217 protein-coding genes and 1 riboswitch (1 of these 218 running past the window's edge) are annotated in these 216,358 nt (G+C 54.6%); of the genes, 151 read left to right on the top strand and 66 right to left on the bottom strand.

The features are described from left to right. Window positions 1-290 precede the first annotated feature (290 nt). Window positions 291-1,763, top strand: coding sequence for a hypothetical protein (locus V7775_RS13990; RefSeq protein ID WP_335752524.1), 1,473 nt, complete (start codon window positions 291-293; stop codon window positions 1,761-1,763). 354 nt (window positions 1,764-2,117) lie between these two features. Here the strand turns inward: V7775_RS13990 and V7775_RS13985 are convergent, their stop codons facing one another. The 3 genes from V7775_RS13985 to V7775_RS13975 all read right to left on the bottom strand — a co-directional run bounded on the left by V7775_RS13985 (window position 2,118) and on the right by V7775_RS13975 (window position 6,081). Next, on the bottom strand, window positions 2,118-2,501 hold the full coding sequence (locus V7775_RS13985; protein WP_335752523.1) for a response regulator: 384 nt from the start codon (window positions 2,499-2,501) through the stop codon (window positions 2,118-2,120). Between the two features lies 1 nt (window position 2,502). Then, window positions 2,503-4,347, bottom strand: coding sequence for a sensor histidine kinase (locus tag V7775_RS13980; protein ID WP_335752522.1), 1,845 nt, complete (start codon window positions 4,345-4,347; stop codon window positions 2,503-2,505). Between the two features lie 471 nt (window positions 4,348-4,818). Next, window positions 4,819-6,081 (bottom strand): adenylate/guanylate cyclase domain-containing protein, encoded by a 1,263-nt coding sequence (locus tag V7775_RS13975; RefSeq protein WP_335752521.1) that lies wholly within the window; start codon window positions 6,079-6,081, stop codon window positions 4,819-4,821. Between the two features lie 988 nt (window positions 6,082-7,069). Here V7775_RS13975 and urtA point away from each other — a divergent pair. The 44 genes from urtA to murD all read left to right on the top strand — a co-directional run bounded on the left by urtA (window position 7,070) and on the right by murD (window position 45,183). Next, on the top strand, window positions 7,070-8,353 hold the full coding sequence (urtA, locus tag V7775_RS13970; RefSeq protein ID WP_443070122.1) for an urea ABC transporter substrate-binding protein: 1,284 nt from the start codon (window positions 7,070-7,072) through the stop codon (window positions 8,351-8,353). 75 nt (window positions 8,354-8,428) lie between these two features. After that, window positions 8,429-10,354, top strand: coding sequence for an urea ABC transporter permease subunit UrtB (gene urtB / locus V7775_RS13965; protein WP_335752519.1), 1,926 nt, complete (start codon window positions 8,429-8,431; stop codon window positions 10,352-10,354). Window positions 10,355-10,356: 2 nt separating this feature from the next. After that, a complete protein-coding gene (gene urtC, locus V7775_RS13960) occupies window positions 10,357-11,529 on the top strand; it encodes an urea ABC transporter permease subunit UrtC (RefSeq protein ID WP_335752518.1) in 1,173 nt (390 codons plus the stop codon). Beyond that, window positions 11,526-12,266, top strand: coding sequence for an urea ABC transporter ATP-binding protein UrtD (gene urtD, locus V7775_RS13955; RefSeq protein WP_335752517.1), 741 nt, complete (start codon window positions 11,526-11,528; stop codon window positions 12,264-12,266). Before urtC ends, urtD begins: the two co-directional genes overlap by 4 nt. Before the next feature lie 3 nt (window positions 12,267-12,269). Further along, window positions 12,270-12,965, top strand: a complete 696-nt coding sequence (urtE, locus tag V7775_RS13950) for an urea ABC transporter ATP-binding subunit UrtE (protein WP_335752516.1) — start codon at window positions 12,270-12,272, stop codon at window positions 12,963-12,965. Between the two features lie 20 nt (window positions 12,966-12,985). Next, a complete protein-coding gene (locus V7775_RS13945; protein ID WP_335752515.1) occupies window positions 12,986-13,405 on the top strand; it encodes a phage protein Gp27 family protein in 420 nt (139 codons plus the stop codon). Continuing rightward, a complete protein-coding gene (locus V7775_RS13940; protein WP_335752514.1) occupies window positions 13,402-13,617 on the top strand; it encodes a hypothetical protein in 216 nt (71 codons plus the stop codon). The genes V7775_RS13945 and V7775_RS13940 overlap by 4 nt, the downstream gene beginning before the upstream one ends. A gap of 18 nt (window positions 13,618-13,635) precedes the next feature. Then, window positions 13,636-14,955 (top strand): hypothetical protein, encoded by a 1,320-nt coding sequence (locus tag V7775_RS13935; RefSeq protein WP_335752513.1) that lies wholly within the window; start codon window positions 13,636-13,638, stop codon window positions 14,953-14,955. After that, window positions 14,952-16,496 carry a DUF935 domain-containing protein gene (locus V7775_RS13930; protein ID WP_335752512.1) on the top strand — a complete coding sequence of 515 codons (1,545 nt, stop codon included), beginning with the start codon at window positions 14,952-14,954 and terminating at the stop codon, window positions 16,494-16,496. The genes V7775_RS13935 and V7775_RS13930 overlap by 4 nt, the downstream gene beginning before the upstream one ends. Continuing rightward, the gene (locus V7775_RS13925; protein ID WP_335752511.1) at window positions 16,489-17,697 is read left to right on the top strand and encodes a phage head morphogenesis protein; all 1,209 of its coding nucleotides are present in this window, start codon (window positions 16,489-16,491) and stop codon (window positions 17,695-17,697) included. The genes V7775_RS13930 and V7775_RS13925 overlap by 8 nt, the downstream gene beginning before the upstream one ends. A 329-nt stretch (window positions 17,698-18,026) precedes the next feature. Then, window positions 18,027-19,004, top strand: coding sequence for a phage protease (locus tag V7775_RS13920; RefSeq protein WP_335752510.1), 978 nt, complete (start codon window positions 18,027-18,029; stop codon window positions 19,002-19,004). Further along, a complete protein-coding gene (locus tag V7775_RS13915; protein ID WP_335752509.1) occupies window positions 19,005-19,919 on the top strand; it encodes a Mu-like prophage major head subunit gpT family protein in 915 nt (304 codons plus the stop codon). 11 nt (window positions 19,920-19,930) lie between these two features. Beyond that, the gene (locus V7775_RS13910; RefSeq protein ID WP_335752508.1) at window positions 19,931-20,338 is read left to right on the top strand and encodes a hypothetical protein; all 408 of its coding nucleotides are present in this window, start codon (window positions 19,931-19,933) and stop codon (window positions 20,336-20,338) included. Window positions 20,339-20,487: 149 nt separating this feature from the next. Continuing rightward, window positions 20,488-20,700: a hypothetical protein gene (locus tag V7775_RS13905; RefSeq protein WP_335752507.1), complete on the top strand. Its 213-nt coding sequence runs from the start codon at window positions 20,488-20,490 to the stop codon at window positions 20,698-20,700. A gap of 54 nt (window positions 20,701-20,754) precedes the next feature. Continuing rightward, window positions 20,755-21,189 (top strand): gp436 family protein, encoded by a 435-nt coding sequence (locus V7775_RS13900; protein WP_335752506.1) that lies wholly within the window; start codon window positions 20,755-20,757, stop codon window positions 21,187-21,189. Beyond that, window positions 21,189-21,641: a phage virion morphogenesis protein gene (locus V7775_RS13895; RefSeq protein ID WP_335752505.1), complete on the top strand. Its 453-nt coding sequence runs from the start codon at window positions 21,189-21,191 to the stop codon at window positions 21,639-21,641. The genes V7775_RS13900 and V7775_RS13895 overlap by 1 nt, the downstream gene beginning before the upstream one ends. Further along, window positions 21,638-22,192, top strand: coding sequence for a hypothetical protein (locus V7775_RS13890; RefSeq protein ID WP_335752504.1), 555 nt, complete (start codon window positions 21,638-21,640; stop codon window positions 22,190-22,192). The genes V7775_RS13895 and V7775_RS13890 overlap by 4 nt, the downstream gene beginning before the upstream one ends. Further along, a complete protein-coding gene (locus V7775_RS13885; protein ID WP_335752503.1) occupies window positions 22,182-22,613 on the top strand; it encodes a phage baseplate assembly protein V in 432 nt (143 codons plus the stop codon). The genes V7775_RS13890 and V7775_RS13885 overlap by 11 nt, the downstream gene beginning before the upstream one ends. Further along, window positions 22,613-22,795: a hypothetical protein gene (locus V7775_RS13880; protein ID WP_335752502.1), complete on the top strand. Its 183-nt coding sequence runs from the start codon at window positions 22,613-22,615 to the stop codon at window positions 22,793-22,795. The genes V7775_RS13885 and V7775_RS13880 overlap by 1 nt, the downstream gene beginning before the upstream one ends. Window positions 22,796-22,800: 5 nt before the next feature. After that, window positions 22,801-23,136, top strand: coding sequence for a GPW/gp25 family protein (locus tag V7775_RS13875; protein WP_335752501.1), 336 nt, complete (start codon window positions 22,801-22,803; stop codon window positions 23,134-23,136). Further along, window positions 23,133-24,041, top strand: a complete 909-nt coding sequence (locus V7775_RS13870) for a baseplate assembly protein (RefSeq protein ID WP_335752500.1) — start codon at window positions 23,133-23,135, stop codon at window positions 24,039-24,041. The genes V7775_RS13875 and V7775_RS13870 overlap by 4 nt, the downstream gene beginning before the upstream one ends. Then, window positions 24,034-24,786 carry a phage tail protein I gene (locus V7775_RS13865; protein WP_335752499.1) on the top strand — a complete coding sequence of 251 codons (753 nt, stop codon included), beginning with the start codon at window positions 24,034-24,036 and terminating at the stop codon, window positions 24,784-24,786. Before V7775_RS13870 ends, V7775_RS13865 begins: the two co-directional genes overlap by 8 nt. Continuing rightward, a complete protein-coding gene (locus V7775_RS13860) occupies window positions 24,776-25,303 on the top strand; it encodes a phage tail-collar fiber domain-containing protein (RefSeq protein WP_335752498.1) in 528 nt (175 codons plus the stop codon). The genes V7775_RS13865 and V7775_RS13860 overlap by 11 nt, the downstream gene beginning before the upstream one ends. An 11-nt stretch (window positions 25,304-25,314) precedes the next feature. Then, on the top strand, window positions 25,315-26,040 hold the full coding sequence (locus V7775_RS13855) for a hypothetical protein (protein ID WP_335752497.1): 726 nt from the start codon (window positions 25,315-25,317) through the stop codon (window positions 26,038-26,040). 12 nt (window positions 26,041-26,052) lie between these two features. Next, entirely contained in the window at window positions 26,053-26,526 is a 474-nt protein-coding gene (locus tag V7775_RS13850; protein WP_335752496.1) for a hypothetical protein, read from the top strand. Between the two features lie 107 nt (window positions 26,527-26,633). Further along, a complete protein-coding gene (locus tag V7775_RS13845) occupies window positions 26,634-27,821 on the top strand; it encodes a phage tail sheath subtilisin-like domain-containing protein (RefSeq protein WP_335752495.1) in 1,188 nt (395 codons plus the stop codon). Window positions 27,822-27,833: 12 nt separating this feature from the next. Further along, the gene (locus V7775_RS13840) at window positions 27,834-28,331 is read left to right on the top strand and encodes a phage major tail tube protein (protein WP_335752494.1); all 498 of its coding nucleotides are present in this window, start codon (window positions 27,834-27,836) and stop codon (window positions 28,329-28,331) included. A 128-nt stretch (window positions 28,332-28,459) separates the two neighbouring features. Then, on the top strand, window positions 28,460-28,825 hold the full coding sequence (locus V7775_RS13835) for a phage tail assembly protein (RefSeq protein WP_335752493.1): 366 nt from the start codon (window positions 28,460-28,462) through the stop codon (window positions 28,823-28,825). A 26-nt stretch (window positions 28,826-28,851) separates the two neighbouring features. Continuing rightward, window positions 28,852-28,977 carry a GpE family phage tail protein gene (locus tag V7775_RS13830; protein ID WP_335752492.1) on the top strand — a complete coding sequence of 42 codons (126 nt, stop codon included), beginning with the start codon at window positions 28,852-28,854 and terminating at the stop codon, window positions 28,975-28,977. Then, window positions 28,974-30,584, top strand: a complete 1,611-nt coding sequence (locus tag V7775_RS13825) for a phage tail tape measure protein (RefSeq protein ID WP_335752491.1) — start codon at window positions 28,974-28,976, stop codon at window positions 30,582-30,584. Before V7775_RS13830 ends, V7775_RS13825 begins: the two co-directional genes overlap by 4 nt. A gap of 5 nt (window positions 30,585-30,589) precedes the next feature. After that, window positions 30,590-31,996, top strand: a complete 1,407-nt coding sequence (locus V7775_RS13820; RefSeq protein ID WP_335752490.1) for a hypothetical protein — start codon at window positions 30,590-30,592, stop codon at window positions 31,994-31,996. After that, the gene (locus tag V7775_RS13815; RefSeq protein ID WP_335752489.1) at window positions 31,993-32,424 is read left to right on the top strand and encodes a phage tail protein; all 432 of its coding nucleotides are present in this window, start codon (window positions 31,993-31,995) and stop codon (window positions 32,422-32,424) included. Before V7775_RS13820 ends, V7775_RS13815 begins: the two co-directional genes overlap by 4 nt. Then, window positions 32,421-32,621 carry a tail protein X gene (locus V7775_RS13810; RefSeq protein ID WP_335752488.1) on the top strand — a complete coding sequence of 67 codons (201 nt, stop codon included), beginning with the start codon at window positions 32,421-32,423 and terminating at the stop codon, window positions 32,619-32,621. The genes V7775_RS13815 and V7775_RS13810 overlap by 4 nt, the downstream gene beginning before the upstream one ends. 6 nt (window positions 32,622-32,627) lie before the next feature. Further along, window positions 32,628-33,611 (top strand): phage late control D family protein, encoded by a 984-nt coding sequence (locus V7775_RS13805; protein ID WP_335752487.1) that lies wholly within the window; start codon window positions 32,628-32,630, stop codon window positions 33,609-33,611. Between the two features lie 140 nt (window positions 33,612-33,751). Beyond that, window positions 33,752-34,657, top strand: coding sequence for a hypothetical protein (locus V7775_RS13800; RefSeq protein ID WP_335752486.1), 906 nt, complete (start codon window positions 33,752-33,754; stop codon window positions 34,655-34,657). Window positions 34,658-35,603: 946 nt separating this feature from the next. Continuing rightward, complete coding sequence (mraZ, locus tag V7775_RS13795; RefSeq protein WP_335752485.1) at window positions 35,604-36,107, top strand: division/cell wall cluster transcriptional repressor MraZ; 504 nt, start codon at window positions 35,604-35,606, stop codon at window positions 36,105-36,107. A 6-nt stretch (window positions 36,108-36,113) separates the two neighbouring features. Further along, window positions 36,114-37,097 carry a 16S rRNA (cytosine(1402)-N(4))-methyltransferase RsmH gene (rsmH, locus tag V7775_RS13790; RefSeq protein ID WP_335752484.1) on the top strand — a complete coding sequence of 328 codons (984 nt, stop codon included), beginning with the start codon at window positions 36,114-36,116 and terminating at the stop codon, window positions 37,095-37,097. After that, window positions 37,094-37,444: a cell division protein FtsL gene (gene ftsL / locus V7775_RS13785; protein WP_335752483.1), complete on the top strand. Its 351-nt coding sequence runs from the start codon at window positions 37,094-37,096 to the stop codon at window positions 37,442-37,444. The genes rsmH and ftsL overlap by 4 nt, the downstream gene beginning before the upstream one ends. Next, window positions 37,441-39,234, top strand: coding sequence for a peptidoglycan D,D-transpeptidase FtsI family protein (locus tag V7775_RS13780; RefSeq protein WP_335752482.1), 1,794 nt, complete (start codon window positions 37,441-37,443; stop codon window positions 39,232-39,234). The genes ftsL and V7775_RS13780 overlap by 4 nt, the downstream gene beginning before the upstream one ends. A 17-nt stretch (window positions 39,235-39,251) precedes the next feature. After that, entirely contained in the window at window positions 39,252-40,736 is a 1,485-nt protein-coding gene (locus V7775_RS13775) for a UDP-N-acetylmuramoyl-L-alanyl-D-glutamate--2,6-diaminopimelate ligase (protein ID WP_335752481.1), read from the top strand. Further along, window positions 40,733-42,160 (top strand): UDP-N-acetylmuramoyl-tripeptide--D-alanyl-D-alanine ligase, encoded by a 1,428-nt coding sequence (locus V7775_RS13770; protein ID WP_335752480.1) that lies wholly within the window; start codon window positions 40,733-40,735, stop codon window positions 42,158-42,160. Before V7775_RS13775 ends, V7775_RS13770 begins: the two co-directional genes overlap by 4 nt. A gap of 78 nt (window positions 42,161-42,238) precedes the next feature. Further along, on the top strand, window positions 42,239-43,321 hold the full coding sequence (gene mraY, locus V7775_RS13765; RefSeq protein ID WP_335752479.1) for a phospho-N-acetylmuramoyl-pentapeptide-transferase: 1,083 nt from the start codon (window positions 42,239-42,241) through the stop codon (window positions 43,319-43,321). Continuing rightward, entirely contained in the window at window positions 43,321-43,713 is a 393-nt protein-coding gene (locus V7775_RS13760; RefSeq protein ID WP_335752478.1) for an ACT domain-containing protein, read from the top strand. Before mraY ends, V7775_RS13760 begins: the two co-directional genes overlap by 1 nt. A gap of 66 nt (window positions 43,714-43,779) precedes the next feature. After that, window positions 43,780-45,183 (top strand): UDP-N-acetylmuramoyl-L-alanine--D-glutamate ligase, encoded by a 1,404-nt coding sequence (murD, locus tag V7775_RS13755; protein ID WP_335752477.1) that lies wholly within the window; start codon window positions 43,780-43,782, stop codon window positions 45,181-45,183. On the opposite strand, the gene V7775_RS13750 is transcribed toward murD, so the two are convergent. Beyond that, window positions 45,184-46,362, bottom strand: coding sequence for an NAD(P)/FAD-dependent oxidoreductase (locus tag V7775_RS13750; RefSeq protein WP_335752476.1), 1,179 nt, complete (start codon window positions 46,360-46,362; stop codon window positions 45,184-45,186). 197 nt (window positions 46,363-46,559) lie between these two features. Here V7775_RS13750 and ftsW point away from each other — a divergent pair, with 197 nt between their 5' ends. The 15 genes from ftsW to V7775_RS13675 all read left to right on the top strand — a co-directional run bounded on the left by ftsW (window position 46,560) and on the right by V7775_RS13675 (window position 63,036). Beyond that, a complete protein-coding gene (ftsW, locus tag V7775_RS13745; protein ID WP_335752475.1) occupies window positions 46,560-47,726 on the top strand; it encodes a putative lipid II flippase FtsW in 1,167 nt (388 codons plus the stop codon). After that, complete coding sequence (gene murG, locus V7775_RS13740) at window positions 47,723-48,823, top strand: undecaprenyldiphospho-muramoylpentapeptide beta-N-acetylglucosaminyltransferase (RefSeq protein WP_335752474.1); 1,101 nt, start codon at window positions 47,723-47,725, stop codon at window positions 48,821-48,823. Before ftsW ends, murG begins: the two co-directional genes overlap by 4 nt. Continuing rightward, window positions 48,823-50,238 (top strand): UDP-N-acetylmuramate--L-alanine ligase, encoded by a 1,416-nt coding sequence (gene murC / locus V7775_RS13735; protein WP_335752473.1) that lies wholly within the window; start codon window positions 48,823-48,825, stop codon window positions 50,236-50,238. Before murG ends, murC begins: the two co-directional genes overlap by 1 nt. A 40-nt stretch (window positions 50,239-50,278) precedes the next feature. After that, window positions 50,279-50,530 (top strand): DUF2484 family protein, encoded by a 252-nt coding sequence (locus tag V7775_RS13730; protein ID WP_335752472.1) that lies wholly within the window; start codon window positions 50,279-50,281, stop codon window positions 50,528-50,530. Then, window positions 50,527-50,787, top strand: coding sequence for a DUF2484 family protein (locus tag V7775_RS13725; protein WP_335752471.1), 261 nt, complete (start codon window positions 50,527-50,529; stop codon window positions 50,785-50,787). The genes V7775_RS13730 and V7775_RS13725 overlap by 4 nt, the downstream gene beginning before the upstream one ends. Window positions 50,788-50,794: 7 nt before the next feature. After that, window positions 50,795-51,073 carry a hypothetical protein gene (locus tag V7775_RS13720; RefSeq protein ID WP_335752470.1) on the top strand — a complete coding sequence of 93 codons (279 nt, stop codon included), beginning with the start codon at window positions 50,795-50,797 and terminating at the stop codon, window positions 51,071-51,073. Continuing rightward, window positions 51,070-51,987 carry a UDP-N-acetylmuramate dehydrogenase gene (gene murB, locus V7775_RS13715; protein ID WP_335752469.1) on the top strand — a complete coding sequence of 306 codons (918 nt, stop codon included), beginning with the start codon at window positions 51,070-51,072 and terminating at the stop codon, window positions 51,985-51,987. Before V7775_RS13720 ends, murB begins: the two co-directional genes overlap by 4 nt. Before the next feature lie 125 nt (window positions 51,988-52,112). Then, the gene (locus tag V7775_RS13710; protein ID WP_335752530.1) at window positions 52,113-52,994 is read left to right on the top strand and encodes a D-alanine--D-alanine ligase; all 882 of its coding nucleotides are present in this window, start codon (window positions 52,113-52,115) and stop codon (window positions 52,992-52,994) included. Further along, window positions 52,982-53,872 (top strand): cell division protein FtsQ/DivIB, encoded by an 891-nt coding sequence (locus V7775_RS13705; RefSeq protein WP_335752468.1) that lies wholly within the window; start codon window positions 52,982-52,984, stop codon window positions 53,870-53,872. The genes V7775_RS13710 and V7775_RS13705 overlap by 13 nt, the downstream gene beginning before the upstream one ends. Further along, a complete protein-coding gene (ftsA, locus tag V7775_RS13700; protein WP_335752467.1) occupies window positions 53,869-55,203 on the top strand; it encodes a cell division protein FtsA in 1,335 nt (444 codons plus the stop codon). Before V7775_RS13705 ends, ftsA begins: the two co-directional genes overlap by 4 nt. Before the next feature lie 515 nt (window positions 55,204-55,718). Continuing rightward, on the top strand, window positions 55,719-57,413 hold the full coding sequence (gene ftsZ / locus V7775_RS13695) for a cell division protein FtsZ (RefSeq protein WP_335752466.1): 1,695 nt from the start codon (window positions 55,719-55,721) through the stop codon (window positions 57,411-57,413). A gap of 205 nt (window positions 57,414-57,618) precedes the next feature. Beyond that, window positions 57,619-58,542, top strand: coding sequence for a UDP-3-O-acyl-N-acetylglucosamine deacetylase (lpxC, locus tag V7775_RS13690; RefSeq protein ID WP_335752465.1), 924 nt, complete (start codon window positions 57,619-57,621; stop codon window positions 58,540-58,542). A 172-nt stretch (window positions 58,543-58,714) separates the two neighbouring features. Further along, on the top strand, window positions 58,715-59,587 hold the full coding sequence (locus V7775_RS13685; RefSeq protein WP_335752464.1) for an outer membrane protein assembly factor BamD: 873 nt from the start codon (window positions 58,715-58,717) through the stop codon (window positions 59,585-59,587). A gap of 36 nt (window positions 59,588-59,623) precedes the next feature. Continuing rightward, window positions 59,624-61,273 (top strand): DNA repair protein RecN, encoded by a 1,650-nt coding sequence (recN, locus tag V7775_RS13680; RefSeq protein WP_335752463.1) that lies wholly within the window; start codon window positions 59,624-59,626, stop codon window positions 61,271-61,273. Window positions 61,274-61,347: 74 nt separating this feature from the next. After that, a complete protein-coding gene (locus V7775_RS13675; RefSeq protein ID WP_335752462.1) occupies window positions 61,348-63,036 on the top strand; it encodes a chloride channel protein in 1,689 nt (562 codons plus the stop codon). On the opposite strand, the gene V7775_RS13670 is transcribed toward V7775_RS13675, so the two are convergent. The 6 genes from V7775_RS13670 to V7775_RS13645 all read right to left on the bottom strand — a co-directional run bounded on the left by V7775_RS13670 (window position 63,033) and on the right by V7775_RS13645 (window position 69,797). After that, complete coding sequence (locus V7775_RS13670) at window positions 63,033-63,377, bottom strand: DUF427 domain-containing protein (RefSeq protein WP_335752461.1); 345 nt, start codon at window positions 63,375-63,377, stop codon at window positions 63,033-63,035. The genes V7775_RS13675 and V7775_RS13670 overlap by 4 nt on opposite strands. 33 nt (window positions 63,378-63,410) lie before the next feature. Further along, window positions 63,411-65,201, bottom strand: coding sequence for an aminopeptidase P family protein (locus tag V7775_RS13665; RefSeq protein ID WP_335752460.1), 1,791 nt, complete (start codon window positions 65,199-65,201; stop codon window positions 63,411-63,413). A 46-nt stretch (window positions 65,202-65,247) separates the two neighbouring features. After that, window positions 65,248-67,125, bottom strand: coding sequence for a cobaltochelatase subunit CobT (cobT, locus tag V7775_RS13660; RefSeq protein WP_335752459.1), 1,878 nt, complete (start codon window positions 67,123-67,125; stop codon window positions 65,248-65,250). Next, window positions 67,122-67,838 (bottom strand): aspartate/glutamate racemase family protein, encoded by a 717-nt coding sequence (locus V7775_RS13655; RefSeq protein ID WP_335752458.1) that lies wholly within the window; start codon window positions 67,836-67,838, stop codon window positions 67,122-67,124. Before V7775_RS13655 ends, cobT begins: the two co-directional genes overlap by 4 nt. After that, window positions 67,835-68,821, bottom strand: a complete 987-nt coding sequence (cobS, locus tag V7775_RS13650; protein ID WP_335752457.1) for a cobaltochelatase subunit CobS — start codon at window positions 68,819-68,821, stop codon at window positions 67,835-67,837. The genes V7775_RS13655 and cobS overlap by 4 nt, the downstream gene beginning before the upstream one ends. A gap of 349 nt (window positions 68,822-69,170) precedes the next feature. Beyond that, window positions 69,171-69,797 carry a J domain-containing protein gene (locus V7775_RS13645; RefSeq protein WP_335752456.1) on the bottom strand — a complete coding sequence of 209 codons (627 nt, stop codon included), beginning with the start codon at window positions 69,795-69,797 and terminating at the stop codon, window positions 69,171-69,173. A gap of 94 nt (window positions 69,798-69,891) precedes the next feature. Here V7775_RS13645 and V7775_RS13640 point away from each other — a divergent pair, with 94 nt between their 5' ends. Continuing rightward, entirely contained in the window at window positions 69,892-70,149 is a 258-nt protein-coding gene (locus V7775_RS13640; RefSeq protein WP_335752455.1) for a BolA family protein, read from the top strand. Here V7775_RS13640 and V7775_RS13635 read toward each other — a convergent pair. The 3 genes from V7775_RS13635 to V7775_RS13625 form a co-directional block, all read right to left on the bottom strand. Beyond that, on the bottom strand, window positions 70,146-70,628 hold the full coding sequence (locus tag V7775_RS13635) for a DUF4177 domain-containing protein (RefSeq protein ID WP_335752454.1): 483 nt from the start codon (window positions 70,626-70,628) through the stop codon (window positions 70,146-70,148). The genes V7775_RS13640 and V7775_RS13635 overlap by 4 nt on opposite strands. Before the next feature lie 148 nt (window positions 70,629-70,776). After that, entirely contained in the window at window positions 70,777-71,256 is a 480-nt protein-coding gene (locus tag V7775_RS13630; protein WP_335752453.1) for a thioesterase family protein, read from the bottom strand. A gap of 110 nt (window positions 71,257-71,366) precedes the next feature. After that, complete coding sequence (locus V7775_RS13625) at window positions 71,367-72,044, bottom strand: helix-turn-helix transcriptional regulator (RefSeq protein WP_335752452.1); 678 nt, start codon at window positions 72,042-72,044, stop codon at window positions 71,367-71,369. 78 nt (window positions 72,045-72,122) lie between these two features. Here V7775_RS13625 and V7775_RS13620 point away from each other — a divergent pair, with 78 nt between their 5' ends. After that, window positions 72,123-72,554, top strand: a complete 432-nt coding sequence (locus V7775_RS13620; RefSeq protein WP_335752451.1) for a hypothetical protein — start codon at window positions 72,123-72,125, stop codon at window positions 72,552-72,554. A gap of 9 nt (window positions 72,555-72,563) precedes the next feature. Here the strand turns inward: V7775_RS13620 and gatB are convergent, their stop codons facing one another. Then, window positions 72,564-74,075: an Asp-tRNA(Asn)/Glu-tRNA(Gln) amidotransferase subunit GatB gene (gene gatB / locus V7775_RS13615; protein ID WP_335752450.1), complete on the bottom strand. Its 1,512-nt coding sequence runs from the start codon at window positions 74,073-74,075 to the stop codon at window positions 72,564-72,566. A 219-nt stretch (window positions 74,076-74,294) separates the two neighbouring features. Here gatB and V7775_RS13610 point away from each other — a divergent pair, with 219 nt between their 5' ends. After that, complete coding sequence (locus tag V7775_RS13610; RefSeq protein ID WP_335752449.1) at window positions 74,295-75,281, top strand: haloalkane dehalogenase; 987 nt, start codon at window positions 74,295-74,297, stop codon at window positions 75,279-75,281. Between the two features lie 71 nt (window positions 75,282-75,352). On the opposite strand, the gene V7775_RS13605 is transcribed toward V7775_RS13610, so the two are convergent. Both V7775_RS13605 and V7775_RS13600 read right to left on the bottom strand, forming a co-directional pair. Beyond that, complete coding sequence (locus V7775_RS13605; RefSeq protein ID WP_335752448.1) at window positions 75,353-76,903, bottom strand: AMP-binding protein; 1,551 nt, start codon at window positions 76,901-76,903, stop codon at window positions 75,353-75,355. Window positions 76,904-76,970: 67 nt separating this feature from the next. Then, a complete protein-coding gene (locus tag V7775_RS13600) occupies window positions 76,971-78,380 on the bottom strand; it encodes a hypothetical protein (RefSeq protein WP_335752447.1) in 1,410 nt (469 codons plus the stop codon). A 262-nt stretch (window positions 78,381-78,642) separates the two neighbouring features. Here V7775_RS13600 and V7775_RS13595 point away from each other — a divergent pair, with 262 nt between their 5' ends. Then, window positions 78,643-79,518, top strand: coding sequence for a transglycosylase SLT domain-containing protein (locus tag V7775_RS13595; RefSeq protein WP_335752446.1), 876 nt, complete (start codon window positions 78,643-78,645; stop codon window positions 79,516-79,518). Between the two features lie 21 nt (window positions 79,519-79,539). Here the strand turns inward: V7775_RS13595 and V7775_RS13590 are convergent, their stop codons facing one another. The 4 genes from V7775_RS13590 to pepN are packed head-to-tail and all read right to left on the bottom strand — an operon-like array spanning window position 79,540 to window position 83,814. Continuing rightward, a complete protein-coding gene (locus tag V7775_RS13590) occupies window positions 79,540-79,974 on the bottom strand; it encodes a hypothetical protein (protein WP_335752445.1) in 435 nt (144 codons plus the stop codon). Further along, window positions 79,971-80,501: a hypothetical protein gene (locus V7775_RS13585; RefSeq protein ID WP_335752444.1), complete on the bottom strand. Its 531-nt coding sequence runs from the start codon at window positions 80,499-80,501 to the stop codon at window positions 79,971-79,973. The genes V7775_RS13590 and V7775_RS13585 overlap by 4 nt, the downstream gene beginning before the upstream one ends. Window positions 80,502-80,518: 17 nt before the next feature. Beyond that, the gene (locus V7775_RS13580; RefSeq protein ID WP_335752443.1) at window positions 80,519-81,256 is read right to left on the bottom strand and encodes an SDR family oxidoreductase; all 738 of its coding nucleotides are present in this window, start codon (window positions 81,254-81,256) and stop codon (window positions 80,519-80,521) included. Continuing rightward, complete coding sequence (gene pepN, locus V7775_RS13575; RefSeq protein ID WP_335752442.1) at window positions 81,253-83,814, bottom strand: aminopeptidase N; 2,562 nt, start codon at window positions 83,812-83,814, stop codon at window positions 81,253-81,255. Before pepN ends, V7775_RS13580 begins: the two co-directional genes overlap by 4 nt. A gap of 295 nt (window positions 83,815-84,109) precedes the next feature. Here pepN and V7775_RS13570 point away from each other — a divergent pair, with 295 nt between their 5' ends. The 3 genes from V7775_RS13570 to V7775_RS13560 all read left to right on the top strand — a co-directional run bounded on the left by V7775_RS13570 (window position 84,110) and on the right by V7775_RS13560 (window position 87,653). Then, entirely contained in the window at window positions 84,110-86,239 is a 2,130-nt protein-coding gene (locus V7775_RS13570; protein WP_335752441.1) for a malate synthase G, read from the top strand. Window positions 86,240-86,323: 84 nt separating this feature from the next. After that, a complete protein-coding gene (locus V7775_RS13565; RefSeq protein ID WP_335752440.1) occupies window positions 86,324-86,749 on the top strand; it encodes a GlcG/HbpS family heme-binding protein in 426 nt (141 codons plus the stop codon). 124 nt (window positions 86,750-86,873) lie between these two features. Continuing rightward, window positions 86,874-87,653 (top strand): gamma-glutamyl-gamma-aminobutyrate hydrolase family protein, encoded by a 780-nt coding sequence (locus V7775_RS13560; RefSeq protein ID WP_335752439.1) that lies wholly within the window; start codon window positions 86,874-86,876, stop codon window positions 87,651-87,653. A 60-nt stretch (window positions 87,654-87,713) separates the two neighbouring features. Here the strand turns inward: V7775_RS13560 and V7775_RS13555 are convergent, their stop codons facing one another. After that, window positions 87,714-88,466, bottom strand: coding sequence for an SDR family NAD(P)-dependent oxidoreductase (locus tag V7775_RS13555; RefSeq protein WP_335752438.1), 753 nt, complete (start codon window positions 88,464-88,466; stop codon window positions 87,714-87,716). A 323-nt stretch (window positions 88,467-88,789) separates the two neighbouring features. Here V7775_RS13555 and V7775_RS13550 point away from each other — a divergent pair, with 323 nt between their 5' ends. The 4 genes from V7775_RS13550 to V7775_RS13535 all read left to right on the top strand — a co-directional run bounded on the left by V7775_RS13550 (window position 88,790) and on the right by V7775_RS13535 (window position 93,938). Then, window positions 88,790-90,364 carry a Re/Si-specific NAD(P)(+) transhydrogenase subunit alpha gene (locus V7775_RS13550; protein ID WP_335752437.1) on the top strand — a complete coding sequence of 525 codons (1,575 nt, stop codon included), beginning with the start codon at window positions 88,790-88,792 and terminating at the stop codon, window positions 90,362-90,364. 15 nt (window positions 90,365-90,379) lie between these two features. Next, a complete protein-coding gene (locus V7775_RS13545) occupies window positions 90,380-91,816 on the top strand; it encodes an NAD(P)(+) transhydrogenase (Re/Si-specific) subunit beta (protein WP_335752436.1) in 1,437 nt (478 codons plus the stop codon). Between the two features lie 215 nt (window positions 91,817-92,031). Beyond that, entirely contained in the window at window positions 92,032-92,502 is a 471-nt protein-coding gene (locus V7775_RS13540) for a hypothetical protein (protein WP_335752435.1), read from the top strand. Between the two features lie 146 nt (window positions 92,503-92,648). Beyond that, window positions 92,649-93,938 (top strand): DUF3422 family protein, encoded by a 1,290-nt coding sequence (locus V7775_RS13535; RefSeq protein WP_335752434.1) that lies wholly within the window; start codon window positions 92,649-92,651, stop codon window positions 93,936-93,938. Window positions 93,939-93,977: 39 nt separating this feature from the next. Here V7775_RS13535 and V7775_RS13530 read toward each other — a convergent pair whose 3' ends face one another. The 3 genes from V7775_RS13530 to V7775_RS13520 form a co-directional block, all read right to left on the bottom strand. Then, window positions 93,978-94,955 (bottom strand): ABC transporter permease, encoded by a 978-nt coding sequence (locus V7775_RS13530; protein WP_335752433.1) that lies wholly within the window; start codon window positions 94,953-94,955, stop codon window positions 93,978-93,980. Continuing rightward, window positions 94,948-96,015 (bottom strand): ABC transporter permease, encoded by a 1,068-nt coding sequence (locus tag V7775_RS13525; RefSeq protein ID WP_335752432.1) that lies wholly within the window; start codon window positions 96,013-96,015, stop codon window positions 94,948-94,950. Before V7775_RS13525 ends, V7775_RS13530 begins: the two co-directional genes overlap by 8 nt. A 105-nt stretch (window positions 96,016-96,120) precedes the next feature. After that, the gene (locus V7775_RS13520; protein WP_335752431.1) at window positions 96,121-97,839 is read right to left on the bottom strand and encodes a peptide ABC transporter substrate-binding protein; all 1,719 of its coding nucleotides are present in this window, start codon (window positions 97,837-97,839) and stop codon (window positions 96,121-96,123) included. Window positions 97,840-98,193: 354 nt separating this feature from the next. Here V7775_RS13520 and V7775_RS13515 point away from each other — a divergent pair, with 354 nt between their 5' ends. From V7775_RS13515 to V7775_RS13490, 6 genes are all read left to right on the top strand, one after another. Continuing rightward, entirely contained in the window at window positions 98,194-100,026 is a 1,833-nt protein-coding gene (locus tag V7775_RS13515; protein ID WP_335752430.1) for an ABC transporter ATP-binding protein, read from the top strand. Window positions 100,027-100,035: 9 nt separating this feature from the next. Then, window positions 100,036-100,197, top strand: a complete 162-nt coding sequence (locus V7775_RS13510) for a hypothetical protein (RefSeq protein WP_335752429.1) — start codon at window positions 100,036-100,038, stop codon at window positions 100,195-100,197. 37 nt (window positions 100,198-100,234) lie between these two features. Then, complete coding sequence (gene argE, locus V7775_RS13505; RefSeq protein WP_335752428.1) at window positions 100,235-101,398, top strand: acetylornithine deacetylase; 1,164 nt, start codon at window positions 100,235-100,237, stop codon at window positions 101,396-101,398. Between the two features lie 12 nt (window positions 101,399-101,410). Beyond that, the gene (locus tag V7775_RS13500) at window positions 101,411-102,754 is read left to right on the top strand and encodes an NAD(P)/FAD-dependent oxidoreductase (protein ID WP_335752427.1); all 1,344 of its coding nucleotides are present in this window, start codon (window positions 101,411-101,413) and stop codon (window positions 102,752-102,754) included. A 12-nt stretch (window positions 102,755-102,766) separates the two neighbouring features. Next, window positions 102,767-103,933, top strand: a complete 1,167-nt coding sequence (locus tag V7775_RS13495; RefSeq protein WP_335752426.1) for a M20 aminoacylase family protein — start codon at window positions 102,767-102,769, stop codon at window positions 103,931-103,933. 76 nt (window positions 103,934-104,009) lie between these two features. After that, window positions 104,010-105,173, top strand: coding sequence for a M20 aminoacylase family protein (locus tag V7775_RS13490; RefSeq protein ID WP_335752425.1), 1,164 nt, complete (start codon window positions 104,010-104,012; stop codon window positions 105,171-105,173). A 4-nt stretch (window positions 105,174-105,177) separates the two neighbouring features. Here the strand turns inward: V7775_RS13490 and V7775_RS13485 are convergent, their stop codons facing one another. Genes V7775_RS13485 through moaA form a run of 3 tightly spaced genes read right to left on the bottom strand, consistent with a single transcriptional unit; the run spans window position 105,178 to window position 108,508 of the window. Then, a complete protein-coding gene (locus V7775_RS13485; RefSeq protein WP_335752424.1) occupies window positions 105,178-106,221 on the bottom strand; it encodes a glycosyltransferase in 1,044 nt (347 codons plus the stop codon). After that, window positions 106,218-107,495 (bottom strand): 3-deoxy-D-manno-octulosonic acid transferase, encoded by a 1,278-nt coding sequence (locus V7775_RS13480; RefSeq protein WP_335752423.1) that lies wholly within the window; start codon window positions 107,493-107,495, stop codon window positions 106,218-106,220. Before V7775_RS13480 ends, V7775_RS13485 begins: the two co-directional genes overlap by 4 nt. A 5-nt stretch (window positions 107,496-107,500) precedes the next feature. Further along, window positions 107,501-108,508 carry a GTP 3',8-cyclase MoaA gene (gene moaA, locus V7775_RS13475; protein WP_335752422.1) on the bottom strand — a complete coding sequence of 336 codons (1,008 nt, stop codon included), beginning with the start codon at window positions 108,506-108,508 and terminating at the stop codon, window positions 107,501-107,503. Between the two features lie 87 nt (window positions 108,509-108,595). Here moaA and V7775_RS13470 point away from each other — a divergent pair, with 87 nt between their 5' ends. Further along, on the top strand, window positions 108,596-109,156 hold the full coding sequence (locus tag V7775_RS13470; RefSeq protein ID WP_335752421.1) for a hypothetical protein: 561 nt from the start codon (window positions 108,596-108,598) through the stop codon (window positions 109,154-109,156). Between the two features lie 40 nt (window positions 109,157-109,196). Here V7775_RS13470 and V7775_RS13465 read toward each other — a convergent pair whose 3' ends face one another. The 3 genes from V7775_RS13465 to glmU are packed head-to-tail and all read right to left on the bottom strand — an operon-like array spanning window position 109,197 to window position 113,067. Further along, window positions 109,197-109,874: a DNA alkylation repair protein gene (locus V7775_RS13465; RefSeq protein WP_335752420.1), complete on the bottom strand. Its 678-nt coding sequence runs from the start codon at window positions 109,872-109,874 to the stop codon at window positions 109,197-109,199. Between the two features lie 18 nt (window positions 109,875-109,892). Continuing rightward, the gene (gene glmS, locus V7775_RS13460; protein WP_335752419.1) at window positions 109,893-111,713 is read right to left on the bottom strand and encodes a glutamine--fructose-6-phosphate transaminase (isomerizing); all 1,821 of its coding nucleotides are present in this window, start codon (window positions 111,711-111,713) and stop codon (window positions 109,893-109,895) included. A 1-nt stretch (window position 111,714) separates the two neighbouring features. Continuing rightward, entirely contained in the window at window positions 111,715-113,067 is a 1,353-nt protein-coding gene (gene glmU / locus V7775_RS13455; protein ID WP_335752418.1) for a bifunctional UDP-N-acetylglucosamine diphosphorylase/glucosamine-1-phosphate N-acetyltransferase GlmU, read from the bottom strand. A 146-nt stretch (window positions 113,068-113,213) separates the two neighbouring features. Between glmU and V7775_RS13450 the strand changes: the two genes are divergently transcribed. The 5 genes from V7775_RS13450 (at window position 113,214) to V7775_RS13430 (ending at window position 118,412) form a co-directional block, all read left to right on the top strand. Continuing rightward, entirely contained in the window at window positions 113,214-113,885 is a 672-nt protein-coding gene (locus V7775_RS13450) for an HAD-IA family hydrolase (protein ID WP_335752417.1), read from the top strand. A gap of 3 nt (window positions 113,886-113,888) precedes the next feature. Then, window positions 113,889-115,091 carry a DegT/DnrJ/EryC1/StrS family aminotransferase gene (locus V7775_RS13445; RefSeq protein ID WP_335752416.1) on the top strand — a complete coding sequence of 401 codons (1,203 nt, stop codon included), beginning with the start codon at window positions 113,889-113,891 and terminating at the stop codon, window positions 115,089-115,091. Between the two features lie 254 nt (window positions 115,092-115,345). Next, on the top strand, window positions 115,346-116,509 hold the full coding sequence (locus V7775_RS13440) for an acyl-CoA dehydrogenase family protein (RefSeq protein WP_335752415.1): 1,164 nt from the start codon (window positions 115,346-115,348) through the stop codon (window positions 116,507-116,509). Further along, a complete protein-coding gene (locus V7775_RS13435) occupies window positions 116,509-118,029 on the top strand; it encodes an AMP-binding protein (protein ID WP_335752414.1) in 1,521 nt (506 codons plus the stop codon). The genes V7775_RS13440 and V7775_RS13435 overlap by 1 nt, the downstream gene beginning before the upstream one ends. Beyond that, window positions 118,026-118,412: a hypothetical protein gene (locus V7775_RS13430; RefSeq protein ID WP_335752413.1), complete on the top strand. Its 387-nt coding sequence runs from the start codon at window positions 118,026-118,028 to the stop codon at window positions 118,410-118,412. The genes V7775_RS13435 and V7775_RS13430 overlap by 4 nt, the downstream gene beginning before the upstream one ends. Before the next feature lie 71 nt (window positions 118,413-118,483). On the opposite strand, the gene V7775_RS13425 is transcribed toward V7775_RS13430, so the two are convergent. Further along, entirely contained in the window at window positions 118,484-119,080 is a 597-nt protein-coding gene (locus V7775_RS13425; RefSeq protein ID WP_335752412.1) for an OmpW/AlkL family protein, read from the bottom strand. Window positions 119,081-119,401: 321 nt separating this feature from the next. On the opposite strand from V7775_RS13425, the gene V7775_RS13420 reads away from it, so the two are divergent. From V7775_RS13420 to V7775_RS13340, 17 genes are all read left to right on the top strand, one after another. Then, entirely contained in the window at window positions 119,402-119,851 is a 450-nt protein-coding gene (locus V7775_RS13420; RefSeq protein ID WP_335752411.1) for a hypothetical protein, read from the top strand. Then, window positions 119,848-121,452, top strand: coding sequence for a carboxyl transferase domain-containing protein (locus V7775_RS13415; RefSeq protein ID WP_335752410.1), 1,605 nt, complete (start codon window positions 119,848-119,850; stop codon window positions 121,450-121,452). The genes V7775_RS13420 and V7775_RS13415 overlap by 4 nt, the downstream gene beginning before the upstream one ends. A gap of 10 nt (window positions 121,453-121,462) precedes the next feature. Then, on the top strand, window positions 121,463-121,879 hold the full coding sequence (locus tag V7775_RS13410) for an ASCH domain-containing protein (RefSeq protein ID WP_335752409.1): 417 nt from the start codon (window positions 121,463-121,465) through the stop codon (window positions 121,877-121,879). After that, complete coding sequence (locus tag V7775_RS13405; RefSeq protein WP_335752408.1) at window positions 121,879-123,825, top strand: acetyl/propionyl/methylcrotonyl-CoA carboxylase subunit alpha; 1,947 nt, start codon at window positions 121,879-121,881, stop codon at window positions 123,823-123,825. The genes V7775_RS13410 and V7775_RS13405 overlap by 1 nt, the downstream gene beginning before the upstream one ends. Then, complete coding sequence (locus tag V7775_RS13400; RefSeq protein ID WP_335752407.1) at window positions 123,822-124,478, top strand: glutathione S-transferase family protein; 657 nt, start codon at window positions 123,822-123,824, stop codon at window positions 124,476-124,478. Before V7775_RS13405 ends, V7775_RS13400 begins: the two co-directional genes overlap by 4 nt. A gap of 87 nt (window positions 124,479-124,565) precedes the next feature. Next, window positions 124,566-125,420, top strand: a complete 855-nt coding sequence (locus V7775_RS13395; protein WP_335752406.1) for a hydroxymethylglutaryl-CoA lyase — start codon at window positions 124,566-124,568, stop codon at window positions 125,418-125,420. 31 nt (window positions 125,421-125,451) lie between these two features. Beyond that, window positions 125,452-126,234 (top strand): crotonase/enoyl-CoA hydratase family protein, encoded by a 783-nt coding sequence (locus V7775_RS13390; protein WP_335752405.1) that lies wholly within the window; start codon window positions 125,452-125,454, stop codon window positions 126,232-126,234. Window positions 126,235-126,465: 231 nt separating this feature from the next. After that, a riboswitch (TPP riboswitch) is annotated at window positions 126,466-126,567 on the top strand. Between the two features lie 60 nt (window positions 126,568-126,627). Beyond that, window positions 126,628-127,437 (top strand): bifunctional hydroxymethylpyrimidine kinase/phosphomethylpyrimidine kinase, encoded by an 810-nt coding sequence (gene thiD / locus V7775_RS13385; RefSeq protein ID WP_335752404.1) that lies wholly within the window; start codon window positions 126,628-126,630, stop codon window positions 127,435-127,437. Next, the gene (locus V7775_RS13380) at window positions 127,434-128,429 is read left to right on the top strand and encodes an FAD-dependent oxidoreductase (RefSeq protein WP_335752403.1); all 996 of its coding nucleotides are present in this window, start codon (window positions 127,434-127,436) and stop codon (window positions 128,427-128,429) included. Before thiD ends, V7775_RS13380 begins: the two co-directional genes overlap by 4 nt. Then, complete coding sequence (gene thiS / locus V7775_RS13375) at window positions 128,413-128,610, top strand: sulfur carrier protein ThiS (RefSeq protein ID WP_335752402.1); 198 nt, start codon at window positions 128,413-128,415, stop codon at window positions 128,608-128,610. The genes V7775_RS13380 and thiS overlap by 17 nt, the downstream gene beginning before the upstream one ends. 3 nt (window positions 128,611-128,613) lie before the next feature. Then, window positions 128,614-129,387, top strand: a complete 774-nt coding sequence (locus V7775_RS13370) for a thiazole synthase (protein ID WP_335752401.1) — start codon at window positions 128,614-128,616, stop codon at window positions 129,385-129,387. Beyond that, window positions 129,384-129,980, top strand: a complete 597-nt coding sequence (locus V7775_RS13365; RefSeq protein ID WP_335752400.1) for a thiamine phosphate synthase — start codon at window positions 129,384-129,386, stop codon at window positions 129,978-129,980. The genes V7775_RS13370 and V7775_RS13365 overlap by 4 nt, the downstream gene beginning before the upstream one ends. Continuing rightward, complete coding sequence (locus V7775_RS13360; protein WP_335752399.1) at window positions 129,959-130,969, top strand: HesA/MoeB/ThiF family protein; 1,011 nt, start codon at window positions 129,959-129,961, stop codon at window positions 130,967-130,969. Before V7775_RS13365 ends, V7775_RS13360 begins: the two co-directional genes overlap by 22 nt. Further along, a complete protein-coding gene (locus V7775_RS13355; RefSeq protein WP_335752398.1) occupies window positions 130,969-131,907 on the top strand; it encodes an ABC transporter substrate-binding protein in 939 nt (312 codons plus the stop codon). Before V7775_RS13360 ends, V7775_RS13355 begins: the two co-directional genes overlap by 1 nt. Beyond that, window positions 131,904-132,587 (top strand): thiaminase II, encoded by a 684-nt coding sequence (gene tenA / locus V7775_RS13350; protein ID WP_335752397.1) that lies wholly within the window; start codon window positions 131,904-131,906, stop codon window positions 132,585-132,587. The genes V7775_RS13355 and tenA overlap by 4 nt, the downstream gene beginning before the upstream one ends. Then, window positions 132,584-133,309 (top strand): ABC transporter ATP-binding protein, encoded by a 726-nt coding sequence (locus V7775_RS13345; protein ID WP_335752396.1) that lies wholly within the window; start codon window positions 132,584-132,586, stop codon window positions 133,307-133,309. The genes tenA and V7775_RS13345 overlap by 4 nt, the downstream gene beginning before the upstream one ends. Further along, window positions 133,306-134,049, top strand: a complete 744-nt coding sequence (locus tag V7775_RS13340; protein ID WP_335752395.1) for an ABC transporter permease — start codon at window positions 133,306-133,308, stop codon at window positions 134,047-134,049. The genes V7775_RS13345 and V7775_RS13340 overlap by 4 nt, the downstream gene beginning before the upstream one ends. A 24-nt stretch (window positions 134,050-134,073) precedes the next feature. On the opposite strand, the gene V7775_RS13335 is transcribed toward V7775_RS13340, so the two are convergent. After that, window positions 134,074-134,502, bottom strand: coding sequence for an RrF2 family transcriptional regulator (locus tag V7775_RS13335; RefSeq protein WP_335752394.1), 429 nt, complete (start codon window positions 134,500-134,502; stop codon window positions 134,074-134,076). A gap of 83 nt (window positions 134,503-134,585) precedes the next feature. Between V7775_RS13335 and V7775_RS13330 the strand changes: the two genes are divergently transcribed. From V7775_RS13330 to V7775_RS13295, 8 genes are all read left to right on the top strand, one after another. Further along, on the top strand, window positions 134,586-134,741 hold the full coding sequence (locus V7775_RS13330) for a hypothetical protein (protein ID WP_335752393.1): 156 nt from the start codon (window positions 134,586-134,588) through the stop codon (window positions 134,739-134,741). A 2-nt stretch (window positions 134,742-134,743) separates the two neighbouring features. Beyond that, entirely contained in the window at window positions 134,744-135,142 is a 399-nt protein-coding gene (locus V7775_RS13325; RefSeq protein ID WP_335752392.1) for a group III truncated hemoglobin, read from the top strand. 232 nt (window positions 135,143-135,374) lie between these two features. Continuing rightward, window positions 135,375-135,740 carry an NADH-quinone oxidoreductase subunit A gene (locus tag V7775_RS13320; RefSeq protein ID WP_335752391.1) on the top strand — a complete coding sequence of 122 codons (366 nt, stop codon included), beginning with the start codon at window positions 135,375-135,377 and terminating at the stop codon, window positions 135,738-135,740. Then, entirely contained in the window at window positions 135,731-136,270 is a 540-nt protein-coding gene (locus tag V7775_RS13315; protein WP_184564067.1) for a NuoB/complex I 20 kDa subunit family protein, read from the top strand. Before V7775_RS13320 ends, V7775_RS13315 begins: the two co-directional genes overlap by 10 nt. Further along, entirely contained in the window at window positions 136,267-136,872 is a 606-nt protein-coding gene (locus V7775_RS13310; RefSeq protein WP_335752390.1) for an NADH-quinone oxidoreductase subunit C, read from the top strand. Before V7775_RS13315 ends, V7775_RS13310 begins: the two co-directional genes overlap by 4 nt. Further along, window positions 136,869-138,095 (top strand): NADH-quinone oxidoreductase subunit D, encoded by a 1,227-nt coding sequence (locus tag V7775_RS13305; RefSeq protein WP_335752389.1) that lies wholly within the window; start codon window positions 136,869-136,871, stop codon window positions 138,093-138,095. The genes V7775_RS13310 and V7775_RS13305 overlap by 4 nt, the downstream gene beginning before the upstream one ends. Then, complete coding sequence (locus V7775_RS13300) at window positions 138,095-138,352, top strand: hypothetical protein (protein WP_335752388.1); 258 nt, start codon at window positions 138,095-138,097, stop codon at window positions 138,350-138,352. The genes V7775_RS13305 and V7775_RS13300 overlap by 1 nt, the downstream gene beginning before the upstream one ends. Before the next feature lie 18 nt (window positions 138,353-138,370). Then, window positions 138,371-139,507, top strand: coding sequence for an NADH-quinone oxidoreductase subunit E (locus tag V7775_RS13295; protein ID WP_335752387.1), 1,137 nt, complete (start codon window positions 138,371-138,373; stop codon window positions 139,505-139,507). 138 nt (window positions 139,508-139,645) lie between these two features. Here V7775_RS13295 and V7775_RS13290 read toward each other — a convergent pair whose 3' ends face one another. Beyond that, complete coding sequence (locus V7775_RS13290) at window positions 139,646-139,918, bottom strand: hypothetical protein (RefSeq protein WP_335752386.1); 273 nt, start codon at window positions 139,916-139,918, stop codon at window positions 139,646-139,648. Here V7775_RS13290 and V7775_RS13285 point away from each other — a divergent pair. The 20 genes from V7775_RS13285 to V7775_RS13190 all read left to right on the top strand — a co-directional run bounded on the left by V7775_RS13285 (window position 139,917) and on the right by V7775_RS13190 (window position 157,488). Beyond that, window positions 139,917-140,531 (top strand): NADH:quinone oxidoreductase, encoded by a 615-nt coding sequence (locus tag V7775_RS13285; protein ID WP_335752385.1) that lies wholly within the window; start codon window positions 139,917-139,919, stop codon window positions 140,529-140,531. The genes V7775_RS13290 and V7775_RS13285 overlap by 2 nt on opposite strands. A 15-nt stretch (window positions 140,532-140,546) precedes the next feature. Further along, window positions 140,547-140,771 (top strand): DUF5337 family protein, encoded by a 225-nt coding sequence (locus V7775_RS13280; RefSeq protein WP_335752384.1) that lies wholly within the window; start codon window positions 140,547-140,549, stop codon window positions 140,769-140,771. Between the two features lie 5 nt (window positions 140,772-140,776). Further along, window positions 140,777-142,075: an NADH-quinone oxidoreductase subunit NuoF gene (gene nuoF, locus V7775_RS13275; protein ID WP_335752529.1), complete on the top strand. Its 1,299-nt coding sequence runs from the start codon at window positions 140,777-140,779 to the stop codon at window positions 142,073-142,075. Between the two features lie 3 nt (window positions 142,076-142,078). Further along, window positions 142,079-142,486, top strand: coding sequence for an MAPEG family protein (locus tag V7775_RS13270; RefSeq protein WP_335752383.1), 408 nt, complete (start codon window positions 142,079-142,081; stop codon window positions 142,484-142,486). A gap of 18 nt (window positions 142,487-142,504) precedes the next feature. Next, entirely contained in the window at window positions 142,505-142,744 is a 240-nt protein-coding gene (locus V7775_RS13265) for a hypothetical protein (protein ID WP_335752382.1), read from the top strand. Between the two features lie 92 nt (window positions 142,745-142,836). Next, window positions 142,837-143,169, top strand: coding sequence for a hypothetical protein (locus tag V7775_RS13260; protein ID WP_335752381.1), 333 nt, complete (start codon window positions 142,837-142,839; stop codon window positions 143,167-143,169). Window positions 143,170-143,284: 115 nt separating this feature from the next. Then, window positions 143,285-143,686 carry a DUF5333 domain-containing protein gene (locus tag V7775_RS13255; protein WP_335752380.1) on the top strand — a complete coding sequence of 134 codons (402 nt, stop codon included), beginning with the start codon at window positions 143,285-143,287 and terminating at the stop codon, window positions 143,684-143,686. 4 nt (window positions 143,687-143,690) lie between these two features. Beyond that, the gene (gene nuoG / locus V7775_RS13250; protein WP_335752379.1) at window positions 143,691-145,706 is read left to right on the top strand and encodes an NADH-quinone oxidoreductase subunit NuoG; all 2,016 of its coding nucleotides are present in this window, start codon (window positions 143,691-143,693) and stop codon (window positions 145,704-145,706) included. A 23-nt stretch (window positions 145,707-145,729) separates the two neighbouring features. Further along, window positions 145,730-146,086 (top strand): hypothetical protein, encoded by a 357-nt coding sequence (locus tag V7775_RS13245; protein ID WP_335752528.1) that lies wholly within the window; start codon window positions 145,730-145,732, stop codon window positions 146,084-146,086. Between the two features lie 7 nt (window positions 146,087-146,093). Then, on the top strand, window positions 146,094-147,134 hold the full coding sequence (nuoH, locus tag V7775_RS13240) for an NADH-quinone oxidoreductase subunit NuoH (protein WP_335752378.1): 1,041 nt from the start codon (window positions 146,094-146,096) through the stop codon (window positions 147,132-147,134). A gap of 4 nt (window positions 147,135-147,138) precedes the next feature. Continuing rightward, window positions 147,139-147,627: an NADH-quinone oxidoreductase subunit NuoI gene (gene nuoI / locus V7775_RS13235; RefSeq protein ID WP_335752377.1), complete on the top strand. Its 489-nt coding sequence runs from the start codon at window positions 147,139-147,141 to the stop codon at window positions 147,625-147,627. A 70-nt stretch (window positions 147,628-147,697) separates the two neighbouring features. Next, window positions 147,698-148,114 carry a carboxymuconolactone decarboxylase family protein gene (locus tag V7775_RS13230; protein WP_335752376.1) on the top strand — a complete coding sequence of 139 codons (417 nt, stop codon included), beginning with the start codon at window positions 147,698-147,700 and terminating at the stop codon, window positions 148,112-148,114. Continuing rightward, window positions 148,111-148,713 carry an NADH-quinone oxidoreductase subunit J gene (locus V7775_RS13225; RefSeq protein WP_335752375.1) on the top strand — a complete coding sequence of 201 codons (603 nt, stop codon included), beginning with the start codon at window positions 148,111-148,113 and terminating at the stop codon, window positions 148,711-148,713. The genes V7775_RS13230 and V7775_RS13225 overlap by 4 nt, the downstream gene beginning before the upstream one ends. A gap of 103 nt (window positions 148,714-148,816) precedes the next feature. Next, window positions 148,817-149,122, top strand: a complete 306-nt coding sequence (gene nuoK / locus V7775_RS13220; protein WP_335752374.1) for an NADH-quinone oxidoreductase subunit NuoK — start codon at window positions 148,817-148,819, stop codon at window positions 149,120-149,122. A 4-nt stretch (window positions 149,123-149,126) separates the two neighbouring features. After that, the gene (gene nuoL / locus V7775_RS13215; RefSeq protein WP_335752373.1) at window positions 149,127-151,259 is read left to right on the top strand and encodes an NADH-quinone oxidoreductase subunit L; all 2,133 of its coding nucleotides are present in this window, start codon (window positions 149,127-149,129) and stop codon (window positions 151,257-151,259) included. Then, window positions 151,259-152,821, top strand: coding sequence for an NADH-quinone oxidoreductase subunit M (locus tag V7775_RS13210; RefSeq protein WP_335752372.1), 1,563 nt, complete (start codon window positions 151,259-151,261; stop codon window positions 152,819-152,821). Before nuoL ends, V7775_RS13210 begins: the two co-directional genes overlap by 1 nt. 10 nt (window positions 152,822-152,831) lie before the next feature. Next, window positions 152,832-154,271, top strand: coding sequence for an NADH-quinone oxidoreductase subunit NuoN (gene nuoN, locus V7775_RS13205; RefSeq protein ID WP_335752371.1), 1,440 nt, complete (start codon window positions 152,832-152,834; stop codon window positions 154,269-154,271). A gap of 18 nt (window positions 154,272-154,289) precedes the next feature. Beyond that, window positions 154,290-155,024 (top strand): biotin--[acetyl-CoA-carboxylase] ligase, encoded by a 735-nt coding sequence (locus tag V7775_RS13200; protein ID WP_335752370.1) that lies wholly within the window; start codon window positions 154,290-154,292, stop codon window positions 155,022-155,024. 20 nt (window positions 155,025-155,044) lie between these two features. Then, the gene (locus V7775_RS13195; protein WP_335752369.1) at window positions 155,045-155,824 is read left to right on the top strand and encodes a type III pantothenate kinase; all 780 of its coding nucleotides are present in this window, start codon (window positions 155,045-155,047) and stop codon (window positions 155,822-155,824) included. Beyond that, window positions 155,821-157,488: a ribonuclease J gene (locus tag V7775_RS13190; RefSeq protein ID WP_335752368.1), complete on the top strand. Its 1,668-nt coding sequence runs from the start codon at window positions 155,821-155,823 to the stop codon at window positions 157,486-157,488. The genes V7775_RS13195 and V7775_RS13190 overlap by 4 nt, the downstream gene beginning before the upstream one ends. Window positions 157,489-157,562: 74 nt before the next feature. Here V7775_RS13190 and V7775_RS13185 read toward each other — a convergent pair whose 3' ends face one another. The 4 genes from V7775_RS13185 to V7775_RS13170 form a co-directional block, all read right to left on the bottom strand. Next, window positions 157,563-159,122 carry a DEAD/DEAH box helicase gene (locus V7775_RS13185; protein WP_335752367.1) on the bottom strand — a complete coding sequence of 520 codons (1,560 nt, stop codon included), beginning with the start codon at window positions 159,120-159,122 and terminating at the stop codon, window positions 157,563-157,565. Window positions 159,123-159,246: 124 nt separating this feature from the next. Further along, on the bottom strand, window positions 159,247-160,197 hold the full coding sequence (locus V7775_RS13180; protein WP_335752366.1) for a glycosyltransferase family 2 protein: 951 nt from the start codon (window positions 160,195-160,197) through the stop codon (window positions 159,247-159,249). Window position 160,198: 1 nt separating this feature from the next. Then, on the bottom strand, window positions 160,199-161,818 hold the full coding sequence (locus tag V7775_RS13175; RefSeq protein WP_335752365.1) for a peptide chain release factor 3: 1,620 nt from the start codon (window positions 161,816-161,818) through the stop codon (window positions 160,199-160,201). A gap of 102 nt (window positions 161,819-161,920) precedes the next feature. After that, window positions 161,921-162,931 carry a Hint domain-containing protein gene (locus V7775_RS13170; protein WP_335752364.1) on the bottom strand — a complete coding sequence of 337 codons (1,011 nt, stop codon included), beginning with the start codon at window positions 162,929-162,931 and terminating at the stop codon, window positions 161,921-161,923. Window positions 162,932-163,070: 139 nt separating this feature from the next. Between V7775_RS13170 and V7775_RS13165 the strand changes: the two genes are divergently transcribed. The 5 genes from V7775_RS13165 (at window position 163,071) to V7775_RS13145 (ending at window position 166,975) form a co-directional block, all read left to right on the top strand. Next, window positions 163,071-163,850 carry an SDR family oxidoreductase gene (locus tag V7775_RS13165; RefSeq protein ID WP_335752363.1) on the top strand — a complete coding sequence of 260 codons (780 nt, stop codon included), beginning with the start codon at window positions 163,071-163,073 and terminating at the stop codon, window positions 163,848-163,850. Window positions 163,851-163,866: 16 nt separating this feature from the next. Further along, entirely contained in the window at window positions 163,867-164,988 is a 1,122-nt protein-coding gene (locus tag V7775_RS13160) for a hypothetical protein (protein ID WP_335752362.1), read from the top strand. A gap of 188 nt (window positions 164,989-165,176) precedes the next feature. Next, the gene (locus V7775_RS13155) at window positions 165,177-166,262 is read left to right on the top strand and encodes an ABC transporter ATP-binding protein (protein WP_335752361.1); all 1,086 of its coding nucleotides are present in this window, start codon (window positions 165,177-165,179) and stop codon (window positions 166,260-166,262) included. Window positions 166,263-166,275: 13 nt separating this feature from the next. Continuing rightward, window positions 166,276-166,626, top strand: a complete 351-nt coding sequence (locus V7775_RS13150; protein ID WP_335752527.1) for a Lin0512 family protein — start codon at window positions 166,276-166,278, stop codon at window positions 166,624-166,626. After that, a complete protein-coding gene (locus tag V7775_RS13145) occupies window positions 166,619-166,975 on the top strand; it encodes a Lin0512 family protein (protein ID WP_335752360.1) in 357 nt (118 codons plus the stop codon). The genes V7775_RS13150 and V7775_RS13145 overlap by 8 nt, the downstream gene beginning before the upstream one ends. Here V7775_RS13145 and V7775_RS13140 read toward each other — a convergent pair. Continuing rightward, a complete protein-coding gene (locus V7775_RS13140) occupies window positions 166,972-167,637 on the bottom strand; it encodes a helix-turn-helix transcriptional regulator (protein WP_335752359.1) in 666 nt (221 codons plus the stop codon). The two genes, V7775_RS13145 and V7775_RS13140, sit on opposite strands and share 4 nt — an antisense overlap. Window positions 167,638-167,814: 177 nt before the next feature. Here V7775_RS13140 and tatA point away from each other — a divergent pair, with 177 nt between their 5' ends. The 4 genes from tatA to V7775_RS13120 are packed head-to-tail and all read left to right on the top strand — an operon-like array spanning window position 167,815 to window position 170,277. Beyond that, window positions 167,815-168,036, top strand: coding sequence for a twin-arginine translocase TatA/TatE family subunit (tatA, locus tag V7775_RS13135; protein ID WP_335752358.1), 222 nt, complete (start codon window positions 167,815-167,817; stop codon window positions 168,034-168,036). Window positions 168,037-168,041: 5 nt separating this feature from the next. Continuing rightward, a complete protein-coding gene (tatB, locus tag V7775_RS13130) occupies window positions 168,042-168,509 on the top strand; it encodes a Sec-independent protein translocase protein TatB (RefSeq protein ID WP_335752357.1) in 468 nt (155 codons plus the stop codon). After that, window positions 168,506-169,438: a twin-arginine translocase subunit TatC gene (tatC, locus tag V7775_RS13125; RefSeq protein WP_335752356.1), complete on the top strand. Its 933-nt coding sequence runs from the start codon at window positions 168,506-168,508 to the stop codon at window positions 169,436-169,438. Before tatB ends, tatC begins: the two co-directional genes overlap by 4 nt. Further along, window positions 169,435-170,277, top strand: a complete 843-nt coding sequence (locus V7775_RS13120) for an ATP-binding protein (RefSeq protein WP_335752355.1) — start codon at window positions 169,435-169,437, stop codon at window positions 170,275-170,277. Before tatC ends, V7775_RS13120 begins: the two co-directional genes overlap by 4 nt. A gap of 42 nt (window positions 170,278-170,319) precedes the next feature. Here the strand turns inward: V7775_RS13120 and V7775_RS13115 are convergent, their stop codons facing one another. The 13 genes from V7775_RS13115 to alr all read right to left on the bottom strand — a co-directional run bounded on the left by V7775_RS13115 (window position 170,320) and on the right by alr (window position 181,986). Further along, a complete protein-coding gene (locus V7775_RS13115; protein WP_335752354.1) occupies window positions 170,320-171,561 on the bottom strand; it encodes a LysM peptidoglycan-binding domain-containing protein in 1,242 nt (413 codons plus the stop codon). A 60-nt stretch (window positions 171,562-171,621) separates the two neighbouring features. Beyond that, window positions 171,622-172,284 carry a protein-L-isoaspartate(D-aspartate) O-methyltransferase gene (locus V7775_RS13110; protein ID WP_335752353.1) on the bottom strand — a complete coding sequence of 221 codons (663 nt, stop codon included), beginning with the start codon at window positions 172,282-172,284 and terminating at the stop codon, window positions 171,622-171,624. Beyond that, a complete protein-coding gene (gene surE, locus V7775_RS13105; RefSeq protein ID WP_335752352.1) occupies window positions 172,281-173,066 on the bottom strand; it encodes a 5'/3'-nucleotidase SurE in 786 nt (261 codons plus the stop codon). Before surE ends, V7775_RS13110 begins: the two co-directional genes overlap by 4 nt. Before the next feature lie 60 nt (window positions 173,067-173,126). Beyond that, window positions 173,127-173,771, bottom strand: coding sequence for an SDR family NAD(P)-dependent oxidoreductase (locus tag V7775_RS13100; RefSeq protein ID WP_335752351.1), 645 nt, complete (start codon window positions 173,769-173,771; stop codon window positions 173,127-173,129). Between the two features lie 43 nt (window positions 173,772-173,814). Further along, complete coding sequence (locus V7775_RS13095) at window positions 173,815-174,081, bottom strand: type II secretion system protein N (protein ID WP_335752350.1); 267 nt, start codon at window positions 174,079-174,081, stop codon at window positions 173,815-173,817. A gap of 113 nt (window positions 174,082-174,194) precedes the next feature. Next, a complete protein-coding gene (locus V7775_RS13090; RefSeq protein ID WP_335752349.1) occupies window positions 174,195-174,587 on the bottom strand; it encodes a DUF1801 domain-containing protein in 393 nt (130 codons plus the stop codon). 60 nt (window positions 174,588-174,647) lie between these two features. Then, the gene (purF, locus tag V7775_RS13085; protein WP_335752526.1) at window positions 174,648-176,132 is read right to left on the bottom strand and encodes an amidophosphoribosyltransferase; all 1,485 of its coding nucleotides are present in this window, start codon (window positions 176,130-176,132) and stop codon (window positions 174,648-174,650) included. Between the two features lie 110 nt (window positions 176,133-176,242). Continuing rightward, a complete protein-coding gene (locus V7775_RS13080) occupies window positions 176,243-177,379 on the bottom strand; it encodes a PAS domain-containing sensor histidine kinase (protein ID WP_335752348.1) in 1,137 nt (378 codons plus the stop codon). Window positions 177,380-177,448: 69 nt separating this feature from the next. After that, window positions 177,449-178,006 (bottom strand): CvpA family protein, encoded by a 558-nt coding sequence (locus tag V7775_RS13075; RefSeq protein WP_335752347.1) that lies wholly within the window; start codon window positions 178,004-178,006, stop codon window positions 177,449-177,451. A 27-nt stretch (window positions 178,007-178,033) separates the two neighbouring features. After that, complete coding sequence (radA, locus tag V7775_RS13070) at window positions 178,034-179,401, bottom strand: DNA repair protein RadA (RefSeq protein ID WP_335752346.1); 1,368 nt, start codon at window positions 179,399-179,401, stop codon at window positions 178,034-178,036. A gap of 158 nt (window positions 179,402-179,559) precedes the next feature. Beyond that, window positions 179,560-180,366 carry a DNA repair protein gene (locus tag V7775_RS13065; RefSeq protein WP_335752345.1) on the bottom strand — a complete coding sequence of 269 codons (807 nt, stop codon included), beginning with the start codon at window positions 180,364-180,366 and terminating at the stop codon, window positions 179,560-179,562. Between the two features lie 139 nt (window positions 180,367-180,505). Next, on the bottom strand, window positions 180,506-180,955 hold the full coding sequence (locus V7775_RS13060; RefSeq protein ID WP_335752344.1) for a paraquat-inducible protein A: 450 nt from the start codon (window positions 180,953-180,955) through the stop codon (window positions 180,506-180,508). Continuing rightward, window positions 180,952-181,986: an alanine racemase gene (alr, locus tag V7775_RS13055; protein ID WP_335752343.1), complete on the bottom strand. Its 1,035-nt coding sequence runs from the start codon at window positions 181,984-181,986 to the stop codon at window positions 180,952-180,954. Before alr ends, V7775_RS13060 begins: the two co-directional genes overlap by 4 nt. A gap of 268 nt (window positions 181,987-182,254) precedes the next feature. Between alr and V7775_RS13050 the strand changes: the two genes are divergently transcribed. After that, complete coding sequence (locus tag V7775_RS13050) at window positions 182,255-183,568, top strand: alpha/beta hydrolase family protein (protein ID WP_335752342.1); 1,314 nt, start codon at window positions 182,255-182,257, stop codon at window positions 183,566-183,568. A 314-nt stretch (window positions 183,569-183,882) separates the two neighbouring features. On the opposite strand, the gene V7775_RS13045 is transcribed toward V7775_RS13050, so the two are convergent. From V7775_RS13045 to V7775_RS13005, 9 genes are all read right to left on the bottom strand, one after another. Next, on the bottom strand, window positions 183,883-185,379 hold the full coding sequence (locus V7775_RS13045; RefSeq protein WP_335752341.1) for a replicative DNA helicase: 1,497 nt from the start codon (window positions 185,377-185,379) through the stop codon (window positions 183,883-183,885). A 142-nt stretch (window positions 185,380-185,521) separates the two neighbouring features. After that, entirely contained in the window at window positions 185,522-186,199 is a 678-nt protein-coding gene (locus V7775_RS13040; RefSeq protein WP_335752340.1) for an orotate phosphoribosyltransferase, read from the bottom strand. A gap of 1 nt (window position 186,200) precedes the next feature. Further along, the gene (gene pyrC, locus V7775_RS13035; protein WP_335752339.1) at window positions 186,201-187,232 is read right to left on the bottom strand and encodes a dihydroorotase; all 1,032 of its coding nucleotides are present in this window, start codon (window positions 187,230-187,232) and stop codon (window positions 186,201-186,203) included. 33 nt (window positions 187,233-187,265) lie between these two features. After that, window positions 187,266-188,201: a phosphoadenosine phosphosulfate reductase gene (locus V7775_RS13030; RefSeq protein WP_335752338.1), complete on the bottom strand. Its 936-nt coding sequence runs from the start codon at window positions 188,199-188,201 to the stop codon at window positions 187,266-187,268. 99 nt (window positions 188,202-188,300) lie between these two features. After that, window positions 188,301-189,356 carry a glycosyltransferase family 2 protein gene (locus V7775_RS13025; RefSeq protein ID WP_335752337.1) on the bottom strand — a complete coding sequence of 352 codons (1,056 nt, stop codon included), beginning with the start codon at window positions 189,354-189,356 and terminating at the stop codon, window positions 188,301-188,303. Between the two features lies 1 nt (window position 189,357). Continuing rightward, window positions 189,358-190,059, bottom strand: a complete 702-nt coding sequence (locus V7775_RS13020; protein WP_335752336.1) for an FkbM family methyltransferase — start codon at window positions 190,057-190,059, stop codon at window positions 189,358-189,360. Next, window positions 190,060-192,456 carry a glycosyltransferase family 2 protein gene (locus V7775_RS13015; RefSeq protein WP_335752335.1) on the bottom strand — a complete coding sequence of 799 codons (2,397 nt, stop codon included), beginning with the start codon at window positions 192,454-192,456 and terminating at the stop codon, window positions 190,060-190,062. Beyond that, entirely contained in the window at window positions 192,456-193,085 is a 630-nt protein-coding gene (locus tag V7775_RS13010; protein ID WP_335752334.1) for a sulfotransferase, read from the bottom strand. The genes V7775_RS13015 and V7775_RS13010 overlap by 1 nt, the downstream gene beginning before the upstream one ends. Further along, window positions 193,082-194,122 (bottom strand): glycosyltransferase family 2 protein, encoded by a 1,041-nt coding sequence (locus tag V7775_RS13005; RefSeq protein ID WP_335752525.1) that lies wholly within the window; start codon window positions 194,120-194,122, stop codon window positions 193,082-193,084. Before V7775_RS13005 ends, V7775_RS13010 begins: the two co-directional genes overlap by 4 nt. A gap of 252 nt (window positions 194,123-194,374) precedes the next feature. Here V7775_RS13005 and V7775_RS13000 point away from each other — a divergent pair, with 252 nt between their 5' ends. Continuing rightward, complete coding sequence (locus V7775_RS13000; protein ID WP_335752333.1) at window positions 194,375-195,286, top strand: AAA family ATPase; 912 nt, start codon at window positions 194,375-194,377, stop codon at window positions 195,284-195,286. A gap of 54 nt (window positions 195,287-195,340) precedes the next feature. Beyond that, complete coding sequence (locus V7775_RS12995) at window positions 195,341-196,606, top strand: vWA domain-containing protein (protein ID WP_335752332.1); 1,266 nt, start codon at window positions 195,341-195,343, stop codon at window positions 196,604-196,606. A 19-nt stretch (window positions 196,607-196,625) separates the two neighbouring features. Here V7775_RS12995 and purL read toward each other — a convergent pair whose 3' ends face one another. Together purL and V7775_RS12985 are read right to left on the bottom strand one after the other, a co-directional pair. Beyond that, complete coding sequence (gene purL, locus V7775_RS12990; protein ID WP_335752331.1) at window positions 196,626-198,785, bottom strand: phosphoribosylformylglycinamidine synthase subunit PurL; 2,160 nt, start codon at window positions 198,783-198,785, stop codon at window positions 196,626-196,628. Window positions 198,786-199,113: 328 nt separating this feature from the next. Then, window positions 199,114-200,019 (bottom strand): LysR family transcriptional regulator, encoded by a 906-nt coding sequence (locus tag V7775_RS12985; protein ID WP_335752330.1) that lies wholly within the window; start codon window positions 200,017-200,019, stop codon window positions 199,114-199,116. 187 nt (window positions 200,020-200,206) lie between these two features. On the opposite strand from V7775_RS12985, the gene V7775_RS12980 reads away from it, so the two are divergent. From V7775_RS12980 to V7775_RS12935, 10 genes are all read left to right on the top strand, one after another. Next, a complete protein-coding gene (locus tag V7775_RS12980; RefSeq protein ID WP_335752329.1) occupies window positions 200,207-203,605 on the top strand; it encodes an indolepyruvate ferredoxin oxidoreductase family protein in 3,399 nt (1,132 codons plus the stop codon). Between the two features lie 53 nt (window positions 203,606-203,658). Beyond that, complete coding sequence (locus V7775_RS12975) at window positions 203,659-204,549, top strand: lysophospholipid acyltransferase family protein (RefSeq protein WP_335752328.1); 891 nt, start codon at window positions 203,659-203,661, stop codon at window positions 204,547-204,549. Window positions 204,550-204,554: 5 nt separating this feature from the next. Continuing rightward, window positions 204,555-205,364, top strand: a complete 810-nt coding sequence (locus tag V7775_RS12970) for a glutamate racemase (RefSeq protein ID WP_335752327.1) — start codon at window positions 204,555-204,557, stop codon at window positions 205,362-205,364. 47 nt (window positions 205,365-205,411) lie between these two features. After that, a complete protein-coding gene (gene argC, locus V7775_RS12965; RefSeq protein ID WP_335752326.1) occupies window positions 205,412-206,440 on the top strand; it encodes an N-acetyl-gamma-glutamyl-phosphate reductase in 1,029 nt (342 codons plus the stop codon). A gap of 17 nt (window positions 206,441-206,457) precedes the next feature. Beyond that, on the top strand, window positions 206,458-206,901 hold the full coding sequence (gene ccmE, locus V7775_RS12960) for a cytochrome c maturation protein CcmE (protein ID WP_335752325.1): 444 nt from the start codon (window positions 206,458-206,460) through the stop codon (window positions 206,899-206,901). 72 nt (window positions 206,902-206,973) lie between these two features. Beyond that, window positions 206,974-207,585: a holin-associated N-acetylmuramidase gene (locus V7775_RS12955; RefSeq protein ID WP_335752324.1), complete on the top strand. Its 612-nt coding sequence runs from the start codon at window positions 206,974-206,976 to the stop codon at window positions 207,583-207,585. Next, on the top strand, window positions 207,576-208,148 hold the full coding sequence (locus V7775_RS12950; RefSeq protein ID WP_335752323.1) for a holin family protein: 573 nt from the start codon (window positions 207,576-207,578) through the stop codon (window positions 208,146-208,148). The genes V7775_RS12955 and V7775_RS12950 overlap by 10 nt, the downstream gene beginning before the upstream one ends. Window positions 208,149-208,215: 67 nt before the next feature. Next, a complete protein-coding gene (locus V7775_RS12945) occupies window positions 208,216-210,180 on the top strand; it encodes a heme lyase CcmF/NrfE family subunit (protein WP_335752322.1) in 1,965 nt (654 codons plus the stop codon). Next, entirely contained in the window at window positions 210,177-210,629 is a 453-nt protein-coding gene (locus V7775_RS12940; protein ID WP_335752321.1) for a cytochrome c-type biogenesis protein, read from the top strand. Before V7775_RS12945 ends, V7775_RS12940 begins: the two co-directional genes overlap by 4 nt. A gap of 73 nt (window positions 210,630-210,702) precedes the next feature. Continuing rightward, window positions 210,703-211,479, top strand: a complete 777-nt coding sequence (locus tag V7775_RS12935; protein ID WP_335752320.1) for an enoyl-CoA hydratase-related protein — start codon at window positions 210,703-210,705, stop codon at window positions 211,477-211,479. A gap of 86 nt (window positions 211,480-211,565) precedes the next feature. Here V7775_RS12935 and V7775_RS12930 read toward each other — a convergent pair whose 3' ends face one another. From V7775_RS12930 to gltX, 4 genes are all read right to left on the bottom strand, one after another. Then, window positions 211,566-211,892 carry a hypothetical protein gene (locus tag V7775_RS12930; protein ID WP_335752319.1) on the bottom strand — a complete coding sequence of 109 codons (327 nt, stop codon included), beginning with the start codon at window positions 211,890-211,892 and terminating at the stop codon, window positions 211,566-211,568. A 73-nt stretch (window positions 211,893-211,965) separates the two neighbouring features. Continuing rightward, a complete protein-coding gene (locus V7775_RS12925) occupies window positions 211,966-212,886 on the bottom strand; it encodes a calcium-binding protein (RefSeq protein ID WP_335752318.1) in 921 nt (306 codons plus the stop codon). A gap of 406 nt (window positions 212,887-213,292) precedes the next feature. Next, a complete protein-coding gene (locus V7775_RS12920) occupies window positions 213,293-214,588 on the bottom strand; it encodes a citrate synthase (RefSeq protein WP_335752317.1) in 1,296 nt (431 codons plus the stop codon). A gap of 117 nt (window positions 214,589-214,705) precedes the next feature. Continuing rightward, the gene (gene gltX, locus V7775_RS12915; RefSeq protein WP_335752316.1) at window positions 214,706-216,106 is read right to left on the bottom strand and encodes a glutamate--tRNA ligase; all 1,401 of its coding nucleotides are present in this window, start codon (window positions 216,104-216,106) and stop codon (window positions 214,706-214,708) included. Between the two features lie 128 nt (window positions 216,107-216,234). Here gltX and V7775_RS12910 point away from each other — a divergent pair, with 128 nt between their 5' ends. Continuing rightward, window positions 216,235-216,358: the 5' portion of a ComEC/Rec2 family competence protein gene (locus V7775_RS12910; RefSeq protein ID WP_335752315.1), read on the top strand. It continues 1,934 nt past the right edge of the window; only the first 124 of its 2,058 coding nucleotides appear in the window; the start codon lies at window positions 216,235-216,237; its stop codon lies beyond the right edge, outside the window.

Below are 216,358 nucleotides of genomic sequence, written 5' to 3'. Positions count from 1 at the left end.
ATCAGTAACTAAGCCTCAAATCAACAAGAGTTTTTCAACAGAATAGGCCCAAAGCCGCCGTTCGTGTGAAACGCTTCTAATGGCAGCTCCCAGCCCAAAGCGGAAGTTAGTCGGGATTGCAGCGAATGGCAGGAACGAGCCCATTGTGACGGATGCTGCGCCTTGCATGAAGGTCCGATTTTCGATTGGCAATCAAGAATGAGGGGTTTATTGGCGACCCTTGAGTAAGTCACCATCATGAAGTAACGCTTTGCCCGGTGAACAAAAGCTACGAAAAAATGAGTGATTGCATGAGTAAGTTCTGGAGAATTGTCGTGTCTTCGATGTTCGCCATGGCCCCTGCAGCTCATGCTGACATATCAATACGAGATGTCGAAGTGAGTGCACTTCCCGAATTGAACATCCCCGGTCAGGCTTGGGAGCGGATTTCGGTTCGAAACTACTATGTTTTCGAGGGCTTAGACGTCCCTTTGATATCGATAAGAGGGATACAGAAGAGTTGGTTCCTTAAAGATGCCCGTTTGGAAGAATGGACTTTTCCATTCCCCAAAACGAACTTGCTTTACGAAACCATCGAACTGCCAGGCGGAGCCGTGATCGGAGGCCCGTCGGGCAACCATCTTCGCTTCATCAAACCGATAGGAAGGGACGCTTTTGAGCCAATACCCGAGGCGGCCGGGCTGTATTGGAACGATCATGTTGAGGGATCGGGAGTGGTTTTTGCCAAAAGGTCTAAGGATGGGAAGCTCTTAGTACTCGACGGAGAAACTTTTTTACCGTCACCAATTCCAGAAAAAGGATACACTCAGAACGGAGAGTTCTTGCCATGGTATTCTGAGGCACTTGACGGGTACTTTACCGCCTCGGCTGCCGACATCTGGTTCTATCGGTTGGGCGACCCTAGTTGGCAGTTGGTGAAAGAAGATAAACCACGTTCGTGGGCACCCAGTTGGGGTTTCTATCAGCGTGGGTCTCAGGATTTTCTTAGCCCCGACGACTCCCTTTTGAAGGTCATCTCGAAAAACGGAAATGCGCTCGCGCAGTACAAAGTATCAGACGGTTATCCAAACGAAAAACTGCGTTCGTTGGGTGGCCAGTGGTATCAGATTGGTGATTCCGGTGAAATCGTGGGATGGCTTGGCAGTTGGCATCGAAATTTAATACTCGCCGAAGATAGCGAGGAGGTTGAGGCGCGCACGCCCAAATTCGTCCGTATTCCACCGAACTCAAACTTGCCAAAAGCGCTTCCAAACCTGCGTCCACTCATCCTATTATATGACGAAAACTCGATCAGTTATCAGTACCGCTTCGCTAACATGCCCGGGACAGACAGGCTCTATTTTTTACATGAGGACGGCTTTGCTTATTACTCATATGGTGCAGTAACCGTGCTACCTGTCGAGTGGTTGGACACAGTAGGGAAGCTCCCTCACTTTTTTGTAACCAATAAAGCGCTCTATGTTGTAGCGAGAAACGGTCTGTACCTTCTAAGCCAAGATGACACGCTCATCGAGGTTTTGGCCCCGCAGGAAGAAGTCGGATTTGGGTTGAATGATAAGGTATTCGACTTAGGGTGTGACGGACAAAGCATCGGTTTCTTTGGTTGGAAGACCGGCATTTACTTACTTGATCCAATCGGTGAGGCCGATCTTATAATGCAATCACAGTCACCAATACGAGTATACGGCACAACAGCTGACGGAAGATCTATTCTGTTTTCCGAAAAAGAGGGGCGGTTGAAACTATTGAGCGCTGAGTGCTAGCTTCAAAACTCATCCGTTTTCGACGGGCGGTTTGAAAGCGGTCATCGGTTCAACCGCCGCGAAAGGCTGCAAAGTCCCGCGTTGTGTTAGTTCGCGACCTGCGCAGCGAAGGTCGGCTGTCGCGAATTAGCATCGAAGACCGTGGATTCGCTTTGGGCTGGGAGCTGCTGTTAGACGCCATTTGCGTCAATGGCAGCTTTGTGCAGAGTAGTGTACTTTGCAAAGTTACGCTGACAGCCCACAGTTACCTTTCATTTGTGTCTGTCGGAATGTCCGCAAAGGGTTGGGTGCCGATACTCGAATTAGATAGCGATGCGGCACTTTTTGACAAATGATAGCAAAATGTGACTCTTCCTAAAGCCATTTTTCGATACAGTCTCTTAATTCGGCTTTGCTGAAGGGCTTAGCCAGTACCTCGTTTATTCTCGCAGCTTTAAACAACTCGGTTCCCAGCAAATCGGCGTTGGCAGTCAGAGCAATTATTGGGATGTCGCGCCTTTCACCAGATCCGTTACGGATCTCGGTAGCAACTTCGATACCATCGATCTCAGGCATCGAGATATCGGTCAACACTAGACTATACTCGTTCTCACGAAAGAGTCTGAGGCAGTCAAATCCGTTTTCCACGGCGTCAAATGTATATCCGAGAGACGTTAGCATATGAGTGACGATAACCATGTTTATAGGGTTGTCTTCTGCGACCAATAATTTGTTCAAGCCGACCTTTCTATCTTGCATATCAGTGCCCCGCATCCGTGACAGGAACGGCAAGCTGAAAAGTGGCACCTTGACCCGGTGCGCTGGATACAGTGATCTCACCGCTCATCAGCTTCGCAAACCCTGAGGCAATCGCAAGACCAAGACCTGTACCTTGATGTTTGCGAGCGATTTCTGAGTCTATTTGAACAAACTCTTCGAATATTCTCGACTGTTGGTTTTCGTCAATCCCGATCCCGCTATCCGTTACTGACAGCAGGAGAACCATTTGATCAGTGCCGCTACCGCGAAGCTCCGATGAGATATGGATTGAACCTGTATCTGTAAATTTTAGAGCATTTCCAACCAGATTGAGAAGGATTTGGCTTATTGGTTGCGGATACCCGTTCAGCATTTGATCTGGCACGCTCATGGTCATGGACAGCCCCTTTTTCGAAGCGAGCGGTTGGAACAAATCGAGCGCGCCTTGAGCCAACGTAGCGGGATTGAAGGGGGCGATGTCGCCGCATTCAGTATGGGATTCCAACTTTGCATAGCTCAGTACACCATTGAGTAATTCAGTCATATTATTGGCTGCAAGCCTCCCGACTTTGATCAGTTTTCGCTGGTCGTCCTCCAGCCTTTCCTCATCAAGTAATTCGAGGACGCCCATGAGACCGTGCATGGGTGTCCGAAGCTCGTGCGACATCACAGCAAGAAATTGAGACTTTGCGCGGGTGCCTTCATAGGCTGCATCCAACGCGCCCGTCAGCCGATTGCGCTCAGTTTCCAGATCTGAAATCAGTTTGTTAAAACTGGTTCCAAGCAAATACGCCTCTGAGATTGCAGCTGCATTATTTCTAATGGGAACCCGGGCCCCTAAGTCGCCAGCGGATACAGCTTCAGCTGTTGCAACCACGTTATGAATAGGTTTTGCAATCAAGCTGGATAGCCAATAACTCAAGATTACCAACAACAGACTTTCTATTGCGATGATCATCAGTGCGTTAGCCTCAGTGGCTTTGGCTCGTGCGACCAACTCACTCATGGGTTGCGGCACCATGACCCCCCAGCCTGTCCTCGCAACATGCGTATAGCCTGAAATCATATCGGCTTGCATCGGGGGGGAGAAGAAGGTCGCTACACCCGTTTTGCCAGCCATCATTAGCTGAACAACTGAAAGACCACTCGCGTCTTTTGATGTTGCCTGCCATTCAGAATTGGGATGGGCTATTACTCGCCCATATTGGTCAACTATCATTGAGTGCCCACGTTCGCCGAACTTGATCGATTTTTGAAGTTCGATCAAATAACGGGGCTCAAGGACAGCGATGGCGATCAACTCCCCAGGAAGTGTCCGTGCAACAAACAGATGCGGCGTGCCTTGAAAGGCTTGCGCTCCAGAAAATATTGGCTGGCCCGGATCGGTCGCTGCAAGTGTACGGAGTTCCGAGATTTGATGGGCTGACATGTCTCGCACCGTTGCTGATCGCGTCCCAGCATATTCTTTCACGACGTTACCGACAGGATCAACCAACGCAACCGCGGACAGATCGAAATCACTGAGCAATTGAGCGAAATCCAGATTTCCGGTTTGAAAAAGGTTGTCACTTACCAATTCAACGACCGAGGCTACATCGCTTGTATATCTCTCCATTGCTGCGGATAGGTTCTGCGCTATGATAAGATGGTTCTCGTCCACATAGCGGATTTCCTTTTGGATCGCGCTTTTCTCCATCCACTTGTAAAGCCCAAAAACAGGGGCCACGGATGCGACGAGTAAGCTCGCAAAAATGACCCAGCGGATACCAACATGAAATACAAACCAATGTTGTTGAGGAGCAATTCTGCTGATCGTATCTTGCGATTTATGTGAACAAACGGCCATTACTTGAATCTCATTTTTGGTTTTAGTCGAAACGTCCAAACGCAACGAAAACGCGATGGCACGGGGAAACCCCGGCAATTCCAACACTTGTAGTGCCAAGGCTACAGCAATGTTAGGCAAGCATCGGTGTAGCGGATCTATACTTTTGGATAGCGTAATTCGGCGCACCGCCCAGTGAAGTACGTCCATAGTGTCGTACTAATATGTCTGCTTTGGGCTGGGAGCTGCCGTTAGACGCCAATCTGATCAATGGCAGCTTTGCGCAGTAGTGTACTTTGCAAAGCCGTGCGAATGACCCAAAGCGAACCTTGACTTCGCTGTCAACTGCTGTGGGCAGCTTACCCAGAGCGGACGTTGGTCGATAGCGCAGCATTGAGCAGTAACAGAGGATCGCTAGACGGACCTTTGAAAAGCGGGATCTAGCGCCTGAGTCTAAAGTTGCAACTTAAACACCAAAGGAGAACAGTGCCTTCAGCGTGTCGAGTTAGGTTTGATCTTTAGGTCCTTGCCTTCAAGTATGTAGGTCGCTCTGGGCCTGTGCCCCTTGATTTGGATTTCCCCGCGCGGGGTTGATTGGAAACGGTCAGTTAACAGCTGCCAGGTCTCTGAGGAAATCTGGATTTGATCCACAATCCCTTCTGATTCCATCCGGCTGGCGACGTTCACAGTGTTCCCCCACAAGTCGTATGAGAATTTCTGTTTGCCTATTACGCCAGCAATGACCGCACCAGAATGCACGCCAATCCTCAGTTTCAAGTCAATGTTGTTGTCTCTGCGAAACTCACCGAAGGCTCTTTGCATTCCAAGTGCCAAATCAGCAATATTCTCTGCATGATCAGCGACGCTGCCTTTCAGGCCTGTGGCGACCATATAGGCATCGCCGATGGTTTTGATCTTCTCCGCGCCGTGCTTTTCGGCAAGCAAGTCGAAGCGCGAAAATAGGTCGTTCAGAAGGTTCACCAATTCAACTGCAGACATTTTCCGGGAGATGTCAGTAAACCCAGCAAGATCAGCGAACAGGACAGAAACGCTCTCGTGCGTGTCCGCCAGTGGTTCCTCCTTCGCCTTGAGCCTTGTCGCTATTTCAGCCGGAAGAATGTTGAGCAAAAGGGCTTCTGAACGCTGTTTTTCCGCATCAAGCTGGCGCTCCAGATAAAAGGCCCGTCGGTTAATAATATCAAGCAAATAAGCAAACGCAGTAGCAAACCCCACACCGGCCCCGGTCCAGTACAATGCATTAATCACTTCAAAAGTGGTGCCACCTAACAACGCAATCGTTAGAAGGCCAAGGATCAGAAAGGGTACCATAACACCCAACGCTTGACGGACGCCGCTCGTAAGCACTGTGATAAAAATCAGGCCAGTTGTTTGTCCGGTGATACCCGCAGTGAAACCGCCAGGCAATTGCGACAATATGGCTGTAAAAAGAACGGCATAGACGCAATATGAATAAAGGTTCAGCAACAATAACCGTTTAGGTTCGGCGCGTACCGCAGGTAGATATGTCAGTGCCATGACAATTGCGAAATGTAAGACTACACCTAACCGGATTGGACCGGTTTTCCCCAGCGCTTCCGGATCAAGCATCAAGTCCCATGTTTGAAAACCAATAAATGCAAGGATAGCTGCGACACAGGCCATCCTCATCAACGGAATAAACCGCTCCAATATGTGTTTTGCGTAGAGGCGTTCAGTATCAGGTTCGAACTGTATTGGTATCCATTTTTCCAACACGCTCTCCTCGCAATAGGCCCCGGAAGTGGGGCAGGCGCTTACGGTACGCTAAACTGCTGTTTCTACAAGCACACAACAACCGTACATGCATTTTGCGGCACGAAATGCGTGTACCCCATGTGCGTCTCGTCATGGCTTGAAAGGAGGCCAAGCCGCTATGCGGCGTTGCAGAGCAACACTCAGTTTCAAGACTGCTCGAACGGTAGCTTTGACATATTTGAGGTGCCATTTCACGCCCGCAGCGAAGGTCAGGAATCCACCCAATGTGTTAAACGACTATGTCTGCTTTGGGCTGGGAGCAGCCGTTAGACGCCATTTGCACCAACGGCAGCTTTGCGCAGGTAGGATAGCAGGAAAGTCCGCTTAGCTGACCTTAACCGTGGAGAACCACCGATTTTCGGGTTCTGCACTGCCGCAAGTCCGGTTTGAGTCCATTGTGTGAATTTGGTTTTCCTGCTGCGCGCGCACGTGGTACCAATAATTGCCGCAAGTGCATGATCATCAGCGCTGCCTTGCGGCGAAAAAAACCGGTCGCCCATGCGACCTACAGCAATGTCTAGCTAGGTAATTCGTTAGTGCGCCGAATGGGCAAATAGTCCATCGCGACGAAAATCATTTTGTAGTGGCGGCGCTCGAAAGGAGGCAAACCCTTGCTCGTGTCGTATTTCGCAATGTCTTTTCAAACAGTGGATCGCTCAACATGCCGAAATTTTAGGCAGTCATCACTTGATCGGCGCTAATTTCAGCACATTTCACGAATTCAACATCTAATGTGTGTGGATGGCTTTCGTTCCTACGGCCACCGATTAAATGTAGCGAAGCCTGAAATCAGGTAATTCAATGCCACGCGAGGGTGCAATCCTGGCAGATAACGACCCCCGCATGGCTGCAACATGAAGCTGCGTAACCCGCATAGCATTCCGGCTGGGCCTTGACTAGCTGACGCACCGGATACGTGGCGAAACCTTAGGGGGTCTATCCTTTGACAATTCGTTCCACCCTGCTTTCCTCATTATCCGCCAGCGTCCTGTGCGTCGCAGGCTCTGCTGCTTTTGCTGAATGTGCTGCTCCGATCAAAGTCGGTGTTTTGCACTCTTTGTCCGGCTCTATGGCGATTTCCGAAACCACGCTGAAAGACGCGATGCTGATGCTGATCGACCAGCAGAATGCGGCTGGCGGCCTATTGGGTTGCCAATTGGAGGCAGTCGTTGTTGACCCTGCATCCGATTGGCCGCTGTTCGCGGAAAAAGCCCGCGAGCTTTTGACCGTCAATGAGGTCGATGTGATATTTGGCAACTGGACATCTGTGTCACGCAAGTCTGTGCTGCCTGTGATTGAAGAGTTAAACGGCTTGCTGTTCTATCCTGTGCAGTACGAGGGCGAAGAGTCCTCGAAAAACGTTTTCTACACGGGGGCCGCACCGAACCAGCAAGCGATCCCTGCGACCGACTACTTCCTTGAAGAACTCGGCGTTGAGAAATTTGCATTGCTTGGCACCGATTACGTGTATCCGCGTACGACCAATAACATCCTTGAATCCTATCTGATGGATAAGGGGATCGCGGCCGAAGACATCTTTGTAAACTACACGCCTTTTGGTCAGTCTGACTGGGCCACCATCGTCGCAGACGTTGTTGCCCTTGGCGAAGACGGCAAGCAGGTTGGGGTGATCTCTACGATCAACGGCGATGCGAACATCGGCTTCTACAAAGAGCTTGCCGCTGCGGGTATTTCGGCGGATGACATCCCTGTTGTTGCGTTCTCGGTCGGTGAAGAAGAGTTGTCCGGCTTGGACACGTCCAACTTGGTGGGCCACTTGGCGGCGTGGAACTACTTCCAGTCTGCGGAATCAGGGGCCAACGATGAATTCATCGCTGCATGGAAAGCCTTTGCTGGTGACGAACGTGTAACCAACGACCCGATGGAGGCCCACTACATCGGCTTCAACATGTGGGTGAATGCGGCGACTGCGGCAGGCACAACAGACGTCGATGCAGTGCGCAGCGCCATGTATGGTCAAGAGTTCCCGAACCTTACGGGCGGCACGGCTGTGATGTTACCAAACCACCATTTGGCCAAGCCGGTTCTGATCGGCGAAATCCAAGCAGACGGCCAGTTCGATATCATTAGCCAAACGACAGAAGTTCCGGGCGATGCGTGGACTGATTTCCTGCCTGCCTCTGCAGTGCTGAAGTCTGATTGGAAGGACCTCGGCTGTGGCATGTATAATGTTGAGACCAAAACCTGCGTTCAGTTGACCTCTAACTACTAAGCCCTTGCGGCAGGCGCGCGGTTACTCCCTAAAGGCCCGCTGCGCGCCTGTCGCTCTAATATTGAAAGTCTGCTGATGCGTTCCGCACTTATTGCTTTGATCTTTATGATCTGCAGCACACCCGCTGCTTTTGCCCAAACCCTCCAGCCCGTTTTGCAAACCCACGCCGCCGAAATCGCAAAGCCTTCGCGCGGTTCGGTAAGCGAAACGCTCGATGCGATTGCCGCGTCAGGTTTGCCGCAAGTCACCGCGTTTCTGGAGCAATGGTCCGAGAAAAACGTCTGGCAGCGCACTGACGGTGTGTTCTTTATTGGTACGGAAACCGACGACACTCTTTCCTTGATCGACGTTGATACACAGGCCTCGTCCACCGCGCCGAAGTCCGAGTTTAAACAATTGAAACCGAACGGTGGCGTGCGCAGACTGATCGGGACGACATTGGTACAGTTTCAGCTGACCGACCCTGATTTGAGGCGCCGCGAAATAGCTGTGGCCTCAATCGCCCGTCGTCCCGAAGCCGCGCAACTGGCCCCGCTTTTGGCGTCGATTGACCCCGAAGTGGACCCCGCCTTGAAGGCACGAAAAGTCCAACTTGCCAACTTCCTATCGGCACGCTTTGCCCAGGACACAAACGTGCGCATCGCTGCAATCAACAGCCTTTCCACGGATACATCCGTTGAGGCCCGCGCTGTATTGAACCAAATCCTGACCTCGACCAGCGGCGTTTCAACCCAACAACCAGATAGCAATATCTCCGCGATCCTTGATCCGATGGCCGCGCCCGACGCGTCATATGCGCAATTGGTCGCAGCAGATCTAGCCCCGTCTAAGCAAACGCCTAGCGACATCAGAAAAGCCCTTGAAGCGAACATCATTGATGGACGCATTGCGGGCTTTCCTTTGGCACAGATGAACGATCCAGAGCGACGCGAAGCGGCTTATGCGGGTTTGGTGGCTGACGGCTCAGTGCCTTTCTTGATCACGCAAACCGTGCGCGATGCGGCCCTGAATGATCATGTGTTTTACACGCTCTACCAAGAACCAAACGTGGACATCACGACAGCGGCACAGACCGCGCTAAGGTCCGTCGATAGCCGCGTAGCAGCCGCGCAGGTCGTTGATCTGACGCTGGATGCCTTGTCGTTGGCGTCGATCTTTTTCCTCGCAGCGATTGGCCTCGCGATCACCTTTGGCGTAATGGGCGTGATCAACATGGCGCACGGCGAATTCATTATGATGGGCGCCTACACGGGCTACGTCGTGCAACTGTTTGTGCCCAACTACACGGTTTCGCTGGTCATTGCCTTGCCGCTGGCGTTTGCCATCACCTTCGCGGCAGGTGTCGTAATGGAGCGGTTGGTGATCCGCCGATTATACCACCGCCCATTGGAAACCTTGCTCGCGACATTCGGCATCTCAATAGCATTGCAGCAATTGGCCAAAAACATTTTTGGCACCCAAGCCCGCCCGCTGACATCGCCCGATTGGCTGGCAGGCGCGTGGGTCTTCAATGATGTGATCCAGATCAGCTTTATCCGCATCGCGATCTTCGTGTTGGCGCTGATGTTCCTCGGGCTAATCATCTACATCCTCAAACGCACGCGGCTGGGCCTAGAGGTCCGCGCAGTCACCCAGAACCCCGGCATGGCATCGTCGATGGGGATCAATCCGGACCGCATCAATATGATGACCTTCGGGCTTGGGTCTGGCATCGCGGGGATCGCAGGGGTCGCCATCGGGCTGTATGCCAAGGTGACGTCTGAGATGGGATCAGACTACATCGTGCAAAGTTTCATGACCGTGGTTGTCGGTGGCGTTGGCAATGTCTGGGGAACGCTGGCAGGCGCTGCAATGATCGGCTTTGGTCAAAAAGGCATTGAGTGGCTGAACCCGTCCAACACGCTGGCTGCACAAACCTATATGATCTTGTTCGTCATCTTGTTCATCCAATTTAGGCCAAAGGGCATCGTCGCCCTCAAGGGCCGCGCGGCGGGAGATTGATTATGGAACGCACGTTCATCGCCAAAAACCCGTCTGTGCTGTGGTTCCTCTTGGGGCTGGCTGTCTTCACCGTTCTCGTTTCAATCATGAGCGAAGCGGCAGGTACGGCGCTGATCTCAACCTCGTTCCTCAAGACACTCGGCAAGACGTTATGCCTGTGCCTTGTCGCCATCGCGATGGACGTGGTCTGGGGCTATTGCGGTATACTTAGCCTAGGGCATTTCGCGTTTTTCGGGATCGGCGGCTACGCCATTGGCATGTGGTTGATGTATGATCGCACCAAAGACATCGTGGTATCGTCGCTGGAAAACAACATCCTGCCGCCGACACCAAACGAAATCACAGACGCCATCGGCAGCCAAATATTTGGTGTCGTGGGTAGCGCCGATTTTCCCATGATCTGGGCCTTTTCCCATTCACTGACGTTGCAACTTTTGGCCGTGGTACTGGTGCCCGGACTGCTGGCGCTGGTCTTTGGCTGGCTGGCCTTTCGCAGCCGTGTCGCAGGTGTCTACTTGTCGATCCTGACCCAAGCGATGACCCTCGCGTTGTCGCTTTATTTCTTCCAGAACGATACCGGGTTGCGCGGCAACAACGGGTTGTCCGGTCTGCAAAATATCCCAGGGCTTGAGGCCGTGTCACAAGCCACTTTGTCACTTTGGTTCTTCTGGGCATCTGCCGCAGCCCTTGGCGCAGGTTATCTTTTGTTCGCATGGATGACATCCGGTAAGTTCGGGTCGGTGATCCGTGCCATTCGCGACAACGAAGCCCGCGTGCGGTTTTTGGGCTATCACGTCGAAAGCTACAAGTTGTTTATCTTCACTGTCACGGCGATGGTCGCGGGCGTCGCAGGGGCGCTTTATTATCCACAAGCAGGCATCATCAACCCTGCCGAGATAGCACCCATAGCGTCGATCTATCTGGCGGTTTGGGTCGCGATTGGTGGGCGTGGGCGTCTGTATGGCGCGGTGATCGGCGCGGCTGTCGTATCGCTGATGTCATCTTGGTTCACAGGCGGTAGTGCGCCCGACATCAATCTGGGCATCTACGTCATTAAATGGACCGACTGGTGGTTGGTGCTGCTCGGTCTGACTTTCGTCGCTGTGACATTGTTCTTCCCCAAAGGGATCGGCGGCTTGTTCGATCTACTGCCTCGCAAAGGAGAGCGGTCATGAACACGCTTCTAGAAGTCTCAGGCGTTAGCGTTAGCTTTGATGGGTTCAAGGCGATCAACAACCTGTCAATCCAGATCGCAGAGCCAGAGTTACGCGCCATCATTGGCCCGAACGGAGCAGGTAAAACCACGTTTATGGACATCGTCACCGGCAAGACCAAACCCGATGAAGGCTATGTCATTTGGGGTGAAAAGTCAGTGTCCCTGCTGGGGATGTCCGAAAGCCAAATCGCCCAAGCGGGCATCGGGCGCAAGTTTCAAAAACCCACTGTGTTCGAAGCGCAAACCGTGCGCGAGAACATTACAATGGCGTTGAAGAACCCGCGCCGTCCGTTTGATTTGCTCTTCAATCGCGTGGCCGCTGATACCGAAGAACGCGTGCGTGCGATCAGTGATGAGATCGGTCTGACCGATGCTTTGGACCAGCTGTCCGGGGCGCTCAGTCACGGTCAAAAACAATGGCTCGAGATCGGGATGCTATTGGCGCAAGATCCGCGGTTGTTGCTGGTCGATGAACCAGCCGCAGGCATGTCTGCCGTTGAACGCGAGCAAACCACGGACATTCTGGTGCGGGCCGCAAAGACTCGCGCGGTTGTTGTCGTTGAACACGACATGGACTTCATTCGGCGCCTCAATTGCAAGGTCACGGTGCTGCACCAAGGATCGGTTCTGGCCGAAGGATCGATTGATCATGTTACGAAAAACCAAGACGTCATTGACGTTTATCTAGGGCGCTAATCCATGTTGAACATTCAAAACCTAACGTTGAAATACGGGCAGAGTCAGATATTGAATGATGTTTCGTTGACTGCAAAAAAGGGCGAGGTGACGGCGGTGATGGGCACCAATGGCGTCGGAAAAACCAGCCTACTCAAGGCCATTGCAGGACGTCACCCCTATGCGGACGGTATGATTGTGCTCGACGGAATGCCTCTGTCACACCTTAGCCCCTTTGACGCGGCCAAAGCGGGCATTGCCTATGTCCCACAAGGGCGCGAAGTGTTCCCCATGATGACCGTTGTTGAAAATCTTGAAACAGGTTTTGCCTGCTTGGATAAAGCGGATCATGCCGTCCCCGATCACATCTATGATCTTTTTCCTGTCCTAAAAGAGATGGCAGGTCGCCGTGGCGGGGACCTATCAGGCGGGCAGCAGCAACAGCTGGCCATTGCTCGTGCACTGATTACGCGGCCCAAGGTTCTTTTGCTGGATGAGCCGACCGAGGGCATTCAACCCAACATTATCCAACAGATCGGCAACGTCATCCGCCTGCTGTGCGAACAGGGAGATATGGCGATTGTGCTGGTCGAGCAGTTCTTCGATTTTGCGTTTGATCTGGGCGACGCGTTCACCGTCATGAAGCGCGGCGAAGTCTCGTTTCACCAGCACGCGAATGATTTGAAACGCCAGACCCTGTTCGACGCCGTGATGGCTTAAACACGGAGGTTGAAACGAATGTGGTTAACTTCGGCCAAGAATACGCGGCATTTGCCAAAATTGAGGCTGAAGCCAATACATGGGCCGCGCAGTGGATGCAGGAAAACGGCCTTGAGGACGAAGCCAAACGGCACAATGTTCTCTTTAACATGATCACGGCGCTGGCCTTCAAAGTCATGAAATCCCAAATGGAAAAGGACGCGGATAAGATCGATCCGAAGGAGCTGCACTTCATTGGTAAGCTGATGAAGGACGTGATGAGCAGTTCTGGCATGCGTGAGAAAATGTCTGCCGACAAAGAAAAGCGGATCGAAGAGCGCGCAACTGCGGCTGCAAAGGCCGAGGTGGCTGATGACTTGGCGAAGAACGGCAAGTCATACGGTCTAACGCGGGAAACCATTGAGAAGATCAAAGCTGGCATCTTGCAGGTGCCAACGTGAGTAAACACGCCCTTCCTGAAGAGTTTGGCGACGCGCCCAGCCTTCCGGCTGTTTTGCTGACGTACCAGGCGCAGTTGTTGCAGACGACGGCAGCGCATCAGTTTGTTGTTTGCGAGAAATCGCGCCGCATCGGTATGACGTGGGGCATCGGCTCGGATGCTGTGTTGACGGCGGGTGCTGAGAAGGCGGCGGGGGGCATGGATGTGCTCTAAATCGGGTTTAATCTCGATATGGCGCAAGAATTCATTGATGTTTGCGCCATGTGGGCCAAGGCTTTTATGCCAGCGGCGGGGGCCGTTGAGGAATTCCTGTTCAAAGACCAAACAGATGAAGGCGCGGATAAGTTTATCAACGCCTTCAAGATCAAATTTGCCAGCGGCTTTGATATCGTGGCCCTGACCAGCAAACCGCGCAGCCTGCGAGGCCGTCAGGGCTATGTGATCTTTGACGAGGCCGCATTCCACGACGAGTTGGACGAAATGCTGAAGGCGGCGATGGCGCTGTTGATGTGGGGCGGCAAGGTGCTGGTGATCAGTACGCATGACGGCGTTGATAACCCGTTTGCGCGGTTGATTGCGGATATCCGCTCCGAGAAGCGCAAAGGCAAAGTGATCCGGGTCACGTTTGACGATGCGGTTGCGGATGGGCTGTACGAGCGGATCGCTCTGGTGACGGGCCAAGAGCCGGATGCCAAAGCAAAGGCCGCTTGGGTCAAGGACATCATGGATTTCTACGGCGAAGATGCCGAGGAAGAACTGCACTGTGTTCCCAAGAAAGGCAGTGGCGCTTATATCTCGGCAGCGTCAGTTGAAGCTTGCATGTCGGATGAACATCACGTGGCGCGTCTGATCTGCCCTGATGGGTTTGAGCTGCGGCCAGCACATGAGCGGACGGCCTTCGTTGAGAAGTTCTTGGATGAAGAGGTCGCGCCGCATTTGGCCCGCCTCGATGATGATCGCTTGACTGCGCTTGGTGAAGACTTTGGCCGTAGTATTGACCTGACCATTCTGGCGATTGGGCAGGAACAGCGCGATCTGTCTGTGGTTGTGCCGTTGATGATCGAGCTTAAAAACATGCCGATTGAGCAGCAATTCCAAGTGATCAGCTTTGTTGTAGCTGGCATGGCGCGCTTTCTGGGGGCCAAGTTTGACGCGACGGGCAACGGTTTAGGGCTTGCGGAACGGTGTCAGGAGAAATTTGGCTATGACCGCATTGAAGCGGTGAAGCTGTCGCAGACCTATTATCTTGAGAACGGCCCGCGCGTTAAAAAGCACTTTGAAGATCAAACGATCAGCTTGGTCAATGACGTTGATGTCCGCGACGACATGCGGGTCGTCAAACTAGTGCGGGGGATTCCGACCATCCCCGATGCGCGCAACAAGGGCCGTCACGGCGATGCCTTTGTGGCGCTGATGTTGCTGCTGGCAGCACTCAAAACTGAATACCAAGAATTGACCTATGAGCGGGTGCCGCGTGGCGGGCGCGCAGATGATGACGGGCAGTCGGTCCAATCGACGGCTGGCTTTGGTGCAAGAGAGGGGCTGTGGTGAAGTTTTTAGATGTGGTGCGGGATGCTTGGGGCCGCGTTGTAAATCCCAAAGACGTTCTGGAAGAGCAGGCGACGGGGGGCATGACGGGTGTGCGCCAGTCTTGGGCGGAAAGTGTGGCCAGTGGTCTGACCCCGCAGGGGCTTGCGGGTATTTTGCGCGATTGTGACAACGGCAACATTGACGCCTTCATGACGCTTGCCGAGGAAATGGAAGAACGAGATCCGCACTATGCCTCGGTGCTGGGCCAGCGCAAACGGGCGATTTCTGGTATAGCGCCCACGGTCAAACCGTTCTCCGAAGATCCACTTGATGTCGAGATTGCCAATTGGGTTGAGGAGAACATCTGTACGCATGATGGCTTTGCTGATCTGATTGAAGATATGATGGATGCGGTCGGCAAGGGCTTTTCTGTGGTGGAGACTGACTGGGCAACCGATGCCGATGCTTGGTTGCCGCGCAGCTTTAAGGACCGTTCACAGCGGTTCTTTCAATTCGACAAAGAGACAGGGCGTAAGATCAGATTGCGGGATGAGGCCGATCTGGTTGACGGCGTTGAGCTGCAGTCATTCCGATTCATTGTTCACAAAGCCAAGCTCAAGACAGGCCAGCCGTTTCGAGGTGGTATGGCGCGCGTCGTGGCGTTTAGCTGGATGTGCAAAGCATACACGGTCAAAGACTGGATGGCCTTTGTCGAAACCTATGGCCTGCCACTGCGGTTGGGTCGGTACGATCAAGCTGCCACGGTAAAAGATGTGTCGGCGCTGTTCCGGGCTGTTGCCAACATCGGCACCGATGCGGCGGCGGTATTGCCCAAGCATATGGACATCGAGTTTGTGCAAAACACCTCCGGTGGCGGGAGCCAGCCGATCTTTGAGAACCTTGCGCGCTATGTGGATGAGCAGATCAGCAAGGCGGTGCTGGGCCAGACGATGACCACAGATAACGGCTCCAGCAATGCGCAGGCCAATGTGCACAATGAGGTCCGCCATGATGTGGCTGGAGCGGATGCGCGCGGTATCACGGGAACGCTAAACCGCGATTTGGTGGTGCCTGCGGTGCTTTTCAACTTTGGTCCGGTGAAGGGGTTCCCTAAAATCCTGATCACGGTGGAAGAGCCTGAGGACATCAAAATCAAGGTGGATGCGGTTGTGGCGTTGTCAAAAGCTGGCGTGACCTTCAAAGCCACGGAAGCTCGGGCGATAGTGCGCATGGGTGATCCTGACAAAGACGACGAGGTATTCGGCGGGGCCGTCGCGGTGCCGGAACTGAAGACCGCGAAAAACATCCATCTGGCGAAGTCCGGTGTGGGTGATGACAGCGACACCGTTGATGAAATCCGCCGCGATATGCTGAGCGATTGGGAACCTGTGGCGGATGAGCTGCTTGATCCGTATAAGAAGGCGATTGAAGGCGCTGACAGCTATGAGGCCGCGATTGCGGCGCTTGATGCGATTGATGCGTTCCCGTCCTCCAAGCTGATCGACCAGCTTGTTGCAGCGTCTTTTGTTGCCCGTGTTGCAGGGGATGTCGAGGATGGGTGAGCAGGCGGATAGACCAGGATATAGCTTCGCTCCTGGTCCACCGCCTGAGGCGAGCAAATTCCTGCAAAACAAGGGCTGGAAACCGGCGTTTAGCTGGTTGGATGTTGAGCCTGAAGAACACGCGGTGGCGTTCTCGGTTGCTAAAGCCACCAGCATGGATGTGCTGCGCGACATCCGCGAAGAGGTGCAGGCGGCGCTTGATGAGGGTCTGCCTTTTGAGGCGTTTAAAGAGCGGCTGCAGCCCAAGTTGGAAAAACGGGGATGGTGGGGCAAGGTTGAGGCCAAACACCCAACGGATCCTGACAAGGTAAAGAACGTAACACTGGGAACGCCGCGACGGCTGCGCACGATCTATGACGCAAATCTGCGATCAGCGCGGGCGGCGGGGCAGTGGGACCGCATCCAGCGCACCAAGACGGCCATGCCTTATCTGCAGTACCGATTGGGGCCGAGCGAGAACCACCGCCCACACCACGCCAACAAAGAGTTTTTGGTGCTGCCTGTGGACGATCCGTTTTGGGAAACGTGGTATCCGCCCAACGGCTGGGGCTGCAAATGCTGGATCAAACAGATCACCAAGCGGATGGCGCAAGAGCTGGGGATCAGTGAGCGGCCAGAACAGCGCACCCGCGAATGGGAGAACAGCCGCACAGGTGAGGTGAAACAAATCCCCGTGGGCATTGATCCGGGGTGGGAGCGTAATCCGGGTGCGCTTCGGTTGCGCGCGATGGAACGCCTGCTGAATGGCAAGCTCGATGCGTTGCCTGAAGAGGCGGCGCGGGTTGTTGCGCGTGATGTGGCGACGAGCTGGCGCGCGGGCAAGGTTATGCAAGGTCGTGCATCTGGGGCGGTTCCCGTTGCTGTTTTGCCTGATGAGATCGTGGCGCTGATTGGGGCGCAGACGCGGGTTGTACAGATGACGAGCAGTTACGGGGATAAGTTCGATGCGAAGGGTAGGGATGTTTCTGCTGATCAGCTCTTGGTATTGGCTGATGCATTGCAGAACGGCAAAATTGCGCGCGAGTTGGTTGACGGTGTTGAGAGCGTGATCATCTTTGGACAGTCGGAGAAGCCGTGGCGCTTTGTTCTGAAAGTGCTGCCTGACCAAAACGAGATCTGGCTGCGCACGGTCCACAGAACAGAGGCGCGCAAATGGAAGAGCACAATTCGGCGTGCCACAACAACAGTGTTGAGAGAATGATACACCCGGAAGGACGGGACCCCTTCGCAGTTACATGAACTGGCTGACCGAGAATTACTCGGGTGCAATGCCAATATGAGATAAAATCAGCCAAAAATCAAGCGCGGTGACATCTGTGCGGCGCGACAAGTGACGTGAATAGCTCTGAGGCTAAATTTGAATACCATTCGAATACCCTTGCCGGATTAATCCGGCCCGATGTAGCCTAGCGATAGGGAAGGCGCTGTATGGGCCGTTTTTTGACCCCTACCTTTTCCCCCCTGAATTGATCTTGCATTGGAATGCGTGCCACGGCGCGCGGGTTTGCGTGATCAGGCATGTTCAGCCTCATGAACAACGCATCCCAATTTCACACGGCTCAAGTCGAGATCGCCTCTGACGGTGCAAAAGCGCCGGAGTGGGTGCAGCTCACACCAGCGGGTCCAGAGTTGCCAGCCAACGATGGCCGCAAGCATCGTCTGTCCCATCCCGATCAGGTTGTGGCGGCGTTTGCCCAATACGGCCACCCGCTGCCTGTTGATGTCGAGCATGCAACGCATGTGCGCGCTACCCAAGGACTTGATGCCCCGGCTTACGGTTGGGTGCGCGAGATCGAAGTGCGGACAGGTGCGCTTTGGGGGCGTGTTGAATGGACCGTGCAAGGCGATGCTTGGGTTGCATCCAAAGCCTACAAATTTTTGTCCATTGGCTACGGCGTGGACAAGGTCAGCGGCGAGATCAGCCATTTAATCTCGGTCGGCCTGACCAACACCCCCGGTTTTAAAATGCCCGAACTCGCACGAGTGGGCGATACACAGGAGAACGAAGTTATGGACAAAGCTGTCCTAGAGGCCTTGGGGCTTGCCTCAAGTGCAACCGCTGCGGATGCAGTGGCCAAGATCAAGGATTTGAATGCCGAGGTGCATACCGCCAGCACCAAAGCGCCTGATCCGATGCTGTGGGTTGCCAAAGCCCAGCTTGAAGCGGCCAACGCCAAAATCACCGAAAACGAAGCTGCCGAGACAGCGCGCGCGGATAAAGCGGTGGGCGATGTCGTCGATGCTGCGGTTACTGCGGGTAAGATCGCGCCAGCGGCCAAGGATCAATTCCTCGCCATGGCCAAAGCGGTGGGTGCCGAGGCGTTCACAGCAACGGTTGCGCAGATGCCTGTCATCGTTGGGGGCAAGTCCGAGCTGGACGAGAAAGACCCAAACAAAGCAACCAAGACCGCCAGTGCGCTGAACGCGGATGAAATCGCGGTCGCGAAACAAATGGGCATGAGCGAAGCCGATTTCGCCACAGCCAAAGCTGAACAGGAGGCCTCGTAGATGGCTATCATCACCCCTGCGCTTTTACTGGCGCTGAACACATCAATCCAGAAATCGTTTAAAGACGCCTACGCTCAGATGACGGCTGATCCGTTCTGGAAGAAGGTCGCCACGCTGGTGCCGTCGAGCACATCATCCAACACCTACGGCTGGCTGCAGGACTTCCCGCAGTTGCGCGAATGGATTGGTGAGCGTGTTGTCAAAGACATGAAGGCGCAAGGCTACGAGATCACAAACCGCTTGTTTGAGAGCACACTCGGGGTCCAACGCACAGCGATTGAAGATGATCAGTTTGGCCACTACTCCCCCATCGCCGCAAGCATGGGCCAGACGGCTGCGCAGCACCCGGACCGTCTGATCACAGACCTGATGGCAAGCGGCACATCGTCGCTTTGTTATGACGGGCAGAACTACTTTGACACGGATCACCCGGTTTATGCCAATGAGGACGGCACGGGTACTCTTTCAACTGCCGCCAACTACATCGACGGTGTTGAGCCTGCTTGGTATCTGTTGGACACGCGCAAAATCCTCAAGCCGTTCATCTTCCAAGAACGCACAAAGCCCGAGATGGAAATGAAGATGGACCCGAAAAGCTCGGATGCTGTCTTTGATTCCGACATCTACAAATGGGGCATTCGCTACCGTTGCGAAGCGGGCTTCGGGTTTTGGCAAATGGCGCTTTGTTCCAAGCAACCGCTGAACACGGCCAACTTTGAGGCGGCGCGCAAAGCGATGCGCAAGTTCTCCGCAGATGGAGGTCGCCCGCTGGGGATCGTGCCTAACATGATTGTCGTCAATGCGGACAACCAGTCTGCAGCCGAGGACATCTTTGCGGTGCGCTCCCTGCCAAATGGCGGCGACAACAAGCATTACAACAAGGTCGAGATCGTCGTTGACGATTGGGCGGCGTGAGGGAAATGGGCATGAAACTGTTTATCCAAGCCACCACTAAATCAGGTGAGTTCGTCCGCGCTGGTCGCAAGTGGACCAAGGCAGGCACTGTCGTTGACGGGGCCGACGTTACCGAGGCGCAAGCCAAGGCTCTCCAGCTTGAGCCAAACCTTCACGTGCGTGAGGCAACGCCTGAAGAGATTGCAGCGGCTCAAACCTCAACGGCTGCACCAATGGAAGCGGATGTCATTGATGCGGTTCTCGCCGCGATCCCGCAGTTGGCTGATGAGGACTTCACATCCAAAGGCCTGCCCGACATGGGCAAGCTGCGTGAAGCCGTGGACGCTGACCCCAAACTGGTCACACCGGAGGTTCGCGATGCGGCCATGAACAAGCTGATTGAAGGGGGATTTAAAGCCCCTTCAAAGGCCAGTTCATAACAGATCGCCCGGTCACCGTTTCTTCCTCCAAAGTTAATCGACGGTGATCAGCGAGTCCGCACCTGAAGTGGCAGCATCAGGTGCGGACACCCAATCCCTAAAACCCCGAGGCAGGACAATCCGCCCGCCCGCAGTGAGGACACCATCTAATGGCCTTTAAAATTACGATTGAAGAAATTGGGCAAGAGGTTCGAACCATAGGTGCGAAATGGGAATTGGGCGCAGGGGAAACGCCAAGTGGCTATGGCTACACCCCTGAAATTGAAACCACCGCAGATTTTGAGCGCAAAATCTACGAGCAGACAGTCGATGAGCTCGACATGCCCAGTCTGGTGAGCGTCGTCAACAAGATCGCAAAATAGGACTGCAGCCCCAAAGGCGCAGCCCAGCACGTAAACTCCCGTCGTGAGGACACCATGTACGCCACGCAAGATGACATTGTTACACTCTACACGTTGGACGCGCTTGTTGTGGCTGATCGTGATGGGGACGGCGTGCCGGATAGCGACGCGATCACGCGGGCGTTGGTATCGGCATCCAGTGAGATCGATACGTCTTTGCACGTGCGGTATGATCTGCCGCTGACCACTGATCATGCAATTCTGACACAATACTGCGTAGATATTGCGCTCTACCGCCTTGCTGGCTCTGCCGCGACGATGACCGACGAGCTGCGCCAACGCTATGAGGATGCGCTCAAAGGTTTGGAGCATATCGCATCCGGTAAAAAGCGGCTGCTGATCCCGATTGTCGAGGGCGATGATGATGCGCCAAGCGATGGTGGTCCGAGTCCGATTGTCACTGGTGGACCTGAGCGTCTGTTCAGCCGCGCAAAAATGCGAGGCCTGTGATGTCTGGTGTCTCCCTAGATTTTAGCTTCGATGACGCGGAGGTCAGTCGGTTCTTAAACGGGCTGTCTGATGTGGCGATTGATGCGCTGGCCTATAACGTCGGCGCGCTTCTCGAAAGTTCGACAAAAGAGCGTTTGGCGACTGGCCAATCCAGTCCTGAAGGGGAGCCTTGGGCGGACTGGTCAGAGGGCTACGCGGCAACGCGCAGCGCGCATCATTCGCTTTTGATCGACAGCGGCAATCCGGGGCTTTTGGAGAGTATCCAGAACTATTCAAGCGGCGGAACTGCCGAGGTCGGCAGCAACATGGTTTATGCCGCGATCCACCAATTCGGTGGCGCAGGCGCTGGCAAACCCGAAATTCTGGCGCGTCCCTATCTTGGTGTCTCACCTGATGACCGCCGCGATGTCCGCGATTTGATCATGGGTGATTTGGCGGGGCTTGCGCAATGAGCCAGCTCCTTCACACCCTTCCGCAAGCGATTGCTGACAGGCTCAAACCCTTGATGCCCAAAATCCGCGAGTGCAAAGGCATTGCGGGCCGCTTCAATCTTGAGCGCCTTCAGAAAGAAAGCATCAACACGCCTGCGATATTGGTTTCCATTCTTGAGCTGAAGCAAACAACGCCCGCTGCTGGCCCGGTGCACTTCTTTGATCTGAGCATGGCTGCATTCATTGTGACCAAGGATCAACTGGGCCTGTCTCGTGATGAGGCTGGCGCAAACATAGCAGCGGCGCTGTGCGCCTATGTCCCAGACAAGCGGTGGGGTGAGCCAGCATGTGGAGAGGCGCGCAATGTGCGCGCGCAATCCATCGTGACGGCTGGCCTTCTCAAAACGTCCGCAAGCCTTTGGGCTGTGACGTGGACCCAGCCTTGCACCTTTGCAACGATACCGGAACCCGAAGCCATGGGCGTTGAGCTGTATCTGGGGCATGCGCCAGAAATCGGAGCAGCGCATATCGACGACTACAAACGCATTGGGGAGATTCCTGATGTCGTTTGAAGCTGCAGAGGCCGCGCGCCGTGCCGCCAATGCCGTTCGGGTTGGCAGAATTGTCAGCGTGGATGCGGATAGCGCCCAAGCTGTTGTCGATTTTGGCGGTTTGATTAGTCCGCCTTTGGACGTGGCGCAGTTGCGAGCGGGGGGACTTCAATTCTGGTGGATGCCGACCGAAGGCGAGCAGGTTGTTGTGCTGTGCGAGAGCGGTGACATCGCCCAAGGCATTATCACTTTTGGCATCTATGCGGGCAACGCCCCCAGCTCGGACGGCGGGGTGCCGATGATCAATTTGGGCGGCGGCAAGATGATCGTGCAGGGCGACATTGAGGTCACCGGAGACGTGATCGCATCCGGCGTGAGCCTCGTGAAACACACACATTCGGACGTGGTGTCCGGCAACAGCAGCACAGGGAAACCAAACTAATGAACACGTATAAGGCAAACTTCACAGGACGGATTGCAGGCGTTCGCCGCACAAAGGGCGAGACGTTCGAATTGACCGCTGGGCAGGCGAAATATGAAAACGTTACGCTGGAGCCAACCGAGCAGGTGATTGACGCGCCAAGCGATGCCCCGAAACCCAAGAAGGGTGCGGGCGACAAATGATTGGCATGAGCAGGCAAACAGGGAAGGCTCTTGAGGGGGATGCGCATCTTGCGCAGTCCATTCATGACATCCTGACGACATCCAAGGGTTCGCTGGTAATGCAGCGCGCTTACGGATCGAACTTGCCTGACATTATTGATCAGCCGCTCAACGGCGAAACACTTGTGGACGCCTATATGGCGACTGCCGAGGCGCTCGATCTGTGGGAGCCACGGATCAGCCTTGCGCGCATTCAACTGGTTACAGCGCGTGCGGGCTACGCAGAGTTTGAACTCACAGACGGGCAGGGCAATATGATCCCGATGCCTGTGAGCTTGTCCGCAACGGCGGTGTTTTCATGAGCCGTTTTGACAGCATTGATCTAAGCAAACTGCCACCACCCGAAGTCATCATGACTGTCGATTATGAGGTGCTGCTGGCTGAGATGAAGGCCAAGGCAATTGAGCTGGTGCCGGAACTGTCTGAGGTGTTGGCCCTTGAAAGCGATCCCGCGACCAAACTGCTGCGGGTCTGCGCCTATTACCGCATGCTGGATCGGCTCGAATTTAATGACGGTGCGCGGGCAAACATGCTGGCGCTGGCAACTGGCACAAACCTTGATGGGTTGGGCGTTTTGTGGGGTGTGGAGCGGCTGGTTATTGAGGCCGCTGATGACACAACAGTGCCAGCAACCGCGCAGGTTTTGGAAGGGGATGTGGCCTTTCGGGCGCGCATCCAGCTTTCCCTAGAAGGCCTTTCAACAGCGGGGCCGCGCGGCTCCTATATTTTCTGGGCGTTGTCAGCTTCAGGCTCGGTCAAAGACGCCAGTGTATCCAGTCCGGCCCCCGGTCAAGTTGTGGTCAACATCTTGTCACATGAGGACAACGGCACACCGTCAGCAGCCCTTTTGGATGCCGTGATTGCTGTGCTGAATGATGAGGACGTGCGCCCGCTGACAGATCAGGTGTTTGTGCAGCCCGCTTTGATTGTTCCCTACACTGTCGAGGCGACTTTGACGCTTTATTCTGGCCCTGATACCAGCACCGTTGAGGTCGCATCCGAGGCGGCGTTGGTTGCGTATATCGACGAGCACCACCGTCTTGGTCATGACATCACCTTGTCGGGTCTCTACGCCGCGCTGCATCAGCCCGGTGTGCAGAACGTCACAATTGCAGCGCCTCTTGCGGACATTGTGATTGGTGCGGATCAAGCGGCGTTCTGCACCTCTGATGCGCTTGCGATCTCTATCGGGGGTCGTGATGTCTGATCTGTTGTCACTTTTACCAACCAACCGCACAGCCACCGAGGCGGCACTTGAGCAAGCGATCCGTGAAGGCCAACCGGACCTGACACCAATTGCCAAACTGATGAATCCTGACATCTGTCCCGAGGAACATCTGGGGTGGCTGGCGTGGGCATTCTCTGTTGATGTGTGGAACCCTGATTGGTCCGTTGCGGTCAAACGAGAAACCATCCGTACCAGTATCAAAGTGCACCGGGTCAAAGGCACGCGCGGGGCTGTGCGCCGTGCGTTGGAAAGCATTGGCTTCAGGACGGATATCTCGGAATGGTTCGAGCATGGCGGAGATCCACACACGTTCCGCGTTGATGCCTACGGCGACGATGTTTTTGCGGCGGGGTTTCAAGTGGACCTTGATCTGCTGGAACTGGTGACCCGTATGATTGAGAGCCTCAAACCTGTTCGCTCTCACTTCACATTGCGGATTGGTCAGTCGTTTGAGTATCCGAATTTCGCCCGATTTGCAGTGCGGTCGCGTCAAAAGATTGAGGTTGATCTAACACCGCAAGCCCCGCGACGCACCTCGGCATCCGAGTTGTTTTGTCGCTCTCACATTCAACCCATTGCGCGATGCACCGCCAGTGTACGCCCGGTGCCAAGCACCCGCACAGCCCGTTCGGTTCTGACACTGCGCAGTGCGGTTCAGGCCCGTCAGGTCATTGGTGGAACATTTGCAATAATCGCTCAAACGGAGGTTCAAAATGTCCTTTAACGGCACCCAGCTCACGACGCTCTATGCACAACAAACAATGATCAGTGCGGCCTTGGGTGATGGCCCGCGCATCGAGATAACCCATGTCGCCCTGGGCGACGGTTTGGGGGCTGGATATGAGCCTTACGAAAACCAGACAGCCCTGCGCAATGAACTGGTGCGCAAGGCAATCACTCGCCAACATTTTGTGAACGAAAACACGCTGCGGGTGGTGGTTGAGTTCGGCTTAGACATTCCTGCGTTCTGGTTGCGTGAAATCGGTTTTTTCGACGCAACGGGCAATCTGATCTTTGTCACGGCGGGTGCAGATATCACGCCCGGCTACACCTCCGCATTCGAGCTGATCTTTGACGGGTATCTCAACCTCTCTGGCGTCAAGGACGGCTTGGTAGTTGTGACGGCCCCTAACGATGAGGTCTTCGATCTGGCGCTGCACACGGCGCATGGGATGGCACTCTTACAACTGGAACAACTCCGTCAGGGCAAAGCGATCCGCAAAGCCCATGGCGCGTATTAAAGGAAGCAAACATGAGCGATCTAAGCACATCACAAATCATTGAAGACATGCACGGTTGGAGCAAATTGGTAGCCGATGTCGGCGCGTTGTTCGAAACTTTCGAAGGGCGCATGGATGCGATGAGCAACTCCCTTTTGAGCAAAGTCTACATCAATAGCCAAGCTGGGGATGACGAGGCTTTGGGTGGGGAAACGACACCTGTGCAAACCTTAGCCGAAGCGGTTTCAAGGGTTCCTGCGGGGGCCTTTGGGACCATCATTTTTAAAACGTCCGTCACGGTAGCAGAGAAGATCGATACACGCGCCCGTGGTCTGTTGTTTGAGGCGTACCCAACTGTGGCCGCTGCACTGCGCTCGGATTGGTGGGTTGGCGAGGATGGCTTGCAATACCCCGGCCAGATCAACTTTGCAGGCAGCTATGGGTCGGTTGGTTTCCACGGGGTTGGACTGCATTTTGAGGAACGGCCAGCCGGCACACGTGGCGACCCATATGCTTGCGGTGTGTTCGTGACCAACAGCCTGACACCGCCTTTGTTCTGCGGATTCTTTCAATGCGCGATCACTCGTGATGCTGGCGCAGACGCATTCTTGATCGCTGGATCGTCCGACACCAGCACACTGAATGTTGCGACCTCAGTCACCTATTCGTCTGCCATGAACGGCTACTGGTTTGCGGGTGTGCCGGCTGGAACAGCGCGGACATCCACCCGCTACAACACCAATATTACCAGCCTTTAAAGGGGAACAAACATGCAAGATTTATTGAATTTTGAACACGGCGGCATGATCTACAATGATGCCAAATCCGCCCTTGCTGCGGGTGCTGATCCGGTCGCTGTTGACGCCGCGCAGAAAGGGCTGGACGGTCGAGGAAAACGCGATGTGATCCGGGGCCAGATCGAGCGCGAAGCGGGCGATGTTCCCTCTTTGCTCGGCACCACGTCGGACGCCGCCACAATTGCGATTTTGGTTGGCGCTTGCTTCATGGCCTCGCTGGACGAAAAGACCAGCTACAGCGCGTTTCGGGCCAAGGCCAACGCTTACATGCAGGAAATTTCGGGTGACTACGATCCGACGGAAATCGCAAAGGCCTTTCTTGCGGCTGTCGCAGCGGGTGATGTTCGCCTGCCTGCCCTTGAAAAAGGGATTGTTGAAGTGCTGGCAGAAGTGACCCAGCGCAGCAATGCGGTTGCCCAAGCGATCAACCCGGTTGCGGGGGCGTAGCAAATGCAACGCCTCGCCACCCTTTCCCAAACCATTCTTGGGCGCGACCGCGTCCAAGTTGAAACGGCCTGCAGTCAGGCCTTTGCTCTTACCAATGGAGGTTCCTAATGCCTGAGCAGTTTCTTCATGGCGTCGAAGTTGTCCAAAGTGATGACGGTATCCGCCCAATTTCAACAACCAAAAGCTCGGTGATCGGCATCGTCGGAACGGCGGCAGGGGTGAGTGATGATTTGTTCCCCTATGACACACCTGTCCTGATTGGTGGGCCGCGCGCTGCCGCAAATCTGGGTATCGATGGCGGTACGCTACGCGATGCCTATGCGGCGATGTATGCCCAAGGGGCCAGCGTTGCGGTTGTTATCCGCGTTCAAGAGGGAGCGGACGACGCGGCCACTTTGGCAAATGTGGCAGGTGATCCGATTGCTCAAACAGGTGTTTGGGCGTTTGAGACGGCGCGCAGTCTGCTGGATGTATCACCGCGCATTCTGGTCGCACCGGGCTTTACGTCCAGTGCGGCGGCTGATCCTGCCAATCCGGTCACAACCAATTTGATCGCCGTTGCAGAAAAGCTGCGTGCGGTGGTGGTGGCGGATGGTCCCAACACCAATGAGACAGATGCCAAACTGGACCGCCAAAAATGGGACTCTGATCGTCTGATGATCGTTGATCCGGCGGTCACAGTGTTTGACACAACAGACGCGCTATACGAGACACGCCCGGCATCCGGCTATGTGGCGGGTTTGATCGCCAAACGTGACCTCGAAAAAGGGTTCTGGTGGTCCCCATCCAACCAAGTGATCAACGGAATTTCCGGCACCGCACGGCCTGTGAGCTTCCACCTCAGTTCCAGCGAGACGGAAGCCAACCGGATGAACGAGGCGGATGTCACAACCATCATCCGGCGTGACGGGTTCCGCCTCTGGGGCAACCGTGGCGCAGGGGCTGATGCACAGTGGGCATTCTTATCTGTGCGCCGCACCGCTGATATCATCTACGAGAGCATCGAGCGCGCTCAGTTGTGGGCAATGGATCGTCCCATGTCTGCACAGCTTTTCCTTGATATCCGCGACAGCGTTCAGGGGTTTGGCCAAGGGCTTGTTAATCAGGGTGCCTTGCTGGGGTTCAACATCTGGCTTGATCCTGAGCTGAACACTGAGGCCACCCTGAAGGCGGGCCTGCTGTATCTCAATTTCGACTTCGAGCCACCTGCACCGTTGGAGCGTCTTGTGTTCCGCGCGTACCGCAATGGCGATTATTATGATGACCTGATCGCTTCGGTCAGTGCAGCGGCTTAAGGAGTAGTCCCAATGCAATATCCCCGTAAAATCCGAAACTTTTCTGCGTTCATTGATGGTGTCGGTTATTCCGGCAAAGTGACTGAGGGCAGCTTGCCGGAACTGAAGATCAAAACCGAAGCCCACCGTGGCGGCGGCATGGATGGTTCCGTCGCTCAGGATATGGGCATGGAAGCGCTGCAGGCCGCGATCACGTTGGCTGAATGGCCCCCTGAGCTGATCAAGATGTTCGGCACCCGCCAGCGGATGACCTTTCGCCCGACTGCCATGGGCGAGGATGATTTTAGTGCTGACGCCTACGTCTCCACAATGGGCGGTCGCTTTACGGTGGCCAACTTCTCCGACCTCAAGCCGGGTGGTGACACGCCGCTCAAGCTGACGCTGGAAGTCGACTATTTCCGCATGGTGTTAGACGGCGATGTGTTGTTCGAGATCGATGTCGAAGCTGGCAAGCGGATCATCGGCGGCGTCGACCAGCTTGCAGAAATCCGCGCGGCAATGGGCATCTGAGTTTAACCGCGCTGCCTGATGGGTGGCGCGGCTCTTTCTGCCGGGGTTTCGCGTAAACGCCCGCACCGCACTGGGGCGGTTCAGGCGACACGTCACCCAGACGATTACACCTTATAAGGACCATTCGAATGCCCGTTGAAAACATGAATAAGATCACGCTGCACGCCCCGATTAAGGACAACGGCGAAGAGATCACGGCGATCACATTGACGCGGCCCAACAGCGGACATTTGCGCGGCTTAAAGCTGCTCGACCTTGCCCAGATGGATGTGACGCAAGTGACCAAGCTGTTGCCGCGCATCTCACGTCCTCGGCTGTCTCCTGAAGCCGTTGCCCAGATTGATCCGATTGATCTGATGACCCTATCGGCTGCGATCTCCGGTTTCTTCTTTGCCAAGGATCAAATCGACAATGAGCGGGCGCTGATGAATGCCGAGATTGAGGAGGCCGACTTTGTCCCTTTGGACACAGCGGCGGTGACGGCGAAAGCCTAAGCCTGCCGGATGATGTCGAGGCGGTTATGGCCGACCTCGCCATCGTCTTTCGCTGGGGGCCAAGTGAAATGGACCCCATGCCCCTAGATGAGCTGATGCGCTGGCATGCCCATGCTGTCGAGCGATCCCCAACACCAAAGGACACGCCGTGAACGATCTGAATGTCTCTGTGATCATGCGCTTGGTGAACAAGTTGCGCGGTCCTGCGCGTGAAGCACAGGGGGATTTACAGCGCATCGAGGCGCAAACGGAACGGCTGGAAAAGCGCACGGGCGGAGCAGCGCGTGCGCAGGTTTTGATGGGGCAGGCTGGCCGTGTTGCGATGCGCGGCGTGGCCATTGGCGCAGGCGCTGCAGCGCTTGCTGCAGGTAATTCGATCCGGCAGGCGATCAAGATGGAGGACGCGTGGTCTGACGCAAACAAGACATTGGAATTGTCTCCTGTCGCCCTGGCGCAAATGAAAGATCAAGTGGACGCGATGGCCACACGCATTCCAATCGCGCGCGAAGGTTTGGTGGATATCGTGGCGACGGCGGGCCAGCTCGGTATCCGAGGCAGTGCCGATATCATGGCCTTTACTGAAGACGCGGCCAAAATGGCCGAGACCTTTGATGTGGCTGCGGGCAATGCCGCTGGCATGATGGGATCATGGCGCGAACAGATGGGCTATTCTCAGGACGAGGTGCGCCTGTTGGCGGATCAAATCAACTATCTGGGAAACACCACAGCGGCGAACAGTGCTCAACTTGCGGCCTATACGACAGGCATTGTGGGCATTGCCGATGAGGCGGGCCTGACGGAGGAAGCAACGCTTGCTTTGGGGGCCGCAATGATCGCCTCGGGCCGAGCGCCTGAGGTTGCAGTGACGGGGATGCGGGCCTTGTTCCGCACAATGACATCGGGTGCCGACCAGATGACCAAAGCGCAATCTGATGTGTTGGGGAGTATTGGCTTGATGCAGGACTGGAACGAGATCCAGCTTCAAATGCAGACCGATTCAGAAGGGGCTATCCTGCGAGTTGTGACGGCGCTTTCCAGCCTATCCGAGGAGCAACGCACAGCGGCGGCTGGTGATCTGTTTGGAGAAGAGGCCGCGCGTGCGCTTGGCCCTATGTTGACCAATGTTGAAAAGCTGGAAGGGGCGCTGGATCGCATCCCCGAAATCGCAAAAGCTGCAGGGTCTATGAATGCTGAATATCTGGCATTGAGCGAGGACGTGGCGGACAATTGGAAGCGGGTAAAGAACGCTCTGGCCGCGCGCTCGGAGGGCTTTGGGGAAACCATGCTGGACCCAATCAACGCGGGTCTTAAAGGCACGTTGGAATTGCTGGCATCCTTGGATGAACGGGCGAATGTGTTCGAACGGATGGGGCAGGGTTGGAAAGGCTTTACGAGTGGTTTTTCCTCGGGTGGCGGCAGCGAGATTGCGGAAACCTTGGGGCGCATTTCTGGGGCAATAGGTGACTTCATTCTAGGTGTTGAAGGGCAAGACCCCGGCGAGGTGCTGGCGCGGGTGTTTATCCGGGCGAAAGAGATGGGGGAACGGGCGGGCCAAATGCGGGATGCTGTAGCGGCGGCATTCGAACCTCTGGGGGAACACCTGAAGGGCTTACAGACTGCGGCGGGTGCGTTGTCGAACGGCGACTTTGCCAATGCGCAAACGATGATTTCTGACCAGTCTTTGACTGGTTGGGAACTGCCGAGATTCCGCGTCTGGATTACAAAGAAATTTACGAACAACTGTTGCCAACTGAGGTGATGGACATGCCTGCAGTGCAGTCCTTTATCAGCCTTACGCAGAGCGTTTTTGATGCGCTTCACGGCATTGCAACATTCGTCAAAAACACAGGCGCTGCTTTCTTGGGCGGCTGGCTTGAAGGCTTCAGTGCGTCCATTGATCCGGCGATGAAACGGTTGAGCGCAACCTATGATCAACTGCAGCCAATCGTTGATAACTTTACGCGCATTTTTACCGCCTTGGGGAGCCTCTTTAATGGCGCTGCCGAAGATGATGATGTGACGTCATGGTTTGCCAGTTTTGGGGAGCTGATTGGCTCGATCTCTGGCACAGCGTTTGAGATATTGGCCACGGTTTTGGAAGGCATTGCACGGGCGATTGTAGCCGTGACCGGGGCTGTTGCATCCGCGCTTGAGGGCGACTTTGCCGGGGCTGCTGACAGCCTGCGCGACTTCTTCACATGGCTGGGTGATTTGCTGCTGCCTGAGTGGTTGGATGACTTCAGTCTGGGTGACTATTTTGCGGGCGCGTTCGACTTTGAATGGATCGACATGCTGCCGTCATGGGACTGGGGAGCGATCATTCCCGACATGCCGAGCTTTAGCATGCCTGACTTTGGCGGGCTGTTTGGGGGAGATGGTCCTGACGACGTCGACGTTCCCGATGCACCAACCAAAATACCCGATTTGCCAACCATCAAAGAGGTGCGCGCGGACACGGGCAAAGTTGAGGTGCTGCAGGCCAAGATCACGGCTGTAATGTCGGATGCGCAGGAGATGCCCGGTGTTGTTGAAGCTGCGATCCGTCAGGCTGAACAGGCGGCAACACTTGATCTGACATCTGCAGGTGCTGATATGATGCAGTCCCTTGCAACGGGCATTCGCAGTGGCACGGCCGAGGTGGTTGAGGCGGTGTCTGCAATGGCGGATCAGGTCCGCCGCGCGATGCCCACAGCCCCCGCTGTAAAGCTGGTCGCCAATGCTCAGCCAAAGGTACAGGCGCGTGCTGTTGGCGGTAATTTTGGCCCCGGATTTTTGCTGACAGGGGAGCGCGGGCCGGAACTGGAATATCGCACACGTGGGGGCTTTATTGCCCATAACGGCCAGCTTCAGGAGATGATCCGCAGGACGGATGCAATCCGGCGCAATGTACAATCCGCGCGGGGCGGTGCCATGGGCGGGCAAGCTCAATTGCAAAAGATGATTGTGCGCTCGGATGCGATCCGTCGCACGGTTGGACGCTCCGCACCTGCGGGTGTGATTGCGGCCCAAGCTGCCCCGCGCGGTGAGGGTGATCTAACCTTTGGCGACATCCACATTCACCCAGCAGCGGGGGCCGATCCCGCCGCTATTGCGCGTGAAGTGCGCCGTGAGCTGAAGCGTCTCAGTGACGCCAAACGGGGCAATCTGCATGACGGGGAGATGTACGGATGAACCTGTCTCTGGTGATGATGGCGCTGGGAACCTTCCGGTTCGGCCTATCCAATGGCGGCTATCAGGAGTTCTCCCGCGAGGCGGGCTACCGCTGGAACAAGGTTGACCGTTTGGGCCGTGCGCCTGCGTTGCAATACGCGGGTGAAGACGCCCAGACCGCGACGTTAGAAGGGGTGATCTATCCCCACTTTAAAGGCGGTTTGCGGCAGGTTGAGCTGATGCGCCTTCAGGCGGGAACGGGTGTGCCGTTTATGATGGTCGACGGCCTTGGTTGGGTTTGGAAAAAGTGGTGCATCACGGGCGTAACCGAGCGCAAGAAATACCTGATGCGCGATGGGGCCCCACGGCGCATCGACTTCTCGATCACGTTGCAATCTTACGGTGCGGACAGCGGCGGCTTGTCCTCTTTCATTGAGGATTTGCTATGAGTGTTCACCGCACAATTGACGGCGATATGGTCGATGCAATCTGTCATGCACATTACGGCAGCGCGGCCTTGTCTGTTCTGGTCTATGAGGCAAACCCCGGTCTGGCCGAACGCGGCCCGATCCTGCCGATGGGGATTTTGATCACGTTGCCAGAGGTCGCGCCAGAACCTACGCGCACGCCTGTGCGGTTGTGGTGATCTGATATGAAGATTGGATTCCGCGTTCTTTCAAATGGCAGTGATGTCACGGCTCCGATTGGTGACAGGCTGATCGGGATCACCGTCACCGATGCTTCAGGGGAAACAGCAGACACTGCCGAGATCGAGATTGATGACCGTGATTACCTCGTGGCGCTGCCTGCGGTTGGGGCTGTGTTAAAGATCGCGATGGGCTTGGGGAGTGAGCTGGTCGAGCTGGGGCAATTTGTGGTGGATGAGATCGGCGGCACTGTTGGTCCTGACACGATGAGCATTAAGGCCAAATCCGCTGATATGCGCGCCGCGATCAAATCCGCCAAAACCCGCGCGTGGCAGGATGTGACGCTAGAGGACATCGTTGCCAAGATCGCAGGCGAGCATGGTCTGGCCAAGCAAATCAGCGATAGCCTGAAATCGGTACACTATACCTATCTTGCGCAAACCTCGGAAAGTGACCTCAATTTCCTGACCCGCATCGCCCGCGATCTGGACGCCACGTGCAAGCCAGCAGGCGGCGCGTTGGTATTTGTCAAAACGGGTGAGGGCAAAGCCGCTGATGGCAGTGCTCTGCCCGTGTTCACGGTGCACCGCAGCCAGATGGCCAGCGCATCTTGGCAACTGACGGGCAGGGGCAAGTTTGGCCGCGTGGTAGCTGAATGGTCCAAGCGCGGCACAGGCCGTGTGGAAAAGGTGACGGCGGGCAATGATAAACCAGAGCACATCCTGCGCACCCGCTACGCCAATCAAGCCGAAGCCCAACGCGCCGCAGATGCCGCCCTTGCCAAGTCCAAACGCAACAGCGGCACATTGTCCGTCGAGCTGGGCGGCTACTGGGGTGATTTGATGGCTGAAGGGCTGATTGACGTGTCCGGCATTAAACCGGAGCTGAATGGCCGCTGGTTGGTCAAGACGGTGACGCACCGTCTCAGCAGCACACTAACAACGTCCTTTGAGGCGGTACGAGACAACGACGCGGCTTCACTTTTGTAGAGGTCGCTGACCGAGCATCGGATAGTGGTCAATGTCCGCTCTGAGCCCTTGAAGAACATTCCGGCATGTCGAAGCAAGTCGGTCCTGCTTGTGATGAGGCATCGTGTTCCCCTTTCCGCAAACTATGTTACAATCGGGTCATGAAAATCCCCGACGACATATCCCATATCCTGCGCGAGATCGACCAGTCGCTCAAGGAGAAGGGCATTCCGCCCCACTCGCGCCCTATCATGGCGGTGATCGAGTTTGGCAATAGGTTCCACATCAGCCTTCCACTGGCCAAGCTCCCGTCCAGTGCTCCACCTGAATTGATCGCGACGAGCGTCCACTCCGACAACATCCACCGTTGGTACGAGGAGATCTACGGCGACTTAATCAAGACCGATTTCTCCGAGAAGGCCAAGGTCGCGGTCCTCGCCGATGGCGACATTTGGGAGATGAGAATTCCGCTGATTTATGGGACGGTAGTGATCGAGGTTAAGCGCGAATTGCCCAAAGAGCTTGGGAACAGGATCGGAAAACAGGCACTCGATATCAACGCCTGCGCATCGTTGACCAGCATCACCCAGGCCCGCCTTCAGCACTTTTCTAACAACGACTTAAACGAAGTCTATGGGCTGTTCGTTATCGGCCTCGATGTGAGAAACGCCTTTAATCGTTTCCGCAAGGCCGACCCAATGTTCGCCGCAGCTGAAGAGGACTGGTTCACCGCGGTTGGACACATGACCAACCAGTCCCCAAACTGGGGACAGGCAAGATGGTCCTCACTTCAGATGACCGAGAAATTTATGAAGGGCATGATCGCAGTCATTGGCGACCATGAGGTGCCATGGGGGCACAAGTTGAAGGAGCTTCATGACACCCTCGGACTCTCAATCCAAGGCCTCGATCTTCGGCACCTCATTGCGGACACCCAGTGCAATGCATCCGTCCGTTACAATGACCCGAAGACGCCATCTACGCGGAAACAGGCCTACAGTGCCCACAAGGCCAGCCTGCTCGTCATTCGTGTATTGGGTGAAGTAGAATACAGCCAAAACCGATGAAATTTATATGCTTCAAGTCTCTCCGAGTGTGGTTCGTGCTTGCCGTACTGGCTCGCATTTTCCCGTCGTCAAGAGCGTCAAGGCCGTCGATGTCGCAACCCCAAGCGATTTTTGCGCATATCCCGAGAACAGTAGTTTGTCCGCATAGTCGCCGTTCAGTCTGTTAACCCGCCTGTCTCGCACAGCAGACAATTTCCGATTGCTCGCCATATTTGACGTTGCTGTCCAAAAGGGCGGCCAAGCGCTGCATGTGCGGCGGCTTCTTTGGAAGGTGATTGTCGGATGGGAATTCATCCCACTGTTCGAATATCTGTTCGAAAGGACCGCAAAAACGAATCACTTAGAACTTTTGCTGCAAGTTTCTCTGTAAAACACTGCAAGATTCGATGTCACGCTACAAACGATACGAGAACGAATAAGGAACTTAGTTTGAAGATAGCGTAAAGGGTGAAATTTCTGGGAAATCGTGGGAAATTTTGGATGGCGAAGCGTTTTGTCAATATCTAGTGTATTTTGAATTTTGTGTCAGCACATATGCCTGCATTTTACTGTATTCACGCTTGTGATACGTCAATTTAGGCGGTGACTTGGTCATGTAATTCGCATTTTTCCGAAGAAAAATGTAGACGCCCATGATTTCCCATGGCATCCCTAGTGCATCGGATGAGAACGAGACACGGGGCACCAAACGACCCCACATAAAAATAAAACTCTAGCAGGTTTCATACAGGCCTCGATTTTCATCAGACCAAGAGATCCGGCGCGCGAGCGAGCAGACATCCCCCCAGGTGGCGCGCGCAGTCGGACATACCCGCAAAGCGGGGCAAAGTGGCGGGTTGATCAGTGGCAGCAGATCAATCCGCCCTTTTTACATTCAGGGGTTGGGGCAGGGACCTTAATCACAAATCGAAAGACGGTCACGCCAAAGGCGGACAAAGGAAATCAAGTGAGCCGAAGGTTCAGAGGCGAAAGCCAACATAAAGTCGACACGAAGGGGAGGGTATCTATACCAGCCTCTTTTCGGCGTGTGTTGGAGTCTGCTGATCCGAACTGGAAAAGCGGCGAAACGCCCGAGCTGGTGATTGTTTACGGTGATCACCGCCGCAGCTACCTTGAATGTTATACAATGCAGGCCATCGAAGAGGTGGACACAAAGATCGACGCGTTGCCGCGTGGTTCTATGGAACGTAAAATGCTGCAGGCCCTGTTTCATGGGCAGTCCTTTCCTACGACTGTCGATGAAACCGGACGGCTGGTTCTTCCCGCGAAATTGCGCGGTAAAATCGATCTGGATAAAGAGGCCTTCTTTATCGGGATGGGCGATACATTCCAGATTTGGCAGCCAGAAACATACGACACTCAAGAGCGTGCCAAGCAGGAAGCATGGCTCGACGAGCTGCCAGAGGATTTTGATCCGATGCAGTTCCTAGACGGACCTGCTGGGGCGTAGCGGGTTATGGCTTCTGACCAGACCTCCCCCCACATTCCAGTTTTGTTGCGCTCCATTCTAAAGGCGGTCGCACCTGTTGAGGGCACGTGGCTGGACGGCACATTTGGTGCTGGCGGTTACACACGTGGCTTTTTAGATGCAGGGGCCGAGCGGGTGATTGCGGTAGACCGTGATCCGCTTGCGTTTGAGATGGCAAAGCCTTGGGCTGGTATTTACGGTGATCGTTTGGTCATGCAGCAGGGCGTGTTCTCCAAGATGGATGAATATGCCCAAAACCTTGATGGGGTTGTGCTGGATCTGGGTGTTTCGTCTATGCAGCTTGATCTGGCCGAGCGCGGGTTTTCCTTTATGCGGGATGGTCCGCTGGACATGCGAATGTCTCAGGATGGCCCATCAGCGGCTGATCTGGTGAACGAAGCTTCCGAGGAAGAGCTGGCAAACATTATCTTTCTGTACGGTGAAGAACGCGCCAGCCGCCGTATTGCCAATCTGCTTGTCCGCGCCCGTGAAGAGGCGCCCATCACCCGCACATTGAAGCTATCAAGATTGGTTGAAAGCTGCTTGCCACGCGCAAAGCCAAACCAAAGCCATCCCGCCACGCGTACCTTTCAGGCACTGCGTATCGCAGTGAACAATGAATACGGTGAGTTGTGGGAAGGCCTGATGGCCGCTGAGCGCGCGTTAAAGCCGGGCGGCAAGCTGGCCGTGGTCACGTTCCATTCAGTTGAGGATCGTATGGTGAAGCGGTTCCTGACCGCGCGGGCCGGGGCGGGGGGGAATGCCAACCGGTTTGCCCCTGAAATCATTCATGATGCGCCACAATTTGAGATCAAGTCGCGCAAGGCCATTGGGCCCGACGCACAAGAACTCGAGGAAAACCCACGCAGCCGCAGTGCCAAACTTCGTGTCGCCACGCGCACGGATGCACCCGCAGGCACTATTGAGGCAAAGGCCATCGGCATGCCGATGATGAAGGAGAAAAAGCAATGAGGTCGGTGATCTTTGTTCTGACGGCATTGGGTGTGATTGGGTTGGCGTTTTGGGCCTACCGCGAAAACTATGCCACTCAGGCCGTATTGAATGACACCGACAAATTGCACTTTGAAATTCGCAATGCATATTCGCGTTTGGCTGTTTTGCGTGCCGAGTGGGCCTTTCAAAACCGCCCCGACCGTTTGCGCGATCTGGCTGAGTTGAACTTTGAACGTCTCCAGTTGTTGCCGTTGCATCCCGACCAGTTTGGTCAAGCGGATGAAGTGCAATATCCCGCACCCGATTTACTGCCGATCACCAATCCGGTTGATGTTTCAACGATGAATGCGGAGGAAAAGCTATGATCCGCACACCGTTACGCCCGCTTGCACGCATCCTTGAGGCACGGGCGAAGGGAGAAAACCCTGACGCGATTGAACATCAAAACCGCCGCATTCGCCATGAACAAATGCAAGATCAAGACCGATTTCGTGCCGAGGGCCGTCTGCTGGTGCTTGGGGTCTTCTTTTTCTGCGCCTTTGCCGTGGTTGGTGCCCGCATGGGTCTGCTTGCCGTTTCAGATCCCGTTGAGCCGCGCGCCCACGCCCCCGGTTCCATAATTGCTAATACCCGCGCCGACATTGTGGATCGCAATGGCCGTATCCTAGCAACCAATCTGGATACCCACGCGCTTTACGCCCAACCGCCTCATTTGATTGACGCAAAAGGGGCCGCGCAAAAACTGGCGAAGATTTTTCCTGATCTTAAAGAAGAGCGCTTGATCAAGGATTTCACTGGCAAGCGCAAGTTCTTGTGGGTGAAGAAAAAAATCAGCCCTGAGCAAATGCAGGCCGTGCACGATATCGGTGATCCGGGCCTGTTGTTTGCGCCGCGTGACATGCGCCTTTACCCCAATGGTAAACTGGCTGCGCATATCATGGGTGGTGCCAGCTTTGGCCGCGAAGGTGTGCGCGCAGCCGAGGTCATAGGCGTGGCGGGGGCCGAGAAGTATTTTGATGACTACCTGCGTGATCCGGCGAATGCGGGCAAACCGCTAAAACTCAGCCTTGATCTAACCATTCAAGCAGCGGCTGAACGGGTTCTTGAGGGCGGCATGAAGTTGATGAACGCCAAAGGTGCAACTTCCATCTTGATGGATGTGCACAGTGGCGAAGTGATTAGCGTGGCGTCTTTGCCCAGTTTTGATCCCAACAATCGTCCGCGCCCCGCCGTGGAAGGGGATGCCTCTGATAGTCCTCTCTTCAATCGCTCTGTTCAAGGGGTGTATGAACTAGGATCAACGTTCAAGATCTTTGCCGCCGCCCAAGCGATGGAATTGGGATTGGTGAATGCAGGCACGATGATCAACACCGCTGGTCCTATGAAAGTCGGCGGGCATAACATTGGTGAGTTTGCCAACCATAACTACGGCACAATCAGCGTTAGCCAGGTCATTGAGAAATCTTCCAACCGAGGGACAGGCCGCCTTGCGCTTATGATTGGCAAGGAACGTCAGCAGGAATTCCTGCGCAGCCTTGGCTTGTTTGAGCGCACCTCGTTTGAGATCGTAGAAGCCTCGGGCGGGCGGCCGCTTTTGCCAGAACGCTACACCGATTTGTCTGCAGTAACTATTTCCTATGGTCACGGCATTTCAACGACCGCGATGCACTTGGCTGCGGCTTACTCCGCGATTGCAAATGGCGGCCGTTCTGTCAAACCGACGTTGATCAAACAAAATGGCCCGCAAATGGGAGCGCGTGTGATGCGTTCCGAAGTTGCTGCGGCGTCGCGCCGGATGTTGCGTGATGTGGTGATTGGCGAAGGCGGGACCGCCTCTTTTGGAGAGGTGCCGGGGTATTTCGTGGCAGGTAAGACGGGCACAGCGGATAAACCCAAGCCGCGCGGCGGGTATTATAAAGAAAAAACCATCACCACCTTTGCCTCCATGTTCCCCGCACATGACCCCCGCTATGTACTGGTTGTGACCTTGGATGAGCCGATTGAAACCTCCAGTGGCAAGCCGCGCCGCACCGCAGGTTGGACGGCTGTGCCGATCGCAGCCGAGATGATCCGCCGTGTTGCGCCCTTGCTAGGAATGCGACCAGCCATTGAACCCTCTGGTGTCGCTGGTATAACCCTCACCAGCAGCAACTAAGCCAACAGGCCCCCAATATGACAACCGCTTTGAGTACCTCACTAAATTCCTTGGGGCTCATGGCCGTGGGGGGCGAAAATCCGATCTTGAACAGTCTTGAAGTCGATAGCCGACGTGTCAAAAAGGGCACCTTGTTTGCTGCGATGCCGGGATCGGTTGTTCATGGCGCCAGCTTTGTTGAAAAGGCATTGGAACAAGGTGCCACAGCGATATTAACAGACGCAGTTGGTGCCAAACTGGCGGGACATGCCGTTCGCGCAGCTGGCGTAGCGCTGGTGATATCTGAGCAACCCCGCGAAGCATTGGCCCGCGCTGCTGCGCTATGGTTTGGCTGTCAGCCGAAGACCATGATCGCGGTGACAGGGACAAATGGCAAAACGTCCGTGAGCACCTTTGTGCGTCAGATCTGGATCGAAATGGGATTGGATGCCATCAATCTGGGTACAACAGGGGTCGAAGGCGCATGGACGGCACCATTGGCCCATACCACACCAGAGCCGATTACATTGCACCGCACCCTCGCGCAGGCTGCCCAAAACGGCATAACCAACGGCGCGATGGAGGCTTCCTCGCATGGGTTAGACCAGCGCCGCCTTGACGGGGTGATGTTGAAAGCCGCAGGGTTTACCAACTTCACCCAAGATCACTTGGATTATCACGAGACATTTGACGCTTATTTCGATGCAAAGGCGGGGCTGTTTGTCCGTGTCCTTCCCGAAGATGGCACTGCCGTAGTGAATATCGATGACGCCAAAGGCGTGGATGTCGTCGCGATTGCGCAGGCGCGTGGCTGTAACGTGATTACCGTTGGCCGTGATGGGGGCGATCTGCACCTCACTGCCCAGCGATATGACGCGACAGGGCAGGACTTGCGGTTTGAATGGCGCGGAAAATCCTATCAAAGGCGGCTTAACCTGATTGGCGGGTTTCAGGCGGATAACGTCTTGCTAGCGGCGGGTCTGGTCATTGCGTGCGGGGCTGATCCTGCTTCTGTGTTTGATACCATTCCGCATCTTACCACGGTTCGAGGACGCATGCAGTTGGCGGCCACACGCGATAATGGCGCGGCAGTGTTTGTGGATTACGCCCATACGCCTGACGCTGTAGCAACCGCACTTTCTGCGATGCGCCCGCACGTGATGGGCCGACTGATTGCCATTGTCGGCGCTGGCGGGGATCGCGACACGGCCAAACGGCCGTTGATGGGCGCAGCGGCTGCAGAAAATGCGGACGTTGTGTTTGTTACAGATGATAATCCACGCTCCGAGGATCCGGCTACCATCCGTGCTGCTGTGATGCAGGGCTGCCCAAACGCTGCCGAGTTCGGCGACCGCGCCGAGGCGATCCTGCGCGGTGTTGATCTGCTAGAACCGGGTGATGCGTTGCTGGTTGCGGGCAAGGGACATGAGACAGGCCAAACGATTGGTGATGATGTGTTGCCGTTTGATGATGTAGAACAGGCCAGCGTCGCAGTGGCCGCGCTTGACGGGAGACTAACATGAGCTTGTGGACAGGAGCGGAGGCAGCTGCCGCAACAGGTGGTGAACTGCGCGGCGATTGGGCCGTAAACGGCGTGTCGATTGACACACGTACACTTGAAAAGGGCGATCTGTTTGTTGCCCTCAAAGATGTGCGAGACGGACATGAGTTTGTCACCGCCGCATTGGAAAAAGGGGCAGGGGCCGCGTTGGTTTCGCATGTGCCTGACGGCGTTGCAGACGATGCGCCTTTGCTCATTGTCGAGGATGTCCTTAAAGGGTTAGAGGCGCTAGGTGCGGCTGCGCGTGCGCGGACTGACGCTAAGGTTATTGGCATCACTGGCTCGGTTGGAAAGACTTCAACCAAAGAAATGCTATTGGCGATGTTGGCTGTGCAGGGACGCACGCATGCGTCAGTAGACAGCTATAACAACCATTGGGGTGTACCGCTCACGCTGGCGCGGATGCCAGCGGACACGCAATACGCGATCATTGAAATGGGCATGAGCCATCCCGGTGAAATCCTGCCGCTTACGATGTTGACGCGCCCTGATGCAGCATTGATCACAAACGTTGCCGCCGCACATCTAGAGGCATTTGATAACATCACAGGCATCGCCTTGGAAAAGGCCAGCATTTTTGACAGCTTGCCGATTGGTGGAGCGGCTGTGTACAACGCTGATGTCGAAACATCTGCTATTCTAGCAGCAAAAACCCACGACCGCCGTTTGCACGGCATCGCTTTTGGCGAAAACGGTTTTGATTGGAAGCTCAAAGAACTCACCATTCAGGGTGACACCACAATTGTGCAGGCCGAAGTGGACGACAAGCCGTTGTTGTTCAAGCTGGCCACGCCGGGGCGTCATTTTGCCATGAACGGGTTGGGGGCGCTTGCGATTGTTCAGGCCATTGGTGCTGATCTTGCGCAGGCGGTTGCTGTGCTGGGGCGGTGGACACCGTACAAAGGGCGCGGATTGCGCGAAATCATCCAGCTTGATCCGGTTGAAGCACGCCAGCGTCTGTCTTTGATCGATGACAGCTACAACGCAAACCCCACATCCATGGCCGCCTCTCTTGAGGTGCTGTCAGGGGCGCAAACAACCGACGGCGTGGGCCGTATCGGCAAAGGCCGCAGGATCGCATTTCTGGGCGATATGAAGGAATTAGGCGCTGATGACATTGCGCTGCACGCGGGGATTGCGCATCTGGACGCTACCAAAACGTTGGATGTGGTTCACTGCGTTGGCCCGTTGATGCGGTCGCTGTATGATCTGTTGCCCGAACACCAGCGCGGTGATTGGTTCGAAACCTCGACAGAAATGTGCGATGGCCTGCGTCACCGATTAGATGCAGGGGATGTTGTGCTGGCCAAGGGCTCTTTGAGCATGAAATTAGGTCTAATCGTTGACGCCATCCGCAAAATGGGCCATCCGGTAACAGAAATATGACACCCCTATACAGGGGCGTACTGTGACATAGCCTACAAGATGTAGGCATTGGGACTGTTGAACAAGTAAGGACGATGTATGCTATATTGGTTAACCCTGCTGTCGGATGGCGGCGATTTCTTTAACCTGTTTCGCTACATTACCTTTCGCGCTGGCGGTGCTTTTTTCACCGCGCTTCTCTTTGGCTTTCTATTTGGAAAACCACTGATCAACATGCTGCGCCGCACCCAAGGTAAGGGCCAGCCGATCCGTGATGATGGCCCCGAGGGACATTTCGCGAAAGCGGGTACTCCTACGATGGGCGGGCTGCTGATCGTTGGCGCACTGTTGACCTCAACCTTGCTGTGGGCCCGGTTGGATAACGCCTTTATCTGGATGATCTTGTTTGTCACTATTAGCTTTGCTGCCATTGGGTTTGCGGATGATTATGCAAAAGTAAGCAAACAAACTGTTGCGGGTGTTTCTTCAAAAGTCCGCCTGCTGCTTGGTTTTATCATTGCTGGAATTGCTGGTGTTTGGGCTGCGGCCTATCACCCCGCAGAATTGCAGAACCAGCTGGCGTTGCCAGTGTTCAAGGACACGCTTATTAATCTTGGCTACTTGTTTGTACCCTTTGCGATCATCGTCATTGTGGGGGCGGCGAACGCCGTAAATCTTACTGACGGTTTGGATGGCCTTGCGATTATGCCTGTGATGATCGCGGCCAGTTCGTTGGGTGTGATTGCCTATGCTGTTGGCCGTGTGGATTTTACCGAATACCTTGATGTGCACTATGTTCCGGGCACGGGCGAAATTCTGGTCTTTACCGCTGGCATCTTTGGTGGGGGGCTGGGGTTCTTGTGGTACAACGCACCGCCTGCGGCTGTGTTTATGGGCGATACGGGTTCGCTTGCTCTTGGTGGGGCGCTGGGTGCTATCGCGGTAGCAACCAAGCACGAATTGGTTTTGGCGATCGTTGGCGGCTTGTTTGTTGTTGAGGCCCTGTCGGTGATTATTCAGGTGCTTTATTTTAAACGCACAGGAAAACGTGTTTTCCTGATGGCGCCGATCCATCATCACTATGAGAAAAAGGGATGGGCTGAACCGCAGATCGTCATCCGCTTTTGGATTATCTCGCTGATTTTGGCGATGATCGGTCTTGCAACACTGAAGGTCAGATAATGTCTGCGCCTGTAAAAGAGACGCAAGCGATGATCTCGGGGATGGCACCGCTGTTGGATGATGCTGTGTATCATTTTTGTGTGGGACCAGAGACACTATTGCCTCAGGCTATCGCCAGCTTTCGCGAAGACGAAGGTCTGTCCTTGATCCTGCCGGACGCCGTTGCACAGGCCCATGGTCTGCAAAGCGACTTACCGATGAAGCGGATTACCCTCAGTGTCTTCTCTGCGCTTGATGGCGTTGGGTTAACGGCAGCTGTTGCAACCGTTTTGGCGCAGGCAGGGATCGCGTGTAATATGGTTGCAGGTACGCACCATGATCATGCTTTTGTACCTGCTCAAATGGCAGACCAAGCAGTTGCATTGCTCAAATCCTTGGCGGACGACGCCTAAAGGGCTACGCACTCATTAGAACAGACGGCAGGTGCATGGCGTGCCAGCAGCATAAGGACACTCGAGATGATACCAGTTCAAGGCATGCAAGGGCAACGTGTTGCGGTTTTAGGGCTAGGGCGTTCTGGCCTATCTGCTGCGCGTGCGCTCAAGGCAGGCGGCGCTGTGGCGGTGTGTTGGGATGATAATCCACCTGCACGCGCAGCGGCCGAGGATGAGGGTTTTGAGTGTATTGAGTTTACTAAGGCAGGCGCTTTTGACGGCATTGCCCGTCTGATCGTCAGCCCGGGTATTCCCCATCTTTATCCCACACCAAACCCCGTTGTTGCAGCGGCATTGGCGGCTGGCGTTCCTGTGGACAATGACATCGGTCTGTTTTTCCAAAGCTTCGCAACGTCGGAATGGAACATGTTTGATATCGCGCCGCGCATCGTTGCGGTGACGGGTTCAAACGGGAAATCAACCACTTCGGCGTTGATTCATCATATTCTTGAACATGCGGGCCGCAACTCGCAACTGGCTGGAAACATCGGACGTGGCGTGCTGGATATTGAGCCGGCCCCCTCGGGCGGCGTGGTTGTGTTGGAGCTGTCGAGCTACCAAACCGATCTGGCACGTAGCCTGACACCGGATGTGGCCGTGTTTACGAACCTTAGCCCCGATCATTTGGATCGCCATGCAGGTATGGGCGGTTACTTCGCTGCCAAACGCCGCTTGTTTGCTGAAGGTGGACCTGACCGCGCGGTGATTGGCGTGGACGAACAAGAAGGCGCGTTTTTGGCAGGCCAACTCAGCGAAGCGGCGGTGGATGACCGCGTGATCCGTGTCAGTGTAGACCGCAAGCTGACTGGCCCCGGGTGGCAGGTTTTTGCCCGTAAAGGGTTCCTGAGTGAATACCGCAATGGCAAACAGGTCGCCTCGATTGATCTGCGCGAAATCGCTGGATTGCCGGGATCACACAATCACCAAAACGCCTGTAGCGCTTATGGCGCATGCCGTTCTCTTGGATTGGCACCGAAACTGATTGAGGCCGCATTCCATAGCTTTGGCGGCCTTCCGCACCGCAGCCAAACGATAGGTGAAAAGGGCGGTGTGCGGTTTGTGAATGACAGCAAGGCGACAAACGTGGATTCCGCGTCCAAAGCACTGGCTGCCTTCAAGAACATCCGCTGGATTTGCGGCGGCCTTGAAAAAGCGGGTGGACTGGATGGGCTTGCCGCATCTTCAGCCACAGTGAAAAAGGCTTATGTGATCGGGCGTGAGGCGGCAGGCTTTGCCATGCAGCTCAACGTCGAGACAGAGGTGTGCACAACGATGGATGTTGCCGTCGCACGTGCAATCGCCGACTCTGAAGCAGGCGATGTGGTGCTGCTTGCGCCAGCAGCAGCCAGCTTTGATCAATACGACAGCTTTGAAAAGCGCGGCGATGATTTCACGCAGTTGGTAAAGGCGCATATTGAGGCCGCGTAATTACTTGGCTGCGTTCAGTGCGCTGGCCGCTGCCATGGCAGAGGACCACGCCCATTGAAAGTTGTACCCGCCTAACCATCCTGTCACATCGACCGCTTCGCCGATGAAATACAGGTTGGGATGGTCCTTGCTCGCCATTGTGCGGGCGTTCAGCGCGTCTGTATCAATGCCGCCCAAGGTGACTTCGGCGGTGCGGTAACCTTCCGTGCCATTTGGCGTGAGCTGCCAATCACGCAAATCATCCATCAACGCGCTTAGACGTTTATCGGACCAATCCGCCAGATTACCAGTTAAGTCGAACACGCCGGACAGATGCTCAACCAAACGAGAGGGCAGGTGACGCGCCAACTCGTTTGTGAAATTACGCCGCCCCGCTTCTTGGCGTTGGCTGCGCAGAGCCTCGTACATGTCGCTGGGCACGATATCGAGGCTGATTGGTGTGCCTTCGGTCCAATAGGAAGATGCCTGCAAGATTGCAGGGCCTGACAGCCCGCGATGGGTGAACAGCAGCGCTTCTTCAAATACGGGACCATCAGCATGAACGCGCGACGGAACAGCCACGCCTGAGATCTCGGCAAAGCGGCCATCGGGGAAGGTGAAGGGCACCAATGCGGGCTGTGTGTCGGTGACGGGCAGGCCAAATTGTTGGGCAATGTCATAGGCAAAACCCGTTGCGCCCATCTTGGGGATCGATTTTCCGCCTGTGGAAATGATCAAGTTCTTGGCCGTTACTTTGTGTGTTTTATCAGCAGTTTGCAGTGTGAACGTGAAGTTGTCGTTTAACTTCTTTACGTCGCTAATGCTGCTATTGAGGTGCATGTTCACTTCGCGGTCTTTGATCAGCGAACCAAGCATCGCAATGATGTCTTTTGCGCTATTGTCACAAAACAACTGGCCTAGGGTTTTCTCATGCCATGCGATGCCGTGGGCCTCGACCAAGGCAATAAAATCCCACTGGGTATAGCGCGCCAAGGCGGATTTTACGAAATGCGGATTTGTGCTGATAAAGGCCTGAGGATCGGTATAAAGGTTGGTGAAATTACACCGCCCACCACCTGAAATACGTATCTTTTCCCCAGCGGCTTTTGCGTGATCCACCAGTAGCGTACGCCCCTCAAGGTGGGCAGCACACATCATGCCAGCTGCGCCGGCGCCAATTATTGCATTATCAAATTCCATATTGGTGGGGTGCCTTAACCTGCTGGGGTGGTCAAGCTCTCTCAGAGAGTTGGAGGTAATTGTGTTAGCGCGATCTGTCGGGGAAAGGTGGCGATACAAAAGCATGCAAAGACTCTAGCCGCGCAGCGATTTAGGCGTTATAGATAAGGCTAGACCTCCGAAAAGGGGGCATGACAGGCAGTGTAAGGCACGTACCCATGACAGAAATGGTTTATGGCGCAGTTCCCGTACGGGACGGCGAACCAATCCTCCCCAAGTGGTGGCGGACGCTTGATAAATGGGCTTTGTCCTGCATTCTGATGCTGTTTGGCGTTGGAATGTTGTTGGGGCTGGCTGCATCACCTCCGTTGGCGGAAAAGAACGGATTTGAGCCGTTTCACTACGTGCAGCGACAAGCATTTTTTGGCGGCTTGGCCATGATTGTGATGATGCTGACATCGATGATGTCGCCCACAATGGTGCGCCGGCTAGCTGTTGTAGGTTTTATAGGTGCCTTTATTGCGCTGGCGCTGTTGCCCGTATTTGGAACTGACTTCGGTAAAGGCGCAACGCGCTGGTACAGTCTTGGTTTCGCGTCGGTTCAGCCCTCTGAGTTTTTAAAACCGGGATTTGTGGTCATTGCTGCATGGATGATGGCGGCAAGCCTTGAGATCAACGGCCCGCCGGGTAAGGCGTGGTCTTTTGGCCTGTGTATCACCATTGTTTTGATGTTGGCGTTACAGCCTGACTTTGGTCAGGCCTGTTTGGTGCTGTTTGCATGGGGTGTGATGTATTTTGTTGCTGGCGCGCCGATGGTGCTATTGGTGGGGATGGCTGGTCTGGTTGTTCTGGCGGGCACGTTTGCTTACTCTAGCTCGGAACACTTTGCGCGCCGTATTGATGGTTTCCTGAGCGTGGATGTTGATCCAACAACACAACTGGGGTACGCGACAAATGCCATCCGCGAAGGCGGTTTGTTTGGTGTTGGTGTGGGCGAAGGCGAAGTGAAATGGTCACTTCCTGATGCGCATACTGATTTCATCATCGCGGTTGCCGCTGAAGAATACGGCCTTGTGCTGGTGCTATGCATTATAGCGCTTTACGCGTCGGTTGTTGTGCGTTCCCTGCTGCGGTTGGTGCGTGAACGTGACCCGTTTATCCGCCTTGCGGGCACAGGCCTTGCCTGCATGTTCGGTGTGCAGGCGATAATTAACATGGGTGTGGCTGTTCGCCTGTTGCCAGCCAAGGGTATGACATTGCCGTTTGTCAGTTACGGGGGCTCTTCGGTTATTGCGTCGGGTATCGCACTTGGGATGTTGCTGGCTTTTACTCGCACACGCGCCCAAGGTGAGATCAGCGCATTATTGTCGCGAGGTAGATCATGAGTAATCCACCCCTTCTTGTTATAGCTGCTGGTGGCACGGGCGGGCATATGTTTCCTGCGCAAGCCCTGGCCGAAGTGATGCTGGCACGTGGTTGGCGCGTCAAACTCAGCACTGATGCGCGCGGCGCACGGTACACCAGTGGTTTTCCTGATGCGGTTGAGATCGAACAAATTGCCAGCGCAACCTTTGCACGCGGTGGTTTGCTGGCAAAGGCCTTAGTACCGATGCGGATTCTTAGCGGCACGTTGAGTGCAGCCATGCGCATGATGCGAGACAAGCCTTCCGCGGTTATCGGCTTTGGTGGATATCCTTCTATTCCCGCACTCGGAGCCTCATGGATGCTGCGCTTGCCGCGTATGATCCATGAACAAAACGGCGTTCTGGGCCGTGTGAATGAGATTTTTTCCAAACGGGTAGATGCCGTTGCATGTGGGACGTGGCCTACGACTTTGCCAGAAGGCGTTGAGGCCTTTCACGTCGGGAACCCAGTGCGCGCAAGCGTTTTAGAACGTGCTGGCGCAGCCTATATCGCACCGGGTGATTACCCGATGGAAGTGTTGGTCATGGGCGGCTCACAAGGCGCGCGTATCCTGAGTGATGTGATCCCACCCGCAATTGCAGCCCTGCCAATGGAGATGCTGCGCAATATCCGTGTGAGCCATCAGGCCCGCGAAGAAGACGGCACACGTGTTGCGCAATATTACGCAGAAAACGGCATCAACGCAGATGTTCAACCGTTCTTTCATGATGTGCCGCGCCGCATGTCGGAGGCGCAATTGGTCATCAGCCGCTCTGGCGCGTCCTCAATTGCGGACCTCACCGTTATTGGACGCCCGTCTATCCTGATCCCCTTTGCTGCGGCCGCTGGCGATCATCAGGTTGCAAACGGGCATGGATTGGTTGAGGCCGAAGCCGCAATCATGATCCGCGAAGATGCGGCCAACCCAGAAACATTGACCGAACATATTGAAATGATCCTGTCCGACGGCGCTGCGGCCCTAACAATGGCCAACAAAGCGCTGTCTTTGGGCAAGCCTGAAGCCGCTGAAACGCTTGCTGATATGGTTCAAAACCTCACCCTTAAGGAGCCCTCCTGATGAACGCCGCAACCAAATTGCCCGGAGACGTGGGCGCCATTCATTTTGTCGGTATTGGCGGCATTGGCATGTCAGGTATTGCTGAGGTTCTGTTGAACCATGGCTATCAGGTTCAGGGCTCAGATCTGAAAACCACTCCAATCACCGACCGTCTGGCCGAATTGGGTGCCAAGATTTTTGTCGGACAGCAGGCCGAAAATATTGAAAATGCGCAGGTGATTGTCATTTCATCCGCGATTAAGCCGGGCAACCCAGAGCTGGACGCGGCACGTGCAATGGGCCTCCCGATTGTGCGCCGCGCCGAGATGCTGGCCGAATTGATGCGCCTGAAATCAAACATCGCAATTGCAGGCACTCACGGCAAAACGACAACAACAACGATGGTTGCGGCGTTGCTGGATGGCGGCGGATTTGATCCTACCGTTGTGAATGGCGGGATCATCCACGCTTATGGCTCCAATGCGCGCAAGGGCGAGGGAGAGTGGATGGTTGTCGAAGCAGATGAAAGCGACGGCACCTTTAACCGCCTGCCAGCGACCATTGCGATTGTCACCAACATCGACCCAGAGCACATGGAGCATTGGGGCACGATCGAAAACCTGCGTCAGGGCTTTTTGGATTTCACCTCCAACATCCCGTTTTACGGCGTGGCTGTATGCTGCACGGACCACCCCGAGGTTCAAAGCCTGGTTGGTAAGATCACGGATCGCCGTGTCATCACGTACGGGTTTAACGCACAGGCCGACGTGCGGGTTGTGGGGCTACATTACAAAGCGGGTGTAGCGCATTTTGACGTTCATCTGCAAAATGAAGACATTGTTATCAAAGACTGTGAACTGCCGATGCCGGGTGATCACAATGTCTCAAACGCGCTGTCCGCTATTGCCGTGGCACGGCATTTAGGCATGAAGGGCGATGAAATTCGCGAAGCTCTCAAGAACTTTGGTGGCGTGAATCGCCGCTTTACGAAGGTGGGCGAAGTTGATGGCGTGACGATCATTGATGACTATGGCCACCACCCTGTTGAGATCGCAGCCGTGCTCAAGGCCGCGCGTCAATCGACAGAGGGCCGTATCATAGCCGTGCATCAGCCGCACCGTTATTCACGCCTGAGCCATCATTTTGATGAGTTCTGCGCCTGCTTTAATGATTGCGATGTTGTAGGCATTGCCGATGTTTATTCCGCAGGCGAGGAACCGATTGAAGGGGCTGACCGTGATGCACTGGTTGCAGGGTTGATCCAACATGGTCACCGCCATGCACGCCGTGTTGATGGGCCTGATGATCTGGCCCGCCTTGTCGCGGAACAGGCCCGCCCGGGTGATATGGTTGTTTGCCTCGGGGCTGGTACGATCAGCGGTTGGGCCAACGGCCTGCCCGACGCATTGCGCGCCTTAAAAGGGGTAGCAGCGTGATGTTTGCGACTAAGACTATTTTAATAAAAGAAGCATTGTCATGACAGTTGTTTGGTTGAGCATCGGATGGGTTTTTGCCTCGGTTGGCGTAGCATGTTTGCCTATGCGCAAACAGTATATTCCCGGTGTGGCGCTGCTGTTGTGCGCGCCTGTGCTGATCATCCTGATTGGTATGCAATTTGGCTGGGTCTTTGCGCTATTGGGCCTTGCGGCCTTTGTTTCTATGTTCCGCAACCCGTTGCGGTATATTGCTGCGCGGTTGCGCGGTGAGAATCCGGAGATCCCTGAATGAGCCTTTCCCTAATTCTTTCGTGTCTATGGGCGCTGATTGCCAATGTTCTGGCCATGACGCCCAGCCGCGATCTGCATTGGCGCAATGCCTACATTCTTGTGGCCGTTGGCATTCCTATCTTGGGGTATGTTGTGTTCCAACATGGTCCTTGGGTCGGACTGCTGGTGCTTGCTGGGGCCTGTTCAGTTCTGCGCTGGCCAGTGATTTATTTAGGTCGTTGGTTGCGCCGCGCTGGCGGCAACAGCCCTGCGGAGTAACTCTGGTATGTTGTATCTTTTAGTTGGAGGACTGGCTCTCTGGATGTTCGGATGCGGCTATGCGGGCTACAATAAGCGTTTTGGGCTGTTCTTTGTAATTCTTGTGGTTGGAATGTCGTTGAACACTGTTTGGATGGTTCTAGGGTTGGATGCGCGTCCGTTTTCGCCCCCCGCAATGACGGCACACCTTGCTGCATTGATGTATGCTATCTGCGCGGTTGGCACGGGGTTTCTGGCAGGTCGTTTGATCCGCGGATTTCGCGAAAGCAAAGTTGACGGTTCATGAGCGATTTCCCAGTGCCGCGCGGCAAGTTGACCCCGCAACGTGACCTGTCAGAACTGACTTGGCTGCGGGTTGGTGGCCCTGCTGATTATCTTTTCCAACCTGCTGACGTTGCCGATTTACAGAGCTTTTTGCGTGATCTGCCAAAGGATGTGCAGGTCTTTCCTATGGGCGTTGGCTCTAACCTGATTGTGCGTGACGGCGGTTTGCGCGCATTGGTAACGCGCTTGGGGCGTGGGTTTAACAGTATTGAGATTAGCGATGGTGAAGTGACTGCTGGCGCTGCAGCGCTGGATGCGCATGTCGCACGGAAAGCGGCAGACGCGGGGCTGGACCTGACGTTTTTGCGCACGATCCCGGGCAGTATCGGCGGCGCTGTGCGTATGAATGCGGGTTGTTATGGTACCTATACTGAGGATCACTTTGTGCGTGCCAACGCGGTGACACGGGCAGGGGACCTTGTCACGCTCAACGCCGATGATCTGAATTTCCAATACCGCCAAAGCGAGTTGCCCGAGGGCGCTGTCATCATCAATGCGACTTTCGCGCCGCCCTCTGGTGATCCCGCCACGCTTCATGCGCGGATGGCAGATCAATTGGCAAAGCGGGACGCAACCCAGCCTACAAAAGACCGCAGCGCAGGGTCGACGTTTCGAAATCCGGCGGGTTTCAGCTCAACAGGGCGGGACGACGATGTGCATGATCTTAAGGCATGGAAGGTCATCCAAGATGCTGGAATGAAAGGGGCAACGCGTGGCGGTGCGCAAATGTCGCTCAAACACGCTAATTTCTTGATCAATACTGGGGATGCGACGGCAGCAGACCTCGAAGGGTTGGGCGAAGAGGTGAGAAAAAAGGTTTACGATTCCAGCGGTATCACGCTAGAATGGGAAATTATGCGAATAGGCGAAAAGTAAACGTCAGTTTGCACGAAGTAATGTCGCAATAAGCGGCAAACTAATAAACAATAAGGGCCAAAAGGCCCGGGACATTGAGGCACTGGGTTATGTCGAGCAGGACAAACCCGACAGTGGCGGTACTCATGGGTGGCCCCTCGGCAGAACGAGAGGTGTCACTCGACACGGGACGCGCATGCGCGAACGCCCTGCGGGAATATGGATACGAAGATGTGGTTGAGGTCGATGCTGGCCCCGACCTTTGTGCTGTTTTAACGGCGCTGAAACCTGATGCTGTGCTTAATTGTTTGCATGGCCGCTGGGGTGAAGATGGTTGTGTTCAAGGTATCCTTGAATGGTTGAAAATTCCCTACTCTCATTCCGGTGTTTTGGCCTCTGCTGTGGCGATGGACAAACAACGTTGCAAAGACATCTTTCGCGCCGCTGGTCTGCCTGTGGTGCAAAGCGTTATTGTTCCCTCGGACGAGGTGCGCAGCCGTCATGTTATGACGCCGCCCTATGTGGTTAAGCCAAACAACGAAGGTTCCTCGGTAGGGGTCTATCTGGTCGAAGCCGAAAACAACGGCCCGCCGCAACTGGATGCCGATATGCCTGATACCGTTATGGTTGAAACATTCGCGCCGGGCCGCGAATTGACAACAACGGTCCTTGGGGATCGCGCCCTGACGGTGACCGACATCATCACCACGGGTTGGTATGATTACGACGCAAAATACAAAGAGGGCGGATCAAGCCACGTTGTGCCTGCGGACATACCGCAGGACATCTTTGACCTGTGCATGCAGTACGCCTTGCGCGCGCATACCGCATTGGGGTGCCGCGGCGTGAGCCGTACTGATTTCCGGTGGGATGAGACGCGCGGTGTTGACGGATTGATCCTTCTTGAGACAAACACACAGCCCGGCATGACCAGCACATCGCTTTCGCCCGAACAGGCCCAAGCAACTGGCATGAGCTTTCCAGCGCTATGCGCATGGATGGTGGAGGACGCGTCATGCGGGCGTTGAGACGTAAAAAAACAGCCGCAGGTCGCGCAGATCCTGCGCCATCGCGTTGGTCATGGCGTTTACAGCGTTTGATGCTGACACCAGGCATTCGCCTGACTTTGCGGGCGGGCATTCCGTTTTGCATCACACTGGCAGCTGGCACATGGTACCTCGCGGATGAAGGGCGTCGCGGCGCAATTGAGCAAACCGTCGCAGAGGCCCGCGCGGCAATCCAATCGCGCCCGGAATTTATGGTTAATTTGATGGCCGTTGATGGTGCCAAAGATGAATTGGCAACCTACATCCGCGAAAGCCTCCCGCTCGATTTTCCGATCTCCAGTTTTGATCTAGATTTGACTGCGATGCGCGCCACCGTCACTGAAATTTCGGCTGTTAAGTCAGCATCTGTGCGCATTCGTCCCGGTGGGGTTTTGCAAATAGACGTAGAGCAACGCAAAGCTGTTGCATTGTGGCGTACTGAGGATGGCCTCGCGTTGGTGGATGAAAACGGCATTTATGTTGCTGGCGCTACCAGTCGCCATGCACGCCCTGACTTGCCGTTGATTGCAGGTGAAGGCGCAAATGAACACGTCAAAGAGGCGTTGGACCTTATTCAAGCGGGGGCCCCTTTAGGGGACCGGTTGCGCGGGTTGGTGCGCATGGGAGCGCGACGTTGGGATGTGGTTTTGGACCGCAATCAGCGCATCCTGTTGCCGGCCCAAGAGCCACAGCGCGCGCTAGAGCGCGTGATTGCCCTTGAAGGGGCCCAAGATATTTTGACCCGCGATGTTGCGCGGGTGGACATGCGGCTGGCACGCCGACCAACAGTGCAAATGACAAATGAGGCCGCCGAAGAACGGATGGCCCAACAGGCAGCGTTTAGGGCAAAAAACAAATGAACGATTTATATGACAGCCAGCGCACAATGCGGCAAATGCGCAAGCTCGCGATGCAGCGTGGAGTGGTTGCTATTTTGGATGTGGGTAGCTCAAAGATCGCGGCATTGGTGCTGCGGTTTGACGGTACCGCGCGTCTTGATGACGAGGGCGAGATTGGCTCACTTGCGGGGCAATCCGGCTTTCGCGTGATTGGTGCCGCAACAACGCGTTCGCGCGGTGTGCGCTTTGGTGAAATCACGGCGATGGGTGAAACCGAGCGCGCCATTCGCACCGCTTTGCAGGCGGCCCAAAAGATGGCAGGCATCCGTGTAGATCACGTGATTGCGTGTTTCAGTGGTGGCGATCCGCGCAGCTATGGTTTGGATGCGCAAGTATCGCTAGAGCATCAAGTGGTCACCGAAGACGACGTCGCACGTGTGCTGAGCAGTTGTGATGTACCGGAATATGGTGAAGGCCGCGAAGTATTGCACGCCCAGCCCGTTAACTTTGCGCTTGATCATCGCAGTGGTTTGATCGATCCGCGCGGCCAGTTGGGCAATGAACTGAGTGTTGATTTGCATATGCTGACGGTGGATGCAGCGGCCATTCAACATCTGGCCTATTGCATCAAACGCTGTGATCTTGAACTGGCTGGCATTGCGTCATCGGCCTACGTGTCCGGCATTTCGTCACTGGTTGAAGATGAACAAGAGTTAGGCGCGGCCTGTATCGATCTGGGGGGCGGCGCAACGGGCGTGTCGATCTTTATGAAAAAGCACATGATCTATGCGGATAGCATTCGCATGGGTGGGGATCACATTACTTCCGATATTTCCATGGGCCTCCAAGTGCCCACCGCTAATGCTGAACGGATCAAGACATTTTACGGGGGGGTTCAAGCCACAGGCATGGATGACCGTGAGATGATAGAAATCGGTGGTGAGACGGGGGACTACGAACATGACCGCCGTACCGCCAGCCGAGCCGAACTGATCGGTATCATGCGTCCGCGTGTTGAAGAGATCCTTGAAGAAGTCCGCGCACGTTTGGATGCGGCAGGTTTTGATCACCTCCCAAGCCAACAGATCGTTTTGACAGGCGGCGGGAGCCAGATCCCTGGCCTTGATTTGATGGCAACAAAGATTTTGGGACAACAAGTGCGCCTTGGACGCCCGTTGCGCGTACACGGTTTGCCTCAGGCTGCTACAGGTCCCGGGTTCTCGTCGGCAGTAGGGCTTGCGCTGTTTGCGGCCAACCCGCAGGACGAATGGTGGGACTTTGATATTCCTGCCGATCGCTACCCGGCGCGCTCGCTTAAACGCGCTGTGAAGTGGTTCAAAGACAACTGGTAATCCCCAAGTTAATTGGAAGATGACCCGATTTGTGGACACCCCCGTCAATTATTTATGGTTTTGAACGGGTGTTTCCATAGCACCGTTGCCTGTATTGCCATCCTCATCGGCAGATGTTCGCCATCTAATGCTAATGTAACGTAGTTTTGTCCAAAAAATGTGACGACGCAGCATCCATATGGGTGACGTTTCAGTATGGGCATGCTAAAGTGACCTCACAATAAGCCCTACAAAAGGGCAGTTCAGGTCGAGCAGGACCTCCATAGTTATCATTTTAGATTTTTCGCACACCTGATGTGTTGCGAACCCGTTGTTGTGTAGTGCTCCAAAGTCGTTTGACCGCTAGATTTGCCGCCATAGGCGAGATATCGCGTGAAAACTGTGAAAATATGCCCATATTTTGTGTTGAAAGTGGCTTTTTTACGTGACGATTGCCGTCGTGGTGTCTAAAGTTAGTAAAAACTGGGACATACGACCCGCGCGGTGTGGGCAAAAAAAGAACAGGCGGAACCAAAATGACTTTGAACCTTACAATGCCGGGACAGGAAGATCTAAAGCCACGCATTACCGTTTTCGGTGTTGGCGGGGCAGGCGGTAACGCAGTCAACAACATGATCGAGAAAAATCTCGACGGCGTTGACTTCGTTGTGGCCAACACTGACGCGCAAGCGCTTCAGCAGGCTACCGCAGAAAACCGCGTTCAGCTGGGTATCAAAGTGACCGAAGGTTTAGGCGCGGGGGCACGCCCCTCTGTCGGAGCCGCGGCCGCCGAAGAAAGCATTGAGCAAATCGTTGACCATCTTGCAGGAGCGCACATGTGCTTTATCACTGCGGGCTTGGGCGGTGGTACTGGTACAGGTGCTGCGCCGATTATCGCACAGGCCGCGCGTGAGCTGGGTGTTCTGACTGTTGGTGTTGTGACAAAGCCGTTCCAGTTTGAAGGTGCAAAGCGGATGCGTCAGGCCGAAGATGGCGTTGAGGCACTGCAAAAGGTTGTTGATACGCTGATCATCATTCCGAACCAGAACCTGTTCCGTCTGGCCAATGAAAAAACCACCTTTACCGAAGCATTCTCACTGGCTGATGATGTTTTGTATCAAGGTGTTAAAGGCGTGACTGACCTGATGGTCCGTCCAGGCCTGATCAACCTCGACTTTGCTGATGTTCGCGCCGTGATGGACGAAATGGGCAAAGCCATGATGGGTACAGGCGAGGCAGAAGGCGAAGATCGCGCTATCCAAGCCGCCGAAAAAGCAATTGCCAACCCGCTGCTGGACGAAATCAGCCTGCGCGGCGCCAAAGGCGTTCTGATCAACATCACCGGTGGTGCCGATCTGACGTTGTTCGAACTGGACGAAGCGGCAAACCGCATCCGCGAAGAAGTCGACCCAGAAGCAAACATCATCGTGGGTTCCACACTGGACGAAACACTTGGCGGCTTCATGCGCGTGAGCGTTGTTGCAACAGGTATCGATGCATTGGACGTAAACACAGACATGCCTGTGCCGCGCCGTTCCATGTCTCGTCCGCTGAGCAATGAAGTTCTTGAAGAAGCCGCACATGTGCCAGCGCGCGCACCTGCAGCAGCACCTATCGCTGCTCAAGCAGAGCATCAGCAGGTTGCAAGTGAGCCGCAAACGCCAAGTTTCTTTGATGATGCACCTCAGCAAGTAACCCGTGCCGAAAAGCCACGCGACATGTTTGAGGGTCGTCGCTACGAGCCCGTACAAGAAGCCGCTGATGATGTGCCTCCTCCTGCATACACGCCTGAACCAGTTGCATATGCGCCAGAGCCTGAGTACCTTGAAGCTGAGCCTGAAGCGTTCATTGCGCCGCGTGCTCCGACTCCGGGAACACCTTCACCTGAAGCGATGGCGCGCCTCCGTGCCGCGGCCCAACGCGCAACACCTTCCGAACAACCGCGTGCGCAAATGCAGACTCCTGCGCCCGCACCAGCACCTCAGCAACAAGCGGCTCCTGCCGCTCAAGGTGAGCGTCCACGTTTCGGTATCAACTCGTTGATTAACCGCATGACAGGAGCGCAAGAAGGTGAGGCGCAACCACGTGCTGCAGCCCCTAGCCAGCCTGCGCGTCAGCAGCCACCAGTGCAAAGTCAACAAAGTGCGGCGGCCCCTCAGCCCCGTCAGGAAGCTGATCCGGAGCAAGACCGCATTGAGATCCCTGCATTCTTACGCCGTCAAGCAAACTAAAACCATCATTTCGTGATGTGAGAGGCCGCCTTTGGGCGGCCTTTTTCGTTTTAAAGCAGTGTCTTGTAAGTGCCGAAGCGACAATGTGCCGGTTTGTGACAGTCATGTTTCAGTTGGTTGCAATGATTGATTTGAATGCTGAGTGCTGGCTTCGTATCTAGGATGCAATCAGGTGAAAACTTGAATCAAAACCAGAGGCGGCAACGTGCAGAATACTGTAAAAACAGCGATCAGCTTCGCAGGGAAGGGCCTGCACTCAGGTAAACCTGCGACAGCAACCGTGCTGCCAGCCGCGCCTGACCATGGTATTTGGTTCAAACGTACCGATGTGCAACTGGGTGATCGTATGATCCCTGCGCGTTGGGATGCGGTTAATCGCTCACCACTCTGTACCAAATTAGAAAATGCAACTGGCTTACAGATTTCTACTGTAGAGCATTTGATGGCGGCTTTGGCTGGCTGTGGAATTCACAATGCTCTCGTTGAGATTGATGGCCCCGAAGTGCCAATCTTGGACGGTTCTGCGGCGCCGTTTGTACGCGGCATTATGGAGCAGGGCGTTCAAATGCAAGCTGCGCCCGTGATGGCATTTGAAGTTCTGAAAGAAATTACGGTTCGGGATGGCGATGCCGTTGCGACACTTGCGCCTTCCGATACCCTGCGGATCGATTTTGAAATTGATTTTGCAGATGCGGCGATAGGGCACCAGAAAAAGTCCTTGGTTATGAACAACGGGTCCTTCGCTCGTGAACTGTGTGACAGCCGCACCTTCTGCCGTCAGGCGGATGTGGATGCGATGCAGGCGAATGGTCTCGCGCTCGGTGGTGAAGCTGGCGAAAATGCGGTTGTTTTTGATGGCGATACCGTTCTTAGCCCCGGTGGCTTGCGTCACACAGATGAGCCTGTGCGCCACAAAATGTTGGATGCACTGGGCGATTTGGCGCTGGCTGGCGCGCCGTTGCTGGGTCACTATACGGGAACCCGCGCGGGTCATTCTTTGACAAATACACTGTTGCGCGCATTGTTTGATACGCCGGATGCTGTGCGTTTAGTCCAGTGTGACGGCGCAATGGCGTCGCGTTTGCCTGGTCATGGTCTTGTTTGGGATGAAATTCCTGCGGTCGCTTGAACCGATAATATCTATGACGCGAAATACAAAGCCCGAAGCAATTGCTTTGGGCTTTTTCACAAAGTAGGAAATGGGCGTTTTGCACCGGTAAATAGTGTGCTAACACCATGGTTAAACAGGGGCGAAACCCTTGAGTATGATGCAAGCGGTAAGAGAATAAGGATGGCCAAGGATGGGTTTTGGAGGGTCTGCAAGACGTCTTTCCGTCACGCTGGTGGCTGTAGTGGCGCTCAGTGCGTGTAGCGGCACACAGGATTCAGGGCGGTTTACGAAGAATTTCTTTAATCCACAGGAAATTCCTCTAGAGACATACACGCCCGAGCAAATTTTTGAACGCGGCGAATTTGAGCTGAATAACAAACGTCCAAGTGAGGGTGCGTTTTATTTTGCTGAAATTGAACGGCTTTATCCCTATTCGGAATGGGCCAAACGGGCATTGATTATGCAGGCGTTCGCCTATCATCAAGATGCTGACTATCCCAACAGCCGCTCAGCTGCGCAGCGATTCATTGATTTTTATCCAGATGACGATGATGCCGCCTATGCGGCGTATCTTCTGGCCCTCAGCTATTATGATCAGATTGATGACGTAGGGCGTGATCAGGGCCTGACCTTTCAGGCACTACAAAGCCTGCGTCAGGTCATCGAACGTTATCCCGATAGCGAATATGCACGGGGTTCTATTCTTAAATTCGATTTGGCGTTTGACCACCTTGCTGGCAAGGAAATGGAGATCGGCCGCTACTATCTGCGCCGCGATCACTATACTGCCTCCATCAATCGTTTCCGCGTTGTTGTTGAGGATTTCCAAACCACGACGCACACTGCCGAAGCATTGCACCGCTTGGTCGAGGCATACCTTAGCCTTGGTCTGACGGATGAAGCGCAGACAGCAGGGGCGATCCTAGGGCACAACTATCAATCGACCGAATGGTATGAGGATAGCTACAAGCTGCTCAAAGGGAGCGGATTGGAGCCGAAATCGTTTGGCAATAACTGGTTGTCCTCGATTTACCGTCAAACGCTGAAAGGCGAATGGATTTAACATGCGCATGCGCATGCCTGTGACGGATACACTCTAATGCTGCGCGGTCTTGATATTTCGGACATGCTAATCATTGAACGACTGGAGTTAAACTTCCAGTCGGGTCTAAACGTGCTCACGGGTGAGACGGGGGCGGGTAAGTCTATCTTGCTCGACAGTCTTGGTTTTGTGCTGGGGTGGCGCGGGCGTGCAGATTTGGTGCGCCAAGGGGCTGCACAGGGCGAGGTCACCGCATGGTTTGATCTCTCAGAAGGCCATCCTGCGCATGCAGTGCTCGCAGAGGCCGGGCTTCCCGGAGGAGACGAGCTGATCTTGCGTCGGATCAATACAGCGGAAGGGCGCAAAACGGCATGGGTCAATGACCGCCGTTGTTCCGGCGAAGTATTACGCGCCCTTAGTGAAACATTGGTAGAGCTTCACGGACAGCACGATGATCGTGGCCTTCTGAACCCACGTGGTCACCGCACGATTTTGGATGCCTTCGGTTCCCTTGACGGCGCGCGCGCGAAAGTGCGCAAAGCATGGAGTGAGATGGCGCGCACCCGCAAGGTCGAAGCCGCGGCCGCCAAAGCCCAAGACGAGATCCGTGCCGAAGAAGAGTTCTTGCGTTACGCAGTGGCCGAGCTGGACAAGCTGCGCCCCGAAGAAGGGGAGGAAGCAGCCCTCGATACCCAACGCCGATCGATGCAAGGCGCAGAGAAAATTCGCGCAGATGTGGTGAACGCCTATGAGGCAATGGGCCAAAGTGGTGCTGAGGCGCAGCTTGCCGATGCATTCCGTTGGCTTGATGGTGCCGTAGCGCAGGCCGAAGGTTCGCTTGAGGAACCAATGGCTGCATTGAACCGTGCCATGGTTGAACTAGACGGCGCCATGGAAGGTGTTGTGGCTGCAATCGAGCTGATGTCATTCGATCCGTATGAATTGGAAAACATCGAAGAACGGCTGTTTGCCATTCGCGGACTTGCGCGTAAACACGAAGTACAGCCCGATGAGTTGGCAGGTTTTGCCGATACGCTGCGTGCCAAGCTGGATGCACTGGATGCAGGCGATGCCGAGCAGGCCAAGCTGCAGGCCGAGGTGAAAGCCGCTGAATCTGCTTATGACGCGGCGGCCTCAGCACTGAGTGCTGCGCGGGCTAAGGCAGCCATAAAGCTGGACAAAGCCGTAAGTGGGGAGCTTGCGCCGCTTAAGATGGAGCGCGCAGTATTTGCCACGCAAATTACGCCTGAAACCGAAGGCCCAGAAGGGCGCGATGCGGTTTCCTTTACTGTGGCCACAAACCCCGGCGCACCAGCAGGGCCGCTGAACAAGATTGCATCCGGCGGTGAGCTGAGCCGCTTTTTGCTGGCGTTAAAGGTGTGCCTGACCCAAGGCCAAACCGGACTTACGCTGATATTTGACGAAATCGACCGCGGTGTGGGTGGTGCGACGGCAGATGCAGTAGGTCGTCGGTTGGCCGCCATCGCATCTGAGGGCCAAGTGCTGGTTGTGACCCACTCACCGCAAGTGGCGGCGCTGGGGGCGCATCATTGGCGGGTTGAAAAATCGGTGACCAAGGGCATGACTACAACAAATGTTGTACCTCTAAACGATGCCGAGCGTGTTGATGAGGTGGCGCGCATGGTATCAGGGGACACAATCACCGACGCCGCACGCGAGGCTGCTCGCGCCTTGTTGAGCGCCTGACGCTTGAAAATGCGGATGCAAAATGATTTCCGCTGGGGCACATTGGAACAATGCCCACCCATTGAAAGACACCCATGACCGAGCCGACCCGCTCATTCTTACTCCAGCAGCTGACGATGCTTTTCGACAGCATAAAGGAAGGGTGGCGTGTATTGCGCCAAAAGGGTCCCAGCAAGATTACATTCTGGTTCATTGCCTTGCTGATCGGGATTGCAGCTGGGTTTGCTGCGCTGTTTTTTCGCAAAGGCATTAACTGGCTTCAACAGACGTTATATGGCACCGATGATGTTCAGCATTTACACAGCTTTATCAGCGCCTTGGATTGGTATTGGATCATTTTGATCCCAACAATTGGTGGGCTGGTTTCTGGGTTGATCCTGCACCATTTCACCAAGGATGCGCGGGCGCGTTCGGTGGCGGACGTTATTGTCGGATCCGCGCTGCACGAAGGGCGGGTTGAAACGCGGGCTGGGCTTGCATCAGCTCTTGCTTCTCTGGTGACACTTGGAACGGGTGGCTCATCCGGGCGTGAAGGGCCAGTGGTTCACCTTGCGGCGGTGATAGCGACACGGGTCAGTCACCGGATAAATGCGGACGGGATCACAGGCCGTGATCTGCTGGGCTGTGCTGTTGCTGCTGCTGTATCAGCCAGCTTTAATGCACCCATTGCAGGCGCTCTTTTTGCATTAGAAGTTGTCTTGCGCCATTTTGCCGTACACGCGTTTGCGCCCATCGTTATTGCCAGTGTGGCGGGCACGGTGATCAACCGTTTAGAATTTGGCGGCGTCACAGAGTTCAAGCTCCCCACGATGGGAGATTTGCAATTCTACGTAGAATTACCAGCCTTTTTACTGTTGGGACTGACCTGTGGTTTGGTCGCTGTTGTGCTGATGCGCGCTGTCTTTTGGGCGGACGATTTAGGCAATCATATTCAGGCCAAAATTAAACTGCCGCGGTATCTGCGCCCTATGATAGCGGGCGGGTTGTTGGGTATCATTGCCCTGTGGTTCCCGCATATTATTGGCGTTGGATATGAGACAACTTCCCTTGCCCTGACGGGTGAATTGGCTCTGCATGAGGCGACTGTTTTTGCCGTGCTAAAGGTGTTGGCCGTAGCGATTACCGTTGGCGGACGTATGGGGGGCGGGGTGTTTTCGCCGTCCTTGATGGTTGGCGCTTTGGTGGGGTTGGCGTTTGGCCTGATCGCAACAGGGGTGTTTCCCAATGTGTCTGGTTCCGCGTCGCTTTATGCGCTTGCGGGAATGGGGGCTGTGGCTGCCGCCGTTTTGGGTGCGCCGATATCGACAACCTTGATTGTGTTCGAATTAACAGGGGATTGGCAGACGGGCTTGGCGGTGATGGTCGCCGTTAGCATGTCTACGTCCCTTGCTTCAAAGCTCGTTCACCGTAGCTTTTTCCTATCCCAGATCGAGCGTCGCGGCATTCACCTTGCTGCAGGACCGCAAGCCTATTTGCTGGCCATGTTTAGTGCTGCAAAAACCATGCGCACTATGGATCACCCTAGGGCGGCAAATGAGGAACGCTGTTGGGAGATGATCGGTGAGGGGCTGTATCTGGACGGTGCAGCAACGTTGGAAATCGCGATGCCGGTTTTCGAGAGTTCCGGTGTGCAGTTTTTACCAGTTGTTACTTTGTCAGCAGACGCCGCACCGCCAGAGCTATTAGGCGCGCTGTTCCATGTGGATGCACTGCGCGCCTATAATCGTGCACTGGCAGCAACGGCTGCCGAAGAACACTCTTAGATATTTTCGACTGTGATTTCTTCTACATTGTGGAAGGCAAGATGATCGCGAATGCGGGCAACGTCTTCATTGGGGTTTTCATAGGACCACACAGTGTTTTCCAATGTCCTGCTTTTGGTCACTACGCTGAAATAGCTTGCGTCACCTTTGTGCGGGCAGTGTGATGTTTTGTCGCTGGTATCAAGGAAGGCCATGGCGATGTCTTCACGTGGAAAATAGATAACGGGGGGGTAATCACCCTCAACCAGTTCCAGTGCATTTGTAGATTCACCCAGCACGGCTCCCCCCGCGCGAACGGTCCAAACGCCTTCTGCTTTGCGAATTGTAATATGTTTTACCATTATTTCCCCCCATACGTCATCAATATGTGCACCTCAAATGGGTGCAGTTGCCGCATTTAACCACTCTTTGGCGGTGGCCGAAACCCGTGGGCCGATTTTGCTAGCGACCTGAGCGTGATAATCATTGAGCCACTCACGCGCAGCGGGCTCCAGTAAGTCTGTCATAATCAGGCGGCGATCAATAGGCGCAAAGGCAAGCGTGCGCCAGTCCAGCATTTCGCGGTGCGCATCTCCACCCTCTAGGGAAGGTGCATTTTGAACTACCAGCAGGTTCTCGATCCGGATACCAAACGCACCTTCGCGGTAATACCCTGGCTCGTTGCTTAGGATCATTCCGGCTTGCAGTGGCACAGTACTGACGCGGCTAAGGCGTTGAGGGCCTTCATGCACGCTTAGATACGCACCAACCCCGTGACCAAGCCCATGATCAAAATCCTGACCCGCCAGCCACAAAGGCATCCGGCCTATGGCCTCGATGTGCGCACCAGCTAGGCCTGTGGGCCAGCGCAGGCGGCTCATGGCGATCATGCCCGCCAGAACGCGGGTGAAGGCCTCACAAGCTTCCTGAGGCGGGGTGCCCATCGCAACAGTGCGGGTGATATCCGTGGTGCCATCAAGATACTGGCCGCCACTGTCCAGCACTATCAGGTGACCGTCTTCCAGCGTGCTGTCGGTCTCTTCGGTCACGCGGTAATGCATGATCGCGCCGTTAGGGCCTGTACCAGCGATGGTTTCAAAACTGATATCTTGCAGGCCATTGTCGCGGCGGCGCAATGTTTCAAGTTGGGTGACAACTTGGGTTTCGGTCACGCTGCCAATGGCTTGCGCATCCAGCCAACACAGCATTTCAACCATTGCAGCGCCGTCGCGAAGGTGCGCTTCGGCCGCGCCTTCAATCTCGGCGGTGTTTTTGCAGGCCTTTGGGAGTGCGCAGGGTTCCGCGCCCTTGGTTGCTTTGTCGCCCAAAGTGTCAGCAACAATCTGAGGCACAGTGGTGCCATCTATGCGGACAGGACCAGTGAGTGATTTTAAAGCGTCCAAAAAGGTGGAAGGTGCGTGCAAACGTACCTCATCTCCGAGATGCGCTTTTAGCCCGTCATATTTTGAGGGCTCCGAGAACAGATCAACAGTGCCGTCTGAATGTAAAACGGCAAATGCATGTACAACCGGATTTCGCTCAATATCTGCGCCGCGGATGTTCAAAAGCCAGCAAATGCTATCGGGCAGGGTGATCACGGCTGCCTGTTCGCCTTCTTCAATCAACGTTTGCGCAAGACGCGCGCGTTTGGCTGCATGTGTTTCACCCGCAAATTCAAGGGGGTGGATTTTGGCTGGTTCCATCGGCGGGGCAGGTTGATCGGACCAGATCGCATCCACCAGATTGGCGCATTGCACCAATTCAACACCGCTGCCTGTCAGTGTTTTTTCTGCTTGTGCGATTTGATCAACGGTATGCAACCACGGATCAAAACCTACACGCCCCCCTTGGGGCAACTGTTCGCGCAGCCACTGCGCCATTGTGACCTCGGGCCAAGGCACTGGCGTATACACATCTGCAACTTGTGCTTTGACTTGGGTGCGGTAACGGCCATCAATAAAGACGCCAGCGATATCGTTCAGCGTCACGCAAAATCCGGCTGAACCCGTAAATCCAGTGAGCCACGCAAGGCGGGCATCACGGGCAGCGACGTATTCGCCCTGATGGGCATCCGCGCGTGGAATGATGAAACCGTCCAACTTTTCAGCGGTAAGTTGCGCGCGCAGTGCGATCAGGCGGGGTGGCCCTTGCTCTGGACGGGCTGTGACCTCGAATGATTGAAACACTGCGTTCCCTTTCGCTATTTTACCTCTGAATTAAATCGCACGGCGATCAGCTGGCCCGTTTCATACTCATGGCGCGCGCCCGTTTGCGTGGATCACTTTCAAACAATGACGCCAGTTGTTCGGTCATGGCACCCGCCAACTGCTCAACATCGGTGATGGTAACCGCGCGGTCATAGTAACGGGTCACGTCGTGACCGATGCCAATGGCCAACAGCTCAACCGCTCTTTTCTTTTCGACCATTGCGATCACATCGCGCAGGTGTTTTTCCAAGAAATTCGCGGGGTTAACGGATAATGTACTGTCATCTACAGGCGCGCCATCTGAAATGACCATCAGGATTTTACGGGATTCCGCACGCGCCATCATCCGGCGGTGGGCCCATTCCAGTGCTTCGCCGTCGATGTTTTCCTTCAGCAGTCCTTCCTTCATCATCAGACCCAGATTGGGCCGTGTCCGGCGCCACGGGGCGTCAGCGGATTTGTAAATGATGTGGCGTAGATCGTTCAAACGGCCGGGGCCAGTGGGGCGCCCTTCATTGAGCCATTCTTCGCGGGCTTGGCCGCCTTTCCACGCGCGGGTGGTAAAGCCTAGGATTTCAACCTTGACGTTGCAGCGTTCCAGCGTGCGGGCCAGAACATCGGCACAGATTGCTGCAATCGAAATCGGACGTCCGCGCATTGAACCCGAGTTATCAATGAGCAGCGTCACAACCGTGTCGCGGAATTCAGTGTCTTTTTCGACCTTAAAACTGAGCGGCGTTGTTGGGCTTGCAACAATGCGGGCCAGACGGCCTGCATCCAGCGTACCTTCCTCAAGGTCAAACTCCCATGAGCGGTTTTGTTGTGCCTGAAGGCGACGCTGCAGCTTGTTTGCCAAACGGCTCACTGCACCTTTAAGCGGCTCAAGCTGTTGATCAAGATAGGCGCGCAAACGCTCCAGCTCGGCGGGTTCGGCCAGCTCTTCGGCACCGACGGTTTCATCGTGCGTACTTAGATAAACGGTATAGTTCGGGTCAGCGTCTGATACAGGCTGGGGCGCAGGTGGCTCCATCGGGGCTTCACCCTCTGGCATCTCTGCCTCATCGCCAAGCTCCTGATCGGCCATCTCGTCCATGGAAACCTGAGCCTGAGACGAGTCCTGCTGCTCTTCCTGACTTTGTTCAGGGGAGGCGTCGGCATCTTCTTGATCTTGGTCGTCGCCGCCAGTGCTGTCAGGATCGTCTTGATCGTCAGCGCCTTCCTCGGCTTCGTCTTCTTGGTCATCGTCCACACCGTCAGGGTCATCGCCCAATTGGTCTGCATAGCCCAAATCAGTGATGATCTGGCGTGAGAATTTGGCAAATGCCGATTGATCCTCAAGCGCATTCTCAAGATCGTCCAGCGTGCCACCGCAGCTGTCCTCAATATAGCCGCGCCACAGTTCCATGACGTTTTCAGCACCAGCCGGCATTTCGCGGCCCGTGGCCAGATGGCGCACAAGGTAACCCGCAGCAACGGCCAAAGGCACATCAGAGGCGGTTTTGGCCTGATCATACCCTTTGCGCAGGGCGTCGTGTTTGATTTTGGCGTCGATGTTGCCGGCGGTGCCGGGCATGTCACGTGCGCCTACGGCCTCACAACGCGCGGTTTCCATCGCTTCATACAGATCACGCGCCATTTCGCCTTGAGGCTGGTAGCGGGCATGGGTCTGGCCGTTGTGATATCGACGGTTAAGCGCAAGCGCATCCGCAGTCCCGCGCGCCAGCATCACCTCTTCGCGGGTCATGCGGCGGGTCACTTGGGGCAGGCGCATCGCATCGCCCGTCAGGCCAGACGGATCAACGGTATAGCTCACCGTGAGGTCGGGATCATTGGCCATAACCTTGGAGGCTTCGGCCAAGGCTTTTTTGAAGGCGTCTGCTGGATTGTCGTTTGACTTGTTCATGCCACGATACCTTTGACATCTAAATTCATTTGGCCTGTCGCAAGACGGGCAAGCACATCAACATGAACGTCAAGTGCATCAATCACGGGGTATTCAACGGTGCTATTCTCAAAGGCAAGGCATAGGTCCGTACCTGCAAGGACGACGGCATCGACACCATGGTCGTTAACCATACGCCGTCCAGCATCATGAAACAGTTCCTGTTGATCGGGTGAACATTGCATGGCCACTGCCATATCCAGATATGTCTGTCCCAGAGTGTCGATCTCATCTTCTAAAACAACGGCTTGGGTCTTGTTCAACTGACCAAACAGCAATGTGTCCATCACAATCCGAGTGCCCAGTAGTCCGACCTTTTTGATACCTTGATCTGCGAAGTAATCATCTAACGGTAACACCCCACTGACCAGCGGAAGCGCAGAAATTGTCTGCGTTTCGGCAAAGCAAAAGTGACCACCCAAAGACGTAATCGCAGCGCAGTCAGCGCCTGCTGCCTTGAGGCGGTCAATCAATTTGGCATAGATTTGGGCCTGATCATCACGCTTATCCGCAAGGGTGTTACCGATAAGCTCACGCGCATCTGCATGTACAATTGTAATGTCTGCAGTGCCGCCAAATTTGGCGACAGCTGCTGTTAGTCTTTGGTAATAAGAAACCGTCGACGCGACGCCAATACCGCCAATCAGGCCGATATGAAGCCGCTTCGCACTCATCCCAAGCTCACGCTTGCAGCGCTTTCTGGCAGTTCTTCGTCAAACAAACGCTGATAGAATTCGGCAACGGTCTGACGCTCTAGCTCATCACATTTGTTGAGAAAGCTGAGGCGGAAGGCATAGCCCACGTTTTTGAATATTTCCGAGTTCTGCGCCCATGCGATCACCGTACGTGGCGACATAACAGTGGACAGATCGCCGTTCATAAAGGCAGTCCGCGTCAGGTCGGCAACTGTGACCATCTGCTTGACGGTCTTGCGACCTGCTTCGGTGTTGAAATGCGGGTTTTTAGACAGAACAATTTGTGTCTCAGCGTCGATGCTTAGATAGTTCAGCGTCGAGACAAGTGACCAGCGGTCCATCTGACCTTGGTTGATCTGTTGGGTGCCGTGGTAAAGACCTGTCGTATCACCCAAACCAACAGTGTTGGCTGTCGCAAAGATGCGGAAAAACGGGTGTGGGGTAATCACTTTGTTTTGGTCCAGCAACGTCAGCTTGCCATCGACCTCAAGAACACGCTGGATCACAAACATAACGTCTGCGCGGCCTGCATCGTATTCATCAAACACAATCGCAGTCGGCGTGCGCAATGCCCACGGCAGGATGCCTTCTTGGAACGCTGTAACCTGTTTGCCGTCAATCAGTTTGATGGCGTCTTTACCGATCAGGTCAATCCGGCTGATGTGGCTATCTAGGTTGACGCGCACGGTTGGCCAGTTCAGGCGGCTTGCCACCTGTTCGATGTGCGTGGATTTACCTGTACCGTGGTAACCCTGAACCATAACGCGCCGGTTGTGCGAAAAGCCCGCAAGGATTGCCAGCGTGGTATCAGCGTCAAATTTGTAAGTGCTATCGAGTTCAGGCACACGATCTGTGCGCTCTTCAAAGCCCTTCACAGTCATGTCTGAATCGATGCCAAACACCTCACGTACCGAGATATCCTTGGTCGGGGTTGCGTTGAGGTCCAGTCCGCCGTCAGCCATGCTAAATCATCCTAAGTATATTTGCCCCGAACGCGGGGTCATATGGTTTGGGGTGCAACATATCGACGGCAGGAGCAAGGGAAAGGCCTAAATTGTACCAGTTCATAGGGCCAGTTTTGCGATCCTGCCAAAATCGATTGTAATCAGTGCAACAGTAGCACTTTTATCTCGTGTTTGAAGAAGAGGAAACTTTGTCGCGGGGATATCATCTGGCTGAATGTGACGCTGCGTCATGTTCTGCCGTACCAGGCCAGACTGCAGTGGCAGTTTTTTACAAGGCCCCGACAGATGAAATTCCCAAATTTGGGCAAAACGGGCCAACGCAAACGATTGGCCCGAATATCAATAGCTAGTCCTTAAAGTTCCGGCTGGTCTTGAGTTGATCCCAAGCCCAGACAACCAATTGCAACTGCTCTTCCTGAGAACGGTCGCCACCGTTCATGTCAGGGTGAAGAACCTTGATCAATGATTTGTAAATCTTACGGATTTCCGGCTTGGTCAGGTTGTCTTTTGCATCCAGAACCTCAAGCGCGCGCTTTTCTGTGGGCGGCAGGCGACGGCCTGCTTGTGGGCCTTTACCAGGGTTCTGGGTTGCGTTTGCACCCAGTACTTGATGCGGGTCCTCAATGCCCAGACGGGCCCATGCGCGGGCCTCAGGGTCGCCCATAGGCTTTGTGGGGCGGTCCCAAACTTTGTCTTCCGACATTTGGGCGTTCATTTCCGCCTCTGTTGTTCCGTGGAAGAAATTCCACTTTGTATTGTACTCACGCACGTGTTGTTGGCAGAACCAAAAATAGTCGTCCAACACATCGGGCGCTTTTGGTGCGCGGTATTTTCCCGCATCGTCACAGCCATCGTGATCGCATACGCGTCGCGAGGTTTCGGACGCGCCAGACATGCCACGGCGTCCACGCGGGTTCTTCTTTTTAGAAGAAGAGACAGACATATCAAAACCAAAGGGATCGTTTTTTTGCATGGGTGCACCTTTCCGACTCAGGCTCGTCACTCTAAACGTATGGCTGTCAGAGGAAAGGGGGCGGCGAAAATAAATCGCTCCCATTGGAGGGTTTATGTTGGTCAAAGACGAAATTGAGAGCGCGTTGCGTAAAGTTTTTACTGTGGAGCGGCTTGAAGTTGCAGATGTGAGCGAGGCGCACCGTGGCCATTCAGGTTTTCGTGAAGGGGGCCAAACGCATTTTGATGTTGCGATTACGGCGCCTGATTTTGTCGGGCTTAGCCGTTTGGCAAAACATCGCGCGGTTCACAGCGCGCTGGGAACAGAATTGATTGGCCGCATTCACGCCCTATCGTTGGATATCGCACCCTAGGTCTTTGGGTCTTCTTTATCTTCTTCGGTGTCGTCATTATCCGGCGTTTTTGATAGGCTGCGCGCACGTGCAAGGATGCTCAGAGAGGCGCTAATACCGCTGTCAGCCTGGGTGTCTTCAACGCCATTATCAGCCAAAGGTTTTACAGCATCGTTGTCATCGGACATTTCAAACGTCTCGGCAGGCTCTTGCGTAATCTCAGCAGGGGCCGGCAACAGCTCGGGCTGGAACTCGGATGCGTCACCTGCGCGCGGTCTGCGAAAAACCAGCACATTGCGCCACTCTGTGGTGGTTCCTGTTAGGCCGGACCGCTCAGTGGATGGCAGCGTCTCCGAGCGCTGGTATTCCCACCCGTATCCAGCCATTCCGTTCATAAGCTCTTGTAGAGCAAACGAAAACTTAGCCTCGGCACCACGCACACCTTTCCCTTTGATGCCCTTTGTGGGGGCGGGAACGACCTTGTATTCATAGCGGATCATGGGCGTGGCTTTCGGGTGGTTTTCGCTCTTCTAACGTGGGGGCAACTGAAAGGAAACAGTCAGCGACAGGATCGTATGTCTATCCGCATACCTGTCGTTTGGATATTTTTAGTTTCACCGCCTGTGTGCTTCCGATTACAGAAACGTATTATTTCCGGATAATCCCGATTTTTGATCCCACACGTTCGGGCAAGGGCGCGTCTTTTTGCGCTTCTTTCATAGCAGCCAGCTTGCTAAGGATTTCTTCAGGCATCGGGGAAACGCGGGGCTTTTCGCCGGACTGATCGACGTGCAAAGTCAGTGCTTCACCTGTCGCGGCAAGCCAGCCATCCTCGTGCCAGAGTTCCTGAAAAACGTGAAACCGTTTGGCATCATAGTCAATGAGCCGGAATGTCGTAGTGACGCGGTCGCCCTCATGTAGCTCGCGCACGTAGCAAATGTGAAATTCAGCCACATAAGTCGTGCAGCTGGTCCGGTCACGGTAGTCAGGGCCAAATCCGATCAGCGGATAAGAGTGATCTGCGCCCTTATCCATCAGGACTGAATAATAGGCCATATTCAGATGACCATTATAGTCGATCCATTCGGGCAGAACGGTAAGGGGGGATGAACGGAAAACCTGTGTCATTGTACTGGCCTTGGGTAAGTGTTGAATGTCTTTAGATAGCCTGCGACAGCCGAACAGCAGTTACAACGTGTTATGGTCGATTTACGGTTCGGCCGTAGCGTCGCTTTGTTCTAGGGCGGGGGCGCGGTTATCGATTCAGATTTATGGCGCGCCTCCCATTCCGCCAGTAATGCAGCCCCTTTGCCTGTGAATGTGGTGTTTAAAGGGGTGCATTTTTCCATCCGATCTAGCCGGAAATGGCGAAATGCGTTGCGTAGGGTACACCACGCAACGATGACAGTGTTGTCGCTGTAATAGATCAACGCCAGTGGCCAAATAAAGCGCGTTGTTTGCTGGATTGCCACATCTTGATACGCGATTTCCAAAACTTGTTCAGCTGCAATCGCGCGGCGCACTAGCGGTGCAGCGGTGTCATAGGGCGCGCCCCAGCTAGAGGCGATAAGCTGCCGCGTTCCAGGTGCTATGGCGCTTAACTTGCGCGATGCGCGGCGGGCGGCTTTTAACAGATCAGGATCACCAAGGCGGGCGATCATTTCAAGGCCAAGCGCCACAGCTTCGGCCTCATCCGCGTCCAGATTAAGCGGGGGCAGGTCATAACCAGCGCGCATAACATACCCGATGCCTGCTTCGCCGAGTATCGGAACCTGTCTGGCTTGGAGGGCTGCAATGTCACGGTAAATCGTACGCAGCGATACTTCTAACGTCTCTGCGATCTGGAGGGCGCGAATGGGAACCTTGGCGTGGCGCAACATTTGAATGATCTCGAAGTACCTGTCGTTTTTTGCCACAACTCCGGTCCTCTACTGACGCACTGTTGTCAGTAGGGTTGGTGTAACAGGACCTCATAGTCAAATAGGAAAACGTAAATGGAAGCACTAACACAGATCAACACCGCCCTTGAAACTTGCCAGTTTGAACCTGTTTGGAGCGTGCGGGTTGAGCTGGCCACGCGGGATGATGCGCGCGTGCGCGAGGCGGTAACAGCAGCGGTAGGGCTAAGGTATGGCGATTACGAAGGGGTCGCTTTTGAGAGCGCGACAGGAATGCAGTTTTTCTCGCCATTAGCGGGGTCGGTCGTAGGTGATATTGGTCGCGCAATAGAAATGCCTGCGCGTGTGCTATCTTTTAGCGTGCCGCGCGACCCTGCTGTGCTGGCGGCCGCGGTTGAAGCCGTTCGGCATAGTCATACTTACGAGGTGCCTGTGATCACAGTTCAAGAAGTGCTTGCCTGTCGCGCTGATGACAGTGACCAGCGCGACAATCCAAACCGTTGGTGGAACCGCGGATTTACGGAATAACTAAGTGTCTTAGCCCTGAAGCTTTTTGGCGACCAATTCGTTCACAGCTTTTGGGTTGGCCTTGCCGCCTGTCGCTTTCATAACTTGCCCAACAAACCAACCAGCAAGTTTGGGGTTGGCCAGCGCTTTTGCAACCTGATCTGGGTTGGCGGCAATGATTTCGTCCACGGCGGCCTCGATGGCACCCGTATCTGTCACCTGCTTGAGGCCGTCGGTCTCGACAATCTCGGCAGGATCACGGCCAGTGGTATAAGTGATTTCAAACACATCCTTAGCGATCTTGCCGCTGATGGCATCTGATGCGATCAGATCAATGATACCGCCCAGCAGGGCAGGTGTAACAGGACTGTCCGAGATGTCTTTTTCGTCTTTCTTGAGACGGCCAAACAGCTCGTTGATGACCCAGTTTGCGGTCATCTTGCCATCGCGGCCGTTGGCGGTTTCTTCAAAATACGAAGAACTGTCCAGATCCGCAGTCAGCACGGATGCGTCATAGTCGGACAGACCAAAATCATTGATGAAACGGGATTTCTTAGCGTCTGGAAGCTCGGGCAGGGTGGCTGCGATTTCGTCTACCCATGACTGTTCGATCTCAAGGGGCAGCAGATCGGGGTCAGGGAAATAGCGGTAATCATGCGCTTCTTCCTTGGACCGCATTGAGCGCGTTTCCTGCTTGTCTGGATCGAACAGACGGGTCTCTTGGTGGACTTCACCACCTGCTTCAACGATAGCGATTTGGCGCTTGGCCTCAACGTCGATGGCTTGCTGGATGAAACGCATGGAGTTCATGTTTTTGATCTCACAGCGGGTGCCGAGGTGACCAAAGTCACCAGTTGCTGCGTATTTTTCGTACTGACCGGGGGCGCAGATGGATACGTTTACGTCCGCGCGCATCGCGCCAGACTGCATGTCGCCGTTGCACGTGCCAAGGTAGCGCAGGATCTGGCGCAGTTTGGCAAGGTATGCTGCAGCCTCTTCAGGGCCGCGAATGTCAGGACGCGATACAATCTCCATCAACGCAACGCCTGTGCGGTTGAGATCGACAAAGGACATGTTTGGATCCATGTCGTGGATTGATTTGCCTGCGTCCTGCTCAAGGTGGATACGTTCAACACCGACCATACGTGCAGTGCCATCGCCCATTTCAACCAGTACTTCGCCTTCGCCGACGATAGGGTGATACAGCTGACTGATCTGATAGCCTTGCGGCAGGTCAGGGTAGAAATAGTTTTTGCGGTCAAACGCGGACCATAGGTTGATCTGCGCCTTTAGGCCAAGGCCTGTGCGGACTGCCTGTTCAACACAGAATTCGTTGATGGTGGGCAACATGCCGGGCATGGCTGCGTCTACAAATGCCACGTTGCTGTTTGGCTCTGCGCCAAATTTTGTCGATGCAGCCGAGAACAGCTTGGACTTTGACGCCACTTGCGCGTGGACCTCCATGCCGATCACCAGCTCCCAATCTTGTTTGGCACCTGCAATGGTGCGAACTTTGGGCGTTTCGTAGGTGAGATCGAGCATAAGAGTGCGCCTTATCAATATTGGTTTAGGTCGGTTTAGCGGGGCGCGCGGGCTGGTTCAAGAGCAAGGCGGGCATGGGGCGTGCAATAAAGCGGATCTGGCGGACTGAATGAGCACCTCACATTGGAGTGAGGTGGGTAATAGTGACGTAGGGTCTGGAATGGTTCCCGCAAATATTATCGGGATAGTTGCAGGCATCACTTCAATGGAGAACACCAGATGCAGATTATGCGCACCCCTGATGACCGCTTTGATGGCCTTGATGGCTATGCCTTCAAACCGAACTATACAAATGTGACAGCTGCGGATGGGACCGATATTCGCATTCACCATATCGACGAGGGTGAGGGACCATTGCTGATCTGCATGCACGGTCAGCCCACTTGGAGCTATCTGTGGCGCAAAATGGTCGCCCCATTGACCCAAGCAGGCTTTCGCGTTGTCGCGCCTGACCTTGTTGGGTTTGGTCGTTCAGACAAACCCGCAGCGCAAGACGATTATACCTACGTCAATCACGTTGACTGGATGGGCCAGTGGCTGGCAGCAAATGATTTCAACGATGCGACATTGGTGTGCCAAGACTGGGGCGGCTTGATTGGCCTTAGAATGCTGACTGCAGCCCCTGATCGTTTTTCCCGCATTGTGGTCGCAAACACAGGATTGCCTGACAATACGTTGGTAAAACCTGAAACATCCGCTGCCTTGGCGCAGATGGCCCCAAATGTGCCGTTGGTATCCGCCGCTGAACTGGGTGCGAAAATGGGCAGCGGCGCGCCAGATGCGTTCCTGCATTGGATCAAGTTTGCATCTGAATCGCCTGAGTTCACAGCCTCGTCGATCTTTTCGCCCAGGACCGCGCCAGAGGTTCTAAAAGGCTATGAGGCACCGTTCCCTGATGAGAGCTATTTTGCGGGTGCCCGCAAATTCCCGTCGCTGGTGCCGCTTATGCCGCATCACAGTGATGACCGCGCAGACAATGACAAAGCGTGGGAAGTTCTGGGCGCGTGGGAGAAACCTGTGCTGACCGCATTTAGCGACCGTGATCCAGTGACAAAGGGTGGCGAGGTCGCCTTTCAAAAGCGCATTCCCGGTGCGAAAGGCGTTGCGCATGTTACGATCAAAGATGGCGGGCACTTCTTGCAGGAAGATAAGCCAGAAGAGTTTGCGGCTGCGATCATTACCTTTGTTCAAGCCCATTCCGCCTAAGCTATTGATCAACGCTCTACCCTTTATCCGGGGTAGAGCGCATTTGTTTAGAACGGTGTTACCCGAACGACTTAGATTGATTGTGCCTTAAGAACGCGGCGCAAGATTTTACCCGAAGCTGATTTGGGGATTTCATCCACAAACGTCACGCGGTGCACCTGTTTGTACTTCGACAATGTCTTGGCAAGATGTGCCTTGATGTCTTCCTCGGACGGGGCAGGATCAGCCGTGACCACAAAGGCGATGGGCAGCTCGCCGGCTTCATCATCGGGCAAGCCAATAACAGCCGCATCAATGATGCCATCCAAACTCACCAATGTGGCCTCAAGTTCCGCAGGAGCAACTTGGAATCCCTTGTATTTGATCAGCTCTTTGAGGCGGTCAACGATGTACATAAATCCTTCATCATCGATGTAGGCGATATCACCCGTCTTGAGCCACCCATCGGCAGTCAACGTCTCGGCGGTTGCCTTTTCGTTGTTCAGATAGCCCTTCATGACCTGAGGACCTTTGATCCACAGCTCACCTTCACTACCCGCCGGCAGGTCTTCCCCGCTTTCTGGGTCAACAATGCGGCATTGGGTGTTTGGCAGCGCGACACCAGACGAACCCGATTTGGGATTGTCGAACGGCGTTGTGTGGGAGACAGGAGATAGCTCCGTCATGCCAAAGCCCTGCAAGGAAACACAGTTAATGCGTTTGCCCACAGCGTCAGACACTTCAGCGCCCAGTGGTGCAGCACCGGAAAAGATTTGCTCAACGCAGCTGAGGTCATAGTTATCAACGATGGGATGTTTCGCGAGGGCTAGCGCCACGGGCGGCACAATCCACATGCGGCGCGCTTTGAAATCTTGCGAGATTTGCAAAAACAGCTCTAGGTCAAAACGGGGCATGGTGACCAATGCGCCCCCCCCAGCAAGATGCACGTTCATCAAAACGTTCATCCCGTAGATGTGGAAAAACGGTAGGAAGGCCGCGGCGGTTTCGCCGGGGCGCACATCGCCGCCCGAGATAACCTGATCGACGTTAACAACCAGATTGCGGTGACTTAGGCGCACACCTTTTGGCAAGCCTGTTGTGCCAGATGAATAAGGCAACACAACCGAATGTTCGTCCAGATCGACAGGTATTTGAGCCTCGATTGGGGCGCCATAGTACGAAGACAACGCCTCGGCGCCATCGGTGGCTTCGCCCATGACAACTACTACTTGGTTCGCCGCATCTTTGGCTGCTTCCTGAGCGGTTTCTAGGAACATAGGAATGGTGATCAGAATATCAGCGGCACTGTCGCGTAGTTGATGCGCAACTTCGGAGGCCGTGTAGGTTGGGTTAATGGTGGTAATGGTGCCGCCCGCCCAAGCAACGGCGTGAAAGACAACACAGTAATGGGGAATGTTGGGCGACATGAGCGCCACTGTTTTGCCAGTGCCTACGCCGCGCGCTGTTAGCCCCCCAGCAAGTGATTTGACCTGCGTCATAAACTCACCTGCGGTCATCGCGTCCCCGCTAAGGCCATCCGTCAGGATAACGTCGTCTGGTCGTGTTACGAGGTTTTCAAAAACGCGTTCGGTAATTGATTGATCGCGCAGAGCAATGTCTGCGGCGGCGGTTTTATATGTCATGATAATCTCTCCCTGAGAAATGAGCTTAGGGAGGGGAAGTGGAACTGTCTAGCGTGGCGTTCTTAGATCAAACAGACGTGCCAGTTGGTCCCTGATCCGTAAAGACGATGCGCATTCCATCTGCGATTTCGCGTTTGAACAGGCCTGCAAGGATGCGCATTGCATCGTCTTGTCCGGCTGCTGCAAAACGGGAGGCCGAAGACACGCGTAAATTGTTTGCAAAACCTTGGGCAGCGTGCGCCCAGATCATCGGGTGCAGTTCTGTCAGGTGTTCGCGTACGATCCAATTCGCGCAATCGGCAATCTGGGCGCGGTTTGCGTCAGCGGCGTCATTTCCTGAAAACGCCTCACCAATGGTGTTGGCGCAATAGGCGGCCAGCAAATTTACGGTGTGGGGTTCGGGGCGGTGCAGGACAATGTCGCGTAGCCCTTCTATAAAGAACGGCAGATCCAACAAGGCGCAAGCTTCGTCATCCACACTAATTGCGTCAAACATGACCCAAGTATACCCACCAGCACCCCAGATTTTTTGGGTGCGTGCTGCTGTGCGGCGCGCTTCCAGTTCCAGCCCTGCATATGATCCATAAGAACGTGGCAGCATTTGTGTCCCGAGAGACCTAAAGGGGCTGGTGTTTTCAGGGTTCAAATCAATAAGGGCTTCATAGCGGTCTGCCACCATCTGGCGGCTTGAGTCATTGCCACGCAGCAATGCGCAAGATGTATTCGCCAAAAGGGCCGATTTCGCCGGCTTGCCGTGGAAGGACTGAATGATGTCACGGGAACGCGCAAAATGCGCATCAAAAGCTTCCCGGTTGCGGGGGGCGATTTCAACATCCCACCCAATGCCGCGCCACGCCCATGCCATATCGATATGGGCCTGCGCAACAATACAGCCGATCGTATAATCATGGGGATATTCGGCCAGTACAAATTCCAATGCTTCGATACCTTGCATCAAAGGCGCGTCATGTTCGGGTGTGCGATCAATTAATGCGTGTTCAGCCGCATGCACAACATCAGCGCGTGCGCCGAATGCCATCAACTCAGCAACACTCATACCGCCAGGGGTCATTGCGCCCTCCCGATCTGCAGCCGCAATGATCTCCGAGAGCTTATCCCAGTCTTCTTGCCGCACCAGATTAAGGGCGAGATTTTGATGTTCGTCGCGGATGCGTTCTTCGAGCGTTGGATCGGGGCAGGGGATGGACAGTTTGCTCAAAACACTGCTTGTCATTTCAGGTGCTACATCGGCTTTGGTGTAACCTTGCTCCAACAACGCGCCCTGTTCCTTGCGTACCAGCTTGGATTGTTTCTTGTGTTTCGAAGCACGTTTGCGAAATGGCGAAGGAGACTGGGAACCACTTTTTGACGGGTTACTTGCACCTGTTGGCACAACTGCTTCGCTTTTCACGACAGTGCGCTGCACTTCGCGGCGTATGCCGGGGAGTTTGCGAAACAGAGAGGCCAGTTGCGTCATTGAGCGATCCAATACAGTAATCTGTGGATATTGAAGCTTACTTTCCCCCATCAATGGGGCGCGAAAGTGGCGCTGGAACGGTGATGTCGCGGAGTTCACTGGGCGATTTGACGCGTTTGGTTAACAAATGGTTACGATTTGTTGCGCTGTTTGCTTGGATGTTCGGGAATGTCGGTCAATGTTGCAAAGTGGTTAACAATGGCGGTTATTGGCCATAGTTATGCGCTTGTCAGGGGGCAAGAGTGCAGCCCATACTGTTTTAATGAAAAAAACCTGTTTGATTTCGTTTCATTTAAATCGGTCTGCGCGCACCATTGTTTCTCGCTTCTTTGCCTATGCCGTGCTGGCGACGGGCCTCGGTACAGGTGTCGCGACCGCGCAACTGGCGGTCAACGACGGGACGATCGATCAAACACCAGCGGAACGATCCCAGATACTGCCAGAGGAATCTGCCAGCAAGCCAGTTCCGGTGCTGCAACCTGTTAATCCTGAAACTGAGGTGTTTTTGTCAAACGACGTGGCCCTGCCAGACGCCGAAACGTCAGTGCCTATTGTTGACGGTAAAACAATTGCTTTGCGCCCACCTGTCCGCGTACCTCATATTCCGCGCACGCGTTGGCAACACATGGAAGGACACTCTGTCTGGACCCGTGCCGCGCTGTCTGCCCTTAAATCGCATGGCAGCCCCTTGGTCGATATGGTGCCGGGGGACATTACAAATTGGTGTCCTGCGTATGCCGATAATGATGATGCAAAACGACGCGCGTTTTGGGTTGGGTATATGTCTGCTCTTGCGAAACACGAAAGCACCTACAAACCGTGGGCTGTTGGCGGTGGCGGCAAGTGGTACGGGCTGTTGCAAATCCTGCCAGCCACCGCGCGCGGGTATAAATGTAACGTAGGAACGGGCGAGGCGCTTAAGAACGGCGCCGCGAACCTGAGCTGCGGTGTGCGGATCATGGCGTTTACGGTCAAACGCGATGGCGTAATTCATGGACGTGATAACAAGTGGCGCGGCGTCTCTGCTGATTGGGGCCCGATGCGCAGCGCGTCAAAGCGGCGTGATATGGCGGGCTGGCTCAAGCGGCAGAACTATTGCACGCTTACCAATTCAGTGCGGCCACGCACGCGGCCATAGTCAGGCGTTCAACCTAAGATTTCATCCCATCAGCGAAAAATGATGCCGTATGGTTTTGAGACCTGCCTCTGTCGCGATCGGTTCAAAAAGGGCGTGCGGGGGCGTTGCTGGGACTGGTACGCGGATCTTTACGCCAGAGGGGCGCACCACAGTAAGGCGCACAGACATATCCAGACGTGTATCAAACCGCAGATGGTCAATTTCGGATAATGCTATTTCGGCTTCTTGGCGCGGCGTGTTCCAGCGCAGGTATTGATCGTCCAAGGACAAGGTTGCGTTGGGGTCGGCGACCAGATCATAAAGGGCAGGCAGGGTGAACGCGCCCAGCAGCACGACGACGTAGGGCGCCGCATCTAACCAGAGATAAGCGGCAGCCAGTACCGCCCAGATCACAATCAGAATGAATGCGGTGATAGGGCGGCGCCCTTGGCTATGATAAACGTAGGGTAAGGTCATGCGGTACGAAAAATACGGGCCAATGCCCCCATCGCATCTGCCTGACGTGCGCTGGGCATGCCTTTGGTCCCCGATGCAGTGACATCCCCAAGCACGCTCATCATTTTACCAAAAAAGGGGCCGTGATCCAACTGCTTGAGGCGTTTGGTTAACCGGTCAAATGCCGGGGTGGGACCGCCGCCTTCTGTGATTAGCCATGGGCAAAGGGTGCAAAAATCATCAACCTGAGTATCACCAACGTTCAGGTGTTTTTTCAGTGACGTGGTAAGGGTCTCGTTACAAGGCTCCTGATTGTCATCCATTTGCGCAAAAGCGAGCGCCATGGCGGCGACACATAATTCCGGGCTGTTCACGCTTACGATGGAGTGGACGTTGGTCTGGGCTTGAAACCCAATACGCTTCGCCGCAGCACGCACTGGCGCGGAAGCATCAATATATCCGCCAATCATATGCGCACCACGTTGAAAACGGCGATAAAAGACGTAGGCGGCGATAACTACGCCGCAAATCAGAAGAAATGTAGTCATGAAAATCCTTTAAATAGTTATCTGCCGCCAGTGACATCCAGAGTAGAGCCTGTGACGTAGCTTGCGCCTTCAGACATGAGCCATAATACGGCTTGGGCAACTTCATCAGCGCTGCCTGTGCGCTGCATTGGTACTTTGTTTGCAAGGCGCTGGGCGCGGTCGGGATCGCCCCCTTTGGCGTGGATTGGGGTCTCAATCAGCCCCGGTGCCACCCCCATAACGCGCAGGCCAGCGGGCGCAACTTCATCAGAGAGGCCTTTAGTGAAAATATCCATTGCCGCCTTGGTGGCTGCGTAATCAACGTATTGGTTGGCAGAGCCAAGGCGGGCAGCTGCCGAGGTGATGTTGATGATCACACCTTTACCGCGCGGCTCCATCCGTTTGACGGCCTGTGCGGCGGCGAGCATCGCGCCGATGACGTTTACATCAAACATCTCGCGCAGACGCTCATGGGTAAGGTCGGCAACCCGTGTGGCCGGCCCGACGATGCCTGCATTGTTTATCAGTGCATCCAATGCTCCCGTTGCATCCACCAGCGCAAACACAGCCTCTAACGCCGCAGGGTCAGCGACGTTTGCCTGAATGATCTGGGTATGTGCGCCAGCCGCTTGCGCGGCCTTTGCTACGGCCTGCGCGCCCGCTTGATCGCTGTTGTATGTTAGGATCAGGTCATATCCCTGCGTGGCGGCCAGCACGGCACAGGCCGCGCCGATCCCTGTTGAGGCACCTGTGATCAGGCAAAGCGGTCTGCTCATGCGTTTGAAATCCGTGTGAGCATTTCAGTTGTGTCACGGCTCAGGTTCGGGGTGGCAAGGATGCGTGTGACCTCAGCGCGCATCAGCTCCTGACGGGCAGGGTCATAGCGTTTCCATGTTTGGAAGGCAGAACACATGCGCGCCGTGGTCTGCGGGTTGATCGGATCAAGATTAATCAGCCAGTCGGCCAGCAGCTTATACCCCGCGCCTGAGGCGTGGTGAAACCCTGCGTGGTGCATGATGAGCGAGCCAAACACCGCACGAAAGCGGTTAGGGTTTTTCCAGTTGAAATCGGGATGCTCGGTGAGGCCTGCGGCGACTTCATGCGCGTCTTCTGGGTCTGCCTCAATCACTTGGAGGCCAAACCATTTGTCCATCACCAGACGGTCGTCTTTCCATTGAGCTTCAAACGCCTTGAGCGCTGCGTCGCCACGCCCTGCGCGGATAAGATTGGCAAGGGCGGCGAGTTGTTGGGTCATGTTGTCCGCATGATCGTATTGCTCTTGAGCCAGCTTGCCGCCGTCGCTGCGGGTCAGCAGGGCAAGGGCGGAATTACCAAGCGCGCGTTTGCCTGATTGCTCTGCATCAGGGGCGTAGGGGGCGGTGACGAGGTTGTCCTCATAAAGGTCGGGCAGAACATCGGCCAGCTCGTGCGCCATGGCTTCGCGCAGGGCTTCTAGGGCGGCGTGGATGATGTCTGGCTCTGGGGTGTGGCCCGCGTCATGTAGGGCGGTGGCCAGATCGGACTGGGCAGGCAGGGCCATCATCAGACGGCGATATGCGGGCTCTAGCGTATCGTCTTTTACGACGGCGTGCAAACCGCGTAGGTAGGCAGGATCGGCGCGCGTGCCTTTGAGCATCATATCCATCAGCGTGTTGCGCGCCAAGATGCGGCCAGCTTCCCAGCGGTTGAACGGATCGGTGTCATGGGCAAGCAGGTGGGCGTGATCTGCCGAGTGCTCGAGGACCACGGGGGCCGAAAAGCCGCGCAAGATAGAGACGATGGGGTGCTCTGTCAGACCTGTGAAGGTGAAGCTTTGGGTGGTTTCGGACATTTCCAGAATGGTCGTTGGCGTGACCTCGGTGCCGTCCGTTCCTAGCAAACCCACAGATATGGGAATGACAAAGGGTTTTGGATCGGGTGTGGCCGCGCTTGGTGGTGTGTGCTGGGTAAAGGTGAGGGTAAGTGTATCGCCCTCCCATGTCTCCTCAGCCTTAAGGCGTGGTGTACCTGCTTGGGAATACCAGCGTTTGAATTGGGTCAAATCACGTCCAGTTGTGTCCTCGAACACGCGCAACCAGTCCTCAATCGTGGCCGCATCGCCGTCGTGGCGGTCAAAATACAACGTGACTGCATCTTTGTAGGCTTGATCCCCAACAAGGGTTTTGAGCATCCGTATCACCTCCGCACCTTTTTCGTAGATGGTGGCGGTGTAGAAGTTGTTAATCTCTTGAAAGCTCTCCGGGCGCACGGGGTGGGCAAGGGGGCCTTGATCTTCGGCAAACTGGCGGCCGCGCAGATCAATCACATCGTCGATGCGTTTGACGGAACCGCTGCGCATGTCCGAGGTGAACTGGCTGTCGCGGAAAACAGTTAGCCCTTCCTTGAGGCATAGCTGGAACCAATCGCGGCAGGTAATACGGTTACCCGTCCAGTTGTGGAAATACTCATGGGCGATAATCGCCTCGATCCGTTCAAAGTTCAGATCGGTCGATGTGGCCTGAGAGGCGAGCACAGCAGAGGAGTTAAAGATGTTCAGCCCTTTGTTCTCCATCGCGCCCATGTTGAAATCATCCACTGCGACAATGTTGAAAAGGTCCAGATCGTATTCACGACCATAAACATCTTCATCCCATTTCATGGAATCCTTAAGGGCCTGCATACCAAAGGCGCATTTGCCCTCATCACCGGGGCGCACATAAAGGTTGAGCGCCACATCGCGCCCCGAGGAGGTGGTAAAGCTGCCCTCATGGGCGATGAGATCACCAGCGACCAGTGCAAACAGATAGGCGGGCTTGGGCCATGGATCGTGCCACTCGGCATGGTGCTCGGATGCGTTCATTGGGTTGCCATTTGATAGCAACACAGGGTGTGGACCGTCGATGCGCACGGTGAAGACGCTCATCACATCGGGGCGGTCAGGGTAGAACGTGATCTTGCGAAACCCTTCGGCCTCGCACTGTGTGCAATACATGCCGTTGGACATGTAAAGGCCCTCAAGGGCGGTGTTGTTGGCCGGATCAATTTCGACTTCGGCCTCCCACGCAAACGGGCCGACAGGGACGGGCACGGTTAGCCCTTCGTCCGAAATGGTGGGTGTGACGGGGTTTCCGCCTATTTTCGCCCAGATCAGTTTCAGCTTTTCGCCATGCAGAAACATTTCGCTCAACGGAGCAGCGGGGTCTTCTACATAATCGGGGTTTGGCACAAAGTGGACTTTGCTCAGGACGCGTGTGGCGTGCGGATCTAGCGTGAAATTCAATTCCACGCTTTGAATTGTCCATGGGTAGGGTGTGTAATCGGACAGGTAGATTGTTTCAGGTGCCGCGTCGCGCATCAGGAAGCCTTTGTTTTGAGCAGTTCATCACGGGTACGTTAGGTCTGTGACTGACGAGCTGCAAGGCAACAGGTGTGGAAACAACAGAACAGTATGTGCCCCAAGTAGGTACTAATCGTTAAAAGGGTGATCCGCTTTGCATTGAGCGGGTCGTTACGCGGGGAGGATGTAGTGCGGGCCGAATTGGTAAGGATATTTTACCAAAGCCTCTTGCGAGCCTTGTGGGTTGTGTTATTGCTTGCGGAAATACTCTTTCCTATCGGAAACTTTTACTTAGCATACGGGGACACATCTCATGAAAAGACTAGACCGCAAGGAATTGCAAGTAGACGCACAGTTGGCTGAATTCATTGAAGATCAGGCGTTGAATGGTCTAAGCGTGAGCGCTGATGTTTTCTGGAGTGGCTTTTCAGAGTTGGTTCATGGGCTTGGTCCAAAGAATCGTGAGTTATTGGAAAAGCGAAGCGCAATTCAGGGGCAGATCGACGAATGGCATCGCGCGCGCAAGGGGCAGGCTCATGACGCGGTCGCCTATACTGCTTTCCTAAAAGAGATCGGGTATCTGGTGCCCGAGGGCGCGCCATTTGAGATCGAAACAACAGGTGTGGACGCCGAGATCGCGTTGACACCGGGTCCGCAGTTGGTTGTGCCCATCACCAATGCACGTTTTGCGCTGAATGCGGCAAACGCGCGGTGGGGGTCTTTGTATGATGCGTTTTACGGCACGGATGCGCTGGGCGATTTGCCAAATGCGGGCGGCTATGATGCAGCGCGCGGAGCGCGCGTTGTAGCGCGCGCCAAATCGTTTCTGGACGAGGCCGCACCTTTGGCAACGGGCAGCCATACGGATGCGACAGGCTACAGTGTCGTTGACGGTTCATTGGTGCCGGCACTGCGCGATCCGGCACAGTTTGTAGGCTTTACAGGTGAAGTGACTGGGCCAACTTCAATACTTTTGAAAAACAACAGCCTACATGTTGAGATTAAGGTGGATGCGACCCATCCAATCGGCAAAACCGATCCCGCACATGTGGCTGATGTGATCATGGAATCCGCACTCAGCACCATCATGGATTGCGAAGACAGTGTTGCCGCGGTTGATGCGGAAGACAAAGTTGGCGCTTATTCCAACTGGCTTGGCCTGATGCGGGGCGATCTAACCGAGAGCTTTGAAAAAGGCGGCCAGACTGTAACACGGATCATGAACCCTGACCGCGACTATACGGCACCGGATGGCGGCGCGGTATCGCTCAAGGGGCGCTCGCTGATGCTGATACGCAATGTGGGTCACCTGATGACAAACCCCGCAGTGTTGGACCGTGACGGTCTGGAAGTGGGCGAGGGGCTGATGGATGCGATGATCACGACGTTGATCGCCATGCATGATATGGCCCGCGAGGGGGGCAACTCCCTGACAGGGTCGGTTTATGTCGTTAAGCCAAAAATGCACGGCCCCGAAGAAGTTGCCTTTGCTGATGAAATATTCTGCCACGTCGAGGCGGCGCTGGGCTTGCCCGCTAATACCGTCAAACTGGGTATTATGGACGAAGAGCGCCGCACATCTGTTAATCTGGGCGAGTGTATTCGCGCAGCGAAAACGCGTGTGGCCTTTATCAATACGGGCTTCTTGGATCGGACGGGGGATGAAATCCATACCTCGATGGAAGCGGGGCCAATGGTGCCAAAAGGTGAAATGAAATCATCGCCTTGGATCAGTGCCTATGAAGACCGCAACGTGGATATCGGCCTTGCATGTGGTCTGAAAGGGCGCGCGCAGATCGGCAAGGGGATGTGGGCGATGCCTGACCTCATGGGCGAAATGTTGACGGCCAAGATTGGCCATCCTCAGGCGGGTGCCACCTGCGCATGGGTGCCGTCCCCGACAGCGGCGACATTGCACGCGATGCATTATCACAGCGTTGATGTCATGTCGCGCCAAGACGAGATCGCAGCAGGCGGTGCGCGTGGCACGCTAGAGGATTTGTTGACCATTCCGGTTATGACGGGCCGCAACCTGAGTGACGAAGAGATCACCCGCGAGATCGGAAATAACGCGCAGGGTATTCTTGGATATGTGGTGCGTTGGATTGATCAAGGTGTTGGCTGCTCCAAAGTACCCGACATCAACGATATAGGCCTGATGGAAGACCGTGCAACCTGCCGGATTTCGGCGCAGGCGCTGGCCAACTGGCTGCACCATGGTGTGATCTCAGAAGAACAAGTGATGTCTGGCATGCGCAAAATGGCCTCTGTTGTGGATCGTCAGAACGCGAGCGACCCATTGTACAAACGTATGGCACCAGATTTTAACGGGATCGCCTTTAAAGCCGCCTGTGAATTGGTTCTTGAGGGCGCACAGCAGCCGTCAGGTTACACAGAGCCAGTATTGCATGCACGTCGGCTAGAGCTGAAGGCAGCAGGCTAACTTGCTGTAAAATAACAGGCCTTGGGGGATGACCCTCTGGGCTTCCTACAGTTATACAGCATCAAACACTTGAGAGGCAACAAGATGAATCTAACACTGAGAAAAGCACGTACAATAATCCGTAAGACGTTTGAAAAAGGCGAAGAGATGGAGCTCAAGGCACTGTCTGCTGTCGTTTTGGACGCGGGCGGCCATGTGATCGCATTTGAGCGTCAGGACGGTGCAGCACCGGGTCGTTTTGCGATCGCGCATGGCAAAGCATACGGCGCCGTTATGTTGGGCATGTCTGGCACAGCCCAAATGGCCCGCGCAGAACAGCAGCCCTATTTTATGGCCGCTGTGAACGGTGTTTACGGTGGGCAAGTGATCCCTGTTCCTGGCGGTGTTTTGCTGCGTTCGGCCAAAGGCGTTGTGATCGGTGCCGTTGGTGTAACGGGTGACACGTCAGATAATGATGCGATTGCGGCTATGGCTGGGATCGAAGCTGCCAATCTAATTGGCGAAGTCTAAAAAGATTTGCTTAATAATGCATCGCGCATACCTGCCTGAGAGGTGTGCGCGAATGCGGTATTGAGGCTTTGGCTTAAGAACGGTATCCTTGACTAGAACGGTTCTAATCAAAGGGTTCAGCACTATGGGTCGTCCCGTCATTGGCATTATTGGCAATAGCTTTCTAATCAACGAACAATACGCGATTTATGGCGGTGGTGCCATGAACTGCCAGGCCATCTCTGAAGTGTCGGGGTGTATCCCGTTTCTGGTGCCTTCTGATCCCTCCCTTGTTTCCGTGTCCGAGTTGATGGACGCCTGTGACGGCTTTTTGCTGACGGGCGCGCGCCCGAATGTGCATCCCGAAGAATACGGCGAGGAAGAAACCGCAGCGCATGGCGATTTTGACCGCGGTCGCGATGCGGTCGCTCTTGATTTGACGCGCGCATGTGTTGAAGTAGGGCAGCCGATTTTCGGCATCTGTCGCGGTTTTCAAGAGATGAACGTGGCGATGGGTGGAACGCTTTATCCTGAAATCCGTGAGTTACCGGGCCGGATGAACCACCGCATGCCTCCTGATGGCTCTATTGAGGAAAAGTTTGAGCTGCGCCACGATGTTCGTTTTACCCCCGGCGGCGTGTTTAACCGTGTGATGGGCACAGAGGTCGTGCGGACAAATACACTGCACGGGCAGGGGATCAAGGCTGCTGGACCGCGTGTTGTGGTCGATGGCTACGCCGAAGACGGCACACCAGAAGCGCTTTATGTTGAGGGCGCTGCAGGCTTTACACTGGGCGTGCAGTGGCATCCGGAATATGAGGCGGCAAAAGATCCGGTATCGCGCCCGTTGTTTGAATCCTTTGGCAATGCCGCCCGCGAATGGTCCGCCGGTATTCGCCCCGCAGCAGTGGCCCGCGCGGTTTAAACCGCTATGCAGCGGGAACAAGCATTCGCCGCTGCATAGTTTGATCAGGTGATTGCGGTGTTAAACCATGCCGCCAGCGATCTCGATGCTTTGGCCATTGATGCTGCCTGAATCTGGCCCAACCAACCACGCGGCGGCAGCGGCAACTTCTTCTACGGTGACCAGGCGCTTGTGACGGTTTACTTTCACCATCATATTGAGCGCGTCTGCTTCGGAAATACCTGCGCGTTCCGAAATTGATTGCGTATTGCGCGTCACAATCGGGGTGTCGACATATCCGGGGCACAGTGAGTTAAATGTGTAGGGCGTTCTCAGATACTCTTCACTAAGCGATCGGATCAGGCCGATCATCCCGTGTTTGGATGCCGAATAGCAGGCTCCCCCCTGCAAGCCCTTTAGGCCAGCCATAGACGAGACCGCGACAACGCGCCCCCAGTCGGTATCCTTCATTCCTTTCATGCTTTCGCGGATTGTTAGAAATGCCCCGTCCAAATTAGTGGCCATCATATCCCGCCAGAATGTCATGTCGGTTTTATGGGCTGCCTTGCCTGTGGCGACTCCGGCGTTTGGTACGCAAATCTGGATTGGACCCTGTGCTGCGACGGCTGCTGCAATCTTTGCGATCACATCATCCTCGTTGCGTACATCCATCGCCATCGGCGTCATGCCGTCTGTGGCAACTTCCTCCAATACCTCCTGTCGGCGGCCTGTAATGGTTACGTGTGCGCCACGTTCTACAAGCATGTGCGCGATGGCCAAACCGATGCCTGTACCGCCGCCAGTGATGAGTGCGTGTTTTCCATTTAGTGTCATGTTTTCTCTCCCTTTGAGGTTAGCCTAGGCCGTGAAAAGGGGGGCGGATAGGGGCGACGGTTTTAACGTGGCGGCAGAATGAAGTGATTCCATTTTCCACTCCGGTTGCATTGTTGCGTGCGAATATTGTTGTGCGAAATATTATTACGTGACGAAATCTGCATCATTTTTGAGTAATTCGCCTTTGGTCTCTCAAAAACTGACGCCTCACTGCGTAATATCCCTGAGACGCGCTTGTTTGTCGGTAAACCGCGCGATAGATCAGATGAATTATCTGCGACACGCCAGTTTCGGCACCAAACAAGAATTTTGGGAGATTTTGAGTGAAGATCGGGACACCTAAAGAGGTATTCGAGGGCGAGCGCCGCGTGGCTATGACGCCCGAGAGCGCTTTGCAATTACAGAAACTAGGCCATGAGTGCCTAATCGAGACAGGAGCCGGCGCGGCTTCGGGCTTTGACGATGCGGCCTATGCGGCTGCAGGCGTTGAAGTGGTGAAAACCGCTGCAGCCCTTTGGAAGACCGCCGATGTGGTTGCCAAAGTGCGCGCACCTGACACAACAGAAATGAAGCGTTTGCGCGCTGAGCAGACGTTGATCTCGTTCTTCAGCCCAGTGGCTGACGCAGCGAAGATGAAATCGGCCGCCAAAAAAGGCGCAACCGTTGTCGCGATGGAGATGATCCCGCGCATTTCACGTGCTCAGAAAATGGACGCATTGTCCTCTATGGCAAACATCGCGGGCTACCGTGCTGTCATCGAGGCAGGCAATAACTTTGGCCGTTTCTTTACGGGTCAGATTACTGCTGCGGGCAAAGTACCACCAGCCAAGGTTTTGGTTATTGGTGGGGGCGTTGCGGGTCTGGCTGCGGTCGGCACATCCACCAGCCTTGGCGCAATCACAATGGCATTTGACGTGCGTCCCGAAGTGGCCGAGCAAGTCGAATCCATGGGCGCAGAATTTGTCTATCTAGATTTCAAAGAAGAGCAGCAAGACGGCGCTGCTACTGGCGGCTATGCCTCTGTGTCTTCACCAGAGTTCCGCGAAGCGCAGCTGGCTAAGTTCCGTGAACTGGCCCCAGACGTTGACATCGTCATCTGTACGGCGCTGATCCCGAACCGTGAGGCACCAGAGCTGTGGACCGAAGATATGGTTGCAGCAATGAAGTCGGGTTCAGTTATTGTTGACCTTGCCGCAGAGAAGGGCGGCAACTGTAAGCTGACCGTCATGGACGAAAAGATCGTCACTGATAACGGCGTGACAATTGTTGGTTATACAGACTTCCCTAGCCGGATGGGTACGCAGGCCTCGACCTTGTATTCGACAAACATCCGTCACCTGTTGACTGATCTGACCCCTGAAAAAGACGGTGTGATCAATCACAACATGGAAGACGATGTGATCCGCGGCGCAACAATTGCGCACGGCTCCGAGATCACCTTCCCACCACCACCACCAAAAATCGCAGCGATTGCGGCAGCTCCTAAAAAGGAAGCGCCAAAAGAGCTGACAGTCGAGGAAAAACGGGCCGCTGAAACAGCCGCATTCAAGGCGCAAACCAAAAACCAAGTCACGTTGCTTGCTGTTGGTGGTACCTTGTTGCTGTTGGTTGGTTTGGTTGCTCCGGCCAGCTTTATGCAGCACTTTATCGTGTTTGTATTGTCGGTGTTCATTGGCTTCCAAGTGATCTGGGGTGTTGCGCACAGCTTGCACACACCGCTGATGGCTGTGACCAACGCGATTTCTTCGATCATCATTCTGGGGGCGCTGATGCAGATCGGTTCCGGCTCTGGTTTAGTGGTCATACTTGCTGCTTTGTCGGTCTTCATGTGTGGGATCAACATTTTTGGTGGCTTCCTTGTAACACGGCGCATGCTCGCCATGTTCCAGAAATCTTAAAGGGAGGCTGATCAAATGCTTGGTTTCACAACAGCGGCCTATGTGGTCGCGGCTATTCTCTTCATCCTCTCCTTGGGTGGTTTGAGCGGACAAGAAAGCGCAAAACGCGCTGTATGGTATGGTATTGCAGGCATGGCTTTGGCTGTGGTTGCAACGCTGATTGGCCCCGGTTCGGGGTTCTGGCTGCTGTCGCTTATCTTGATCGCGGGTGGCGGTGCCATCGGTTATCAACTGGCGACAAAAGTTCAGATGACACAGATGCCAGAACTGGTTGCAGCGATGCACTCCCTTGTCGGTCTGGCGGCGATGTTTGTCGGTCTGATCGCGCATTTTGAAATCAACCGTGTGGCGGGTTTCATGGCTGGCGGCGGCGACCCACATGAGCTGGGAACGTTTGCAGCACTGATCGCCAAGAAGCCACCTGTCGAGATTAACATCTTGCGGGTTGAGCTGTTCTTGGGCGTGTTCATTGGTGCTGTGACCTTTACAGGTTCCATCATTGCTTATGGCAAGCTGGCGGGTCGTGTTTCATCGGCTGCGGAAAAGCTGCCTGGTGGTCACATGTTGAACATCGCAGCGGCGACCATCACGGTTATCTCGCTGATCTGGTACTTTAACACAGGTGGTTTCTTCCCACTGTTCATCATGATGCTGGCGGCGCTGTTTATCGGCTATCACCTGATCATGGGGATCGGCGGCGCGGATATGCCTGTCGTTGTGTCCATGCTCAACAGCTATTCTGGTTGGGCTGCGGCTGCGATTGGCTTCTCACTGGGTAATGATCTGTTGATCGTTGTTGGTGCGCTTGTTGGTTCCTCTGGTGCGATCCTATCCTACATCATGTGTAAGGCGATGAACCGTTCGTTCGTTTCTGTAATCTTGGGTGGCTTTGGTGGCCCAGTAGGCGAACAAATGGCCGTTGAAGGTGAGCAGATCGCAATTGAGGCAGAAGGTGTTGCAGCAGCGTTGAACGAAGCTGATAGCGTCATCATCATCCCGGGGTACGGTATGGCGGTTGCGCAGGCGCAGTCTGCAGTGAGCGACCTTGTTAAAAAGCTGCGTGCCCAAGGCAAAAACGTGCGTTTCGCCATTCACCCGGTTGCGGGTCGTTTGCCGGGTCACATGAACGTGCTGCTGGCCGAAGCAAAGGTGCCTTATGACATCGTGATGGAAATGGACGAAATCAACGATGATTTCCCAACCACAGACGTCGCGATTGTTATTGGCTCCAACGACATCGTAAACCCTGCGGCGCAGGACGATCCAAACAGCCCCATCGCTGGCATGCCAGTTCTGGAATGCTGGAAAGCCAAACAGGTATTTGTGTCAAAACGTGGCCAAGGTACTGGCTATTCTGGCATCGAGAACCCGCTGTTCTTTAAGGACAACACGCGCATGTTCTACGGGGATGCAAAGGCGTCCTTGGACAAACTGCTGCCAATGATCGACTAAACGTTCAGTACACTCTAAACTATTTGAGCGAAAATTTAGAACGCCCTGCCGAAAGGTGGGGCGTTTTGCTGTTTGGGGCTGCGTGCAATTCGCGCATCGTGAACTGCACGCTTTGCAGTCCGCGCATGGTGGGGGCGTTTCACGTAACGATGATGGCGCTGGTTATGGCGGCGTGGTTTGGAGTTCCCAAATCCAACACACAAGGAACACAAGACATGACACAATTACTTACAGGCGCACCAATCTGGGTTTGGCCACTGCTGGTCGTGCTGATTCTTGTGGGGCTGCGCGCACGCAAGGAACGTACTGCACCCTTGCTGCTGATCTATGGGTTACCTGCTTTGGGTATCCTTGGGCTGCGCTCTGTGGCGGCGCTGCCTGCGGAGGCATGGATCTGGGCATTGTTTGCGGCGGGCTATGGGTTGGGGTGCTGGGGCGGTTACCTGCTTCAGCGGCGGTGGTTGCTGGGGCGTGAGGGGCGTATGGTGCAGCTAGCGGGTGAAGGCCTGACACTGGGCGTGATGATGATCATGTTTTGGGCCAACTTTGCGGGTGGTGTTTTGCAGTCCGTCGCGCCACAGCTTTATGGCAGCAGCCTGTTCCATGTGATTTTTGTAGGGGTTATTGCCTGCGCCAGCGGCAGCTTTGCAGGCCGTGCACTTCGGGTGTGGCGGGCGCCAGTCTAAGGCCAGGCGCAGGATGCCTAATTTCCTATAGTGGAATTGTATACTGGCGTACCCTCAACTAGCTCTCTTACCTTCGCATTTTGCGTTGTGGGGGATAGGGGGCTTGGGCCAGAAAAGAAACTATTCGCTTTCATAGGACTTTGGCCATGGCTCCCATTACTGATCATCCGCTGCGCTATGCCCTAACGGGAGAATTACATGCACGTCCTTTCCCTAATGTTGGGGCCCCTCAGGTGGTTGCATTTCTGGCCATCACTCAATCTGGAAGCAGTGCTGCGCAGGATCGCGATCGTGGTGCGGACATGGCGCATTTGGTTGCACTGCTTAGGCATTACGGCGCGCCGTTGCCTGACGCTGACGCTACGCATTATTACGGGGCCATGGGTAAGTTTCACCTCAAGTGGGAGCAGCATACCGAATTTGTGACCTACACGGCCTTCTGCGAAGAGCTCAGCAGCCGCCCTTTTGATCCGGCAGAGTTTGATGTGTTTCCTGCGCATTGGCTTGACGATGCACCCGGGCAGCGTCTGACGTCGTGTTTGCTGCGCTTGATGCCGATGCCCAAAAAGACCGAAGTGATGATAGGGCCGTTGCGCGAATGGTTTGTCCCAGAGAGCCTCGCAGTGGGCGAGGTGTTGGATGGCTCTGCGGTTGTGGCCAGTGATTTCCGGATTGATCCGGCAGGGCACACGCGCTTTGCGGTGTTTGTGGCAGAGCAGACAGGCACGCGGCGGATCGGGCGTATCATTCAACGGCTGCTGGAGATCGAGACCTACAAGACCATGTCGATGCTGGGCTTTGCGCTAACGCGCGAGATTGGCGAACAGGTGGGCAAGATGGACAATCAGATCAGCGATCTGATGGCGCGGATGACTGCAAAAGAACTCAAGCCCGAAGCAACATTGGATTCGCTGTTGGATGTGTCTGTTGAATTGGAAAACATGGTTGCGCAGACGTCATTTCGATTTGCAGGCACGGCGGCCTACAAGGCGATTGTGGGGGAACGGATCACTGCGCTGCGCGAGGTCCGGTTTGAGGGGCGGCAAGGGTTTGGTGAGTTTATGATGCGCCGCTATGAACCTGCAATGCGGACTGTTGTGTCGATGGAACAGCGGTTGGAGCGTATGTCAGCGCGGGCATTGCGCGCTTCTGATTTGCTGCGAACGCGGGTCGATGTTGAACGCTCTGCCCAAAACCAAGCGATCTTGGAAAGCATGGACAAACGTGCCGATCTGCAATTGCGATTGCAGCACACTGTTGAAGGGTTGTCAGTGGTTGCGATCAGCTATTACGCCGTCTCGCTAGCAAGCTATCTGCTTTACCCACTGACAGAGGTCACACCGCTCTCAAAAGGGCTTCTGAGCGCGGGGGTCACGTTGCCTGTTGTGTTGTTGGTTTGGATGGCTGTGCGGCGTATTCGCAAGAACATCGGGTGAGAAGCGCGCGCCAGCAATAAGCGGCGCGCGCAATCAGAGTTAGCGTCCGCGAATACGCGGATCGAGCGCATCGCGCAAACCGTCACCAAGGTAGTTCACGCTCAGCACTGTGAGCGAGATCAGGATGCCCGGCAATAGAACGCGTTCAGGGTATTCCTGCATCCGGTTCACTGCGTCAGACAGCAGCTTACCCCATGTCGGGAAATCCGACGGGAAACCCACACCAAGGAAGCTTAGCGCGCTTTCTGTGATGATGGCAGTTGCCAGTCCCAACGTGGCAGACACCATGATGGGCGAGATCACGTTTGGCAGTAAATGGCGCAGGATGATCTTGGTTGGAGTGGAGCCAATAGAACGGGCGGCAAGGATGAACTCACGCTCTTTCAAAGCAAGGATATCCCCGCGCACGATCCGGGCTGTTTGCATCCAGGACGTCAGCGCGATCACCGAAACGATCAGGATAAACATCCCGCCCTCAGGGCCAAAGCGCGAGGATAGCGGTTGTCGAAACAATGTCACGGCCAGCAGAACCAGCGGCAGGATTGGCAAGGACAACACCAGATCGGTAAGGCGCATGAGCCAGAAATCCATCCGTTTGAAATAGCCTGCAGCAACGCCAACAGCTGTGCCAATGACCAGCGCAAGAACCATTGCGGACCAGCCGACTGCCATAGAAACACGCCCGCCATAGATCATCTGGGCAAGGATATCGCGACCCAACTGATCCGTCCCAAAGGGATGGGCCCAACCGGCCTTAGCGCCACTTTCCCAAATTAGGGTATAGATTGGGCGCCAGTTTTTGTTTCTGATGTCCAGCTTGGTGGGTTCGATGTCCCATAGGAAGGGGCCAAACAAAACGCCAAGCGTGATGAACAACAAAAAGCCGCCGCCAAAGAGGGCGCCTTTGTGTTTGCGGAATTGATCCCAAACATCACGCCATTGGCTGCGTGGCGGTTTGGAAGGTTCTTTGTCTTGGAGCGCGCCAAAGACTTCGATCTCGGCTGATTGATCAGTCATAGCGGATCCTTGGGTCAAGCACGCCGTAGAGAATATCGGCGATGAGGTTGAACAATACGATGAGGATGGCAAAGATGAACGTTAGCGTCATCACCATCGGTAGGTCATTGGCAAACAAGGCGGTCAGTAGCAACTGGCCGATGCCGTTCACCTTGAACACGTTTTCAGTGATGATCGCACCGCCAAAGATGGCAGGCATCCCCAACGCAATGATGGTCACAACGGGGATCATGGAGTTGCGCAAAACATGTACCATGACAACTACGCTTTCACTCAGGCCTTTGGCGCGGGCAGTGCGCACATAGTCCTGATTGAGGTTGTCCAGCATGGCAGAACGCATGTAGCGGCTTATTTGGGCCGTCGTTTGCAAGGCCAGCACCATCACGGGCATGATCATTTGTAGGAATTGGGTTTTGAAGTTGGCCCAACTGTCGACGACCAATGTGGTGTCATAGATTGACGGCAACCATCCCAGCGATACGGAGAAGATCACGATGAGCAGGGGCCCCGTAAAGAACGGCGGTATAGAGAAACCAACCATTGTGATGAAGGTACCCGCCTGATCAAACAACGAGTAGTGGCGATAGGCCGAATAAATCCCGATAGGGATCGCAATCAAGATACCCACAACGTAGCTGAGGCCAACAACCCAAAGGGTTTGCGGCATACGCTGCATGACAATGTCCATCACCGGGCTACGGGTCTGCCAGCTGATAACGCGCTGACGCTGGCCCAACTCGCCAGTGATTGGATCGACCACCAAGCTGAGCTGCGTGTCGGGGAGCCACCCAAAGAGGAAGCTCTTGGTGGTGAGGAAGTCGATAAACACCATCGGCTCAACCACAAAGAACTGGTGCAGCCATTTGATGTATTGGATGTGAACCGGAGCGCCCAAACCCAACGCTTCGCGCATCTTTTGTTTTACTTCGGGGGGGACGGTCAGCGGCACCTGTGCCATCGGATCACCCGGGGCAAGTTGCAGCAACATAAAGATCACGAGGCTGATAAATAAAAGCGTCGGAATAGAGAGTAACAGTCGTCGGATGGTGAAATTCAGCATCAAGCGGCGCCCTTATCAATCAGTCGATGTGGTGAAAGTAGGGCGGGGAAGTCCCCCGCCCAGAAAAAATGGCGTGGCGGGGGATCGCCCCCACCACCCACATTTTTAGTTAACGCGGTACCAGTCTGCGGCATTCCACATTTCTGAGTCCCAAACGTTCAGGACAACACCACCAAGGCTGTTGGAGTGTGCTGATACACGGGCACGGTTTACCAGCGGCACAATGGTCATTGTGTCTTTGGTTACCATGTCGTTCAGCTTACGACCAATTTCGCCACGCTTCTCAAGGTCACCAGTCATTGCCAGCTCGTCGAGCAGGGCGTCATAGGCTGGATCACAGAAACGGTTGATGTTTTCACCCTGCCACTGGCTGGATGGTTTTGGCTCGTTGCCACAACGGTAGGCCGACAGGTAGGACTGTGGGTCTGTGCCGTTGAAGGTGTTCGCATACATTTCTACATCCGCGTAGAATTTCTGGAACGTGTCAGGCGAACCTGGGTCACCACCAAAGAACACGGAACCATCAAGGTTACGCAGTTCTACTTCAGCACCGATCTGCTCCCACCAGTCTTTGATGAGCGCTTGGAAGTCCTGACGTACAGCGTTTGTGGAGGTCTGGTACAAGATTGCCAGTTTTACGCCGTCTTTGTCACGTGTGCCGTCACCGTCGGTGTCGGTCCAGCCTGCTTCGTCCAGCAGTGCTTTTGCGCCATCAAGGTCCTGTGTCAGACATTCTGTGTTGTCTGAGTTGTACAGAGCAGGAGCAGGAACAAGGTTACATGTTGGTGTACCAGCTTTGCCATAACCCACTTCGGTCAACAGGCCGCGGTCGATCGCCATGGACAGCGCCTTGCGGACTTTAAAGTCGGACAAGAACGGGTGTGGTTCTGCAACCGTTGCACGTGTCTCTGGTGGGAGATCAGGTGATGGGTTGGTCAAGTTCATTTCCAGACGCTCAACAAGAGGACCGAAACCAGCAATGGCAACACCTTTGCCTGCTTCTTCCATCTTGGCGATCACGTCGGGTGCCAACTGAAGGTTCCAAGCGTAGTCATATTCGCCTGTTTCCAGAACCGCACGACCAGCTGCAGCTGCATCGCCACCACCTTTGAAGGTCATTGTTGCAAATGCTGGCTTGCTTGGGTCGCGGTAGTTTTCGTTGGCTTCCATCGTGATCACGTCATTGGGGCGGAACTCCACCACTTTGAACGGACCAGTACCGATTGGGTTAAAGTTGGCTTCTGTACACTCTGGTGCTTTTGCACCGAGGCATTCAGCAAACTGTGCTGCCTGAATGATGGGGCTTTCGCCGCCAACAAATGGGCCATACGGGTTTGGTTTTGGCGCGTCGAATGTGACTTTTACAGTCAATTCGTCAATCGCTTCTACGCTTTCAACACCGTCAAATTTGGCTCCCTGTGCACAACCACCTTCTGGGTGCATGCAGTATTCCGCAGTGAATTTCACATCTGCGGACGTGAAGGGCGTTCCATCGGACCATTTCAGGCCGGGTGTGATATTCCACGTGATTGTTGTGAGGTCGGCAGACACGCCGCCATTGGCCACGGTTGGAACTTCGGTGACCAGATACGGTACCATGGCACCAGTTTCACCAAAGCGCGCAAGTGGCTCAACGATAAGTGAAGCTGATTCAACGTCTTTTGTACCACCTGACAGGAAGGGGTTCAGGATAGATGGGGCCTGCCAATACAGGACCTTTACATCACCGTCGCGACCGCGTTCGCCAGAATGGCCATCCGCAAATGCGACAGGTGCAAATGCGGTCGACGCAATTGCACCTAGCAATAGGGTTCTCATTTTCATTTTGTACTCCTTGTTGGACACTTTTTAAGATGCCAATTCTTGGGTTGAGCTGTGCCCAGCCTCTTTTATTGTGTCGGGTTTGCATTAGGAGCCTTAGCTAACCCTGCGTAAACTTGCAGTTATATCCGGCAGCCGCATCGCACCCCCAAAGCGCATGTAGCATATCGAAACAGGTTTCACTGAAAATGCAAGCCTTGTGGTCAATCTATCGTGATGAAAATGTGTGCGGCATAATATTTTTGGCAACTTACGACCAGATAGTACGCTTTACAGCGTTTGACCTGCGCCGAGCTAGCGCATAGCGTGACGGAGCGCACGGTACTTATCGTGGCTGGATCGCCTGAAAGGATCACGATGTTAGACCATTCTACGAAAGAACCGATTGCCCGAATCGAGAGTCTGCGCGTTGAATTCCAGACAAAAGACGGCCCTGTTGTCGGAGTTGAGGATGTTTCTTTTAATATTCATCCGGGTGAAACGGTCTGTGTCGTAGGAGAATCAGGGTCGGGTAAATCCGTGTCTTCCTTGTCGTTGATGCGCTTGGTTGAGTTCGGCGGCGGCGAAATTGCAGGCGGCAAGCTGTTGTTTGATCGTGGAAACGGCGAACAGGTAGATTTGGCCAATACACCACAAGACACGATGCGTTCGATTCGCGGCAACGAGATCGGGATGATTTTTCAAGAGCCGATGACGGCGCTGAACCCCGTGTTTACCGTAGGCAAGCAGCTGACTGAGGGTTTGCGCCTGCACAAAGGGATGACCAAGGCACAAGCCGAAGAGCGCGCGCTGGAATTGATGAAACAGGTCCGCATTCCCGAAGCTGAAAAGCGCCTGACACAGTTCCCGCATGAACTATCCGGTGGGATGCGTCAGCGTGTTGTGATCGCCATGGCGCTGGCGTGTGAGCCGCGTCTTTTGATTGCGGACGAGCCAACAACAGCGTTGGATGTAACCATTCAGGCTGAAATTCTTGCGCTGATGGACCGTCTCAAGCGTGAAACCGGCACCGCCGTGATGTTCATTACCCACGATATGGCTGTGGTTGCGCAGATGGCTGACCGCGTTGTTGTGATGTTCCGCGGTAATAAGGTTGAAGAAGGCACCGTTGAGGAGATTTTCGAGAATCCTCAGCACCCCTATACCAAGGCGCTTTTGGCTGCGGTCCCAAAACTGGGCGAGATGACAGGCAAAGATTATCCCGAGCCGATGAAACTGCTGGGCAATGAAGACAAACCCATTGTCCCGATTAAAGGCACGGATGAAGTCCTACTTACGGTCAAGAACCTGACCACGCGATTCCCCGTAACGGGAGGCCTGTTGCGCCGCGTTGTCGCCAACGTGCATGCGGTTGAGGATTTATCGTTTACCATCAACAAGGGTCAAACGCTTAGCCTTGTTGGCGAAAGTGGTTGCGGAAAATCCACGGCAGGGCGTTCAATCCTGCGGCTGGTTGATCCTCAATCGGGCGAAGTGAACCTTGCTGGCAAAGACATTATGGCGTTGAACCCTCAGGATTTGCGCACAGCTCGTCTTGATATGCAGATGATCTTCCAAGATCCGTTTGCGTCGCTGAACCCGCAAATGGGGCTGGCTGATCAGGTTGCAGAACCGATTCACAATTATGCGACCCTCAAAGGGCAGGCGGTAACCGAACGGGTAGAGATGTTGTTTGACCGTGTGGAGTTGCCACGCAGCTTTATGCGCAGATTTCCGCATGAACTTTCAGGCGGCCAACGCCAACGTGTCGCTATCGCGCGTGCCCTTGCGCTAAACCCCAAGCTTATCATCGCAGATGAGGCGGTTTCCGCACTGGACGTATCCGTGCAAGCGCAGGTGCTAAATCTGATGATGGAATTGCAGGCCGAAATGGAGCTGTCTTTCCTGTTCATCTCGCATGATATGGCTGTAGTTGAACGCGTGAGCCATCAGGTTGGCGTTATGTATTTGGGCCGTATTGTTGAAATGGGACCGCGCCGCGAGGTGTTTGAAAACCCGCAACACCCCTATACTCAGGCGTTGATGAAAGCCGTCCCAATCGCTGATCCGCGCAAGCGTAAAGGCGAAAAGGATTTGAACTTTAAGCCAATCCCGTCGCCCATTCATGATGCGAATTATGTTGCCGAACCAAGTGTTTACAAAACGGTAGGTAAAGATCATCAAGTGTTGGTTACCGACAGCGGCTATTGAGTAGAGGCAATGTCGCGCAATGATGTATTGTTGAAGTCGATCGGCGCCACGCGAGAACAGCGTCAAAACTTGGCTGTGACAATCACTTCGTTTTTCAAGCTTTTCTTTGGCTTGGCTGCTATTTTGATCATGATCGCTTTGGTCGCGTTGATCATTAATTACCTCGTTTGACCTGCGCAATTGCGTTGGCGCTTTTTGGAGATTGAAAATGCCTGCTCGTCTTAGTCCTCTTGATCTGATGACAAAGCTCATCAGTTTCCCCACTGTGTCGCGCGACACGAACATTCCGTTGATCGACTGGGTTCAGGAATACCTGAGCAGTCACGGTATCACATCGCATCGCTACATTGACCCGGAACAACCAAAACACGCATTGTTTGCCCATGTAGGCCCTAACGTTGAAGGCGCTATTGTCCTTTCAGGCCATACGGATGTTGTGCCGATAGATGGCCAGCCATGGGATACGGACCCGTTTACCGTTACCGAAAAGGACGGCAAATATTACGGACGCGGCACTTGCGACATGAAGGGTTTTGACGCGCTGGCGCTTTGGGCTTTGGTTGAGGCCCATTACGCAGGGGTGAAACGCCCACTTCAGATCGCGTTCAGCTTTGACGAAGAAATCGGCTGTACTGGCGCACCGCCCATGATTGCGGCCATGCAGGGTGTGGTCCCCAAAGGATCAGCCGTGATCGTGGGGGAACCATCATCCATGCAGGCCGTCACAGGACACAAGGGTGGCAGCGGTTTCAACACTCATGTCATCGGTTTTGAGGTCCACTCGTCGCTTTTGCACACGGGCGTCAATGCGATCATGGCAGGGGCCAAATTGATCGAATGGGCCAATGAGCAAAACACATCAAACATGGCCGCCAAGCCAACCGAGCTGGCATCGATGTTTGATCCACCGTTTACGACTGTTCATGTGGGCATGATTGAAGGTGGAACCGCCCATAATATCACCGCTAAGGATTGCTATTTTGCCATGGATTTCCGTGTTGTCCCCGGCGAGGATAAAGAAAAGTGGAAGATCGCCTATCTGAAAGAAGTCAGAAAGGTTGAGGCTGCGATGCAATCGGTGGTTCCCGAGACGCGGATCGAAATAACGCCGCGCTTTGATGTGCCTGCATTGCAACCCGAACAGGACGGTGAGGCTGAAACATTGGTTCGTCAAATTACAGGTGACAACGCGGGCCATAAAGTAAGCTACGGCACCGAGGCGGGCCAATTTCAGGACGCAGGCTATAGCGCCGTGATCTGCGGACCAGGAAGTATCGCGCAGGCCCACCAGCCAAATGAATTCATCGAAGTAGAACAGTTTAACGCGGGCCATGCCTTTATGATAAAGCTCCTAGAGCGACTTAGTCTCTGAGGAAATTAAGGTATGCGCGGGATTCCGATAACGGCCGATCAGGCTCCGCGCTATAGCGGTGCGTTGCCTGATGCTGTGGATCTGGTGGTAATTGGTGGCGGTATAATTGGCATTTGCACAGCGCTTTATGCAGCCCGCAGTGGTGCAAAGGTGATTGTGCTGGAAAAGGGTCTGGTTGCGGCAGAACAATCAAGTCGCAATTGGGGCTGGATTCGCCAGCAAGGCCGCGACCCTGCTGAAATGCCCATCATGGCCGAGGCGCAGCGCCTTTGGATCGAACTATCTCGCGAGACAAACGATGATATTGGTCTGCATCAGGCTGGTGTGACCTATTTGGGCGATACTTCAAAAGCACTCGCCGGATTTGAGAAATGGCTGCCCCATGCTGCACCAAACGGTGTAGATAGCCGAATGCTGAGCCGTGATGAGATTGCGGCGATGTATCCTGACCTGACTGATACGCCATTGGGGGCATTGCATACAGCGTCTGATTGGCGCGCAGAGCCGTGGATGGCGGTGCCTGCTATTGCAGAAATAGCGGTGCGCGAGGGCGTGCAAATAAATGAACATTGCGCGGTGCGGTGTCTGGACATCGCTAATGGAAAAGTAGCCGGTGTTGTCACTGAGCAGGGCCGCGTTAGCGCACCGCGCGTTGTGCTAGCCGGTGGGGCATGGTCAGCGTTGTTTTTGCGCAATCACGGGGTGTCATTGCCTCAGCTTTCAGTCCGCTCACAGGTTGCAGCGACAGCGCCAGTTGCAAATGTGGGGGAGGCGGCATGCGATGCGCGTCACTTGGCGTTTCGGCGGCGCAGCGACGGGGGCTACACGTTGGCTCCGGCTGGTCGGTCTGAGCTTTATGTGGGGCCGGATGCGTTTCGCGCGTTTCCAAAATACCTCACGCAGCTCAAAAGTGATCCGTTTGGCTGTATGCTGATTCCAAAAGCGCCCAAAGGATTCCCCGATGCGTGGGGCACCAAACGCAAGTGGAGCGCTGATAGCCAAAGCCCGTTTGAGCAGATGCGCATTCTTGATCCCAAACCATCCCCGCGCAAGATCGCCAAACTGGCCCGAGATTTTCAAACCATGTTTCCCCAGCTGGGTGAGGTCAAGGTCAAGGCAGCTTGGGCTGGAATGATCGACACGATGCCCGACATTGTGCCTGTGGTGGATCATGCTCCTATTGAGGGGCTGATTGTTGGCACAGGAATGAGTGGCCATGGCTTTGGCATTGGCCCTGCGATGGGGCGTATTCTGGCGGATATGACCGCAGGACGCCCAAGCGGATATGACCTCAGCCGTTTTCGATTTAACCGATTTACCGATGGCACGCCTATGGTGCTTGGTCCCGATGTTTAAGGAGTAATACAGATGCCTATTAAGAATCGCTTTGCTGAAATGCACGCAGAAATCACAGGTTGGCGCCGCCATTTGCACCAATACCCTGAACTGCAATTTGACGTCCATGAAACGGCAAAGTTTGTAGAAGAAAAACTGCGCAGTTTTGGCATTACTGACATCACCACTGGCATTGGCCGCACGGGTGTTGTTGCGGTGATTGAAGGGCGCAACATGAAGTCGGGTCGCACAATTGGCCTGCGCGCGGACATGGACGCACTTCCGATCGAGGAAGCAACGGGTCTTGAGTATGCCTCAAAAATCCCAGGAAAAATGCACGCCTGTGGGCATGACGGTCATACGGCCATCCTGCTAGGTGCGGCGCAGTATATGGCCGAGACACGTAACTTTGACGGGCGTGTTGTGCTGATATTCCAACCTGCAGAAGAAGGCGGCGGTGGTGGCCTTGAGATGTGCAAAGACGGCCTGATGGAACGCTGGAACATTGATGAGGTTTACGGGCTTCACAATATGCCCGGCGCTGAACCGGGCAGCTTTCACATCCGCGAAGGCGCATTGCTGGCAGCCACGGATGAATTTGATATCGTGATCACCGGGCAGGGTGGCCATGCTGCTGCTCCGCATACTGTCATTGATCCCAATCTGGCGACGGCTCATATTATTGTCGCACTGCAGTCTATTGCGTCGCGAAATGTGGACCCGCTCAAACAGGTTGTGGTATCTGTTTGCCAGCTGCGCTCGGACAGTGAGGCGCATAATGTGATCCCACATACGGTGACGATGACAGGGACTGTTCGTTCCCTTGACCCTGAGGTGCGTGACCTTGCGCAAAAACGGGTGCAAGAGATCGTTGATCTGACCGCCCGCGCCCATGGGTGTAGCGCGCAGATTGACTATGATCGCGGGTATCCCGTGACCTTTAACCACACTGACAATACCCATTATGCCGCTGAAGCAGCTGAGGCTGTTTCCCCCGGTGTTGACCGCGCCACGCCGCCTATCATGGCAGGTGAGGATTTCTCGTATATGCTCGAAGAGCGCCCAGGTGCCTACATCATGCTTGGCAACGGCGAGGGGGCGATGGTTCACCACCCAGAATATAATTTCAACGATGAAGCGATACCTGCGGGTTGCTCGTGGTTTGCCGAAGTTGTTGAGCAGCGGATGCCGCTGACGTGAAGATGACTGGCTGGCATGCTTTGTGCCGGCCAGCTACACCCAACAGATAGCCAATATTTTCCAAAGGACGTTTCCCATGCCTGTCAAAAACCGTTTTGCCGAATTGCACAGTGATATCACTGCGTGGCGCCGTGATTTACACGAGCACCCAGAGATTCTGTTTGAAACGCACCGCACTTCGGCCACTGTCGCTGAGAAATTACGCGCCTTTGGCTGTGATGAAGTTGTTGAGGGCATCGGGCGCACCGGTGTTGTTGGCGTGATCAAAGGCAAAACAACGGCTTCGGGGAAGGTTGTTGGATTGCGTGCAGATATGGATGCACTACCGATCCACGAAGAAACTGGGCTGGCGTATGCATCTAAAACGGACGGTGCAATGCATGCTTGCGGCCATGACGGTCACACGGCGATGCTGTTGGGGGCCGCGCAATATCTTGCTGAGACGCGCAATTTTGATGGCACAACGATTGTGATCTTCCAACCGGCCGAAGAAGGCGGCGGCGGTGCAAAGGTCATGTGTGATGATGGCATGATGGAGCGCTGGGGCATTCAGGAAGTCTATGGCATGCACAATTGGCCCGGCATGCCCGAGGGCAGCTTTGCCATCCGTCCAGGTCCGTTTTTTGCCGCAACTGATCTGTTGGATATTGAGATTGAGGGCCTTGGCGGTCACGCGGCCAAACCCAATGAGACAATTGATACAACTGTGGTCGCTGCCCAGATCGTGACCGCGTTGCAAACCATCGTCAGCCGCAATGCAGATCCTGTGGGCAATATCGTGGTGTCGATTACATCGTTTGAGACATCTTCAAACGCCTACAATGTGATCCCGCAAAAGGTGCAACTGAAGGGCACCGTGCGCACGATGTCCTTGGAACTGCGCGATCTGGCGGAGAAACGCGTGAATGAAATCAGCGCTGGCATTGCCTCAGCTATGGGGGCGGTTGCGCGTGTGACGTACAACCGGAACTACCCTGTGATGGTCAACCACGAGGAGCAGACAGAATTTGCGGCCGACGTTGCGCGCTCGGTTTCGGGTGATTGTTCTGAGGCGCCACTGGTGATGGGCGGCGAAGATTTCGCATTCATGCTCGAAGAGCGGCCCGGTGCGTATATTCTGGTAGGTAATGGCGATACCGCGATGGTTCACCACCCGCTTTATAACTTCAATGATGAGGTTATTCCGGTTGGCTGTAGCTGGTGGGCGGGCATTGTCGAGCAACGGATGCCAGCTGCCTAAGCTGCTACTCTGCGAGTAAACTGCGATAGAGGCTGATCAGGCTTTGTGCTTCGGTCTCTATCGAGAAATTTGCTAAAACATGGTCGCGGCTGTCGCTGCGCCAATATTCCAGATTGGTATCCTCGGACAGCGCAACATTTGTCGCTTCGGCAAGGGCGGGGATGTCATCTGGTGCAATCAGCCGACCTGTCTTGCCTTCAACAATGAGCTGCTCAAACGCGCCGACACGGGTGGCGATCACGGGGCAGCCTGTTGCCATGGCCTCTAGCGGGGTAAGGCCAAAACCCTCCCAACGTTGCGGGGCCACATACAGATCAAGGGCTGCGTACCAATCGGCCATCGCCTCTGTGGGGACTTCGGGTTTGAACAAGATACGTTCGGCTAGGCCAGCGGCGGCTACGTCTTTTTTCAGCGCCTCAAGATAGGCCTCATCTTCACCCACCGCGCGGCCCATGACGATGGCATGGGTGTCGGGATGTTGGGGGAGAATTTGCATCATGGCGCGCACAAAGGCATCAGTCCCTTTTTGCGCACGGATACGGCCATAACAGCCGATCAATTGGCCCGCCGTCGGAAGGCCCATCTGGGCGCGCAGCACGGTGCGGTCCTCAACGGGGGTGAATGTATCTGTATCAATCCCGTGCATGATGACGGTTGAGGGGCCTTCGAGATAGGCCGCTGTTTTGTCGGAGGTGGCAACAACTGCATCCATCCGCCGGATTAACCAGCGCGTCAGGCCTGATTGTTTGCGTTGGGACGCGGATGTGAACATTAGTTTTAGATGCTTGCCCAGCAGATACTTCAGGGCCAGACCACCGATCATTTCAACGTTGCGCCGCGCATGCCAAACCCGCAGTGGTTTGCGCGGTAAGGTGAGCAGAGCAGACAGCGGAATTTGCGGTACGTGATCAGGGATAACTGGGCCAGTGGCGACAATGCAGATATCGCGCGCCTGAACTGGGACCAAACGCACAATGGTTGCTGTCACACCGGATAGGCGGCGTTTGAAATTGGGTGCTATGACTTTAATGTCTGTTGGTTTTGTCATGATAACCTCAGTGCTTTGATCAACCGCGCTGCGATTGTATCAAGTTTCGCCGTCTCTGAGTGTGCAAAAGTTTTTGCGGCTGCAACGGCTTTGTCGCGGCTTTGTTTGTCACGCAGCAGCGCATCTATCTGAGCGGCGATGTCATCGGCATCCGCGACGATCCGCGCAGCGCCAGCGGCCTCCATTGCCGAGAATGTTTCGGCAAAGTTAAACACGTGATTGCCCGACAAGACAGTTGCGCCAGACTGTGCAACTTCAAACGGATTGTGGCCGCCAATCGGCAACAGCGAACCGCCCAAAAACACGATATCGCTTAGCGCAAACCAATTGCCCAGCTCACCCAGAGTATCAGCAAGGTAGATCGCGCCACCGGGAAGGTCACCGCTGCTGCGGCGGGTGTAATCCATGCCTGTTTCTGTAATGAGTTTTAGGACTTCATCGCCGCGTTCGGGATGGCGTGGCACCAAAATGAGATGCAGATCAGGATGGGAAACGCGCAGGCGTTCATGTGCGGCCAATATGATCTGCTCTTCGCCCGCATGGGTCGAGGCGGCAACCCAGACAGGTAGATGCCCCAATACGGCGCGGGCCTCAAATATCAAATCCTCATCCTGTGGCAGCGGACCCGCAAAGGATTTTAGGTTTTGGCCACGTGCAACACGCGGTGCAGGTGCATTTATGCGCACCATCGCCTCGGCCATGGCATCATTTTGGGTTAGGATGAGATCAAAGACCTCAAACAGATATGTGGCAAGGCGGGGACGTTTGGCCCATGACGCGATTGAACGCTCGGACATACGAGCATTGACCAAGGCCATAGAAGCGCCTGTCGCGTGGGTGCGGCGCAGCATTTGCGGCCACAGCTCACTCTCGACAAAGATAGCGGCATCGGGCTGCCAGTGTTTCAAGAACCGCTTGAGCGGGCCAGGGGCGTCAAGCGGAGCAAACTGATGAACGCAGCGCGGCGGCATACGCTGTGCAATCAAAGTGGCCGAGGTTGCAGTGCCCGAGGTGATCAGGAAATGAGCTTTGGGCAAAACAGCGCCGATACGACTGATCAAGGCGAGGACAGACAGGCTTTCTCCAACGGATGCGGCGTGAAACCAGATCAACGTGCCCTCAACCCGGTTTTCGGTTGCGTGGCCTAGGCGTTCATGGGCGCGGTATGCAGTTACATCCGCGCGCATCAACTTGCGTGTTGTCGCGCGCGCCACAAATGGCACCATCAGCATGCTGAGGGCGACATAGGTACGATAGAGCAGCGGTTGGCGCATTGCGCTCAACCGCCAGTGTGGCTCATGTGGCGTGGCATCTGGCCGCCTGCTGTCTGACGGGAATAATCAAAATCATGGCCTTTAGGCTTGAGATTGATCGCTGCGCGGATTGCGTCTTCTAAGGGGCCGTTATCATCCGGGTGTGCACGCAGAGGGGCACGCAGATCGGCGCTGTCTTCCTGACCAAGGCACAAATAGATTTCACCGGTACAAGTGAGGCGCACGCGGTTACAGCTTTCACAGAAATTATGGCTGAGCGGCGTGATAAAGCCGATCTTTTGACCCGTTTCTTCCAAGCGCACATAACGCGCAGGACCGCCAGAATTCTCTGCCAGATCAGTCACGGTATAGTGTTCTGAGTATTTCGCGCGCACATCTTTGAGAGACCAATATTGGTCAACGCGGTCCTCATTTCCGATGTCACCCATTGGCATGACTTCGATCCACGTTAAATCAATGTCACGTCCGGCGCACCATTCGGTTATATGCGCCAGCTCAGGCTCGTTGAAGCCTTTGAGGGCGACTGCGTTGATCTTTACACGTAGGCCAGCAGCCTGCGCTGCATCGATGCCGCGCAATACTTGGGGCAGGCGGCCCCAGCGGGTCACTTCGGCAAATTTGGCCTCGTCCAGCGTATCCAACGAAACGTTCACGCGGCGCACACCTGCGTCAAAAAGCGCAGAGGCGTATTTTTCTAATTGGCTGCCATTTGTGGTCAATGTTAGCTCTTTTAGCGCGCCAGAGTCCAAATGGCGCTTCATGCCATCAAAGAACGTCATGATTCCACGCCGGACAAGCGGCTCTCCGCCGGTGATGCGCAGCTTTTCCACGCCTAACCCGATGAAGGTTGAGCACATGCGATCCAGCTCTTCCAAGGTGAGCAATTCACGCTTTGGGAGGAAGGTCATGTTCTCGGACATGCAGTAAACACAGCGAAAATCGCAGCGGTCTGTTACGGAGACGCGCAGATATGTGATGGCGCGGGCGAATGGATCGATCAAAGGAGCTGTCATGGGATAAGTGGTATAGACCCTGTCGAAAGGGAGCAAGCGCGATTTGAGGGGGTTGGAGCCGGTGCCAACCTGAATTACTCTGGGGGGATGATACGTATTCCTTTTCCGCTCACCGCGATGTCCGCCGTCCTGACCCTCAGCGCATGTGCGCAGTTTGGTATGGGGCAACCCGAAGATACCGGCGCGCCTGTTGTGGCTGATCCAGCGCAAGAGGCCGTTGTCGCTGCGTCAGACCTGCCTGAAGCCACCGCAGCAGATGTCGCCGCTGTGAAGGCTGATCCGGTGCTTACATCTGCGCCACCGCCGCCAAAGGCCGCAAAAACCCAAGAGGAACTGGACACCACAACCGCAGCGCAGCGTTCACAGGCAGCAGCGCCCGCAACACCAGAGGCAAAACTGCTGGGCACAACTGTTGCAAGCTTGGGCAGTCCAACGGAACCGGGGTTTTGGCTCAAGACGCCCTTGGTAAAGACAGAATCGCGTGGGCGCGTGACCAACAAAGCAAACGGAAAGACATCCGCTGTGACGTTGATCCCAATTGAGGGACCAGCCACAGGCGGCAGCCGTTTGTCACTGCCAGCGATGCGCCTGATTGAGGCATCACTGACCGAATTAACCGAACTCAACGTAACGCTTGGCGGATGGTAGGGGCTGCAGGCAGGATTGGGGTTCTGCTTGTGCCCCTTGGCTATTTCAACTGACGAAGCGCCTCTTTGCGGGCAAAAGGTTTCATCGCTTCGCCGTGTTCGTCGATGAAGGTGACAACGCGGTCGGGGTCATGCCTGCTAAGATCACGCAGCCACCACCCGATTGCCTTTTGTATGAACCACTGCGGATCCGTCACATATCCTGCAGCCCAGCCAAGGACACGTTCACGCACCTCAAGTTCGGCCGCGTTAGGGTTGTTTTGCTTTGTCCATGGCAGTGTAATTACCAGCGCAGCGCGGCGGGTCCACATGTGCTCGGATCTGGTCCAACCTTCGACACGGTTGAGGCGGGAGGGGTCGGCCAGTAGTCGTTTTTGCCCCGCCATGCAGGCGTGATCGGCAATGGCCCAGCTGTCAAAATCACGATACCACGAGGCTATCAACTGCCATGCTTCTTCATCACTGGGGCGCAGGCGTGCTTGGGTCAGTAGTTTGGCTGCTGCAAGGCGGGCCTCAAAAATATCAGTACGCCACAGGCCGTCAGCCACCGAAACGCGGGCAGGTACATCCAGCTCATTGCGCCATTCTTTGGTTAGATCGTTGATCTGCGGATTAGTGAGGCCCAGATAGGTGCGATCCATCTTGTGATAGACGCGCATGTTTTGTGCGCGTTCAGGATCGGCGAGGGCGGTTAGAGCCGCGAGATATGGTTCATGCATTTGTAAAATCCTTGGCCATTATTCCACCGTGACAGATTTGGCGAGGTTGCGGGGTTGGTCCACATCGGTGCCTTTGGCGACCGCGGTATGGTAGGCGAGTAACTGTGCAGGGATCGCATAAAGGATCGGTGCTACAGCATCAGATACATCGGGCATCTCAATGGTATCCCAAACGCCCTCGCTGGCCTCATTTAGACCTTCGCGGTTTGAAATTAGGATGACCTTGCCTTTGCGCGCCATGACTTCTTGCATGTTGCTCACGGTTTTATCAAACAACCTGTCACGCGGGGCCATAACCACCACTGGTACTTCTTCGTCAACCAACGCGATAGGTCCGTGCTTCAGCTCACCAGACGCATAAGCTTCGGCATGTATATAGCTGATTTCTTTTAGTTTTAATGCGCCTTCATGAGCAAGCGGATAGAGCGGTCCACGACCAAGGAACAATACATCACGTGCATTGGACAACTTGCGGGCGGTTTCACGTACAGCATCACTTTGATCCAGCGCTTCGGCCATCAAGGCGGGTAAACGGCGCAGTTGTGCAAGGTGGTCTTGGCGTGCTTCTTCGGTGATCTCACCGCGATCTGCTGCGGCTTTCAGGGCCAATAAGAATAGCACTGTCAGCTGGCAGGTGAACGCCTTGGTTGAGGCGACGCCGATCTCGACGCCTGCATGTATTGGCAGCGTTAGATCGCTTTCGCGCGCGATTGAGCTTTCTGGGACGTTGACCACGGATACGATCTTGTCAGCCTTGCCTTGGCAATAGCGCAGCGCGGCTAGGGTGTCGGCAGTCTCGCCTGATTGACTGACAAACAGCGCAACTGAGCGGCCCGGAATGGGTGGCTCGCGGTAGCGGAATTCGGATGCGACATCCACTTCAACGGGTAGGCGGGCGATTTGTTCAAACCAGTATTTCGCGGTGAGGCAGGCCAGAAACGCAGTACCGCAAGCAACCATCGTGATGCGGTCAACTTTCGAGAAATCAATAGTTGGGTCGGGCAGGCGGATCTCACCGGATTTGCTCAGGTAGTGACCCAAAGCTTCGGCAATCACGGTAGGTTGCTCGGCGATCTCTTTGGCCATGAAGTGTTTGTGGCCGCCTTTGTCGATCCGCGTGGCGCTGATCTGGATTTTGCGGATTTCGCGGTTGGCGGGTTCACCAGCGGCGTTAAACACACTGGCTCCTTCACGGGTCAGAACCGCATAATCGCCTTCTTCCAGATAACTGATGCGGTCGGTCATCGGGGAAAGCGCAATTGCGTCCGAACCGACGAACATCTCGCCGTCGCCATAGCCAATAGCCAAAGGGGACCCTTTGCGCGCAGCGATGAGCAGGTCGTCTTCACCTTCAAACAGAAATGCCAAGGCAAAGGCACCGTTCAGTTTCCCCAGCGTTTTCACCGCCGCTTCACGTGGGCTCAGTCCCTCAGAAATGAAGTGTTGGGCCAGCATTGCAACGGTCTCTGTATCCGTGTCCGTCGCAGGCGTAATGCCGTATTCTGACAGCTCGGAGCGCAGTTCACGAAAGTTCTCGATGATGCCGTTGTGCACAACGGCAACAGGGCCCGAGCGGTGGGGGTGTGCGTTGCCGACGTTTGGTTCGCCGTGAGTGGCCCAGCGGGTGTGACCAATGCCGGATTTCCCTGCGAGGGGTTCGTGCACCAGTAGATCACCCAAATTAACGAGTTTTCCAACCGCGCGGCGGCGGTCTAGTGTGCCGTCATTGACGGTCGCAATGCCCGCACTGTCATAGCCACGATACTCAAGACGTTTTAGCGCCTCAACCAGAATGGGCGCAGCTTCGTGGTTGCCCAAAACTCCTACAATTCCGCACATATCAGCTGCTCCGCTGTTTTTTGGCCTTCTTGGCCTTGAGAATATCCATCAACTTGCGCGCCATACCGGGTTTTTCAACCTGTGGCGCGCGTGCTAATGCCAATGCGTCTGGTTCAACATCTGAGGTGATGACCGAACCCGAACCTGTCATGGCCCCGTCACCAATATGCACAGGGGCCACCAGCATTGTGTTGGACCCGATGAATGTATTTGCCCCGATGTGGGTGTGATGTTTCATGACGCCGTCATAGTTGCAGGTGATTGTACCTGCACCGATGTTTGCCTTTGCGCCCACAAATGCGTCACCGACATAGCTAAGGTGGTTTACCTTGGCCCCTTCGGCAATGACGGCATTCTTGATCTCGACAAAGTTGCCGACGCGGGTGTTTTCTTGCAGCTCGGCACCGGGGCGCAAACGCGCATAGGGGCCAACGGTGGCGCCGCGTGACACGTGGCATCCTTCAAGGTGGCTAAACGCGCGAATATGCGCGCCGCTTTCTACTGTAACACCGGGGCCAAAAACCACGTGAGGCTCAACAAGGGTGTCACGGCCGATAAATGTGTCGCGGGCCAGAAAAACCGTTTCAGGACCCTGTAGGGTCACGCCGTTGTCCATCAACAGCGCGCGTGCGCGTGCTTGAAACGCGGCCTCGGCCTCTGCCAGTTGCGCACGGGAGTTTACGCCAAGGGTTTCTGCCTCAGGGCAGGTCACAGCGGTGGCACTTAGGCCGCGCGCACGGGCTAGGCTGATGATGTCGGTTAGATAATATTCGCCAGAAGCGTTATCGTTGCCTACTGCGGCGATCAGATCAAACAGCAGCTCTGATTTGCAGGCGATCACGCCGCTATTGCAGAGGGTTACTTTTAGTTCGGCCTCAGAAGCGTCTTTGAACTCGACAATGCGTTCCAACGACAGGCCGTCCATGATCAGGCGGCCATAGCGGCCCGGATCAGCAGCTTCAAAACCCAGCACAACCACATCGGCGCCCTCGGAGGCGCTCATCATGTCTTCGAGGGTTTCTGGGGAAACAAAGGGTGTGTCACCGTACAAAACGATGGCAGTGCCTTCAAAGCCGGCCAACGCATCTTTTGCCTGATCTACCGCGTGTGCCGTGCCTAGTTGTTCCGTTTGGACAACAACAGTGGCAGCTTCTTCGAATTCTTGCGCGGCTTTGGTGACCGCATCGGCGCCGTGGCCCGCAACAACGACGGTGTGCTCAGGGGCTAATGTGGCGCCCGCTGCCATTGCGTGAATAAGCATGGCGTCACCTGCGATCGGGTGCAGAACCTTTGGCAGTTCGGAATTCATCCGCGTGCCTTTGCCCGCGGCAAGGATGATTAAGCTAGTCTTCATGTCGATACTGTTCCGCTCGTATTGTTTTTTTCCTGTTTAACGGATGGGGGCGTTCGCGCAAGGTGGGTCTGGATCACTTAGGGTTGCGGCTTGCAACACCAAGAACCGCGCGATAGGCGGATTATGGCGTGATGGGGAGAATTACGATGAAAACAGTGGTGTTTGATCTGGATGGCACGTTGGCGGATACAAGCGGTGATCTGATCGCGGCAGCTAATGCGTGCTTTCGGGATATGGGTGCGGGTGATCTGTTGGATCCAGCTAAGGATGCTGGCACCGCCTTGCGCGGCGGGCGGGCAATGCTGCGATTGGGCATGGAGCGTATGGGGCGCACTGCCGATGACCCGCTGATCGACGAATATTATGATGCACTGCTGTACCATTATGCCCGCGACATCGACACGCACACGCGGCTATATGATGGTGCGATGGATGCTGTCGCAGTGTTGAAGGAGCGCGGCTACATCGTTGCCATTTGCACAAACAAGCCCGAAGCACTCGCGCGTGAACTGCTGACGCGGTTGGGTATTCTTGATACATTCGCTGCGATGCTGGGCGCGGATAGCTTGCCCGTACGCAAGCCTGACCCTGAACATCTGCTGGAAACCGTGCGCCGCGCTGGTGGTGATCCGGTGCAATGTGTTTTGGTCGGAGACAGTGATACGGATCGAAATACATCGAAAGCGGCGGGTGTGCCCTCGATCCTTGTGACCTTTGGGCCGTCAGGGGCCGATATGACGGCATTGACGCCAGAAGCGTTATTGGAGCGGTATAGTGATCTGCCGGATCTTGTTGAGACTTTGTTGGGAAAGGCCTGAACCATGAGTGATGTTTTTAAAGGCAGTTTCACCCAACAAGAAGCAATTCCAGAAGCGGGGATTGAGGCGGCGGTTGCGGTGATGCGTCATGGACGTTTGCACCGTTACAATACGGTTAAGGGTGAAACGGCGCAGACTGTCCTGCTTGAACAAGAATTCGCCGCCAGCGTCGGCGCTAAGTATTGCCTCGCTGTGGCATCGGGCGGGTATGCGATGGCCACGGCTCTGCGCGCTGTTGGTGTTAAGGCGGGTGATCGCGTTATGACCAATGCCTTTACCCTGGCACCCGTGCCGGGGGCGATTGCCGCGGTAGGTGGTGTTCCTGTTTTTGTAGGGGTGACGCCATCACTGGTGTTGGATTTGGATGATCTGGCTGCCAAGGCGGATCAATCGGACTATTTATTGTTGAGCCACATGCGCGGTCATATCTGCGACATGGAACGCTTGATGGAGATATGTGACGGGGCTGGCGTCACGGTTATTGAAGATTGCGCACACACGATGGGTGCTGCGTGGAAGGGCAAACCTTCGGGGATGTGGGGCAAGGTAGGGTGTTATTCTTGCCAAACTTACAAGCACATCAACTCGGGCGAGGGTGGATTGTTTGTCACGGATGATGCGCAGGTCGCTGCGCGGGCGATAATGTATTCTGGGTCATACATGCTGTATGAAAGCCACCTCGCTGGCCCGCCAAAAGAGACATTTGAAACGATCCGTTATGAAACGCCAAACATTTCGGGGCGGATGGATAACTTGCGCGCTGCGATTTTGCGCCCGCAGCTCGCTGATTTGGCGACGCAATGCGCACGTTGGAATGAGCGTTATTTTGAGATCGAGAAGGGCTTGCGAGACACTGCCGGGCTTGAAATTATTGAGCGCGCAGAGGATGAGACCATCGTTGGATCGTCGATCCAGTTTTTGCTAACTGACTGGGATGAGGGTGCGATTAATGATCTGCTCGCGCGCTGTGCTCAGCGGGGAGTGGACCTGAAATGGTTTGGTGGGTCCGAGCCTGTCGGCTTTACCAGCCGCTATGACAGTTGGCGTTATGTTGATGCACCATCAATGCCGGAAAGTGACCGCGTGTTGGCGGGCATTGTCGACATGCGTGTGCCGCTGACTTTTAGCCTAGAGGATTGCGCGCAGATTGCGCGGATCATCCGTGAAGAAGTTTCACGGATTTATCAATCTCAACAGCAAACTTAATCTGACAGAGCGCTTGCGCGCACGCCATGTTTCTAGGTGTGCGTGCGGTGCAGTTGCAGTCCGCAATTTAGTTTAGAGTGCGTAGGGCGGTTTGGCCCATTTCTGACGCAGCTAAACAATTCAAACTTCCATAGATGACGGTACGTGCTGGGCTTGTTTTGAAGGTCCTGTTGCGTTGGCATGCTTGACGCATGCTTGGTGATCTGACAGTAATGAACAAGCGTTCAATAAATTCGAGTCAAGGGAGAAGGTTCATGTTCAACGCCACAATGCAGTTTGATCTGGGCGAAGATGTAAACGCGTTGCGCGAGATGGTGCACCGCTGGGCGCAGGAGCGCGTGCGCCCCATGGCCAAGGATATCGACTCGGAAAACCTGTTTCCCGCAGACCTGTGGGAAGAGATGGGCGGCCTGGGGCTGTTGGGGATGACCGTGGATGAGCAATTTGGTGGTACGGGAATGGGGTATCTGGCCCATACTGTTGCTGTTGAGGAAGTTGCCCGCGCAAGTGCCTCTGTTTCTTTGTCTTACGGTGCGCATTCAAATTTGTGCGTGAACCAGATCAGTCTGAACGGCACGGACGAGCAGAGAGCGAAATATCTTCCCAAGCTGTGTTCTGGTGAGCATGTCGGCGCGCTCGCGATGTCCGAGACAACCGCTGGATCGGACGTTGTGTCCATGAAGTTGAGCGCGGAAAAGCGTAATGATCACTTCCGCCTGACGGGCAATAAATACTGGATCACCAATGGCTGTGATGCGGATACGTTGGTTGTTTATGCCAAGACGGACAAGGATGCGGGATCCAAGGGGATCACGGCGTTTTTGATCGAAAAATCAATGAAAGGTTTTTCAACGGGTCAACACTTTGACAAGCTGGGGATGCGTGGATCAAACACAGCTGAGCTGATCTTTGACGATTGTGAAGTACCCTTTGAGAATGTTCTGGGAGAAGAGGGTCGCGGTGCTGCGGTTCTGATGTCCGGTCTGAACTATGAACGCGTTGTTTTGGCTGGGATTGGTCTGGGCCTTATGGCCGCCTGTCTGGATGAGATCATGCCCTACATGGCTGAGCGCAAGCAATTCGGGCAACCCATTGGCAGCTTCCAGCTGATGCAAGGCAAGATGGCGGATATGTACACTGCGATGAATTCTGCGCGGGCCTATGTCTATGAGGTTGCCAAGGCCTGTGATCGTGGAGACGTAACGCGCGCTGATGCGGCGGCTTGCTGTCTGTATGCGTCAGAGCAGGCGATGGTGCAGGCGCATCAGGCGGTTCAGGCGATGGGCGGTGCGGGATATCTGTCTGACAACCCTGTGGCGCGAATTTTCCGGGATGCCAAATTGATGGAGATTGGTGCTGGCACGTCTGAGGTGCGCCGGATGCTGGTTGGCCGCGAAATGATGGCGGCGATGAGCTGATGCAACAGGTATTGCCTGCGCTGGATGGAGAGGGTCGCTGGAGCATTCCGGCGCGTCTCAATATGGCGCGGCAATGTTTGAACCAACCAGCGGATGCGGTTGCCGTTATTGACCTTACTCAAGGCACGCGGCGGGATGTGACCTTTGCCGCCTTGGAGCAGATGGTAGATGGGCTAGCGCGCGCAATGGCCCCGCGTGTGAAAGTGGGTGATCGCATCGGTGTGTTGCTGAGTCAGAGCCCTTGGTGCGTTGCGGCGCATCTTGCAATTTGGAAAATTGGTGCGATTTCGGTGCCTTTGTTTAAGTTGTTTAAGCATGACGCGTTAACCTCGCGGATTAATGACGCGGGTGTGACGCTGGTGCTAACCGATGAGGGAGGCGTTGATCTGGTGGGCGGGCTGGCGCAGGCTTGGATTGTAGCAGATATAGGTGTGTCAGGGGGTGATGTTCCTTTCGCAGACACAGGATCCGAAGATCCGGCGGTTTTGATCTATACATCTGGAACAACTGGAACACCCAAAGGCGCGTTGCATGCTCATCGCGTTTTGATGGGTCATTTGCCGGGTGTAGTGACTAGCCATGATTACCTTGGCCAAGAGGGTGATTGCATCTGGACGCCTGCAGACTGGGCGTGGATCGGCGGGCTGTTTGATGTGGCCTTGCCCGCGCTAGCGATGGGTGTGCCTGTGGTGGCGGCGCGGATGGCAAAATTTGACGTAAATGAATGCAGTGCAATCATTGCACAGGGTGGCGTACGCAATGTGTTCTTTCCGCCTACAGCACTTCGTATGCTTAAGGCGCAAGGCGCGTCTATTGACGGTTTGCGATCAGTCGCCAGCGGGGGAGAGCCGCTGGGCGCTGAGATGTTGGCGTGGGGACGAGACGCATTTGGCGTCGAGATAAATGAATTTTACGGCCAGACGGAATGCAACATGGTCGCCAGCAGTTGCGGTGCCGGATTTGCGGCGCGCGCGGGCTGTATTGGTAAGGCTGTGCCGGGGTTTGATCTGGCTGTCCTAGAGGATGGCAAACCTACGGATGGTGAGGGCGATGTGGCCGTGCGGCGTGGTGCGGCCTCGATGATGCTGGAGTACTGGCAACGCCCCGAAGAAACCGCAGCGAAGTTCTGTGGAGAGTGGATGCTCACCGGGGATCGCGGTGTTTGGGAGGGTGACTTTTTACGCTTTGTCGGGCGTGAGGATGATGTGATCACCTCTAGCGGGTACCGCATTGGGCCAGCTGAGATTGAGGATTGCCTGTTGACCCATCCATCAGTGGCAACAGTCGGCGTGGTGGGTAAGCCTGATGCGCTAAGGACCGAAATTGTAAAAGCCTACGTTGTCCTCAAGCAGGGTGCCAAGGAAGACCCCGAAGCGCTGAAGGACTGGGTGAAAGACAGGCTTGCAGGGTATTCTTACCCCCGTGAAGTTGCCTTCCTAGATGCGCTGCCGATGACTGTCACAGGTAAGGTGATCCGCCGTGAGTTAAAGGCGCTTGCGATTGCGGAAACTTTGCAATGAAGAACATGTTCCGCCGCATTTATAACCTGCGTTGCCCCTCATGTAATGCGCTTCAGGGTCCGTTTGCTTTGGGTTCGACGTTTAAAGGCGGGATCTCGCGGTTGGCGATCAATAAATCGTCGCCCTGTGTTGGTTGTCATCAACGGTTACGGCTGACGCCACGCCACGGTTTTGGCAAAACAATATTATTGCAAGTGTGCGCTGGCCTTGTCGGTGTTGCTGCGGTATTTTTGATCTGTATTCCGCTGCTGGTAATGGCGGTGGGACAGTTCGGCGTTTGGGGGCTGGTGAGCTGGCCGTTCATCATCATGCTGTGGGCAGTGATTTCAGCCACGATCAGCGGAAAATTTGGCCCCTACGTGCGGGAGGTGCAGATCGTATGATGTGTGTTTTCAAAGCGCAAGATTGGGGAGGCCGCACCATGATGCAGCCTCCGATGGCGTTGGATAGTTGTTTAGAATTTCACAACGTATGCGAGGTTGACAACGTAGGGGTCGATCTCGGCTTCACCGATATAGGCGCCGTTCAACTTAACGTCGGAGTCGATGTCGATCCAACGCAGGTTTGCACGCAACGCCGCACCATTCTTCAGCTCGTAGTCCATGCCAACTTGAACCGAGAGGCCAAAACCGTCTTCCAGCTCCAGCGTACCAAGGGAGGATTCCTCTTGGAAGAAGGCAGTATAGTTCAGGCCAGCACCGATATAGGGCTTGAAGGCGCTATTGGTCGGGAAGTGGTAGTTGAGCGAGAGCGTGGGCGGCAACTGCTTGGTGGTACCAGCAAACCCGACACCGTCGATGTGGATGTCATGTTCAAACGGAGCCGCAGCCAAGATTTCGATGCCCAGATTATCACGGATGAAATACTCGGCGGTGATGGACGGGCGAACACTATTGCGGACGTCTGCAGCACCTCCTGCCAGCGTACCGTTACCCGATTTCGGGACAACCGATGCGATACCGAAACCAAGGGTGATATCCCCTTGCGACTGGGCCGAGGCGGAAGTCGCAGCAAGAGTTGCAAGCGCGAGTGCGATGAATGTGGTTTTCATGATTCTGTTTCCAATCGAATTAACACGATTGTTCTGCGCCGCGTTGCAGCATCCGCGTATGATATTTGTCAATTTGCAGCGCGGTTGTGTGCGAAAAATCAACTACCAACCCATAATTTTGCATATGCAGCCTGAAAGGATGGCAATGAAACTGACATCACAGGCGGGCGGCATTGGACGGCGGAAAGTAGCCGTTAGCCAGAGATCTCAGCCCTGGAAAAATGACGCCTTGCGAAGCGAATTCGGTGTCATTCGACGACCGATGAAGATGTGCGCGCAGACGGAGAGCGTAAAATGAAGCAGTACCTACAGAGTTACATTTTGATCGGCTTTTTTGGTGCAACACCTTTGCTGGCCGACCCAGTGGCATGGGTAGATCGCTGCTTGGATGAAGTGGCAGAGCAAGAAGCAAGCGGACCAAAGCGAGGCGCGTTCAAGGAGCGCGAATGTATGTCGATCATCCTGAATTATTGCTCTTTCGCTGATCCCAGTGAATCCTGTTTTGAGGGGCTCGTAGATGGGTTTTCTCAACGGGCGGCGCAAATAATTGCCACCTTGCCGGAACAAGTCAGCGGCACTGAAATACAGAAAAATATTTATGGTCGCAGGCTCAATGCGATTAAAAACGTCAAAACGACACTGCAATGTCGTGAGGATATGGATGCGCTAGCATGCGATGCGCGCGCGGCCTTGTACCAATACAGTTTGGCGACTGGGTTGCCCGATTTGGTGACTCGAATAGAGAAATTGGAACTGGAGGACATAAAATGAAGCTAAGTTCACAGGCTTTGCCATCGTCAGAGGCGTTTAAGGCCAATACAACGGCTCATTTGGACGCTTTGGAGCAGGTCCGCGAAGTGGCACAGGCGGCCTCTCTAGGCGGCGGTGACAAATCGCGCGATCGGCACCTGAGCCGCGGCAAGATGTTGCCGCGCGAGAGGGTTGCAAACCTGCTGGATGCGGGCAGCCCATTTTTGGAGGTTGGCGCGGTTGCGGCGCACGGGCTTTATGGTGGTGCGGCCCCTTGTGCGGGCGTGATTGCTGGTGTTGGCACGGTGCAGGGCCAAGAGGTCATGGTGGTTTGTAATGATGCGACCGTAAAGGGCGGCACCTATTATCCGATGACGGTGAAAAAGCACCTGCGCGCCCAAGAGATAGCAGAAGAAAACCATCTACCCTGCATTTATCTTGTGGATAGCGGCGGGGCGAACCTGCCCAATCAAGATGAAGTATTCCCTGACCGTGATCACTTTGGCCGGATTTTCTATAACCAGGCCCGCATGAGCGCAAAGGGCATCCCGCAGATCGCGGTTGTTATGGGCTCATGCACTGCTGGCGGGGCCTATGTGCCTGCCATGTCTGACGTGACGATCATTGTAAAAGAACAGGGCACGATCTTTCTTGCGGGGCCGCCACTGGTCAAGGCCGCAACGGGTGAGGTGGTTAGCGCCGAGGACCTAGGCGGCGGTGACGTTCACACGCGCCTGTCCGGCGTTGCGGATTACTTGGCCGAGGACGATGCACATGCGCTGGCTTTGGCGCGGCGCGCGGTGAAATATCTCAACCGTGCGAAACCTTCCACAGTGCAGTGGGAAAGCGTTGAAGAACCCGCTTATGACCCAGCTGAAATCCTAGGCGTGGTGCCCGCTGATCTGCGCACTCCCTATGACATTCGCGAGGTAATCGCGCGCACGGTTGATGGCAGTCGCTTTGACGAATTCAAACCCCGCTTTGGCGAGACGCTGGTCACCGGATTTGCCCATGTGAAAGGCTGCCCTGTCGGGATTGTCGCCAACAATGGTGTGTTGTTCTCGGAAGCCGCACAAAAGGGTGCGCATTTTGTAGAACTGTGTTCTCAGCGCGGTATCCCTTTGGTGTTCCTGCAAAACATCACAGGATTTATGGTGGGTCGCAAATACGAGAACGAGGGCATCGCGCGTCACGGCGCCAAGATGGTGACAGCGGTGGCCAGCACCAATGTGCCAAAGATCACCATGCTGGTTGGCGGCTCATTCGGGGCAGGCAACTATGGCATGGCAGGACGCGCCTTTAGCCCGCGTTTCTTGTGGACATGGCCCAACAGCCGCATCTCGGTCATGGGCGGCGCGCAGGCGGCTGGGGTTCTGGCCACCGTCAAACGCGACGCGATTGAACGCCAAGGCGGGGAATGGTCCGCCAAGGAAGAAGCGGCCTTCAAGAAACCCACAGTGGATATGTTCGAAGAGCAGTCGCACCCGCTCTATGCGTCTGCGCGCCTATGGGATGATGGCATCATTGATCCGCGCAAGACCCGCGACACGCTTTTCCTGAGCCTGTCAGCCAGCTTGAACGCACCAATTGAAGAAACCAAATTTGGCATCTTCCGGATGTAAGGAGAACGACATGACGAAGACCTTGCAAGAGATCATCGACGACAACCCCGAGGCCGAGACCTTTCGGTTTGGCGATTCACCTGAGTTATGCGCAGAGATCATCGCGTTGGTGCGCAGCGGCACCAAAACCGCAACCTGCGAGGCGGCATCAGCCTATGGTGCAAAGGGTGACGCGTGGCCTGAGGTTGGCCGACGCGATGTTGCGCTTAACTGGGATGGCACACCTGCCGTCATGATTGAAACGGTCGAGGTGTCCACCCGTCGTTTCAGTGACATGGACGTTGAATTCGTCGCAGCACAGGGGGAGTTTCGCGATCTTGATCACTGGCAAAAAGGGTATCAAGCATATTTTACCCGCAACGGCGGGTTCGCTGAGGATATGAAACTGATGTGTGAACGGTTCAAAGTGATAGAGGATTTCGCGTAATGTTTGATACAATCTTAATTGCGAACCGAGGCGAGATTGCCTGCCGCGTTATTGAAACCGCTCAGGTCATGGGTGTGCGCTGTGTGGCCGTGTATTCAGACGCTGATGCAAGTGCCAAACATGTCGCGATGGCGGATACGGCTGTGCATATTGGCGGATCAGCCCCTGCAGATAGTTATTTGCGCGGTGATGTGATCATTCAGGCGGCGCTGGATACGGGCGCACAAGCGATCCATCCAGGCTATGGTTTCCTGTCCGAGAACCCCATTTTTGTGGACGCGGTTGATGCCGCAGGGCTGACGTTCATCGGACCGTCTGCTGATGCGATCCGTGCGATGGGCCTCAAAGACGCGGCTAAGGCATTGATGATCGAAGCGGGCGTACCTGTTGTCCCGGGCTATCACGGCAAGGATCAATCAGATGATCTGCTGGAGGCAGAGGCTGGAAAAATTGGATACCCTGTTCTGATCAAAGCTGTTGCAGGTGGTGGCGGCAAAGGCATGCGTCTGGTCGAAGAGGCTGCTGGATTTTCTGAGGCATTGGCAAGCGCACGTTCTGAGGCCAAGACCGCCTTTGGCAATGCCGACGTGCTGGTTGAGAAATTCGTCAGCCAGCCGCGCCACATCGAGGTGCAGGTTTTTGGCGATGGCAAAACGGCAGTTCACTTGTTTGAGCGCGACTGCTCGCTTCAGCGTCGTCACCAAAAGGTCATTGAAGAAGCCCCAGCACCCGGCATGACGGCAGAAATGCGCGCGGCGATGGGCGCGGCTGGCGTGCGCGCCGCTGAGGCGATTGGCTATAAAGGGGCAGGGACGGTGGAATTCATCGTCGACGGCACTGGTGGGCTCAAAGCGGACGGTTTCTTTTTCATGGAGATGAACACCCGCTTGCAGGTTGAGCATCCAGTGACTGAGGCCATCACAGGTGTTGATCTGGTGGAATGGCAACTGCGGGTCGCTGCTGGTGAAGACCTGCCCAAGGCTCAGGATGAGTTGACAATCAATGGCCACTCATTTGAGGCACGCCTCTATGCTGAGGACGTGCCAAAAGGCTTTTTGCCTGCAACGGGGACATTAACGCATCTGGCGTTTGATCCTGCCTGTCGTGCTGATAGCGGCGTGCGGGCGGGCGATACGATTAGTCCGTTTTATGATCCGATGATTGCAAAGGTCATTGTGCATGGCCCAACCCGCGATGTGGCACTGGCGCGCTTGCGTCAGGCGCTTTGCGCTACGCAGGTGGCGGGGACTGTGACCAACCTTGCGTTTCTGGGTGCACTTGCCGGACACAGCGGTTTTCGCAAAGGTGACGTTGATACTGGACTGATTGCCCGTGACATTGATGCGCTGACCACGCCACCAGTTGTAGCACCGCGCCATGTGGCGCTGGCAGGCATGGCGGCGCTGGGCCTGCTGCAGACAGGGCCGGAAACAGGGTTCACCCTGTGGGATTCATTGCTGCGTCAGGTGACGTTGGAATGGGGCGCCGAAGAACACCTGATCAAAGTAGAAGTGCGTGGCCCTGATCATCAGATTTGGCACATCGCTGAGGATACGGTTGAGGCCCGTCGCATTGGCGGGCGCTGGCAAATTGGCGGTCAGCCAGCGGCGCAGGTTGCTTTGTCAGGCGATCGCATCACTGTCTTTGACGGCTACGGCCTTATTTTTGATCGCGTTGACCCTCTGATGCAGGCTGCTGGCACACAGGGGGATGGTAACCTCGTTGAGGCTCCCATGCCCGGACTGGTGCGCGAGGTCTTTGCCAGTGTCGGACAACACGTGAGCATGGGGGACAAGCTGGCTATCCTTGAGGCGATGAAGATGGAGCACAGCCTGTTGGCCGCGCGCGACGGTATCGTAGCCGAAGTGCTCGCCACTGCTGGCGATCAGGTTGAGGCGGGGGCCGCGTTGGTGCGTCTTGAAGCAGAAGAGGAGGCGGTGGCATGATTACCCTTCATCACTGCCCGCAAACGCGTTCCATGCGTAGCCTCTGGTTGCTTCACGAACTGGGCATAGATTTCGAGGTCGAGACCTATCCTTTTGACAAAACACTACGCTCGCCCGCGTATCTAGAGAAAAGCCCAGCAGGGCGTGTGCCAGCATTAGAACTCGACGGGCAGGCGATATTCGAAACTGGGGCAATCACTGAAATCCTATGCGAACGGTTTTCGCCAAATGGGATGGGGCGCGGCGTGGACCATGTAGACCGCGCGCAATGGTTGATCTGGGTCCATTTTTCCGAAACCATCAGCCAGCACACCGCCGCACTGACACAACAACACATCGCCCTGCGCGATGACACCATGCGCAGTCCGATTGTGATGAAACTAGAGGCGGCGCGACTGGGCAAATGCTACGCCGCACTTGAGGCGCGGCTAAAGGGCCGTGAATACCTATTGGACAGCGGTTTTTCAGCAGCGGATGTTTCTGTGGGGCAGGCGGTCTATATGGCACGCTTCTTTGCGCATCTTGATGGCTTTGAAGCGCTTACCGATTGGTACGAGCGCATCACGCAGCGTGAGGGTTTCAAAGCCTCTTTGCCCGGCAAGGACGTGCTGTTTTCGGAAACGTTTTTCCCAGCGTGGGACATGCCCTCCTAAGAGCGCGATGCAGGTAAGGATATAAAAAGAGTGCATGATTTGGATTTTCGGTGCAGTCTTGGGGAATAGCAAATTGGGGAGAGTGCGATGAACTTGGGACCATGTGAGATTTTCGAAGTAGGACCACGCGATGGCCTGCAAAATGAAAAGCGTGATATTCCGGTAGCAGAAAAGGTCGCGTTAGTTGACCTGCTGAGTAAGGCAGGGTTCACGAGGATCGAATGTGCCAGCTTTGTCTCTCCTAAATGGGTGCCGCAAATGGCGGGTTCGGCTGAGGTTTTGGCTGGCATCACCCGCAAGGACGGTGTGCGCTACGCGGCACTGACACCAAACATGCGCGGTTATGAAGATGCCGTTGGTGCGAAGGCAGATGAAATCGCGGTCTTTGCCAGCGCCTCTGAGGGTTTCTCGCAAAAGAACATCAATGCCTCGATTGAGGAGAGCATTGAACGTTTTGCGCCTATCCTTGAGGCGGCGCGCCATGTCGATTTGCCAGTGCGGGGTTATGTCTCTTGCGTGGTGGAATGCCCGTATGACGGTGCTGTTTCGCCTGACGCAGTAGCCAAGGTTGCAGATAAACTGTTCTCGATGGGCTGCTATGAGGTCTCATTGGGCGATACCATCGGGGCTGCGACGCCCGATACAATTGCGCGGATGTTGCTGGCTGTACGTGATGTGGTGCCTGTGGGCCGTTTGGCGGGGCATTACCATGATACGGGTGGTCGCGCGCTGGATAACATCGATGCCTCGCTTAGCCTTGGCGTGCGGGTTTTTGATGCTGCTGTGGCGGGATTGGGCGGTTGTCCTTATGCACCCGGCGCATCAGGAAACGTAGCAACCGAAGCGGTAGCAGCACATCTAGCCACGCTGGGCTATGAGACTGGTCTAGATGCTGAAATTATCGCACAGGCGGCCGATATGGCCCGTGCAATGCGCGGCTAGGCCATCCATTCGACATTAAGGAACACGAAACATGTTTGAGACCATCTCGGTTGAGACCGATAGCCGCGGTGTGGCTACCCTGACGCTTGCGCGCGCGGAAAAGCATAACGCGATGTCAGCACTGATGCTGAAAGAGCTGACCGAGGCCGCAGCGCAACTGGCAGCGGATGATGCTGTGCGTGTTGTCATTCTGGCAGCAGCGGGAAAGACGTTTTGCGCAGGCGGTGATCTGGGCTGGATGCAAGAGCAGATGGGCATGGACGCGCAAACCCGTGCGAAAGAAGCGGGCAAACTTGCAACGATGTTGGGCGCGCTTAACCGCTTGCCAAAGCCGCTGATCGGGCGCTTGCACGGCAATGCGTTTGGCGGCGGTGTTGGCATGGCGTCGGTCTGTGATGTCGCGATTGGGGCGGATTCGATCAAAATGGCCCTGACCGAAACAAAGCTTGGGATCATTCCGGCCACCATCGGCCCTTACGTGATTGCCCGCATGGGCGAAGGGCGTGCGCGTCGCGTGTTTATGTCAGGCCGTGTGTTTGGCGCGGACGAGGCGGTGGAGCTGGGTTTGCTTGCACGCGCAGTGCCTGCCGCAGAGCTGGATGCCGCGGTTGAGCGCGAGGTTGTACCCTATCTTGCCTGCGCTCCCGGAGCTGTGGCTGCAGCGAAAAAGCTGGCACAGGATCTAGGTGGGGCTGCAACAGAGGAAGCCGTTGCGATGTCGATTGACGCATTGGCAGCGCGCTGGGAGACCGAAGAAGCGGCCGAGGGCATTGGCGCATTTTTCGAGAAGCGCAAAGCAGCTTGGGTTGTTTAAAGAGGTATTGGCGTCTCACCCTCCATATTTATTGACATCTTAATGTGTAGATATCTGTTTAAAATACAGTAACTTGGGGTGCGATATTAATGTTAATTGTGGCCTGAGGAATTGTATTCCTTTGTCCTGAGGATGAGGTCGATTCAAATTAGGGTTGTGCTCTGAGAGGCGCTGCCCTACCACTCTCCTTGAAATACGCCGCTTGGCCCTTGTTGGTCTGATCGGCATTAAAATCATCCGTCGGGGGGCCCTTAGGGGCTGAGAGGTGCACTGCACTGACCCGTCGAACCTGATCCGGGTAATACCGGCGTAGGGAACGGGTAGATTGTGCAAGCTAACGCCAAGCACAGACTCATTCTCACGTCGGCACGCCCAAATATTGGAGACGTGCCTGTGAGTGAACATACCCCGATTGCCTTGACGATAGCAGGTTCTGATAGTGGCGGCGGCGCTGGCATTCAGGCTGACCTAAAAGCAATGTCTGCCAACGGAACCTATGGTGCCAGCGTTATCACCGTAGTGACGGCGCAAAACACAACGGCAGTGACGGCAGTTCACGAGATCCCCGCCGACATCGTCGTGGCGCAAATTGATGCTGTGCTATCTGATCTCGATGTTGGTGCGATTAAACTGGGTATGTTGTTTTCCGCGCCAATCATAAAGGCAACAGCGCAACGGTTGCGTCAGTTCACAGGCCCCATTGTAGTTGACCCGGTGATGATCGCCAAATCGGGTGATGCGCTTTTGCAGGATGTCGCGGTTGAAGCGTTGATCCAGCATGTCCTGCCGATTGCACACCTGCTCACGCCTAACCTGCCCGAGGCGGCGCGTTTGCTGGGCGAAGCCGAAGCGAAAAATCAAGTGGAAATGGCAGTGCAAGGCCAGCGCCTTATTCAGATGGGGGCAAGTGCTGTTTTGATGAAGGGCGGCCATGCGAATGGGAGCACCTGCACCGATGTGCTGGTGGACGCGAGTGGTGTCATCGCGACATTTGATGCGCCCCGGATTGAGACCCGCAACACACACGGAACCGGATGTACCTATTCCGCGACAATCGCCGCGCAACTTGCGCAGGGGCGGGACCTGATTGATGCCGTGGGGATCGCGCATGCCTATTTGCAAAATGCCATCCAAGCTGCCGATCACCTGAGGATTGGGCGCGGTCATGGCCCCGTCCATCATTTCCACGAGCAATGGTCATGAGCAAAATCACCGTCATTGGCGCAGGTGTTGCGGGGCTGTGCGTTGCGCGCGCTTTGCTGGATCGCGGCGCAAAGGTGACGCTAGTAGATCGCCATACTAAGGCAGGTCCACATGCTTGTTCTTGGTGGGCTGGTGGTATGCTGGCGCCGTTTTGCGAAGGCGAAACAGCTGAACAACCTGTTGTCCGGTTGGGCGGCGAAGCTGCGGATTGGTGGGCCGCAAAAACCGACGCGGTGCAACGTTGCGGATCTCTTGTTGTGTCTCCCTCTCGGGACAAGGCCGAACTTGCGCGATTCGCACGCCGCACGGATGGGCACCGCACGGTAACGAGCTCCGAGATTGCAACCTTGGAGCCAGACTTGGGAACACGTTTCTCAAAGGGTTTGTTCTTCGAAACCGAAGCGCATCTTGCGCCTCGAGATGCCTTGGAAATGCTGCGTTCCGGCCTCATCGCGGATGGGGTGGAATTTACCTGCGATGATGCGAACCCTGATGCCTATGCAAAACACGGTCTCACCGTTGATTGCCGCGGATTTCAAGCAAAAGACAAGCTGGCTGATCTGCGCGGCGTTAAGGGCGAGATGCTGATTTTATCCTGCCCCGATGTCACCCTAAGTCGCCCCATCAGGATGCTGCATCCGCGCGTGCCGCTTTATATCGTGCCGCGTGGCGACGGCGTTTTTATGCTGGGTGCCACAATGATTGAAGGGCGTGCAGGCAGTCATGTGACGGCGCGTTCCCTGCTTGAACTTCTCAGTGCGGCCTATGCGCTTAACCCGGCATTTGGGGAGGCTGAAGTGCTGGAGATCGGTGTGGATAGTCGGCCTGCGTTTTCTGACAACCTGCCGCGCATTCGACGGGATGGAAACCTGATCCGTGCCAACGGTTTGTTCCGGCACGGATTTTTACTGGCACCTGCGTTGGCACGGATGGTGGCCGAATTGATTTTTGACAACAAAAAGCCGGAGGTGATGGATGAAATTGCAGCTTAATGGTGCGCCCGTGGATGCGCAGGTAAACACGCTGGCCGAACTGCTGATTAGTGAAGGATTTGGCGGTGCCAAGGTCGCAACGGCTGTGAACGGGGTGTTTGTACCCGTTGGTCTTCGCGCTGATCATGATCTTAGCGAGGGAGACACCATCGAAGTTCTTGCCCCGATGCAGGGGGGCTAGGCCATGCGCGATTTTTACGGCACCAGCCTAGCCAACGGGTTCATGCTGGGCACAGCCCAATACCCGTCACCTGCGATCTTGGCGGATGCGTTCAAGCGCAGCGGCGCAAGCGTGGCCACCGTGTCACTGCGCCGCGAAAGCGGACGGGACCGCGCAGGGCAGGACTTTTGGCAGTTGATCCGCGATTTGGACGTGCATGTTTTGCCCAATACGGCCGGATGCCACAGCGTCAAAGAGGCGGTCACAACTGCGCATATGGCGCGTGAGGTGTTTGGTACAAAATGGATCAAGCTGGAGGTGATCGGAGAAGAAGACACGCTTCAGCCGGATGTTTTTGGATTGGTCGAAGCCGCAAGGATACTGTCGGAAGACGGGTTTCAGGTGTTCCCCTACACAACCGAGGATCTGGTTGTTGCAGACCGATTATTGGATGCAGGCTGTGAGGTTTTGATGCCGTGGGGCGCGCCGATCGGATCAGGGCTGGGGTTGAACAATCTGTTTGGGTTGCGCGCCATGCGGGCGCATTTCCCCGATGTTCCATTGGTCATTGACGCGGGGATTGGGCTGCCGTCTCAGGCTGCGGCCGCCATGGAGTTGGGCTTTGACGCGGTGTTGTTGAATACGGCTGTGGCCAAAGCAGGTGATCCCGCCGCAATGGCGACTGCATTCGCAGGAGCGATCACAGCTGGCCAAATAGCCCACAGCGCCGACCCTATGGAGCCTCGCGATATGGCGTCCCCCTCAACCCCAGTTATTGGAAAGGCGTTTTTAGAATGACCTTGGATCGTTTTTACCCGATATTTGAGAGTGCCGAGTGGATTGAACGGTTGGTGCCGCTGGGCATCAAGCTGGTGCAGTTGCGGATTAAAGACGCGGAAAATGTAGTGGTGCGCGAAAATATCAGGCGCGCAAAATCGACATGTAATACGCACGGCTGTACATTGATAATAAACGACTATTGGAAGATGGCGATTGAGGAAGGGTGTGAGTTTATCCACCTTGGGCAAGAGGACCTGGAAGGGGCAGACATCAATGCCATTCGTGCGGCTGGATTGCAGCTGGGGATCAGCACCCATGACAAGGCTGAGCTGGCGCGCGCGGTTGCGCTGAAACCTGATTACATCGCCTTGGGACCAATCTATCCGACCATCCTCAAGAAGATGAAATGGCATGAGCAAGGCATCGCGAAACTAGGGGTATGGCGCGATCTGATTGGAGAGACGCCACTGATCGCGATTGGTGGCATGTCGCTTGATCGGGCAGCTGGGGCATTTGACGCTGGCGCGGATGTTGTGGCGGCAGTCACGGATATCACCTTGAACACCTCTCCTGAGGACCGCGTGCGCGCATGGCTGGCGGCAACGCGATGAGCAGATATGCACGCCAGATTTGTTTGCCCGAAGTTGGTGATCCAGGGCAGGCTGCGATCCGTTCTGCGCATGTGCTGGTGGTGGGCGCTGGTGGGTTGGGTTCGCCAGTGTTGCAGTATCTTGTCGGGGCAGGTGTGGGGCAGATCACGCTGATGGACGGCGACACAGTGGCGCTGTCCAACTTGCATCGGCAAACATTGTTTTGTGAGGCGGACGTAGGCAGGCCCAAAGCCCAAGCCGCCGCGCAGACTTTGCGTGCTCTGAACGGCGATTGCATGATCAATGCGCTTGAGGTGCCACTTGATCCCGCAAACGCGCCAGCGCTGGTCGCGCAAAGCACGCTTGTATTGGACTGTGCGGATAGTTTTGCCACCAGCTACACGCTATCTGATATTTGCTACGCGGCAGGTGTCCCGCTGATCAGTGCATCGGTGCTGGGGTTTTCGGGCTATGTAGCTGGTTTTTGCGGTACTGCGCCGTCGCTTCGTGCAGTGTTTCCTGACCTGCCAGAGCGCGCGGCGACCTGCGCCACAGCGGGGGTCATGGGACCCGTTGTTGGGATGATGGGGGCCGCGATGGCGCAAATGGCATTGGCGCAATTAATCGGACAAACGCCATCGCCGCTGGGGCAATTGCTGAGCTTTGACATGCAGACCATGCGCACGGGCGGCTTTCGGTTTGATACCGCGCCAGAGCCTGCTGTGGATTTGAAATTCATTGCGGCCAGTGAGGTCTCCGATGCGGATTTCGTGATTGAACTGCGCGACATCATTGAAGCGCCACAGCCAGTTAATGCCACCGCGCACCGCCTCAGTGTTGCTGAGTTCACCAAGGCCAAATTTACCCCATCACCAGAACAACGTGCTGTTTTTGCCTGCCGTTCTGGCCTGCGTGCATGGCAGGCAGCCTCATACCTGCGGTCTTATTGGGACGGCGACATCTGTTTGATTGCAATGGGCGATACGCCTCCAACTGAAAGAGAAATCTAATGAAACTTACATCTTTGACAGCGGCCATTTCCTTTGCTGCATCTCCATTGATGGCTGCGGATGACATGACGCTTTTGCTGGATTGGTTCGTCAACCCCGATCACGGGCCGATTATCGTGGCGCAGGAACTGGGATATTTTGCAGAGCAGGACCTAGAGGTGGAAATTATCGCGCCTGCGGATCCGTCTGATCCGCCAAAATTGGTTGCGGCCGGAAAAGCAGAGCTGGCGATATCCTACCAGCCCCAGCTGCACCTACAAATCCATGAGGGTCTGCCGATACAACGTGTGGGAACATTGGTCGCCACGCCGTTGAACTGCTTGCTTGCGTTGGCTGATGGGCCAATCAAGAGCCCGAAAGACTTGGCTGGCAAAAAGGTTGGCTTTTCTGTTGGCGGTGTCGAAGAGGCAGTTCTGGGATCGATACTGCGTCATCACGGTCTGTCATTAGGTGACGTTGAGCTGGTAAACGTGAATTGGTCGCTTTCCCCCTCGTTGATGTCTGGGCAGGTGGATGCCGTGATTGGCGCCTACCGCAACTTTGAACTGAACCAGATGGAGATTGAGGGCGTTGAGGGCCATTGCTTTTTCGTCGAAGAAGAAGGTGTGCCAACTTATGATGAGCTGATCTATGTCGCCAATACCGACACGATGGACAAGGACATGATCGCCCGCTTTTTGGCCGCTACGCAAAAGGCGACGCAATACATTGTGAACCATCCTGAGGACAGCTGGGAAATCTTTTCAGGCACTTCAGCCGAGTTGCAAGATGAGCTGAACGCCAAAGCTTGGGTTGATACGCTGCCCCGATTTGCCTTGCGCCCTACAGCAATGGACGAGGGGCGCTATGCAACCTTTGAGGCGTTCTTGCATGAGGCAGGCCTGATCCCGTTCCAGAACCCTGTTTCGAAAATCGCCATCGACGTGACAGCGAAATGAGCGCGCCGGATTATGGAAAGACCTTCGCGCTGTGGCGCGAGGGGGCTTGCGAGGCATGGGAGGGCTATACGCGCCACGCCTTTGTTGAGGGGTTAAGGGATGGCACGCTGCCGCGCACTGCATTCCTGCACTACCTGATCCAGGATTACGTATTTCTGGTTCACTTTTCGCGGGCGTGGTCGCTGGCGGTGGTGAAATCTGAAACGCTGTCTGAGATGAAGGTTTGCGCGGGCACTGTGAATGCGTTGGTCAATCAAGAGATGTCGCTGCATGTGAAAACATGTGCAGCAGAAGGCATCGATGAAGAGATGCTGTTTAACGCAGCCGAGGCCGTCGAGAACCTTGCCTATACAAGATACGTCATGGATGCGGGCATGCAGGGTGACTTTTTGGATATGATGGCGGCCTTGTCACCTTGTGTGATGGGGTACGGCGAAATTGGTTTGCGGCTTGCGGGCGAAAAAGCAACTGATACGCCTTACGCTGAATGGATCGCGACATACGCAGACCCAGAGTATCAAGCGGTTTGTGCCAATGTTGGCGAAATGATCGACGGGGCAGTTGCACGGCGTGTTGGCGATTTGGCAAGTTCGCCGCGCGTGGCAGTTTTGCAAAACCGTTTCACAATGGCGACAACCCTCGAGATCGGGTTTTGGCAGATGGGGCTGAACGGCGCATGACCACGTCACCCGGGATCAATGTGCAAGGCGAGCATCACATAGGCGGGTCGTTGTTGTTTGATGTCAATCTGCATGTGCCAGCTGGAGAATGGACCTGCCTGTTGGGGCGATCTGGGGTGGGTAAATCAACAATCCTGCGGCTGGTTCTGGGGCTTGATACGGGCGGAAAATTCACAGGCAGCTATGGCGCAACCGATAGTATGCCTTTGGCTGGTCGCATCAGCTATATGGCGCAATCTGATTTGTTGTTACCGTGGTTGTCCGTGCTGGAAAATGTCTGCTTGGGTGCGCGACTGCGCGGCGAAATGCCAGACGTTGATTTGGCAAAGGATTTGCTGAACCGCGTGGGGCTTTCTGCGCATATCGATCAGAAACCGAAAACACTTTCGGGGGGGATGCGGCAGCGGGCCGCACTTGCACGGACCTTGTTTGAAAACTGTCCCATTGTGTTTCTGGATGAGCCGTTCTCGGCACTAGATGCTGGCACACGTGCTGACATGCAAGAACTTGCCGCGCAGGTCCTTTTGGGGCGCACGGTGTTGTTGGTTACCCATGACCCTGCCGAGGCAACCCGCCTTGGGCATAAGATCACTGTTCTGTCTGAGCAGGGGGCGCAAGACTGGCCTGTCCCCTCAACACCTGCGTTGCGGGCCATTAATGATCCACAAACATTGGATTGTCAGGCGCGGCTGTTAGGCTACTTGCGTGGTATCGGGGCATGAAGGGGCGTGATATTCTTCTGGCGGTATTGGTCGGGCTAGGCCTTTGGCAGGCGTTGGTGCTGATCACCGACGCGCCCCATTTCATTTTGCCATCTCCGTGGCGGGTTGCGCAGGCAGCTTTTAAAAGCCGTGCGATCATTGCGGAAAATGCATTGGTCACGGCGACAGAGGTTCTTCTGGGGCTTCTGATTGGCACAGTTCTGGGGGTAGCAACCGCAATCCAGCTTGCGCTGTCCAAGACCGCCGAACGGATTATGTTGCCGATGCTGGTCTTTACTCAAGCGGTTCCCGTTTTTGCGCTGGCGCCAATGCTGACGCTTTGGTTTGGTTATGGCATGGGGTCAAAAATCGTCATGGCGGTTTTGATTATCTACTTCCCTGTGACCTCCGCGTTTCATGACGGGCTAACCCGCACCGATAAGGGCTATCGCGATTTGTCTGTGTCTATGGGGGCTGGAAAGCTAAACTTTATGCGACATGTGCAAATCCCCAACGCATTGCCCAGTTTGGGAACGGGTCTGCGACTTGCTGCTGTTTATGCGCCGATTGGTGCGGTCATCGGGGAGTGGGTTGGCGCTTCCAAGGGACTTGGGTACCTTATGCTGCTCGCCAACGGGCGGGCAAAGATTGATTTGATGTTTGCCAGTCTGATTGTCCTCGCCTGCCTGACCGTGATCTTGCACGTGGTTGTGGGAAAGCTGGCAACGCGCCTTAGCCGTTATGCCGAAGGGGCGCAGTGAGCAGGCAGATGCGGATCGTTTCTGCTATCTTGCCAAAAGCGCCTGCAGACCTGCCGTTGGACTGGTGACATCAGATAGCGTGTAAGCATCAAGCGTAGAAAAGAACGCTTCTTGTGCTTGGGCGAGGGGCGCGCGCAATCCGCAGGCGGGCAAAATCAGGCAGGACTTATCTGTGCCAAAGCACTCCACCACAGGGCTGTCGCGCTTCATCGCACGCACAACATCGCCAATGTTGATCTGATCCGCTGGGCGGGACAGGGTAAGTCCGCCATTGCGTCCTCGCTCGGAAATTACAAACCCTTCATGGGCCAGTTGTGTTGCAACTTTTGACAGGTGATTGTCGGATAAGCCGAAAGTGGATGCAATTTTGGATGTGGGAATCCGTTCGGGGCCTTGTACCGCCAACGTCATGAGGATGCGCAGGGCGAAGTCTGTAAATTTGTCTAACTGCATGGCGTGATATTTAGCATTTACAATGCGTAATTAAAAGAGGTAGATATTACGCATCTGAAATGCTGAATAATGGAGTACATAAGATGACACTATCAGAAGCCTTTTTGTGGCCTGGAACCAAAGTATGTGAACGGATGGGGGTAGATCCCGAAGGGGAGGCCGGACTGATCCGTTGGATGGTGAACACACTGGTCTATCTGGTCGTGAGCCTTTTGTTCATGTGGGCGATTATGGCGTGACAATGCCACCCCGCATTGCGGTCTCTCCAGAACAGATAAATGTGGTCGTAGCTGCGTTTTACACTCGGGTGCGGTCAAATCCGTCGTTGGGCCCTGTGTTTGCACAGCACGTCCACGATTGGCCTACACATGAAGAAAAGATTGCGGGCTTTTGGCGCAATGCCTTGTTGTATGAACGGTCCTACGATGGCAACCCGATGCAAAAGCACCAACAAGCAGGGGACGTGCATGCGCGGCATTTCCCGATCTGGCTTGAGATATTTGATGAGGTGTTATCCGAACATCTACCGCAACTATTAGCGCACCAATGGTCGGCGTTAGCGCACCGAATTGGGCGTGGTTTGTCGTTCGGATTGCGGCCCGAAGTGGATGCGGGTGGCGTGCCACAGTTGCGGGGCTGAATAGGGTCGTAAAGTAAGGAAATTCCATAACTTACTATTTTAGTTGGTTATTTGTGCTTACCAACAGACTGGGATGTTTTGTGCATCAGTGGTCTTTGGTAACTACTTTTGAAGGCAAAACGTGACACGTTTCCACCCTTCCTCCCGTTGACCCTAGCGGCCCACGGGGCTAAACCCATCAAAAGCGTCGAGCGGGGCGATGAGCCCCAGCCATCCAAGAAAGGAGCCACCCTTGGACGATATGCTTAGGGAATACCTGCCCATCCTCATTTTTCTGGGCGTTGCCATTGGCTTAGGCCTTGCTCTTATCCTTGCGGCCGTTGTTATAGCGGTGCGCAACCCCGATCCCGAGAAGGTTTCGGCTTATGAATGCGGGTTCAACGCATTCGATGATGCACGGATGAAATTCGATGTGCGATTCTATCTCGTGTCGATCCTGTTCATTATTTTCGATCTAGAAATCGCATTTCTGTTCCCATGGGCTGTCGCATTTGGCGATATCTCGATGACAGCGTTCTGGTCGATGATGATCTTCCTTGCGGTTCTGACCGCAGGATTTGCTTACGAATGGAAGAAAGGGGCGCTCGAATGGCAGTAACCCAGACAAACATGCCCGCAACTGCTGGCATGGACCGCGATGTGGCGACACAGCAATTGAACGCGTCCTTGCAGGACAAAGGGTTCTTGCTGACCTCCACTGAGGATCTGATTAACTGGGCGCGCACCGGTTCACTGCACTGGATGACCTTTGGTCTGGCCTGTTGTGCGGTTGAGATGATGCACACCTCGATGCCGCGTTATGATCTTGAGCGGTTTGGCACAGCGCCACGTGCCAGCCCGCGCCAATCCGATCTGATGATCGTGGCAGGGACGCTGACCAACAAAATGGCACCCGCCCTGCGCAAGGTTTATGACCAGATGCCAGAGCCACGCTATGTGATCTCGATGGGGTCCTGTGCGAATGGCGGCGGCTACTACCACTATAGCTATAGCGTTGTGCGCGGCTGTGACCGGATTGTGCCGGTAGACATCTATGTGCCGGGCTGCCCACCTACCGCAGAGGCTCTGCTGTACGGCATCATGCAGCTACAACGCAAAATGCGCCGGACAGGGACTATTGTACGATGAGTGACGCACTGAACGAACTTGGTGGCTATATCGAGACCAAGCGCCCTGACTGTGTGCTGGGCTGGGATGTGTCTCAGGGTGAGCTGAACCTTGATGTGACGCTGGCCAATATTACAGGTCTGGTTGAGTTTTTGAAAACCGATGCGACCTGCCGCTTTACGTCGCTGGTGGATATCACAGCGGTTGATTACACAGGCCGCGCCAAACGGTTTGATGTGGTGTACCACTTCCTGTCCATGTACCAAAATCACCGCATTCGCCTACGCGTCGCGACGCGCGAAGAGGACATGGTGCCATCACTGGTAGACATCCACCCCTCAGCCAACTGGTTTGAGCGTGAAGTATTCGACATGTTCGGCATCCTGTTCAGCGGCCACCCCGATTTGCGCCGCCTGCTAACCGACTACGGTTTCCGCGGCTATCCGCTGCGTAAGGATTTTCCGACAACGGGTTATACCGAAGTGCGCTATGACGAGGCGGAAAAGCGGGTTGTCTATGAACCTGTTAGCCTTGTGCAAGAATACCGCCAGTTTGATTTCATGTCCCCATGGGAGGGTGCCGAATACATCCTGCCGGGTGACGAGAAGGAGGCCGCGAAATGATGGACGGCACCAAAGGTTTCGAAGACGCCCTCACAGGCGAACAGAAAATCCGCAATTTCAACATCAACTTCGGCCCACAGCACCCTGCGGCCCACGGCGTTTTGCGTCTGGTGCTAGAGCTGGACGGCGAGATTGTTGAGCGCTGCGATCCCCACATCGGTTTGCTACACCGCGGCACCGAAAAGCTGATGGAATCGCGCACCTATCTGCAAAACCTACCGTATTTTGACCGGTTGGATTATGTGGCACCTATGAACCAAGAGCACGCATGGTGCTTGGCGATTGAACGTCTCACGGGTGTTGAAGTGCCACGTCGCGCAAGCCTGATCCGTGTGCTGTACTCTGAAATTGGCCGCATTCTGAGCCACCTTCTGAACGTTACCACGCAGGCGATGGACGTTGGCGCGCTGACCCCACCTCTGTGGGGCTTTGAAGAGCGCGAAGATCTGATGATCTTTTATGAACGTGCCAGCGGCGCGCGTCTGCACGCAGCGTACTTCCGCCCCGGCGGTGTACATCAGGATCTGCCTGAAGCGCTGCTGGATGATATCGAAACATGGACGCACAAGTTCCTGAGCGGATTCATGGTTGATATCGACATACTGTTGACGGAAAACCGGATTTTTAAACAGCGTAACGTCGACATTGGCGTTGTCAGCGAGCAGGATATTTCTGACTGGGGTTTCTCAGGTGTGATGGTGCGTGGCTCCGGCCTCGCATGGGATTTGCGCCGCGCGCAGCCTTATGAATGCTACGACGAGTTTGAGTTCCAGATTCCGACAGGCGTGAACGGCGACTGCTATGACCGCTATTTGGTGCGCATGGAAGAAATGCGTCAATCGGCCAGCATCATGTTGCAGGCGATTGAAAAGCTGCGTGCACCCGAAGGGAAGGGCGATATCCTTGCCCGCGGTAAGATCACACCGCCCAACCGTACTGACATGAAAACCTCAATGGAAAGCTTGATCCACCACTTCAAGCTTTATACCGAAGGTTTCCACGTTCCCGCTGGCGAAGTTTATGCGGCAGTTGAAGCACCCAAAGGCGAATTCGGTGTCTATCTGGTTGCTGACGGATCCAACAAACCCTACCGCGCCAAAATTCGCGCGCCGGGCTATCTGCACTTGCAGGCGATGGACTACCTTGCAAAAGGCCACCAGCTTGCTGATGTCGCCGCGATCATCGGCACCATGGATATCGTGTTTGGTGAGGTGGATCGCTAATGCGGTTTGCGGCATTGATTGTGATGATGTCGACAACTGCGGTTGTGGCGTCTGACAAGAAGGCCGAATTGATCGATGTGATGAACGCCAATGGTTGCATGTTGACCACGGCGCAGGCGAATGAGCAGATGCCTCAGTTGGGTATTTATCGGGCGACAGCGATTGCGCTGTCGCGGGAAATGATGGCGGATGGTATTGCCAAATTCGCTGATGATGAAGAAACGCTACTGCTGCTGCCACCCGCGTGCAAAAGCTAAAGCGACAAGGACAAAATTATGCTGCGTAGATTGCACCCCGAACAACCCGATGCTTTTGCCTTTACCCCAGCCAATCAGGCATGGGCCGAGGCTCAGATCACGAAATACCCTGAGGGCCGTCAGGCCTCAGCGATCATTCCGCTGCTGTGGCGTGCACAAGAGCAGGAAAGATGGCTCTCGCGTCCCGCGATTGAGCATGTCTGTGAAATGTTGGGATTGGCCTATATTCGCGGTCTCGAAGTGGCGACCTTCTACTTTATGTTCCAATTACAACCCGTTGGTTCAGTTGCGCATATTCAAGTTTGTGGCACCACGTCGTGCATGATCTGCGGCGCCGAAGACCTGATCGGCATTTGCAAAGAAAAGATAGCCAAGAGCGCGCATGAACTGTCGGCTGATGGCAAGTTTTCTTGGGAAGAAGTTGAATGCCTTGGTGCCTGTTCCAACGCACCGATGGCGCAGATTGGTAAAGACTATTACGAAGACCTCACGGGTGCGCGTTTTACCGAGATGTTGGACGAACTGGCAGCAGGCAATGTCCCGACACCCGGTCCCCAAAATGGCCGTTATGGCTCTGAACCTCAGGGCGGTTTGACTTCGTTGATCGCACATGACAGCGGCAAAACGCAATATAACGCGTCAGTGCAGCTGGCGACGGACATTGGCGACACGATCAAGCGGATTGATGGCACTGAGGTGCCGCTGCTTGCTCCGTGGCAAGGCAGTGCGGCTAACAAAGGCCAAAAGCCAGCCAAGGCTGCGACTGAGGCGAAAACAGTTGCGCCAGCAAAGGCTAAACCAGCGGCTAAACCAGCGGCTAAGCCTGCTGCAAAAGCAGAACAGGATACCCCCGTTTCAGGTGCTGGCAAGAGGCCACGTACAATGAGCGCGCCGCGCAAATCTGGTGCGGATGACCTTAAGTTGATCAAGGGTGTAGGCGCCAAACTTGAGAAGACTATAAATTCTATGGGTTTTTTCCATTTTGACCAAATAGCAAAATGGGGGCAAGATGAACTTGCTTGGGTTGATCAAAACCTTGAAGGTTTCAAGGGCCGCGCATCACGTGACGGTTGGGTTGAACAGGCGCAAAAGTTGGCACGAGGGGAAGAAACCGAATTTTCCGCAAAAGCCAGCAAAGATGGCCGTTACGACTGACGGTCGCCACAATCCATCCGGGGGATAGTTTTTTAGTATGGTTTCGAGTAACAAAAATACGGACTGCATGAATACATGCAGGTGGATCGCAGCATTGATTGGCCTGTTGGGCTTTGTCATTTTCTTTTGGATGGCGGACTACCGCTTTATCTCGTCTCTATTACTGGCTGCGTTGATCGGCGTTGCATCGTGGTTCATTTTGAAATCGATGCTTTGCAATGATGAGACAAGTGTAACTGAGAGCACGTCTACAAGCGCAACTGCAACTACCGACACAGGCGGCGCGGCCGAAACAAAAACGCCCTCTGCACCGGAGGAACCTGTTTCTGCGCCGACAACTTCGGTTGCAGCATCAGCATCTAACGCAACGGTTGCGGCGGCTAGTACAACGCCATCAGCAGCGTTCAGCATGAAACCTTCGACACCTCTCGCTGGTGAGAAGGAGTTGTCCGAACGCAAGGGCGACTGGAAATACGAAGCTCCGGTGAAAGAAAAAGCGCCAGATAAAGCTAAAGCAAAAGCACCTGCAAAAGCCGCTGCGACGACCAAAGCAAAACCGGCGGCTAAGGCAAAAGCGCCAGCAAAGGCTAGTGCAGCGGCAAAGACCAAAGCACCTGCAAAGACTGCGGCAGCGCCAAAAACAAAAGCGGCTTCTGCGACGAAAGCAAAGGCACCAATAAAAGCAGCCACGACGCCCAAGGCCAAAGCAACCGAAAAGGCTGCTAAGCCAAAGGTTAAAGCGGCGGATGCAAAACCGGCAACACTGCTGAGCGCTGCACGACCTGAAGGCAAGGACGATCTTAAACTGATCAGCGGCGTTGGTCCCAAGCTAGAGCAAACGTTGAATGATCTGGGTGTTTATCACTATGATCAGGTTGCCAAGTGGAAGAAGAAAGACATCGCATGGGTCGACGACAATTTGCGCTTTAAGGGCCGGATTGTACGGGACGACTGGATGTCGCAGGCCAAGATATTGGCCAAAGGCGGCGAGACAGAATTTTCTAAGAAGAAAAAAAAGACATAAGCATAGGAGCTGTTCGTGGCGCATAACGATGATAAATTGTCGCGCGACGGACGACGCCTTGCTTTGGTAAGTGTTGTAGGCGCTTTCGCCTTTATGGGGATCGAGTTTGCAGGGGCCACCCTTGGGTGGCCCAATCAGACAATGGGCTTATTGGAACTTGGCGTTGCTGCCGTGTTCCTTTGGGTTTTTATACAGGCATTCAGAATGTGGCGGCAGCGCCAATCTGAGAAAGACGGATGAGCACCATGTTGCAGGACCAAGACCGGATTTTCACGAACATCTACGGCATGCATGACCGGACCCTGAAGGGTGCGCAAACGCGGGGCCATTGGGATGGCACTGCTGCGATCATAAAAAAAGGTCGTGATTGGATCATTGACGAGATGAAAGCATCGGGTCTGCGGGGCCGTGGCGGCGCGGGTTTTCCGACCGGTCTGAAATGGTCTTTCATGCCCAAGGAAAGCGATGGACGCCCATCCTATCTGGTCGTTAACGCGGATGAATCCGAACCGGGCACATGTAAAGACCGCGAGATCATGCGCCATGATCCGCACACACTGATCGAGGGCTGCTTGATCGCGTCCTTCGCGATGAACGCCAACGCCTGCTACATCTATATTCGTGGCGAATACATCCGCGAGAAAGAAGCGCTTCAGGCTGCTATTGATGAAGCCTATGAAGCAGGTTTGGTAGGCAAGAACGCAGCCAAATCCGGCTGGGATTTTGACATCTATCTGCACCACGGGGCAGGGGCCTATATCTGCGGTGAAGAGACTGCTCTGTTGGAAAGCCTTGAGGGTAAAAAGGGTATGCCGCGGATGAAACCGCCATTCCCTGCAGGCGCGGGTCTGTATGGCTGCCCAACAACTGTGAACAATGTTGAATCCATTGCAGTGGTGCCGACCATTCTGCGCCGTGGCGGTGCATGGTTTGCTGGCTTTGGCCGCCCGAACAACGCGGGCACCAAACTATTTGCCATCTCTGGCCACGTGAACAACCCTTGTGTGGTTGAAGAAGCGATGAGCATCTCGTTCGAAGAACTGATCGAAAAGCATTGCGGCGGTATTCGCGGCGGTTGGGATAACCTTAAGGCCGTGATCCCAGGCGGGTCGTCAGTACCAATGGTCCCAGGCAAAGCCATGCGCAACGCGACAATGGATTTTGACTATCTGCGCAATGATCTGCAATCGGGCCTTGGCACGGCGGCTGTGATTGTAATGGATCAAAAGACCGACGTGATCAAAGCGATCTGGCGTCTGGCAAAGTTCTATAAACACGAGAGCTGCGGCCAGTGCACACCGTGCCGTGAAGGTACTGGCTGGATGATGCGCGTGATGGATCGTCTGGTGAAGGGCGATGCAGAGCCTGAAGAAATTGACATGTTGCTGGACGTGACCAAACAAATCGAAGGCCACACAATTTGTGCGCTTGGCGATGCGGCGGCCTGGCCGATCCAAGGTTTGATCCGTCACTTCCGCGGCGACATTGAAGATCGAATTGCACATAAACGCAGTGGCAAAACCGCTGCTGTAGCGGCTGAATAGGGTATGGAAATGTTTGCTGAGTATAGCCATGCAATTGCCTCTTTGGGCATTTGGGCCATTCTGATTTCCGTACTATCGGGATATTCCACAGTTGGTCGGAGCGCCGAAAACCGTTGCGATTGTGGCAAACCCAAGCGGGACTATAGCGATCCGGCGTATCGCCGTGAACGCGCGTTCATGAATGCTGTTGAATGGGCTGGTCCTTTTATCGCAGCGACCGTGGCGGGCATCCTGATCGGTGCAAATCCGTTTATGGTTAATCTGTTTGCTTCGATCTTTGTCGTCGCAAGGATCGCCATGGCCGTTGTGCATACCGCAACCGAGAACCAGCCGATGCGCTCGTTGTTCTTTGCGGTTGGGTTTTTCTGTGTCTTAGGCCAAGCTATTCTTGCCGTCGCAACGGCGCTCTGATTGCCAGTTTGTAGCTGAATGGTATTCCTGCGCAATATCTGGGACGGCGTGCTGAGTTTTGGCGCATTCCTGCTGACAGTTATTGTTTTTGCAGGGCCAGCATGGGCAACCTATTTGGCTGTGACTGGTGGGCTGGTGAGTGGATGGATTTATGTGCCAGTTGCTGGGATGTTGTATGTGGGCCTAAATTTGGCGATAGCGTTTTTACGTAAGGCGTTAGATGGGGTTGCGCCACTACGAACGCGCAAACGGAGCTGAACGAAGAAGCACTGGCCCTGCCTGACGAATTGCGCAATAACGGGCGCAAAGACGAGTAACAAACCGCACCTTATAGTGTGGAGGAGACGGTGATGAAAAATTGGACAGGTGTTGCGTTGTGTGTGGGGCTTTTTGCGGGCTGCACCTCATCCGAAGACCGGATCTTTTTTGATGGGCAGTTCTATACCGCGAAGTTGCGTAAAGTTGAGCGTCAGTTGGACCAATTCGTTGTGACCGTAAAGCCAGTTTCAAAATCATTGGATGGTGCACGTGAAGCGGGGCGTTATGAAGCCGTTGTTCACTGTGTGAACCTTTTCGGCAGCTCAGATATCATTTGGGCAGCAGGGCCTGACGCGCCTGAGGATCAACTGAATATTGAAAAAGACACACTAACGTTGCAGGGGCGTTGCCCCAACGCAAAATAGAGATTGTGCGGGCGGATATCCTCTTGGGATATGCGTTGTTATTGAATAACAAGGGGACCAGACCTCATTTGCAGACTAGGGCAATAGCCCAATTTTGTAGTTGAGGAGAGAGCATATGCGTAATCTAGTTCTAACACTGAGTATTCTTGCTATGTCTGCTGGCAGCGTAACGGCCAAGCAGCCGTTGCGTGAGGTGAGCGACATTGATGATGCAGTTTTTGACGTGGCTGTGGCTAACAAAATTCGCAAAGAGTGCCCGGACATTTCGGCACGGCTTATTAAAGCGATAACACTTTATCGTTCTGTTCGTTCAAAGGCGCGCTCTTTGGGGTATACAGATGAAGAGATCGAAGCCTATGGCGACTCGAAACAGGAAAAAGCGCGGATGCGTGCCAAAGGTGAAGCATATTTGCGCACCAATGGGGTTGTAGCATCGGACCCGCAAAGTTATTGCGCGGTAGGGCGCAAAGAGATTCAAAAATCGAGCCGCATTGGCTCGTTGCTGAGAGAAAAGTGACATCATGAGCGACATTCGCAAGATCATCATCGACGGTAAGGAAGTTGAAGCCGAGGGAGCGATGACGCTCATTCAGGCGTGTGAGCAGGCAGGCGTGGAAGTTCCGCGCTTTTGCTACCACGAACGGCTGACGATTGCAGGCAACTGCCGGATGTGTCTTGTAGAGGTTGTAGGTGGCCCACCAAAGCCAGCAGCAAGCTGTGCGATGCAGGTACGTGATCTGCGCCCCGGCCCGGAAGGCCAGCCGCCTGTTGTAAAAACCAATTCGCCTATGGTTAAGAAGGCCCGTGAGGGTGTGATGGAATTCCTCCTGATCAATCACCCACTGGATTGCCCGATCTGTGATCAGGGTGGCGAATGTGACCTACAAGATCAGGCCATGGCATATGGCGTTGATTTTTCTCGTTACCGTGAGCCAAAGCGCGCCACTGACGATCTGGATCTTGGACCATTAGTCGAAACCCACATGACGCGTTGCATTTCATGCACACGCTGTGTGCGCTTCACTACCGAAGTTGCAGGCATAACGCAGATGGGCCAAACGGGTCGCGGCGAAGATGCTGAGATTACCGCCTACCTCGGTGAAACGCTCGATAGCAACTTGCAAGGCAACATCATTGATTTGTGCCCCGTTGGCGCTCTTGTCTCCAAGCCTTACGCATTTACCGCGCGTCCTTGGGAACTCAGCAAAACAGAATCTATCGATGTGATGGACGCGCTTGGCTCCAACATCCGTGTGGATACAAAGGGCCGCGAAGTCATGCGCTTTTTGCCGCGTAACAATGACGGCGTGAACGAGGAATGGATTTCCGATAAAACACGTTTTGTTTGGGATGGTCTGCGCAAGCAGCGTCTGGACACACCCTATATTCGTGAAAACGGCAAACTGCGCAAAGCAGAATGGCCCGAAGCATTGGCAGCAGTTGCCGCCGTGATGAAGGACAAGAAACTGGGTGGCCTTATCGGTGATCTGGTTCCAACCGAAGCCGCATTTGCGCTTAAGCAGTTGATCGAGGGGCAGGGCGGTTCTGTTGAGTGCCGTACCGATGGCGCCAAGCTGCCAGCGGGCAATCGTTCGGGCTATGTAGGCACCGCAAAAATCGAAGACATTGATACCGCTGAGGCGATCATGTTGATCGGTACAAACCCTGCTGTTGAAGCTCCTGTTCTAAACGCGCGCATTCGCAAGGCATGGACGCGCGGGGCGGGTGTTGGTGTGGTTGGTCCAAAGGTCGACCTGACCTATGAAACCATGCACATCGGTGACGGCCCTGAAATCATGAATGAGTTGCTCAAGCGGGATCATACCGATGTCGCGGGCAAGCCATCGGTGATCATCGTCGGTGTTGGCGCATTGGCGCGTGCAGACGGAGCAGAGGTTCTGGCCGCTGCAATGGCGTTGGCAGAAAGCACAAAATCCGGATTTATGGTTCTGCACACTGCTGCGGGCCGTGTTGGCGCGATGGATATTGGGGCTACGTCTGAGGGTGGCATCAGCGATGTGACCTCGGCGGATGTGATCTATAACCTTGGTGCGGATGAGGGTGACATACCTGCGGGTCCATTTGTGATCTATCAAGGGTCGCACGGCGACCGTGGGGCACACCGTGCGGACATTATTCTGCCAGCCGCGGCCTACACCGAAGAGGGTGGGTTGTTTGTAAACACCGAAGGGCGTCCGCAAATGGCACAACGTGCTAGTTTTGCGCCCGGTCAGGCAAAAGAAAACTGGTCGATTCTTCGTGCGCTTAGCGCCGAGATGGACGCAACCCTGCCGTTTGATTCGCTGGTATCCTTGCGTCAGGCCGTGGTTAAGGCGCACCCGCATTTGGGTAAAGTTGATCAAGTTGCCGAAAATGACTGGGCACCAACGGCTCAAGGCACGCTTGCGTCAGCCCCGTTTTCTTATGCGATGGCTGATTTTTACCTCAGTAACCCGATTGCACGTGCATCTAGCCTGATGGCTGAGCTATCAGCGAACGCAAAGGCACGCCGTACGGAGGCGATGGCTGCGGAGTGAAGCAGGTTAGCCTAATAGCGCTTATGGCGTTGGCTGCTTGTGAGCCGGCGATTCCAACGGCTGAGGATTTTATCCCTGAATACAAAGGGGTGGAGACAGTGTTGTTAGATGGTGACTTGGTGCAGTTTAATGTTGCGATGACAAAGGCGCGTGCGTCAGAAAATGTCGCGGCCTATGCAGAATGCGCTGCAGCGCAGTATGCGTTAATAAGAGGGTATGGATTTGCACGGCATGTAAGGACAAATGTGGCGATTGAGGCTGGCATTTGGCGGGCTGATGCTGTTTACACGATCTCGCCGAGCCTGCCTAAAGGCTTGAAGACTATTGATGCTGAGGTGGTTACACAAAACTGCCGCGAAAAAGGCATCCCGACGGTGTGAGGACCTAATGGCTGACTTCTTTTTTAACACGACGCTGGGGATGATCCTGTTGATCATCGGTCAGATTTTTCTGGTTGTGATTCCTTTGCTGGTGGCATTGGCGTTCCTTATGTATGCGGATCGCAAAATCTGGGCGAGCGTACAGCTGCGTCGGGGACCGAACGTGGTGGGGGTCTATGGCCTGCTGCAATCCTTTGCGGATTTCGGAAAGTACATCGTCAAAGAGATCGTTGTACCTGCGGGTGCTGATCGTCCGGTGTTCTTCCTTGCTCCGATGGTGAGTTTGGTTATGGCGCTGGTTGCTTGGGCGGTGATCCCGTTCAACGATGGCTGGGTGCTGTCGGACATCAATGTCGCTATCCTGTTTGTTTTTGCTGTGTCCTCTCTTGAGGTTTACGGCGTGATCATGGGCGGGTGGGCTTCCAACTCGAAATACCCATTCCTTGGCTCGCTACGCTCTGCGGCGCAGATGATCTCTTATGAGGTCTCCATTGGGTTGATCATCATTGGTGTGATCATCTCTACAGGCTCCATGAACTTTAGCGGTATCGTCGCAGCCCAAGACAGCAGCTATGGCTTTCTAAGCTGGTACTGGTTGCCGCACTTCCCGATGTTGATCTTGTTCTTCATCTCTGCATTGGCCGAAACAAACCGCCCACCGTTTGACCTTCCCGAAGCGGAATCAGAACTGGTGGCTGGCTATCAGGTTGAATATTCATCCACGCCGTTCCTTTTGTTCATGATCGGTGAACTGGTGGCTGTAGTTCTGATGTGCGCGTTGATCTCACTGATGTTCTTTGGCGGTTGGTTGTCACCAATCCCAGGTTTGCCAGATGGCATTTTCTGGATGATCGCCAAAATGGGCGTTGTGTTCTTCTTCTTCTCGCTGATCAAAGCGATCACACCGCGCTACCGTTATGACCAGCTGATGCGTCTGGGTTGGAAAGTATTCCTGCCGTTCTCATTGTTCTGGGTTGTATTCGTAGCCTTCGCGGCAAAATTTGGATGGTTCTGGGGTATTTATGCCCGCTGGACCGTAGGGGGCTGATGCAATGACCGACTATACACGCCACGCCAAATATTTCCTGTTGCAGGATTTTTACCAAGGCATGAAGCTGGGCATCAAGTATATGTTCAAGCCGAAGGCGACGATCAACTACCCACATGAAAAGGGGCCATTGTCGCCTCGTTTCCGTGGGGAGCATGCGCTGCGCCGTTACGCTAATGGCGAAGAACGTTGCATCGCGTGTAAATTGTGTGAGGCTGTCTGCCCCGCGCAAGCAATCACGATTGACGCCGAACCACGCGAGGACGGTTCGCGCCGTACCACGCGGTATGACATAGACATGACAAAATGCATCTATTGCGGTTTCTGTCAGGAAGCGTGCCCTGTTGATGCAATTGTTGAAGGTCCTAATTTCGAGTTCTCAACTGAGACACGCGAAGAACTGTATTACGACAAATCAAAACTGCTAGAGAACGGTGATCGCTGGGAAGCCGAGATTGCGCGTAACCTAGAAATGGATGCACCCTACCGATGACACACAGGGCCACCCAGATAGGCAGCCAGAAAAACAAAGGCGCGGTAGCGTCGCTGTATAGGTGTGCGGTATGAGCGATAGCAATCCTTGGGACGACATGATGAAACAGGCGCAGGAAATGGCAAAATCATTTCCAGCGATGGATGCCTTTTCGCCCAAAGGTTTCGAATCCATGATGGGGATGATGCCCAAAGACATGATGGAAACGTTCTTTGGCAATAAGATGAACCCCGACGGGTTGGACGCCAAAACGCGGCTTTTGCTGACGCTTGCAGGTCTTACGATGCAAGGCGCGCAAAACGATATGGCAGTGCGCCAGACCGTGCGCCACGCCATCGAGGCCGGCGCGCATAAACAACAGATTATTGAGACAATAGGCCAGATGTCTGCCTTTGCGGGAATTCCTGCTATGCAGCGCGCAATGGAACTGGCCCAAGAAGTTTTGGACGACAGCGGGTCGCCCGAGAAAACGGAAGGTGACGCATGAGCGTTTTTGCATTTTATCTTTTTGCGATCAGCGTTGTTGCTGGTGGTCTGTTTACAGTCATCAGCCGTAACCCTGTTCACTCGGTCCTGTGGTTGATCCTGTCGTTCTTATCAGCGGCTGGCCTGTTTGTGCTGCTGGGTGCTGAATTTGTCGCGATGTTGCTGATCATCGTCTATGTGGGGGCGGTCGCAGTACTGTTCCTGTTTGTTGTGATGATGCTGGATGTGGACTTTGCCGAGTTGAAGGCGGAGATGGCCAAATACATGCCACTGGCCTTGTTGATTGGTGTCGTGATTCTGATGCAGTTTGTTCTGGCCTTTGGAGCGTGGGAAACCAACGCAGCTGCGGATGGCTTGCGCACACAGGTTACCAATAGCGACGTTTCCAATACGGCCGCTTTGGGGCTGATCCTATATGACGAGTATTTCCTGCTGTTCCAGCTGTCGGGTTTGATCCTGCTGGTTGCGATGATTGGCGCGATTGTACTGACGCTTCGCCATCGCGGTGATGTGAAACGCCAGGACGTGGTTGCACAGATGATGCGCGATCCGGCCAAGGCGATGAAGCTGCATGACGTAAAACCGGGGCAGGGTCTGTGATTGTAGTAACAACACTGCTTTTTTTGACGATGATATTTGTCGCGGTTTCGACCGCGGCAACACGCGGGCTTTCACCCGTTAAAATAATACACTGAGGGACGACATGATCGGACTGGAACATTATCTGACTGTGGCAGCCACGCTGTTTGTCATCGGCATCTTTGGCCTTTTTCTTAACCGTAAGAACGTGATTGTTCTGCTGATGAGCATCGAATTGATGCTGTTGGCGGTCAACATCAATCTCGTTTCCTTCTCTAGTTTCCTAGGGGATTTGGTCGGGCAGGTGTTTATGTTGTTCGTTCTTACCGTTGCGGCTGCCGAAGCTGCGATTGGTCTGGCCATTCTGGTCTGTTTCTTCAGAAACCGCGGCACCATCGCCGTGGAAGACGTCAACGTGATGAAGGGCTGAGGACATGGAAATTACACTCCTCTTTGCACCGCTTATTTGCTCGCTCTTGTGCGGCTTTGGCTGGAAAATTATTGGCGAGAATGCAGCATGCTGGATCGCTACGGGCGGTTTGTTCCTCTCCGCATTCCTGAGCTGGATCGTCTTCTTAACGTTTGATGGCACCACAGAAACCGTTCAAATCTTGCGGTTTATTGAATCCGGTAGCCTCAGCACGGATTGGTCTTTCCGCCTTGATCGTTTGACGACGATCATGCTGATCGTGATCACAACTGTTTCCAGCCTCGTGCACCTCTATTCCTTCGGGTATATGGCGCATGACGGCCACTTTGGCGAAGGCGTCAGCTACAAGCCGCGCTTCTTTGCTTATCTGTCGTTCTTTACCTTCGCGATGTTGATGCTTGTGACCTCCAACAACCTTGTACAGATGTTCTTTGGTTGGGAAGGGGTTGGCGTTGCGTCTTACTTGTTGATCGGTTTCTACTACAAAAAGCCGTCCGCAAATGCAGCCGCGATCAAAGCGTTTGTGGTTAACCGTGTTGGTGACTTTGGCTTTGCCCTAGGTATATTCGCTTTGTTCATGCTGACCGACAGCATCAACTTTGACGATATCTTTGCTGCCGCACCTGAATTGGCAGAAACGTCTATTCGTTTCTTGTGGACGGACTGGAACGCGGCGAACCTTATCGCCTTCCTACTGTTTGTAGGCGCGATGGGGAAATCTGCTCAGCTGTTCCTGCACACTTGGTTGCCTGACGCGATGGAAGGGCCTACGCCTGTTTCCGCTTTGATCCACGCAGCCACGATGGTTACCGCTGGTGTCTTCCTTGTTTGCCGCATGTCTCCGGTTATGGAATTTGCGCCTGAGGCTATGGTTTTTGTGACGGTGATTGGTGCAACAACAGCGTTTGTGGCAGCCACAATTGGTCTGGTACAAACAGACATTAAACGCGTCATTGCGTATTCCACGATGTCTCAGCTGGGCTATATGTTTGTTGCTGCTGGCGTTGGCATGTACTCCGCTGCGATGTTCCACCTGCTGACACACGCTTTCTTTAAGGCGATGTTGTTCTTGGGCGCGGGCTCGGTCATTCATGCGATGCACCACGAGCAGGACATGAAAAACTACGGTGGCCTTCGTAAAAAGATCCCATACACCTTTGGTGCAATGATGATCGGTACGTTGGCGATTACTGGTGTTGGCATCCCGTTGACGCATATCGGTTTTGCGGGCTTCTTGTCTAAAGATGCGATTATCGAAAGCGCATGGGGCGGTGGCTCGATGTATGGCTTCTGGATGCTGGTTATTGCTGCGGCGATGACGTCTTTCTATTCATGGCGCCTGATGTTCCTGACCTTCTTTGGTGAGGCACGCGGTAACAAGCACACGCATGAGCATGCTCATGAAAGCCCGAAGGTCATGTTGATCCCACTTGGCGTTCTGGCGATTGGTGCAGTGTTCTCTGGTATGGTTTGGTACGGTAGTTTCTTTGGTTCTGCGGAACAGATGGGCAAATTTTACGGTATCCCAACTGCGGAATTGGCTGCGGGTGGTGACACCCACGTTGATGGTGCGGAAGATAGCCATGCTGATGATAGCCACGGTGAAGCCAAAGCTGAAGATGGTCATGCGAAAGCGGATGATCACGGTGGCGTACATCACGGTCCGGGGTTCGCTGGCAAGCCGGGGGAAGGCGCGCTCTATTTTGCACCTGACAACACGGTACTTGACGCGGCACACGCAGCGCCAAAATGGGTAAAAGTCAGCCCATTCATTGCAATGCTCGGTGGATTTCTGATGGCGATGTGGTTCTACATTTGGAACCCAACACTGCCTGCACGTCTCGCGGCGAGCCAACGTCCGCTGTATTTGTTCCTTTTGAACAAATGGTACTTTGACGAGATCTATAACTTTATCTTCGTTCAACCAGCCAAGGCGATTGGCCGCTTCTTGTGGAAACAGGGCGATGGTCGGGTGATTGATGGCGGTTTGAATGGTCTCGCGATGGGCATCATTCCATTCTTCACACGCCTCGCTGGCAAAGCGCAGTCTGGCTATATCTTTACCTACGCCTTCGCCATGGTGATCGGGATCGCGGTCCTGATGACTTGGATGACCATGTCCGGAGGAGCGAAATAATGGAAAATAACTTGCTCTCTATTGTTACGTTTATGCCGGCATTGGCGGCCCTGATCCTTGTTGTTTTCCTACGCGGAGATGATGAGGCGGCAAACCGCAATGCTAAATGGGTTGCGGTGGCTGGTACGGTTGCGTCCTTCCTTGCCTCGCTGTTTATGTATTCACAGTTTGATCCGTCAAATACGGGTTTCCAGATGGTGGATGAAGGTGAATGGCTGCTGGGCCTGAACTACCGTGTTGGTGTTGATGGCATCTCGGTTCTGTTTGTGATGCTGACGACGTTTATGATGCCGCTGGTGATCGCCGCATCATGGGACGTAAACACCCGTGTAAAAGAATACATGGTCGCATTCCTGCTGCTTGAAACACTGATGATCGGCGTGTTTGTCTCGCTTGATCTGATCCTGTTCTATCTCTTCTTTGAAGCAAGCCTGATCCCGATGTTCCTAATTATCGGGATTTGGGGTGGCGCAAACCGCATCTACGCGAGCTTCAAGTTCTTCCTCTATACCTTCTTTGGCTCGGTGCTGATGTTGGTTGCGATGGTGGCAATGTTTGCGGATGCGGGCACGACCTGCATCGGTGGCTGTGACGTGAGCCTGCTGACACACACCTTTGGCTCCGAGGCATTCAGTGTCATGGGCGTTCAGGTCGTTGGCGGTATGCAAACCCTGATGTTCCTCGCGTTCTTCGCCAGCTTCGCCGTGAAAATGCCGATGTGGCCTGTCCACACATGGCTGCCGGATGCCCACGTTCAGGCACCTACAGCGGGTTCTGTTGTTCTTGCCGCGATCCTCTTGAAAATGGGCGGCTACGGCTTCTTGCGCTTCTCGCTTCCGATGTTCCCTATTGGCTCCGAAGTGATTGGGCCGATGATCTTGTGGATGTCCGCAATTGCGATTGTATACACCTCACTGGTGGCGCTGGTTCAAGAAGACATGAAAAAGCTGATCGCCTATTCATCTGTTGCGCACATGGGTTTTGTAACAATGGGCATCTTTGCCACCAACCAGCAAGGGCTGGATGGTGCGATTTTCCAGATGATCAGCCACGGCTTTATTTCCGGCGCGTTGTTCTTGGCAGTTGGTGTGATTTACGACCGCATGCACACCCGTGAGATCGACGCCTACGGTGGCCTTGTGAACCGCATGCCCGTTTTCGCGCTGCTGTTCATGTTGTTCACCATGGCAAACGTCGGCCTGCCGGGTACATCCGGTTTTGTTGGTGAATTCCTGACACTGGTGGGTGTCTTCCAGGTGAATACATGGGTGGCTGCGGTTGCGACCACCGGTGTGATCTTCTCGGCGGCATATGCATTGTGGCTCTATCGCCGTGTGGTGATGGGCGACCTGATCAAGGAAAGCCTGAAGGCGATCACCGACATGAATGCGCGTGAGAAATGGATTTTTGCGCCACTTGTGGTTATGACATTGTTGCTTGGCGTGTATCCCGCGCTGATCTTGGATGTGATCGGGCCGTCAGTGACTGCACTTGTTGAACAATATGATACGGCAGTGGCCGCAGCAGACGCGGTGACACACACCGCCGAAGCCCACAACTAAGGCGAGAGACATGAATAACGATATCCTCCAGATCCTGCCTGAAATTATCTTGGCACTCTTTGCTATCGGCGGCCTGATGGCTGGCGCGTATGGCGGCAAAGACGCGATTGCGCGGCCTTTGCTTTGGGCCACTGCGGCGGTGATGATCATTGTGGCCAGCTTGGTTGCAACATCTTCGAACACCACTGTCGAAGCCTTTGGTGGCATGTTCATCAATGACGGCTTTGCGCGTTTTGCCAAGGTAGTGATCTTGATATCAGCGGCATGTGTTCTGATCATGTCTGAGGGCTACATGAAGTCACGCGATCTGCTGCGCTTTGAATATCCAATTTTGGTGACACTCAGCGTTGTTGGCATGATGATGATGGTGTCGGCAGGTGATTTGATGTCCCTTTACATGGGCCTCGAGCTGCAATCGCTGGCGCTGTATGTTGTTGCATCGCTACGCCGTGACAGCGTGAAATCAACCGAAGCGGGCCTCAAGTACTTTGTGCTTGGCGCGCTTAGCTCTGGATTGCTGCTGTATGGTGCATCGCTGGTGTACGGGTATTCAGGTACAACATTGTTCTCTGGTATTATCACCACCGCACATTCCGGTGAGATGTCCGTTGGCCTATTGTTTGGCGTCGTGTTCTTGATCTCTGGTATGGCGTTCAAGGTTTCCGCCGTGCCGTTCCACATGTGGACACCGGACGTTTATGAAGGCTCCCCAACGCCTATCACTGCATTCTTTTCCACAGCCCCGAAAATGGCTGCGATGGCACTGTTTGCACGTGTATTACATGACGCCTTTGGCAACGCGGTCAGCGACTGGAGCCAGATCGTTGCGCTGTTGTCGGTTTTGTCGATGTTCCTTGGGGCCGTTGCCGCGATTGGTCAGACCAACATCAAACGTCTGATGGCATTCTCTTCTATTGCCCACATGGGTTATGCGTTAATGGGCGTTGCCGCGGGTACGGCATTTGGTGTGCAGGCGATGCTTGTATACATGGCGATCTACGTGACGATGAACGTGGGTGTGTTTGCCTTTATCCTGTTGATGGAAAAAGACGGCGCACCGGTTACGGATATTTCGGCACTCAGTATGTACTCCAAAACCCATCCAGGCCGCGCGTTGGCCCTGCTGGTGCTGATGTTCAGCCTTGCAGGTGTACCGCCGTTCCTTGGTTTCTTTGGAAAGCTCTATGTGTTGCGCGCAGCATATGAGGGTGGATTGGCGTGGTTGGCGATTGCAGGTGTGATCGCAAGTGTCATCGGCGCGTACTATTATCTGCGCATCGTCTTCTACATGTACTTTGGCGATGCCAAATCAGACACGCTTGATCAAAACCGTGGTGGCGTGTTGGGTGGCTTTGTCATTGCTTCGGCATTCATCATGGTTGTTGGCATCATCAACATGTTTGGTGTTGAAGGTGCAGCAAAGCTGGCGGCAGCAACGCTTGTTCAGTAGTAAGCAAAAGCGTCTCTAATGGGGGATTGGCCTCAAGGGTACGCGCGGCATGTCTTTGACAAGTTGGATTCCACATTGTCCGAGGCCGCGCGTATGGCTCCAACGCTGAGTGGTCCTGCGTGGATCCTTGCAGGCGAGCAATCTGCCGCGCGCGGACGACGCGGCAGGGCATGGGCAACGCCGCCGGGAAATTTTGCGGGTACCTTGATTATGCCTCGCACAGGCAGCCCTGCAAATGCAGCGCTTCGCAGTTTTGTCGCAAGCCTTGCGCTGCGCGAAGCATTTGTTGAAGTGACTGGCCAGACTGATGTCTTTGCCCTGAAGTGGCCAAATGATGTGTTGTTAAAGGGTGGCAAGGTCGCTGGTATCCTGCTGGAAACGGTAGGAGAGCATCTGCTCATCGGTATTGGTGTGAACCTGCGGCACGCTCCGACTCCTGAACAAGTAGAAGCGGGTGCTGTAACCCCGGTGAGTGTATTCTCAGTAACCGGAGTTCACGTTCAGCCTGAGGCTTTCCTTGATGCGCTGGCGTCTGCCTTTGCGCGGTTTGAGGATCAATTCACCACCTATGGCTTTTCGCCTATTCGGACGGCGTGGCTTAGCCATGCGGCGCGCATTGGCGAAGTTGTAACAGCACGTACCATGCGGGATGAAACGGTTGGTGTCTTTGAGGATGTCGACGAGGCGGGTAACCTGATCTTGAAAACTGCAAAAGGCCGCGTGGCGATCACGGCGGCGGATGTCTATTTCTAAAACTGTAAGGAGGGCAGCCCATGCTCTTGGCGATTGATTGTGGGAACACAAACACTGTGTTCGCGATTTGGGATGGAACCGAATTTATTGCGACGTGGCGCACAGCCACTGAATGGCAGCGCACGGCTGACCAGTATTACGTGTGGCTTAGTACACTGATGAAACTGCAGAATATCGATGCGCAAATCACGGATGTTATTGTGTCATCTACGGTGCCGCGTGTGGTGTGGAATCTGCGCATACTGGCGGATCGCTATTTTAACACGCGGCCCATGGTTGTTGGGAAATCTGAATGCGCGCTGCCTGTTGATGTGCGGGTGGATATAGGAACCGCCGTTGGGCCTGACCGTTTGGTAAATACGGTGGCGGGATTTGATCTTTATGGCGGTGATCTGATCATCGTCGATTTTGGCACCGCTACGACCTTTGATGTCTCCGCAGAGGATGGTGCGTACATCGGCGGGGTTATCGCCCCTGGTGTGAACCTTAGCCTTGAGGCATTGCACAATGCTGCGGCCGCTTTGCCGCATGTGGACATATCTAAACCACAGCGAGTAGTGGGTACAAATACTGTTGCCTGTATGCAATCTGGCGTTTTTTGGGGTTATATCGGCCTCGTGCGTGAGATATGTGCGCGGGTAAAGGCGGAGCGTGGACGCGAAATGCGTGTGGTCTCCACCGGCGGGCTCGCGCCGCTGTTTCAGCAGGCCGAGACCCTCTTTGACGAATATCATGATGATCTGACAATGCACGGCCTGACCGTGATACATAAATATAACAAGGAATTAGCTGGACAATGAGCAGCGAAAGATTAATCTACCTTCCCCTCGGTGGGGCGGGCGAAATTGGCATGAATGCCTATGTGTACGGCTATGGTAAGCCAAACAAGGAACGGCTGATTGTCGTAGATCTTGGTGTGGCGTTTCCGGATATGGACACGTCACCGGGTGTGGATTTGATTATTGCCGACATCGATTGGCTGGTGCAACGCAAGGATCGCATCGAAGCGATATTTGTAACACACGCCCATGAGGACCACGTAGGCGGCATTGCCCACACCTATGACCGGCTTCAAGCGCCGATTTTTGCGCGTAAATTTACCGCCAATATCGCCAAGCGTAAAATGTCCGAATATAATCACCCCGATGATGCGGTGACCATTGTTGGTACCTTCCCACATCAGGTTGACGCAGGACCGTTCAAGGTTGGCTTCCAGCCGATCTCACACTCGATCCCTGAAAGCTCGGCGTTGATTATTGATACGCCAGCAGGCCGTATCGTGCACTCGGGTGATTTCAAAGTGGACCTGACACCGGGTGTCGGCGAAGCGTTTGATCCCGCAGCATTCGAAGAGATTGCCAAGGATGGCGTTAAGGCGTTGATCTGTGACAGTACCAATGTGTTCAGCCAAGAGGCCGGCCGCTCAGAGGCGACATTGCCTGAGGCGATTACTGAGCTGGTTGCAAGTGCTTCTGGCATGGTTGTTGCGACAACCTTTGCTTCAAACGTTGCGCGTGTGAAAACGCTGGCGATTGCAGGTGCCAAAGCAGGACGTTCAGTTGTGCTGCTGGGTCGCGCGATGAAACGCATGGTTGAAGCTTCGGTTGAAACAGGTGTCCTCAAGGATTTCCCGCCAACGATCAGCCCAGAGCAAGCACGCGATATTCCACGTGAGAACTTGATGTTGTTGGTCACCGGGTCCCAAGGGGAGCGCCGCGCCGCATCTGCACAGTTGGCCCGTGGCAAATATATGGGTCTGACCATGAAGGAGGGCGATATGTTCCTATTCTCGTCCAAGACCATTCCGGGCAATGAAAAAGGCGTTATTCGCATCATCAACCAATTCTCTGAAATTGGTGTGGATGTGGTTGATGACAGCTCTGGCAAGTACCACGTGTCTGGCCATGCAAACCGCCCCGACCTGGAAACGTTGCATGACGTGATCAAACCGCAGGTTCTGATTCCGATGCACGGTGAACACCGTCACTTGCGTGAACACGTTAAGATCGGGAATGCCAAGGGCCTCAAGGGTGTTCTTGCTGTGAACGGTATGATGATCGACCTGTCCGGCAACGAACCGAAAGTTGCAGAATACGTTGAAACGGGTCGCACCTATCTGGACGGTTCTGTTCAGGTTGGCGCGCTGGACGGTGTTGTGCGTGATCGTATCCGTATGGCGTTGAACGGCCACCTTACGGTGACCATTCTGATGGACGAACAGGACGAGCCTTTGGGCGACCCTTGGGTTGATGCAATGGGTCTTTCCGAAACGGGCGTTAGCAAAGCACCACTGATCGATGTGATCGAACAAGACCTAAGCCAGTGGTTAGGTCGGGCAGGGGCCAAGATCCTGCGCGATGACAAAGCGTTGGATGATGGTTTGCGTAAGGTCGCACGCCAGTCCTCGTATAACGAGATCGGCAAAAAGCCAGAAGTCACTGTGGTGGTCAGCCGTTTGAGCTGATCCACTACATACCGTTGAATGCAAAAAAGCCCCGCAGAATATGCGGGGCTTTTTTGTTCGTGCTCTGGAAAATCCTAGTTTTTAGGACGATCCGCAAAGCTGAGTTCGATAAAGGTTGGAGTGTGATCACCCAAGCCTACAATGGCATTGCCGTTACGGTTTTCATTGCGGTTATCATTCTTACGGCTACCACCACGCGAACGTGGTGTGCGGCGATCTGATTTATCCGCTTCAGGAGCTTTTGCCTCAGGCGCCTTTTCTGGTTCTGGCTTGGCCGCTTCTGGTGCAGGCGCAACTGCTGCAGGAACCGTTGGTGTTTCTACAGGTGTTTCAACAACAACTGCCACGGCTTCTACTGGCTTTGGTGCCTCAGGTTTCTTACGGCTGCGAGAACGCGTGCGCTTTGGCTTGTCTGTCGTGGCGGCATCAGCTGGCGCTGCAGTCTCGGTTGTCGGTTTTGGCGCGGCGTCGGCTTTGCTGCTGCCGGCCAGCGGATCTTCCAAACGTGGAATTTCCTTTTGAACCAAACGCTCAACATTCTCAAAGTTCTTTTCATCGCGCGGAGAGCAGATCATGATGGCCTTACCATCACGGCCTGCGCGCCCTGTGCGACCGATACGGTGAACATAGTCTTCCGCGTGGCTTGGCACATCAAAGTTGAACACGTGGCTTACGGAGGGCACATCAAGGCCGCGTGCCGCAACATCAGATGCCACAAGGAAGCGTAAATCGCCTGCGCGGAAGCCATCAAGGGTACGTGTGCGCTGGCTTTGTTCCAAATCGCCGTGAATAGGCGCTGCGTCATAACCGTATTTTTTCAACGATTTGGCGACGGCATCCACGTCCATCTTGCGGTTACAGAAGATGATCGCGTTGGTGCATTTGTCACCTTCACCATCGATCAATGCGCGTAGTACTTTGCGTTTCTCAGTGGCTTCGCGGTCCTTACGCGATGCTTTGAACATCACGACACCCTGTTCGATCGTCTCAGAGGTGGTGGCCTGACGGGCCGTTTCGATGCGCGCAGGGTTACTGAGGAAGGTGTTTGTGATCCGCTCGATCTCTGGTGCCATTGTGGCAGAGAAGAACAGGGTCTGGCGGGTGAAGGGCGTAAGGCCAAAGATGCGCTCGATATCGGGGATGAAACCCATATCCAACATCCGGTCTGCTTCATCGATGACCATGATCTTAACGTCTGTCAGGATCAGCTTGCCGCGCTCGTGGTGGTCCAAAAGACGACCAGGCGTTGCGATCAAAACATCGACGCCTTTGTCGATCAGCTTGTCTTGTTCTTTGAACGAAACGCCACCGATAAGCAGAGCTTTTGTCAGCTTGGTGTATTTGGCATACGTGTCAAAGTTTTCGGCAACCTGTGCGGCCAATTCACGTGTCGGGCATAGAACCAAGCTGCGTGGCATACGTGCACGTGCGCGGCCTCGGGCCAGCATGGTGATCATCGGAAGCGTGAAGCCAGCGGTTTTTCCCGTCCCTGTTTGGGCAATGCCCAAAACGTCGCGGCCTTCAAGGGCAGGGGGAATGGCACCTGCCTGAATCGGTGTAGGGCTGTCATAGCCCGCTTCTTCAATTGCTTTGAGAACCTTAGGGTTCAAGTTTAGATCGGTAAATTTTGTCATGTGTATCCGTAGGTTACGGACACTCATTTGGCCCGCGGCAGCGTATCTGTCGGCCCGCATGGCCCAAAGGGCGGCTTTTGCCGCGACATATCTGGACTGCGCATAGCAAGTTGCGAGCAAAGGGTCAAATATTAGCGAAGTTTGGGAAATGTTTAGCAAGAGTTGTGTCAAACGGGAAGCGCGTGCAAAGCAGGTGACCCTGTTCTTCTAGGCGGGTTCGCAGTGCTGGAGAATCGGCACAGACCTCATCAAAAAAGGCACGCAGCCCTGCTTGGCCATCCTCTTCAAAGATGTGAGTGAACAGCTCATGTATGGTGATGCCTCCGCGTTCTCGGCTGCGGGCAGGGCCTAGACCTGCACGGTAAGACCCTTCGCTAAAGCGGTATTGGTAATGGCTAAACCATGTGTCCCAGTCGGTTGCGTGGAAGTGGGCAAGGTGCAGCTCAGTTAGCTCAACGTGGTTTGGATTCGTTTCACCGTTCAGGAATGCGTTGTGAATACGGAATTTCAGGTCCTCGATTCCCGTGCGTACAAAAATCTTACCTGCGATGTGGCTCAGGAAACCGCCCTTTAGGTGGTCGCCGTAAGTCGGGTAAAGTTTTGCAACGATACGCTCGCGTCTGCCGCCGGCAGGGATAAACGTCTTAAAGGCCGCCTCAACCTGCGGATCCCCGCCCGCCAAAAGCTCCATTGGACGCGCGCGCGCGCATTGGGTTTCTGGGGGTAAAGCAGCAAGCCGAGCGGAGATGTCACCGTTCGGTACTAGGAATTCATCCACATCCATGTGCATCAACCACTCCACGTCTGACGCACGATTGTAGGCGCGGGTCGCGTTAAAGGTCTGGCGGGGTTGGTGCATGTCTGGGCGGTTGCCATTGTGGCGTTCCCAGTATCCATCGTCGCAGCGGATAACCCGTGTTTTGGGGTGATCGCGCAGGGCTTCTTGGGCTTCTGGGTTTGGTGCGTCTAGGTAGACGTAGATGCGATGCGCACCCAGATCGAGGTGGTAGGCGACAAAGCGCAGGATCGTGGCAGTGTCCGCCTTGATCGTCGCGACAATGCCCCACTTAGCCATATTACACCATCATCTCTTTGGTCGCAGTCAACTTGATATCGGGGTAGTCGCGGTCAACGCGGTCGATGTCCCACTGAAGGCGCGTAAGATAGACGATATCGCCATCATGATCATGTGCGATATGTTGTTTGTTGGCATCTTCAAACCTATCAATCGCGGCCTTTGGGCCACTTACCCAACGCGCTGATGTGAACTGTGATTGCTCAAACCGGACGGGCAGGCTGTATTCCTGCTCAATCCGGCTGGCGAGAACTTCGAACTGAAGCGGGCCCACAACGCCCACAATAAAGCCGGAACCAATCGAGGGTTTGAAAACCTTTGCAGCACCTTCTTCGGCAAATTGCATCAGCGCTTTTTCAAGGTGTTTGGATTTCAGCGGATCGCCTGCGCGCACACCTTGCAACAGTTCTGGCGCAAAGGACGGGATGCCCGTTACACGGATCGCTTCGCCCTCGGTAAGGGTGTCGCCAATGCGTAATTGTCCGTGGTTTGGAATGCCGATGATATCGCCTGCCCATGCTTCCTCGGCCAGCTCACGGTCAGAGGCCAGAAACATAACCGGATTTGTAATGCTCATCGGTTTTTTGGTGCGCACATGCGTCAGTTTCATGCCGCGGTGAAAGTGGCCCGAGGCAAGGCGCACAAACGCCACGCGGTCGCGGTGTTTGGGGTCCATGTTTGCTTGAACCTTAAAGACAAATCCGGCGACCTTCTTTTCTTCAGGAAGAATTTCGCGCGGTTCGGCCTTTTGGATTTGCGGCTCTGGCCCATAGGTGGCGATGCCGTCCATCAGTTCTTTGACACCAAACGAATTGATCGCAGAACCAAACCAAATCGGGGTCAGGGAGCCTTCGGCCATCAGCTCAGCGTCGAGCGGTGGCATCAGTTCACGCACCATCTCTAGGTCTTCTTTTAATTTATCCAACAGCTCCGCAGGCACGTGTTCGGCCAGCTTTGGATCATCAAGGCCTTCGATCTTGATGCTTCCGGATACTTTGTTGCGGTCCGCACGGTCCATCAGCTCTAGACGATCGCGCAGGATATCATAACACCCGATAAAATCGCGGCCCACACCGATGGGCCAGCTGGCAGGGGTTACATCAATCGCGAGGTTTTGCTGAATTTCGTCGATAATCTCAAACACATCGCGGCTTTCGCGGTCCATCTTGTTACAGAAGGTTAGGATCGGAAGATCGCGCATGCGGCAAACTTCAAACAGCTTTTGTGTCTGGCTTTCCACACCTTTTGCGCCGTCAATCACCATCACGGCTGCGTCCACAGCCGTTAGCGTGCGGTAGGTGTCTTCGGAGAAATCCGAGTGACCCGGCGTATCGACCAGATTGAAGCGGTAGTTTTTGTCTTTACCCTGAAAATCAAAAGACATCGCAGAGGCGGACACGGAAATTCCGCGGTCTTTTTCCATCGCCATAAAGTCAGAGCGGGTGCGCCGTGCTTCGCCCTTTGCGCGCACCTGACCCGCCATTTGGATTGCGCCACCAAATAACAGGAACTTTTCTGTCAGTGTTGTCTTGCCAGCATCAGGGTGGCTGATGATCGCAAACGTACGGCGCCGCGCGATTTCAGGCGGGAGTTCGGGTCGATTTGTCTTTGTATCCAGCATGTTGCGGCGCAGTCCTGATGTGATTTTTCCGCGCATCAATACGAAACAGAACGCGGTGTAATTGGGGCGTACACATACCCTACAGGGCGCTTAAGGCAAGCCTCAGCGGCTAGATGCTTTCTTGAGCAAGCCAGCAGCGTCCGGTCGCTTCAGTAACCCTTCTTGAACATCAAGGCCTGCATGCGGCAGGTCCGAGTGACCAGGAACATGCGCACCCAGACTTTCCGAGAGCGCATCGGGCAGAACAGGCCGCGTGCGGCTGTCGATCAACATGCTTTCGGCGGCAATCCCTTCGGCATAGATGATCTGATGGCTATCAAACAGTAGTTGAAAGTAATCGACAAACCCGCCCTCAGACACGGTAACGGTGTCGCCATTGACCAAATGGCGGGCCTTGACCAACAATTCTGAGCGGCCAGCACCCAATTCATCGGTGCGTTGGTAAATGAATAAGCGATGATCTGGACTGACCAACAAATCGGCGGAATTGTTGAGCGCGCCTGCCACAATACGAATGGGGGCGAATTCACCCACTGCACGGGTTGTTGTGGTGCCGATCCAGCGCAGCGTTTGCACACCATCATCGCGGGTCAGTATGCGGTCGCCAACGGTTAGGTCCTCAACAGGGCGCTGTGCGCCAGAGGCTAAAGTGATATGCGTGCCACGAGTAAAGCTGACACAGGCGACCTGCGCAAATTTGGTATGTGCAGTTTCACGATCGATCCCAACGAGGCGGTATTCCGCTTTTGATTGCAAGGCATTGAACGGCAGCAGATAGATTTCTGCGACGTTGCCTTCCTCGTCAACCTCCACCAGTAGCAACGCGTCGGAAATACTGCCATCTGGCGACATAAACGTCAGAACACAGTCTAGATGGATTACTGCGCCAGCCTCACCAATTTTTGTATCATGGCCAATGCTAAAGCTGGCGTCTTGTCGTGCGACCAGTGACAGGCGGGCGGGCTCTGCGGCATAATCAAGTTCGTACACGTCATCTAGGATTAGTTCATTTGCAAACGTGATCTTGTCACCCATGTTTGCGCCGTCCGTCGCATGGATTTGACCCGCGACATAGACGGGTACGCTTTGCGATGAGAGTGATCCTTCGGACATATTGGGGGCCTTAATAAGGTCTATGATGGTAGAGGGTTATCTTAGAATTATGGCATGTTGCGGTCAATGGAGGGGTGTTTTGCTGGCGTACCTTCTCACACTGCGGTAGCTCTTTCGTAAATGAATAAGGAGAGACGTAATGGATCTGGGAATTAAAGGTAAAAAGGCGCTGGTATGTGCGTCATCCAAAGGTTTGGGCCTTGGCTGCGCAGAAGCGCTTGCCGCTGCTGGTGTCAATCTGGTGATGAACGCACGTGGCAGCGACGCGCTGGAAGCGTCGGCCGAACGTCTGCGGGCAACTTATGACGTGGATATCGTGACAGTAGCTGCTGATGTGGCAACCCAAGAAGGTCAGGCCGCTGTGATCAAAGCTGCGCAAGGTGTTGATATTTTGGTCAACAACGCCGGAGGCCCACCTCCCGGCATGTGGAGCGATTGGGACCGCGAAGATTTCATCAAGGCGTTGGATGCAAACATGCTGGCGCCGATTGCGCTGATCAAAGCGCTGGTGCCTGATATGATGGATCGTGGATGGGGGCGTGTGGTGAATATTACGTCGCAATCCGTTCGCGCACCTATTGGTGTGCTTGGCCTCAGCAACGCGGCGCGCACGGGTCTCACGGGGTATGTTGCAGGCACCAGCCGTCAGGTGGCGGGCAAAGGTGTGACGATCAACAACCTGTTGCCGGGCATCCATGCAACCGACCGCGCGGATGCGTTGGACGGCGGCGTTGTTGCAGCCAAAGGGATTACCATTGAAGAAGCGCGTACTGAACGTGCATCGGGCATTCCTGCTGGTCGTTATGGCACACGGGATGAATTTGGCGCGGCCTGTGCGTTCTTGTGCTCAAAGCATGCTGGTTTCATCGTTGGGCAGTCTATTTTGCTCGATGGTGGTGCAACGAACATTACGATGTAATTGCTGAGGTATTGTAATGGCTGAGCAATTTTCGCTTAAGGATCATCTGTTCAACGAACAAACGGTTGGGCAGTTGGCGGCAGAATTTGCCACTGGCGTGTCCGGCTTTGATGCTGATCGCTTTGCCGCTGAGGCGCTGGAGGGGTTTCCTGAGCGGGAATTGATGGCGCGTATGGATTGGATGGCTGATTGCCTTGAGGGGCAATTGGCATCCGATTTTGCCACCATGGCTGACCAGTTGCATGCCGCGCTGCCAACGCAACTGGATGTGGCTAAGACGGATGATGATTTTGGTCATTTCATCCACGCCACCCCCGGTATTCTGGCGGTTCGACATGGGCTGGAAACGGATCGAAGCAGGTCAATGGCGCTGCTTTATGAAGCAACGCAGCGTTTTTCGATGGAATTTTATATCCGCGCCTTTATCAATCGTTGGCCGGATGAAACTCTGGCAGAGCTGGCCATGTGGTCTGGAGACAGCAACTACCATGTGCGACGACTGGTGAGTGAGGGGACACGTCCGCGATTACCATGGGCGACGAATATCATTTTGACACCAGAGCAGACCTTTCCGCTGCTTGATGTGCTGCATGCTGATCCTACACGTTATGTTACCCGTTCTGTCGCCAACCACCTCAATGATCTAAGCAAGATTGTACCGGACGCGGTGCTGGCGCGATTTGCCGATTGGGCCGCTCTGGGCAGACAGGACGCAAAAGAGCTGGCGTGGATGCGCCGACATGCACTGCGCTCCTTGATCAAGCAGGGGCATGAAGGCGCAATGGCCGCGCTTGGATATCGTGCTGATGCGCCAGTTACAGCGCAAATCGTGCTGGCCCAGCCTTCGGTGAAAATTGGTGATGCGTTGGCATTTGAGGTTGTTTTGGACAGCGACCAAAACATTCCCGTGTTGGTTGACTACCGGATTGATTTCATGCGCGCCGGTGGAAAACGGGCTGAAAAGGTGTTCAAGCTCAAGGTCGCTGAGGTGCAGGCAGGTAAGTCTTTGAAGATGAAAAAGGCGCACCGTTTTAAAGGGGACGCGACAACCTTCACAGTATATGAGGGCGTGCACCGTATTATTGTACAGGTCAACGGACGCGATGTGGCCGAGGTCTCGTTTGACCTGACTGCCTAGGCGGTTGGTCTATTATTGGCAGCTGAATCGCTTTTGTATGCGTTGAAAAACCTGAGTAAAACGTGGAGGGCCGTGATCTGTTTTTACTGATGTATATGTGTTTTGATCACAGACCTTGTTGGGGTGCTTGCAGGCGCGCGCAGGCGCTGATAGCTCCTATCCGACAGAAATGATCGGATAAACCAGCCGTGCAGCTACAGACGCCTCGTCTCGAAATTCGGAACCTCAAACGCAGCTTTGAAGGCCGTGCTGTTGTGGATGACGTTAGCCTAAAGATCATGCCCGGGCAGGTGACATGCCTGTTGGGGCCCTCTGGCTGCGGTAAATCAACAACCCTGCGGATGATCGCAGGTGTTGAGATGCAAGACAGCGGCACCATCCATGTCGATGGTAAACTGATCTGTGATACCGTCTTTCGCATCCCACCCGAGCAGCGCGAAATTGGCCTGATGTTTCAGGATTTTGCCTTGTTCCCGCATCTGAGTGTGGCTGGCAACGTGGCCTACGGTCTGCGTGGCACAAAGGCCGAAAAACGTGCCCGTGTTGAGGAACTGCTGGAGCGCGTAGACCTGCTGCGCTTTATCGATGGGTATCCGCATCAACTCTCTGGCGGGGAGCAGCAGCGCGTTGCCTTGGCACGGGCTTTGGCCCCCAAACCACGCATCATGCTGATGGATGAACCGTTTTCGGGGCTGGATAACCGTCTGCGCGATGGCATTCGCGATGAAACGTTGAGCATCCTTAAAGAAGAAGACACCGCCGTCTTGCTGGTTACGCATGAACCGGATGAGGCGATGCGGATGGCAGATGAGATCGCATTGATGCGCGACGGAAAGATTGTCCAACAAGGCGCACCTTATAACGTCTACACGCGACCTTTGGATCGTGCGTCGGTTTCATTCTTTTCGGATGCAAACGTTCTGCGAGCAGAAGTGTCTGGCGCTTTGGCGCATACCGTGTTTGGCCGCTTTCTTGCGCCGGGTGTGCCTGATGGCACCGCCGTGGATATCGTGTTCCGCCCTCAGCATGTGCGCATCGATTTTGACCGCGCTGGCAAAGGGCCACTGCCGACAGCGGCGGACGGCACACCTGCGCGGGCAATTGTTGAACGCGCGCGGTTCATGGGCAACGAAAGCCTTGTCGAATTTCGGATGGATCACGATGGCTCGGTCCTAAAAGCAACCGTACCCAATGTGTTTATGCCCAGTGCAGGCACGGTGATGTGGCTTACGATTCGGCGCGATAAATGCTTTGTCTTTAACGCAGATACCTAAAGAGGGCGCGATGATGCAAAAACTGTTGGTTGAATTCGGGATGGGAACATCCCTGCGGCGCGGGGATTATACCCAAGCGGCGAAGCGGGCGGTACAAGACGCGCTTTGGCACAACTCGATCAATCTGGCAGAGCTGTTCGGGTTTGATAAAGAAGACATGCGCGTCACGCTTGACGTGGGTGTGCAAAAACCGGACGAAGTAGATGCCGAGGTCCTGCGCGCAGTGTTTCCCTACGGCCATGTCACTGTGAACATCTGTGAAGGTGGCCTAGATGTTGCCCGCCCAGAGGGCACAGGCAATCCGACGATTATGGCTAATGTGGCCTTGTCTGTTGGTTTTGATATGGAGAAGCGCAATGACTGAACAGCGGTTGATCATTGAGATGGGTATGGGCAATGACCTGCACGGCATGGATTATACCAAGGCAGCCAAACGCGCGATCGAGGACGCATTTCGCCACTCCTCCCTGCCGATATTTGGCGTGATCGACATGCCACATGACGCGATGCGCGTGCAGGTGACTGTTGGCGTGCAAAACCCCGATGCGCTTGATCTAGAGGCATTGCGTGCAACGCTGCCCCGAGGGCGTGCCGATGTGCGCGCAGTGCACGGCGGGCTAAATGTCGCGTCCAACGGCGAGACAATTGTAGTGGCACAGGCCAGCGTCGAGGCGTTCTTGCCAAAGCAAACAGACTGGAAGCTCAAGACCTAAGGTCTGAAATCGGCCAGCATTTTTCCGGCCTCGTCCAAAAATAACTCAGGCAGGGCTTCGGCGCTGCTCATGAGGTCGAGGCGGAACACGCGGTGCGCTTGGCGTAGCTCGCACCATGCGGTGAGTGTCCAGATGCGGCTCCAGTATTCCATGTGCAGGGGACGGATTGTACGCGATGCAACCGCACCGTCCTTTGACGTATAGGTGATCCGCAGTTTTTGACGCGCCTTGATGGCTGCGCGCAATGTCGGCATCTGCGCAAATCCACGCGCCGCATCCGCAAAAGGTGAGGCTGCGAACTTCCAAGCATCCGCTTCGGCAACGGCCGTTTCAGGCTGCACCGCGTCTAGCTTTTCAGCAAGGCTGTTCGCTGCTGCTTTTAGCTCTGGGTCGGCCAGCTCTGCTGTGATTGCGATGCCAAGGTTGAGCGCTTCCAGCTCGCTTGGCGTTAGGGTCAAAGGGGGTAGGGTGATCGCCTGGGCCAGACGGTAGCCCGTGCCGCGTGTGCCACGTATGGGGATTCCGGAGGAGGTTAATACATCCATGTCGCGGTAAAGGGTTCGTACCGAGACATTCATCTGATCGGCTAGGTCCTGCGCGGTATGGAGGTTTCCATCACGTAAAACTTGTAGAATATCAAAAAGGCGGTCCGATTTGCTCATGCAACTGACATAAACTTGTCAGTTGTTTGCGGCAAGGACGAAAACCCACTGCTTTTGAAACGTTAACAGCGGTAGATTTCGGGTTTGCCATTTTTACAGCACGGCAATCTTGCTATTGCAGTTGGTGAAAGCCCGCCATCTGTGGTGGGCGTAGAATTTTGTTTTTGGAGAAACGACATGTTGAACAATATTGGCCTGCCGGGCCTGCTGCTTATCGCCGTAGTTGTGTTGGTACTTTTTGGTCGCGGCAAAATCTCGTCGCTGATGGGCGAAGTGGGCAAAGGTATCACAAGCTTCAAAAAAGGCATCAACGAGGGTGAGCAACAGCTTAAGGATGAAGCGACAGATGAAGTTGCCGATGTGATCGAAGGCGAAACAGATACCAAAGACAAGGTTTAAGACGCATGTTCGATCTTGGCATGGCCGAAATGCTGGTGGTTGGGGTGGTGGCGTTGATCGTCGTTGGCCCCAAGGACTTACCAGTGATGTTTCGCCGCGTGGGCCAGTTTGTGGGTAAGGCCAAGGGAATGGCGCGGGAGTTTTCCAGCGCTATGAACGATGCGGCTGACCAATCTGGTGTGCGTGAAGTCACAACAGGGTTGAACAAATCGCTCAAGGCGGCGACTAACCCGATTGGAACCGCAATGGACGGGGTGAAGGACGCGGCAAAATCGCTGACGGACATCGACCCCGAAAGCGAGACAGGAAAACTGTCTGCCAAGCGCGCCGAAGACGTCAAACGCATTCAGGCAGGCACCGCCCGCGCTGCCGCTGATCGTAAGGCGCGTGAGGCAACAGAAGCGATGGAGAAAGCCGAAGAGCTGGAAGCCACGCTGCAAGAGAGCCTTGCGCAAAAGAAAGCTGACACATGACCGCAAGCGATAATGACATCGATGACAGCGCAGCACCGTTGATCGAGCACCTGACGGAACTGCGCACGCGCCTGATCCGGTCGGTTCTGGCGTTTATCGTGGGGATGATCATTTGCTTTTCGTTTGGCAGCATGATCCTTGATTTTCTACTGGTTCCAATTGAAAAAACCATGCGGAACCTTGGCAATCCGAACCCTGTGATGCAGTACACTGCGCCGCAGGAATACTTCTTTACGCTGATCCGTATTTCGATGGTGGGTGGGCTTGCCATTAGCTTTCCTGTGATCGCAACGCAGCTTTGGCGCTTTGTCGCGCCGGGTCTGTATAAGAATGAAAAGAACGCGTTCTTACCGTTCATTGTGGCGTCACCAGTGCTGTTCTTGATAGGCGCAGCATTTGCGCATTATGTCGTTGTACCGCTTGCGATGCAGTTCTTCTTGGGGTTTTCGGATGCGGCATCTTATTTGTCCGCGATGATCGCAACAGGCGAGGCAACGGAGTCGGGTATCGACATTGTCTTTAACGGTAAGGTCAATGAAAGCCTTGATATCACGTTGAAAATGATCGTTGCCTTTGGCCTATGTTTTCAGCTTCCTGTGCTGCTAACGTTGATGGGCAAGGCAGGGCTTGTTTCTGCAGAGGGCCTGCGCAACGTGCGTAAATACGCGCTGGTAGGCATCTTGTTGCTGGCCGCTTTGGTGACACCGCCTGACGTTGTGACGCAGGTGATCCTGTTTGTGGTTGTTTACGGTCTCTACGAGATTTCGATTTTCCTAGTCAGCCGTGTAGATGCCAAACGTGAGGCAAAGCTGCGTGCAGATGGTTTCTACGACGAAGAAGACGAAGCCAACTTTGAGGCCATGGCGGATGAGATGGAGCATGAAGACCCAATCGTAGAAGAAACCGATACCAAGGACGGCGATAAATGATCGACGATCCTATGGACCGGATAGCAGCGGCGCTGGAGAGAATGTCTCCTGCGCCGCTTGCGGCTCCTAACTTTGACGCAGCTTCTGCATTTGTTTGGCACACGGGGCCAGACCGCTTGGAACCGGTTGAGCAGGTATCGCGTGTCGATATTAAATTGCTGATTGGGGTAGAGCGTTCCCGCGATACGCTGATGCAAAATACCGCACAGTTTGCGTCGGGTCTGCCTGCAAATAATGCGCTGTTGTGGGGCGCACGGGGCATGGGTAAATCCAGCCTTGTCAAAGCAGTGCACGGTGCGCTTCACGCGGAATATCCGGATCTAAAGATGGTGGAGCTGCAGCGCGAAGATTTACCCTCAGTCGGGCGATTGCTGAACCTGCTGCGCGGCGTAGAGACACGCTTTATCATCTATTGTGATGATCTCAGCTTTGGCCATGATGACGCGCATTACAAATCGCTTAAGGCGGTGTTGGATGGCGGTATTGAAGGGCGGCCAGAGAATGTGGTGCTATATGCCACGTCCAATCGCCGTCACCTGATGCCACGCGATATGATCGAAAATGAACGTGGCTCTGCCATCAACCCTGCCGAAGCGGTGGAGGAAAAGGTATCGCTTTCGGATCGCTTTGGGCTTTGGTTAGGCTTTCATGCCTGTGATCAGGATCAGTATCTTGCGATGATCCGCGGCTATTGTGATGCGCATGACGTTGAGATTGACGATGTTACCCTGCGCGCGGAAGCGATCGAGTGGCAGGCCACACGCGGCAGCCGTTCAGGCCGGGTGGCATGGCAGTACTTTACAGACCTTGCAGGGCGGCGCGGCATCGCACTGCAATAATATCTACGGTCTGCCCAATGAGGGCAGACCTAGTATACTAATTTAATTCAAGAACGGGCTCGGGTCGACGCTGTCAAAGCCCTTGCGCACTTCAAAGTGTACAAAGGAATCTGATCCGCCGCGCAACTTCGCGATGCTTTGACCTCGTGAGACAGAATCGCCCTTTTTCACTGAAACATCGGTCACGTTTGCATAAACCGTCAGTAGGTTGCCGGCGTGGCGTACAACAACAATTGGCACACCGTCCGCGCTTTTTGTGATGGCGGCGACGGTTCCTGTATCAGCAGCTTTTACGGATGTTCCAGCGGCAGCTTTGATGTTGATGCCTTCGTTTTTACCTTTGGAATATTCACGAATGATGGTGCCGTTCACAGGACGTACCAGTTTGCCTGATGCTGCGGGTTTGGAGGTTTTGCCAACATCGGCGACTGGCTTGACGGGGTTCGGATCCGCCTTAGGTGTCACAGCGGCGGTTGTTATCGGTGCAACAGCAGGGGCTACCTTTTCTGCGGGAAGGGGTTTTGTCGCTGATGGCGGTGTTGGCGTGCTAGACCCTTCACCGGGCAACGGCGTTGCAGCAGCTGTTTGTGCTGGTGCCGCCTTTGGCGGGTTCTGGGAGGGGACGGGAATCAACAGGAACTGGCCAGCACGGATCGCAAAATCAGCGCCGAGGCCGTTCCACTCGGCCAAATCCTTAACAGGGACGGAATAGAGGCGGGCCACAGTGAACGCTGTTTCGCCACGCTCTACCTTGTGGCGGATCGGTTCATTGCCAGTCTGTGCTGGCGGTGTTTTTGCAGGCGCTAAAGCGGTCGTTTGCACACCTGCTGGGGTTGCTGGCGCGCGGTCAATTGCACCGCCTGCAACTGTCGAGATATCTACCGGTTTAATCGGGCCAGTTGCTGCGGCACCTGTCGCGGGGGATGGTTCCGCCACGCGGGTGGGTAGGGCGATAATTTCATCTTTACGCAGGGAGACGGTGGGATCGATACCGTTGTATTTGGCAAGGGTTGTTATGTCCAATCCTACGCGGTTGGCCACATCGGTAAGAGTGTCACCACGGCGTGCAACAGCGACCTGATAGTTGGGGTAGGAAATTACGCCGCGATCATCAGGTTGGGGGCGCGCTGCAAGCGGTGCTTGAGCGGCGTCCGCAGTCGTAAATCCACCGCCAAGGCCACGCAAATCAAGGTCAAGCGGACCAGAGCACGCAGAAAGCGCAATACATGCGACGCCCGCAAGAAGCGAAATGCGCGCATTGCCACGCGTTTTTAGAAGTACCATTAACTAAGTCCTTGTCACTGCCCATCTCGTGTGCCCGAGATTTTTAGTAGGTGTACCAGATTATGTGTCTTTGCCCAACCCTTCGAGAAGAGGAACAAAGCGAACTGCGCGCATTTCGTCATATTTGAGACCATCTGCGGTTTTTCGCACACGAATAAGGTGCTGAACTGCATCAGATTGTCCAACTGGCAGCACCATGATGCCGCCTTCTTTTAACTGTGCAAGCAATGGACCGGGCGGATCTTCGGCGGCGGCGGTCACGATGATGCGGTCAAAAGGGGCCTGTTCGGGCAAGCCATGGCTGCCATCTGCGGTAATTGCTGTGATGTTGTTGAGATCAAGCGCATCAAAGACAACGCGTGCTTCATGCACAAGGCGGCGATGACGGTCGATAGTGTAAACACGGCGCGCCAACTTGGACAGGATTGCGGCCTGATAGCCAGAACCGGTGCCAATTTCTAATACTTTGTCGCGCGGCGATACTTCTAGCGCTTGGGTCATTAGGCCGACCACCGAAGGTTGGCTGATGGTTTGACCGCAAGCGATGGGCAGAGGCATGTCTTCATAGGCGCGCTGTGCAAATAGACCGCGTATAAATGGCCCTCGATCTACCGCTTCCATTGCACCCAACACCAGTTTGTCCGTTACCCCCTTTGAACGTAAGGCATACAGAAACTGCATCTTGCGTTCGGCTTCGGAGTCCGTGTTGGGACCATCATTCATGTGTTGAAATCCGTTATATCGGCAAAGGCATCATGCGCTGTGAGGTCCGCACGCATCGGGGTGACCGAGATGTAGCCTTCAAGGTTTACGGCAGCATCGGTGCCTGCGGCGGGTGGGGTTTGTTGATTGCCGCCTGTGATCCACAAGTAGCGGCGACCGTTGGGCGCGTCATGCGGTGTGGTTGAGAAATTCACCCCGGGCCTGCGACCTTGATGGGCAAGACGAATGCCTTTGACGTCTGCGGCGGGTACGGGCGGGAAGTTGACGTTCCAAAACACGCTGTATCCGTTTGCGTCAGAAGATTTTTGTGCCAAAATCCGGCGGCATGCATCTGCACCGTGCTCTACGGCGGCCTCAAACGGATCATCCAGATCGCGATTTGCAGGTCCGTAAAACTGCGACAGCGCAATAGAGGGAACGCCCTGAAGCGCCCCTTCAATGGCTGCGCCGATGGTACCGGAATAAAGCGTATTTTCAGCTGCGTTATTACCGCGGTTTACACCTGACAGGATCAGATCCGGGCGGGCGTCTTTCATGGGGTCATACAGCGCGCACAGAACACAATCTGCTGGGCTGCCCTCAATCATATAGCGGCGCGGGGCCAGTTCGGTGATGAGCGTCGGTTTGGTGTAGTTGATGCAGTGGGCTACACCTGATTGCTCAAACGCAGGTGCAACCGTCCACAGTTCTCCATCGGGGCCTGCCAGCGTTTTGGCGATCCCTTCAAGGACCTTGAGGCCCGGCGCATTAATGCCGTCGTCGTTGGTAATGAGAATACGCATGAAATTGCCCCTTTGCGCCTTGATATGCGAGGCGCAGCAAACGGGCAAGCGAGGCTGGCGTTATTTCTGAAGTGTTGCCAAGAGGCGCGCGGCTTCTGCGTGAATATCATTCAATGCATTGCGGTCTTCTCCGGGGAAAAAACGCGCGCGTGTGGCTGTGGGCATTGGGTTTGGCGTCACGATATCTATATGTGGACCAATGCGGGATGTTTCGCTTTTCCAACTACGGGCAAGAGCAATTTGGGCAGCCTTGGTTGAGCCATAGCTGCCATAAAATTTATCACCCACAATGGGGTCTTCAAAAAATACAGCACGGCCTGCTTCGCCGAGCAGTGGTGCTACGTAGTTGATCAAGGTTGCGGTTGCTGTGATGTTGCCTTCAATCGATTTTTCGAGATCTTTTGTATCGATGTGATGGCTGGGGGTGAGGGGGGCTGCATGGATTGCAGTATGTAGCCACATATCCAGATGACCCCAGCGGTCGTGAATGCCACGGCACAGGGTTTGCATCGCGCCAGTGTCGGTGATGTTCATCGGGGCCAGCGTGGCGTTGCCGCCCTTTGCTTTAATCCGGTCGTCAAGTTCCTCAAGCGCACCAACGGTGCGGCCTACGGCGACGATGTGATATTCGGGGGCCAACGCCTCTGCGAGGGCTGCTCCAAGGCCGCGCGAGGCGCCAGTGATCAATGCAATTTTCTGTGTCATGGGGTGGATATGCGCGGGTGAATGCGCCGCGTCAAGAGGGCGCTTAGCCACGTGGCAGGCGTAAAATGTGATGCGTCCCATTGCGTGCAAGTACAATTTGATCTGTGCCGATGGCCACCACAACGCCTTTGCCGATGTTGTCACCAACCCCGACGATCTGGGTTTTCCCCTGGGGGAGGAGCACCAATGCGCTTGGAGCAGCCTTGGTGCCAAAAATACCTAGCAACGCTGTGCGCGTCAGACGGGCTTCTTGAGTGGCTAGTTTTTCGACTTTGGCTGGGGTGGGAGTGCCGGAGGTATCAGAGGCCATATTCGTTCCTTGGCTGTGTATCAGCGCCGGAGCTAACCAAAGAGGGCAGTAGGGTGAAGGGAGCCTTTGGGGCTAAGCCATGCTTTGCCGAAGGATGCGCGGATGCACGCCTGTCAGCTTTTGCGGTGGTAGGTAAACGTCAGGCGCGCGAGGTGATCGATGGCTTGCTTTGGAAGAGGAGCACCAATGGACAGGCGCAATGCGCGGTTGGTTTCGTATTCAAATTCAAGCGGATAAATGTCACGCATGGTTGCGCTGAGTGTTGTTTTGCAATCCACGTACAGCGCAAGGGCCTGCGGCGCATTGTCCTGCCAGCTGAGCCGAAGTGTGCTGCCTTGACGTGGTCGTTTGGGGCGCCAAGCGGGTTGCCCCCACTTGAGGCTCTCTTCCATAGGGCCAACGTCGGCCTCCTGCGCTGCGTTAAGAATCAGCTCACGCATGGTATTGAATTGTTCACGTGCCGGATCAGGCCACGTTGCAGTTGTGTTGGAAAATGGGTGTGTCATGAAATAAGTATAGCACAGACCCACTGACAAAAACTGTCAGCAGGTCTGAATAGAAAGAACTTATTCCGCAGCGGACTTCATAACAAAGCCATCTTGGACCTTGTCGGTAGGGATGACTGGGTATTCGCCAGAGAAACACGCATCGCAATACTGTGGGCATGCTTTGTCGCGGCCTTTCGCCTCACCAACGGCGCGGTAGAGACCATCCAGCGAGATAAACTTGAGACTGTCGACGCCCAAATGGTCGCGCATTTCGTCCTCGGTCATGGTGGCGGCAAGTAATTTGTCACGGTCCGGTGTGTCTACGCCATAAAAACAAGGCCAAGCTGTAGGAGGGGACGCGATTCTAAAGTGGACTTCAGCAGCGCCCGCATCAAGGATCATCTCCTTGATTTTACGGCTGGTTGTGCCGCGCACAACTGAGTCGTCCACCAGAATGATCCGTTTGCCCTTCACAAGCGCCCGATTCACATTGAGCTTTAGACGTACACCCATGTTGCGGATGCTTTCTGTTGGCTCAATAAACGTGCGGCCCATGTATTGGTTGCGAATGATCCCCATTGCATAGGGGATACCGCTTTCTAGGCTGAACCCAATTGCGGCAGGTGTGCCAGAATCGGGAACAGGGCAGACCATATCCGCATCAACAGGGTTTTCTTTTGCCAGCTCGCGGCCAATTGCCTCGCGCGTTTCATAAACCGAACGACCGCCAAGAATGCTGTCTGGACGGGAGAAATACACATGTTCGAAAATGCAGAATTTTGAAGGTTGGCGGCGGAAGGGGAAATGGCTCTGAATGCCTTTCTCCGTAATCACCACCATCTCGCCCGGTTCAATTTCGCGAACGAATTCGGCACCAATGATGTCGAGCGCACAAGTTTCAGAGCTGAGAGCATAACCATCGCCCAGCTTACCCAACACCAGAGGACGCACACCCAGTGGGTCGCGAACACCGATTAGTTTGGTGCGTGTCATGGCCACGATCGAAAATGCACCTTCAACGCGGCGCAAAGCGTCTTCCATACGTTCAGGAATGTTTTGCTGCAAAGAGCGGGCCATCAGGTGAATGATGCATTCGCTGTCTGATGATGATTGGAAGATCGAACCACGTTCAATCAATTCACGGCGCAACGCGTTTGCGTTGGTGATATTGCCGTTGTGCGCAATTGCCGCACCGCCCATGGCGAACTCGCCAAAGAAGGGCTGTACGTCGCGAATTGCGGTTTGACCTTTACTGCCAGAAGTGGAGTAGCGCACATGCCCGATTCCTAAGGATCCGGGCAGTGTTTCCATCACTTTTTGACTGGTAAAGTTATCTCGAACGTAACCAAAGCGGCGGGCAGATTGGAAACCTGCTGCGGCGTCATAGGTGACTATTCCACCGGCTTCTTGACCGCGATGCTGAAGAGCATGCAGTCCGAGAGCTACAAAATTTGCAGCATCGGTTACGCCTACAACACCAAAAATCCCGCATTCTTCTTTTAGTTTATCGCCATCGTCAAAATCTGACAGATAGGATGAATCAAAAGGATGAGCGGGGGGCATTGTCTTGGGCGGGGTATGGGACAAGGTAGCGCTCCTGCGACCGACAAAAGTTACAGGGGTATTACGGAACTCCGAACGAAGAGTCACGCTGCGAATCCATGCTTTTCTCTTCAGAGTGCATTCTGTTGCTTTAGGTCGACGTTAGAACTGATTTTGGATACGTGAGGGTCGTCATTTGTAGCGCTGTTTGTGTGATCTATTGTGTTGGGAAGTGTGAAGCGCACGCAACTGCCCCCAACTTCGGCAAAGTTGAACGCAGTTATATTACCGCCGCGTGCTGTTACGAGTTTACGGATCGCTAGCAGGCCATACCCGCTTTCCATTCGGAATTCACCCGATTCAAGAAATGCGATACCGGGGTTTTCGAAACCGGCACCGTTATCAGAGAGGGACACTTCAACTGTTTGGGCATCCGTTAGGGTTGCGTCACACTGCAACGTTAGATGCTCCCGGTTTCCATGTTTGAGGGCATTATCGATCAGATTGCGCAGAATAATCTGCATTGTACTTTTTTCACCAATTAGATTCAGATCATTGCAGATCAACGTGTGCTGGTTTTGAGGATCGAGGATGATCATCAAATCTTGACACAAGTCTGTAAGGTTATAGTCGCAATTGGGGGCAGCGGGACCTAGTGTAGTGGCGTAGGATAGAACGTCTGAAATTAGGTCCATGGATTTTTCGGCGGTTTCTTTCAGCAAGGCGATCAATTCCAACTTACCGTCGCCATGATCTTCAAAATCATCGTAAAGTAAGTCGGCAAGGTCCATCACATTGCGCATGGGAGAGCGCAGATCATGAGCAGCCATAGCGATGAATTGCTCGACTTCGGTTCCTATGCCGTCGAGTTTTTCTTGAGTTGATTTTGCAATCTTCTCGTTAGAAATATCTACAAGGCTTCCAACAAGGCGGACAACACGGCCAGTGGCATCAATTTGTGGACGGTGGGTTGTTCGGACATATCGATCATTGCCACGGGATTTAAACCGGAACTCAAATTCGTTTTGTGCGCGGCTGGCAATGGTTTTGAGTTGCTCGTTATAAGCAACAGACCCCAATTCAGTTCCAAATGCCTCAATGGCTGTCTTGCCCGCAAGATTCGAAAAATCTAGCTCTAGCTGTTCGAGGAGAGTGGGGTTGCAGTGTGCATAGACTGGGATTCCGTCTTTGCACACATCCAAGACAAAGATCGGAAGGGGGATGCAATCGATGACTGCAAATTGATCTTTCAGGTTATCTGTCTGCACAAAAGTAAAACTCCGCTTGCTAGGCAGGAGATACCATTGTTTCGTTACTTGGTGATTAAGCCGTTGTGATTAGCTCTCGGAACAGCTGGAAACAAGTTGCTCGTATTTTCCGGTAATCCAACCCAATGCTTGATCAGGATCAGAGTTCTGAATGTCGTCGGCGAAACGTCCGAACACCAGTGCGGAGCGGCTTTCGTCTACTACGGTGAATTGCTGACCCGTAATAACGGTAGAATAGACGAAAAATGCAATCGCCACGAGCAAGACACCGCGCCCCACACCAAAGACAAATCCAAGCGCCTGATCAAATCCGCCCAAGAACGAGCGTTGAACAATTGAAGAGAATAGAGGGGTGAACAGGGAAACCACTACAAGTGTTACAGCAAGTACCAGTGTGAAGGCTCCGATGATCGACAACTCACAGCTGTCAGCAAGGAAATCACCAATAACAGGGATTTCGCGAACCAATGGTTCAACCTGAGGAGCAAAGAGATAGGCCAGTACAGCAGCAGCGATCCAACCTACAATCGCCATCAACTCGCGGACAAAACCGCGGCCATAAGCAAGCAGTGCGGACATCACGATGACCAACGCCACCACGCCGTCTATGATGGTAAAACCTTCCATGCTCGTATCGCCTTTCCTCGGGGCGCGCTATCCCGCGCCAAATATTTCGCCCACAAACGCGGTTAAATCAGTCATGGGGCGCAGCGCAATGCCAGCGACCTCCACAGCTTTACCGCCTTTGGGTGCTATTGCGGAGGTAAAACCAAGTTTTTGCGCTTCTTTCAACCTGTTTTCCGTCTGGGTGGCGGGACGAAGCGCTCCTGAAAGGCTAAGTTCCCCAAATACAACGGTCTCGGCAGGCAGGGCGGTGTCTTCTCGCGCACTCAAAAGCGCGCAAGCCACGGCCAAATCTGCGGCAGGTTCAGAAATCTTCATGCCACCAGCGACATTCAGGTACACATCCAGCCCCGCAAAGGGAATCCCGCAGCGCGCTTCGAGCACGGCGAGAATCATCGCCAGACGGCCACCGTCCCAGCCCACAACTGTTCGGCGTGCTTGCGAATGAGGTGACGGAGCAACCAGTGCTTGAATTTCAACAAGCACGGGACGCGTTCCCTCAATGCCAGCAAAAACCACAGAACCGGGGGAGGGCTGCCCGCGCTCGGATAGGAATAATGCGGAGGGGTTGGTAACTTGGGCCAGACCACGGCCCGTCATCTCAAACACGCCAATCTCGTCGGCGGGGCCAAAGCGGTTTTTGACCGAGCGTAGGATACGGAATGGGTGCCCGCGTTCGCCTTCAAAATAGAGAACCGTGTCTACCATGTGTTCAACCACACGGGGGCCAGCGATCTGGCCATCTTTGGTAACGTGACCCACCAGAACAACAGAGGTGCCCGTGCGTTTTGCAAATGAAGTCAACTCATGAGACGCCGCGCGGACCTGAGACACAGACCCCGGTGCGCTTTCTACATTGTCGGCCCACATGGTTTGGATCGAATCGATGATCGCCAATTGTGGGCGTTCTTTATCGAGCGTGGTTAGTATGTCGCGCAAGTTGGTTTCAGCGCCCAACCGCACTGCTGCATTCGACAGGCCAAGGCGTTGCGCGCGCATGCGCACTTGAGCGGAGGCCTCTTCGCCAGAGATATAGACAACCTTCAGGCCTTGGTTGGCAAAGGCAGCAGCAGCTTGCAGGAGTAACGTAGATTTCCCGATACCGGGATCGCCCCCAACAAGGATTGCAGAGGCGGCGACCAATCCGCCGCCCAGCACGCGGTCCAGTTCTCCAAGACCCGAAAGGGTGCGCGGAGGAGGGGCCTCTTCGGTGGCAAGGTCCATCAACTCCATTGAGGAGCCGCGCCGCGCGCCTAATGACTTTGACGGCGGTCCCGCGCTGATGCCCTTGTCTTCCAGAATGGAGTTCCATTCGCCGCAATTGTCGCAGCGACCGGACCATTTGGGGTAGGTGGCCGCACATTTGGAACAGGAGAAGTTTTTGGTTGGTTTTGCCATGGCGCTTTGATGCCTTGGGCGACGGTCAGTATCAATGGGAAACAACCTATCAAGAGCAGTGCTGTGAAGAAAAAGATAGGGGGCGGTGAGTTTTTGCTAGCGACGTGCGTGCGTTTTGGGGCTTACGACACGGGACCAGATCGCCGCTTGCTTTTGGATTATTCTGCTGCCTTTGGGAGCTCGTAAACGCCGTTGTCTAGTGCGGTACTGTCAAGCGGGGCACCTTCTTGCTTGGAATGGGCCTCTACACGTAGCATCGTTTCACGGCCAAGCTGCGGGAGTATCTCGCCCATTTCTTCGGAGAGTCGCGCCAGCTGTGCTGCGGCGACACTTTCCTCCAATTCAACCTCATGCAACCAGTGTTTCATCTCCGTGGAGATGGCTTTGGCTTGATCAAGGCGGGCCTCAAAAAGTTCTAGCTCTTCTTGGCGCTGTTTTAGGAAGCTGCGCGCACGTTCAATTTTCTCGTCCGAATACACTTCGGCCAGTTCACGGCTGATGTGGCTCATCTGTGCGGCGGCTTCCAGCAAGGCGGGCTCAAGTGTGCTTAGATCGGGATGATCACGCAAGTAAGCTAGGCGTTCACGTACGGCATCAAATTCCGAACTCAGCTGGAATGTGCGGCCCCTGTCGGCCGCGTGGACCGCGCCATACGCACGGGCAACATCATCCATGGAAACAGAGAAACTGCGGTGAGAATTTTCTAGCTGCATAATTCGTGCGTTGGCGGGTAGAAAAAAGCAAATGCCTGCGGCCAGAACCGTTGCTGCGATCTGCAGGTACATGCCAGCGTTTAGGACTGGTTCGCCCGCATAGCTGAAGGGAATTTCGATCCACGACCAATAACCAAGCACCGCCATAACGCTAGACGTGGTTAACGCCGCAGCACATGCCGCGAAAAATACCAGCGCAAGGCGCTGCATAAAGTACTGAAGGAAAAACCCAAAGGTTTTCATCTGTTGCATCAATCTTCCTCAGGCGAATGCGTAAGCAAAGAACCGCTTACAACCTAGGCTATACAAGGTAGAGGGTGGTCCCCCATCTGCAAAGGGAAAATTTGACGGAAATTATCCTCAACTGACGTGATTATCCCTCAAAAGGTACTCAATCCGTAGTTTTTGGAGTCTTTTGTTGCGTTTTCCAACTGATGAGGAGGGACGTAAGGATGCAAAAGGTAAACAGATATAGCCCCCACGCGACTTCAATCCGGCCCACACCGATTCCTTTTGTGACGGAAATATAGAGCGCAATTAGAAAAATATCGGCCATAGCCAGCTTGCCGATGACTGCCAAAACCTTCTCAACGCGCGGACTAAGGAGGTCGAAGTGGATCAACGTCAGGCCGATGGTTTTCAGGTAGGGCGCGACCAACGCAAAGACAGTCACAACAAGGGCCAGAAAAATATCATTGGCCCAGAGCGACTGTAGGCCCGTCATTACGGATATCTCACTCAACCCAAAAAGGGGCAGAATGCCAGCGCGCATCAAGGGCGTGAACCACGCAATTGGATAGAGTATCAAAAGCGACAGGTTGGCGATGCGCAGTAAAGTCACGTTTGCCAAATGCGATTATAACGCGCGCCAAGGTTTGTGAGGATTTCATATCCGATGGTGCCCGCAAATTCGGCGACATCTTCGACGGTTTGATGCGTGCCTAGTAGCTGTACGCTTTCGGGCATTTTGGCGAGGGTCGTGACGTCTACAGTAATTAAATCCATGGAAACACGACCAATCACAGGAACAGCAACACCGTCTGCATGTACGATCGCCTTTGCGCCCATTGAACGGATCAAACCATCTGCGTAGCCAGCCGAGATTGTAGCAACTTTGGAAGGTACCTTGGCAGTCCATGCATTTGAGTAGCCAACGGTTTCGCCGACAGCGACCTCACGAACTTGGATCACGGGAATATCCAGTGTCACAACGGGTTTTGCATCTGCAAAGGGCAACCCGCCATAAAGCCCGATACCGGGGCGCACCATGTCATAGTGATAATTTGCTCCCATCAAGATTCCGCCCGTGGCTGAGAGGGACCTTGGTACATCAAGGCCATGGGTCATGTCATCAAATGCTGCACGCTGGATTTCGTTCATCGGATGGGACGGATCATCCGCGCAGGCCAGATGGGACATGATCAGCGTCGGGTTTTGCGCAAGCGCGATGTCACGTAGCGCGGACCACTCAGCGGGCTCCATACCCAGACGGTTCATCCCTGTGTCCAGCTGTAGGCCAAAGGGATGGCCGGGAAGGGCCTCAACATGACGTAACATCTGATCAACAGAATTAAGGATCGGAGTGAGATGCGCCCCTGAGATGATATCTGCATCCCCCGCCATATGGCCGGAAAAAACGGAGATACTGGGTCCTGACCCGATTGCGCGGCGCAAGGCCACACCTTCTTCGGCGACGGCAACAAAGAACTGGCGCGCGCCTGCCGCAGCGAGATGTTTGCCTACACGTCCGGCATCCAACCCATAGCCATTGGCCTTTACGACTGCTGCGGTTTCTACTTGGGCGATACTGGCGAGGGCACGCCAGTTGTCTGCAATCGCTTCTAGATCGATGTTCAGTGTTGCTGTGCTCATGGTGCGGTTTTTGACATTCTGAGGGGCGGCGTCAAGATCGCGGAGGTCGTTGATGTGCTGAAGCGGTCAATTAGTATGGATGTTAAGCCCGAAACCTAACCAATTGGTGCCCAAATGCCGGAAGTTTTGCCAGTTGAGAGCCGATTTAGAATCAGCGGGTTTCGGAAACTCCAAGTTTTACTCTGCAAAAGGGCGTGACGTCAGTACAACTATTCCTTGTGGGGTTAGGGAGACTGACTAGACTGGCAGAAAAGTGGAGGAGATTACGATGAAATCGATGATAAAAACACTGGTGCCCGTGGCGCTGATGACAGCGGGTGCAGCTGCAGCCAATCCGATTGACACTCAATTGCCAAGTGCGCCCGAACTGGCGGCTTACGGCGCATTGCCAGTCGGTGTGCGCCAGCTAGAGATGGTGAACGCGGATCAGATTGATATCTTGTCCATTGACCCTGCTGCCGAAAAGCCGACCGAGCTGCCGCGCTATGACCGTCCTTTGACCGTTGAAATGTGGTATCCTGCAGCCGAGGGCGCAACGGGCTCAACTGAGTTGAAGGCCTATCTGCGCGATGGCACCACCGAAGTATCCCTGACAGGCAAAGCAATGCGCGATGCGGCGCCTGCGGCAACCGACACGCCATATCCGCTGGTTTTGATCAGCCACGGCTATCCCGGTAACCGTTTTCTGCTGTCACATCTTGCTGAAAATTTAGCGTCCAAAGGCTATGTCGTTGCGTCGATCGATCACACAGACAGTACTTACCGGACACAGGCCGCATTTGGCTCGACTTTGGTGAACCGTTCGCTGGATCAGTTGTTTGTCTTAGAGGAAATGGCTGGCAAAGCAGCGGCAGGCGGCGAGTTTGCAGGTTTGTATGATGCGGATAATACGGGGCTAATCGGCTATTCGATGGGCGGGTACGGCGCAATCATTACAGCAGGTGGCGGCGTGACCGAAGCCTCCGTGGCGTATAGCTGGGGCGGACCACATGGCACGCTGGGCATTCACCAAGCGGGGTCTGACACGCATAACGCATTGCCAGACGCACGCATCAAAACGGCGGTCGCCTTTGGCCCATGGGGCATGAACACAGGGTTCTGGGATGCTGACGGCCTCGCCGGTGTGCAAATTCCAATGCTGTTCATCGCGGGTTCTCAGGATGATACATCGCTATACGAGAACGGTGTGCGCGCGATTTGGGACAACGTCAGCGGCGTTGAAACGGCCCTGCTAACATATATGAACGGCGGCCATAATTCTGGCGCGCCGATGCCAGCACCAGCCGAGAGCTATTACTTCAATGAAGACAAGGGCTTTGATATCTCCGAGCATTACACCGATGCAGTCTGGGATACCGCGCGCATGAACAATATCGCGCAGCATTTCGTCACAGCATGGATGGATGAGCGCCTGAAGGGCGAAGCGGAGAAGGGCGAATATCTTGATCTGGTTGACGATTCAAACGCGGGTGTTTGGTCAATGAATGATGATGGCACCGCAAAAGAAGACCACTCCTACTGGAAAGGTTTTGCCAAAGGCACGGCCAAAGGCCTGATGTATGAGGTTAAGACACCGAAATAAGCGGTTTCTGATCACCAACGAGAGGCCATGCCATGCGCGTGGCCTTTTTCGTTTGCGGAACCGTGCTGCTGGCGTAGCGCGAGAGCCAATGGCTGCTTTGAAACCATTGAACTGCAGAGGGCCAAGAAATACTGTTGCGAACTATGCGATCTGACCATTCTAGTGGAGGCAGCCGGAAACACTGCCAAGTGACTGCATTCTCAAAAAACAGAAAATACCGTAAGAAAATGCACGTAAAGTTTGCATTGTAATGGCTTGTTCTAAATATTTTTTTCGAAAAATTTGGTTCTTCTACACAGTGTTATCCACAGTGCTTAGAACTCTTCGTCTTGGCCTTCTTGCTGCCATGGCTTCACAAGGTTGCCAAAGCGGGTGAAGCGGCCTTCAAAGCTGAGTTCAACTGTACCGATGGGACCGTGACGCTGCTTGCCGATCACCACTTCGGCGCGGGCGTGCAGGCGTTCCATCTCTTCTTGCCACAGCGCCATTTTGTCCAACTCGTGATCGCCAGGCTTTTCGCGCTCTTTGTAGTATTCTTCGCGGAACACAAACATAACCACATCCGCATCTTGCTCAATCGAACCGGATTCACGGAGGTCAGACAGCTGTGGGCGTTTGTCTTCGCGGTTTTCCACCTGACGCGACAGCTGGGATAGGGCGATCACGGGGATATGTAGTTCCTTGGCGATGGCCTTGAGGCCCATCGTGATTTCGGAAATTTCGTTCACACGGTTTTCGCTTTTGCCTGTCCCACGTACCAGCTGAAGATAGTCGATGATTAACACATCAAGGCCATGCGTTCGTTTCAGACGCCGCGCACGGGCAGCCAGTTGGGAAATTGGCAGGGCGGGTGTGTCATCAATATAAAGTGGGCAGGCCTCAAGCGCTTTAGCCGCATCAACAAAACGGCGGAACTCAGACTCGGTCATATCGCCGGAACGAATCTGCTGGGATGGGATCTCGGACGCTTCCGAGAGGATACGCGCGGCAAGCTGTTCAGCGCTCATCTCAAGGGAGTAGAAACCGACGACGCCGCCGTCGATTGCGCCTTCAGTGCCATCCGACAGTTGCCCGCGCTTGTACGCTTTGGCCACGTTAAAGGCGATATTGGTCGCAAGCGAAGTTTTACCCATCGATGGACGGCCCGCGAGGATCAAAAGGTCAGAAGGGTGCAGGCCGCCTAGCTTTTTGTCCATGTCGATCAGGCCGGTGGAGATACCAGACAGGCCACCATCCCGTTGGTAAGCGGTGTTTGCGGAATTAACCGCATCGGTTACCGCCTTGAGAAAGCTTTGAAAGCCGCTTTCGACTTGGCCTTGTTCGGCCAGTTTATAAAGCTGCTGCTCGGCTTCGACGATCTGTTCGCGCGGTTCTGACGCGACATCAACGGTGGCCGCCTTAGCGGCGATGTCACGACCAAGCGCGATCAGATCACGGCGCACGGCCAGATCGTAGATCATTTGGGCATAGTCGCGCACGGCAAAAGCGGAAATCGCAGCACCAGCAAGGCGGGCAAGGTACGCGGGGCCGCCCAGTTCTTGCAGGCCTTCGTCGTCCTCCATAAACGCCTTTAGCGTTACGGGGCTGGCGAGGTTGTTTTTGGCAATACGTGCAGCGGCAATTTCGTAGATGCGCGCGTGTACCGGATCATAGAAATGCTTGGGACCGATGATCGAGGCGACGCGATCATAGATGTCATTGTTCGTCAGAATCGCGCCCAGCAGTTGCTGTTCGGCTTCGATCGAATGCGGCATGGTTTCGGATGCCTGAACGGCGACCGCAGTTGTGTTTAATGACGAAATTTCATTCATATCGTACCCCCGAATGTCCCGATGCTCGTGATAACGAAGCGGGCGCGGGCGCGCAAATTGTATATTTCTGTGGATAACCTGATGTTGGCTGACGCCCACCTACATCTTGCGATGCGGCAGGCATGGGCGTCAACCTATGGTGTTATCCCTTGCGGGCGTCTTGCCATTCGCGGGGAGATTTTAAGAATTTTTCTACTTCGTTCAATGTTGCCTCGGGGAAGGTGGCCTGCGCCTTGGCCTCGGCCAGAACATCCCACCATGTGCACAGGTGGTGCAGTGCAACGCCATGATCACCCAATGTCTTTTCGGTCTCGGGGAAGATGTCATAATAAAAGATCACAGCCGTATGGCCGCAGGTTGCGCCTGTCTCGCGGATCGCATCCACAAAGCTGAGCTTGGAGCCGCCATCCGTGGTGAGGTCTTCGACCAGCAGAACGCGCTGACCCTCGCTCATGTCGCCTTCAATGCGCGCGTTTCTGCCGTAGCCTTTGGGCTTTTTGCGCACATAGGTCATAGGCAGGGCCATACGTTCGGCAACAAGGGCGGCAAAGGGGATGCCTGCGGTTTCGCCACCGGCGATGTTGTCAAATGCTTCAAATCCCGCGTTGCGCATGACTGTGATGGTCAGAAAATCCATCAACGTCGAGCGGATGCGCGGATAGCTGATCAGCTTGCGACAATCGATGTAGCTGGGTGAGGGCAAGCCGGATGCCAGCGTATAGGGTTCATCTGTGTTGAAGTTCACAGCGCCAATTTCCAGCAACATGCGTGCGGTAAGGCGGGCGATTTCAGAGGCGTCGGGATATGTTGTAGGGATCATTTCAAGCGGTCCAGTGCAGCGGCATTGCAGGATCAAAGACCGTAACGGGGCCTTCGGGTGTTTCGATGTTGGTCGGGAACTCGGGTGTTTCGCGGACCAGTGTTAGCGTTTCCTCATTTACTGGCAGGCCATAAAACGCAGGGCCATTCAGGGATGCAAATGCCTCAAGCTTATCCAGCGCGCCGTCTTGCTCGAACACTTCGGCGAGGATCGACATGGTGTTGGGCGCTGTAAAGCAGCCGGCACATCCGCAGGGCAGCAGTTTGTTTTCATCCGTGTGCGGCGCTGAGTCGGTCCCAAGGAAGAAACGTGCATCACCCGAGGTTGCTGCATCGCGCAACGCAAGGCGATGCTCTTCGCGTTTGGCGACAGGCAGGCAATAATAGTGCGGTTTGATCCCCCCCGCGAGGATGTGATTGCGGTTGATGACCAGATGGTGCGTTGTAATGGTAGCGCCGAGGTTTTTGTCATTGGCGCGCACATAATCTACAGCATTGGCTGTAGTGATGTGTTCCATGATGACGCGCAGATCTGGGTGGCTGCGGCGGATCGGGTCTAGGACACGGTCGATAAATACGGCTTCGCGGTCAAAGATATCGATGCTTGGGTCGGTGACTTCGCCGTGGGTGCATAGGGGCAGGCCGATCTCGGCCATTTTTTCGAGCACGCTGGCGACTTTACCAAAATCACTAACACCAGATGCAGAGTTGGTTGTTGCTCCCGCGGGATAGAGCTTCACGGCGGTGATTAATCCTTCGGCATATGCAGCAGCCACATCCGCGGGATCGGTATCTTGTGTGAGATACAGCGTCATCAGCGGCGTAAAATCATCGCCTGCCGGGATCGCGGCCATGATGCGGTCGCGGTATGCGCGTGCATCAGCAGCAGTCACCACGGGCGGTACCAAATTGGGCATGATAATCGCGCGGGAAAAGTTGCGGGAAGTGTACGGCAGCACAGCGCGCAGCATATCGCCGTCGCGCAAGTGCAGGTGCCAGTCATCAGGACGGCGGATCGTTAGGGTTTGTGTCATGGCCCGCGTGCTAGCACGCAAGGGAACCTCGCGCTAGTCGTCTTTGGCTTCTGGTTTGGTCGAATCTTCCAATCGGCGGGCAAAACGGGGGGCGTGCATGCGAGCGGTCACGTTGCGCGCCAAAGCGAGGGCGAGTTTCTCACGTCCCCCAGAATCAAGTGCGGCAAGCAGATTGCGCAGATAGGGCGAGTGCATGCGCCGCGCCCGCATCATGCGCGCGAAGCTCAACTCGTCCAGTGACCCATCGGCGATGGCAAGAAGAAGTGGGGCAAGCTGCTCCATTTCTAGCAGGTCGGTCTGGATGGCATTACCCATATGCGGAATGCGGAGCTTGTGCGTGTTGGAGCGGGTGAACAAGGCCGCATGCATCGCGTCCAGCTGTTCACGGGGATCATAGACCACATAAGCAGCTTCTGCGCCGTCCAGCATGTCAGGCGCATAGCCGTAACGGGATGTGAAATCCATGCGGCGCATATCGGTAAACCTATCGTCCCATTCGGTTATGCGCGGATCAAGGGTTGCTTGGGGCTGTACGGCCAGAACCCTTGCCTCAGGGGAGGCTACAGAAAATGCGGCGGCTGCATAGGCACAAGGGCCCGCACCGTAAAAGACCACCTGTTCAAATTCATCAAAGAAGCCGTCATCAATCAGACGATCAAAATATTCATAGACAGCATCGTCGCGAAACCAGGTGTCGCCGTTTGACGCAATGCACAGGTTGGACCAATTGTGTTCCAGCATCATTTCCCAGCCCAGAGGTTGCGCGAGGGAGGACAAGGCGGGAATGCCCTGCAGCGTTTCAAAAGACACTAAAAGAGTCGCAGATTTTTCGATGAACACGGCATAGTGACGTCTGCCAAGTTGCTCAAAATAACCATCTTCATCGCATAGCTCTTCCACAGCATTCAGCCAGTCGGCCTTTTTCATGCCGGCCAGTGATGTGTCAAAGTTCAGGCTTTCGTCGGCCATGGATGCATCCTCAATCTTGCCCAAACGCGTTTAAAAAGGGCGGGTCAACCCGAGGTATAATAGTGCAATAGGGCAAAATTGCGGAAAACGAGTATTAATTTAGGGCGGGTTTTTGCCTATCTTGCGGGCAAGGTTGGCATACCCCACCATAAATTGTGCGGCCTGCCTAGGTACAGGCTGGGAAGGCGGGGTCATCATGAGCCTGCCAAATAACGCGCGAAAGGGCTCTTTTTGAAGGAGTTCCTCAAACCGGTTTCGGCGCCATGTAACGGCATCACCGTGTAGCTTTGCGAGTTCTGGATCGCTTTTTAGCTCTGCCAGCATCTGCGCACGCGGGGCAGTGAGGCTTTGGATTGTGGTGTCTTCGTCGGTATTAAAATTCCGCTCAACCCAATAATCTAGACCAAGCAGGTCCTCGCTATGGACTGCACGGCCACGGTCAGCCTTGAGGACGTAACTCTCCATAGCGCCCAGAGGATAATGGTTGAGCTGGACCAATCCGTAGTTATCCTTGCCATAGTTGGAAAAAATGCGTTTGTTTAGAAATGGTTCGGGCAGGGGATCTGCATTGCCGTCAAACCAGCGGGCAGAGGCGAGTTTTGTGTCGTTGGTATCACGCGGGCGGTGCACCCCCGGTTTTTTATAGGTCCCATCGTTGCGATAGAGGGTTTTGAACATTGCAGCCCGCCAAGGCCAATACATGACGGCAGGGGCCGCGCGGATAAATGTATCAAGAACGGGGGCATCATTATAGCGGACTTGGGCATTGGCACCAAACAGACGCCAGGTGAGCGTGATCGCGGTGGCATCGGGGATTGCGGCGTGCAATGCGCCTAATGTGTGATCGCCACAGTGGATGTTTACAAATTCATCGACGTCCAGCGGCAAAATCCAATCGGCCTTGCGGACCAGTTTATGCTTTGCTGCGGCTTTTAGCGCGGTGAACTGAATACCACCTTTGTCATAGGGGCCATCATTTCTAACATGTGTGACATGGCCCAGTGTGTCCAGCCGATCCAGCAGGGCATCTGTGCCGTCCTGACAATCGTTGGAGAATATCAGGAATTCGTCAAAGCCAACCGCGCGGTGGTGGGCGAGCCATTCCAGCAAAAACGCGCCCTCGTTGCGCACACATAAGATAGCGAGATGTGACATCTTACCAAGCGCGCCTAAAGCAGACGACCTTATGGGTTGATCCGCGCGCGTAATAGGCAAGACCCGCATCCATCATCGCCTTGAACACGGCATTTACACCTTCAGGGCCAATGTACTGTGGGTGCAGTTCGATCATCGCACCGCGCAGGCCAGTGAGGTCAAGTTGGGGCAGCAGCGTCGCCTCGGCACCCTCGATATCTGCAATCAGGATGTTGGCATCAAGAGTCTGAAGGGTTTGGCGGGCGTTCAGGACATCTACCTTTACCTTTTGCGTATTCTCATCGGTGTCGCCCTCAAGCGGTTCCATCGAAGAAGACAGCAGGTTTTGGCGGACATAGAAATTTGCGCTGCCTTTGCGTGGCCCTAGCAACGCGTTGGTGACATGGGCGTTTTTCAGCTCGTTGGCTTCATGTACGGAACGTATATAGGGGATGAGGGCGGGATTGGCCTCAAAGGCATGCACCGCCTTGATCTTGCGTTTTGTGGCAACCAATGTTGACATAAACCCAATGCCAGCTCCGAGTTCGATCACGGTATCTTCATCACGCACCAGTTTTAGCACGCATTGGGACTCTTTGGCCTCATAGCGGTTTTCACGCAGCGCGGCACGCAGGTGCCCTGTAATGAAATGCCCATCTTTTGGGAACTTCATGCCTTTAGAGGTTACAAAAGGGTCTCGTGGTGGTGCTGTAATGCTTTCCATTTAGCTCTCCATATCCAGAGCGAGGGCATAGGCCACGCGCTCCGTTTCGGTCAGTTTAACGGCAAGTGCCTCTTTATACAGATCGGCAAATTCGGGGTTTAAGTGCAACTCTTCGGCTTTGGCGAGATGCCACTCCACTCCAGTTTGATGCCAACTGCGCAGAGTGTCATCTTGCATCAGACGGTCATATTCGGCGCGCAGGCGCGGCATGTTGCGTTTGATGGTTATGTCGCGAAAGTCCGACCAATCCATGCGAATCCAGTAGTTGATCCCGATGGAGCGATCGACGTGCAGCGCGCGGCCGCGCTGGCGCTTGATCAGGAAGCTTTCGGCAGACCGTAGTGCGTAGTGATTGAGCTGTAGCAAGTCATAGCCGATGTTTTTCTTGGACGAACGCCAACCATTTTCGGCGACATCCTTGGTCATGTCTTTGCCCGAGCCGTTGACCCATTTCACCTTGTTTTGGAATTTCTCATCCAGCTTGTTAGGGCGGTGGCACGAGATTTTCTCATAGGCTCCGATATTCTTGAACATCGTTTTGAAACCCCAAACAGTATGCGGTTTGGGGCAGAACTTGGGGGCGCATGTGTCAAACTGTTCAACGACAAAGTCATCGTTCAGCTGCGTTACGCCGTTATGACCAAACATCCGCCATGTCATGGCGACATTGGTGGCATCTGGCACCGCATCAATGAAATCTTGAACCGTGCCGTTGCCACAGCGCACGTTCATGAATTCGTCCACGTCGATGTGAATGATCCATTCTGCGTTTTTGATCACGGGTTCTTTGAGGGCGCAATTCAGGGCGTGCTGCTGAGGGGAGTTGCCCTTCCATTCGTCGTTGTTGCGGTGCTGTAGCACACCCATTTCTTGTAACCGGTCCAGAATTTCGGTGGTGCCGTCCTCACAACCGTTTGTATAAATTAGGAAATTATCAACGCCCATGGCGCGGTGATAGGCGACCCATTCGATGATGTAGGGCGCCTCGTTCTTCATGCAGCCCACGATGACGTTGCCTGAGTTTCCTTTGGGCAGGTCGCGCGGCGTTATTGCAGTGTAGGCTGCGGCCAGCTCTTCTTCGTTGACGGAGCCCATTTTATTGTGAGGCGCAAAGGAGGATGCGCGCAGTTTTTCAAAGTTCTGTACGGCCAATGGCGGCATCAGCTTTCGTGCGGTTTCGCTGAGGCCATCAGGTGCATCATCTTCGCTGCGCGGTGCTGCGTCTTGTGCTGGCGCTTGGGGGGCGCCTGCAACTGTACTTGCAAGCCGCGCCAGATCATCCGAGCGTTTTTTCTGTTCTTCGCGGGTCGCTTTATCAATGCGCCACATGAAACCCAGCAGGTATTGCGAGGGACGGTAACCATACAGCGGATCAGCCTCAGACCAGCTGCCTTTGGCGCGGGGGGCTTTGAAGGTATCTGCGTGCAGGCCTTTGTGCTCCTTGAGCAGGGTCTTGAGGGCCGGGGCAAAATGTTTGGTGATCGGGTGCAGGGACGCCAGATCAAGGGGCGGACCATCCACCGCGACATCTTGCACGAAGCTGCGCCAAAGCTGGCGGGGCAATATGCGTTGGCGGCTGGCGAGAACCTGAAGGATCAGCGCATTCAGTTGGCGACCACGGGTAAGCGAAGCTGCGGGTGTCGGAGCAGGGAGGGCAACAGCGTCGACTTTGCCGATGTTGGCATCAATGTCGAAGGCCTTGCACACCAGATCGGTGACTTCAGGCGTTGCGAATTGATCTTCGTTGTAGCTGTGCAGGTGAACTGAACCTGCGCCAAATGTGCCTTCCCAAAAGGCCGCAAGCGCGGGCAAATCAAGCCAGTAGTTGGGGGATTGGGTCTCGGCAAAGACACCTGCGGCGGGATCAATCTGTGGGCTGCGTTTGAGCGCCTCATCCCACCAGTCGCTTCCGACCAAATCCAGCTCGGCGTCCAGTGACACGCCGCGCCCCTCAAGAATTTGCGCGCTGTAGGCCCGCGCCAACATACGGGTTGGCAAATCGACATGGGCGATCACGCGAATGTCGTCAGATAGCGGAGACAGCATCGCGCGCAGGCGCTCAAGCTCAGAAGAGGTGCGCAAGCCTGAGCCAAGCTGAGTACAGGAAACGATCAGGGTGTCGGGGCTATGTTGGTCGACTTCGCGGGCCAGATCGCTGATGACCGCATCGCGCAGAACTGACTGTTTTTGCGGCGTAATATATCCGCGGTTAAACCGCAGCGGGTCAACATGGCCGGGATCGGTTGCCGCCATAAACAGACGCGTGTGGTTTTTATTGCCGAGGCTGCGGGAATAGAGAACACCCTTGCGCAGCAATTGTTCACGTTTGTCTGCCAGCACAGATTGGACAGGTGCCGCGCTGGCCTCTTCTGGACCGATATGGAGGTAAATGCGCATCAGCTTGCCTTGTTTTCGGTGTTTGCGTTGGCTTGTCCCCACCATGGCAGTTGCGTGCCAATGTGTTCGGCCACTGCCGCGTGGGAGCTTGCGTCGGCCACGTCATATTCTAGGAATGCGGTATCGCCAGCAAATATCGCGTGGAGGTGTGTGTAATGTCCGTCGATCCATTGTATCCGTTCGCGGCTGGTTTCGCCGTACCCTTCGGGCAGTCCGGGGATGTCTGAGGCCGGTAGGCGGTCGGTTCCCAGATCGGACCATGCAAGCATGGATTGCGAAACATCCCAGCTGTCACGGCGTGACGCCAGAAAGCGCACATCGGGGTGGTGTTTGCGAATGGCGTCAATAAGCGCAAAATCCATCTGCGGCCAAAGTGATTTACCTTTGCGCAGGCAACTCAGCTCGGTCAGGGCTGTGAAGTCTTCGAATAGTTCGGCGGGGTCGCCCGCCTGAAAGTACCCTTGGTACAGCAAATCAGCGACAAATGCGTCTTTTAGGGCAGGTGTTTCTGTTTGACGTGGGCGAATACGGTGATCTGCAACGCGGTAACCCGCGACCTTGAGTGCACGTGCGAGGCTGGTTGTGCCTGTCTTAGGCAACCCTAGATTTACGACCTTTAAGGTGCTCACGTGGCTTCCTCCAGCAAGCCCAATTCGCGCAGCATTTCCTCTTCTTGAGGGGGGAGCTTGGAGGCGTTGCGCAGCTGTTTTTGCATATTGCGGTATTCCTTCTGCTCCAGCAGGGCATCGCGGCGGGCGATATGGGCCGCAACGCAGGCATCATGCAGCGCGCCGATGTTTCCCTGTGCTTTCAGTTTACCCATCTGCTTTTTCAACGCAGGCAGGTAGCGGTGGATGGACGCATCTTCCCACGCGGGATCGTTGCGTTCACGCCAGTAAGTGTCATCAAACGCGCGGTTTTCACGGTTCACATCACCACGGTCGTTTTTGACCAAATAGCTGTCGAGACTGCGTAGCGCATAGTGATTGAGGGTCGCAAAGGCACGTGCGCCAGCGGCGGGAAACCTGCGAATGCGGCGTGGATTTGCGGCCACTAGAAAACGATGCGGCACTGCGCGGCCAGCGCCATCCGTCCAGCTGGGGCGTTTGTTCTTTTTGACCTTGGCTTTGAAAAACGGGCGGTGGGCACCATAATATTGTAGTGGAAAATCCTGCCGCACCAGTGATTTAACTTCAACTGCGGATTCACCACACCACATGTCGGGGTTGTGACTGTGGGTGAATTGTCCAATGACGGGTTGGTCTGTGAAATGTTCGATGTCATTATTGGCAAAGAACTGGAAGTTCAAGCTGATGGTTTGGGGATCATCGCAAGCGTCAATCAGCGCAGCAAAGCTGTGATCACCGACATGGATGTTGGGGAATTCATCCACATCCGCAATCCATACCCAATCCGCATCCAGCACGACATCTTGTTTTTTGGCGTCTTTTAGCGCTTCCATCTGATAGTTGCGCCCCTCGGCGGGGTTGGGCAAATGCACAACGTGATCCAGCTCACTTAGAGCATCGAGCAGCGTATCTGTGCCGTCATCACAGTCGTTTGAATAAAACAGGAAGTCGGTCACGCCGATGTTTTGGTGGAACGCGATCCACTCCAACAGGAACGGACCTTCGTTTTTCACACAAGTGACAGCCGTGATTTTCAGATCATTCGCCATGGCTGCCTCGCAAAAGGGCCGCTGCGTTCTGCATCGGGTTCAACATATCTGCCTCATTTACGGGTCGCAGTGCAATTATGGCCTGCAACCTCATTTTTACTGGTTAATAGGATGCCATCTTGGGCGAATCACGTCAATCTTTTGGGCCAATGGTACTTTGGTGACGTGACATATGTATCATTGCTGCCTTGACGCTTGCGCGATGCGGTGGCCTTGTGGGGCGAACTTACAGGGGGGGCGATGGCCGTGGCAGATATTTCATCCATAGATGCAGTGCAGAAAATGCTGGCAGATCAGGGGTATGTTTGTAGTCGTGCGCTGGGAACTGTTGTGTTCTTGAGCCTCAAACTGGGCCGGCCGTTGTTCCTTGAGGGAGAAGCCGGCGTTGGTAAAACCGAGATCGCTAAAGCCCTGGCCGCGGCCATGGGAAAGCGTTTGATCCGGTTGCAGTGTTACGAGGGGCTTGATGCGTCTTCGGCGGTGTATGAGTGGAATTTTGCCGCGCAGATGGTTGCGATCCGCACAGCGGAAGCCACGGGAACTGCCGACCGCGCCGCGCTGAATGCAGAGTTGTTTAGCGAAGAGTTCCTGATTGAACGCCCCTTGTTGCAGGCGCTACGCCCTGATGAAAACGGCGCGCCAGTGTTGTTGATTGATGAGTTGGACCGTACCGATGCACCATTTGAGGCGTTCTTGCTGGAAGCGTTGAGCGATTTTCAGGTCACCATTCCAGAGATGGGCACCATAAAGGCACCAGAGCCACCGATTGTGATCCTAACGTCCAACCGCACACGCGAAGTTCATGACGCGCTAAAGCGGCGCTGCCTGTATCACTGGGTGGATTACCCAGATTTTGACCGTGAGATGGAGATTTTGCAGGCCCGTGCCCCTGAAGCGGCTGAGGCGTTGAGCCGTGAAGTGGTGGCCTTTGTTCAAAGGCTGCGCACAGAAGATCTGTTTAAAAAGCCGGGCGTTGCGGAAACCATTGATTGGGCGAAATGTTTGCTGGCGCTTGATGCGCTGACGCTAAGCCCAGAGGTGATCGCAGATACGCTTGGTGCGGTTCTGAAGTACCAAGATGACATCGCAAAGCTGCAAGGATCAGAAGCCAAACGCCTGTTGGATGAGGCAAGGGCCAGTTTGGACGCATGAGCGTGTTTTTGAGTTTTCCCACAGGTTTAATGTTGTTTCTGAATGGGCGTTTGAATGGTTGAATACGCACCCCTTGATTTGCCGGATAACCCGCGCCTAGCGGGTAACATCACCCATTTTGCGCGGGCGTTGCGGCGGGCCGGATTGCCTATCGGACCGGGCCGTGTGATTGATGCCATCCGCGCGGTCGAGGTGGCGGGGTTCACTGAGAAACAGGATTTTTACTGGACGCTGCATGCGTGTTTTGTGAACCGACCAGAGCATGCGCGCATCTATGCGCAGTTGTTTCGCCTGTATTGGCGCGACCCACGGTATTTGGAACACATGATGGCTGCGATGCTGCCCGCGATACGTGGTGTGCAAGAGGACCGTCCGGCGCAAGCCGCAGAGAAACGCGCGGCTGAGGCGTTGCTAGACGGGGCTGAAGCCCCGCCAAAAGATGAAGAGCGGGACCCCAAGGAAGAAGAGACCGAAATTCAGGTGGATGCCTCTTTGACGATGTCCAAGTCTGAGCGCCTCAAGACGTTGGATTTTGAGTTGATGAGTTTGGCCGAGGTGGCTGAGGCAAAGCGGATGCTGGCGCGGCTCAGCCTGCCAATAAAGCCACTGCCATCGCGGCGTTCTTCGCCGAGCTTTGGATCAGGGCGCGTGGATGCTGCGCGGTCCTTGCGCGCGGCGCTGCGCCGTGGTGGCGAAATGGATGTGTTGGCGTTGAAAAAGCCAAAGCCAAGGTGGCCCAATCTGGTTGTGCTCTGTGATATTTCGGGCTCCATGAGCCAATACAGCCGGATCATTTTGCATTTCCTGCATGCGGTCGCAAATGAACGTGGCGCGGGCTGGGCGCAGGTGCATGCGTTTACCTTTGGCACGCAGCTAACAAACATCACCCGCCATTTGCGGACCCGCGATGTGGATGCCGCGTTAAAGGCGGCTGGTGCCGAAGCCCAAGACTGGGAAGGTGGTACGCGCATTGGTCAAAGTATTGAGACGTTCAACCGCGACTGGTCACGACGTGTCTTGGGGCAGGGTGCAGTTGTGCTGTTGATCACCGACGGGTTGGATCGTGATGATCCGGCTGCGTTGGCACGCCAGATGCAGCGCCTACATTTATCGGCGCGCCGGGTGATCTGGCTTAATCCGCTGCTACGTTGGGATGGGTTTGCACCAAAGGCTGCTGGCATTCGTGCGATGCTGCCCCATGTGGATAGCTTTCGCGCAGGTCATTCGATCGAGTCGCTGGAAGCTTTGGCCGCCGCGATTTCAAAACCCGATGATGTTGGGGAAAAGGCGCGGCTGATGAAGATGATAGAGGGCGCCTGACGCGCCCCCAAATCTGGTATCAGGTTACGGTAGCTGCAAAGGATGCGTTGTACTGTGTGCTGAGGTCAACCAGTGGCGCGCTGCTGGTGCCAAAGCTAAGCGTATCGCCACCAAAGACGCCAACTTGGGTCAGGGTGAGGCCAGCGGCTTTGGCTGCTGTGTGCAGCCCTTTAGCGGCGTCAGGTGTAGCGGCAATTAGATAACGTGCCTGATCCTCACCAAACAGCTGTGCGGTGTCCTCAGGGGTTAGCGCGAGGCCAAGTGAGGCGTGATCAGCCATCTCAAAGGCTGCAAGGGCCAGACCGCCATCCGACAGGTCCGTACACGCTGCCAGCGATGTGTGGTTGGCAAGGATAAAGTTACCTGCTGCTGCTTCGGCTGCCAGATCAACCGCAGGCGCGTCGCCCTCGATGCGGCCAAAGGCTTCGGCGAGGAGGGCAGACTGGCCAAGGTGGCCTTTGGTTTCGCCCAGTACCAGCGCCACGTGACCATTGCGGATGTCAAACCCGATGATATCGGTGGTTTTCTTGAGAATGCCCACAGCGCCGATTGTCGGTGTTGGCAAGATACCGGAACCATCTGTTTCATTATAAAGCGAGACGTTGCCGGAAACGATTGGCATGTCCAACGCTGCGACCGCTTCGCCAATGCCTTTGATCGCGCCAACGAATTGGCCCATGATTTCGGGCTTTTCGGGATTGCCGAAGTTCAGGTTGTCTGTGGTGGCAAGCGGCGTAGCGCCGACGGCAATCAGGTTGCGGTAGGCTTCGGTGACGGCCTGTTTGCCGCCCTCATAAGGGTTGGCTTTGACATAGCGCGGTGTCACGTCAGAGGTGAAAGCCAATGACTTATCCGTGCCGTGCACGCGCACGATACCAGCGCCAAAGCCGGGCGTGCGGGCGCTGTCGGCCATAACCATCGTGTCGTACTGCTCATAAACCCATGCTTTGCCGCCATAGTTAGGCGAGGCGAGCAGGGCCTTGAGGCCCTCAATAGGATCAATGCTAGGCGCGTTGGTAAGAGGCGTTGCCGCAGGTGTTTCGACCCAAGGGCGGTCATATTCAGGTGCTGTACCTGATAGGGCCTTGAGCGGCAGGTCAGCTTTTACTTCGCCGTTGAGGCGCACAAGGAAGCGATCTTCGGCAATTGTTTCGCCGACGATGGCAAAGTCTAGGTCCCATTTGTCGAACACGGCCTTGGCCTGTGCCTCTAGCTCGGGGCGTAGAACCATCAGCATACGCTCTTGGGATTCTGACAGCATCATTTCGTAGGCTGACATGTTCACTTCGCGAGTAGGGACCTTTTCAAGGTCTAGGATCACACCCAGATTGCCCTTATCGCCCATTTCAACAGCGGAGCAGGTGAGGCCAGCAGCGCCCATATCCTGAATGGAGATAACCGCGCCAGTTTCCATCAGCTCTAGGGTGGCTTCCATCAGGCGTTTTTCGGTGAACGGATCACCAACCTGAACGGTAGGGCGTTTTTCTTCAATCGTGTCGTCAAATTCGGCGGAGGCCATTGTTGCTCCGCCTACGCCGTCACGTCCAGTTTTTGCACCAAGGTACACAACAGGCATGCCGACACCGGAAGCGGCGGAATAGAAGATTTTGTCAGCATCCGCGAGGCCCGCCGCAAAGGCGTTGACCAGACAGTTGCCATTGTAGGCTTTGTCAAAGCGGACTTCGCCGCCGACACAAGGAACACCAAAGCAATTACCGTAACCGCCAACACCTGCAACAACACCGTGCACCAGCTGTTTGGTCTTGTGGTGGGATGGCTCACCAAAGCTGAGCGAGTTCATCGAGGCGATAGGGCGCGCGCCCATGGTAAAGACATCCCGCAGAATGCCGCCAACACCTGTTGCGGCCCCTTGGTAGGGTTCAATGTAGGACGGGTGGTTGTGGCTTTCCATCTTGAACACAACTGCCTGACCATCGCCAATGTCTACAACGCCAGCGTTTTCGCCGGGCCCGCAGATGACCTGTGGTCCGTCTACGGGCAGGGTGCGCAGCCACTTTTTTGAAGACTTATATGAGCAGTGCTCGTTCCACATGGCAGAAAAGATGCCCAGTTCGGTATAGCTGGGGGTGCGGCCCATCAGATCAAGGATCGTCTGGTATTCGCTGTCGCTGAGCCCGTGGGCTACAATGATGTCTTTGGTGATGGCTGGCTCTGACATGGTGGCGCTCCCAAGTGGGCAATAAAACTTGGCCCCTCTCTTAGGGCAGGAGCGTGCAAGGGGGAAGGGTGATTTGCGCAATCAGAGCAGTCTACCTGAATGTATCTGTGTATATGTTGGGAAGGGGTGCCGAACGTTAGACAAAAAAAGGACCGGGCACAGAGGCCCGGCCAAGTCCAACAGGGAGGTATAAGGCAAAACACGCTGGGTGTCTAAATCCTTATATTGTTCAATTAAGATGCAGATTGTCACTTTTCAAGGCAGATTCTGTCTGGAGTCCAACATGTCCGATATGCGTTGAGTGCATAGCTTACCTATGGGAAAGTGGTTAACTCCCTCGATCTTTCTTGAGCTGCTTACGGTACGAAATGATCTCGTCTTGGACAAAATCCTTAAACGCTGCGACACGTTGTGACTGCCTCAGCTCTTCGGGGTAGGCAAGGAATACGGGTACTTCGGCTGATTCCACATTAGGCAGGACACGCACTAGATCAGGGAAATCCTGTGTCAGATAATCGGGCAGGACACCAATGCCAACATTGTGCAGAACGCCCTGCAGGACGCCAAAATAATTATTAACTGTAAGCGAGGATTTAACATCGTTCAGCATCAATTGTTGTACTAGGTTTAGACCTGCACCTACTTGATCGCTTTCGGTGCTTTGACAAATCAAGCGATGGTTTGATACTTCTTCGATCGTTTCGGGTGCGCTATTGGCCTTAAGGTAGTCAGTGCTGGCATACAGGCACATGCGTACTGTCATCAGGCGCTTACGCACCAGATCTGCTTGCGATGGTTCTTTGAGACGGATCGCAACGTCAGCTTCGCGCATGGGTAAATCAAGCACGCGCTCTTCCAGCATCAGGTCTATTTTTAGGTCTGGGTATTTATCATACAGCTTGGACAGGCGCGGGGCGAGCCAGAGCGTGCCAAAACCGGTTGTTGTCGTAACGCGCAGTTCGCCAAATACTTCTTCTTCGCTATCGCGGATGCGGGCAGCAGCGGCATCAAGGCGTTTGATCATCGCGGACGTCGCGTCAAACAAAAGCTCACCCTGTTCGGTGAGAATCAGTCCGCGTGCATGACGGTGGAACAGATTCGTATTTAGTTGCTCTTCTAGGCCGCGTACCTGACGGCTGACAGCGGATTGCGACAGGTTTAACTTGTCACCAGCGTGCGTAAGCGAGCCAGCATCAGCTACCGCATGAAAAATCCTGAGTTTGTCCCAATCCATCGTATACCTTTCCGATTAGCTGACCCTTTTAACCGCATTAGACCAAATGACACAGCCTTTTTACGCGGGGAAAAGTAACGAAGTTGGATAAGGCCCTATACAGGTCAGTATTTGTGACCTATCGTGAGTATAAATTACGCATGTTGATGTGGGCTGAAGGCTCGCTGGGTTTCTTGGGAGGGACACCATGACTACGCAGAAGATTTCACTCAATGACCGATTCGATCTGAGCAAAAGCCCAGTGTTGCTGAACGGCACGCAGGCGCTGGTTCGGGTTATGATGATGCAAGCCGAGCGCGACAAGATTGCAGGGCTGAACACGGCGGGGCTGGTGACGGGCTATCGTGGTTCACCTCTTGGGGCGGTTGATATGCAGATGATGCGCGCTGAAAAGCAGCTGACTGAGCATCGCGTTACGTTTCAGGCTGGTCTCAATGAGGACTTAGCGGCCACTGCATTGTGGGGCGCCCAGCAGGCTGAATTGCGCGGCGAGGGCAAATACGACGGCGTATTTGGCCTGTGGTATGGCAAGGGGCCCGGAGTTGACCGATCGGGCGATGTGATGCGGCACGCGAATATGGCGGGCAGTTCAAAACATGGCGGCGTGATCATGGCGATGGGGGATGACCACACGGGCGAATCCTCAACGGTTTTGCACCAATCCGAATTTGCCATGGTCGACGCTTATATGCCCGTTATATCCCCTGCGGGTGTGCAGGAAGTACTGGACTATGGCCTGTATGGCTGGGCGTTATCGCGATACGCGGGCGTTTGGGTTGGCCTGAAAACGATGAAAGACACGGTTGAGGTGACATCGGTTGTGGACGGTGATCCGCACCGTTTGTCGTTTGTTGAACCCGATCTGGAACTGCCTGAGGGTGGACTGAACATTCGTTTAGTCGATGAACGCATCGAGCAAGAAGCGCGTCTGATTGACCACAAGCGCCACGCAGCTGAGGCGTTTTCACACGCCAATGGTATGGACAAACGTGTATGGGGTAAGGCTGGCGCGAAAATTGGATTTGTGGCGGCGGGAAAGAACTATCTTGATCTGATCCATGCCATGAGCCTGCTCAACATTGATGCGAACGAGGCCGAGCGGCTGGGCATCACAACGTATAAAGTAGGCCAGACGTGGCCGCTCAACATGCGCGGATTTAACGAATGGGCCGACGGCTTGGACGTGATCATCGTCGTTGAGGAAAAGCGCAAGCTGATCGAAGTGCAGATCAAAGAAGCGTTGTTTGATAACCGCATGGGTCGCCGTGTGTATGGCGGTACAAAAGATGGGGTTGAGTTTTTCTCAGCGCGCTGGGCGCTTGATCCAGTTGATATCGCAGAAAAGCTGGGCAATGTCCTATGCGATGAAGGCCGAGGCACGGATGGTATTCGTGCGGGCCTGTCTGACCTCGCGGATGCACGCCGCGCGGATAACACCGAAGAACTGGCAGGACGTGTGCCGTATTTCTGTTCGGGCTGTCCGCATAACTCATCCACCAAAGTTCCTGAGGGCAGCCGTGCCTACGCTGGCATTGGTTGTCACTTCATGGCGCAGTGGATGGACCGCGAAACTCTAGGCTTTACCCATATGGGCGGAGAAGGCGCAAACTGGATCGGCGAAGCGCCGTTTTCAACCACGCCGCATGTGTTCCAGAACCTAGGGGACGGGACATACAACCACTCCGGTGTGCAGGCTATTCGTGCTGCCGTCGCGGCGGGTACGACCATGACCTACAAAATCTTGTATAACGATGCGGTTGCCATGACTGGTGGGCAGCACAATGAGGGCGACCTAGATGCGCCACGTATTGTAGCTGAACTGCAGGCGATGGGGATTAAGAACCTTGTAGTGGTGTATGACGAAAAAGAAGACGTGGATTTTACCGCCTTTAAGGGGGTTGAGACCCATGAACGCGCTGAGCTGCAAACCGTTCAAAAGCGGTTGTCAAAAGTAGAGGGCGTAAGCGCCATTGTGTACATCCAGACATGTGCAGCCGAGAAACGCCGTCGTCGCAAGCGGGGGCTATTCCCAGATCCAGACAAGCGGATGTTCATTAACACCGATGTTTGTGAAGGTTGCGGTGACTGCGGTGTGCAATCTAATTGCGTATCGATTGTACCTGCGGAAACCGAGCTGGGACGCAAACGCGCGATTGATCAATCCTCCTGCAACAAAGACTTTTCCTGCGTTAATGGGTTTTGCCCGTCCTTTGTGACGCTAGAGGGCGCAACCGTTCGCAAGGAACCCACAACGGAGATCAAGATACCTGATCTGCCAACACCTAAACTGCCTGCGATCAACGGAACCTATAATGTGGTTATCACGGGTGTCGGGGGTACGGGTGTTGTGACCATCGGTGCGGTTTTGGCCCAAGCGGCCCAGATTGATGGCAAAGGCGCTGGAATGATGGAGATGGCTGGTCTTGCGCAAAAGGGTGGCGCGGTGAACATTCACTGCCGCCTTGCGCAGACGCCGGCAGATATTAGCGCAATTCGTGTTGCTACAGGTGAATGTGATGCGTTGATCGGTGGTGACTTGGTTGTCTCGGCGGGGAACAAGACACTTGGCCTGACATCAACAGGGCGCACAGGCGCGGTTGTGAACGCGCATCAGATCATCACGGGCGAATTTACCCGCGATACTGAATTCCAAATGCCTTACGACAGGTTGGAGCTGGCATTGCAGGCACGTTTGCAAGACAAACTCTCGATGTTTGATGCCTCAGACTTGGCAAAGGCAACGCTGGGCGATTCCATCTATTCTAACATGATGATCTTTGGGGGCGCATGGCAGCGTGGGCTTATCCCACTGTCGCTAGAGGCCATAACAGAAGCCATCAAACTGAATGGTGCAGCGGTTGAGCGTAACCTGCGTGCCTTTGAAATTGGGCGCTGGGCGGTTCTACACCCCGAAGATGCCCAAGCAGTGCTAACGCCCAATGTCGTTTCTTTGCCCAAGACGTTGGATGAGAAGGTGACCTTCCGCAAGGATCACCTGATTGCGTACCAAGGTCCGCGACTGGCCAAGCGCTATTCAAAGATGTTGAACGGTATCAGTGATACAATGGTGCGCGAAGCCGTCGCAGATGGGTATCACAAGCTGCTGTCCTACAAGGATGAGTATGAAGTTGCGCGTCTGTTGCTGAGCAGCCGTGAGAAAGCCAAAGCAGAGTTTGATGGTGACTTTAAGATGTCCTTCAATCTTGCGCCGCCTCTGCTGTCCAAGATGGGGCCAAACGGGCGGCCGCTGAAGCGTGAATTTGGTCCGTGGTTGGAAGGACCTCTTCGGATGATGGCACGTCTGAAACGTCTGCGTGGCACACCGCTGGACATCTTTGGCTATACAGCAGAGCGTAAGATGGAACGTGCGTTAATCAAACAGTATGAGGGTGACATGCGCGATGTGCTGCCCAAGCTGGATGATACCACACGCGATGCGATCAAAGGGCTTGCTGCCTTGCCGTTGGAAATTCGCGGGTTTGGTCCTGTGAAACAGGCCAATGAAGCAAAAGCAGCCAAGCGTCGCGAAGAGCTGTTGAGTGCAATCCGTGCGGGCGACACACCGCTGTCTAAAGCGGCCGAGTGACGTAACGGTCCTGTCACATTGCACCAATAGGGTCGCCGCAAAAGGAGTTTCTAATGACACTGATGCGGCGGCCTCAATCGGCACGTGATTTCTCCTATGCGTGCTCTGCCCAGACACGAGGTGGAAAAGCCGTTATTCGGCTGATGGAAAACACAACTGGCCGCGTAGGCCTGCTCAAACGTGCGCGCGGTTATGAGGCGGAGCTTGCAGCTGGCGCGAGCTTTTTTGACGTTATGGTTGCGCGTTATGGCCTGTCCATTGATGTGGTGGGGGGGGCGCTAGAGAATGTGCCGCGTACGGGGCCGCTGATCCTGATTGCAAACCATCCCTATGGCATTTTGGACGGTCTGATGATGGGGCACCTGTTGAACCAAACCAGAAGTGATTTTAAAATTCTGGCGAATTCGGTTTTTTCGCGGGCAACTGAGTTGCACAATCATATTCTGCCGATCAGTTTTGAAGAAACGAAGGCTGCATTGGCGCTTAACCTTGCGACGCGGCGCAGCGCGCTTGATAATTTGGGCGAGGGCGGCGCGATTGGTGTCTTTCCTGGGGGGACTGTAAGTACGGGTGTCAGACCGTTTTCACATCCGATGGACCCTGACTGGCGTCATTTCACGGCGCGTATGATTGCCAAATCGGATGCCACTGTTTTGCCTGTCTATTTTGATGGGCACACCAGCCGTATGTTTCAGATCGCAAGCCATCTGCATGCCACGTTACGGATCGGGCTTTTGATGAAAGAATTCAGTAATCGGGTGGATACACCCGTTCGTGTTGTTATTGGCGAACCGCTAGGGCGCGACAAATTGCAGCCACTGGTCACAGATGCAAAAGCGATGATGGATTTCTTGCGCAAAGCCACGTATGAGCTTGCTCCAGAACCGCTGAGAAGTTTTGATGCGGGATATGATTTTGATGAGGACCGGCGCGCGCGTCGGTAGGGCGCATGGCAGTTGGTATTTTCGACAGTGGATTGGGTGGACTCACGATTTGGGACGCCGTTCAGGCACGTTTGCCTGACCAAGACTTTGTGTATCTCGCGGATAGTGCAAATGCGCCTTACGGCGTGCGTAATGCGGACGATATCTATGATCTAACCGTTGCGGCCACGCAGCGCCTGTTTGATGCGGGCTGTGATCTGGTTGTGCTGGCCTGTAACACGGCATCGGCCGCTGCATTGCGGCGCATGCAAGAGAGCTGGGTGCCCGAGGACAAGCGGGTTCTTGGCGTGTTTGTGCCCTTGATTGAGGCGCTGACAGAACGGCAGTGGGGCGATAATTCTCCGCCCCGCGAAGTGGCCGTAAAGCATGTCGGGTTGTTTGCAACCCCCGCAACTGTTGCGACGCGGGCGTTCCAGCGTGAGCTGGCATTTCGCGCAATCGGCGTGGATGTCGAGGCGCAGGCCTGTGGCGGTGTTGTTGACGCAATTGAAGACGGCGATATGATCTTGGCCGAAGCAATGGTGCGCAGCCATGTTGATGCGCTCAAGCGTAAAATGCCGTTGCCGCAGGCCGCCATTTTGGGGTGTACTCACTATCCGTTGATGAAAAAAACGTTTCAGGAAGCGCTGGGCGCGGATGTGGATGTCTATAGCCAAGCTGATTTGGTTGCAGAAAGCCTAGCCGACTACCTAATACGCCACCCGGATAAAACGGGCAGCGGCAAGGCGGCATTTTTAACCACAGGCGATCCAAAGCGCGTTAGCGACCGGGCGACCCAGTTTTTGCGACGACCACTCACCTTTACAGCAGCGTAAAGCTGCGAGGTCGATACGCAGTTTCTATCTATTTCAGGACGACAGACATGACACATAATATCGCAATCCTTGGCGCATCTGGCTATACGGGCGCTGAACTGATCCGGCTGATCTCTGGCCATTCTTCCATGACAATCAAGGCTTTGGGTGGTAATTCCAAGGCGGGACAAAGCATGGCATCGGTGTTTCCACATCTGCGCCATCTTGATTTACCTGATCTTGTCACGATGGATGAGATTGATTTCTCGGCCATTGATCTGTGCTTTTGCGCGCTGCCGCATAAGACATCGCAAGAGGTGATTTCAAAATTGCCAAAGACCCTCAAGATCGTGGATTTGTCTGCCGACTTTAGGTTGCGCGATCCAGAGGAATATGAACGCTGGTACGGAAACCCGCATGCGGCGTTGGAGCAGCAAGCTGAGGCTGTTTATGGGCTGACGGAATTTTACCGTGAAGAGATCAAAGGTGCGCGTTTGGTGGCCGGCACGGGCTGTAATGCTGCAACAGGACTGCTTGCACTGCGTCCATTGATTAGCGCTGGTTTGATCGAACTGGATGAGATCATCCTAGATCTTAAATGTGCGGTTTCTGGCGCTGGACGGGCGTTGAAGGAAAACCTGCTACATGCAGAATTGTCTGAAGGGTATCACGCCTATGCCGTTGGTGGGATGCACCGGCACTTGGGCGAGTTTGACCAAGAGTTCTCGTTGGTGGCTGGGCGGCCTGTGAAGGTTCAATTCACCCCGCATTTGGTGCCCGCAAACCGCGGTATTTTAGCGACGTGTTACGTGAAGGGTGATGCGCAAGCCATTCATAATGAAATGAAATCATCTTATGCTAGTGAGCCATTTGTAGAAGTTCTTCCTTTTGGTGAAGTTCCGTCAACGCGTCACATTCGCGGATCAAATTTTTGCCACGTCGGGGTTGTCGCTGATAGGATCGAGGGGCGTGCGATTGTTGTTGCTGCCCTTGATAACCTGACCAAAGGGTCATCAGGCCAAGCGTTGCAAAATGCCAATCTGATGTTAGGTATTGACGAGACAGAGGGCCTGATGATGGCACCTCTCTTTCCTTAAGGAATACTGGGTCTGTCATGAAAAGCCTGAAAAAACAGCGACGAATTCAACTGATAGCCATCGCCATTGTGGCGTTGATCGGATCAACGGCTTTGATCGGATACGGGATGCGCGATGGGATCAACTTCTTTCGTGCGCCTACTCAGGTTGTGGCGGAGCCACCTGCACCAAGTGAGGTGTTCCGCATTGGTGGACTGGTGGAAGAAGGCACGTTGAAGCGTGGTCAGGGCGAGCAGATCAGCTTTTCTGTGACAGATGGGGGCGCAAGTGTACCTGTTGTTTTTGTCGGCGTGTTGCCTGATCTTTTTGGCGAAAACGAGGGAATGATCGGGACGGGCTCCTTGATCAACGGTGTATTTCAAGCCACTGAAATACTTGCCAAACACGATGAAACATACATGCCGAAAGAAGTGGTCGATGCACTGAAGGCACAAGGCGTCTACCGAGAGCCCGAAGGCTGACACCGTACGCTCAGGTGTGCAGGCGTTAACCATTGTGAGGTCTATTTTCCCCATATTTTGAGGGGAACAACCATGCAAAGTGTTAGACAGATTGCGCAAGACATTGTCACCCGTGAAGGGGGCTATGTGAATGATCCTGATGATCCGGGTGGCGCGACAAATTTTGGCGTGACCATCCACACCATGCGCCGCCTCGGTCTTGATCTGGATCACGACGGGAGCATTACACCTGCTGACGTGCGGCGTCTGACCCGCGGGCAAGCCGTAGGTATTTTCCTTGAACATTATTACGCACGGCCTTTAATCGCCGAACTGCCAGAACCGTTACAGGCATCGGTTTTTGATATGTATGTGAATGCAGGTGGAAATGCCGTGAAAATTTTGCAACGGTTGTTGGTTGAAATGGGGCATGACGTTTCAGTGGATGGCGCGTTGGGTCCGCAAAGCCTTAAGGCTGTGCGTGCCGCGTATTGTGCGTCACCTGACTATTTTGTAGATGCTTACGGCATTGCACGGCGCAACTACTACTTCCGTCTTGCAGATCGACGTGCCGCGAGCCGCAAATATGCACGCACGCGGGCAGGCGGCAAAGGTGGGTGGATCAAACGGGCTGAGGAATTCATCTCGCCTAATTATCACCTTACAACGCAAGAATTCAAAGCGAGGACCGCAAAATGGGCTTGATTGGACGTGTTTTTGGGACGCTTTTTGGAAGCGACCGCAACGTGGTGCGCGAAACTGTAGAGGTGTTTCGCGAAAATGCAGAGGCGGGCGCGGGGCGCAATGCCGTCGTGCAAGGGCAAGCCATGGACCAATACGGAGCGGAATTTGCGGCACCCGTTAAAGGCAGGTTTGATCAATTTATGGATGGGGTGAATCGCCTGCCGCGTCCGGCACTTGCACTTGGAACGCTTGGATTGTTTGTTTCAGCGATGGTAGCGCCCTTGTGGTTTGCGCAGCGCATGCAAGGTATTGCGCTGGTACCTGATCCTTTGTGGTGGCTTCTTGGGGTGATTGTTTCGTTCTATTTCGGCGCGCGCCATCAAGTGAAATCTCAGGAATTCCAGCGCAGCATCGTGGACACGGTCAAGCATGTTCCGCAAGTTATTGAAAATATTGAAATGATCGGGCGGATGCGTGCAAATTCTATCGGGGCTGCGGATACGGGATCTGACGCGCGTCTAAATGCGCAGGCAACAGCGGCGGATGAAAACGCGGCGTTGCGGGCGTGGCAAGCTGCACGTTAACTGCCTGCGGCGCTGTGACCATCCGATTGTGATTGGAACGGGTGCGCGCTACGTTTATGATAAGCGCATGATTACTGAACTCGGACATTTCGCCCTTTTGCTCGCCTTTGGTGTAGCATTGATCCAAACAATTGTGCCCTTGTTTGGCGCCGCAAAAGGCTGGCCCGGTTGGATGGCTGTGGCAGAACCCGCGGCGACAGTGCAGTTTTTGTTGGTAGGGACCGCATTTGGTGCACTGACATGGGCGTTTGTTACATCTGACTTCAGCCTAGCGGTGGTTGTGGCGAACAGCCATTCGATGAAGCCGATGATCTACAAAATCAGCGGTACATGGGGCAACCATGAGGGGTCCATGTTATTGTGGGTGCTGATCGTGGCGTTGTTTGGGGCAATGGCGGCATGGTTTGGCGGGCAACTTCCCGATACTTTGCGGGCACGTGTCCTGAGCGTGCAGGCCGCTATTGGTGTCGCTTTCCTTGCTTTCATCCTGCTAACATCAAATCCGTTTGAACGTATGGCTGTGCCGCCGTTTGACGGACAGGATCTAAATCCTCTATTGCAGGATCCAGGTTTGGCATTTCATCCACCGTTTTTGTACCTTGGTTATGTTGGCCTCAGCATGGCGTTTAGTTTTGCGGTTGCTGCACTGATTGAGGGGCGCGTGGATGCGGCATGGGGCCGTTGGGTGCGCCCATGGACTTTGGCTGCGTGGATATTCCTAACCATCGGTATCGCACTTGGATCGTGGTGGGCATATTATGAATTGGGCTGGGGCGGTTTCTGGTTCTGGGATCCTGTTGAAAACGCCAGCTTTATGCCGTGGTTGCTGGCGGCAGCGTTGTTGCACTCTGCCATTGTGGTGGAAAAACGTGAGGCGCTGAAAAGCTGGACAATTTTGCTGGCAATCCTTGCCTTTGGTTTTTCCCTTATAGGGACGTTCATCGTGCGGTCGGGTCTGCTGACTTCGGTACATGCCTTTGCAAATGACCCCGATCGCGGCATTTTTGTCCTTGGGATCATGGCGTTCTTTATGGGCGGTGCGCTGATCCTGTTCACGTTGCGGGCGGGTACAATGGAGGCGAAAGGTGTCTTTGGCCTCGCGTCGCGCGAAAGCGCGTTGGTTGTGAATAATCTGCTGTTGGCAGTCTCTTGTTTTGTTGTTTTTGTGGGCACGATGTGGCCACTTTTGGCTGAAATGTTCTTTGATCGAAAGCTGAGCGTGGGCGCGCCGTTTTTCGATTCGGCGTTCACACCGTTTATGGTGTTGCTGGGCCTTGTGTTACCTGTCGGGTCGGCCTTGTCGTGGAAGCGCGCTAAACTAGGGCGCGCATTACGGCCGCTACGGTTTGTGTTTTTAGCCGCAGTCTCTGTGGGTGGGCTTGCATGGGCCATGCAGACAGGGCGCAGTCTGACTGGCCCAATCGGCATGTTCCTTGGCAGTTGGGTGATCATGGGCGTTGTGATCGATCTGGCGCAACGGACTGGACGCGGGCCAAACCGCTTGTCACGTCTGTTCCGTTTGCCGGGGGCCGATTGGGGTAAGGCGACAGCGCACGCAGGTCTTGGCATTACGATGCTTGGGATTGCGGGCATTTATGCGTGGACAGTTGAAGACATTCGCGTGGCGCAAATCGGCGTCCCTTTTGAAGTGCACGGCTATGAAATGACTTTGCGAAGCGTGTCCGATCACAACGGACCTAACTATGTCGCTACAAAAGCCGTGATCGACGTGTCCCAAAATGATAAGTTTGTTGCTTCGCTTGAGCCTGAAAAGCGGTTCTATCCCGTGGCGCAAATGCCAACAACTGAAGCAGCCATTCACCAAAATTATAAACGCGATTTGTATCTCGTGATCGGCGATCAACAAGATGACGGTGGCTGGGCTGTGCGAACCTACATCAAGGTCATGACCAACTGGATTTGGGTTGGCTGTGCGTTGATGGCCCTTGGCGGGTTGTTCAGCTTGTTTGATCGACGTTTCCGTGTTGCGGTAGCGGCACGTAAAATACGCGAAGGGGTGCCAGCGGAATGAAACGTCTGATCTTGGTACTGGTCCTGTTGGCCACACCTCTGGCGGCTGTCGAACCTGATGAGGTGCTTGCCGATCCTGTGTTGGAACAGCGCGCGCGCGCGCTTAGCAAAGGGTTGCGGTGCCTTGTTTGCCGCAATGAGAGCATCGACGAAAGCAACGCCTCCCTTGCAAAGGATTTGCGAGTATTGCTGCGCGATCGTCTGGTCGAGGGCGACAGTGACACCGAAGCGGTTGATTTCATCGTCGAACGATACGGTGAATATGTTCTGCTGAAACCCACTAGGGGCGGCGCGAACTGGATCCTATGGGGAGCTGGACCATTGATGTTGTTGCTTGCAGGTTTGACAGGCATTTTCTACGTGCGGGGGCGTAGCCGTGCCCTGGCGCCGCAAGATGAAGGCCTTAGCGTAGAAGAGGCCGCAACCCTACGGGATATTCTAAAAAAGTAACGCGTCGTCTGACTGGCAGATGTTATCATTTGTGGTAGTCTTGTCGCCAAATATCAAACCAAATGAGGACGCCATGGACTACCAGACAATCACGTATGAGGTGAGCGATGGCATGGCCGTCATCACCATGAACCGCGCTGACAAATATAATGCACTGACAACCCAGATGCGCGCAGAAATCGAACACGCGTTTAACGTTGGTGGACGCGAAGCACGGGTTGTTGTGATCACTGGTTCGGGCAAAGCATTTTGCTCTGGGCAGGACTTGGGCGACCGCGCCAATGCAAGTTCGATTGATCTAGAGCGGACATTGCGGGATGAATATGCGCCAATGTTGCGCGCGATTACTCAATGCCCTGTGCCTACAATTGCTGCGGTGAATGGTCCAGCGGCTGGGGCAGGCGCAAACCTTGCTCTTGCTGCTGATGTCGTTTTTGCATCTGAGAGTGCGTATTTCCTTCAGGCGTTCACCCGCATTGGTCTAATCCCAGATGCGGGGGGCACGTATACGTTGCCCCGTCAGATGGGCATGGCTAAGGCGATGGGCGCTGCATTGTTCGCAGATAAAATCAGCGCGCGTCAAGCTGACGATTGGGGCATGATCTGGGAAGCAGTTGAAGATCATAAGTTTCAGGCACATTGGCGTGCAAAAGCTGAGCACCTTGCTGCGGGCCCAACAGCAGCTTATGCGGCAGTGAAGCAAGTGATGCGCGACAGTTGGAACAACACCTACGAGGAACAGCTTGCGTTTGAAGCGCGTGAGCAAGGAAAATGCGGTAAAACGCGCGATTTCAAGGAAGGTGTGCTGGCGTTTACTGAAAAACGCGCTGCAGATTTTGAAGGCCGCTAACGCCTACCAAGTTTACTTCATTAAAAAGGCCGCTGCATCATGGATGCAGCGGCCTTTATTTTTGTATTCAATTCGGCTGGCGCTGGTTATTGTACGCTGCGTTCAACCAAAAGGACGTCAGAAACAGTGGGGGCTTTTCCCGTTGCTCGGGCCACAACCGCAACTGCTATGCCGTTTGCAAGAACCGTGTGAACAGAACCTGAGACTTGGGTGATCGTGATTTCAGGTGGTGTCTCACCCTTGTCGTAAACAACCGCAATATGGTCAGTGTCGCCCGCGCTGTTCGGAACAAGTGCTCCTGTAGGGCCAGTTTCGTACTTCGCCTGAAGCGGCATCAGGCTTTTTGCTTGTGACCATTCATAGCGCTTGGACATGTTGTGTGGTGTTGGTTTTGGTGGTGTTGATCGTGCCATTGTGGGGGGACTCCTGTAGGACTGGCAAGAGAGAATTATCGGGAGGGGACATCCCCCCGATAAACCTTCAGGATTAGGCAGCAGCTGCGTTTGGATCGAACATCTGCTCGATTACGCTTTCTGAGATCAGAACGACATCGTCGCTACCCAGTGTTCCTGCAGCACCTTCAACACGTGCCAAAATTGTATCGCCCATGCTGATCACAGCATCTTCACCGTCATCACTCACTGTAATGTCGGCGTCTTCGCTGGCGTCGTCAACAATCACTGTGATCGCGTCGTCTGAGTCATAACCAACGATGGTCGCTTCACTGGCATTAACCTGCTCGGACATTAGATGGAATGTGTCTGCGCCCGTACCGCCTGCAGCGGTATCACCGCTACCAATGATCAGATCATCATCACCGTCGCCGCCGCGCAGGATGTTGCCAATGCTGTCATCACGCATTTCGATGCCGCCGTTGATCTCTTCGAGTGAACCACCATCACGCAGATCGGTGAGTTCTTCGAGGTTCAGCGGAATGCCTTCGAGAATGCCGCCAAATACGATGTCATCTCCATCGCCACCTTCAACAGTATCGCTGCCGCGGCCACCCAATACGGTGTCATTGCCTTCGTCGCCGCGCACGACATCCCAGCCATAATCCCCAGATACGAAATCATCGCCGCCTTGGCCTTCGATGAAGTCTTGGCCAGTGTTGCCAGTTACAATGTCGTCACCATCACCTGAGCAGAGCATATCATTGCCGTCTTCGCCTTGCAGAACGTCATCGCCCTCGCGACCAAAAACCGTGTCATCGCCAGCGCGACCATTCAGAATATCGTCGCCGCCGTGGCCATCGATAAAGTCGCTGCCTTCTTCACCTTCAAGGCGGTCTGCATCATCGCCGCCTTCCAACTCAACAGTGTTTTCGTCGTCATCACTATCGTCGAGTGAAAAGCCTAAAACGGCCATCGGCAGTGCAAGTCCCAGTAACATTAACATATCAATCATTCCCCTGTGCGTGGTTGTTGATATTAATTACGCGGCCATGCCTTTAACGGTCAAGCTTGCGTTAACCATTGTGCACGTAGCTGAAACAATGCCCCATTTTAGACAAGTTTCGACGATTTTCGTCTCAATTGAACGAACTTAAAAGTGCACAATACGGGGTCTTGGTGGCAATTGGATAATCGGGGGATTCGGAAGCAATGTTATATTAGCATTGATTCGGAGGGGGCTAAGAGTAGCAGATAGCTGTCTATCAGGGGATATGAGGCTTAGATGCTTGGGTATGCTGGTGATGATTCCGCAAAGGATACGTGCCATTAATTCGCCATATTCTTGCCCAAATTAATCGCGCACAAAAAAGCCGCCGAAAGCGTCTGGCACCCGGCGGCTTTCAAATTTCTTGGTTCGTTTAGCGCTTCTCAATATCCGTATAAGAGCGGACATCTTCGCCTTGATACAATTGGCGTGGACGGCCAATCTTCAGCTGTGGATCGTTCAGCTGTTCTTTCCACTGAGAGATCCAGCCAACGGTCCGTGCCAATGCAAAGATTGGTGTGAACATGGATGTCGGGAAACCCATCGCTTCGAGGATGATGCCAGAATAGAAGTCGACGTTCGGGAACAATTTCTTGTCCGCGAAATACGGATCTTCCAACGCTTGTTTTTCAAGCTCTTTGGCGACCTGAAGGATCGGGTTGTTTTCGACGCCCATCAATTCCAGAACTTCGTCGGCTGACTGCTTCATCACAGTCGCGCGCGGGTCGAAGTTTTTGTAAACGCGGTGACCAAAGCCCATCAGGCGGAACGGATCATTCTTATCCTTGGCGCGTGCGATGAATTCTGGAATGCGATCGGGTGTACCGATTTCCTTGAGCATCTCAAGACATGCTTGGTTCGCGCCACCGTGGGAAGGGCCCCAAAGACAGGCAATGCCTGCTGCGATACAAGCAAACGGATTTGCACCAGATGAAGAGGCCAGACGCACAGTAGACGTAGACGCGTTTTGCTCATGGTCCGCATGCAAGGTAAAGATACGGTCCATTGCACGGCTGAGGATAGGATCAACAACGTAGTCTTCTGCAGGTACAGCAAAGCACATGCGCAGGAAATTAGACGCATAATCCAGATCATTGCGCGGATACACAAATGGCTGACCGATTGTGTATTTATAGGCCATGGCAGCAATTGTTGGCATCTTGGCGATCAGACGGATGGATGCAACTTCGCGCTGCCATTCATCCGTGATGTCCGTAGAATCGTGATAGAACGCAGACATCGCACCCACAACGCCAACCATAACAGCCATAGGAGGGGCGTCGCGGCGGAATCCACGGAAGAAATTTATCATTTGCTCGTGGATCATCGTGTGATTGGTCACGCGCGTTTCAAAGTCTTCCAGCTCTGTTGGGGAAGGCAGCTCACCATAAAGAAGCAAATAGCAAACTTCGAGGTAGTGAGATTTTTCAGCCAACTCACCAATAGGATAGCCACGGTGCGTTAGAATACCCTCATCACCATCAATAAAGGTGATTGTGCTGTCGCAGGACGCCGTCGAAGTAAAACCAGGATCATACGTGAAAACACCCGCTTGCCCGTAAAGCTTGCGGATATCGAGGACATCTGGGCCGGAAGTGGGGGTGAAAATCGGAAGCTCAACTGTTTTGTCCCCGATTGTCAGCGTCGCTGATTTGGTACTCTCGGCCATAAATATTCCCTTCTAGGTTGGTTGTAGGGCCTGCGCCCTCAGGTCTGCAAAGGCCAAAGCCCCTGCATCCGTTTTGTTACTAACTACCATATCCTTTATGACAGATTTACGACTGTCTCAGGATGCAGCATCCGTCAGGCGGGCCAACGATTCATCGCGGCCAAGCACCAGCATCATATCAAACACCGAAGGTGTCACAGCACGCCCAGCAAGAGCTGCGCGTAGCGGCCCAGCGAGCTTGCCGAATTTGGTTTCCTTCGCGGCGGCAAAACCGTTTAGAACCTCTTCGAGCGTTTCCTTGTCCCAGCTAACATCATGCAGCTGCTGCGTCAATTCGTTCAGTATACCACGGGATACCGCATCAAGATTTTTCGCCGCCTTTTCATCAACCTGAATAGGTCGAGACGTCAAAATAAAGTGACCTTTTTCAATGAGTTCAGGGAATGTCTTGGCCCGTTCTTTTAGGCAATACATTGCGCGCTCCAACCCCTCTGATTGCGCAAACGTGAACGGCGGGAGGTCAGCTGCTTGCAGATAAGCTTCGATTTCGTGCCGCAATGCGGCATCATCAGCTGCTGCGATATGTTGACCACAGATGTTTTCCAGTTTTTTCAGGTCAAATTGGGCAGGGCTTTTGCGAATGCCATCAATGTCGAACCATTCTTTGGCCTGTGCGTCGGAAAAGAATTCGTCATCGCCGTGGCTCCAGCCCAAGCGTGCAAGGTAATTGCGCATGCCTGCCGCAGGGTAACCCATCGCTTGGTATTCCTGTGCACCCAGTGCACCGTGGCGTTTGCTCAGCTTTTTACCATCTGATCCGTGAATAAGCGGGATGTGAGACCAAACAGGAATATCCCAGCCCATGCCTTCATAGATCATCATCTGTCGCGCGGCGTTGTTGAGATGGTCATCACCACGGATCACATGGGTCACACCCATATCATGATCATCCACAACCACAGCCAGCATATAGACGGGTGAGCCATCCGAGCGGAGGAGGATCATGTCATCTAACTGCGCGTTATCAATGGTCACGTCGCCTTGCACGGTGTCGCGGATGATTGTCTTGCCAGCGTCTGGCGCCTTGATCCGAACCACAAACGGCGCGTCAGGGTAGGTCGCAGCATCCGCATCGCGCCACGGTGAGCGGTAAAGCGTGCTGCGCCCCTCAGCGCGGGCCGCCTCGCGGAAGGCTTCGATTTCCTCTTGGGTGGCGAAACATTTAAAGGCCGCGCCTTTTTCAAGCAGCTCATGCGCAACTGCTACGTGGCGCGGTGCCATCTCGTGCTGGCTGACCGCGTCACCGTCATGATCTAGGCCCAACCACGCAAGACCCTGCAAAATGGCCTCTGTCGCTTCGGGAGAGTGGCGCGCGCGGTCGGTATCTTCAATGCGCAACAGAAACTTGCCGCCGCGCCCACGGGCATAAAGCCAGTTAAACAACGCAGTTCGTGCACCGCCAATGTGCAGATACCCAGTAGGAGACGGAGCAAAGCGGGTTACGATTTCAGAGCACATGGGAAGTCCTTTCGGAGGTGTTTCGGGCGTGGCAGGGCATTAACGCTTTGGTTACGTTTACCATTTGGTAACCACCCGCAGCATAGGATTTTGGACTGTCTATCCAGTGCAGCGAACGGGGGCAAGCAATGGGCGCAGGATCTGTCTTTTCCCAAACGATGCGCGCTCAGCGGGGCGCGCTGTTTGGGTGGGTTCCTGTTGGCCTTGCTATTGGTGTCGGCTGGTATTTTCATCTGTCATGGGAACCTTCTT

The sequence above is a fragment of the Sulfitobacter sp. genome, assembly GCF_036960155.1.
Lineage (GTDB): Bacteria > Pseudomonadota > Alphaproteobacteria > Rhodobacterales > Rhodobacteraceae > Sulfitobacter.
Note: the sequence above shows the minus strand (reverse complement) of the source record. Positions and strands in the feature narration are given on the sequence as shown.

Bases quoted from the DNA above. Each gene is read 5' to 3' on its own strand.
- V7775_RS13535 (WP_335752434.1), top strand. From the start codon at position 92,649: ATGGCTCCCATTACTGATCATCCGCTGCGCTATGCCCTAACGGGAGAA.
- recN (WP_335752463.1), top strand. From the start codon at position 59,624: ATGCTGCGCGGTCTTGATATTTCGGACATGCTAATCATTGAACGACTG.
- V7775_RS13720 (WP_335752470.1), top strand. From the start codon at position 50,795: ATGTTGTATCTTTTAGTTGGAGGACTGGCTCTCTGGATGTTCGGATGC.
- V7775_RS13905 (WP_335752507.1), top strand. From the start codon at position 20,488: ATGGCCTTTAAAATTACGATTGAAGAAATTGGGCAAGAGGTTCGAACC.
- V7775_RS12985 (WP_335752330.1), bottom strand. From the start codon at position 200,019: ATGGATTGGGACAAACTCAGGATTTTTCATGCGGTAGCTGATGCTGGC.
- V7775_RS13570 (WP_335752441.1), top strand. From the start codon at position 84,110: ATGAAAAGACTAGACCGCAAGGAATTGCAAGTAGACGCACAGTTGGCT.
- V7775_RS13150 (WP_335752527.1), top strand. From the start codon at position 166,276: ATGCAAAAACTGTTGGTTGAATTCGGGATGGGAACATCCCTGCGGCGC.
- V7775_RS13990 (WP_335752524.1), top strand. From the start codon at position 291: ATGAGTAAGTTCTGGAGAATTGTCGTGTCTTCGATGTTCGCCATGGCC.
- purL (WP_335752331.1), bottom strand. From the start codon at position 198,785: ATGTCAGAGCCAGCCATCACCAAAGACATCATTGTAGCCCACGGGCTC.
- V7775_RS13395 (WP_335752406.1), top strand. From the start codon at position 124,566: ATGAACTTGGGACCATGTGAGATTTTCGAAGTAGGACCACGCGATGGC.
- V7775_RS13835 (WP_335752493.1), top strand. From the start codon at position 28,460: ATGCCCGTTGAAAACATGAATAAGATCACGCTGCACGCCCCGATTAAG.
- V7775_RS12975 (WP_335752328.1), top strand. From the start codon at position 203,659: ATGACACTGATGCGGCGGCCTCAATCGGCACGTGATTTCTCCTATGCG.
- V7775_RS13730 (WP_335752472.1), top strand. From the start codon at position 50,279: ATGACAGTTGTTTGGTTGAGCATCGGATGGGTTTTTGCCTCGGTTGGC.
- V7775_RS13590 (WP_335752445.1), bottom strand. From the start codon at position 79,974: ATGACCTTACCCTACGTTTATCATAGCCAAGGGCGCCGCCCTATCACC.
- V7775_RS13610 (WP_335752449.1), top strand. From the start codon at position 74,295: ATGCAGATTATGCGCACCCCTGATGACCGCTTTGATGGCCTTGATGGC.
- moaA (WP_335752422.1), bottom strand. From the start codon at position 108,508: ATGACAGCTCCTTTGATCGATCCATTCGCCCGCGCCATCACATATCTG.
- pepN (WP_335752442.1), bottom strand. From the start codon at position 83,814: ATGCGCGACGCGGCACCTGAAACAATCTACCTGTCCGATTACACACCC.
- purF (WP_335752526.1), bottom strand. From the start codon at position 176,132: ATGCCCCCCGCTCATCCTTTTGATTCATCCTATCTGTCAGATTTTGAC.
- V7775_RS13040 (WP_335752340.1), bottom strand. From the start codon at position 186,199: ATGATCCCTACAACATATCCCGACGCCTCTGAAATCGCCCGCCTTACC.
- V7775_RS13980 (WP_335752522.1), bottom strand. From the start codon at position 4,347: ATGGCCGTTTGTTCACATAAATCGCAAGATACGATCAGCAGAATTGCT.
- V7775_RS13470 (WP_335752421.1), top strand. From the start codon at position 108,596: ATGATACGTATTCCTTTTCCGCTCACCGCGATGTCCGCCGTCCTGACC.
- V7775_RS13830 (WP_335752492.1), top strand. From the start codon at position 28,852: ATGGCCGACCTCGCCATCGTCTTTCGCTGGGGGCCAAGTGAAATGGAC.
- V7775_RS13000 (WP_335752333.1), top strand. From the start codon at position 194,375: ATGGCCGTGGCAGATATTTCATCCATAGATGCAGTGCAGAAAATGCTG.
- V7775_RS13725 (WP_335752471.1), top strand. From the start codon at position 50,527: ATGAGCCTTTCCCTAATTCTTTCGTGTCTATGGGCGCTGATTGCCAAT.
- urtB (WP_335752519.1), top strand. From the start codon at position 8,429: ATGCGTTCCGCACTTATTGCTTTGATCTTTATGATCTGCAGCACACCC.
- V7775_RS13485 (WP_335752424.1), bottom strand. From the start codon at position 106,221: ATGACAAAACCAACAGACATTAAAGTCATAGCACCCAATTTCAAACGC.
- V7775_RS13500 (WP_335752427.1), top strand. From the start codon at position 101,411: ATGCGCGGGATTCCGATAACGGCCGATCAGGCTCCGCGCTATAGCGGT.
- V7775_RS13545 (WP_335752436.1), top strand. From the start codon at position 90,380: ATGCTTGGTTTCACAACAGCGGCCTATGTGGTCGCGGCTATTCTCTTC.
- V7775_RS13400 (WP_335752407.1), top strand. From the start codon at position 123,822: ATGATTACCCTTCATCACTGCCCGCAAACGCGTTCCATGCGTAGCCTC.
- V7775_RS13090 (WP_335752349.1), bottom strand. From the start codon at position 174,587: ATGACACACCCATTTTCCAACACAACTGCAACGTGGCCTGATCCGGCA.
- tatC (WP_335752356.1), top strand. From the start codon at position 168,506: ATGACCGCAAGCGATAATGACATCGATGACAGCGCAGCACCGTTGATC.
- V7775_RS13435 (WP_335752414.1), top strand. From the start codon at position 116,509: ATGCAACAGGTATTGCCTGCGCTGGATGGAGAGGGTCGCTGGAGCATT.
- V7775_RS13910 (WP_335752508.1), top strand. From the start codon at position 19,931: ATGAAACTGTTTATCCAAGCCACCACTAAATCAGGTGAGTTCGTCCGC.
- V7775_RS13260 (WP_335752381.1), top strand. From the start codon at position 142,837: ATGAAAAATTGGACAGGTGTTGCGTTGTGTGTGGGGCTTTTTGCGGGC.
- V7775_RS13600 (WP_335752447.1), bottom strand. From the start codon at position 78,380: ATGACGCAACTGGCCTCTCTGTTTCGCAAACTCCCCGGCATACGCCGC.
- V7775_RS13870 (WP_335752500.1), top strand. From the start codon at position 23,133: ATGAGCCGTTTTGACAGCATTGATCTAAGCAAACTGCCACCACCCGAA.
- V7775_RS13065 (WP_335752345.1), bottom strand. From the start codon at position 180,366: ATGCAACAGATGAAAACCTTTGGGTTTTTCCTTCAGTACTTTATGCAG.
- V7775_RS13850 (WP_335752496.1), top strand. From the start codon at position 26,053: ATGCAAGATTTATTGAATTTTGAACACGGCGGCATGATCTACAATGAT.
- V7775_RS13430 (WP_335752413.1), top strand. From the start codon at position 118,026: ATGAAGAACATGTTCCGCCGCATTTATAACCTGCGTTGCCCCTCATGT.
- V7775_RS13915 (WP_335752509.1), top strand. From the start codon at position 19,005: ATGGCTATCATCACCCCTGCGCTTTTACTGGCGCTGAACACATCAATC.
- V7775_RS13895 (WP_335752505.1), top strand. From the start codon at position 21,189: ATGTCTGGTGTCTCCCTAGATTTTAGCTTCGATGACGCGGAGGTCAGT.
- gltX (WP_335752316.1), bottom strand. From the start codon at position 216,106: ATGTGCTCTGAAATCGTAACCCGCTTTGCTCCGTCTCCTACTGGGTAT.
- radA (WP_335752346.1), bottom strand. From the start codon at position 179,401: ATGGCAAAACCAACCAAAAACTTCTCCTGTTCCAAATGTGCGGCCACC.
- V7775_RS13925 (WP_335752511.1), top strand. From the start codon at position 16,489: ATGGGTGAGCAGGCGGATAGACCAGGATATAGCTTCGCTCCTGGTCCA.
- V7775_RS13100 (WP_335752351.1), bottom strand. From the start codon at position 173,771: ATGACACAGAAAATTGCATTGATCACTGGCGCCTCGCGCGGCCTTGGA.
- ftsZ (WP_335752466.1), top strand. From the start codon at position 55,719: ATGACTTTGAACCTTACAATGCCGGGACAGGAAGATCTAAAGCCACGC.
- V7775_RS13635 (WP_335752454.1), bottom strand. From the start codon at position 70,628: ATGATCCGCTATGAATACAAGGTCGTTCCCGCCCCCACAAAGGGCATC.
- ftsL (WP_335752483.1), top strand. From the start codon at position 37,094: ATGAGGTCGGTGATCTTTGTTCTGACGGCATTGGGTGTGATTGGGTTG.
- V7775_RS13640 (WP_335752455.1), top strand. From the start codon at position 69,892: ATGTTGGTCAAAGACGAAATTGAGAGCGCGTTGCGTAAAGTTTTTACT.
- V7775_RS12980 (WP_335752329.1), top strand. From the start codon at position 200,207: ATGACTACGCAGAAGATTTCACTCAATGACCGATTCGATCTGAGCAAA.
- V7775_RS13540 (WP_335752435.1), top strand. From the start codon at position 92,032: ATGACACAATTACTTACAGGCGCACCAATCTGGGTTTGGCCACTGCTG.
- V7775_RS12940 (WP_335752321.1), top strand. From the start codon at position 210,177: ATGAAACGTCTGATCTTGGTACTGGTCCTGTTGGCCACACCTCTGGCG.
- nuoH (WP_335752378.1), top strand. From the start codon at position 146,094: ATGGCTGACTTCTTTTTTAACACGACGCTGGGGATGATCCTGTTGATC.
- V7775_RS13030 (WP_335752338.1), bottom strand. From the start codon at position 188,201: ATGGCCGACGAAAGCCTGAACTTTGACACATCACTGGCCGGCATGAAA.
- V7775_RS13290 (WP_335752386.1), bottom strand. From the start codon at position 139,918: ATGCTGAACGCTGCTGATGGCGTTGTACTAGCCGCCGCAACCGTTGCG.
- V7775_RS13195 (WP_335752369.1), top strand. From the start codon at position 155,045: ATGCTCTTGGCGATTGATTGTGGGAACACAAACACTGTGTTCGCGATT.
- V7775_RS13845 (WP_335752495.1), top strand. From the start codon at position 26,634: ATGCCTGAGCAGTTTCTTCATGGCGTCGAAGTTGTCCAAAGTGATGAC.
- V7775_RS13900 (WP_335752506.1), top strand. From the start codon at position 20,755: ATGTACGCCACGCAAGATGACATTGTTACACTCTACACGTTGGACGCG.
- V7775_RS13580 (WP_335752443.1), bottom strand. From the start codon at position 81,256: ATGAGCAGACCGCTTTGCCTGATCACAGGTGCCTCAACAGGGATCGGC.
- V7775_RS13405 (WP_335752408.1), top strand. From the start codon at position 121,879: ATGTTTGATACAATCTTAATTGCGAACCGAGGCGAGATTGCCTGCCGC.
- V7775_RS13890 (WP_335752504.1), top strand. From the start codon at position 21,638: ATGAGCCAGCTCCTTCACACCCTTCCGCAAGCGATTGCTGACAGGCTC.
- V7775_RS13935 (WP_335752513.1), top strand. From the start codon at position 13,636: ATGGCGCAAGAATTCATTGATGTTTGCGCCATGTGGGCCAAGGCTTTT.
- V7775_RS13295 (WP_335752387.1), top strand. From the start codon at position 138,371: ATGCTGCGTAGATTGCACCCCGAACAACCCGATGCTTTTGCCTTTACC.
- V7775_RS13880 (WP_335752502.1), top strand. From the start codon at position 22,613: ATGAACACGTATAAGGCAAACTTCACAGGACGGATTGCAGGCGTTCGC.
- V7775_RS13335 (WP_335752394.1), bottom strand. From the start codon at position 134,502: ATGCAGTTAGACAAATTTACAGACTTCGCCCTGCGCATCCTCATGACG.
- V7775_RS13560 (WP_335752439.1), top strand. From the start codon at position 86,874: ATGGGTCGTCCCGTCATTGGCATTATTGGCAATAGCTTTCTAATCAAC.
- tatB (WP_335752357.1), top strand. From the start codon at position 168,042: ATGTTCGATCTTGGCATGGCCGAAATGCTGGTGGTTGGGGTGGTGGCG.
- V7775_RS13490 (WP_335752425.1), top strand. From the start codon at position 104,010: ATGCCTGTCAAAAACCGTTTTGCCGAATTGCACAGTGATATCACTGCG.
- V7775_RS13310 (WP_335752390.1), top strand. From the start codon at position 136,267: ATGAGTGACGCACTGAACGAACTTGGTGGCTATATCGAGACCAAGCGC.
- V7775_RS13520 (WP_335752431.1), bottom strand. From the start codon at position 97,839: ATGAAAATGAGAACCCTATTGCTAGGTGCAATTGCGTCGACCGCATTT.
- thiS (WP_335752402.1), top strand. From the start codon at position 128,413: ATGAAATTGCAGCTTAATGGTGCGCCCGTGGATGCGCAGGTAAACACG.
- V7775_RS12920 (WP_335752317.1), bottom strand. From the start codon at position 214,588: ATGGCCGAGAGTACCAAATCAGCGACGCTGACAATCGGGGACAAAACA.
- V7775_RS12930 (WP_335752319.1), bottom strand. From the start codon at position 211,892: ATGGCACGATCAACACCACCAAAACCAACACCACACAACATGTCCAAG.
- V7775_RS13780 (WP_335752482.1), top strand. From the start codon at position 37,441: ATGATCCGCACACCGTTACGCCCGCTTGCACGCATCCTTGAGGCACGG.
- V7775_RS12970 (WP_335752327.1), top strand. From the start codon at position 204,555: ATGGCAGTTGGTATTTTCGACAGTGGATTGGGTGGACTCACGATTTGG.
- V7775_RS13345 (WP_335752396.1), top strand. From the start codon at position 132,584: ATGACCACGTCACCCGGGATCAATGTGCAAGGCGAGCATCACATAGGC.
- V7775_RS13645 (WP_335752456.1), bottom strand. From the start codon at position 69,797: ATGCAAAAAAACGATCCCTTTGGTTTTGATATGTCTGTCTCTTCTTCT.
- V7775_RS13200 (WP_335752370.1), top strand. From the start codon at position 154,290: ATGGGGGATTGGCCTCAAGGGTACGCGCGGCATGTCTTTGACAAGTTG.
- nuoL (WP_335752373.1), top strand. From the start codon at position 149,127: ATGGAAATTACACTCCTCTTTGCACCGCTTATTTGCTCGCTCTTGTGC.
- V7775_RS12925 (WP_335752318.1), bottom strand. From the start codon at position 212,886: ATGATTGATATGTTAATGTTACTGGGACTTGCACTGCCGATGGCCGTT.
- V7775_RS13145 (WP_335752360.1), top strand. From the start codon at position 166,619: ATGACTGAACAGCGGTTGATCATTGAGATGGGTATGGGCAATGACCTG.
- nuoG (WP_335752379.1), top strand. From the start codon at position 143,691: ATGAGCGACATTCGCAAGATCATCATCGACGGTAAGGAAGTTGAAGCC.
- V7775_RS13670 (WP_335752461.1), bottom strand. From the start codon at position 63,377: ATGGTAAAACATATTACAATTCGCAAAGCAGAAGGCGTTTGGACCGTT.
- urtD (WP_335752517.1), top strand. From the start codon at position 11,526: ATGAACACGCTTCTAGAAGTCTCAGGCGTTAGCGTTAGCTTTGATGGG.
- V7775_RS13450 (WP_335752417.1), top strand. From the start codon at position 113,214: ATGAAAACAGTGGTGTTTGATCTGGATGGCACGTTGGCGGATACAAGC.
- V7775_RS13465 (WP_335752420.1), bottom strand. From the start codon at position 109,874: ATGCATGAACCATATCTCGCGGCTCTAACCGCCCTCGCCGATCCTGAA.
- urtC (WP_335752518.1), top strand. From the start codon at position 10,357: ATGGAACGCACGTTCATCGCCAAAAACCCGTCTGTGCTGTGGTTCCTC.
- V7775_RS13480 (WP_335752423.1), bottom strand. From the start codon at position 107,495: ATGCGCCAACCGCTGCTCTATCGTACCTATGTCGCCCTCAGCATGCTG.
- V7775_RS12935 (WP_335752320.1), top strand. From the start codon at position 210,703: ATGGACTACCAGACAATCACGTATGAGGTGAGCGATGGCATGGCCGTC.
- cobT (WP_335752459.1), bottom strand. From the start codon at position 67,125: ATGAACAAGTCAAACGACAATCCAGCAGACGCCTTCAAAAAAGCCTTG.
- V7775_RS13595 (WP_335752446.1), top strand. From the start codon at position 78,643: ATGAAAAAAACCTGTTTGATTTCGTTTCATTTAAATCGGTCTGCGCGC.
- V7775_RS13985 (WP_335752523.1), bottom strand. From the start codon at position 2,501: ATGCAAGATAGAAAGGTCGGCTTGAACAAATTATTGGTCGCAGAAGAC.
- V7775_RS13495 (WP_335752426.1), top strand. From the start codon at position 102,767: ATGCCTATTAAGAATCGCTTTGCTGAAATGCACGCAGAAATCACAGGT.
- V7775_RS13565 (WP_335752440.1), top strand. From the start codon at position 86,324: ATGAATCTAACACTGAGAAAAGCACGTACAATAATCCGTAAGACGTTT.
- V7775_RS13210 (WP_335752372.1), top strand. From the start codon at position 151,259: ATGGAAAATAACTTGCTCTCTATTGTTACGTTTATGCCGGCATTGGCG.
- V7775_RS13370 (WP_335752401.1), top strand. From the start codon at position 128,614: ATGCGCGATTTTTACGGCACCAGCCTAGCCAACGGGTTCATGCTGGGC.
- V7775_RS13515 (WP_335752430.1), top strand. From the start codon at position 98,194: ATGTTAGACCATTCTACGAAAGAACCGATTGCCCGAATCGAGAGTCTG.
- V7775_RS13095 (WP_335752350.1), bottom strand. From the start codon at position 174,081: ATGGCCTCTGATACCTCCGGCACTCCCACCCCAGCCAAAGTCGAAAAA.
- V7775_RS13360 (WP_335752399.1), top strand. From the start codon at position 129,959: ATGGCTGGCGGCAACGCGATGAGCAGATATGCACGCCAGATTTGTTTG.
- V7775_RS13820 (WP_335752490.1), top strand. From the start codon at position 30,590: ATGCCTGCAGTGCAGTCCTTTATCAGCCTTACGCAGAGCGTTTTTGAT.
- tatA (WP_335752358.1), top strand. From the start codon at position 167,815: ATGTTGAACAATATTGGCCTGCCGGGCCTGCTGCTTATCGCCGTAGTT.
- V7775_RS13760 (WP_335752478.1), top strand. From the start codon at position 43,321: ATGTCTGCGCCTGTAAAAGAGACGCAAGCGATGATCTCGGGGATGGCA.
- V7775_RS13655 (WP_335752458.1), bottom strand. From the start codon at position 67,838: ATGAGTGCGAAGCGGCTTCATATCGGCCTGATTGGCGGTATTGGCGTC.
- V7775_RS13050 (WP_335752342.1), top strand. From the start codon at position 182,255: ATGAAATCGATGATAAAAACACTGGTGCCCGTGGCGCTGATGACAGCG.
- V7775_RS13875 (WP_335752501.1), top strand. From the start codon at position 22,801: ATGAGCAGGCAAACAGGGAAGGCTCTTGAGGGGGATGCGCATCTTGCG.
- mraY (WP_335752479.1), top strand. From the start codon at position 42,239: ATGCTATATTGGTTAACCCTGCTGTCGGATGGCGGCGATTTCTTTAAC.
- V7775_RS12945 (WP_335752322.1), top strand. From the start codon at position 208,216: ATGATTACTGAACTCGGACATTTCGCCCTTTTGCTCGCCTTTGGTGTA.
- V7775_RS13160 (WP_335752362.1), top strand. From the start codon at position 163,867: ATGGCTGAGCAATTTTCGCTTAAGGATCATCTGTTCAACGAACAAACG.
- V7775_RS13300 (WP_335752388.1), top strand. From the start codon at position 138,095: ATGCGGTTTGCGGCATTGATTGTGATGATGTCGACAACTGCGGTTGTG.
- V7775_RS13045 (WP_335752341.1), bottom strand. From the start codon at position 185,379: ATGAATGAAATTTCGTCATTAAACACAACTGCGGTCGCCGTTCAGGCA.
- nuoK (WP_335752374.1), top strand. From the start codon at position 148,817: ATGATCGGACTGGAACATTATCTGACTGTGGCAGCCACGCTGTTTGTC.
- V7775_RS13860 (WP_335752498.1), top strand. From the start codon at position 24,776: ATGTCCTTTAACGGCACCCAGCTCACGACGCTCTATGCACAACAAACA.
- V7775_RS13920 (WP_335752510.1), top strand. From the start codon at position 18,027: ATGAACAACGCATCCCAATTTCACACGGCTCAAGTCGAGATCGCCTCT.
- V7775_RS13775 (WP_335752481.1), top strand. From the start codon at position 39,252: ATGACAACCGCTTTGAGTACCTCACTAAATTCCTTGGGGCTCATGGCC.
- V7775_RS13315 (WP_184564067.1), top strand. From the start codon at position 135,731: ATGGCAGTAACCCAGACAAACATGCCCGCAACTGCTGGCATGGACCGC.
- V7775_RS13440 (WP_335752415.1), top strand. From the start codon at position 115,346: ATGTTCAACGCCACAATGCAGTTTGATCTGGGCGAAGATGTAAACGCG.
- glmS (WP_335752419.1), bottom strand. From the start codon at position 111,713: ATGTGCGGAATTGTAGGAGTTTTGGGCAACCACGAAGCTGCGCCCATT.
- V7775_RS13185 (WP_335752367.1), bottom strand. From the start codon at position 159,122: ATGACAAAATTTACCGATCTAAACTTGAACCCTAAGGTTCTCAAAGCA.
- V7775_RS13445 (WP_335752416.1), top strand. From the start codon at position 113,889: ATGAGTGATGTTTTTAAAGGCAGTTTCACCCAACAAGAAGCAATTCCA.
- V7775_RS13705 (WP_335752468.1), top strand. From the start codon at position 52,982: ATGCGGGCGTTGAGACGTAAAAAAACAGCCGCAGGTCGCGCAGATCCT.
- V7775_RS13140 (WP_335752359.1), bottom strand. From the start codon at position 167,637: ATGAGCAAATCGGACCGCCTTTTTGATATTCTACAAGTTTTACGTGAT.
- V7775_RS13305 (WP_335752389.1), top strand. From the start codon at position 136,869: ATGATGGACGGCACCAAAGGTTTCGAAGACGCCCTCACAGGCGAACAG.
- V7775_RS13840 (WP_335752494.1), top strand. From the start codon at position 27,834: ATGCAATATCCCCGTAAAATCCGAAACTTTTCTGCGTTCATTGATGGT.
- V7775_RS13340 (WP_335752395.1), top strand. From the start codon at position 133,306: ATGAAGGGGCGTGATATTCTTCTGGCGGTATTGGTCGGGCTAGGCCTT.
- tenA (WP_335752397.1), top strand. From the start codon at position 131,904: ATGAGCGCGCCGGATTATGGAAAGACCTTCGCGCTGTGGCGCGAGGGG.
- V7775_RS13710 (WP_335752530.1), top strand. From the start codon at position 52,113: ATGGGTGGCCCCTCGGCAGAACGAGAGGTGTCACTCGACACGGGACGC.
- V7775_RS13620 (WP_335752451.1), top strand. From the start codon at position 72,123: ATGGAAGCACTAACACAGATCAACACCGCCCTTGAAACTTGCCAGTTT.
- V7775_RS13605 (WP_335752448.1), bottom strand. From the start codon at position 76,903: ATGACATATAAAACCGCCGCCGCAGACATTGCTCTGCGCGATCAATCA.
- alr (WP_335752343.1), bottom strand. From the start codon at position 181,986: ATGAGCACAGCAACACTGAACATCGATCTAGAAGCGATTGCAGACAAC.
- V7775_RS13270 (WP_335752383.1), top strand. From the start codon at position 142,079: ATGGAAATGTTTGCTGAGTATAGCCATGCAATTGCCTCTTTGGGCATT.
- V7775_RS13810 (WP_335752488.1), top strand. From the start codon at position 32,421: ATGAGTGTTCACCGCACAATTGACGGCGATATGGTCGATGCAATCTGT.
- cobS (WP_335752457.1), bottom strand. From the start codon at position 68,821: ATGGCTGACGGCGGACTGGACCTCAACGCAACCCCGACCAAGGATATC.
- V7775_RS13175 (WP_335752365.1), bottom strand. From the start codon at position 161,818: ATGCTGGATACAAAGACAAATCGACCCGAACTCCCGCCTGAAATCGCG.
- V7775_RS12950 (WP_335752323.1), top strand. From the start codon at position 207,576: ATGGGCTTGATTGGACGTGTTTTTGGGACGCTTTTTGGAAGCGACCGC.
- V7775_RS13015 (WP_335752335.1), bottom strand. From the start codon at position 192,456: ATGCGCATTTACCTCCATATCGGTCCAGAAGAGGCCAGCGCGGCACCT.
- pyrC (WP_335752339.1), bottom strand. From the start codon at position 187,232: ATGACACAAACCCTAACGATCCGCCGTCCTGATGACTGGCACCTGCAC.
- V7775_RS13630 (WP_335752453.1), bottom strand. From the start codon at position 71,256: ATGACACAGGTTTTCCGTTCATCCCCCCTTACCGTTCTGCCCGAATGG.
- V7775_RS13180 (WP_335752366.1), bottom strand. From the start codon at position 160,197: ATGGCTAAGTGGGGCATTGTCGCGACGATCAAGGCGGACACTGCCACG.
- V7775_RS13510 (WP_335752429.1), top strand. From the start codon at position 100,036: ATGTCGCGCAATGATGTATTGTTGAAGTCGATCGGCGCCACGCGAGAA.
- murC (WP_335752473.1), top strand. From the start codon at position 48,823: ATGAACGCCGCAACCAAATTGCCCGGAGACGTGGGCGCCATTCATTTT.
- V7775_RS13190 (WP_335752368.1), top strand. From the start codon at position 155,821: ATGAGCAGCGAAAGATTAATCTACCTTCCCCTCGGTGGGGCGGGCGAA.
- nuoF (WP_335752529.1), top strand. From the start codon at position 140,777: ATGTTGCAGGACCAAGACCGGATTTTCACGAACATCTACGGCATGCAT.
- V7775_RS13425 (WP_335752412.1), bottom strand. From the start codon at position 119,080: ATGAAAACCACATTCATCGCACTCGCGCTTGCAACTCTTGCTGCGACT.
- gatB (WP_335752450.1), bottom strand. From the start codon at position 74,075: ATGCTCGATCTCACCTACGAAACGCCCAAAGTTCGCACCATTGCAGGT.
- murG (WP_335752474.1), top strand. From the start codon at position 47,723: ATGAGTAATCCACCCCTTCTTGTTATAGCTGCTGGTGGCACGGGCGGG.
- V7775_RS13120 (WP_335752355.1), top strand. From the start codon at position 169,435: ATGATCGACGATCCTATGGACCGGATAGCAGCGGCGCTGGAGAGAATG.
- rsmH (WP_335752484.1), top strand. From the start codon at position 36,114: ATGGCTTCTGACCAGACCTCCCCCCACATTCCAGTTTTGTTGCGCTCC.
- glmU (WP_335752418.1), bottom strand. From the start codon at position 113,067: ATGAAGACTAGCTTAATCATCCTTGCCGCGGGCAAAGGCACGCGGATG.
- V7775_RS13245 (WP_335752528.1), top strand. From the start codon at position 145,730: ATGGCGTTGGCTGCTTGTGAGCCGGCGATTCCAACGGCTGAGGATTTT.
- V7775_RS13355 (WP_335752398.1), top strand. From the start codon at position 130,969: ATGAAACTTACATCTTTGACAGCGGCCATTTCCTTTGCTGCATCTCCA.
- V7775_RS13800 (WP_335752486.1), top strand. From the start codon at position 33,752: ATGAAAATCCCCGACGACATATCCCATATCCTGCGCGAGATCGACCAG.
- ftsW (WP_335752475.1), top strand. From the start codon at position 46,560: ATGACAGAAATGGTTTATGGCGCAGTTCCCGTACGGGACGGCGAACCA.
- V7775_RS13225 (WP_335752375.1), top strand. From the start codon at position 148,111: ATGAGCGTTTTTGCATTTTATCTTTTTGCGATCAGCGTTGTTGCTGGT.
- V7775_RS13855 (WP_335752497.1), top strand. From the start codon at position 25,315: ATGAGCGATCTAAGCACATCACAAATCATTGAAGACATGCACGGTTGG.
- V7775_RS13230 (WP_335752376.1), top strand. From the start codon at position 147,698: ATGAGCGATAGCAATCCTTGGGACGACATGATGAAACAGGCGCAGGAA.
- V7775_RS12955 (WP_335752324.1), top strand. From the start codon at position 206,974: ATGCAAAGTGTTAGACAGATTGCGCAAGACATTGTCACCCGTGAAGGG.
- nuoN (WP_335752371.1), top strand. From the start codon at position 152,832: ATGAATAACGATATCCTCCAGATCCTGCCTGAAATTATCTTGGCACTC.
- V7775_RS13815 (WP_335752489.1), top strand. From the start codon at position 31,993: ATGAACCTGTCTCTGGTGATGATGGCGCTGGGAACCTTCCGGTTCGGC.
- V7775_RS13170 (WP_335752364.1), bottom strand. From the start codon at position 162,931: ATGTCCGAAGGATCACTCTCATCGCAAAGCGTACCCGTCTATGTCGCG.
- V7775_RS13685 (WP_335752464.1), top strand. From the start codon at position 58,715: ATGGGTTTTGGAGGGTCTGCAAGACGTCTTTCCGTCACGCTGGTGGCT.
- urtE (WP_335752516.1), top strand. From the start codon at position 12,270: ATGTTGAACATTCAAAACCTAACGTTGAAATACGGGCAGAGTCAGATA.
- V7775_RS13115 (WP_335752354.1), bottom strand. From the start codon at position 171,561: ATGGTACTTCTAAAAACGCGTGGCAATGCGCGCATTTCGCTTCTTGCG.
- V7775_RS13675 (WP_335752462.1), top strand. From the start codon at position 61,348: ATGACCGAGCCGACCCGCTCATTCTTACTCCAGCAGCTGACGATGCTT.
- V7775_RS13885 (WP_335752503.1), top strand. From the start codon at position 22,182: ATGTCGTTTGAAGCTGCAGAGGCCGCGCGCCGTGCCGCCAATGCCGTT.
- V7775_RS13410 (WP_335752409.1), top strand. From the start codon at position 121,463: ATGACGAAGACCTTGCAAGAGATCATCGACGACAACCCCGAGGCCGAG.
- V7775_RS13285 (WP_335752385.1), top strand. From the start codon at position 139,917: ATGAAACCTTCGACACCTCTCGCTGGTGAGAAGGAGTTGTCCGAACGC.
- V7775_RS13020 (WP_335752336.1), bottom strand. From the start codon at position 190,059: ATGGAAAGCATTACAGCACCACCACGAGACCCTTTTGTAACCTCTAAA.
- argE (WP_335752428.1), top strand. From the start codon at position 100,235: ATGCCTGCTCGTCTTAGTCCTCTTGATCTGATGACAAAGCTCATCAGT.
- murD (WP_335752477.1), top strand. From the start codon at position 43,780: ATGATACCAGTTCAAGGCATGCAAGGGCAACGTGTTGCGGTTTTAGGG.
- nuoI (WP_335752377.1), top strand. From the start codon at position 147,139: ATGACCGACTATACACGCCACGCCAAATATTTCCTGTTGCAGGATTTT.
- V7775_RS13325 (WP_335752392.1), top strand. From the start codon at position 134,744: ATGCCACCCCGCATTGCGGTCTCTCCAGAACAGATAAATGTGGTCGTA.
- surE (WP_335752352.1), bottom strand. From the start codon at position 173,066: ATGCGTATTCTCATTACCAACGACGACGGCATTAATGCGCCGGGCCTC.
- V7775_RS13585 (WP_335752444.1), bottom strand. From the start codon at position 80,501: ATGACTACATTTCTTCTGATTTGCGGCGTAGTTATCGCCGCCTACGTC.
- ccmE (WP_335752325.1), top strand. From the start codon at position 206,458: ATGAAAAGCCTGAAAAAACAGCGACGAATTCAACTGATAGCCATCGCC.
- V7775_RS13255 (WP_335752380.1), top strand. From the start codon at position 143,285: ATGCGTAATCTAGTTCTAACACTGAGTATTCTTGCTATGTCTGCTGGC.
- argC (WP_335752326.1), top strand. From the start codon at position 205,412: ATGACACATAATATCGCAATCCTTGGCGCATCTGGCTATACGGGCGCT.
- V7775_RS13075 (WP_335752347.1), bottom strand. From the start codon at position 178,006: ATGGAAGGTTTTACCATCATAGACGGCGTGGTGGCGTTGGTCATCGTG.
- V7775_RS13770 (WP_335752480.1), top strand. From the start codon at position 40,733: ATGAGCTTGTGGACAGGAGCGGAGGCAGCTGCCGCAACAGGTGGTGAA.
- V7775_RS13365 (WP_335752400.1), top strand. From the start codon at position 129,384: ATGACCTTGGATCGTTTTTACCCGATATTTGAGAGTGCCGAGTGGATT.
- V7775_RS13110 (WP_335752353.1), bottom strand. From the start codon at position 172,284: ATGAATGATGGTCCCAACACGGACTCCGAAGCCGAACGCAAGATGCAG.
- V7775_RS13025 (WP_335752337.1), bottom strand. From the start codon at position 189,356: ATGTCACATCTCGCTATCTTATGTGTGCGCAACGAGGGCGCGTTTTTG.
- V7775_RS13750 (WP_335752476.1), bottom strand. From the start codon at position 46,362: ATGGAATTTGATAATGCAATAATTGGCGCCGGCGCAGCTGGCATGATG.
- V7775_RS13165 (WP_335752363.1), top strand. From the start codon at position 163,071: ATGGATCTGGGAATTAAAGGTAAAAAGGCGCTGGTATGTGCGTCATCC.
- V7775_RS13415 (WP_335752410.1), top strand. From the start codon at position 119,848: ATGAAGCTAAGTTCACAGGCTTTGCCATCGTCAGAGGCGTTTAAGGCC.
- V7775_RS13555 (WP_335752438.1), bottom strand. From the start codon at position 88,466: ATGACACTAAATGGAAAACACGCACTCATCACTGGCGGCGGTACAGGC.
- V7775_RS13530 (WP_335752433.1), bottom strand. From the start codon at position 94,955: ATGACTGATCAATCAGCCGAGATCGAAGTCTTTGGCGCGCTCCAAGAC.
- V7775_RS13265 (WP_335752382.1), top strand. From the start codon at position 142,505: ATGGTATTCCTGCGCAATATCTGGGACGGCGTGCTGAGTTTTGGCGCA.
- V7775_RS13865 (WP_335752499.1), top strand. From the start codon at position 24,034: ATGTCTGATCTGTTGTCACTTTTACCAACCAACCGCACAGCCACCGAG.
- V7775_RS13805 (WP_335752487.1), top strand. From the start codon at position 32,628: ATGAAGATTGGATTCCGCGTTCTTTCAAATGGCAGTGATGTCACGGCT.
- V7775_RS12995 (WP_335752332.1), top strand. From the start codon at position 195,341: ATGGTTGAATACGCACCCCTTGATTTGCCGGATAACCCGCGCCTAGCG.
- murB (WP_335752469.1), top strand. From the start codon at position 51,070: ATGAGCGATTTCCCAGTGCCGCGCGGCAAGTTGACCCCGCAACGTGAC.
- V7775_RS13330 (WP_335752393.1), top strand. From the start codon at position 134,586: ATGACACTATCAGAAGCCTTTTTGTGGCCTGGAACCAAAGTATGTGAA.
- V7775_RS13525 (WP_335752432.1), bottom strand. From the start codon at position 96,015: ATGCTGAATTTCACCATCCGACGACTGTTACTCTCTATTCCGACGCTT.
- ftsA (WP_335752467.1), top strand. From the start codon at position 53,869: ATGAACGATTTATATGACAGCCAGCGCACAATGCGGCAAATGCGCAAG.
- V7775_RS13380 (WP_335752403.1), top strand. From the start codon at position 127,434: ATGAGCAAAATCACCGTCATTGGCGCAGGTGTTGCGGGGCTGTGCGTT.
- V7775_RS13390 (WP_335752405.1), top strand. From the start codon at position 125,452: ATGTTTGAGACCATCTCGGTTGAGACCGATAGCCGCGGTGTGGCTACC.